Here is a 230,686-nt window from a genome sequence, read left to right on the forward strand (position 1 = left end):
ATTCGACATCGCCAGCGCTTCTGAGCAGGACGCCTTCTTTGGTGCCTTTTTCAAATTTGTCGAAGCCGCCTCGCTGCAGGATGCCGATTCCATCTCCATCCATTCCGACACCAAGGAAACCGGCATGGTCAAGGTGGTGAACTTCGCCGACCAGAGCCTCGCTGATCAGTTTGAAACCTACTGGCAGCAGCGCCGGCGCTGGCTGGGGCTTTAAGCCGCCGCCGCCATGGGTTAAGCAGAGCGCATGTCAATCCTGCGCCGCCTGCCTCTCAAATATCGTCTGCCCCTGATCCACGGTGGTCTGGAAGCCATTGCTTTGACGCGCATGGGTCACTGGCCGCGTACGGACAGACTGTCGTCAGGCCCTCTGGTTGTCTCCGGTTTTTTCAATGAAAGTCAGGGCATAGGCCGGGCGGGACGCCTGACCGCCGAAGCGTTCGAAGCCGCCAACTACGCGGTCATACGCCACGACCTACGCCCCTGTTTCCGCCATATCCTCGATCAGAAGTCGGTTCTGCCCGGCAAGGGCGGTGTCTGGCTGATCCACGCCAATGCACCGGAGGGGTTGGTCGCACTGATGACACACAGTCCGGCGCAATGGCGCGACCGCTACCGTATCGGTTACTGGGCATGGGAAACGCCGCTCGCCCCGCCGCAGTGGGCGCGTATGGTGCGCTGGCTGCATGAGGTTTGGACACCCAGTGCCTATGTGGCCGAGGCGCTGGCGGCGGCCTTGCGGGCCGAAGGTCTGGACGATCTGTGCGGGCGGCTGCGCGTCATGCCCCACCCCCTGCTCTCCGCTCCGCCGCAGCCCGACCGCGCGCGTTTCGGTCTGAGCCCGGATCGCTGTGAGGTCTTAAGCCTGTTCGATGTCAATTCATCGCCTGCGCGGAAGAACCCGTGGGCGTCGATTGAAGCGTGGTTGACGGCGTTTCCGGAGCCCCCGGCTCGTGCGGCCCTGACGCTGAAAGCCTCGTCTCTGGATACCGTCACTAAGACCCGACTAACCGAACGGATCGCTAATCGTCTGGATATTCGCCTGTTGTCCGAACGCCTGAGCGATGAAGACATGGACCGGCTGATGGCCTCGGTCGATATATTCCTGTCCCTGCATCGGGCCGAAGGGTTCGGCCTCGGTCTGCTGGAGGCGATGAACGCTGGCGTCGCCGTGATCGCCACCGAAGGCACGGGCAATGATTTCCTCACCCACGATAATGGCTATCCGGTTCCGGCGCGTCCGGTGCCGCTCGATGATCCGGACGGCCCCTACAGCGCCTTGCCGCACAACCCGGCGCAGGTGTGGGCCGAACCCGATTTACAGGCAGCGGCAGACAATCTGCGCCGTCTGGTGTCCGATCCCGTCGCCCGCGCTTCAAAAAGGGCGGCCGCTCGCGCCACACCTGCACGGCTAAGCGCCAATTGGTCCGCCGAGGCGCTGAAAGCCTATGATTTCAACAGGTGGCTTGACTCTTAGGGGCTGAGCCGTCATAGGAACGCAACATTCAGGCGACCCACGCCTTTTGCACACCAAACCTCTCAGGTCACGACCCCGATCACGGCTATCGGACGGGGACCGGAGGCTCCCCGACGACGCGTTGCGTTCTCGGGGTCTTTTTGTTTTGCAAAAGGCACGGTCCCGATACCGATTTATAGGGCAATAGAAGCATGTTCGACTCGCTGAACGAGCGCTTATCCGGTCTGTTCGACCGTCTGGGTGGCCGCGGCGTCCTTTCGGAAAAGGACGTTGACGAAGCCCTGCGCGAAGTCCGCGTCGCCCTGCTCGACGCCGACGTTGCCCTGCCGGTCGTGCGTCAGTTCATGACCAAGGCGCGCGAACTGGCCGCCGGGGAAGCCATCATCAAGGCGGTCAAACCCGCCGATCAGGTGGTGAAGATCGTCTATGACGGCCTGATCGACATGCTGGGCGGCGAGGAGCCGACCCCGATCGACCTTGCCGCCGTGCCACCCGCCGTCATCCTGATGGCCGGTCTGCAAGGGTCGGGTAAGACCACCACCTCGGCCAAGCTGGCGCTGCGCCTGTCGAAGTTCGAGCGCAAGAAGGTCATGATGGCCTCGCTCGATACCCGCCGCCCCGCCGCCATGGAGCAGTTGAAGCTGCTGGGCGAGCAGGTGGGCGTCGATGTGCTGCCGATCATCGCCGGTCAGAGCGCGGTGGAAATCACCCGCCGCGCCCTGCAATCGGCCAAGCTTCAGGGCTATGACGTCCTGATTCTCGACACCGCCGGTCGCACGACGCTGGACGAAGCCCTGATGGCCGAAGCGGCCGAGATCGCCAGCCTCTCGAACCCGGTCGAAACCTTCCTGGTGGCCGACTCGCTGACCGGTCAGGACGCGGTGCGTACCGCCGAAGCCTTCCATGCCCGTCTGCCGCTGACAGGCCTGATCCTTACCCGCGTGGACGGCGACGGACGCGGCGGGGCTATGCTGTCCATGCGCGCCGTGACCGGCCTGCCAATCAAGTTCACCGGTTCGGGTGAAAAAGTCGATGCGCTGGATGTCTTCGACGCCCGCCGTATCGCCGGTCGTATTCTGGGTCAGGGCGACGTGGTGGCTCTGGTCGAAAAAGCCGCGCAAGAGTTGGACGCCGCCAAGGCCGAGCAGATGGCCAAGAAACTGTCCAAGGGGCAGTTCGACCTCAACGACCTTGCCGATCAGCTCGGTCAGATGAAGCGCATGGGCGGCATGACCGGTATTATGGGGCTGCTGCCTGGCGTGCAAAAGGTCAAGAAGCAGATGGACGAGATGAACATCTCGGACAAGATGTTTGACCGTCAGATCGCCATCATCTCCTCCATGACCAAGCTGGAGCGCAAAAAGCCCGACCTGCTCAATGCGTCGCGCAAGCGCCGTATCGCCGCCGGGGCCGGGGTTGATGTGGCGGAAATCAACCGCCTTCTGAAACAGCACCGTCAGATGGCCGACGTCTTCAAGATGATGGCCCGTAACGGCGGCAAGGGCATGGGCAATATGGCCAAGATGCTGGGGCTGGGGAACATGCCCAACATGGCCCAGATGCAGCAGATGGGCAAAAAGCTCGAAAACAACCCCGCCATCGGCGACAATATGGGCGCCGATTTCGAGCGCCTGAAGCAGCTCGGCGCGGGCAAACTTCCCAATATGCCTGGTGGTCTTCCTAATGGCCTGCCTGGCCTGCCGGGGCTCGGCAATTCCCTTCCGGGGTTAGGCGGGGCTAACCCGTTTGACCCCAAAAAGAAATAACCCCTCACTCGAAACTCAGCCTATCAAAGGATCTTATCATGCTGAAAATTCGTCTGGCCCGCGGTGGCTCCAAGAAGCGCCCGTACTACCACATCGTCATCGCTGACGCCGCCGCCCCGCGCGACGGTAAGTTCATCGCCAAGGTCGGTTCGTATAACCCGATGCTGTCGAAGGACGATGCCAACCGCGTCACCCTGAAGACCGAAGTCATCGCCGACTGGCTCAAGAAGGGCGCTCAGCCGACCGACCGCGTCGCGCGCTTCCTGTCGAAGGAAGGCCTCGTGAAGTGGGAACACGGCAACAACCCGCAAAAGGGTACGCCGGGCAAGAAGGCTCAGGAACGCGCCGCCGAGCGCGCTCAGCGCGAGCAGGACCGTCTGGACGCCGAAGCCGCTGCCAAGGCGGAAGCCGAAGCCGCGGCTGCCGCTCCGGCCGCTGAAGAAGCCCCCGCCGAGGAAGCTTCGGAAGGCTAGAGCCTCATGCCGAAAAGTGGACACCGCTTTTCGGAAAAAACATGAGGCGTTAGAAATAATTAGAGCCATTCGGCGGCTCAACTTAGCCGTCGAATGCTCTAATCGCTTTCTGTGCAATACCATTGGAAAAGCCGGGGCCCTGCGCTCCGGCTTTTTTTGTTTTTGGACAGACTGGACAGGCACCGCGCCGAAGCCGCATAGATGATTTATGAGCACCGAACCCGCCTTCTATGCCTACCCGTTCGACGCGGCCTTTTCCGAGGCCGTGCGTATTGGCGACACCCTCTACCTGTCCGGCCATATCGGCGATGACGACGATGGCAAGCTCGTCCAGGGTTTCGACGCCGAAGTGGCGCAGATGATGACCAATGTGACGGCGTCGCTGGCCCGCTTTGATCTGGGGCTGGACGCCCTGATCTCGGTACGAGTCATGCTCACCGACATGAGGCAGATTGAGCGCTTCAACACGCTGTTCGCGGCCTGTTTTGGTGACAAGCCCCTGCCCGTCTGCTCGGCCTTTGGCGTCAGGCAACTGGCGCTCGATGCAATGGTCGAGATTGAATGTGTGGCAAAGTTTTAAGCCCTGTTCACCCGCGGTTTAGTTTACGGCCATCTTGTCCGGTCCTTACGTCATTTTGACGCCCTCAACCCGTCATCATAGCCGGTTAGGGTCTTTCTCAACGGATCGTATCACCGTATGAGAGAGATCATGACCGAGCTTACCAAACGCGCCCTGCTCACGGGCCTCACCGCCGCCAGCCTGCTGACCACCGCACCTGTGTGGGCGCAGGGGCGCAACACGATCCAGCAATTCGTGACCCCGCCGAAGTTCAGCGCGCAGGATCAGGCGCGCATCGACCGTGCTGTCGCCTATCTGCAATCCTTAGGCACAGGCGGCGGCCGCTTTGAACAGACCGATTACAAGGGGCGCACCACCGCCGGTAACTGGTGGCTGCAACGCCCCGGCAAGATCCGTTTTGAGTACGATGCCCCCTATTCGCTGCTGGTCGTATCGGACGGCAAGACGGTCAATACCTGGGACCCGCGCCTGAAGGCCTTTAACCAATATCCGCTCAACGCCACACCGCTGTCGCTGTTCCTGTCGAAACAAATTCGCCTTGATCAGGGCGTCATCGTCACCGAGGTCACGCCGACCACGGATGGTTTCCGCCTTAAGGCGCGCGACCGCCGCCGCGATGTCGAAGGCTCGATCCTGATGACCTTCATCGAGCGCGGCAATGCCCTGCAACTGGGGGAATGGACGGTGACGGATCAGCAGGGCAAGGGCACGCGCGTCAAGCTCGTCACCTTTGACCGCAATGCCGCCGTTCGCCCGGACCTTTTTGTGCTGAGGAAGCCGAAGGGCGCGAACTAGAGCGATATGTCGAAAAGTGTGAGCGGTTTTCGACAAAATATCGCGACAAAACAAAAATTTAGAGCGGGATGATGCTTCCATTTAAAATCATCTCGCTCTAAGGTTTCGGCTGCGCAATCGCCTTGACCCGCACGCGCGAGCGGCTGGTGACGCCGTCAGCATCGACGACGCTGACCTCGTAAAAGCCTTCGGCCTCAGGCCGCCATTCGACGCGGCCTTCCGTATCGGCCACAATCGGCTGGCCATTAACGTACCAGCTCAGCGGCCCCTTGCCCCGCGCCGAGGGTTTCAGCCCGCGCGTGGCGCTCAGCTTGCCCCCCGTCACCTGCCCCTCGACATAGACGGTGGCCTGATCCGGCGGGAAGAGGATGGATGGCCCGCGCACAGCGGGTTTGAGCGCCTTCAAGGCTTCGGGGGCGGCGGCCGGGGTCAGGCTTTGCGGGGCCTGCGACGGGGCGTTGATCTGATCGAAGACGTCGAACAGCAGGGGGGCCGAAGCCTCACGCCCCGTCTGATCGGCGCGCGAACCGCCATCGGGGCGGCCGGTCCACACCAATACGGCATAACCGCCCGCCACCCCGACCGCCAGCGCGTCACGAAACCCGTAGGAGGTGCCGGTCTTGTAGGCCGGGCGACTGGCCGTCTTCATCAGATGCGCGGGCAGGCGTCCAGCCGGCGGCGGGGTTTCGCGCAGGATGCTGATGACGCGCGACGCCGCATCGGCGGCCATGAGTCGCTGACCGGGACGGCTGAGATTGGCCTTGGCGTCGGCTTCCGTCCAGGCCAGCGGCTTCATCAGGCCCTTATCCCCCAGAGCCGCATAGAGCGCCCCCAGGTCCTGCAATTCAATCCCGGCACCGCCCAGTGCCAGCGCCAAGCCCGCATCGCGCAGGCCGGTCTTGGGGCGGATCAGGTGTACCCCCACCCCTTGCAGACGCGATTCAAAGGCCCCGGCCCCGATGCGATTGAGCACCGCCACGGCGGGCACATTAAGCGAGTGTGTCAGGGCTTCCTTGGCCGACACCTCGCCGTGAAACACCTTGTCGAAATTTTCCGGCTGATAGTCACCAAATCGCGTCGGGGCATCCATCAGGCGCGTATCGGGGGCGACGATCCCCTCTTCGAAGCCGAACCCGTAAATGAAAGGTTTGAGCGTAGAACCGGGCGAGCGTATGGCCTGCACCATGTCGATCCAGCCGCCCGTGCGGTCAAGGCCCGCCGAACCGACACTCGCCCGCACGGCCCGTGAACGGATTTCGATGACGAGGATGGCCGTCGAAGAGTTCGGCCCCTGCGCCACCGCTGTCTGTCGCGCCAAGGCTTCCAGTCGCGCCTGTAACGGCGCATCAAGCGTCGTCACCACCGTCGCCTGAAGGCCTTTGGCCTCAGACGCCAGCCGTCCCGCCGCGTGCCAGCCCAGCGCCGGGAAGGCAAAACGTTTAACGATCATAGGTTCTGTTTTGGCTTCGGCCACCTGAGCGGCACTGAGCACGCCCTTGGCCGCCATGCGCTCCAGCACAAGGTTGCGCGCCCGCAAGGCGCGTTCCGGATGGCGATCCGGGCGGCGCGCTTCCGGTGCTTGTGGCAAGGCGATCAGCAGCGCCTGTTCACCGAGCGTCAAGCTTTCAGGTTCATGCCCGAAATAGGACAGCGAGGCCGCGCGCACCCCTTCCAGATTGCCGCCATAGGGGGCCAGTGTCAGATAGAGCGACAGGATATCGCGCTTGGAAAAGCGCGCCTCCAGTTGCCACGCCCGGAAGACCTCGATCAGCTTCGACAGGTAGTTGCGCGGTTTGGGTTCCAGCAATCGCGCCGTCTGCATGGACAGGGTAGAGCCGCCGGAGACGATGCCGCCCGCCGACAGGTTGGAGCCGAAGGCGCGCACAATGGCCACGGCATCGACCCCCTGATGCCACCAGAAACGTTCATCCTCGACCTTGAGCAGGTGTTTGATAAAGCCGGGATCGGTGCGGTCGAGGTCGGCACGGATACGCCACGTCCCGCCTTCGACGGGCAGCGCCCGCAGCCACGCCCCATTGTGATCAAGCGCCACCGCCGAGGCGGCCTTGGCGCGAGTCAGATCAGGCGGCAGGGTCAGATCAGCCACGCAAACGGCCACCTGAAAGGCAACAAAGCCGATCAGGGGTTTGATCAGACGAGGGATCAGAGCGTCACGATTAAAGCGCATGGATTACCTACAAAGCCCCTCCCCTGAAATCAGGGGAGGGGCTTCTTGCTTATCGTGGCGTCACCGTCAGACGTCCGCCCGCAGTGCGTGCATAGAGATCGTGGCGATAGAGGTCCTTCACCTCAACACCCGGCAGGTAGTAGTCACCCGGCGTCACGGCGCGTGCCACATAGGCCATGGCAAAGCCGCTGTTGGCCGAGACATCCAGCGCCGCCACATAACGGTCATCGCGGGCTTCCTGCACATCCGGCTGGCTGAGGTCGCCCACAAAGCGGAAGGGTCCGTTCTGGGCGTCATCGCGCGACAGGGTCATTTCAATTTCAAAGCCCGCAGGGAGCGCGTCATCGACCACGATCGGACGGGTTTCGGCATAGTTCGTCCGTCCACTGATGACCACCAGCACCTTTTGCCCCTGCACGATCTGCGACGGGTCGATACGCTGGCCCTGAAGCGTATAATAGGCCTTGTCGATCGTATAACCCTTAGCCTCTGCCGGGGGCGGAGCCACAGGCACACCGGTAACGGTGATTGTGCGCCACACCGCGCCCTTACCCTGATTGGTGAACTTCGCGTCCCTAACCGCAGCGATCTGGAAGCGTTGCAGGCTCGACCTACCATCCAGCGCCTTGACATTTTCGCCCTTGATGCTGAGTGGCCCAGCCTGAGCCAGCATCAGGGAGGCCGCTTTCAGCACCTGTGCCTGTTCTTGCGTGTTCATCTCGTCCGGGCCTTTGACATGGCGTTCCAGCAGCGGGATGAGGGCTTTCGCCGTATCCAACTCCCCGGCCTCATAGGCCAGAGCGATGACCGCAGCCACGTCACGCAGCGGCGACTGATACCAGTCATAGGTGGCCTTATAACCCATGCCCTGCGCCGCCTGACGGAAGGCCGATCTGGCCCGCGCCTTGTCGCCCATAAGGGCCAGAGCCGCACCGACCTGCGCCTTCGACACGGGTGACCGCTCGGCCTTGAACTGCACATCGTGATACCAGCGCAGACGCGCCAGATCGCCTGAACCCGCCTTGGCCATCACATAGAGGGCGTAGGCCGAGGCGCGTGAACGCATCTCTTCCGAAACAGACTTGGCAGCCATGGCGTTCCACCACGGACCTTCCTCGATCTTGAGACGGTAGGACACCGAGGTGAAGCCTTCCGGTTTCGACAGGTCGCGCATGGCGTTCATCGCCTTGTCGATGACCTCCTGCGGTACATAGACGCCGCGTTTGCGCGCCTCAATCAGGAAGTCGGTGGCATAGGCCCCGATCCAGCCTTCGGCTTCCCCGTCACCGGCACGCCACAGGCCAAAGGCCCCGTCCGCCGACTGACGATCCAGCAGGCGGTTGACCGCGCCCTTGAGGATGGTCTGGGCCCGCGCCGCATCCGCGCCGCTGACATAGAGCCACGGATAGGCCGCCGAGACGATCTGTTCGGTACAGCCATAGGGATAGCGGTTGAGCGCCGCCGCCAGCGGGCCCGGATCAATACCCCGGAAGGGCGAATAGGACACCTGAACCGTCGCCGACCCCGGCTGCAAGCCATTGAGCAGGTCCGGCGGCAGGGTGAAGACCGCCCCCGGTGCCTGCTGATCGATGACCGTGCGCGTCTGCGCGCCCCAGCCCATGCGGGTCTGAATCTGATAATCCTCATCGAAGCCATAGCCCTGACCCGAGAGGGCCAGATTGATCCTCGACACACCGACCGTGGACGGGGCCTGAATGAGGATACCCTCCTGCACGCGCTGACCCTGACCGATATTGAAGGCCTTTTTGAAGGCCGTAACGATACCGTTGAAGCCCTTCACGAGGCTCTCATACAAGCCCGGCTTGCCCTCAACATTGTTCAGTTCCAGCGTGGCATAGGCCTTATCGCCCGGCGCGAGGAAGCGCGGCAGGGCCAGTTCGGCCACCACCGGCTGACGCACAGTGAGCTTGTCTTCGGCCGAACCAACGGCATCGTCGGTCCAGGCCACAGCCATTATCTTCAACTCGCCATTGAATTTGCCAACCGGCAGTTTGATATGCGCCTTGCCATCAAGGCCCGTATTGACGACCCCCGACCATAGGGCGACCGTCTTAATCGGCGTGGTGGTCAGGCCATCGCCACCGATCTGATCCCCGCCGAATACGTCGGCCGCCGCGCCCATATTGGGATCGAGCAGACGGCCATAGTCGTCACGATATTCCAGCCCCAGCGCCCGCTTGCCGAAATAGAAACCGGCAGGATCGGGCGTCTTGAACTTGGTCAGGTTGATAATGCCCTGATCGACGACGGCCAGCGACACGCGCGCCGTCTTACCGAGGCCGGCGCCTTCGACCTTCACCGGTACGTCGATAATCGCCTGACCCGATTTCGAGAAGTCGGGACGGAACACCTTGTCTTTAAGGTCGAGCGTGACGTTCAGCTTGCGGTTCTTGGGGTCAAGCGGCACGTAGATCAGGCCCATCGCCCGGCGCGGCTTGGAGGCATCGACCGGGTCGCGCGGTTGCACCACGCTAACCATCACATAGGCCCCGCCGCCCCAGCGCGCATCGGTCTTGAGGCGCACCGTGGTGCCATTATCGCCGACACTGACGGTTTTCAGGTCGATCAGGCGGTCATTGGCCACCGCGATCTGCGCCTCGCCCTTATATGGCGATTTCAGCGTCAGCGAGATCGTATCGCCCTGTGCATAGGTCTGCGATCCGGCCGTCAGGCGCACAAAATCCGGCGCTTCGGTGCCGTCGGACGGCGCACCCCAACCCGCGGCGAAGCGGATCACCGTCTTTGCTCCTGTCGAAGGCTGCGTGATCTCCAGACGGTAATCGCCCCAACCCAGACGATTCTCGAAATTCAGCGGTGATGCGGCCCCGATCTCATAATCCTTGTCTGAGATGACCACATCCTTGGAGGTCCGCCGCCATTGCCAGCGCCCGTCCTGCTGATACCAGTCGTAGTTCCAGTTTTCCGAAATCAGCTTGATCTTGACGCCGCGCGCCGTCACCGGGGCCCCCTGCGCATTGAGGGCAATCAGGCTGAAAGCCGTCACCGGGTTTTCGCCACCCTTAGAGTCTTTGGTGTCGAGCTTGACCCCGACATAGACGGGCTTGGTGCGGATGCGCAGTGTCTCCACCTCGCGGACCGGACGGCCACCGGGCTCAAACACCGAGGCGGTGACCAAAGCGGTTAGAGGTTGATCGGTGTCGTAAGCAGAGGCAAACGGCAGCACCGCCTTGCCCTCGGCATCGGTCGCCGTTTGCGGCAGGTCGGCATATTGCTCATCAAAGGGCGTTTGCTCATTGCCGAAGCGATAGTCCTTGTATTTGGGGAAGGGGTTGCGATCAACGCGCACGCGCGCCGACCCCGAAACCGTCAGGCCGGACCCCGACGCGCCATAGAGGAAGCGCGCGGCCACCTGTACCGCGCGCGTCTCATTAACAGCCGTCAGCGGCCGCTCGACATCGGCCTTCATATCGACGCCAAGGCGTTGCGGCGCAAAGTCTTCGACGGCGAACCCGGCGCTGCCCTGTTCCTCATCAATGCCTTCGATCAGCAGTTTGGCGCGCCATTGGCCGCGCGGGGCCGACTTCGGCAGGGCGATATTGGCATAGGCAAAGCCCTGCGGCGTCTGGGCGAACGGATAGCGGAAGGCTTCGACGCCCGACGGGCGATAGACGACCAGCGCGCCCTTGCGGTCTTTGATGGCCTTACCGTCCGGATCACGCACCAGCGCCACCAGACGCACCGTCTCACCGGGGCGATAGATGCCGCGATCCGTATAGAGATAGCCGTCCACCAGCGCATTGGCCGTGCGGCCCCCAATCCCACTATCACCGGTCAGCTTTTCATCGGAACGTCCGCCCACGCCCTGCGACGAGAAGTCCATCGGCGAAGCGTGGATGTCCATGGCGGTGAAGTCTTCCGCCGGGCCATAGGCCATGATCATCTTGGGCGACAGGGCGTCTTCGCCTTTCAAAAGGGCCTTGTCGAAATGCACGCGGCCATCGGCGGTGGAATTGGCAGAGGCCAGTTCTTCGCCGTTTTGCGCCACCAGCGCCAGGCGCACCGAGCCCACTGGGCGGGCGGTTTTCAGCGAACGCACCACCACATCCACCCCGGTCGTGCCGGTATAGGTGGTCAGCGCCATATCGGTGAACAGTATCCAGCGGCGAGCCTGCGCCGGCTGATCGCCTTCCTTCTTGTCACGGCCACCCGAAGCGTCGCGCACCTTCACCACATAGGCCCCGGCCTTGAGGTCTTTCAACACGGCCCCCAGCGGGAAGACGGTAGTAACGCGCTCACCCGCGCCGCCCTTCACCGCCACCTTGCCGGACCAGATCTTATAGCCTTCGCCCTTGGGGCTGTCCTCACCCCATTCATAGTCGTAATCGCCTTCGGCTGTAGCATCCGGCGCACTGATCGTCTTGCGCACCAGATTGCGGTCACCGACGCGCCAGACCTCAAAGGCCAGGGTCGAGACGTTCAGGCTTTCGACCGCCACCCCATCAGATTCCTCACGCGGCAGGATGACCCCATTGCCGGCGAAACCGACATAGGGCGGCTTTTCCCCGAAGGCGAAATCGACATCGGCATTCTGTTTCAGCGTATCCTTACCCGCTGACGGCAGGCCTTTCAGCAGGGTCACGCGGCGATCCGTAAAGCCGAAGCCACCAACGCACAGTTCGGACCCCTTTACCGTCACCGCCGGAGCCGACGGCAGTTCCGGCGACACCAGCACATAGTCGCCATAGGATTTGGAGGCATCGAGCGGTTTGGAGAATTCGATACAGGCCTGCGGTGACGCCCCCGACGTATCCAGCCTCTGTTTCCAGACGGCAAAACCGGCGGGTTTCATACCGCCTGAGCGCGGCGCATTCTTGTCACGCACCTTGCCGAACAGCTTGCCCATGGTTTCGGTAATGGGAATCTGACCTTGCGGGGACGCCTTGCGGAAGCCGCCCTCGGTCGCCTTGGCCGTCAGAAACCCTACGCAAAACCCGGAAATCAGGACCGCAGCGGCGGCGCTGAGGACGGTACGGTTACGCCAGTCGATCATCGGGGACCCCCATATATTTGGGCCTGAGTATGGGCCGGTTCCGCCCGGACGTCAAAACCCCTGTCTTGGGGAGGGCGTGAATTTTTTTTGGCGGTAGCGTCAATTGAAAGCGTCTATTAACCTATCGCTAAGCTTACTCTTTTCGTAATGGGTGAGGAATCTGGCGTCACAACCGGTCTCCTTTTGGGCTGTGAGGACTGAGTGAGTAGCTTTTCGCGTGTTCTGGCGCTGGTCGTCGATGATAACCACTATATGCGGGTTATTGTCTGCACCATGTTGCGCGCCATGGGGATAACCCATATCCGCGAAGCGTCCGATGGTGCCGAAGCACTGGAAATCGTGCGTGACTGGCGCCCTGATGTCATTATCACCGATCTGGTCATGGAAACGCTGGATGGCATCGAAATGACGCGCCTGATCCGTACTGGTTCCGACAGCCCTCACCCCTACGTGCCTATTATCATGATGACCGGCCACACCGACCGCTCACACGTGTTGGCGGCACGCGATGCCGGGGTCAATGAGTTCGTGGCCAAACCGCTGACGGCGCGCGCCCTGATCGACCGCATGAAAAGCGTGATTGACAACGAACGCGCCTGGGTCAAATCCGCCAGCTACACCGGCCCCGACCGCCGCCGACGCAAAACTCCGGATTACCGAGGGCCCTTCCGCCGTGCGTCTGATAAGGCGGAAAACCACTAGAGCGATGTGCGGAAACGGAGTTCGGCGAAGCCAAAAGTGTGAGCGGTTTTCCGCAAAAACATCGCGATAAAACAAAAATGTAGGGCGAAATGGCGTTTCCACCTAAAGTCATTCCGCTTGTCTTATGATTTCTGTGCTTCTTGGTGCGATAAAGAAGCGCCGGAGAGGACGGCCATCCGTCTCCGGCGATGGGGGACGGATCGTGATTCCGCAGGTCAGCCTTCTTAGGAATGCCGGACCGGTTTAGAGTTTGATCGCCCCCATCTTTTCCAATCGTCCTGAACGGATACCGGAGCTTTTGGCTCGGATGACAAGCATAGGAGATCAGAAAAGATGAACGATATTACCATCGGTGCAGACATCTCGAAAGACCATATCGACCTGCACAGTCTGCCAGACGGTCAAACCCTGAGGGTCAGTAATGACCGCAAGGGATTTGCCACCATTGTCAGGTGGATCACCGAAAAGGGCGTGGCGCGGATTGTCTATGAACCGACAGGCCCCTACCACAAGGCCTTCGAGCAGTTCATGATGGCGCAAGGATTGCCGCTCTCCAAAGTCAATCCGCGCCTTGCCCGTCGCTTCTGTGAAGCCACAGGCAGGCTGGCCAAGACAGACCGGATCGACGCTGAATTGCTGGCCCGTTACGGCCAGTTGCTTGAACCACGCACTCTGAAAGCCAACCCTCAAATCCACAATGATCTGAAAGAGTTACACGCCGCACGGCTGGCCCTGATCAAGGACAGGACCGCCACAAAAAACAGGGCCAATAACCTTACAAGCCCGCTCTTGAAGAGACACAATGCCGACAGGCTCGCTCAGGTCGAGCGCCAGCTCAAGGCCGTGGACCACGCCATCATGACAATGATCGGCGCAGATGCCTCCCTGAGCGCCAGGTTCGACATCCTCGTCTCGATACCTGGCGTGTCGCAGATCACGGCCTTTACGCTCCTTATCGAGATGCCGGAACTCGGTCAACTCGATGAGAAGGCTGCCGCCGCACTCTCCGGACTGGCCCCCATGACCCGCCAGTCCGGACGATGGAACGGACGCGCTTTCATCGCCGGCGGCAGGGCCATCGTCCGGCAAGCCCTCTACATGCCTGCTCTCGTCGCCTGCCGTTTCAACCCCAATCTCAAGGCCAAATACCACCAACTCAAAGCCGCAGGAAAACCACCAAAAGTCGCCATCACTGCCGTCATGCGAAAGCTCATCATCCTCGCTAACGCACTCCTGCGGAATAAGCGAAAATGGACACCAAAATCCGCTTGATCAAAACGGATACTCTAAGGTCGCCCGAATTGGGCGCTCGCTCAATTTAAATCTTAAGACAGGCGCCCTTCAAACCGGTTCTACCGGAGTTGGGAAGCTATGCGATCGGTCTGTAAAAATGTGAGTCTGGTTTTGGGGTCAAACAAACGACTCCAGCGTCGAAACACAGCCTAGAATTTAAAGGTTGTTTCCAGACGCACGCGCGGCTGATCCTTGTCGGCCGCCGGATCACGCGGTTGCAGCGACTTGGTCTTTTCGCCGAAACCGACCGTACCACCCACACGCACCGAGGGCGAGATCTTATAGAAGGCACCGGCGTCCACGTCGTTCCAGCCAGACGGGCGGGCCTCGTCCTGATTGAGGTCGAGTTTCAACCCCCAGCGGCCCTTCACCGACCACTGATAGATTTTCGACTGCTGGCGCGTAGCGGCATTAGTCTCGGTAGAAATTGTGCTGAGGCTCAGCGGCGCGGTGGCTTCGCTGGTCTTGGCCTTGGCAGTCTGGTTATTGAGCGCATAGGCCGGCGCAGACGCGATAAGCGCTACGGCCATAACCGATACCCCTGCTGCCATAACCCGCTTCATAACTCTATCACTTCCGATGATCAGCCCACAGGCCAGTCACGTTCAAACCTTGGATGGGCACGCCATATATGGGATGTGTGACGGATTTATGTAACCGCCTGACATACCCGCAATCGCCTGCCCGTCCCTATCCTGTACCCTGATTAGGGCATGGATGTGTTATAAATCGCTTAAAAGCCTGCACGCACGAAATCAATAGTGATCGGTGTTATTTGGCGAAGCCGTCAGATTCGCTCAAAAGATGTGATCAAATAGACACGCCCTTACCGCTCGCAGATTTCCAGCGTAACGCGCCTTTGCCGCACAACTGCCGCGATTGGGTGCCAGCTTGCCCCCGATTTTGGCCGTAAACGCCCCTTAATGGGTCTGACGGCCCAGAGACGGCTGGGGCCGGGGGACAAGGAAAGGCTTGTCATACCCCCGTTTGCTCATGCTATAGAGCGGTTAACAGGCCAGACGCCCATTGCCCTTAATCCGGGGGTGGCGCTTCAGGACAGAATGCGGAGTGGACGACACACTATGAAGACGATCAAGAAGGCGGCTCTGATTACGCTGGCCGCAGCCCTGTCTCTGAGCCTGACGGGCTGCCTGAGCTTCGGCAAAAAAGAAGAGACCACCATCGACGCCAAGGCCGAAAAGCGCGGCTTCCTGGGTCTGGGTGGGTCTAAGCCGACCAGTGAACAGGCCAATGCAACGATTGGCGTCAATGCCTATCTGTGGCGTGCGTCGCTCGACACCATCTCCTTCATGCCTCTGGCTTCGGCCGATCCGTGGGGCGGCATCATCGTCACCGACTGGTACGCCAACCCGGAAAAGCCGGATGAACGTTTCAAGGCCACGGTCTATATCCTCGATACCCGCCTGCGCGCTGACGCCCTGAACGTGTCGCTGTACAAGCAGGTCAATACGGGCGGTCAGTGGGTGGACGCCAGCGTCTCGGCCCAGACCCAGATCGACATTGAAAACGCCATCCTGACGCGCGCGCGTCAACTGCGTCTGTCGAACGTGAAATAAGCCCCTTCGCTAAGGGCGAAATTAAGGGCGTTCGGGCTTTGACCCGGACGCTCTTTTTGTTTATGCCGAACGCCTGTTTTTCGCGCCGTTTGCGCTAAAAGGTCCGTTGATGTCCCGCTACAATCCCAAAGAGTCCGAACCGAAACAACGCGCCCGCTGGGACGCCGCCCAGACCTTCCTGACCAAGTCGAAGGATCAGGCCGGCGACAAGCCGAAATACTACGTCCTTGAGATGTTCCCCTACCCGTCGGGTCGCATCCATATGGGCCATGTGCGCAACTACGCCATGGGCGATCTGGTGGCCCGGTTCAAGCGGGCGCGCGGTTTCAACGTGCTGCACCCGATGGGCTGGGACGCCTTCGGTATGCCGGCAGAAAACGCCGCTATGGAACGCGGTATCCACCCCAAGGGCTGGACCTACGACAATATCGCCAGCATGAAGGCGCAGCTTCAGCGTCTGGGCCTGTCGATCGACTGGACGCGCGAATTCGCCACCTGCGACCCCAGCTATTACGGCAAGCAGCAGAAGTGGTTCCTCGACCTTTTGAAGCACGGCCTCGTCTATCGCAAGGAGTCTCAGGTCAACTGGGACCCGGTGGACAATACGGTTCTGGCCAACGAGCAGGTGATCGACGGAAAGGGCTGGCGGTCAGGCGCCGTGGTCGAAAAGCGCAATCTGACCCAGTGGTTCCTCAAGATCACCCAGTACGCCGATGATCTGGTCGAAGGGCTTTCGACGCTCGACCGCTGGCCGGACAAGGTACGTCTGATGCAGGCCAACTGGATCGGCCGCTCCAAGGGTCTGAAGTTCAAATTCAACTTCGCGGGCGATGTCGCGCACGAACCGCTGGAAGTCTATACCACCCGTCCGGACACCCTCTTCGGCGCGGGCTTCGTTGCCGTGGCCGCCGATCACCCGCTGGTCAAGGCTCTGCCTGTGACCGCGGAGTTGGAAGCCTTCCTCGATCAGGTCAAGAAGGGCGGCACCACACAGGAAGAGATCGACACCGGCGAAAAGCTCGGTTTCAACACCGGCCTGAAGGTCGTGCATCCGTTCAAGCCGGGTGAGACTCTCGACGTGTGGATCGCCAACTTCGTGCTGATGGGCTACGGCACTGGGGCAATTTTCGGCTGCCCGGCGCATGACCAGCGCGACCTCGACTTTGCCCGCAAGTACGATTTGCCGGTGCGCGAAGTGGTGCTGCCCGCCGATGCCGATGCGGCCAGCTTCAAGGTCGATACCGAGGCCTATACCGGTCCAGGCACGATCTTCAATTCCGAGTTCCTCGACGGTCTGGACATCGAAACCGCCAAGGCAACGGCGATTGAAAAGATCGAGTCCATGGGCCTTGGCGAAGGCGCCATCATCTATCGCCTGCGTGATTGGGGCGTGTCACGTCAGCGCTACTGGGGCTGCCCCATCCCGGTCATCCATTGTGACGACTGCGGCGTTGTGCCGGTGCCGGACGACCAGTTGCCGGTCACCCTGCCCGAAGACGTCACCTTCGACGTGCCGGGCAACCCGCTGGACCGTCACCCGACGTGGAAGCACGTCAACTGCCCGCACTGCGGCAAGGCGGCGCGCCGCGAAACCGATACGCTCGACACCTTTGTGGATTCGTCGTGGTATTTCGTGCGCTTTACGGCTCCTGATGCGTCTGAGGCCATTCGCAAGGCCGATGCCGACTACTGGCTGCCCGTCGATCAGTATATCGGCGGCATCGAGCACGCCATCCTGCACCTGCTCTATTCGCGCTTTATCACGCGCGCGCTGAACACCTGCGGCTATCTGGACGTGAAGGAGCCGTTCGCCGGCCTGTTCACCCAAGGTATGCTGACGCACGAAACCTATAAGACGGCCTCTGGCGAATGGGTCGATCCGTCGGACGTTGAAATTACCAGCGAAGGCAGCAAGCGCAGCGCCATCAAGCTGTCCACCGGCGAAGCGCTGAAAATCGGCGACGTCGAAAAGATGTCGAAGTCGAAGAAGAACGTCGTCGCCCCGGAAGACATTTTCGACACCTATGGCGTCGATGCGGCGCGCCTGTTCGTGCTGTCTGACTCCCCGCCAGAGCGCGATGTGCAGTGGACGGCGTCGGGCGTCGAAGGCTCGTGGCGCTTTACGTCGCGCGTTTGGACCGAATTCGACAGCCTGCCCGATGGCGAGGTTCCGGCAACGGACGAGGCCGCCGCACAGGAGTTGCGCAAGGTGGCGCACAAGGCCGCCAAGGCCGTCACCGAAGGCTTCGAAGGCTTCCGCTTCAACGGCGCGATTGCTAAGCTGTATGAGTTCGTCAACGCCCTGCGCGCCTCCGACGTGCAAAAGACCGGTACAGCGGCGCGTCGTGAGGCCCTGACCATCCTTGCTGGGCTTATCGCGCCGGTGACGCCGCATCTGGCCGAAGAAGGCTGGGCGCGTCTGGGACACGACGGCCTGATCGCCGATGCCGCCTGGCCGCAATACGACCCGGCTCTGGCCACTGACGACGTCTATACCCTGCCCGTTCAGGTCAATGGCAAGAAGCGCGGTGAGCTTCAGGTGCCACTGAACGCTTCCGAAGCGGAAATCCGCGAAATGGCGCTTGCCGACGAAGGCGTGAAGCGTCATCTTGAAGGCGTAACGGTGCGTAAGGTCATCGTCGTCCCCAATCGCATCCTCAACTTTGTCGTAGGCTGATCATGATCCGCAAAGCCCTTCTGGCCTTCGTCCTGCTGAGTGCCCCGCTGTCTTTGACTGGCTGCGGGTTCACCCCGGTATATGCGCAGAAGGGCCTGCCCGGTGAGCTGGCCAATATCGACGTCATCACCACGGATTCGCGCACCGGCTACTTCCTGCGACAAAATCTGGTGTCGGGCTTTAACACCCTTGAGGGTCAGAAGCGCTATCGCCTGAGCGTCAAGCTTGATGAAAAGCGTTACGATATCGGCGTCGGCGTCAACGATATCGCCGTGCGCTCGGAAATTTCGACCACGGTGCAATATAGCCTGATCGAAACCGCAACGCGTAAGGTTCTCACCACGGGAACCTTCGTTGATACAACGACTTACGACGCCAACGCGCAATCACCCTATGCCGGCGTCGCCGCCCAGAAGGACGGTCAGCAACGCGCCGCCACGGCCATAGGCGAGCGTATCCGCAGCGAACTGGTGCTGTTCTTCCACGACAAGAAAGCGGCTCCGGCCAGCTAAAGCCCATGAAGCTGGTTAAACGCCCTGAAATCGAGGGCTTCCTCAAAGCGCCGCCGCGCGACGTGATCGCCTGTCTGATCTATGGCAAGGACCGGGGGCAGGTGCTGGAGCGTGGGCAGGCCTTAGCCCAGAAAATCGTCCCGGACACCAAGGACCCGTTCAACGTCTCTCTGCTGACCGATACCGATATCGACGCCGATCCCGCGCGGCTTGAGGACGAGCTTCAGGCGCAGTCGCTGATGGGTGGCCGGCGGCTGGTGCGGCTCAAATTCTTTTCGGAAAAGGCGGCACTCGACAAACAGGTGGCGGCCGCGCTCAAGGCCCATGCGGCCGGTGAGCTGAACCGCGACGCCTTCTTCCTGATCGAAGCCGGGGGTCTGGGGGGCGACTCCGCCGTGCGCAAACTGGCCGACGCCGATAAGGCCATCGCCTCCATCGCCTGCTACGAAGACGAAACCGGCGACGTGGTGCGTATGGCGCGTGAGACTCTGGCACAGAACGAGGTGGCCCTGACGCCCGACGCCATGGACATCTTCGCCGCACGCCTGCCCAAGGAGCGCGGCGTGGCGCGGCAGGAGATCGAACGCCTGTGCTTGTTTATCGGGCCGGGTTCGCGCCGCACCATCGACGACAAGGAACTACAGGAATTTTTAGGCGTCGAGCCGGATGCCTCGTTGTTCGATGCTGCCCTACAGGCCTTTGGCGCGAAAATGGCCCCGGCTCAGGCGGGATTGCGCCGGGCCTTTGCCGAAGGCGAAGACGGCTCTGCGGCCCTGCGCGCCCTCAACGGCCATCTGGTCAAGCTACGGCTCATTCAGGCCCAGATGGCCAAAGGCATAGACGCCAAACAAGCCGCGCGGGCGGCAGGTGTCTTCTGGAAGCAGGAGGCGGAGTTTCTGCGTCAGGCCCGTGCCTGGTCGGATTTTTATCTCGACCCGCTGTCCAAAGAACTGATCGAGACCGACAAGCAATGCAAATCGACGGGGATGCCGGATTTGCTACTAGCCGAACGCCTCTATATGAGCATTGCAGGCCGCGCTAGGCGGTTGGGTTTGTGATTTCTGCCGAGGCAAGATTCCACTCTTCCAGAGCCTCTTCGTCGCCGTTCAATGCCGCACATTCCAGCCAAAATAGATAACCTTGCCGGTTATTACGATTTCTATGATGGATGGCGAGATTATATCTTTCGGTTTCGCTGCCATTGCGGATGGCACGCTTCATCCAATAAACCGCTTTTCCGGGCTGCGGAGGCGTAATCCAGTCAGCCAGCAAACCGGCTAAACGACTTTGCGCAGGCTCGTAATTATTTTGGGCCATCCAAAGAAACAAATCTGATGCTTCTGCGAACCGACCACTCTCTGACAGCTCCTGCGCAAGCAGAAAGACATCGTAGTCGTTATCATTCGCTGATGACAAAAAGGCTGTTTTCTTATCAAGCCTTACAAGTAGCTCAAGATAGCCCACCCAAGAATCGGTTTCAGGATACCGGTTTTGATAAAGAGCTTGCGCTTCTGATGGGAGGGCTCTGAACCAATAGATAAAATCGCGCTGATACTCCGCCCACTTACCAATTTGCCAGCTCAAACTGTCCCAAGGTATTCCGGGATACACGATCCATGGCGGCTTCATAACTCTCTCGCAGAGTTAAGGCTTTATCATCAGGCGGCGACAGACGTCATCCAGTTGCTCAAGGCTGGCATAGGCGATGCGGACCTCACCCTTGCCGCCCTTGTCGTCCAGCTTGACGTTGAGGCCCAGCAGTTCCTGAAGGTCCTGCTCCAGCGACAGCACATCGGCATTGGGTTGCGCCTTGGGACGCGCCGGTTTGGTCTCGTCACCCAGCGCCGTGCGCGCCAGCATTTCCGCCTGACGTACAGACAGACCTTTCTGAATAATCACCTCAGCCAGTGCTTCGGGGTTAGCCGCCGTCGCAATGGCGCGGGCGTGGCCAGCGCTCAGGCGGCCATGAATAACGTGATCCTGAATGACCTCTGGCAGGCCCAGCAGGCGCATCATATTGGCGATATGGCTGCGTGACTTTGACACCACCTGCGCCACCGCATCCTGCGTGCGGCCAAAGCGCTCCATCAGCACCTTATAGGCGCGCGCCTCTTCGATGGGGTTGAGGTCTTCGCGCTGCACGTTTTCGATGATGCCGATTTCCAGCACCTCAAGATCGTCCAGTTCGCGCACGATCACCGGCACAGTCTTCAGACCGGCCTTTTGCGCAGCGCGCCAGCGGCGTTCACCGGCGATGATCTGAAACTGCCCCGCTTGATTGGGCAACGGCCGCACCAGAATGGGCGACAGCACGCCCTTCTCCTTGATCGAGGCGCTGAGGTCGTCTATCTCGGCTTCCGAGAAGAAGCGCCGCGGCTGATCCGGATTGCGTTGCAGAAGCTCGATCGGTTTTTCCAGCGTCGCCGCAGGCTTGCCATCGTTGGTGGCGATGGGCACGGGGCCCTGATTGTCGCTCAGCAGCGCCGACAGTCCGCGACCCAGACCTCTTTGTTTCTCAGACATGTGTATCCTTCAGTCCTGGTCAGGCAGCCGCGCGGCGCACTTTTTCACGTTGAACAACTTCGCGGGCCAGTTTCAGATAAGCCTGCGAACCCGTGCATTTCAGATCGTAGATCAGGGCCGGCTTGCCGAAGGACGGGGCCTCCGACACCCGCACATTGCGCGGAATGACCGTCTCATAGACCTTCTCGCCGAAGTGCGAACGCACGTCTTTAGCCACATGGCCGGAAAGCGCATTGCGGCGGTCGAACATGGTCAGCACAATCCCCTGAAGCTCCAGCTTCGGGTTCAGTGAGCCCTTGACCAGATCAATGGTGCGCATCAGTTGCGACAGACCTTCTAGTGCAAAGAACTCGCATTGCAGCGGCACCAGCACCGCATCGGCGGCGCTCATGGCATTGATGGTCAGCAGGTTCAGCGACGGCGGGCAGTCGATCAGCACGTAGGAATAGGCCAGTTCGCCGACCTGCGCCTGATGCTCCAGCGCGTCGCGCAGGCGATAGGAACGGCGGTCGGCCTGACCCAACTCGATCTCAACGCCCGACAGGTCGGGGTCCGACGGGATGATGTATAGGCCGGGCACTGAGGTCTTGACCGCGCATTCGCCAATGGGCTGCTGATCGACGATCACGTCATAGATGGTGGTGGTACGCGCCGAACGCGGCACACCCAGACCGGTCGAAGCGTTACCCTGAGGGTCCATGTCGATGATCAGTACGGTCTCACCGACGGCGGCCAAAGCGGTGCCGAGATTGATCGCCGTCGTCGTCTTGCCCACCCCACCCTTCTGGTTAGACACCGCCAGAACGCGGGGCATGGGGTGCGGGGGGAAACTATCTGGCACGACGGACACTCCGAATATGCAGGACGCGACCGCGCGGGTCGCTCAAGGACGTAAACAGCTCAGACTGAAAAGCCCAGTTTTTGTGCGCGTCGGCGATTTCCGCCTCGACGTTTTCGCCTTTCAGCAACCAGCCCTCGGCCCCTTTGCGGAAAAAGCTTTCGGCAAATCCGATCAGCTTCGGCAGAGGGGCCATGGCGCGGGCGGTGACCACATCGACCTTCAGCGAGACATTCTCGGCCCGGTCGTTGATCACCGTCGCCGGCAGGTCCAAGTCTCGCACAACTTCGCCTAAAAAGCGACAGCGCTTGGCCAGAGAGTCGATGAGAAACACGCGCCGGTCTGTGGGTGTTTCGCCTGAATCTGTGGACAGGTGTTTCAAAAGTATGGCCAGTACGACGCCGGGAAAACCCGCGCCTGCGCCCAGGTCCGCCCAGCTTCTGGCCTCTGGCGCATGGTTCAGCAGTTGCGCGGAATCGAGGACGTGCCGTGACCAGTAATGTGGGATCGTCGCGGGGCCAACAAGGTTCATCACCTCATTGCGCTCGGCCAGCACCTGACCAAAGCGGGTAAGGTCATCAATGGCCGCCTGTTTCACGTGAAACACCAGATGCGCGGCCATCTCCTCAGGGGTCATTGGTAGCGGTCGCGCAGTTGTGTCCGAAAACCAGTCCCCACTTTTCGGGCTGCACTCGCCATAATCAGCAGACGACATCAGGCCGCACCCTTTTTCAGGTTGCGCACATGGAACAACAGGGCCGTCAACGCGCCCGGAGTCATGCCCTCGATGCGACGCGCCTGACCGAGCGTCAGGGGTCTGACGCGGCTCAGCTTCTCCTTGGCTTCGTTGGACAGCCCGCCGACCAAGGCATAGTCGAGGTCTTCAGGCAGGGCGAGATTCTCGTCCTTGCGGAAGGCGTCGATCTCTGCCGCCTGACGACCGAGATAGCCCGAATAGAGGGCGTCAATCTCGATCTGCTCGAACACGCTGTCGGACCAGTCTTTAAGCTCCGGCCATACCGCTTCCAGCTTATCCCGCGAACAGGTGTCGTAGGATAGGAGTTGCAGCAGGTTGCGCTTCTGACCGTCGGCATTGACGCGGATACCCAAGGCATTGGCCTCATTGGGTGTCAACTTCAGCTCATCTGCGCGCTGACGCGCCGTGGCCAACGCCTGCTTCTTCTCCAGCCAATGCGCCTTGCGCCGCTCGTCCATCAGGCCAATCTTCAACGCGATATCCGACAGGCGCTGATCCGCATTGTCGGCGCGCAGCTTCAGACGGAACTCGGCGCGGCTTGTGAACATGCGATAGGGTTCCGTGACGCCCTTGGTCACCAGATCGTCGATCATCACTCCGATATAGGCTTCGTCACGCCCCAGCACCAGCGGGCTTAGGCCCCCGGCGCGCGCCGCCGCGTTCAGGCCCGCCATCAGGCCCTGCGCCCCCGCCTCTTCATAACCGGTCGTACCGTTGATCTGCCCCGCTAGAAACAGACCCGGCAGGCGCTTCAGTTCAAGCGTCGGATAGAGCTCACGCGGATCGACATAGTCGTATTCAATGGCGTAGGCGTAGCGCTTGATGACCACATTTTCGAGGCCGCGAATGGTACGCAGAAAGGCTTCCTGCGTCGCCTCAGACACGCTGGTCGAGATACCGTTTGGGTAGACGGTGTCATCATCGTAGCCTTCGGGCTCCAGAAACACCTGATGGCTGTCCTTATCCGAAAAACGCACCACCTTGTCCTCGATGGAGGGACAATAGCGTGGTCCGCGTCCGGACAGATGGCCGCCATAGACCGCCGATTCCGTGATCCGCTCCTGAATGATACGGTGCGTATCGGCATTGGTATAGGTGATGCCGCAGGTGATTTGCGGCCGGTTGATGGCGGCGTTCAGGGTCGAAAACGGCGTAGGAACCGCGTCGCCTTCCTGCTTTTCCAGAATATCCCAGTTAATCGTCTTGCCATCCAGCCGCGCCGGCGTCCCGGTTTTCAGGCGGCCCATATCGAGCTTGAGATCATAGAGACGCTGCCCCAGACCATTAGCAGGCTCATCACCAAATCGCCCGGCCGCCATGCGCTTTTCGCCGATGTGGATGATGCCACGCAAAAAGGTGCCTGTCGTCAGGACCACGGCTTTTGAACGGTATTCGACACCCTGCGCATCGACTGTGCCAACGACCGTATCACCCTCAAGGATCAGGTCTTCGACCGCCGCCGCGATGATCGTCAGGTTTTCGGTGCTTTGCAGTTCGGCCAGCATGGCTTCACGATAGAGCTTGCGGTCGATCTGAGCGCGCGGGCCGCGCACGGCTGGCCCCTTGGAGCGATTGAGCATCTTGAACTGGATGCCGCCGATATCAGCCATGCGACCCATGACACCATCCAGAGCGTCGATTTCGCGCACCAGATGGCCCTTCCCCAGCCCCCAATGGCCGGGTTGCACGACATCTCACCCAGGGTTTCGATCTTATGCGTCAGCAGCAAGGTCTTGGCACCCATACGCGCCGCAGCCGTCGCGGCTTCGGCGCCCGCATGACCTCCACCGACGACAATGACATCCCAAAACTGGGTCATAGAGCTTCAACCTGTCAGGAAAACGAATGAGGGCTGGCTATAGCAGATCAGGCCGGACGGGTCGAATCGAGAAGTGTTAATTTTGGTGTTATCCGTGTTTCACGTGAAACACTTTTATTTGCCAATGCAGAAGTTTGAGAAGATATGATCCAGCACCTGCTCCACATCTGTGCGGCCAAACAGGGCATCAAAAGCGGATAGCGCCTGGCGAATATCTTCGGCCATCAATTCAGGTGTAGCGAAACCGATACCCAAGGCGCGTTCCAAAGCCGCATCGACCTCCCGCAGACGCTCGCCATGCCGTTCCCGTGTTGCCGCCGGGAAGGTGCTGAGAGACAGGGCCGCTTCGAGATCGGCCTCCAGAGCGCGTTGAACCGTCTCAATCCCCTCACCTCTGGTCAGGCTGGTTTCCAGAAGACGGACCTTTTTGTCCTCATGCTGAGATCGAAGCTCTGCAAGGGATTCCGTGGATATTTGATCTGTCTTGTTGAGGATCAGATAGTCCCCCGACTGCATGGCCGACAAGTCTTCCGGAGCGTCCGACACATCCACGACCCACAAGCGCAAATCTGCCGATTGTCCCCTCGCTTTCGCGCGGCGGATGCCTTCGGACTCCACCACGTCCTCGGTTTCGCGCAGGCCCGCCGTATCATAGATCAAGGCCGCATAGGGTCCGATACGAATGGGAGATTCAATCACATCGCGCGTCGTCCCGGCAATCGGTGTGACGATGGCCGCATCGGTTTGTAGCAGGGCGTTAAACAGGCTCGACTTCCCCGCATTGGGCTTGCCCATAATGGCGATGCGATAGCCTTCGCGGATTTGTTGCCCGCGTCTCGCATCCGTGATCGCCACCCCTACCTCAGTCTTCAGCGCGATAACATCCGAAATAATGCGTTCGCTGAGGTGTTCCGGAATGTCCTCATCCGGGAAATCGACGATGGCTTCGATATGGGCCAGAATACGGATCAGCGCATCGCGCCATTGGGCATAGCGATCACGGAAGCCACCTTCAAGCTGCATCAGGGCTTGACGCCGCTGCGCCTCGGACTCGGCCTCAACCAGATCGGAAATGGCCTCGGCCTGAGTCAGGTCGAGCTTGCCATTTTCAAAGGCCCGCCGTGAGAACTCACCTGGTTCGGCGTGGCGCAGGCCCTCGGCGCGAAACACCGCATAAAGGCGTTCCAGCACCGCCCGTGAGCCGTGGATATGAAATTCAGCGCAGTCTTCGCCGGTAAAACTGTTCGGCCCCTTGAACCACAGGACCAGAGCCTGATCTATCAGCTCGCCGTCATAGCGCAGATGACCGAGCGTCGCACAGCGTGGACGCGGCAAGCGCCCCAGCAAGGCCTCAACCACCTGCACCGCTTGAGGCCCGGAAACGCGGATGACCGATACACCAGCCCGGCCTTGCGCCGAGGCCAAAGCAAAAATCGTCTGTTTCACGTGAAACACGAGAGCCTACTTACCGCCCTTGAAACCGCCCATGCTGGCGGTCGCCGCGGATTGCATCATCTTGAGGAAATGATCCTGTGCTTGCACGCCGAAGCTCGACCAGGTCTTGATGATCTCCTCGGGCTGCATCGACTGGATATTCTGCTCGACGCGGGCCTTCATCTGCTCAACCATATAGTCGTTCAGCGTCTCGACATTGGGCAGACCCAAAAAGGCGCGGGCTTCCTGCGGCGTGCATTCGATATCGAAGGTGACTTTCATAGCGGGTCTCCGCAAGGCTCGCATCGATAAATGAGAGCGGATAAAGAAAGGGCCGGATTGCTCCGGCCCGGATAGATTAACAATGATCCTGTGTCGCCTGATTTGGCAAGGATCAGGTGTTCATGCTCTGGAAGAATTCGCCATTGTTCTTGGTCTGACGCAGCTTGTCGATCAGGAACTCGATGGCATCCTGCGCACCCATCGGGTTGAGGATACGACGCAGCACGTAAGTCTTTTGCAGGTCCGACTTATCGACCAGCAGGTCTTCCTTGCGCGTGCCCGACTTGAGGATGTCCATGGCCGGGAAGACGCGCTTGTCAGCGACCTTACGGTCCAGCACGATTTCCGAGTTACCCGTGCCCTTGAACTCTTCAAAGATCACTTCGTCCATGCGCGAACCGGTGTCGATCAGCGCGGTGGCGATAATGGTTAGGGAGCCGCCCTCTTCGATATTACGCGCCGCACCGAAGAAGCGCTTGGGCCGTTGCAAGGCGTTGGCATCGACACCGCCGGTCAGCACCTTACCCGATGACGGCACGACCGTGTTATAGGCACGGCCGAGACGGGTGATCGAGTCGAGGAGGATGACTACGTCGCGTTTGTGTTCGACCAGACGCTTGGCCTTTTCGATGACCATTTCGGCCACCTGAACGTGGCGTGTCGCCGGCTCATCAAAGGTCGAGGAGATGACTTCGCCGCGCACGGTGCGCTGCATGTCCGTCACTTCTTCCGGGCGTTCGTCGATCAGCAACACCATCAGGTAGCATTCCGGATGGTTGGCGGCGATCGACTTGGCAATGTTTTGCAACATGACCGTCTTACCGACGCGCGGCGGGGCGACGATCAGGCAGCGCTGACCCTTACCCAGAGGGGCCACGATATCGATGATGCGCCCCGAACGGTCTTTGATCGTCGGGTCTTCGATTTCCATTTTGAGGCGCTCTTCGGGATAGAGCGGCGTCAGGTTATCAAAATGCACCTTGTGACGTATAGCTTCGGGGTCTTCGAAATTGATCGTCTTGATCTTCGACAGGGCGAAGTAACGCTCGCCTTCGCGCGGGCTGCGGATCGGGCCTTCGACCGTGTCGCCGGTACGCAGGGCGTGGCGGCGAATCTGCTGCGGCGACACGTAGATGTCATCGGGACCGGGCAGATAGTTGGCTTCGGGCGAACGCAGAAAGCCAAACCCGTCCTGCAGAACCTCGATAACGCCAGAGCCAGTGATTTCAACCCCTTCTTCGGCCAGCGTTTTCAGAACCGCAAACATCAGGTCCTGCATTCGCATGGAGGCGGCGTTTTCAACACCGATCTGTTCGGCAAAGGCCAGCAGGTCGGCCGGCGACTTGTCCTTCAGTTCCTGAAGCGACAGCTTTTCCTGATTGGGGTTTTCTGACTCGTCATCGCCGTTGTCGCTGTTGTTTTCGTCTTCGGCAGCGTCTTCCAGCGTGGTGTCGTATTCAATTTCGTTGTCTTCGGACATGGGAGGGGTCTCTGATACGGCACGCTGTCACAATGACTTTATAAAAAAAGTCAAAGTCTTAGGCTGTGCCTGTCTGATAAGCCAGCGCGTGAACGCTGTATGGAAACTGGGGGAGGCCTTGAAACCACGAGAACCGTGGGGCCGGGAAATGCGCGACTTGAAGGCCATTCGGCGCGCGCAATGGTTTTGAGCAATACACCCAAACGCCGAAAGGTCAAGGGATAAGCCCTAGCCTACAATCAGGAGAGAGGCTCAAATCAGATCGTGAACATTTCGGTGGTCACGGCAATGACCATGACAATGGCTATGATGGCCGGAATCTCATTGGCGATGCGCCAGAACTTTTCCGAACCAATGTCTTCACCACGATGGAGTTTCTTGAGACGCACGGCGAGAAAATGGTGATACCCGGTGATCAGCACAATGCCGATCATCTTCACCACAAACCACGGCTCGTAAAAGAACTTCCAGCCGAAGCGATCGTGCACATTGCTGTAGATCAGCCCGGCTCCGAACAGCCAGGCAACGATCATGGCCGGATTCATGATAAAGCGCAGCAGACGCCGCTCCATACCGCTCAAAACCTCGACGACCTGCGGCTTATCGCGATTGGCAATATGGTTGATGAACAGGCGCGGCAGATAGAGCAGGCCGGCCATCCACGCAATGACGGCCAGTATGTGCAAGCCACGCAGCAGGTCGTAATGGTTCATCCTCAAAAGCCCTTTCGTTTGGGGCATTGCCCGTGGCAGGCGTCACAGGCGTAATCGGCCATGATGGGGGCCTCTGACCCGATAGCCCGCAGCACCTCGTCGCCCAGCGCGCGGATAAACAGCGGCTCGATACCAACCACCGGCACACGGACATAGTCCTTCGCCCCATGCTCGTCGGCCAAGTGTTTATACTCCATATCAAGTTCGACAAGCGTTTCGATATGTTCCGAGACAAAGGCCACCGGCACAACCACGGGCGATTTCCCGCTTTTGACCGTGTCGATAATTGTTTCGTCGGTCGAAGGCCCGATCCATTTCAACGGCCCGACCCGGCTTTGGTAGCAGACGACGTGGTCAATCTGCATCCCCACCTGTTCCATGATGGCGGCAACACTGGCCTCGACCTGCGCCTGATACGGGTCGCCCTTCTTGATGATCTTTTCCGGCAGGCCATGCGCCGAAAACAGCAAGCGGTAATCCTTGAGGTTGCTGAGACCGGAAAGCTTCTGACGGATCAGATCGGCATAGGATTTGGCGAAGGCCGGATTTTGCGGGTAGCAGCACAGATACTTGACTGGGGCGGCACCCTTATAGGCCTTTTTGAAGGTCACAAACGACGACAGGGTGGTGGTGGTCGAAAACTGCGGATAGAGCGGCAGGGCCACCACCTGATCCGGTTGCCACGCCTCAACGGCCTTCACCGTATCCTCGATAAACGGATGCCAGTAGCGCATCCCGATAAAGACCTTGAACTCCAGATCCTTGACGGTCTTCGACAGATGGCTGCTCAAGGCGTCGGCCTGCGCCTCGGTTTCTTTCACGATGGGCGACCCGCCTCCCATCAGGCGGTAATTGGCCTGAGCCGAGGTTTCGCGCCGTGATGAAATCAGGCGCGCCACCATCTGCCGCAAGGGGGACGGCAGGCCGATGATGTATTTGTCGCTGAACAGATTGTAGAGAAACGGTTTGACATCGGCCTGGGTCAGGGGCCCGCCGAGATTAAACAGAACGACAGCGACTTTTTTCATCAGCTTCTTATGAGATGTAGCGTACGCTCGACATGAGCGATGGGGGTATCGGGAAAGATGCCATGCCCGAGATTAAAAATATACGGCCCCTGCCCCCAGGCGGATTTCATTTTCAGCACCATATCGTCCAGCGCGGCGCCACCGGAACGCAGAACGACCGGATCGAGCGCGCCCTGTATCGGCAATTTTTTCTGGATCGCCTGCCCCAGTTTCAGCGGCGTGGCGGTCCCCAGTGCCATACCCTGCACCTTAACCTGTTCGGCATAGTCAAGACAGCGCGCCTCGGCCCCACGCGGAAAGCCGATGATAGGCAAGGTGATCCCCAGTTCGCGCACACGCCGCACCAATCTTTGATGCGGCTCGATCACCAGTTGGTCGAACAAGGGATCGGGGAAGCCTTCGGCCCAGCTTTCAAAGATTTTGAGGACCTGCGCGCCGCAATCGGCCTGCATCTTCAGATACTGCGCCGACGCCTCGATGACCACGTCCATCACCTGCGCCACCAACTGCGGTTGCTCATAGACAAAGGCGCGGATCAGTGAGCGGTCATGGGCTTTGCGCCCATTGAGCATATAGGTCATCACCGTCCACGGCCCGCCACAGAAGCCCAGAAGCGTCACCTCTTTCGGCAGTTCCGAACGCAGGATTTTCAGGGTCTCACCAACGGCCTTCAAGGCTTCCCCCGCTGAGCCAGCCAAATCAGCCATCTGTGCCACCGGCGGTAAGTCCCCAAGAACAGGCCCCTCACCCGCTTCAAAGCGAACGTCCTGACCTAGCGCCATAGGGATGACCAGAATATCGGAAAACAGGATGGCCCCGTCCATACCATAGCGACGTACCGGTTGCAGCGTCGCTTCGGCGGCTTTTTCGGGATTGAGGCAAAAGCTCAGAAAATCTGGCGTCGTCGCCCGAAGCTCACGGTATTCCGGCAAGTGGCGACCGGCCTGACGCATGAACCAGACAGGGGGCGTTTTCAACGTCTGTCCCTGAAGGACCGAAACTATGGATGGCGTGTGCGAGGTCATGAGTCAATCCATAGGCTTCGGACGGTATTCCCTCAATCCCTCTAAAAGATTTTTAGAAAGATAGAAGGGGTAGTTAGGCCGTGGATGCTGCGCAAAAACGTCGCATCGGGGGAAAATGGTGGCCGTTTTCCCGGCCTTTGCACAGAGCGACGTTAATGAATTTTTAATCTTTCACAGCCTGTGGGAATCCGGGATAATTAACCAAATCCTAACACTAATTAAGAAAATCCTAACGGCTGGGTGTGGCGACCATACACGGTTAATTTTTTGTTAAGATTTACACACAAAGCCGTCACAAAAGAGTCACCGATGCTCGCGATTGGGGAAAACCGGTGACCGAATCCGCCTGATTTTTCACCTTTTCCCCGGTCTACCGGCTTGGCACGGTGAAGGCGAAGGTTTATCCCGATAGAGACGGAAAACATCCCCCGTTTTTCCCCAGAAAGCGTGCACAGATAAATTTCATGACCACATCCGGCGCGAAAATCGGTATCCATTTTCACGTTCATCTGGTGTCCGACTCCACCGGTGAAACCCTCAATGCTCTGGCCAAGGCGGCCGCGGCGCGCTTCGAAGGCATCTTCCCCATCGAACACATCTATGTGCTGATCCGTTCGGACAAGCAGATGGATCGCGCCCTGACCGAGATCGAATCCTATCCGGGCATTGTGTTGCACACCCTGGTCGATGCCGAACTGCGACAAAAGCTCGAAACCTTCTGTCGAGAACGCGACATCCCCACCATCGGCGTACTCGATTCGGTGGTTCTGGCCTATTCGCGCTATCTGGGGGCTGCCGAGTTTTCCAAAAAATCCGGCGCGCAGCACAATCTCGACAGCGACTATTTCGACCGCATCGAAGCGCTCAACTACGCCATTGCCCACGATGACGGCGCTCTGGCCGACAAGCTGCGTCAGGCGGAAATCATCCTGATCGGCGTGTCGCGCACCTCAAAGACGCCGACCTGCATCTATCTGGCCCATCGCGGCTATAAGGCCGCCAATATCCCCCTCGTCCCCGGCCGCGACCTGCCGCCGGAACTGGACGAACTAAATGAACCGCTGATCGTCGGCCTGATCGCCTCCCCTGATCGCCTGATTCAGATCCGCAAGGCCCGCGTTCTGGCCTATACCACTACTGGCGATGAGCGCCCCACCGCCTATACCGACGCCGAAGCCGTGCGTGAGGAAATCATCGCTGCCCGTCGTCTGTTTGAGCGTAAGGGCTGGCCGGTGATCGACGTCACCCGCCGCTCGGTCGAAGAAACCTCGGCTTCCATCATCAGCCTGCTCAATGAAAAACGCACCGGGCGTCTGGGCGGGATTTAGGTTTTGAGTTCAGGGTTAAGACGCAGGGGTCACGGACCCCTGCACCCCGGAAATCAAGCCAGAAATCAAGTATGCGTTGACTGTCTGTTTCAAATCGGAAAAAGCTCCGCGCGTTTTACATAAGGCCTTAAGGCTGCTTCGCCGCGAAAACATATGACCCTATCCGCTCCCCCTCCCCTGATCCTGGCCTCCGGTTCCAGGATTCGTACCACCCTGCTCACCAATTGCGGCCTGAGTTTCACGAAAATTCCGGCCGATATCGACGAAGACCGTATCAAGGACGACTGCCTGTTTCGCGGCTTTACGCCCAAGGCGGTTGCCCTGAAACTGGCGCAGGAAAAAGCTCTGCACGTGTCGCGCGCTCAGGCCGGTCTGGTCATAGGCGCGGACTCGGTGCTGCAACTCGACAAAGAGCTGATTTCTAAACAAAAAACACTCGCCGACGCAGCTGATTTACTGCGTCGTTTTTCGGGTAAGACCCATTACCTGCACTCCGCCGTGGCGGTGGCGCAAAACGGTCAGCTTCTGTGGTCGTACGCCGATACGGCGGACCTAAGCGTGCGACGTCTCAGTGAGGATTTCATAACCCACTATATAGAAACAGCGGGTGAAGACATCCTGTCCAGCGTCGGCTGCTACATGCTCGAAGCACACGGCGTTCACCTGTTTGACTCGATCAAGGGTGATTATTTCACCGTTCTGGGCCTGCCTTTGCTGCCTCTGCTGGCGCAACTTAGACATTACGAGATTATACCGGCATGAAACACCTCCCCACAGGCGCGGCCCTAGTCGCCGGCGTCGTCGGCCAGCCGATCCGGCAATCCCTCTCCCCCTTTCTGCACACGGCCTGGCTGAGGCATATGGGCCTGAATGGTGTTTATGCCCCCTTTGCGCCGTCGGACGATCATGCGTTTGAGCGTCTCATCCTGTCGTGCCGGACTAATGGTATCAAGGGCTTGAACATCACTGCCCCGTTCAAGGAACTGGCGCTGAAGCTGGCCGACACCTCCACCGATCTGGCGCGGCGCTGTGGTTCGGCCAATCTGCTGACCTTTGACGAAGACGGCAGCGTGCACGCGGATTCCACAGACGGCCATGGGCTTATTCAGGCCTTTCATCTACAGGCACCAGACTGTGACTTGACAGCCGGTGCGGTCACGCTTCTCGGTGCCGGTGGGGCGTCGCGCGCCGTGGTGGCCGCCTTGCTCGATAAGGGCTGCCGCGATGTGCGCATCGTCAATCGCACCGTGGCGCGCGCCGAAGAGATCGTCTTTGCCTTCAAAGAAGGCGTCAGTGCCTATGCGCTGAGCGACATCGACCGCGCTTTTGCCGGTTCGGTGGCCGTGATCAACGCCGCGTCGGGCGGACCCCTGCCCCTGTTTGACGCGCTCGATCGGTCGGCAACCGCCATGGACATGACCTATCGGCCTCTGAAAACCCACTGGTTGCAGGCGGCCCAGGCGCATGGGTTGAAGACGGTCGATGGCCTGATGATGCTGATTGAACAGGCGCGTCCGTCGTTCGCCGCCTTCTATGGTCAGGCCCCGGATGCGGACTTCGATGTGCGCGGTCTGGCACTGGAATTTTTGGGTGAGACAAAGTGATCCGTCTGGGTCTCACCGGCTCCATCGGCATGGGCAAATCGACCATAGCCCGTATGTTCGCCGACGAAGGCGTGCCTGTCTGGGATGCCGATGAGACGGTCCACCGGCTTTACGCTACCTCCGAACCGCTGAAAGCCGCGCTGGTCGATGCCTTTGGCGAGGTGGTGACAGAGGGCGTGGTTGATCGCGCCAAGCTATCGCTTGCCCTTAAGCAAAAACCGGACGGTTTTGCTTGGCTGAATGCTTTGGTGCATCCGGCAACCGTCGCGGATCGTGAGGCCTTTCTGACCCATCATGCCGCCGCTGGCACGCCCCTCACCCTGTGCGATATTCCTCTATTGTTTGAAACCGGCGCGGAAACCACCTTAGACAAGGTGGTCGTCGTATCCGCCCCGCCTGAGGTTCAGGCCGCCCGCGTTATGGCGCGTCCCGGCATGACGGCGGAAAAGTTTGCGGATATATTGGCGCGTCAGATGCCCGACGCCGAAAAACGCCACCGTGCGGATTTCATCATCGACACCTCGCAAAACCTGGGGGCTAATCGTCAACAGGTGCGTGAGATTATCCGCGCCCTGCACGCTGCCTGACTCTGGACAAGGCCGGCGAATGGGAGTCAAATCGCATCCATGCGTCAGATCGTCCTCGATACCGAAACCACCGGCATTGACCCCAAAAAAGGCCATCGCCTGATCGAAGTCGGCTGCATTGAAATCGACGACCTCTTGCCGACGGGGAAGACCTTTCACCACTATTTCAACCCCGAACGGCTGATCGAGCCGGACGCCATCCGTGTCCACGGCATCACCGATGAGATGGTGGCGGACAAGCCGAAATTTGCTGATCTGGCTCAGGCCTTTATCGACTTTGTCGGTGACGCGCCGATTATCGCGCACAACGCCTCGTTCGACCGGGGCTTTATCAACATGGAGCTGGAGCGGCTGGGTCTGATGCCCACCGATCCCGACCGTTGGGTCGATACGCTGGAGCTGGCGCGCTACAAGTTTCCGGGCATGGCCAATTCGCTGGATGCCCTGTGTAAGCGCTATAACATCTCGCTGGCCGAGCGCGACAAACATGGCGCCTTGCTCGATGCGCGTCTGTTGGCCAGCGTCTATCTGGAGTTGTCGGGCGGTAAGGAACGCGGCCTTGACCTCAAGATGCATGGCATGGTGTCGGAAGACGGCACGGAAATCCGCGTGATGAACCACGGCCAGCGTCCGCGCCCCCTGCCCTCGCATATTCATGAGCAAGAAGCCGAAGCACACAAGACCTTCTGCCTCAAATATCTCAAAGACCAGAATATGTGGGGCTATACGGCTTAATCTTCTGAACTAAAAAGTGAAAAAGACCCGTCGGGCCGCCCCGAGGGTCTTTTTCTCCGTATTTCCAAACACAAAGTGTTTTCGCGTAGCGAAAACCTTTGTGAGGTCTTTATGCCTGACCCGCGGTTTCGCCGATCTGACCCTTTTGCTGCATATAGAGCGCGGCAAAGTCGATGGGTTCGACGAAGAAGGGCGGGAAGAAGCCGCCGTCCGAGGTCGCGTCGGCGATGATGCGGCGGGCGAACGGGAAGAGGTAGCGCGGGCATTCGACCAGCAGGGTCGGCTCGATCGCCGCTTGCGGGACATTGGCCAACTGAAACAGGCCGCCATAGACCAGCTCGATGGCAAACATCGGACCTTCGGGGTTCGACGCCTTGACCGACAGCTTCAGATCGACTTCGAACAGGCCATCCGGGCGACCCTTGGCGTTCATTTCCACGCCCATGTCGATTTCCGGACGCTGATCCATGCGCAGCGAATTGGGTGCGCGCGGATTTTCGAAAGAGAAATCGCGAATGAACTGAGCCAGAACCTGCATATTGGCAGGCAGAGGGCTGCCCTGGGCGTCGGTGGCCGGGGCGGTGCCGTTTTCGGCGGGGATCGAATCGTCAGCCATTAAACTTAAAAACTCCGTGGGGCGTATAGAGCGCATTCCGAAAAGTGCTTAGCGGTTTTCGGAATCAAATGCGCGACCAAACAAAAAAATTAGAGCGGGTTTTCGTTCAACTTTGAACGAAATCCGATCTAATATCCGGTTGAAAACGGCCCTAGCACGCACAAAATCGATTGGCAATCAAACGAATGGTTCCGTTTACCTCAACTTTGCCTATATAGGGAAGAATAGACCTTGTTGTACCCCTGTTCGGAGACGTTTTGATGCCTTGGGACCTGCTGATTCTGGCCTTGATCGCCGTGGTCGTGCTGTTTCAGCTGTATAACGTGCTGGGCCGCCGCGTCGGCTTCAAGGCCGAAGACAAACCCGTTGTCCCCAAAAGCGAGGAGTCGGAAGGCCTGTTCAACCGGCCAGGACAGGAGCCGAAGGCGCAGCCCGAACGCTTGCGTATGCCTAACCTTGACGCGCTGAAGGCGCGTGATGCCCATTTCAACGAGGTCAATTTCGTTGAAAAGGCGCGCGAAGCCTATGAACAGATCGTGCTGGCTTTCAATCGCGGCGAGATCGAAGGGCTTAAGGATCGTCTGTCAGAAAGCGTCTATGAGGTCTTTGCCAAGGCCGTAGAGGCGCGCGGCGAGCAGAAGGCCATAAATGTTTCCTTTGTTGATGCGCCGAAAACCGACCTCGATCAGATCGACCTGAAAGACGACCGGGCACTGGTGCGCGTGCGCTTCTTGTCGGAACTTCTCTATGAGATGGCCGATCCGGACGGCGGCGAACCGAAAAAGGCGCATCGTCGCACGGCGGAATTCTGGACTTTCCAGAAGAACCTCAAATCGCCGACCAATCCGTGGATTCTGTCCCGTGTCGAGGCCGCCAAGGCATGAGCCTGAGGGGGAGGGCAGGGGTGCTGAGCGTCGCGCGGCGTTTCCTCGCCTATGGATGCGTGTCCGTGGCGGCGCTGAGTCTGGTGGCGTGCGTCGAAACACCCATGCCCCCGGTGGGCCCGTCACCCGTACCGTCACCGCCTGTCCCCCAGACAGACCCACAGCCGGTGCCAACCCCGCCACCGTCTGAGCCTCTGCCGTCGCGGCCGTCGCAAAGTTTGTCGGTTCTGCCGGGTTGGGAGGAGACCGACCCCTTTATTGCCCTTGAAGCCGTGCGTGGGGCCTGCGCCTATCGACAGGGGCGGCAATATGCCAAAGCTTGCGATGCCCTGAAGGCACAGGCGTTTGAACAGCCCGAAGAAATCAAGCAGTGGCTTGAGACGCGCTTCCGTGTTGAACGCATCGAAGGCGAGGGGTTGCTGACCGCCTATTTCGTGCCGGAATACCCGGCGACCACCACCCCTTCGGTCGAGTTTTCACAACCCGTCCGCACCAAACCCGCCGATCTGATACTGGTCGATGGGGCGCAGATGACGCCGCCGCAGCCGGCGGGTAAGCGCTTTGCGGCGCGCCGGGCAGGTGAGCTTTATGTGCCCTATTTCACGCGCGCCGAAATCGAGGCCCAGCCGGTAACGGGCCCGGCCTATTACATGCGGCCCGAAGACTATTTCTTTATGCAGATTCAGGGCTCGGGCTATCTGACTCTGGAAGACGGTACGCGCTTCATGGCGGCCTATGCCGCCGATAATGGTCTGCCGTTTGTGGGGATTGCCAAGACCCTGACCGAACGCGGCCTGATGAAGAAGGAACAAACCTCCGGCGAGGCTATTCGCCAATGGCTGGCCGATAATCGCGGACCGGTGGCGCAGGAGGTGATGAATCAGAACCCGCGCTACGCCTTCTTCTCTATGGATATGACCAAGATGGAACCCTTGGGCGCGGCAGCGATCCCGCTGCCGCCGGGGGCTGCCATTGCCATTGACCCGTCCTTCCACCCTTATGGGGATTTATACTGGGTCGATGCCGATGCAGGCTCACTCAGCGGTGCCTTCCCCGCCTATCGCCGCATGGTGGCGGCCCTCGACACGGGTGGGGCCATTCGCGGAAAGATTCGCGCCGACCTCTATATGGGCCACGGCGACCGCGCGGGCCGCGAAGCCGGGCGCGTCAAGCACAAACTGCGCCTGTGGCGTATCGTTCCGGCGGAATAGATTAAAAATCAAACACCAGCCGGATGGCCCGCAGCGTCATATAGGCCAGTATGCCGGTGCTGGCGGCAAACACGCAAAAGCGCAGGATGACGTGGTTGCCGATGCCCTGCACCAGACTGTGGACGATGCGCAAAAGCACGTAGATCCACGCCAGAACCACGAACAACTGATCAGCCAGACCAGACACCTGTATCCCCAGACTGAGGGCGTAAAACAGCGTCGGCTGTTCGGTCAGGTGTGTGTAGTTGTCCGCCACGGCACGCACATCGGCGGGCAGGCGAAACAGGTGCCGCTTATCGGCAAACACCTGAAAATCCTGACCCAGTTGCAGCATGGCGGGTATGCGCCGGGCATAGAGCCAGACGAGGACAATCAGCGACCAGGCTATGAGGGCAAGGAGCGGGGCAACCATGCCTCCACTCTTGCCGTGGCAACCGGTAAAAAAGCGTTAACCATAACGCCCACACTAGGACGTGCGAGGTATTCTCTTATCTCCGTCGCGTGGCGCGCGTGGGCTTTTTCATCGAGCCCAGAAGGCCGCGCACCAATTCACGACCCAGCGTCACGCCGATGGTGCGGATAACGGAGACGGCGACCGAGGTGACGGCTTTTTCCGTGGCCGAAGGTTTATGCACCTCCGGCTTTTCGTTCTTTTCGGCGCGGGTCGTTTCAACCTCAGCCGCTTCGCCCTCCTCGGCCTTGGCACGTGCCGTCAACAGCTCAAACGCCGATTCACGGTCGCGAAGAGTGTCGTACATGCCCGATACCGGCGATTTGGTGATGATGGCGGCGCGCTCAGCTTCGGTCGCAGGCCCCAGCCGCGAGACGGGCGGGCGGATTTTCGATTTAGCCGTGACGGTGGGCGAGGCCTTTTCGTCGAGCACCGAGATCAGCGCCTCCCCGACGCCCAGACCCTGAATGGCCTCGATGGTGTCAAAGGCCGGGTTCGGACGGAAAGACTGCGCGGCGGCTTTCAGCCCCTTCTGTTCAGCGGGCGTGTAGGCGCGCAGGGCGTGCTGGATGCGATTGCCAAGCTGGGCCAAAACTGAATCGGGCACATCCGCCGGGTTTTGCGTGACGAAATAGATGCCCACACCCTTGGAACGGATCAGGCGCACCACCTGTTCAATCTTTTCCAGCAACGGTTTGGGCGCTTCGTCAAACAGAAGATGCGCCTCGTCGAAGAAGAAGACCATGCGCGGCTTTTCGGGGTCGCCGACTTCGGGCATGACTTCGAACAGTTCGGACAAAAGCCACAGCAGAAAGGTCGAATAGAGGCGGGGGCTGCCGATCAGCTTGTCGGCGGCCAGCACATTGACATAGCCCTTGCCGGAAATATCGGTACGCATCAGGTCTTCGAGGCGCAGCGCCGGTTCACCGAAAAACTGCTCACCGCCCTGACTTTCGAGCGCCAGTACCTGACGCTGAATGGCACCAATGGAGGCAGCGGACACCTGACCATACTGGGCGCTGATTTCCTTGGCATTGTCGGCCACGTGGTTGAGCATGGCGCGCAGGTCCTTAAGGTCAAGCAGCAGCAGCCCTTCCTTGTCGGCCACGTGAAAGACGATGTTCAGCACACCTTCCTGCACCTCATTGAGCTGAAACAGGCGCGCCAGCAGCAGTGGACCCATATCCGAAATCGTGGTGCGGATCGGGTGACCCTTCTGACCGAACAGGTCCCAGAAGACGACCGGGGCGGCGGCGGGCTTAAGCTCGATCCCCATTTCCTGAGCGCGCGCCAAAAGCTTTTCATTCGGATTGCCCGGCAGGCTGATCCCTGACAGATCGCCCTTCACATCGGCAGCAAAAACGGGCACGCCGGCGTCAGAAAAAGCCTGTGCCAGCACCTGAAGCGTCACCGTCTTGCCCGTACCCGTCGCGCCGGCCACGATGCCGTGACGGTTGGCGCGGTTGAGTAGAAGCGTCTGATGGCCGTCGGCGGAAAAGCCGATGTCGATTCCCTGAGTCATGTCGTTATCCTGTGTCCGAACCCCATGAATAAAGCGTCGCGAAGGCCTTTGGCAAAAGGTATTTCAGTTGCGCCGCACCAACACCAAAGAACACAGTTCTCTCACATAGAAGTGATAATAGCGCGATCAGGACTGATTAGGGTCTGAAGGCCTGCGTGTTACTATCACAACAGCTCAGCGATGAGTCGTGGTTTGCGTCGCTTCCCCCCATAGGCCGCGCAGCCATTTCCGGGGTGACCCTTCCCCCCATAAAGGGTAGCTCCGAAGAAGCCGCTCACCCGCCAGACCGGGTGAGCGGCTTATCCTTTTCAGGCGGGCGGTGAACGCATGACCCCATTCCGTTTCGTTAGAAACTTTATTTTCCCCAAGCCGTTGTCTTCGCCTGTGCTTTTGGCGGATAATTCACTTATTATGCCAAGAGTCATTAAGATGACTCGTGGCATTCTGTTCGAGACTGTCTCATCTCACTGACACATATGAGACAGTCTCGAGTTTTCAGCGGCCGGATGCGGTCAGCATCTTCGGCCGCTAGCATTATAAGGTGTGAGCCTTAGCTTTACGCCATTAAGCGCAGTGGATGGAACTTATGGACGACCTCAGCCTTTCGACCGAACTTGACGCCCTTGTCGCGGATGCGCGGGCAGGCATAGAGGCGGCCTTCACCGCCGCGCTCAAGGGTCCGGCGGATGAGGCGGCGCGCAGCTTTCTCGCCCAGTGCCTGGAAGACTATGATCCAGAAGAGATGCCCGAACTGAGCCTCGAAGCCGTGGGCCGCCTGTTCGCCGAATCCTGGGGCCGTGCCGCGGTGCGCGACGGGGCCGGGGCCTTGAAGGCCATCCTCCCGGTCAACAGCGCCTTTGATGTCGTTGAGATTGTTCAGCCCGACGCCCCGTTCATCGTTGAAAGCGTCATGGGTGAGCTGATTGATCAGGGCCTGATCATCCGTTCGATGTTCCACCCGGTCGTTACCGTTAACCGGGACGATACGGGCCAACGCGGCAGCGGCAGGGCGGTCACCGAATCCCTGATGCTGGTCTTTGTCGGCCGTCAGCCCGCTGAAAAACACGCCGCCATCCTGTCGGGCGTGGAGACGACGCTGAATGATCTGCGCGCCGCCGTGCACGACTTCCCGCGTATGCAGGCCTTGCTGGCCGAAGAGATGACGGCGCTTGAGGCCCTGAGCCTGCACCCGGTGGTGCAGATCGACCCGGCGGTGCTGCAGGAAGAACTGGCCTTCCTGCGCTGGGTGTCGGAAAACCACTTCGTCCTTCTGGGGGCGCGCACCTATGTCTATCCGCGCAGCGCCGACGGCAATTACGTCGCCGAAGAACCACTCAACCTGTTGCAGGAAGAATACGGCGTCTTGCGCGACAAACGCGCCATTCTGCGTCGCGGGTCGGAACCGGCCATCCTCAGCCGTGAACTGCTCAGCCATCTGGCCAGCTCTGAGCCGGTCACCGTGGCCAAGGGCAATCTGAAATCGCGCGTCCATCGCCGCGTCTATATGGACTATATCTCGATCAAGCATTACGGCGCCGACGGCAAACCGTCGGGCGAAACGCGCTTTGTCGGCCTGTTCACTTCGGACGCCTATGACCGTCCGGCCTTTGAAGTGCCGCTCATCCGCAAGAAGTGCGAGCACGTCCTGAGCGAGTCGCGCCGACTGGGATTCAACAATGGCGGCTATGCCGAAAAGCGCCTGAAGAACATCCTCGAAACCTATCCGCGCGATGAGCTGTTCCAGATTCAGGAAAGCGATCTGTTGCGTATTACGCGCGGCGTGCTGCACATTTCCGACCGGCCGCGCGTGCGTCTGTTTGCGCGCCGTGATCCGTTTGACCGCTTCATTTCGGTGCTCCTCTATCTGCCGCGCGATACCTATAGCGTTTCGGTGCAGGAACGCGCCGGGCGGTTGCTGGCCGAAGGCTTTGGCGGCCGCGTCAGCGCGCTCTATCCGTTTGTGACGGGTGGTGCGCTGTCGAGCATCCACTACATTATCGGTGTGACGCCGGGCGGCCATCCGGACCCCAATCTGGCCGATATCGAAGACCGTGTGACCGATCTGACGCTCGACTGGGCGCAGCGCGTCGAGGATGCGGCTCTGGAGGCCGGCCAGACGCAGGCCGACTATGTGAAATGGGCGCGCGCCATCCCCGTCGCCTATCAGGAACGCTATGGCATCGCTGAGGCTGTCACCGATATCGCCACTCTGGCCGGTCTGGATGAGGCGCACCCGCTCACCGTGCGCGCCTCTCAGCCGCAAGGGGTCAGCGATCGCTTCTCGCTGAAAGTCTATGACCGCGCCGAAACGACCATTCCGCTGTCCGACATCCTGCCGGTGCTGGAGCGCATGGGGCTGAAGACGCTGGAAGAGTTCGGTCACCGCATCGAATCTGCCGACGTGCCGCGCCATTTCATTCACGAATTTATCGTGCAACTCCCCGCCGCGCACCCGACCGCCTTCGCCGATTTCCGTGAGGATTTCGAAGGGGCGCTGATGGCGCTGTGGCGTGGCGAAACCGAGATCGACGGCTTCAATGCCCTGACGCTTCTGGGTCTGAGCTGGCGCGAAGCCGCGCTTTTGCGCGCCCTGTGCAAATATCGCGGGCAGTCCGGTCTTGATCCCAGCGCTATCGTTCAGCAGCAGGCCCTGCGCGCCTATCCGGATGTGGCGGCGGCCTTGGTCTATCTGTTTGATCTGAAATTCGCCGTCAATGACACGCCCATCGACACGCGCAAGGTCGAGGTCGAGGCGGCGCTGTCGCGTATCAATACGCTCTTGCAAGGCGTGACCTCGCTGGAGCACGACCGTGTCCTGCGGCGCATCGCGACCCTGATCGGGGCCATTCAGCGCACCAACTACTACCAGAAAAAGGGCTATATCTCGTTCAAGATCGCCTCGCGCGAGCTGGCCGACCTGCCCGATCCCAAGCCCTACCGCGAAATCTTCGTCTGGTCGCCGGTGGTCGAAGGCGTGCACCTGCGCTTTGGGCCCGTCGCACGCGGGGGCCTGCGCTGGTCTGACCGCAAGGAAGACTTCCGCACCGAGGTGCTGGGTCTCGTCAAGGCGCAGCAGGTGAAGAACGCCGTCATTGTGCCCGTCGGTTCCAAGGGCGGCTTCTATCCCAAGCAACTCCCGGCCGGTGGCGCGCCTGATGCTATCCGCGCCGAAGCCGTGCGGGCCTACAGGATGTATCTGTCGGGTCTGCTCGATATTACCGACAATCTCGATGCCCAGGGTGGCATTATCGCGCCGAAGGATGTGGTCTGCTGGGACGCGCCGGACCCCTATCTGGTCGTGGCGGCGGACAAGGGCACGGCGACCTTCTCCGACATCGCCAATGGCGTGGCGCGCGATTATGGCTTCTGGCTGGATGACGCCTTCGCGTCGGGCGGCAGCGTCGGTTACGACCACAAGGTCATGGGCATCACGGCGCGCGGCGCGTGGGAAGCGGTCAAGCGCCACTTCCGCGAATGCGGCAAGGACATCCAGAGCGAGGCCTTCACCACGGTCGGCGTGGGTGACATGTCAGGCGACGTCTTCGGCAATGGCATGTTGTTGTCGAAGCAGACGAAGCTGATCGCGGCTTTCGATCACCGCGACATCTTCATCGACCCGACCCCCGATCCGGCGACCTCCTTTGCCGAGCGTGAGCGTCTGTTCGCCCTGCCGCGCTCAAGCTGGCAGGACTATGACAAGGCGAAGATTTCAGCGGGCGGCGGCGTCTTTTCGCGCGGCCTGAAGTCGATTGAGCTGACGCCGGAAATCCGCGCCGCGCTTGATATTCAGGCCACCAGCCTGACGCCATTTGAGCTGATGCAGGCCATTCTGCGTGCCCCGGCGGAGCTGCTCTATTTCGGCGGCATAGGCACCTATATCAAGGCGGTGTCGCAGTCGCATCTTGAGGTCGGGGACAAGGCCAATGACGCTATCCGCGTCGATGCCGGCGATATTCGTGCTGCGGTGATCGGGGAGGGGGCCAATCTGGGTATCACTCAGGCCGGTCGCATCGCGCTGGCGGCGCAGGGCGTGAAGCTCAATACCGACGCTATCGACAATTCGGCGGGTGTCGATTGTTCAGACCACGAGGTCAATATCAAGATCCTGCTGGGTCGTCTGGTGCAGTCCGGTCGCATGACCATCGAAGCGCGAGACGTACTGCTAGCTGAAATGACCAATGAGGTCGGGCATCTGGTGCTGAAGGACAACTATGCCCAAACCCTGGCCCTGACCCTTCTGGAATCGACGGCGCTCAATGACAATGCGTCCATGCAGGCCTTTATGACGGCGCTCGAAAAGCGCGGCAAGCTGGACCGCAAGGTCGAGGGCCTGCCCACCAATGCGCAGTTGGAGGCGCGCAAGGCGCAAAATGCCGGGCTCTATCGTCCGGAACTGGCGGTCGTGCTCGCCTATGGCAAGATCGTGCTGTTCGACGACCTCATTGAGACGACCGCTATCGACGATCCGGTGTTTGAAGAGGCCCTGATCGACTATTTTCCCAAGCCGCTGCACGGCTTTATTGATGACATCCGCGCCCACCGTCTGCACCGCGAAATCGTGGCCACGGTGCTGTGCAATGAGATGATCAATATTCTGGGCCCCAGCTTCCCGCTGCGTTTGCAAAAGGCGGCGGCGGTCGATGCCGGGGCGCTGGCCCTGTCGTTCGAAGGGGCGCGGCGGCTGTTCGGGACCGATGACCTGTGGGCCGAGGTCTCGGCGCTCGATACGCAGATTCCGGCAGCGGCTCAGACCGCGCTTTATAACGCCATCGCCACCTTCCTGCGCCGTCAGGTCTATTTCGTCGCCCGTCGTTTCGCCGGTCGTCCGGAAACCCTGACCGAGGTGATCAACGCCTATCAGACGGGTATTGCCACCCTGCTGTCGGCGCAAGGCGTGCTCAGCCCCAACGAAGCGGCGCGCGTCGAGACACGGGCGCAAAAACTGATCAGTGCCGGGGCGCCCGAGGACCTGTCGCGCCGGGTGTCAGCCCTGCTGTCGTGGACCAGCGCCATCGACATGGTCGATCTGGCCGATGGCGGGGACGTGGTCGAAGCGGCGAGTCTCTATCTGGCGACCGGGGAACGCTTTGGCTTTGACCGTCTGCGCGCCGGAGCGGGCGAGCTTTATTCCGCCGATCCGTGGGACCGTATGGCCATCCGCCGCCTGATCGAAGACATCTATGCCGAACAGAAGTCGGTGGTGGCCGCCGTGCGCCGTGACGCTCAGGGGCTTGAGGCCTGGGCCGAGGCGCAGGCCGCACAGGTGGCACCGTTGCAGTCTTTGCTGGGTGAAATCGAAGGTTCGGGTGCCGGTTGGAGCTTCGCCAAGCTGAGCATCGTCAATGCCGCCCTGCGTCAGTGGGTGCAGAAACTATGAGAAAGTTTCTGGTCATCGCCGACGATAGCGCCGAATTCCGCGCCGCACTGAGCTATGCCTCGGTGCGGGCGCGCGTGACGCAAGGCATGGTCACCTTGCTGCGCGTCCTGCCCCCCACCGACTATAGCCAGTGGGCGGGCGTGCGCGATGAAATCGAGCGCGAACAGCGCGAAGAGGCCGAAACGCTGTTGTCCACCCTGTCCGACGAAGCGGCGGTCAAATCCGGACGCCCGGCGGAAATCATCATCAAGACCGGTCAGATGAAGGATGCCATCCGTGAAGTGCTGATCGCCGACCGCGATATCAAGATTATCGTCATCGGCGCGTCGGGCGGCAATCCCGGCCCGTTGGTCAATCTACTGGTCCGCGAAGGGGTAGGGACGCTGGGTGGCACACGGCCTGTGCCGGTCACTGTGGTGCCGGGCGATATCAGCGACGAAGCGATCGAAGAGTTGATGTAGGCCGATATGACATTCCCCTGCTTTGCGGGGGAGTATGACACGAAGTTGGACACTCAGCGCTTGCCATCCTCTTCATTTACCCCCATTTGAGCTGGAGATTTATCCGGAAAGCCGCTCATGTTTATCCAGACCGAAGCCACACCCAATCCCGATGTATTGAAATTCATCCCCGGCCGTGAGGTTCTGGGTAAAGGGTCGCTGGAGTTCCGCACGGAAACCGAGGCGGAAAAATCGCCGCTAGCCCTGTCGCTGTTTCAGATTGACGGCGTGGCGGGCGTCTATTTCGGCTCTGACTTCCTGACCGTAAAGCGTGACCCGGAGGCCGGTCTGATTTGGGCACAGATCAAGGCCCCGATTTTGGCCGCCATCATGGATTTCTATGCCTCGGGCCGTGCGATCCTCAATGAAGAGGGTGCCGCCAATGAGCGCACCTATGAGGGGGAAGTGGCGCAAATCGTTCTGGAAATCAAAGACCTGCTGGATACGCGCGTGCGTCCGGCGGTGGCTCAGGACGGCGGCGACATCGAATTTGAACATTTCGACATCGAGTCGGGCACGCTTTATTTGCATATGCGCGGGGCCTGCTCGGGCTGCCCGTCCTCATCGGCCACCCTGCGTCAGGGCGTGGAATCCCTGATGAAACACTATGTGCCGGAAGTCAAAACCATCGAGCAGGTCCTGTAAGGTGGCGCTGGCCTTAGTCATAGATACAGCGCTAAATGCCTGTCAGATTGGGCTTTTTTCGCATAAAGACGGGTCCGTCTCTGAGGTGGTGGCACTTAGGGAATACATGACGCGCGGGCATCAGGAATTCATTGGTCCCGCCGCTCTGCACTGTTTCGAAAAAACTGGAATTAATATACGCGACATCGATATTTTGGGCGTGACCTTGGGGCCTGGGTCGTTCACTGGCCTGCGTGTCGGTCTGTCTTTTGCTAAGGGTATGGCGTCGGGACTGGGCATCAGTTTGCGTGGATTTTCGACGCTGGAGCTGATGGGGCGGGCAGCGAATTTTGATAATCAGAGACGATTGGTGGCGCACGATGCCGGACGCGGTCAGCTCTATTGTCAGCGCCTTGACGCCGATAACACGGTTTCACCGCCTGAGTCGTATGATTTTGTAAAATTAGATGAAATTGACATGGGTAACGGCTGGGACTGGCTGATCGGGTCGGGGGCACCGCTTCTGGCCGAACGCTTCCCGCAGGCACAGATTGCCGCGGATGTCCTCCCTGATCTGAGGGCGATGGCGACCCTGTGTTTTGCTTCAACCACCGCCTATGACGACCTGACACCGCTCTATATGCGCGACGCGGATGCCAAGGTTTCAGACAAGTCGGTGGTCAATTTCTCCTGAAAGAAGAAACTTCCAGATAATATGAATAATATTCTCCAAATCGAAGAATTTGACCCGCGATTGGTAGAAATCCACGCGCAGACCTTCGATTTTGGCTGGAATGATTCCGATTTCTCGGAATATCTGAAAAGCGAAAAATACACGGCTTTTGGCATGTACGAGGGGGAGCGGCTTCAGGCCTTCGTGCTGATCTCGGTGGTCGTCGATGAAGCTGAAATCCTGACCATCGCGACTGATCCGACCGCCCAAAGACGTGGCCATGCGCGCGCCCTGTTGCAGCACCTGATCGCGCATCTGGCGCATAAAAATATCCGCAGCCTGTTCCTCGAAGTGGCCGTCGATAACCCTGCCGCCATCGCCCTTTACGAGGGTCTGGGCTTCCGTCAGGTCGGCCGTCGCCCGCTTTATTACAGTCGGCGCGGTGGCGTGCTGGTGGACGCCCTTATTCTCAGTCTTGCGGTTTGAGACGATTGCCCTTAATTCCATAGGGGTGCGGCGCAACGCCGCAATGTATAAACGACAAATCCGGGAGGGCCGCATGGACCGTATCGAACAGCAATGCGTCGAAAAAGGTATGCGCATGACCGATCAGCGCCGGGTCGTCGCCCGTGTGCTGTCTCAGGCTACGGATCACCCGGACGTCGAAGAACTGTACCGCCGTGCCGCTGCCGTCGATCCGCATATTTCGCTGGCCACCGTCTATCGCACGGTGCGTTTGTTCGAAGAGGCCGGCGTGGTCGAACGCCACGATTTCGGCGATGGCCGTTCGCGCTATGAGCAGGCGGGCGAAGACCACCACGACCACCTGATCAATATCAAATCGGGCGAAGTGATCGAATTTTTCGACGAAGAGATCGAGAAGCTGAAAACCGCTCTGGCGGAAAAGCTGGGCTATAAGCTGGTCGGTCATAAGCTGGAACTGTATGGCGTGCCGCTCGACGACAAGTGATCAGGCGCGATTGATCAGGCCCTGAACATTCTGCGTCTGGATCGGCGAGTCCGTCAGGGCTTTGGCGCGTAGCCGGCGAAGAGACACGGTTTTCACAGGCATATCCGCTTCGGCCTTGATCAGACAGAGGTGCTTCGCCTCTTCGACGCGCACGTCGGACAGGTAAAGTCCCTCGATGGGTGTCAGCTTGCGCACATAGGTCGGCAGCAAGGTGCGCCACTGGTAAAGTACATCGGTTTCCACCGCTAAAAGACTGCCCTGAATTTTCGTTGCGCTGACATTGTGCATGTGGATGTTTTTGACGAAACCGCCACGACGCTCGTTGGTTTTGACATAGAGCAGGTTGTTGATGGGTACGGCCCAGCCGTCTTCGCCCTTGCCATCACCCACGAAGTGACAGTTATCAACAAAGACGTTTTCAATGCCGCCGGATAGTTCGCTGCCGACGGCCATAAGTTGATGGCCGTTCTTGATGCGACAATTACGCATGACGACATTCTTTGTCGGCGTATTGAGTCTCCAGGCGTCCATGTCCCGGCCCGACTTGACGGACACGGCGTCATCCCCCTGATCGAACACACAGTCCTCGATCAGCACGTTCTGGCTCATCTCCGGATCAACGCCATCATTATTATGGCCGTGGGCCCGCACCTTCACGCGGCGGATCACCACGTCACGACACAGAAGGGGATGTATCGTCCAGAAGGGACTGTCTTCGATTGAAATGTCTTCGATCAGCACATTGCGGCAACGGTTAAACTGCACAAAATGCGGCCGCAGATGGTTTTCGCCTTCGACCATCTGACGCGCTTCGACAGGTACACCCTTATAGGCCAGATCGTATAGCCTTATAAGCGCATCCATATGTGGCTTCGGGCGCTTGTACCAAAGTTGCCAGACATCGAGCTTTGCCTTGAGCTTACCTTCGCCACTCATCCCCACATTTTCGCAGTCAAACGCATAGACCAGTGGTGAATAGTTGAAACACTCAATCCCCTCCCAAGAGGTCTGAACCGGCGGCAGGTAATCTTCCGGCTTTTCGGAAAAGAGCAGGGTTGCACCTTTCGACAGGTGCAGGTTGACGTGGCTTTTCAGGTGTATCTTGCCGGTGGGCCATATACCTTCCGGTACGATCACATTGCCTGCACCGGCCCGATGCGCGGCATCAATGGCTTTTGTAATGGCGGCTGAGGTGGCCGCCTGATCCTCAGGAGAGGCACCAAAATCGGTGATGGGGAAACGTCGGGCTCGCGAAAAATCGGGCACGCGAAGAGACGGCATATCAAAAGGCGCGCTAACCGACAGGCGTTTGTGGCTCAGGCCGGATGCGGCTTGGGCGGTGCCAGTGAATAGGGGCACGGATAAACCTGCATACAGAACCGACCGGCGTGAAAGGCTCATCTATCTCTTCCCTGAGGGGCCGCTGACAACCGGAGCGCATGACGTGCATAGCTCCGCCGTGTGGCGATCTTCTGTTTCTTATTCGATCAAATTATCATATAAATTAATCAACAACAATCAAAAAGGATCAGGGTCGGTGTTTGGATCGTGCGACACCATGTGGGTAAAATCCGGTGTTTGGCCTTGAAAAACGAGGCCTGAAACCTCATAAGCACCGCATGAGTGAAACCGCATCCGCCGCATCCAAAAAGCTGCACATCAAAACCTACGGCTGTCAGATGAACGTCTATGACAGTGAGCGCATGGCTGATCTCCTGCGCCCGTTGGGTTATGCCGTGTCCGATCAGGCCGAAGGCGCTGATCTGGTGCTGCTCAACACCTGCCATATCCGCGAAAAGGCGGCCGAAAAGGTCTATTCTGAGATCGGTCGCCTGAAGGTGATGCGTCAGGAAAAGGAAGCGCGTGGCGAAGGGCGTATGACGATTGCGGTCGCCGGTTGCGTGGCGCAGGCTGAGGGCGAAGAGATCATGAATCGCGCGCCGGCCGTCGATCTGGTCGTTGGTCCGCAGGCCTATCACCAGTTGCCTGAGTTGATCGCGCGCACCACCCGCGCCAAGGGCGAGCGCCTCAAGGCCGACTTCGCCCCGGAAGACAAGTTCGATGCCCTTTCGACCGAGCGTCAGGCGAGCGGTCCGACGGCCTTCCTGACGGTTCAGGAGGGTTGCGACAAGTTTTGTACGTTCTGCGTGGTGCCCTATACGCGCGGAGCCGAATGGTCGCGTCCGGTGGCCTCGATCCTTGAGGAAGCGCGTTCGCTGGCCTCGAAAGGCGTGCGTGAAATCACGCTTTTGGGTCAAAACGTCAATGCTTATAATGGGCTTGAGGCTGATGGTCAGGAATCGACTCTGCCGCGCCTGATGCAGGCTCTGTCGGAGATCGAGGGGCTGGATCGTATCCGCTACACCACCTCGCACCCCAATGACATGACCGATGAGCTGATCCGTGCCCATGCGGAAAACCCTGCGGTCATGCCCTATCTGCACCTGCCTGTGCAGTCGGGGTCGGACAAGATCCTGCGCGCCATGAACCGCAAGCATGGACGTCAGGCCTATATCGACCTGATTGCGCGCCTGAAGGCCGCCGTGCCGAACATCGCCCTGTCCGGTGACTTCATCGTCGGCTTCCCCGGTGAGACGGACAAGGATTTCGAAGACACGATGGACCTGATCCGCACGGTCGGTTACGCCTCGGCCTTCTCGTTCAAATATTCGAAGCGTCCGGGCACACCGGCCGCTGCCATGCCGGGTCAGGTCGATGAGGCCGTGGCCGATGCGCGTCTTCAGGCGCTTCAGGCGCTGATCAACGAACAGGCGCAGGCGTTTAAGGCCTCGCTGGTGGGGCAAACCATCGACGTGCTGTTTGAAAAGCCGGGTCGCTATGGTCAGCAGGCCGTCGGGCGTTCGCCCTGGCTGCACGCGGTGTTTGCCGAAGACGCGGCGCACCTGATCGGTCAGATCGTGCCGGTGAAGATTGTGGGCGTGGGGAACAATTCTCTGATCGGGGAACTGGAAAAGGTACACGCTTGACCCTTGCCACCGAAGATTTCATCGAACTGAGCGAAGACAAGGTTCTGGCCCTGTCCGGACCGGCGCAGCGCTATCTGGCCCTGATCGAAGGGGCCTATCACGTGCTGATCGAAACGCCCGGCGGCGGCTTTCAGGTGACGGGCAAGGTGCGCGATCGTCAGCGCGCGCACGTCATCCTCAACGCCCTGTCTGAGCTTTATGACGAAGGGGTGGAGATCAGCGAGGTCGATGTTCGCACCCTGATCCAGAACCCGACGGGTAAGTCGCCGGTCTGGGCCGATCACCACGGGCAATCGCATGTGATCGTGATGGGCCGCAAAGGGGCCATTGCCCCCAAGACCGAGGGGCAGGCGAAGTATTATCAGCAATTGTTGCGCAACGACCTGACCTTCGGGCTGGGGCCGGCAGGGTCCGGCAAGACCTTTATGGCCGTGGCGCACGGTACGTCACTGCTGCTCAAGGGAGCGGTGGATCGTCTGGTCATTACCCGCCCGGCGGTCGAAGCGGGCGAAAAGCTGGGCTTCCTGCCCGGTGATCTGAATGAAAAGGTCGATCCGTACCTGATGCCGATCTGGCAGGCGCTGGATGATATTCTGGGGGCGGAAAGCCTGCGTCGCCGCCGTGAGCGCAACGAAATCGAAGTCGCGCCGCTGGCCTATATGCGCGGCCGCACCCTGTCCAATGCCTATGTCATCGTCGATGAGGCGCAGAACACCACCAAACAGCAGATGAAGATGGTGCTGACGCGCCTGGGCGAAGGCTCGAAAATGGTCGTCACCGGTGATCCGTCGCAGGTCGATCTGCCACGCGCTTCGGATTCCGGTCTGGTGCACGCCGTTGGCCTTCTGAACGACGTGAAGGGGGTAGGGGTGTCGCGCCTCACCGCCGAAGACGTGGTGCGTCACGAACTGGTCGCGCGTATCGTGCGTGCCTATGACAGCGAAAAACATGACTGAATTTGCCCCCCTGATCGACATTGAGGTCGAACACGACGACTGGACCGAAGCCTTGCCCGATGTGTCGGCGGTGGTGACCGGTGCCATTGAGGCGACCTTTGTCTATCTGGGCGCGAAGGAGCAGTTGGACCTGGTGGTGCTGCTGACGGATGACGCCGAAATGAAGGCGCTCAACAAAGAGTTCCGTCAGAAGAACGCCCCCACCAATGTGCTGTCCTTTCCCGCGCCGGATATGATGCACCCGCATCTGGGCGATATTGCTTTCGGGTTTGAAACCTGCGTGCGCGAGGCCAAAGAACAGAAAAAAACGCTTAAGGCCCATGTGGCGCACCTCAGCGTGCATGGCGCTTTGCATCTTTTGGGGTATGATCACATCAATGATCCCGAAGCCGAGGAGATGGAAGACCTTGAGCGCAAGATCCTGCACGGGCTCGGCATTGCCGATCCTTACCTAGAGAAATAGGCCACTGACCATGCCGGAGCCTGACAGTCGTAGCGCCAAGCGCCCGACCGGACCCAGAAAGACCCTGTTGAACCTCTTTGGCCTGTTGGGGCCGGATGAGGCGGAAAAGCCGCTCAGTCTGAGCGACCGTCCTGAGGCTTCCAACGACCTGATCGAACACGCCCGTGCCTTTCAGAACCTGCGCGTATCTGACGTGATGACGCCGCGGGTCGATATTATCGGCATCGAAGACACCGCCACCCTGTCCGAACTGGTGCGGGTCTGCGTCGAAAGCGAGCATTCGCGCCTGCCGGTCTATAGCGACAATCTCGATCATCCGGTCGGCGTCATCCACGTGAAAGACGTGTTCAAGCTGCTGGCCCCGTCTGATGACCGGCGCATTCCCGACTGGGACGCCCCCGTGACCGACCGGCTCAAGCGCGAACTGATCTATGTGCCGGGGGCTATGTCGGCGACGGACCTGCTGCTGAAGATGCAAACCGAGCGGTCGCACATGGCGCTGGTGATCGACGAACACGGCGGCACGGACGGGCTGGTCACGCTCGAAGACCTGCTCGAAGCCGTGGTTGGGGACATTGCCGATGAATATGACGACGACGAAGCCGAAGACCTGATCGAAACCGCCGAGGGGCAGATCGAGGTCAGTGGCCGCGTCGAGCTGGAGACGCTTGAGGAGCGGCTGGGTCTGCGCCTGTTCCCCGAAGACGGTGAGGATGAGGTCGATACGCTGGGGGGGTTGGTGGCCGTGCTGGCGGGGCGCGTACCGCAGCCGGGCGAAATCATCCCTTACGCGGCGGCGGGGATAGATATAGAAGTGCTGGACGCCGATCAGCGCCGCATCAAACGCCTGCGTCTGCATCGTCACGAACGCAAACCCGACCTGATTCCGGAAGACGTATGACCCTGACCGAACTCGGTGCCCGTTTGGCGCCCGCCTTCGCCCTGTACCGCCGCTATGTGGGGCCAAAGCGGCAGGCGGCGTTGATGGGGGTGCTGCTGGGGCTGGCGCAGCCGCCGTTCGGATTTCTGCCGGGGCTTCTGGCCTATGCCGTCCTTCTGTGGAGCCTTGATCAGGACCTCGGCCCTAGGCCGTTGCGCAGGGCCTTCGCGATAGGATGGTGGGCCGGGTTTCTCTATTTCCTCGTCGGCTGTTTCTGGGTGGCGGAGGCCTTTCTGGTCGATGCCAGCAATCAGGGCTGGATGGCCCCGTTTGCGGTCTGCCTGCTGCCCGGTGGTATTGCCCTGTTCTGGGGAGCGGCGTTTGCAGTCTATCGCAAACTGGCCAGTGGGCGATTGGCGGGGCACTGGTCACGCTGGCTGGTCTTTGCCGGTCTGTTCTGCCTGTTTGAGTGGCTGCGCGGCACAATCCTGACCGGGTTTCCGTGGAATCCGGCCGGCGCGACGTGGAAGGCGGGTACAGCGATGTCGCAACTGGCCGCGCTGTTCGGCGTCTATGGCCTCAGCCTGTTTACCGTCACCCTATTCGCCAGCCCTGCGGTCAGCCGTCGTGGATACGGCTTGAAGGGTCTGTGGCCGGTGGCCGTGTCGGCGGTGGTGCTGTTCGCAGGCTTCACCTTCGGGGTTGTGCGCCTGTCCACGACCGAGATTGCGACCACGGGCACATGGATACGCCTTGTACAGCCGAACATCGGTCAGCGCGCCAAGTGGACAGAAGGGGCGCTGCTCAAGGTCATGCGCGGCTATGTAACCCACAGTCAGGCACACGCGAAGCGAGAATTTTTACAGTCTGTTACAAAACGTGATAATAAGGGTTACCCAGACGTTATTATCTGGCCGGAAGGGGCGCTTCCGGACGCCGCTGAGAACCTGCTCGATCCACAATCGGAGACTGCAAACCTGTTTGCTGGCCTCCTTAGGCCAGATCAGATTTTGCTGTGGGGCGCCTATCACCGCGCGATAGATGACCATGACGCCCTTGTATGGCGTAACTCCCTGCTGGCGCTTTCCCGCGATGAGAGCGGCACAAACTATCAGGTCGTCTATTCCAAGTTCAAACTGGTGCCGTTTGGTGAGTTTTTGCCCTTTGAAAGCGTGCTGGAAAGCCTTGGCGTAAAGGAGTTAGCGCATGTCGGTGACGGCTTCAGTCCCGGCCCGCGCACGCATCCCGTCGAAGTCACGGGATTGCCGTCGTTTCTGCCGCTGATCTGTTATGAAGGTCTGTTCCCCGCCTTGGCCACGGGTGAGGCCAAACCGCCGTCTGCCCCATTACGGCCATCATGGATTGTCAATATTTCCAACGATGCGTGGTTTGGCCCGACAACCGGACCGGTGCAGCACCTCAACCTGTCCAGCTATCGCGCCATCGAAGAAGGTCTGCCCATGGTCCGGTCAACTCCTACGGGTGTCTCTGCGGTAATTGACCCCCTGGGGCGCATCGTGCCGGGCTCGGAAATCGGCATCGGTCAATCAGGCTTTCGTGATGTGATGTTACCGTCTGCGGTATCATTTACCCCTTACACGCTGTGGCGGCACCTGCACCTCATGCTTGTGGCGCTTTTTTGCTTGATTCCATTGGTATTTGTGACTTTTGTAAACGTTAGCAAAAACAACCAAGAAAGATGACCGCCTCCCAGGTCCGGATGGGAGGCGGTGTTACGACAAAAAGCGGTACGGCGACAACGCCGGCTGTATAAAAGTAAAGAGGCAAAGTTGGACGAAAATTCTAAGACGGACCGCAGTCCGAATCCGGTTGATTTGCATGTCGGTGCGCGTGTGCGTATGCGTCGCAAGTTTTTGGGAATGTCGCAGGAGGCGTTGGCAGAAACCATCTCCCTGACCTTCCAGCAGGTGCAGAAGTACGAGCGCGGTTCCAACCGCATCAGCGCGTCTAAGCTGCATGAAATCTCGCGGGCGCTCAAGGCCCCGGTAGCCTACTTCTTTGAAGGCTACGGTGAGTCCGAAGCCGTCGAGGGCTTTTCGGAGTCACAGTCCGAGCAGTTCGTGCACGGCTTCCTGATGACGACCGAAGGCATCGAACTGGCTGAGGCATTCCCACGTATCAAAAATGCCAAGCATCGCCGCCGTATCCTTGAACTGGTGCGTGCATTGGCCGAAGACAGCGAAGACTGAACGGTTTGATTGACTATACCCCGCAAACCCCGCCCAACGGCGGGGTTTTTAGCATTTCGTGAGGGCCAGTATCGTGAATCTGAAGTTCGCTTCATTCTGATATCGAAAGCCGGGCGAACTTCAGATTCACGATACTCGTCCTGTAGTTCCGCCACAAACGACTTGATCATATAAAGATATGTTTATATGAGAGTGCGAACTGTTTCGTTGAACCGCGGAGGTCCGCCATGCGCCCGTCCTACATCTTCACTTCCGAAAGCGTCTCCGAAGGCCATCCGGACAAGGTTGCCGACCGGGTTTCCGATGTCGTCGTCGATGCCTTCCTGCGCGAAGACCCCGAAGCCCGCGTCGCGTGTGAAACCCTGGTGACCACTGAGCGGGTCATTCTGGCCGGTGAAGTGCGCGCCGCCGATGACAAGATGCGCGAAATCATTGCGGGTCTGGAAGACAAGGTGCGCGCGGCCATCAAGGATATCGGCTACGCGCAAAAGGGCTTCCACTGGGCCACGGCCCACTATGCTTGCCACCTGCACGCTCAGTCGGCCGACATCGCTATGGGCGTCGATTCTGCTGAGAACAAGGACGAGGGTGCCGGCGATCAGGGTATCATGTTCGGCTATGCCTCGGATGAGACCGCAGAACTGACCTCGGCCCCGCTGCAATGGTCGCATAATATCCTGCGTCGTCTGGCCGAAGCGCGTCATGGTGGCGATCATCGTCTGGAACCCGATGCCAAGTCGCAGGTCACGGTGCAGTACGAAAACGGCGTGCCGTCGCGCATTCTCAAGGTGCTGATCTCGCACCAGCATAAGGAAGGCCTGACGCCCAAGGATGTCGAAGCCATCGTCAAGCCCTATGCCCTCGAAGTCCTGCCGCAGGGCATGGTGACGGCGGATACCGAATGGCTGGTCAATCCGACCGGTAATTTCGTCATAGGCGGCCCGGACGGTGACGCCGGTCTGACTGGCCGCAAGATCATCGTCGATACCTACGGCGGTGCCGCCCCGCACGGTGGCGGTGCCTTCTCTGGTAAGGACCCGACCAAGGTGGACCGCTCGGCGGCCTATGCCCTGCGCTATCTCGCCAAGAACGTGGTGGCGGCGGGCCTGGCCAAGCGCTGCACGCTTCAGGTCTCCTACGCCATTGGCGTGTCGCGCCCCTTGAGTTTCTACGTCAATACCCACGGCACGGGTCAGGTGGACGAAGCGAAGCTCGAAGCCCTACTGCCCGAACTGATCGGTGGTCTGACGCCGCGTGGCATTCGTTTGCATCTGGGCCTCAACAAACCGATCTACGAGCGCACGGCGGCCTATGGTCACTTCGGTCGCACGCCAGAAGCCGACGGCGGCTTCTCGTGGGAGCGCACCGATCTGGTTGACGCGCTCAAGCGCGAGTTTTAAGAGAGCGGCTTTCCCGGCACCTCCTCTGACCTCAGGGGAGGTGCTTTTGCAAAAGGCGCTCTATGTCAGACGAAACACCGCCCGCCATTTCGCCGTCGTGGGGGCCCATGCGCTCGTTCGGGCGCATCAAGTCGCGTACGTTGAAACCGCGTCAGGCCGACCTGTTCGACACCCTGCTGCCGACCATCGAAGTCAATGACGCCCTGATCGCGCAACTCGCTGCTGGCGACCTTGGCGACTATAGCGAGTTGTGGCTGGAGATCGGTTTCGGCGGCGGGGAGCATCTGGCGGCACAGGCCGAGCGTAATCCTCAGGCGCTGATCCTCGGTTTTGAACCCTTCCTCAATGGCGTCGGCTCCCTGCTGCGCCATGTCGATGAGCGCGGTCTGAACAATGTGCGCCTGATGCCCGGCGATGCGCGCCCGGTGATCGACCGCCTGAACGCGGCCTCGGTTGATAAGGTTTTCATCCTCTTCCCCGATCCGTGGCCCAAGGCCCGCCACCACAAGCGCCGCTTCATACAGACTGAAACGCTGGATGCTCTGGCGCGCGTGATGAAGGATGGGGCGCGCCTGCGCTTTGCCACCGACTGGGCCGACTATGCCGACTGGACGCTGGAGCGTGCTACGGCGCACGCGGCGTTTGACTGGCCTGCCCAGTCGCAAGCCGAATGGAACACGCCCCCCGCAGATCACGTGACCACGCGATATGAAGAGAAGAAGCTGGGCGATTGCGCGCCGGTCTTCCTCGATTTTTATCGTCATGCGCGAAATTGACACGAAAAGACGGCATTTCACCCCGGTTCGACGCAAACCTGTAGCCATCGCCCCCGATTTAGCCTGTATTAACTATGGTTAATGTCCGGGTAACGGGGTCATCAATGGAAAGCCTGCATAAGGTTTCGGCGGGGTTTGTCTTTGCCTTTCTGTGCCTGCACATGGCCAACCATTTTGTCGGCTTGCAGGGGCTCGATACCCACATCGCCTTTATGGCCGTGGCGCGCATGGTCTATCGCCACCCAGTGGTCGAGATGGTCGTGCTGCTGGCCTTTCTGGTGCAGATACTGACCGGCTGGGCGCTGGCGCGGGAAATCTGGGCGAAGAAGAAGGATTTCGTGCATCAGCTTCAGGCGGCCTCAGGCACCTATATCGCCTTTTTCGCTATCACCCACGTCGCCTTCATCTTCTATGTGCGTCAGTTGCTGACCGTGGACAGCGATATCTACCTCATCGTCGCGGGCCTGATGCAGAGCGGCTGGATGTACGCGCTTATCCCCTATTATGGATTGGCGATCTTCGCCCTGTTTGTGCATATGGGCTGCATCCTGTTCGACATTTTCAAGAAGACCTTGCGGCCTGTGTCGTGGGGCCTTCTGGTCGCAACGGTCGGGGTTGGCGGATACGCCACGTGGTTGCTGATGATGTTTTACACAGGCCACACGGCGGCCCTGCACGTGCCGGCGGAGTATTTTGACCTCTATCCCCTGATCCGTATGAAGTAGGGGCGGCGACCGCCGTTTATTGGGCTTGGCAAACCGGTGGCAAGGGTCTATAAGCACCTCAACATCGTCCGAACGGCCTTGCGGCCCCGGCGGCGGCCCTCAAGAAGGCCAGCCGCTTTTTTGTTGCCCGAAACGCTGCGGACGAACCATCTGAGGACCTATTTTGCGCGCCAAGACCACCGAAGACCGCAAGCTGATCGAAGCCTTTGACCCCATTGCCGAAGCGCTGGGGCTCGACATTGTGCGCGTGCGCCTTATGGGCTCGAACAAGCCGGGCGGCGCGCGCCGTTTGCAGATCATGGCTGAGCGCAAGACCGACGGCGACATCACCGTCAATCAGTGCGCCCGCCTGTCGCGCGCCCTGTCGGCCTGGCTGGAAGAGTCCGATCCGATCACCGGTGAATATATTCTCGAAGTGTCGTCGCCCGGTATCGACCGTCCGCTGACCCGCCTGAAGGATTTCGACACCTATTCGGGGCTTGAGGCGCGTCTGGAACTGGATCGTCTGGCCGAAGGGCGCAAGCGCTTCCGCGGCATACTGAATGGCACCGAAGATGGCGAATACGTCGCCATCGACCTCGAAGGTGAGGAGGATACGGCGATGATCCCGTTCGACTGGATCATCGACGCCAAGCTGGTGCTCAATGACGAACTGCTCAAGATCGGCGCCGAAAAGGCCGCCCTTCGCCGCGAGCAGGGCGAGGATGATGAGGAAGAGGACGAAGACCTCGATTTCGGTGACGATGCCGACGCCGAATTTGACGATGAAGATTTCGACGACGCCGATGACGATTTCGGCGATGACGACGACGACAAACTGACAAAAAATTAAACTGGGAACAGTGACATGAGCTTTACCGGAATCAGCGCCAACCGTCAGGAACTGCTGCAAATCGCCGACGCCGTGGCGCGCGAAAAGCAGATCGACAAGTCGGTCGTGCTCGCCTCCATCGAAGAAGCGGTGCAAAAGGCCGCTCGCTCGCGCTATGGGGCCGACCACGACATCCGCGTGCGTGTCGATCCGCGCACCGGCGAAATGACCATCACCCGTTATGTGACGGTGGTGCCGGACGAAGAGCTTGAGAACGAATACGCGCAGCGCGGCCTGACCGAGGCCCTGCGCGAGGACAAGGAAGCTTTCGTCGGCAAGACCTACGAGGAAGTCCTGCCGCCGTTCGAACTGGGTCGCGTGCAATCGCAGATGGCGCGTCAGGTCGTCACGCACAAGGTGCGCGAAGCCGAGCGTGAGCGTCAGTATGATGAGTTCAAGGACCGCGTCGGCGAAATCGTCAACGGTACGGTCAAGCGCGTCGAATACGGCAATGTCATTGTCGATCTGGGCCGTGGCGAAGGCATCATGCGCCGCGATCAGTCGATCCCGCGCGAGGCGTTTCAGGTCAATGACCGCATCCGCGCCTATATCTATGACGTGCGCCGCGAAACCAAGGGCCCGCAGATCATGCTGTCGCGCGCCCACGGCGGCTTTATGGCCAAGCTGTTCGCGCAGGAAGTGCCGGAAGTCTATGACGGCGTGATCGAAATCAAGTCGGTCGCCCGTGATCCGGGTTCGCGCGCCAAGATGGCCGTCCTGTCCAACGACAACTCGATTGATCCGGTCGGGGCCTGCGTCGGTATGCGTGGGTCGCGCGTGCAGGCCGTGGTCGGTGAACTGCAAGGCGAAAAGATCGACATCATCCAGTGGTCGCCGGACGAAGCCACCTTCATCGTCAACGCTCTGGCCCCGGCCGAAGTGTCGAAGGTCGTTCTGGACGAAGAAGAAGACCGCGTTGAGGTCGTGGTGCCGGATGAGCAACTGTCGCTCGCCATCGGCCGTCGCGGTCAGAACGTGCGTCTGGCCTCGCAACTGACGGGCTGGCAGGTCGATATCATCACCGAGTCGCAGGACTCTGAGCGTCGTCAGAAAGAATTTGCCGAGCGCACCGCCCTGTTCCAGGAAGCGCTCGACGCCGATGAAGTTATCGCACAGTTGCTGGTCACCGAAGGCTTCTCGACCGTCGAAGACCTCGCCTATGTCGATCAAATGGAAATCGCTGCCATCGAAGGCTTCGACGAAGACACGGCGGCTGAGCTTCAGGCGCGCGCCCGTGACTATCTGGAGCGTTTCGAGGCCGAGCAGAACGCCAAGCGCGTCGAGCTGGGCGTCGAGGACGAGGTGCTGAACGTGCCAGGTATCACCCTGGCCATGGCCGTTGCTCTGGGCGAAGCCGGTGTGAAGACGGTTGAAGATCTGGCCGATCTGGCTACCGACGAAGTGCGCGGCGGCTTTGAGCAACGCGGGGCCGAAAAGGTCCGCGTGCCGGGCGCTCTGGAAAGCTTCTCCCTGTCGGTGGCCGATGCCGAGGCCCTGATCCTCAATGCGCGTATCGCTGCGGGCTGGATCGAAGCGCCGGAGCCGGAAGAGGCTTATGAAGAATCCGAAGAGTCTTATGAAGAGGAGGGCGCGAATGACGCCATCCCTGAACAATGAGACCCTTATCGATCTGAATGACGATCTGGCTGAGGCGGGGGATACCCCGTCTCAGACCGTTTCCGTGCGCGTGACTCACCGTCGGGACGTCGCTTCACACCAGTCGGTTCCCCGTGACGGCCTGATCCGCTTTGTGGTCGGGCCGGACGGCTTTGTGGTGCCCGATCTCAAGGAAACCCTGCCCGGACGCGGACTGTGGCTGAAGGCCGATGCCGACAGTCTGGCTCTGGCCATCAAAAAGAATCTGTTTTCGCGTGCGGCCAAACGCGCGGTCAAAACCCCCGAAGGCCTTGATACCCTTGTGCCCGCCCTGATCCGCAGACGCCTGCTGGAGCAGTTGGGGCTGGCGCGACGCGAAGGAAATCTGGTGACGGGGTTTGAAAAAGTCGCCACAGCGCTTAAATTAGGCAAAACCGCGGCTCACGCGGCCGGCCGTGCCGCGTGGCTGATCGAAGCCTCGGACGGGGCCGAAGATGGTCGCAGTAAACTTCTGAACCTCAGTAATGGCCAGACGCCGTCCGTTGGACTGTGCGGCCTGTTTTCCAATGATGAGCTGAGCCTCGCCCTGGGGCTCGAAAATGTAATCCATGCCGCCCTGATCGAAGGTCGGCGGGCGGCGGCGTTTTCGCGTGAAGCGGAACGCCTTGGTGGGTTTGAGGCGTTGTTTCCTGCCCAATGGCGCGAAAGGCCCTTTAACTCAAACTGAAAAGCGACTATCAGGGCGTGATCTTTTCACGGTCTGATCGTGGCCAGAGCGATGTGTCGAGACTGTATGTGGCGTTTATGACGGCCCTATCGCTCAAACCGAATAACGATTGTCCGAAACGAAGCCGGAATGCCGGTTTCATCATGTGTATGTTGCGAGCTGAATGAGCGATCCGAAAGACGATAAACCCGAAGCCCCCAAAGGCGATAATACCCGCGCTCCGCTGAGCCTGAAGCCGCGCGTCGGTGGCAATGTGTCCACCGGCACCGTGAAGCAGAGCTTCAGCCATGGGCGCTCCAAGACGGTGGTGGTGGAAACCAAGCGCCGCATCGGCACGCCTCCGCAAGGTGCGCCTTCGGGTGGGGCTCAGGGCACAGGTGGTGCGCCGCGCGCCGGCGGTGAAAACCTGGCGCGTCCGCGTCCGGCTGCTCCGCAGGGTGCGCCGTCGGCACCGCGCCCGGCACCTTCGGGTGGCAATGCTGGTGGCCTGCGTCAGGATGAGCTGGAACGTCGCGCCCGCGTGCTGGAACAGGCGCGCGTCGATCAGGAGCGCCGCGAAGCCGAAGCGCGCCGTCAGGCCGAACAACGCGCCCGCGAAGAGGCGGCCCGCCGTGCGGCGGCTGCCGAAGCGGCACCGAAATCCGAAGCGCCTGCCCCGGCTCCCGCGCCGTCCGAACCGGCTCCCCAAGCGCCTGCTCCGGCTCAGGCCGAAGCCCCGCGTCGCAGCCCTATCGAAGAGGCCCTGTCGCGTCCGGCTCAGCGCGCCCCGCGCGAAGACCGCCGCGATGGATTCCGTGATGATCGCGCCCCCCGCTCGGATCGTCCGCAAGGCGACCGTCCTCAAGGACAATACGGCGACCGCCCGCGCGGTGATCGTCCGCAAGGTGATCGGCCTCAGGGTCAGTATGGCGACCGTCCTCGCGGAGACCGTCCGCAGGGAGATCGTCCGCCGTTTAACCGCGATGGCAACCGTCCGCAGGGCGACCGGCCTCAGGGTCAGTATGGTGATCGTCCCAGAGACGGGAATCGCGGTGACCGCCCGCAAGGTGATCGTCCGCCGTTCAACCGTGATGGCAACCGTCCGCAAGGCGACCGTCCGAACTATGGCGAACGCACGCCACGTGGCGACCGTCCGCAAGGGGATCGCCCGCCGTTCAACCGCGACGGCAATCGGCCGCAGGGCGATCGCGGCCCCAGAGATCCGAACCGTCCGCAGGGCGACCGCGGTCCGCGTCCGGCCGGTGAAACCGTCCGCTATTCGGCCAATTCCCCGCGTCCGCCGCGTGGTCCGGCCGGTGTGGCCCCGAACGCTCCGGCTGTGTCGGAAGTCGATCGTATCCGCTCCTCGCGCGGTTCGCCGGCAGGTAAGCCGGGTGATGTACGCGCCCGTACCGGGGACGACGATGATCGTGGCCGTCGCGGCGGCAAGGCCGGTGCACCGACCAAGGCCGTCTCGCAGACCCGTGGTGAGCCCAAGCGTCGCGAAGGCCGCCTGACCCTGCAAGCCGTTGTGGGTGACGACGAAGGTGCCGCCGACCGTATGCGTTCGCTGGCCTCGGTTCGCCGGGCCCGTGAGCGTGAACGCGAAAAGCGCAAGGGAGTCACCACCGAACAGGCGCGTGTGTCGCGTGACGTGGTCATCCCGGACGTTATCACGGTTCAGGAACTGTCGAACCGTATGGCCGTGCGTGCTGTGGACATCATCAAGATGCTGATGAAGCAGGGGATGATGCTCAAGATCAACGACGTGATCGACTCCGATACGGCCGAACTGGTGGCCACGGAATTCGGTCACAACGTGAAGCGCGTCTCTGAAGCGGACGTCCTCGAAGGCTTTATCGACGCCGCCGACCATGACGACGATACGGTGGTGCGTCCGCCGGTCGTGGCCGTCATGGGTCACGTTGACCACGGCAAGACCTCGCTGCTCGATGCGTTGCGTAAGGAAGATGTGGCGGCGGGCGAAGCCGGTGGCATCACCCAGCACATCGGTGCCTATCAGATCAAGGTGCCGTCGGGTGAGCGTATCACCTTCCTCGACACGCCGGGTCACGCCGCCTTCTCGGCCATGCGTGCGCGCGGTGCCAATGTGACGGATATCGTGGTGCTGGTCGTGGCGGCGGATGACGGCGTCATGCCGCAGACGATTGAGGCCATCAACCACGCCCGTGCGGCCAAGACGCCGATCATCGTCGCCGTCAACAAGATGGACAAGCACGAAGCCAATCCGCAGCGCGTCATCAACGAACTTCTGCAACACGAAGTCGTCGTCGAAGCGCTGGGCGGTGAAACCCAGATCGTCGAAGTGTCGGCCAAGACCGGCATGGGTCTCGACAATCTGGTCGAAGCCATCCTGCTTCAGGCCGAAGTGCTGGACCTGCGGGCCAATCCGGACCGTACCGCCGAGGGCGTGGTGATTGAGGCCAAGCTCGACAAGGGTCGCGGTCCTGTGGCCACGGTTCTGGTCAAGCGCGGTACGCTGAAGCGCGGCGACATCATCGTGGCTGGTGGTGCCTGGGGCCGCGTGCGCGCCCTCATCGACGAACGCAATGCGCAACTGCCCGAAGCGGGTCCGTCGCAGCCGGTGGAAATCCTCGGCCTCGATCAGGCGCCTGATCCGGGTGAAGCCTTCGCCGTGGTGGAAAACGACGCCCGTGCCCGTGAAATCACCGAGTACCGTCAGCGCGTGAAGCGTGAAAAGATGGTGGCTCCGGTGGGCGTGTCGCTGTCGGACATGATGTCGAAGCTCAAGGACAACAAGGTCAAGGAGCTTCAGCTTATCGTCAAGGCGGACGTGCAGGGTTCGGCCGAAGCCATTATCGGCTCGCTGGAAAAAGTCGGCAACGAAGAGGTCCGCGCGCGGATCATCCATTCGGGTGCTGGCGGTATCACCGAATCCGACGTGCAACTGGCCAAGGGGTCCAATTCGCCCATCATCGGCTTCAACGTCCGTGCCTCCAAGCAGGCGCGTGATCTGGCCGAACGCGAAGGCGTCGAAATCCGCTACTACGCGATCATTTACGACCTGATCGACGACATCAAGGGCGTGCTGTCGGGCATGTTGGCCCCGATCCAGCGCGAAACCTTCCTCGGCAACGCGGAAGTGCTCGAAGTGTTCGATATCACCAAGGTCGGCAAGGTCGCCGGGTGTCGCGTCACCGAAGGCCGCGTCGAAAAAGGCGCGCGCGTGCGTATCCTGCGCGACGATGTCGTCATTCAGGAAATGGGCGTACTTACCACGCTCAAGCGCTTCAAGGACGAGGTCAACTCGGTCGTGGTTGGTCAGGAATGCGGTATGTCCTTCGGTCCCTTCCAGGACATCAAGAAGGGCGACTTCATCGAATGCTTCACGGTCGAAGAGATCAAGCGCACACTCTAATCTGTTAAAAGTGTTTGGCCCGGCGCACTGCCGGGCCAAATGCTTTTCAGCGTTACAGTGTCTCTCACGATTACGGGGTGTGGGGTCCGTGACCCCACGCCTTTTCTTTCATTTGAAACCTTTGACTTTCTGAAAGATTTGCCTGCTATAGGCGGACCATGCCCGATACGACCTTTTTCGACCCGTCCCATTACGTTCTGATCATCAAATGCCCGGACACGCGCGGTATCGTCGCGGCGGTCTCCGGCTATCTGAACGACAACGACATCTCCATTGTCGAGTCGAACCAGTTCAACGACAGTCAGGGCGACATGTTCTATGTGCGCGTGGTCTTCAAACAGGCCGGTGCGCGGATGCCGCCCATGTCGATCCTGCGCGAAGGGTTCAAGCCGATTGCCCACCGTTTCAGCATGGAATGGGACATCCATAATCTGAGTGTGCGCCCGCGCGTCATCATCGCCGTGTCGAAGTTCGGCCATTGCCTGTACGAGTTGCTGCATCGCTGGCGGTCGGGCCTGTTGCCGGTGGAAATCGCCGCCGTCGTCTCGAACCACGAGGATATGCGCTCGTTTGTCGAATGGAACGGCCTGCCCTATGTCCACCTGCCGATCACCAAAGACACCAAGGCCGAGCAGGAGGCGCAGTTCCTTAGCCTGATCGAGACGCATCAGGCCGATCTGGTCGTGCTGGCGCGTTACATGCAAATCCTGTCCGACAACTTTTCGCGCCGGCTGGAAGGCCGCTGCATCAATATTCACCACTCCTTCCTGCCGTCATTCAAGGGCGCCAAGCCCTATCATCAGGCGCATCAGCGCGGGGTGAAGATCATCGGGGCGACGGCGCACTATGTGACGTCTGATCTCGATGAGGGGCCGATCATCGAACAAGACGTGCAGCGCGTGCACCACGGGCTGACGCCGGAACAACTGGTGGCCATCGGTCAGGATATCGAGGCCCGCGTACTGGCGCGTGCGGTTACTTGGCACGCCGAACGCCGCGTCATCATCAATGGCAGTAAGACGATCGTGTTTAGCTGATTTCGCGCTTGCGAAACCCCTGACCGCGTTGCAATGTTAGCCAACGGATCGGGGAAAAAAACACCATGTCAGCGGCCAAGCGGAAACGGACGAAAACGCCCGTTTCGAACCTTTATATCGTGCAATATGCCGAAGTAATGGGCGTGGGCATGGGACGCCTGAGTGATGGCGCGCTGTACCTGACGCAACGTGGGCTGGCACGGCTTTGTGGGGTGCAAAACGCCCATATCGGCACGATCAGCCGCGATTGGGACAGCGACAAACCGCGCATCCGGGCAATCAAGACGCGCCTGTCCGATATGAACGAAGAACGCGCTGCTGCCCATTCGGTCCTGACCTATCAGGGGCGGCGTCAGTACTGTTACGACGTGGCGGTGTGTCAGGCCATCCTCAGCTATTACGCTCACGATGCCGGACGGCATGTGCAGGACGAAGCGGCGGCGCACGTCTATGACGGGGCGGGCCTGAACGCCTATATCGCCCATGCTCTGGAGGGGTTTGTCGCGCCGGTCGAAACGCCGCCGATCCGCTTTCAGCCGGTCGCGGAGACGCCCGTTGACGAGGCCGATATCGTCGTCGGCTATGAGGTCAATGACGCCATTTCGCGCATGGTTATGGCCTATTACCAGTTGTCGTTTGCTATGGCGCAGGCCTATGTTAACTGGCTGCGCACCCTGATGCAGGCGGCGTCGTGGAACCGGCTGGGCCTCTATGTGCCGTTGAACGCCTTTATTTCGCGCGGCTGAACGGGACTTTAAGCGTCAGATAGGTCGCCGCGCTCAAAGAGCGAAGCGTTAGCGCAACAAAAAAGCGGCGACCTAAGCCTTACGTTTGAAAGGTACTTTAAGCGTCAGATAGGTCGCTCGCGCTCAAAGAGCGAAGCGTTAGCGCAACAAAAAAGCGGCGACCTAAGACTTGCGTTTGAAAGGTACTTTGAGAGTCAGATAGGTCGCCGCCCGCCACAGCCATTCCAGCGGGCCATAGTGGAAGTGGCGAAACCACAGATGCGCCAGACCCATCTGCGCCGCAAAGGCAACGAGACCGAGCATAACCGCTTCCGACTGGCTCATAGTGGCGTGCAGCCCCAGACCGAAACTATAGAAGACCGGCACGAAGACCAGTGACTGTCCTACATAGAGGCTGAGTGTCATGCGGCCGGGGGCAGCAAAGGCATTCAGCCAACGATGCAACGGGCCGTAATAGAGGCTGAGGAACCCGAACATCAGGGTCAGCATGATGCTGAGGTCGGTCAGGCTGGACCAGATGCCGGACCACAGGGCATTGGGCATACGCGACGCCTCGGTCGCCGGGATCAGGCCGCTGATCAGGCCTCGACTATACCACAGGATAAGGGCGGCGATCAGCAACAGGACAAGACCGATCAGGCGCACCCGCCCGAAGCGTTCCGGCTGACTGAAAAAGCCGATACGCCCCAGACAGAGCCCGATCAGCGACAGGCCCAATATCTGGCTAAGGCGGCCGGACTCGTACATGAACATCCACTTGAAGGGGTGGCCGTCCACCCAGTTCTGACGCACGGTCTCAAGGAGGCTCTTGCCGGTCAGATAGGCTTCGGGGATCGTACCGCCCCAATAACCGAACGGGCGATTGGCCCAGTCGGCTCCATTTAGCGCGGCCCCCAACTGAACCCACATCAAGGGCTGGAGCAGGCAGATCACGCCGATGGTGGCGATGAGAGCGGTAGATTTCAGCCGATAGAAGGGGACCAGCAGCACACCCATAAGCGCCAGAACCTCCAGTATATCGCCGCGATACCACAGGCCGTGCAGCAGGCCGATGATCAGCAGCACCGTCAGTCGCCACAGAAACCTCCCGGTGAAATCGACGCCCTTACGCGCCGAATTGTCCATGATGATGAAGAAGGAGACGCCGAAGCACAGGGCCATCAGCGCAAAGGCCTTGCCGCCAAACAGGGTGAAAATGACATTGTGCCAGACAAGCTGCGCCGGATCGGTGACCGGATGCGCCCAGTACAGTTCGAACAGTTCCGGCATATGCACCATGAACAGTCCAAACAGCGCAAAGCCGCGCAGGGCATCCAGCCCCTCCAGACGCTGCGGCGTCGAAGGGACGCTCTTGGGGGTGGCCATACTGTCTCTCCCTGAATGGCCCGCTCTGTGGTCGGGCCTTATAATCGGACTATAGACAACGTTATCAGGGACTGGCAAGCGCGCCTTAGGCGTGCAGAATCTCATGGAAAATCTGTCAAAAAGGCTTATAGGGGGCGAATGAAAAGACACTCCGATAAAACCCGCGGCCATAAGGCCGAGGCTCAGGGACCCAGCCAGCGTCAGTTGCGCGCCGGCGAACTGGTCCGTCACGCGCTGGTGGAAATCCTGCGCGAAGAAGAACTGCACGACGAGGCCCTGCAGGGCGTTTCGATCACCATTACCGAAGTCCGCTGTTCGCCGGACCTGCGCCACGCCACGGTGTTTGTGGAACCGCTGGGGGCTGGCCTGGGCGGCGTGACCATCTCTAAGGACAAGATCGCTCCGGCGATTGAAGCGCTGAACCGTCACGCCAAGTTCCTGCGCGGGATTCTGGGGCGCATGATCGACATGAAGTTCACGCCGGACCTGCGGTTCCTGCATGACGAAAGTTTCAATGAGGCGGCGCGTATCGATGCTCTGTTTATGCGTCCGGACGTGGCCAGAGACCTCAGAAACGATCCGCGTCCTGAGGATGAGGACGAGGACTAAACCTTGGCACGTAAGAAAAAAGGTGATCTGGTCAATGGCTGGGTCTGTCTGGACAAGCCCGTAGGGATGGGCTCGACTCAGGCCGTCAGCTTCGTGCGGCGTCTGTTCAATGCGCAAAAGGCCGGGCACGCCGGTACGCTGGACCCGATGGCGTCGGGCATCCTGCCCATCGCTCTGGGTGAGGCAACCAAGACCGTCCCTTACCTGATGGACGCCGATAAGGTCTATCGCTTCACCGTCCGCTGGGGGCAGCGCACGGCCAGTTACGACCTCGAGGGCGAGATCCTCGAACAGGACGATCTGCGCCCGAGTGAGGCGGAAATCCGCGAAGTCCTGCCGCAGTTCATCGGCGAGATCGAACAGGCGCCGCCTGCCTTTTCGGCGATCAAGGTCGATGGGCAACGCGCCTATGATCTGGCGCGCGAAGGCGTGGAGGTCGAGCTGGAGGCGCGGCCGGTGGTCGTGCACGGCCTGACGCTGGAGCGTATTCTCTCTGCCGATGAGGCCGAGTTTCGCCTCCATTGCGGCAAGGGCACCTATGTGCGGGCCATTGCGCGCGACCTCGCGCTGGAGCTGGGCGTGCTGGGCGTCGTCAGCGCGCTGCGCCGTGAGCGCGTCGGCAGCTTCGACATTAATTTGTCCGCAGGGGTGGAAAAGTTAGAGGATTTGAGGCATAGAGACGCCGCTTTGGACGCTTTGCTTCCCGTAGAGACGGCGCTGGACGACATCCCGGCCCTGCCTGTGACGGAAGACGAGGCCACAAGGCTCAAACAGGGTCGCGAAATCCCCCTGTCCTTCTCCCGCACGCAAACGGCGGAAGACGCTCTGAAAATCCGGTCACAGTCGGGAAAATCGGAGCACGGGCGTACCCTTTGGGCGCACCGGGACGGAGACATCGTTGCCTTGGGCGAATTGCGTCTGGGGCAATTTTACCCCACACGCCTTATCAACCTGTAACCCTGCGGACCTCGTCCGTGAAAGGAGACCCCGATGTCGATCACGCTTGAGCGTAAAGCTGAACTGATCAAGACCCACGCCCGTTCGGAAAACGATACGGGTGGGTCCGAAGTGCAAATCGCTATCCTGTCGGAGCGCATTGCCAACCTGACCGAGCACTTCAAGACGCACAAGAAGGACAACCACTCCCGTCGTGGCCTTCTGAAGCTGGTGTCGCAACGCCGCCGCCTGCTGGACTATCTCAAGGCCACCGACACCGCCCGTTACACGGCGATCGTCGAGACCCTGGGTCTGCGTCGCTAAGACTATCTCTCAGGGCCTGACGCCACGTCAGGCCCTGATTGTATTCAAGCGCGTGCCGAAACGTGCCAACGGTTTTCGGACTCACAGGCGCGACAAGGTAAAGTTTAGAGCCGGGTTTCGCACCATCGGAAGGAAACCGGCTATATCGATACCCGGAACGCGATCCGGGCACACAATTCGCGTGACGGTCCCATCAAATCGGGACACTACTCATCTGCCGGACGATACGGCAGATATTTTCGGGAAGGGATTCGCCCTTCCTTACACCGGGTCGCCGCCCAGTCAGGCCGCCACCCTTCAGCCACCCCGTCAGGAATGGGCCTGCCGGGTGACAGAAAGATACACATGTTTGACATCAAAAGAAAAACCATCGAGTGGGCCGGGCGCAAACTGACGCTCGAAACCGGCCGTATCGCCCGTCAGGCGGACGCCGCCGTGCTGGCCACCTACGGTGAAACCACCGTGCTGGCGACCGTGGTTTATGCCCGCGCGCCAAAGCCGGGTCAGGACTTCTTCCCCCTGACGGTCAACTATCAGGAAAAGACCTTCGCCGCCGGCAAGATTCCGGGCGGCTACTTCAAGCGTGAAGGCCGCCCCAGCGAAAAAGAAACGCTCGTTTCGCGCCTGATCGACCGTCCGATCCGCCCCTTGTTCGTCAAGGGCTTCAAGAACGAAGTTCAGGTCGTCGTGACCGTGCTGTCGCATGACATGGAAAACGATCCGGACATCCTCGGCATGGTTGCCGCCTCTGCGGCCCTGACCCTGTCGGGCGTGCCCTTTATGGGCCCCATCGGTGGCGCCCGCGTCGGCGTCATCAATGACGAATATGTTCTGAACCCGACTCTGGATCAGATGAAGGAAAGCGCGCTCGACCTCGTGGTCGCCGGTACGCAGGACGCCCTGATGATGGTCGAGTCCGAAGCGCAGGAACTGTCCGAAGATAAGATGCTGGGCGCGCTGATGTTCGCCCATGCCGGTATGCAGCCGGTCATCGACGCTATCATAGAGCTGGCTGAACACGCCGCCAAGGAGCCCTTCGAATTCGAAGCGGAAGACTTCTCGGACGTCGTGGCCAAGATCAAGGAACTGGTCGGCCCGGACATCATCGCCGCCTACGCCCATAAGGGCAAGCACGAGCGTCATGCCGCCGTCGGCGAAGCCAAGAAGAAGGCCGCGGCCGTTCTGGTGAAGTCCGAAGAGAACCAGGAAGGCGTCGAAGCCGCTGTCTTCGGTTCGGCCTTCAAGGAATGCGAAGCCGACGTCCTGCGTCGTGACATTATCGACCACGGCAAGCGCGTGGACGGCCGTGCCGTCGATAAGGTCCGTCAGATCGTGTCGGAAGTCGGTGTCCTGCCGCGCACCCATGGTTCGGCCCTGTTCACCCGTGGTGAGACTCAGGCTCTGGTCGTAGCCACGCTGGGCACCGGCGAAGACGAGCAGTTCATCGACGCACTGGAAGGCACCTATAAGGAACGCTTCCTGCTGCACTACAACTTCCCTCCGTACTCCGTGGGTGAAGCGGGCCGCATGGGTTCGCCGGGCCGCCGCGAAATCGGCCACGGCAAGCTGGCGTGGCGCGCCATCCGTCCGATGTTGCCGTCGGCGGAAGAATTCCCCTATACCCTGCGCGTTGTCTCCGAGATCACCGAGTCTAACGGCTCGTCCTCGATGGCCACCGTCTGCGGCACCTCTCTGTCGCTGATGGACGCCGGCGTGCCGCTGAAGCGTCCGGTGTCGGGTATCGCCATGGGCCTGATCCTCGAAAAGGACGGCTATGCGGTTCTGTCGGACATTCTGGGCGACGAAGATCACCTGGGCGACATGGACTTCAAGGTGGCCGGTACGGAGCTGGGTATCACCTCGCTGCAAATGGACATCAAGGTTCCGGGCATCACCGAAGAGATCATGACCAAGGCGCTGCGTCAGGCCAATGAAGGCCGTCTGCACATCCTCGGTGAAATGAACAAGGCCATTTCGGGTGCCCGCGAAGAGCTGGGTGAATTTGCACCGAAGATCGAGACGATCAAGATCGCGACCGACAAGATCCGCGAAGTCATCGGGTCGGGCGGCAAGGTCATCCGCGAAATCGTGGAAAAGACCGGTGCCAAGATCGACATCGGCGAAGACGGCACCATCAAGATCGCCGCTTCGGAACAGTCGAAGATCGACGCGGCCCGCGACTGGATCAAGTCCATCGCTTCGGAGCCGGAAATCGGTGCCATCTATAAGGGCAAGGTCGTGAAGGTCGTCGATTTCGGCGCGTTCGTGAACTTCTTCGGTGCCAAGGACGGCCTCGTCCACATCTCGCAGATCAAGAACGAAAAGGTCGCCAAGACCTCGGACGTCCTGAGCGAAGGCGACGAAGTGAAGGTGAAGTTCCTGGGCTTTGACGATCGCGGCAAGACCAAGCTGTCGATGAAGGTCGTCGATCAGGAAACCGGCGAAGACCTCACCGAAAAGCTGGCCGCCGAAAAGGCCGCCCGTGACGAGGCCCGTGCGGCTTCGGGTGAAGCACCGGAAGCCGACGGCGATGAAGGTGGCGAAGAGCGTTCGGGCGGTGACCGTCCGCGCCGCTCGCGTCGCCCCCGCCGCGACTAAGCTATGGGGTCAAGGGGGCGGTGCCCCCCTTGTCTTAGACAAAAGAAAAAGCGGTCCCGTTTGGGGCCGCTTTTTTGCGTTGATGAGGTGCTAAGTTTTTGTTTTGTCACGCAATTTTTTCGAAATGAAGTTCGGCGAAGCCAAAAGTGGTGCCCACTTTATCGGTTGACGCTCTAAGCTTCAGGGTTGGGAGAACCCAAAGGATTGTAAGGTGCAGGGGGCGGAGAGGCATCAAACATGCCTTTTGGAAAGGTGATCTTTGCTGTGCCTTCGAACGTTTCGGGCGGCACAATATCTATATAAACACGGGCACATGGCGTTTCGGGCAGGGCGGCCATAAGGGGACGGGCCGACCAAAGATGTTCCGACTCATCGGGTGCGAAGCCCTCGGTTTTGGCTGAGTCCTGATACTGCGGCCTTAGCTCCGGGCTGGCATCCGCACGTGGGGCCATCAGGCCCGGTGAGATCGCAAAGACATGAAGGCTTAGCGCGGTCGGCGAACCCTCATCACTCACGGGTCGAAGCTGCGTATAGCCACCATCTGGCAGGCGAACAGAGTCGAACCAGGGTTGATCCGGGATAAGCAGAAAATTGCGGGGTTCAGAGCGTGGCGCCTCATTGACCACCTCTTGCCCGCTGAGTGGATTTACCCCATTGATCCCAATAATAACGGCGTAGTTATGATCCGGGTCGCTCTCAAACCCCAGCCACCAAGCCTCATGAGGGGCGATAGCGGTCTGAAAGCGCGTGCCATCAGACGTAAGGCGCAGTAGGGGAGCCGTGCCTTTGAAGGCCGCGCGGGGCCGTTGGTTCTGCTCAGCTTCTACCTGCCAGCTACGGTTTACCGACACCCACAGATGGCCGCAAAGCTTTAGCCTGTCATTTTCTAAGCGAATGGGTATCTGGTCCATAAGGCCGCTCTGCCACACATTTGAAGCCGCGTCCCTTAACCGGGACGCGGCAAGTGAATTGAAGGGATATGCGCGAGCAGACCGTTCTAATCCAGAATACGCACACAATCGACCTGAAGCTTGTGGATCCAGTAATTGCTGCGCGCGTTCTTGAAATTCAGACGGATGACATTATCGCCGTCTTTCATGTTGGCGGTGATGTCCCACTCTTCAGTGAGGTAGTTGCCCGAAGGCGGGCTGTAATCGCTCTTTATCGTCGTACCATTGACGATGATATCAATGGGGGAAAAACCGGGGTTGGGATATAGCATTGAGGTGAGGTGAACCAGTCGCAGCAGGGCGCGGCTGTATATGTTCTTGCCTGCATACTGCTTGGGCTGATTGAAGCGAACCTCGATAAAGCTTTGGTTCGGAAAATTCATCAACCAGCTATTGCCGTAGTAGTTGTTGAACTGGGTACCAGGGCCGACGCTAACCTTACAGGCTGCCGTAGCGATCTGGGGTTTTGAGAAATCGGCGGTACAGCCGGGATAACAGCGTCGAATAAAAGCCAGATCAACGGCTGACAATGTGCTGTTGGCGTGCGTCCCCCTTCCGTTCGTTGTCCAGTTATCGGGAAAGAAATACAGCATGATCGAATTAGGGTCGAAAGCTGAATATTGCGTCTGCGCCGCTGAGTATTTATTGAACACATTGAAATCGACCTTTGCCTGATCCCAATAGTTCGGTGGCCCACCCAGAGCCTGATAAACGACGGGTTTGTTCCATTCTATCGTCGAGGCCGGCTGCTGGTGTTCGTGGATGCAACCCAGCGCATGTCCGACTTCGTGCAAGGCGGAGCCATCCTGTTCAATATTCATCGTAGGGTCAGGTGATTTGATGCCGAGATTGTCCAGTCCGACATAGGACCAGTTTCCAACCGCGTTAAAGGCGACCCGAAACTCAGCGCCTTCGATCGGGACATCAAATCGCATCAGCAGATTGGCAGCTTCGCTCCACTTCAACGCGCTCTGGCGTACATTTTGCTTTTGTGCCTCGGTTCCACCGAGAAAGTGGAAGTCCAGAGTCCGACCCACATCCCACAGCTTCGTCGTCGGAAGCCCGAGCCTGAGTGCGCCGTCGGGTGCCGTGCGCTTGTCAGTTGGGGGCGGTGGGGTGACATCTACGCAGGTATGGTACAACAGACTGTGAGCTGGTTCGGTCATTTCTGTCTCCCCGATCAGAGCGCTTTCCGGATAAAAAAGCGTGTTAAACCAAAAATTTAGAGTGTGGTTTCTGTTTTCAGCATAGCGAAACACGCTCTACCCTGGGCGCATCTTCATCTTTGGGCACCTATTGACAATCGTGTTATTTAGATAAAAATCAACCTTAAGTATAGTAACGCACAATGGGTATTTGATTTTCCATTAAAGATTGTATTGTGAAGAGTTCGCTAAGGCGTTGGCGGTTGCCGAATGCGCACAGGGCCCAGAATTATCTTGCCAGTTTGTGGGGGAGCCTGTGTAAGGACGAGATGCACACACTCAGCGACCAAATCCTCGACCGGGGTGCGATCCTGCTTCTGGCCAACAGGGGCGAGCCTGTGCGACTGGTCGGCTGTGAGGCCGAGGGGCTGGACCTCAGCGATTTTATTCTGAACGGCTGGGTGTTCGAAGACTGCATCCTGCGCAAGACCAAGTTTCGCGGGACAAAACTGGAGCAGGCGCAGTTTATTTCCTGCAAGGGCGGGCAAGCCGATTTTACCTCCGCCGATCTGACCGAGGCGCAGTTCACGGCGTGCGATTTTAACAACACCCCGTTCAAGGGAGCGGGCCTCGCGCAGGCGCGTTTTCTGCGCTGCAAGCTGACCGGTGCCGATTTCAGCCATAGCCGCAATATGGACGTCAACTTTGAGGATTGTCGCCTCAATGATGCGCGGCTGAAGAATTTTTCCTTTGTCAAACAGACGCTGAAATCACTCGATCTGACCAATGCCGACCTTCAGGGCTGCGATTTCCGGCAGGCGGTGTTCGAAGAATGCAGCCTGCGCGACGCCCTGCTCGATCATGCTCGCTTTGAAGGGGCGGATCTGCGCGGAACCGATATCGGCGGGGTGCGTCTTGAGGATGCGCGCCGTTTCAAAGGGGCGACCATTTCGCGCTCTCAGGCCGCAGAACTCCTTTCGGAACTGGGACTTAAGGTGCGATAACATTTCGCACACGCAACAAACGCCACAAAATTACCTAAAATTACAAACGTTTAACGGGTCATATCTGCAAAATAATGTATGGAGAAAGCAACGGGGGTGCGCCATCGCGTCGTATAAGGACGGCGGACCTGCCCGCCCATACATTTTCTCAGAGCACCCACATGTCCTCTTCCAAACGCCTCGCCGGCACCAGCCTGTCCGTCCTAGCCTCGCTTTTGCTGGTGTCCGCCGCGGCGGCGCAGACCACGACCGCCCCCGCTGAAAAGCCTGCCGAACAGAAGGCCACGGAAAAGACGCCTGAAAAGGTGGAGGAGCCGACGACTGTTACCGTCACCGGCGCCAAGTCGCAGAACCGTATCGACCGGCAGGTCTATGACAACAGCAAGAATGCTGACGCGGCCATTGGTACGGCGGCAGATACGCTGAACAAGGTGCCTGGCGTCACGGTCGATGCCAACGGTAATGTCGCCCTGCGCGGCAATACCAATGTGCAGGTCTATATTGACGGCAAGCCCTCGGCCATGATGCAGGGCGACAACCGCGCCGGGGCCATTCAGGCCATGTCGGGCGGTGATATCGCTTCGGTCGAGGTGATGAACAATCCGGGTGCGCAGTTCTCGTCCGAAGGCACCGGCGGCATCATCAATCTGGTGATGCGCAAGAACCGCCGTCCGGGCGGCTTCGGCTCGGCGAACGTGGCTGTGGGGGATGGCCGATACAATGGCGGCGTCAACGGCAGCTATACGGTGGGTAAGATTTCGCTGAATGGCGGTATCAACTATCGCGACGAAAGCGGTACAGGCCGCACGACGCGCCGCCTGATCAATCGTGATGCTAATGGCAATATCGTTTCGCGCACCGACTCCAATGGTGAAGGCACCGGCGGTTTCACCAACTTCGCCCTCAATGGCGGTATCGACTATAATCTCGATGACACCAATACGCTGAGCGCGCAGGTCACCTATAACAAGCGGGAATTCACCAGTGAAGGTACCGGTGTTTCGGCCACCTATAATGCGCTGGGGGCCGCGACGCAGCGTTTTATCAACCAGTCACGCTCCAAAAACCCCGGCTCGGACCAAAGCCTCGCCCTGACCTGGAGCCATACGGGTAATCTGCCGGGTGAAACCCTGAAGGCCGATCTGCGCATCAGCCGTTCGACGGGCGGCAGCGAATACGTGAATATCAATAATTTTACGGTACCTACCGTATCGACGACCACCGACACCAAGATTTCGTCGCGCGCGCTGAGCAGTACCGTGTTCAGCATCGACTATAACCGCCCAGTCGGCACGGATCAGTTGACCACGGGTATTCAGATCACGCGCGACGACAATACGGTCAGCAATGAATCGACCGGTATCGGCGCCGACGGTCTGAGCAATGACCTCCTGTCGAGCCGCTTCCAGTACAAACAAACCATCAGCGCGGCCTATGCCACCTATCAGAAGCCGTTTGGCGAAAAGTGGGTGGTTCTGGGCGGCGTGCGCGTCGAAAACCTCGACCTTGACACCCTGCTGGCCAGTACGGGGACGCGCACCAGCATCAACTACACCAAGGTCAGCCCCAGCCTCTTCGCCACCTACCTGCTGTCGGATACGGCCAAGCTGCGCTTCTCCTACGCGCGTCGTTTGCAACGTCCGAACCCCCAGGCGCTCAACGCGGCGATCACCTATGTCGATGCGCAGAACGTCAGTCAGGGCAACCCGAACCTCAAGCCGCAGGAAACGGACTCGTTCGAAGTGGGTTATGAGGTGACCAAGCCCAAGATCAACTATCAGATCCGTGGCTATTACCGCGAAAACAACGACGTCATCACGCAGACGAGCCGATTCCTGACGGGCAATGTGCTGCTGACGACGCAGGAAAACGGTGGGTCGAGCACGGCGGGCGGCGTGGAAGTCAATATCAATGGTCAGGTGACGCCAAAGCTCAACCTGTCTCTGGGTGGCGATGTTGCGCGCACCGAACTGACCACGCCGGCCAATGGCACGCAGGAAGCGGACTCGGTCAATGGTCGTATGAACTTCACCTATACCCTGACGCCGAAGGATACGCTTCAGGCCTTCTTCTTCGCGCGCGGCAAGACCCTAACCGGGCAGGGCTATACCGAGCCGTTTGGTATGGGCAACATCACCTACGCCCGCAAGCTGACGCCGAAGGCGACCCTGACGGTGACGGTGCGCGACCCGCTGAATACCGGCAAGTCGGTGAGCTATACCGACACCAAGACTGTCTATTCGGAATCGAGCCGCAGCCAGCAGGCCAGTGTGTTCTACGTCGGTCTGCGCTACACCTTTGGCGGCCCGGCTCCGGCCAATGCCCAGCAGAACCAGATGCGTATGATGGGGGGCCCCGGCATGGGCCCGCGTCCGGGCGGGATGTAAAAGGGGTCAAGGGGCTGCGGCCCCTCTACCCCATAATTCTCGGCGTTACTTCGGCACCACGCGCACAATGCGGCCTTCGGCATTGTCAAACGCCGCGTAAAGCGCGCCGTCCGGCCCCTGCACCACGTCGCGGATACGTTCCCTGAAGTTGGTGAGCAGCTTCTCTTCCTTCACTACCTTGCCGTTTTCCAGCGTAATCATGCCGAGGTAGCGGAACTTCAGAGAGGCGACGAACACCTTGCCCTGCCACTGTTTATACGGCCCGTTGTAGAAGACCATATTGCCAGGGGCCATTGACGGGGTCCAGTAATAGAGCGGCTGTTCCAAGCCTTCCTTTGCCGTTTGACCGATCTTGCCGCCGCCATATTCTTCGCCATAGGTGATCAGCGGCCAGCCATAGTTCTTGCCCGGCTTGACGATGTTGATTTCGTCACCGCCCTGCGGACCGTGCTCATTGGTCCACAGATCGCCGGTTTCCGGGTGCACAAAGGCCCCCTGCTGATTACGATGCCCAAGGCTCCAGATTTCCGGTTTGGCTCTGGCCGTCTTCACAAACGGATTGTCGTCGGGGATCGAGCCGTCCGGGTGGATGCGCAGCGTCTTACCGACGGTGGTATCCAGCCGCTGCACCAGAGGCCGTTGATTGGCGCGGTCACCGACGGTGATAAACAGGTACTGCCCGTCTTTTGAAAAGACGATGCGCGACCCCCAGTGGTTGGCACTTTCGACCTTGGGTGTTTGCCGCCAGATGACCTGAAGACCGGTAATGGCCGAACCGTCGAGCTTGCCGCGCGCCACGGCCGTACCCGCCGTATCGTTTTCGCCCTCTTCGGAGAAGCTGAAATAGACGAGGCCGTTTTCGCTGAATTTCGGATCGACCGCGACGCCCAGAAGACCGCCCTGACCATAATCGACCACGGTGGGGCCACCGGAAATCGACTGAAGGCTCTTGCCGTCTTTACTGATCAGCTTGATCCCACCTGCCTTTTCCGTAACCAGCAAACGCCCGTCGGGCAGGAAGGCCATGCCCCAGGGCTGTTCGATCCCTTCGGCGAATACGCTGGCTTCAAAAGCGTTCGATTCAGGCGCAGGGTGGCTGGCCGTCTGGGCGCAGGCAGGTGTGGTCAGGAGCAGGCTCAGGCTCAAACCGGTAAGCAACAGATCGCGGCGTTTCATCAGGGCCTCTTTTCGCAAGGGTTTGCGCGAGATTAACACTCCCTGATACGGCCGCCACTTAAAAACCGATTGCACAATGGCTTGATAGCGCAAGAAAAAACCCCGCCGGACGAACCAGCGGGGTTTCAATTTCGACAAGCGGTAGAGGGTTAGCCCTCGGTGGACTCGCTGGCCGCCATCTGGGCGCGCAGTTCGTCGCCCTTCGAGCCGCGCGTCGAGTTTTGCGAACGCTCGACGATACGGGCCGACTTGCCGCGACGGTCGCGCAGATAGTACAGCTTGGCGCGACGCACGACGCCACGGCGCTTGACTTCGATCGAGTCGATGTTCGGCGACAGCAGCGGGAACTTACGCTCCACGCCTTCGCCGAAGGAAATCTTGCGGACGGTGAAGGTTTCGTTGATGCCCGTGCCGGCGCGGGCGATCACGACGCCCTCATAGGCCTGAACGCGCTCACGGTCGCCTTCCTTGATCTTCACGTTGACGCGGACGGTGTCACCCGGTTGGAAAGCCGGAACGGTCTTACCAGCCTTCAGCTTGGCGACTTCTTCGGCTTCGATCTTTTGAAGCAGGTTCATGATGTAACTCCAATTTTGGGCTTACTCCGCTTTGGGAGCGCCTTTTGCCTGTGATTTGGAAAGATACGCCGCCCAGAGGTCGGGTCTGCGTTCCTTCGTGGTTGCCTCTCTTTGTTTTTGCTTCCACACGGCTATCTTCTTGTGATCGCCGGACAAAAGCACTTCGGGGATGTCGAGGCCCTCAAACGTCCGCGGTCGCGTGTACTGCGGGTGTTCGAGGAGACCATCCTCAAAACTCTCGGTATCGAGGCTTTCGGCGGCTCCCAGTACACCGGGGATGAGCCGCACGACTGCCTCTATGGTGACCATCGCCGCCGACTCTCCGCCCGCAAGGACGGCGTCACCGACGCTGATTTCCTCAAAGCCGCGCGCATCGAGCACGCGCTGATCAACGCCTTCGAAACGACCGCACAAGACGATCAGGCCCGAAGCCTTCGACCATTCCCTGACCTTGTCCTGAGTGAGCCGCCGTCCACGGGCGCTCATATAGACTTTGGGCCGGTCATCGGACCCCAGACTGTCCAGCGCCTTGGCGATTACATCGGCCTTCAGCACCTGTCCGGGACCGCCCCCGGCAGGGGTGTCGTCGAGAAAGCCGCGCTTATCGCTCGAAAAGGTCCGAATGTCCACAGGCTCAAGCGCCCAAAGGCCAGATTCTTTTTGTGCATTCCCCAGAACCGATACCCCTAGCGGGCCGGGAAAGGCTTCCGGGAACATGGTCAGCACCGACACGCGATAGGGCGCGGGGGTCTCAGGGGGATGTTCAGGCAGATCGGTCATTGGGCGGGGCCATAGCACAGACCCCGACCGTACCGCAAATCGCCTGTGCCTTAACGACGCCTGAGGCTATCAACGCCGCAAACGCAGCGTCAGGCCAACCGTGCGCGGCTGACCGACAAAGGCATTAAACGTACCCGACTGCAAAGGCGCGCCAAACACCACCTGATAGTAGGTTTCATCGGTCAGATTGGTCCCCCACAGGTCGAGCGCCACCGTCTCATTACGGTTCGCCACACTGAGACGGCCATTCATTAATGTATAAGCGCCCTGAATCTTGATGGGGGCGAGATCAGAACCGGTATTGTAATCGGAATTATAGCGCGCATCGAGCGCCGCGCCCCAGTTCAGGCCCTGCCATTCGCGGTGGTAATCGGCCTGAAGCGTCGCTGACCATTTGGGGGCAAACGAGGCGCGGGCATCGGCGAGGCGCGGCAGGCCGGGCACGGGCTGCGATCCGAACTGGCTCTCGGACCAGGTGACCCCGCTGACCAGACGCAGGCCGTTTTTCAGCGTCAGGCGCGTTTCCGTCTCTATGCCGTGCGATGTCAGCTCTGGCACTGAGGTGACAAGGAAGGTCGCACCGAGGAAGGTATTCAATTGAAAGTCGCGGAAGTCCTGATGGAAGGCGGCGGCATCAAAGGCCAGACGCCCGCGCCACCAGCGGCCTTTCAGCCCGACCTCATAGGCGGTGACGGTTTCCGCACGGAAAGAGGTATCGCGATCGGCCGCATAGGTCGTCGTCTGTTCGCGGTCGAGATTGAAGCCGCCGCCCTTCCAGCCGCGCGCCACCGAGGCATAGCTCATCAGCGAAGGCGTGGTTTGCCAACTCAGCTTGAACGTGCCGGTCACGGCATCGTCCGACATCTTTTGCGTCAGGTCGAGACGGTTGAAGGCGGGGTTGGAAAAGGACTGACACAGCGTCCCCAGACCCGACGACCCCAGCTTTTGTGCCGCCGCGCAGCCGACGCCGCCATCCGTATTGCTATAGGCGGAGTTCAGCGTCTTGGTCTGACGGTTGAGGCGCAGCCCCAGTACCGCCGACACCTCTGTTGTGAGGGCCCAGTCGAGATTGGCGAACAGGGCGGCATTGCGTTCCGTTTGACGGTGAATGTCGCGCGCCCCGCCGCCGATGGGATAGGCGCTCCCCGCAGTCAGACCGGTCAGGCTGGATACGCGGGTCGTCGAAGCGCCGCTGGATAACAGCAGGCTGAGATAGGGCTCATAGTCTTCGCCATAGACGTAGGAATCTCGCCGCGTCACTTTTTCCGAGGACAGATAGACGCCGGTCAGCCAGTCGAGCGGGCCGTTTTTCCCGGACAGTCGCCATTCCTGACTGAGCGTATCGAAGCGCGTGCCGAAATCATCCGGAATGCGGTAATAGATGTCCGCGCCTGAAAAGTCGGCATCATAACCCTGACGGTGATCGAAGCGCCGTGCGGCCGTCAGGCTGGTCAGGGTCGGGCCGCTGTCGAGCCGCCAGTTGACCTCCGCAGACAGGCCGCCATCCTTGATATGCTGAGCGGTTGAGCGGTTGCTGAAGGTACGGCGCCCGTCGATATTGGCGGTGGTAGCCACCCCCTGACCCGATGCCAGACCGTTGATCCACGGCGCGGTTGCGCCCACCTGAACCACCGTGCCGGTGCAGCAGTTTTCATCGCGCGCCGTATAGTCGGCAATCAGCCGCACCTTGAGACGGTCGGCGTCCATATACAGCAACTGACCGCGCAAAGAGTCGTAGTTCTGATCGCCGTCGCGGCTGTCGCTGCGCGGCCCCTGGCCTGTATTGATCCGGTATTGGCCATCGCGTTGCCGGTGAACCAGAGACAGCGATCCGGCCCATTTGTCGGCCAGTGGTCCCGACACATAGGCGGTTGCGGCGAAGGTGCCGCGCTCACCCGCCGTAAGTTCATAGACCTGCTCCGGCGTAAAGCGCGGGGCCTGAGTGACGGCCTGAATAATGCCCGCCGATGCGCCCTTGCCGAACAGGCTGGTTTGCGGCCCTTTGAGGATTTCGATGCGCTCAACGACGCCCAGATCGCTCATGGCCGTGGCCGTGCGCGCCCGCACCACACCGTCGATGACGACGCTTACCGAAGACTCCAGCCCCGGATTGTCGCCCACCGTGCCGACACCGCGCAACCGCGCCGTGGTCTGGGCCTCATTGGCCGTGGAAGTGATCAGAAGGGACGGGGTCAGCACCTGTGCATCGCGCAAATCATAGGCCCCGCCACTGCGCAATTGGTCGCCGGTGATTACGGCCACAGAGATCGGGGCGCGCGCCAGCGATTCCGGCTTCTTACGCGCCGTCACCACCACTTCGGTTACCTCCTGTGCCCATACGGGTACCGCTACAAGGCTGACCAAGGCACTGGCGCTCAGCAGACGGACAACGAGGGGGAGTACGCGGCGGCGGGAAGATAAACGCATGCGGGAACCTTGGACATTTTATTTTATTGAACGCCACCCAATAAAACGTTCAAAAAATATGCGCAAGGTCAAATTACTGTCCTCAGGTGCACGGACTGAAGTAGGTCAGATGTGAAGGTAAATGGGATGACGCCATCCTTCAGAGGGGGGGTTAGTTGGTTAGAATCCATACAGAGAATTGGTTTCTCCAAACTTATCGGCCTGTTCGTTGACGCGGACAGGTCTGAAATTTTATCGACCTATTTCAAACACAATTCAGATATATCTAAATACGCATCAGAGACACGCGGGTTTCACCGTGTTTCTGATAGGTATACACACACAGAAAGGTATCTGAATCATGAGGGACTTTCCCTTTGGACGCGGGCGGGGCGGTGGTCATCATCGCGGCTGGCCCGAAGAGGGCCGTGGCGGCCCGTTTGGTGAGCGCGGGCCTGGTCGGCATGGCCGGGGCGGTCGCGGTCGCGGCTTCGGTCATGGCGGCCTGCGGCTGGTGCTGCTCAGGCTGATCAGCGACAAACCCAGCCACGGCTATGAACTGATCCGCGCCATCGACGACCATTTCAACGGTCAGTACGCGCCGTCGCCCGGCATTGTCTATCCGGCCCTGAGCTGGCTGGAAGATGGCGGCTTCATCACCATCACCCCCGATGCCGAAGGCCGCAAGGTCGCCACCATCACCGAAGCGGGTACGGCTTTTCTGGCTGAGCGCGCCGAAGAGGTGGAACGCCTGTTTGCCGAGGCCCCGCAAAGCGCCCCGGAAGGGCCGGATTTCGCGCCGATCTTTCGCGCCATGGACAATCTCAAGGCGGCTCTGCGCAACCGCGCGGCGCGACCACTGACGCAGGACGAACTGCACGCCATTGTCGACGGCATCGACGATCTGGCCCGCCGTATCGAGAGGTCGTGAGATGGCCGAAGACAATCGCACACCCCTGCGCGTTCGCTTCGAACTGCGCCGCCGCGAACTGCGGGTGGCTGAGCGTCACCTGCTGACACCGCATATGCTGCGTCTGGTCCTCAGTGGCGATCTGGAGGGGTTTCAGTCGCTGGGCTTTGATGATCATGTGAAGCTCTTGTTTCCCGATCCGCAGGGCGGAGAAACGCCGGTCATGCGCGACTACACGCCGCGCGCCTTTGATGTGAGCAAGGGGCGGCTGACCCTCGACTTTGCCCTGCATGACCCGGCGGGACCGGCCACCCAATGGGCGTTACAAGCGAAGATCGGCGATACGCTCCACATTGGCGGCCCGCGCGGTTCCCAGGTGTGGCTGGATGCGTTCGACCATTATCTGCTGATCGGTGATGAAACAGCCTTGCCGGCCATCGGCCGTCGTCTGGAAAGCGCCCCGGCGGGTCAGGTGATTACGGTGCTGGCCTTGGTCGAAACTGCGGCTGAGCGTCAGACGTGGGTCACTCAGGCCAAGGCGGATATTCGCTGGCTTTATCGTGCCGAAGCCGATGATGTGCTGAGCGCCATCGACGCTCTGACCCTCCCTGCCGATCCGCTGGTGTGGATCGCCGGAGAGGCGCAGTGGGCCCGCACGGTCAGGAGCCATCTGCACGACAGGGGTTTTAATCCGAAGGGATAAAGGCCTCTGGGTATTGGCTCAAGGGTGAACCGGGTGCGCACACCTCGCTCGATTAACGTACCTTCCGCAAGCTTGATCTGTAACGGCCTGTGTGGCGTATTAAAGCCACATTGACGTTTGATAGTGGAGGCTCGATACTCCCTCGCCAATACGGGCTTTTTCACAGGGAGTTGAGTGTTAAGACCATGCGTAAGATGATGATTGGTGCGGCACTTGGCGTCTCTCTGGTAACGCTCGCCGCCTGCGCGACCCCCACCCCTTATCAGCCTGTGACGGGTGACCCGTCTTCGTCTCTGGCGCGCGGCTATTCCGACCAGCGGATCGAAACCAATCGCTACCGCTTGAAATTCTCCGGCAATTCCTCGACCTCGCGTGAGACGGTCGAGGACTATATGCTGTACCGCGCCGCCGAACTGGCGCTGGAAAACGGCTATGACTGGTTCAGTCTGGTGGGCCGCAACACCAAGGAAGACCGCACGACCAGCACCACCTATCGTGACCCGTTCCCGCGTCTCTATGGCGGCTTCTACTACCGCTATTATCGCGGCGCCTGGGGCTCCTGGGGGGCGTGGGAAGAGGATCAGACGACCTTTTATCGCTATGAAACCTCGGCCGAGGTCATCTTCGGCAAGGGTCAAAAGCCGAGCGACCCTAATGCCTATGACGCGCGCGAGGTGAAGCAGAACCTCGACCCGCGTATTGTGCGACCGACCACGGATCGCCGCTGAACCCTAAAGGGAGCCCAAAGGCTCCCTTTTTTATTTCGGTTCGTCGATACCTTCGTAGCGCACAGGGTTCACGCGGCGGCGGTTCATATGCTCCTGCGGGGCTTCGGACTGATCCGGCAGCTCGCCCTTGTGGTAGAATTTTTGCCAGGCCTGTTTGATGGCCGCCGGGTCGCGATTGACGAGGCTTTCATTGAACCTGGCGCGGCTTTCCGACCACGCCTTGAATTGCTCCAGCAGGTCCGGGTCGGCCTCGATCGGCTTGACCACCGGCTGCACCTCATCCGTCTTGCGATGCTCGATGACATTGATGAAGCAGAAGGGTTCGCCTTTCTGGAAATGCACGACGCCCGGCCGCGTGAAGCGCCAGTTCATCGTAAAGGGAAACGGCAGCCAGTCGGTTTCGATCAGGCCGGTCAGGGGCGCGATGCCGTCCTTGACGTGGTTGGGTGCCCCTGTGGCCCACAGGGCAAAGCCTGGCGGCGTGCGAAACAGATAGCCGGTATGGAAGGTGACGATACCCTGACTGAAATGGCTCTGCACAAAGTGTTCGACGTGCGCGCCGGGGCGGTCGCCGGTGATGATGATGTCGCTGGCCAGCTTGCCACCGTTCCATTCGATCGTAATGTCTTCGGGGACCAGCAGCTCCCACCCGGTCGAATTGGCCATGGTAAGCGGCAGGCAGCGATAGGGGAAGCGGTTGGAAAACGCATCCATCCAGTCGCGATCGGTGCGGCCGGGAATGATTTCACGCGGGCCGGCCTGAACGACAAAACATTCCAATTCCATTACGCTTCGGGCTCCTGTAAACGCGACGAATGACCGAAAACAGCTTTTATACGCAAAGCACCCTGCTTCAAGCCCTAAACGGCTGGGGCCTGTTGCCGCGGACCACTGAACATGAGGCGGTGTTTCGCGTCGGTGAAGGCGAAGGGATTAAGGATACTCTCCCCGGTGCCCACAGCAAAAACCTGTTCCTGAAGGACGATAAGGGGCAATTGTGGCTGATCAGCGCCGAACAGCAGACGCAGATCAATCTGAAAGCCCTGCCGAAAGTGATCGGGTCCGGGCGTCTGAGTTTCGGTTCTGAGGAACGCCTGTATCAGGCGCTGGGCGTGCGACCGGGTTCGGTGACGGCGCTGGCTCTGATCAACGACCCGGAGCACAAGGTCAGATTTATTCTTGATCAGCGGTTGTATGACGCTGACATCGTCAACTTCCACCCGCTGATCAATACGGCGACCACGGCGCTCGATCAGGCCGATTTTCGGCGTTTTCTGGATAAGCTGGGCCGCGACTACCGGGTTATCGACTTTTCGGACGTGTAGATGTTTCCCCACCTGACCCACGGCCATCGCAAGGTGCTTGAGGCGCTGGTCCGCCACGGGACGGCAGCGCGTGCCGAGCTGGCCGAGGCGTCGGGCTATACGCGACCGGCGGTGACCAATCTGGTGCGCGACCTGATGGATTGGGGACTGGTCGAGGAAGATAACGGAGCCTATGTGCACACCGGGCGGCGGGGTCAGCCGCAAAAGCCGGTGTCGCTGCGGTCGGGTGCGGCCTACGCCTTCGGTATCGGCTTTACGACCGGGGCGCTTGATCTGGTGGCGATGGATCTGGGCGGTCGGGTGGTCGGCCGCACGCGCACGCCGCTGGTCGAACCGACGCCGCGCGCCGTGCTGGAGGCCGTGCAGCAGCAACTGGAAAGCGCCTATGGCAAGAGCCATGTGGTGCGCTGGCGACAACTGGGCTTCGGGATCGGTGTGGCCTCGGACCTGCCGCCCGAACAGGCACAGGCGTGGAACCTCGCCTATCGCCGCGAGGAGCTGATCAGCTATTTCGCCAACAATCTGGAAGGTCCGGTCTTTATCGAAGCCGAACCTCTGGCCTGCGGCATTGGCGAACGCGTCTTTGGCATTGGCGCGCGCTATCAGACCTATCTGATCGTGCATATCGGGCTTGAGATCGGCGGCGCGCTGTTTATCGAGGGGCGTCCGTTCCGGGGAGGGCAAGGTATGTCAGGAGCGGGGCAGATCGGGCAGTTTTTCAGCGAGGCGGAGTCTCCGGATGGTCGCGACCTTATGAAGCTTCTGACCACCGCCGGGTTCGGGGTAGGTGACCTTAGCGATCTCGATATCCTGCCCGAAGCGGCGCAGGGCGTCATTGAGGACTGGACACATAGCGCGGCCGCGCGTCTGTCCGTGGGTCTGGCCAAACTCAGTCCATTCCTCAGCCCCGATGCCATCATCCTGACGGGGCGCCTCAGCCCTTCAATCTTGAAAGCGCTGGCCGAGGCGATGCAGTTTGGCGAGGGCGCGCCGGTGGTTGAAGCCTCGCGTCTTGGGGCGTTTCAAACCGCCATCGGGGCGGCGGCCTTGCCGGTGTTTTGTAACCTGCTCCCGCAGGGGTAAGTCCGTAAGCCTTATCGGAACTTCGGAACAGGGTCGAGTTGTCCACCCCAAAGTCAATGGGCCTTGCCTGACGACAACAGAACCCAGTATGCAAACAAAATAACATTAGAAAATAAAGGAAACGCGCCATGTTGACACGTCGGGGAGCACTCTCAGGTGCATTGAACGGCGCGGGTCTGGCCACCGCTGCACTCGCCGTTCCGGCGTCTGCTGCTGAAAAGCGAGATAGCTTACGCCTGACGCGGTTGAAAGCCAATCTGTGTGACAACCCGTTAGGTGTGGAAAATCAGGATGTTCGCCTCTCATGGCAGTGCGCCTCCGCGCGGCGGGGAACGATGCAGACCGCCTGGCGGATAGAGGTCGCGTCAAGTGACGCAAACCTTCGGGCCGGCCTTGCCGATCTCTGGGACAGCGGCCGTGTTGAAAGCGATCAGACCTTTGACGTCATTTATGCGGGAAAGCCACTCGGCTCGCGCCAGAGGGCGGTCTGGCGGGTTACGGTGTGGGACTGTCACGGACGTGTCGCGACAAGCGCTCCCGCCTTCTGGGAGATGGCACTGCTGTCACCAGATGACTGGCAGGCCCAATGGCTGGCAGCGGAAGATACCGATATGCGCGGGGATCGTGAAGCCGGTCTCTATTGGGTTACGGCCGATGCGTCATCGAAAGCTCCGTCCTGTCAGGTCCGGCTGGTCTTTGATCTCGAGACGGATGCCGAAACAACCCTGATGACGATTTCCTCGACCTCTTACGAGGCTCGAATTGACGGCAGCCTGATTGATCTGCCGCCTCGGCCTGCCAATGCCTGGGGGCCGCGAGGTGTGGTCGAAACCGTACGGACAATCAAAGCTGGAACGCATGTTCTGACTCTAAGTCTGAAAGGGGAAAAACCCCAGTGTGCCATGTTGGTGCGTGCCCGGTTGCGCGACGGTCGGGTTGTCCGTTTTGACGATCTAACCGCCCGTGCATCCTCAGAGAAACCTGAAGGCTGGACCCAGCCGGATTTTGATGCGTCGGCATGGCCAACGGTGAAACGTTCGGCGCGTGAAGATCAACCTTTACCGGGTAAAGGCGCTTTTTTGATGCGCCGCGATTTTACAGCCACGGATGCGGTGGCTCAGGCTCGGCTGTATGTGACGGCCTTGGGCGCCTATGAGACCTATATCAATGGCAAGCGGGTCGGCGATGCCCTGCTGGCCCCCGAATCCATGGATTTCTCCAAACGCATCCTTTACCGCGTCTTTGATGTGACAAACATGGTCGGACGCGGGGCAAATGTTATCGGTGCCATGGTCGCCGATGGCTGGTATGGCAGTTATACGTCACCTCAGGGTCGTTTTGCTTTTGGCAATCCGCCCCTGCGCTTTATGGCTCAGTTGGAACTGACCTACTCAAGCGGTAGGGTTGAGCGCGTCGTCACGGATCAGAGCTGGATGATCAGTGCCTCTCCTATCCTCAAGTCAGATATATATGACGGCGAAGACTATGATGCGCGTCGTGAGCAGCCCGGTTGGGCCGCGCCGGGGTTTCACCCGGACGCGAAGTGGTCGCCTGTGGCGATTGCCCCGTCGGTGACCGCAAAGCTTCAGCCGACCGTAAGCCCGCCAATACGACGCATGGGCCTGTTGAAGGCGAAATCCCTTAAAGCTGTTAACGGGAGCTGGGTGGTTGATTTTGGCCAGAACTTTGCGGGCTGGGCGAAAATAAGAGTAAAGGGCATCGCCGGGCAAAAGGTGACCTTGAAGTTTGCCGAAATACTCAAACCCGACGGCAGTGTTGATCAAGCCAATCTGAGAGCCGCACTTGCCACAGATACCTATGTGCTGAAGGGCGACCCGGCGGGTGAAGTCTGGGAGCCGCGCTTCACCTATCATGGCTTTCGATATGTCGAAATCTCCGGCTTATCAAACGCGCCGACGCCTGATGACGTTATGGGCGTCGTCATCCACAGCGACACATCAAGAACCGGGCATCTGCGCATCGGCCATCCAATTATTCAGACCCTTTGGCAAAACAGCCTGTGGAGTCAGAAGTCGAATTTTATGGGTATTCCTACGGACTGTCCTCAACGCGACGAACGCTTGGGATGGATGGGGGATGCGCATGTCTTTTGGGACGCGGCGGCCTTCAATATGGATGTCGGCACCTTTACGCAGCGCTGGATGGCTGACGTCCGTGATGCCCAGTGGCCGAATGGGGCTTTTGCCTTTATCTCGCCTAACAGCATGCGCGATACGGCCCCTAACGAGGCCTCACCCGGGTGGGCGGATGCCGGTGTCATCCTGCCCTGGACCACGTGGCAACGGTACGGCGACACTGAGGTTATCAACCAGAACTGGGAGGCTATGTCCGCCTATATTGGCTATATCGCCGCTCTTAGCGATGACGGCATTTGGAGTAAGGGCCACGGATGGGATTTCGGAGACTGGCTGGCGCTCGATTCTCGCTGGCCCGGCGATCATACGACGCCACCCGACCTGATCGGGACGGCCATGTGGAAGCATTCGACGCTGGCCATGATGGATATGGCGAAGGCGACAAAACGGCAGAAGGCCTTAGAGGACTATACGCGTCTGGCGGAGAAGATCGACGCGGCCTTTGCCAAAGCCTTTGTCCATTCGGACGGGACCGTCGGCAATGGCTCCCAGACGGGTTACATTCTGGCGTTGCGCTATAATCTTGTGCCGCCGCAATTGCGGGCCGAAGTGGCCGGAAGGTTGTATGACAATATTGTAAGTCGGGGCCGTTTATTGACTACGGGCTTCCTTGGGACACCCCACAGCCTCGACGTACTAGCCGACAATGGCTATGCGTCACTGGTGTATGACCTGTTGCTACGCACAGAATACCCTTCCTGGGGCTATATGGTCATGAAGGGGGCGACAACGACCTGGGAGCGTTGGAATGGAGATGCTGGCGACATCTCAATGAACTCCTTCAACCACTACGCGCTTGGGGCGGTTATTGGTTTTGTCTATCGCCGCATTGCCGGAATTGACCCGATCGAACCGGGCTTCCGTCGTTTCCGCTTCAAGCCGGTACTTGATCGCCGCGTCGCTTCCGGAGGCGCGCAGTATGACGCCGTATCCGGGCGTATTTCAACCGACTGGACCCTGAATCCGGAGGGTCATTTCAGGCTCAGGCTCAGTGTGCCGCCCAACACCCGCGCCGAAGTTCATTTACCTGCTACGAATCAAACGAATATACGCGAAAACGGCAAGCCTCTCGCGTCACAGTCATTGGGCATTGTTAATGGCCGAATGGTTATCGAGGCCGGACCGGGAGACTATGATTTCGCCGTAAGGGCGTGAAGCCTTCGGTCCTCAATGTCCCAAAAATCTTGTTAGTTGCGCCTTTCATCAAAGACTTCGGGCGTCCTGCACAGAGCCCTTGGCGATGCAGTGGGCGAAGGCGCGCCGGTGGTCGAAGCCTCGCGTTTGGGCGCGTTTCAAACCGCCATCGGTGCGGCGGCCCTGCCGGTGTTTGTAACCTGCTGCCGCAAGGATAGTTTATAAAAACAACCCTTTGGCGGCCCCTCACAACCATTGCTGGTAATAATTTATTCTTTAAAAATCAATACATTCATAATACTGCATTAACCAAGACTGACTAAAATCTGAGGGTGTACTTTCAGGGATAAAGTCGGCCTTATGTCGTCATCGCAAAAAATCACTCCTTTGACGGCCCTGAGTACGGTCGCCTGTTTTCTTCTTTTATCGTTTGGCGTTTATCTGACGCCCAGAGACGATCAGACCGTAGCGGTACTGGCATCGTCGTATGACAAGACTTCAGCCGCCGCAATTATCGCGCAGGCCGATGGTTTGATTGAAGATTCTGCTTTTGGCGGACATATCATTCTGGCGCGCGCCCAAACCCCTCAATTCGTCCGCAGGCTCTATGCGCATGGAGCCGTACTTGTTTTCAATCCGCGTGTATTGGCAGGATGTAAAAGGTCATCACGATGAACCCCATTGAGTCTTTGAGACAACGTTTTGCCACAGCGCTGATCGCGTTTCTGTGGCTGAATAGTCTGGTCCTCCTCATCCTGCCTCTGGTTTTTAAAACCGGCGCGGACCTCGTTATGTCGGCGGTCGTAGCGGTTGGCGTTTGCGGGTGGTCAACGCTGTTGTGGCGTCAGGACCGTACTGGCGCTTTGACCCGTCTGGTCTCATCCCTATCGCTGGCGGTGCTGGTCAGTCTGATGGTCTACGTTTTCGAAGGCCATGCCTATCAGATCGATATGCACATGTATTTTTTTGCTGCTTTGGCACTTATCGCCGGTTGGTGTGATTGGCGAGCGCTTCTGGCCTATTCGGGTCTGGTGGCTATCCATCACCTCGGTCTCAACTACCTTTTGCCGGCGGCCGTTTTCCCTGACAGTCAGCCTGATCTGGCGCGCGTCCTTATGCACGCAGTCATCCTCACTCTGCAAACGGCCCTTCTGGTATGGCTGGCGGTAACGCTTGAGCGCAGCCTTACAGAGGCAGACGAAGCATTGAAGACTGCCAATGCGGCAGATGCACAGGCGAGGCACTTGGCCACTCAACAGGCCGAAAGTAAAGAGCTTGAACTCGCGCAGATTCGTCATCGTGACCAGTTGGCAGGACAGTTAATAGACCGCATTCAGACCTTGTCCAAGGCGTTCAATCAGACGTCTGTTGAAATTGCCAAGGCCGCGACTGGACTGGGAGAGGTGGTAGGCGAAACTACTCGCACGGCAAAGACCGTGAAGGTTTCAGCAGACACCGCCTCTGGAAATGTGCAGACAGTGGCCTCAGGCGCTGAGGAATTAGCGACATCTATTCGGGAAATTAACGCTCAGGTCAGCCACTCCGCTCAGGTCGCTCTGACAGCGGCAGAAGAGGCCGACGCCACTAACCGCAATATCTCTGTCCTCAGCGGAGCGGCGTCGCGTATTGGGGATGTCATTGAGTTGATCCGGGCCGTTGCCGCACAGACCAATCTGCTTGCCCTCAATGCAACCATCGAAGCTGCTCGCGCCGGTGAGGCTGGCAAAGGTTTTGCCGTTGTGGCCACGGAAGTGAAATCCCTCGCTCAGCAGACGGCTAAAGCCACCGACGAAATTGCGACGAAAATCAGCGAAATACAGTCTGCGACCCATGTAACCGTGCAGTCCATCGGACGAATTGTTTCGACCATTGACATGATCAAGGCCTCAACCACAGCTATTGCCAGTGCCGTGGCGCAACAAGGTGCGGCGACACAAGATATAGCCACCAACACCGCAAGGGCAGCAGCCGGCACAGAAGGTGTTTCTGATCAAATACATACTGTATCTGTGGCTGCAGAAGAAGCCGGTACGGCCGTCAATCAACTCCGTGACCTCTCAAAGACCCTGGCCGAGCAGGCTCAAACACTTGGGACGGAAGTGACGCAATTTGTGGACAAACTCAAGGCTTCGTAGTGCCTTAAACGGTTTTTGAACGCTATATCGCTGCGTCAAAGTGGAGTGCCCTAGATCATTATGATTTCTGGTAGAAACATAATGATCTAAAGCGAAATGACTTTAGGCGGAAACGCCATTTCGCTCTAAATTTTTGTTTTGTCGCGATGTTTTAGCGGAAAACCGCTCACACTTTTCCGCACATCGCTCTAGATTTTTGTTTAGTCCCTCGCCGGGCGGTGGCTTCGCCACCTTGGCCGCCGCCTCAATGGCGGCTAGAGCGGAATGATTCCACTAGAAATCATTCCGCTCTAGCTTTTGCAGCTTTCCTGTTGAACCTATATTGCTTCGGCGACCAGTATCGCTGCGGCCATGGCCCCCAGAAGGCTCAGGAAGGTCACAAAGCCCACACGTGTCCGCGTCACGAGGCGGCGGCCCAGTTGCCAACCGGCGCGGACCTGACCGGAAAGGTGCACTTCGCAAGCGCGCATGATCATCAGTCGCGGCTTGAGGAAGGGATCAAAGCGTGCAGGAAGCTCGATTGATTTCTGGCTGACCACATAGCCGGCATAGCAGGGCGTTTTGTGCGTGGTCATGGACAGCTTGTAAGGCTCATCCGCGCAGCCGAAATCCACGCGCTTTATGCCCTCAGACGCGGCAGCATTCAGGATATCGAGCGACAAAAGGATACCGGGGCTGTGCCGCGCGGCGCTGCGGTCATAGGCCGGGAACCACAGGTGCAGGTCGTCTGAGGTACACAGGCCGATCTCGGCGGCGATAATGTCCGTGCCATTCCGATAAACGCCCGCCATCAGCCGCAGATCGCTGTCCTGGCGTTGGGCCAGTGCGTACAGAACCTTGCGCGTCCAGCCACAGGCAAACACATCGTGCAGGCCGGTGCGGGCGTACTGATGGCGCTTTCGCGTAATCACCCAATCGATAACGTCTTCTGACGTCCCTTCCCACGAAAAGCTCAGTTGCGGATAGGCGGCGTCCAGATTGCGGCGGCAGCGTTCCGCGTTACGGAAGAACTTCTTTTGCTCGCTGCGCTGTTGGGTATAATAGTGGTCAAACCCGCCCGACAGATCGGCATACAGGCGCTCACGCACTTCGCCTGCGGTGAAGTGGCTGTCTGCGCCTAACCAGCCAGCCACTTCAAAACGGTGCAGTTCCAGTGCCTGCAGCACGGCGCGCAGATCAATGCCGACATCGGGCAGCGAGATCAGGCTATGGAAATCGGTCAGGGGTGCGCCCAGCGGCTGCGCCACCCGCCCGCGCATCTGAAGCGGCAGAAAGCCCACGGTGCGGCCATGGCGATGAAGGCGGATAAGGCGCGCCTGAGGCACAACGGGGAACAGCGCCTCGACATAGGCCAGTGTGCAGTAGGGGCTGTTGAGGGCCGGATTGAGAGACACGGCCTCGGTCCATAAATGACGATCTGCGTCGGATAGCTGCGCAGGGGTCGTTATCTCTACGCTCAGTCCGTTCATATCGTCTCCTGCACCACGCTCTGCGTCCTTTTGCGTCAAACCTGACACAAAAGGGTTAGCATTCCGATTACAGGGGCGAAAGAGCGCTATTCTACCGTCACCGACTTAGCGAGGTTGCGCGGCTGATCCACGTCCGTGCCTTTATGTACGGCGGTGTGGTAGGCCAGAAGCTGGATCGGCACCGCATAGACCAGAGGCACGACGAAGGGATCGCAGGTCGGGCCTTTGACGATTTTCAGCGTTTTGGCGGCATCACCGGACAGGGCCGGAACCTTTTGCGGGGCGTCGGTGATCATCACCACGCGGCCGCCACGCGCGGCGACTTCCTGCACATTTGAGGCTGTCTTTTCAAACAGTTCGTCGTCCGGTGCGATCACCACCACCGGCGTGTTTTCGTCGATCAGGGCGATGGGGCCGTGCTTTAGCTCGCCCGCCGCGTAGCCTTCGGCATGAATATAGGAGATTTCCTTGAGTTTCAGCGCGCCTTCCAGCGCCAGCGGATACATGGCCCCGCGCCCCAGATAGATGACGTCGCGCGCCTTCGACAGTTCGTAGGTGATGCGCTGCACGTCCGGGTCCATCAGAAGGGCCTCGGCGATCAGGCCGGAGGTTTCCAGCAGGCATTGCACCAGACGCGCCTCTTCCGTGGCGTCGATACGGCCGCGTTGCGCGGCGGCAGCGACGGCCAGAGACAGGAGTGCGGCGACCTGCGCCGTGAAGGCCTTGGTCGAGGCCACGCCGATTTCCGGCCCGGCGTGGGTGGGCCACATCAGGTCGGCTTCGCGCGCCATGGTCGAGGTGTGGACATTGACGAGGGCGGCGGTTTTCAAACCCTCGGCCTTGCACCAGCGCAGCGCCGCCAAGGTGTCGGCGGTTTCGCCCGATTGCGACACGGCCAGACCTAGCGTGCCGGGCGTCATGGCCGGTGTACGGTAGCGGAATTCAGAGGCCACTTCGACATCGACGGGCAGGCCCGCGACCTTTTCAAAGGCGTATTTGGCGATGCAACCGGCATAATAGGCTGTGCCGCAGGCGATAATCTGAATGCGCGCGACGCTGTTGAAGTCGATGGCGGCCTTGATGTCGGCGCGCGCTGACTTGGCCACCGGATCGAGATAGGCCGAAAGGGTGCGTTGCACGCTTTCGGGCTGCTCGTGCACTTCTTTTTCCATGAAGTGACGATAGGCCCCCTTTTCCACCAGCGCCGCCGAAGCCGAAACGGTGGTGATGGGGCGGTTGACGCGGAAACCCCTGGCGTCATGGATGTCGGCAGCGTCCTGGGTGAGGACCACCCAGTCGCCTTCTTCCAGATAGGTGACGCGGTTGGTGAACGGGCCGACCGCCAGCGCGTCGGAACCCAGGAACATTTCACCCTCGCCCCAGCCGACGACCAGAGGTGAACCGCGACGCGCGCCAAACAGGGTGCGGTCTTCGCCTTCGACAATAATCGCCAGCGCATAAGCCCCGTTCAGGCGATCCAGAACGGCCTTGAAGGCGTCCTTGGCCTTGAGCCCGCTTTTCAGCGTCGCATCAAACAGATGCGCGATCACCTCGGTGTCGGTGTCGGAACTGAACACATGGCCAGCGGCGATCAGTTCGGTCTTCAGCTCAGCAAAATTCTCGATAATGCCATTGTGCACAACGGTGACCGGGCCGGAGGTATGCGGGTGGGCATTGGCCACCGTCGGCGCGCCGTGCGTGGCCCAGCGCGTATGGCCGATACCGACCTGCCCCGACAGCGGCGTTTCTTCAACCACGGCTTCAAGCTGACGGATCTTGCCTGCCGCGCGTCGGCGTTGCGTGCCTGTCTCTGTGACGACCGCGATACCCGCGGAATCATAGCCGCGATATTCGAGGCGACGCAGGCTTTCGATCAGGCGCGGGGCCGCTTCGGACAGGCCGATAACACCGATAATGCCGCACATGGACAAGGCTCCATAACAAGGGAAGGGGCTATTTGCGCATTTTAAGTAGCAGACAGATTTTTAAAATGCTATGAAATTATTTCACAACACATTAAGCCCTTGGCCTTAAAAGGGTCACGAAAGCCGTATTTTAAGATGTTTGCGTCCAAAATACGGTAAATTTGCTATTAACGCATTGCGTTTCGGTCTGTAACCGGACGCTAATCCCGATACAGAGTCTGGCCAATGAGTGAAAACAAGTGGGAAAAGCTACAGGCAGCGCTGGGGGCCACAGGCATTTCCATCAAGGACGTGGCCGAGGCGGCGGGCATTGCGCCGTCATCGCTGTTTCGCGCCCTGAGCGGTCAGACCAAGGCCCCGCGCGCCGAAACCGTCGATAAGCTGGAGGCGGCGTTTGTCGCCCTGACGACCGCCCGCATGGCCAGTTTTCGTGACACCCTAGCTCTCTATGGCTTCAACCCGATCAAAAACCCTAACGACCTGATGGCTTCGCACATGAGCACCCTGAACCGCACCCGCAAATATTTCGGCACCGATGGTATCCGGGGCCGCGTCAACAGCTTCCCCATGACCGCTGAAGTCGCCTACCGCGTCGGTATGGCGGCGGGCAAGATGTTCATGTCTTCGGACAATCGCCGGCATCTGGCGGTGATCGGAAAGGATACGCGCCTGTCAGGCTATATGATCGAACCGGCGTTGGTGGCCGGGTTTACGTCGGTCGGCATGGACGTGCGCCTGTTCGGCCCGCTGCCGACGCCGGGTGTGGCCATGATGACGCGGTCGATGCGCGCCGATCTGGGGGTGATGATCTCGGCCTCGCATAACCCCTATTATGACAATGGCATCAAGCTGTTTGGACCGGATGGCTACAAGCTGTCGGACGAGGTGGAGCTGGCCATCGAAGCGCGCATGGACGGCAATATTCTGGACGGCATTGCCGAGCCGCAACATCTCGGCCGGGTGCATCGTGTCGATGATGCACAATACCGCTATGTCGAAATCGCCAAGGCAACCTTCCCCAAGAACCTACTGCTCAAGGGGCTGCGCATCGTTATCGACTGCGCCAATGGCGCGGCCTACAAGGTGGCCCCGACCACACTTTATGAACTGGGCGCGGAAATCTTCTGTCTGGGCGTATCGCCCGACGGCATGAATATCAACGAAAAGTGCGGATCGACCCAGCCACAGGCCATGGCCGAAAAGGTCAAGGAGCTGCGCGCCGATATCGGTATTGCGCTCGATGGCGACGCCGATCGTCTGGTTATCTGCGATGAAAAGGGCACGATTGTCGATGGCGATCAGATCATGGCCATCATCGCCATCAGTCTGGCCACCAAGGGTCAGCTCAAGGGCGGGGGTCTGGTGGCCACGGTGATGTCGAATCTGGGTCTTGAACGCCTGATGGCCTCGAAGGGCCTGACGCTGGAGCGCACCAAGGTCGGTGACCGCTATGTGATGGAAAAGATGCGCGAAGGCGGCTTCAATCTGGGTGGTGAACAATCAGGCCACGTCATCATGCTGGACCACGCAACGACGGGTGACGGCCTGATCGCCGCGCTTCAGGTGCTGGCCGTTCTGGTCGAAAGCGGCCGCCCGATGAGCGAGCTGGCGCGTCAGTTTGAGCCGGTGCCGCAATTGCTGAAGAATGTGCGCTTTACCGGCGACAGCCCACTGAACCGCGAAGACGTCAAGCAGGCTATCGCCGATGGCGAAGCGACACTGAAAGGCACGGGCCGCGTGCTGGTGCGGCCGTCAGGCACCGAACCGCTGATCCGCGTGATGGCCGAAGGCGACGATGCCGCTCAGGTGCGCGCCGTGGTCGATCAGATCATCGGTGCGATCTCAGGATAAAACTTCGCTCTTATTTCCGGGTGCAGGGGTTGAGCCCCTGCCCGGCGGAGCCTTTGACAAAACCGATCACACACCCGGCGGCGGGCCGACCAGAATGTCGCGTTTGCCGACGTGGTTGGCGGGGCCGACGACGCCTTCCTGCTCCATCTTTTCCATCAGAGAGGCAGCGCGGTTATAGCCGATTTGCAACTTCCTCTGGATGTAGGAGGTTGAGGCTTTACGGTCGATGGTGACGTAATAGACGGCCTTGTCATAGAGGTCGTCGCCCGAACCGCCCCCCTCGCCGCCAAAACCGCCGGACTCGCCATCGCCGTCATCATCGCCACCGGCGGTGATGTCTTCGAGGTAGTTGGGTGAGCCTTGCGAGCGCAGATATTCGGCCACGGCCTCGACCTCGGAGTCGGCGACGAACGGTCCGTGCAGGCGGGTGATGCGCCCGCCGCCCGCCATGTACAGCATATCCCCCTGACCAAGGAGCTGTTCCGCCCCCTGCTCACCAAGGATGGTGCGCGAGTCGATCTTGGACGTCACCTGGAAGGAGATGCGCGTCGGGAAGTTGGCCTTGATCGTACCGGTGATGACATCGACCGACGGGCGCTGGGTGGCCATGATCAGGTGGATACCCGCGGCGCGCGCCATCTGGGCGAGGCGTTGCACCGCGCCTTCGATGTCCTTGCCCGCCACCATCATCAGGTCGGCGACCTCGTCGATGATCACGACGATATAGGGCATGGGTTCCGGCACCATTTCCTCGATTTCGAAGATGGGCTGACCCGTTTCGTCAAAGCCGGTCTGGACCTTACGGATAAAGTTCTTGCCTTCGGCGGCGGTCGCCTTGGCGCGCTCATTAAAGGAGGCGACATTGCGCACGCCGATCTTCGACATGCGGCGATAGCGGTCTTCCATCTCCTTGACGACCCATTTCAGCGCCACGACGGCCTTTTTGGGGTCGGTCACGACGGGTGCGATCAGGTGCGGGATGCCGTCATAGACCGACAGTTCCAGCATCTTGGGGTCGATCATGATGAACTTGCACTGTTCCGGATCGAGCCGGTAAAGGATCGACAGGATCATGGCGTTGACGCCGACAGACTTACCCGAACCCGTGGTCCCGGCGATCAGCAGGTGCGGCATCTTGGCGAGGTCGGTGACGTAGGGTTCACCACCGATGTTTTCCCCCAGCACCATGGGCAGGATGTGGCTCGATTTTTCGAACTCGGCTGAAGCCAGCATGTCGCGCAGATAGACCGTTTCGCGCACCGCATTGGGAAGCTCGATCCCGATGGCGTTGCGGCCTTGCACGATGGAGACGCGGCAGGAGCGCGCCGACATGTTGCGGGCAATATCGTCAGCCAGCGCCACGACGCGCGCGCCCTTCACGCCGGCCGCCGGGGCCAGTTCATAGAGGGTGACGACGGGGCCGGGGCGAATCTGGTCGATGACCCCCTTGACGCCGAATTCGGCCAGCACGCTTTCCAGCATGCGGGCGTTCTGGCGCAGGGCGGCTTCGTCATAGCCGGCGGCGCGCGGCTTGGGCTTAGCGAGGATGGACAATTCGGGCAGGCGGAAATTGCCCGGCTTGAGGAACTCAAAGCTCGACTGACGCTCATCCTGTTCGCGCGCTGAGGGTTTCGGGCGCGGAGCCTCCATGCGGATTTTCGGTTCCGGAGCGGCCTGACGCGGGGCCGGGGCCGACAGTTCGGATTCAGGGTCGAGATCGTCAATGTCGAAGGGCGGGGCGTCTTCGTCATAGACCGGCGTGGCGGGGGCGCGGCTGTTGACCACCGGTTCGGGCATGGCGTCGGGCGTGTAATCGGTCTCGTCAATGAAGGGCTGCGGTGCCTTCTGGCCGCGTTTCGCTTTGGTCGCCTTGGGCTCGCGCGTCACGGCGGCATTGACCTTTTCCGGCAGGCCGGAGGCGGTCAGCGCGCCGCGGAAACCGCCCAGAACGAAACCCGCGGCGCGGACATAGCTCTCAGACGTCAGGCGCAGGGCCTGATTAAACGCCCACAAGGCGGCCGCGCCGAAGATCAGGCTGGCGATTACCTCACCGGCGGGTAGGCGCATGAAGTCGAACAGGCTTTTGAGCAGATGGTGCGTACCTGTACCCCAAAACCCGCCAATCGAGGGCGAATTGGCGTCGCCCAGATGCAGGGGCGCCAGCGCCGCCGCCAGCATCAACACGAACAGGGCGCCATAAAGGCTGTGGATACGCAGGGTGCGACGGCCTTCATCGGGGTCAAGTTGCATCAGACGCGCCAGACCGAACCACGTCATCAGGGCCGCCATCGGCCACGCGGCCAGCCCCAGGGATTGCAGGCCAATATCGGCAATGATCGCCCCAAAGCCGCCCAGAAAATTATGCACGGGCTCGGCACTGGCCGTATTCCAGCTCGCGTCGGTTGCCCGATAGGAGGCATAGGCGATCAGCGAGGCCAGACCCAAAAGGCAGACCAGCGCCCCGCGCAGACGCGCCATCGGCACCGAACGCCAGACATAGGTGAAGCGGGACTCCAGATGATTCCAGACGAGGGCGGTAACCGTGCTCATGCGGGGCAGTCTCTAGGCTTATGGTTAAGCCCGGTTAATCGCATGCAAAGGGTTAAGACCTGTTTACGAAGACCTAAAAAAGTCATCGCCCCGCTACCGCGGTCAATCCTTATGGTGAGGCCTTTGACGGTCAGAATGATGACCGCGAATACGATGTCAGCGAAACCATCCAGAAGACGACGGGATTTGATCCCCACAGAGGGAAAGCCCGAATACAAAAAGAGGACTGTGTGACATCACACAGTCCTCTCTCTTGTCTTTAGCCGTTATGGCCTCAAAGGCGATCCGTACCCATAGGCTGGATCGTGATCCCCTTATCTGCCGTCTTCGGCCTATGACGATTAGACATCGGATCACCTCCCTTCGCTGTTAAACCTGATCAGGAGCGTCGCACAGGGCGCATGGAAATCAAGCGAAAAGGCGTCGCCTCGCTCTAAAACCGGTAGGCCAGCCCCACCGAGGCGACGACCGGATTGAGATCGACCTCTGATTTCAAAGCCCCATTATTGATCTTGGCATCCGTGCTGAACCACACCTTTTTCAAGTCGGCATTGAGCGACCAGTTACCTTTGAGGGCAATATCGACGCCGCCCTGAAGCGCATAGCCCAGACCGTCATCCAGCCCGACCTTGAAGCCATTATAGTCCTTGCTGTTGTAGAAGATCATGCCATTGACCCCGGCCCCCACATAGGGGCTGATGCGGCCTTTGGGGTTGAAATGGTATTGGGCAGCAACAACCGGCGGTAAAACCCAGGTTGAATGGACCTGCACATTGGTGTTGCCCCCTACGGCACGCACCTCATGCCGCGATGTTCCCAGAATGGCCTCAACGGCGATATTGTCCGTAAGAAAATAGGTGAAGCCGAGGCTGGGGATGGTGTCGTCACCCACCTTAACGTCCAGACCGCTATCGACGCCGGCGGCGGTTCGAATGTCGCCTGATTCATCCGGGGCGACGCTGGTTACGCGGCTGGTGACGATGAACTGCCCTTTGGCCTTGGGTTTGAAATCCTGAGCGGAGGCTGTGGTGGTAAGGCCCATGGCCAGAGCCAGTCCAAGGCCACCCATGGCCAGCGTTTTCATGTTTGTCATCTCGTCACCTTCTTGCTGATTGTGGTTTGACGGTCGAAGTGCATCGAAGCGCACTTTTCGCGATCAGCCCCAACCTAAGCAGCCGGTTAGCCAGACAGTAGACGCCATATGGCACTGTTGCTGGCCTAGGCCAGGTGGCGGAGTTAGGCTTAATGCCTCAGCAGATCAGCGGCGCTGTGCGTCAGTATGACGACAGCGATCAGGCCCAGAAGCCCGCCGACGCAGACCTCGAAATATTCGCGATTGCGACCCCGGCTGAGGAAGCGCGTCAGGGCCAGACCGCTCAGGCCGTAGGTCGTCATGGTGATCACATCCATGCCGATGGCTGTGGCGGCAAAGACCGGCATCTGCGTCGTCATCGGGCGGTCGAGTGCCAGAAACGGCGGCAGGACAGCGGTGAAGAACAGGGTGACCTTGGGGTTCAGGAACTGCACCATGAAACCGTCCTTCCACGTCGCCCACAGGCCTTCGCGGGCAAGGGTCTGCGCATTTGCAGGCAGGTCCAGCTCATGGGCGCTGTGTGATTTGCGCGCCCGGATGGTCTTGACCGCGATCCACAAAAGATAGACGGCACCCGCGACCGTCATCGCGTGAAAGACGACGGGCAGGGTGGTGATCAGAAGGTGCAGGCCGAAGGCGGCGGCCACAAACCAGATCAGGGTGGCCGTATTGATGCCGAAGACGCCCATCAGAACCCTGGGTGCGGAACGTCCCAGTCCGGTGGAAATGCAGAACAGGTTGGCAGGTCCGGGTGTAATGGCCATCAGGAACATCGCCCCCAGAAAGGCGGTGTATTTGGACGGATCGACAGGCAGGGCGGACAACATGCCGTTCTTATACCAAGGGTCATTGAAAATGAAACTTGGTATTCTGTTCGAGACTGTCTCATGCCATGAATGCAGATGAGACAGTCTCGTGTCTTCAACCGCCGGATGCGGTCAGCATCTTCGGCGGTTGCCACCGTCTATAAATCCTGCAACTTGTCGAGAGGGGCTACACCTTGGTGTGAGTCACTGCCGACTGGGTCACAAAGCGATCGCCGCTGAGTTGGTGAAGTTCGATACGCACGCTCTTGTCTGTGAAATCCAGCAGGTTGAAACCCTGCGGTTGTTTGCGGATACGTACCGACATGGCGGTCGAGGCGCAGACAAACAGGGTGGTGTGCCCATTCATCACCCGCGTTTCGACATAGGCATGATGCTGGTGGCCCGACAGAACGATATCGACCTTTTGCTCGCCGACGGTTTTCAGGAATTTGTCGCTGTTGAACACCGTCACATCCAGCGGAAATTCCGACGGGTTAAGCGGCGGGTGATGCACGGTCAGCACGCGCCACGGCGTCGTCGAGGCCCCGAAGAAGTCAGCAATATCCTGTCTTTGACGCGCGCTGATCGAGCCATAGGCCCAGTTGAGCGCCGGCAGGATCATACGCGCCGAATTGATGCCCTTGATATCGACCAGATCCGCGTGCAGTTCGGGCTCAAGCTCTTTGGATATATGGTCGCGGTATCGCTTCCACGGCTGGATGAAGCGGCGCAGGTCAAGGCCCGGCAGGTCGTGATTGCCAGGAATGACAAAGGCCGGCATGGGTAAAATTTTAAAAAAGTCTGCGGCTTCGGCAAATTCGGCCACTGTTGCATCCTGCGTGATGTCTCCGCTGGCCAGCACCAGGTCGGGTTCCAGCTCGATCAGGGTACTGATCAGGGTTTCGGTCACGCACCGGTCGTGCGCCCCGAAGTGCAGGTCGGAAATATGGGCTATGCGCATTCAGGCCTCGCGCAACGGGATCAGCAGGGGCACGTAGCGCGCTTTGAGCTTGATCTCCAGCGGCGTCTTGAGGTCCGTCACCTCGCCATCAACCGAGACCTTTTCCTTGCGATGGCGCGTCCACAGCGTCATCTGCGTCCCGGTCAGTTCGGTCAGGTCCGGGTCCGACTTCCAGTTGCCGACCAGAAGCCGGGTCAGAAAGCGCAGATGCGAGACACGGGTGCGGGTCGAAGCGATATAGGCCGCCAGTTCCCCGCCCTGAAGGTCATTGCGCTTGAAATTACTCTCGTCGATCCGCGTCGTATCGGCATAGCGATTGGCTGAAATGACGACGGCGGGCGAACGGAAGCGATGCAGACGCTTGCCATTCTGAAGCACGATGCGCGCATTTTTGCGCCGTTCGAAATAGTCGGCTACGAACCAGAACAGGTAGGGCACCATCAGCAGGAAGTTATTGGTGCGGTGCTGTTCGCGAAACACCGAGGCTTCGGGCATAACGCCGACCGAGGCACAGCACAGAAACAGCTCGCCATTGATTTCACCGGCGTCGATCCGCGTTTCTGAAGCGCCTTTGGCATAGGCTTTCAGCGCCTCATCCAGCGTGTTCATCCCCAGATCGTGCGCCAGCAGGTTCATGGTGCCGAACGGCAGGATACCAAAGGCCTTGTTCTTGCGGCTGAGGGTATCGGCGCACGAGCGCAAGGTGCCGTCACCGCCGCCCACCAGAAGAGGATGCGGAGATTGAGCGAAGCGGTCGAGGGCCGCTTCCATCTCAGCGGGCTCGGCGAACAGCAGTTCGTTCACCGCCATGCCGCTGGCTTCAATCGCGGCGGTGATGGAGTCGTGCCCCAGGTTCAGGACCGTGCCCGCCTTGCCATTGATCAGGATATTGTACGCTGTTGCCGCCATGTCGCTGATGTGCCGGGGGGAGTGCAAAAAAACAATGCGGGCGTGAAGCCTGCGCTCCACGCCCGCACCCTATCAGCTTTTGGCTTCAAGACTAGGCGATACCGGCTTCGGCCAGCCATTCGACCAGTTTCGACTTCGGCATGGCCCCGACCTTCATCGAGGTCATCTTGCCGTCCTTGAACAGCATCATGGTCGGGATGCCGCGCACGCCGAACTTCGACGGCGTCAGGGGGGAATCGTCGATATTGATCTTCGACACGGTCAGCTTGTCGCCATAGGCTTCGGCCACTTCGTCGAGAATCGGGGCGATCTGCTTACACGGGCCGCACCATTCGGCCCAGAAATCGACCAGAACCGGCTTGTCGGATTTGAGGACGTCGTTTTCAAAGGTCTCGTCGGTAACCTTGACGGTGGCGGTGGACATGGGTGCACTTCCTATCTCGCCCGAAATGGGCACAGATTCAAACGTGTCACAAAGGTAAGTAAGCCCGCATCAGAAATCAATGGCCCCTGATTTCGCTGAGCCTGAGATTTACTAAAGCCTCGCTTAAGGGCGTCAGCTTAGGGCCGTCCGTCCACAACAGCGCCGCTTCGACGGACTTGTCCGGATAGATCTGCCGCAAAAGGGCAACGTAACCCGCCATTTGCCGCTGATAGTCGGCCGCGGCCTCTTCGGCGCTGTCCGGGGCGGGGCGGTTCGATTTATAGTCGATGACCAGCACGCGCTCAGGCCCGATCACCAGCCGGTCGATGCGTCCGGACATAAAGACCGCTTCGCCGCGCGCATTGACACCAACCTGTCCGGCCAGCGCCACTTCCGGCCGCGAATCGGGCCCGAAGGCGTCGGCAAAGCGCGCATCGGTCAGCACCCCCATCACCGCCTGACGGATTTCGTCGCGCTGGGCGTCGTCTAGATCGGGCTGCCGTTTCAGCCAGCGTGCGGCTACGTCATCGCGGTCGGCCACGGGCAGGGCGGGCAGGATTTCAAACAGCTTATGGATTTTCAGGCCGCGCCCGAATCGTCCCTGCCCCTTCTGTTCCGCCAGAGGCGAGGGCGCGCGGTCTTCGGCGGAACGATCCTCATCACTGAGCTGCGACACAGCGCGCCAGACGACATCGGCTTCCGGATCGGGGGTGGGCGCGGCGGAAATGAAAGTAGGTAGACCGGTCTGTATCTGAGCGGCCTGCGCCTCAGCGGTCATTAACGGTGCGCGTTCGCCGAATAAAAGCAGTTCCGTTTTTTCAGAAGGTTCGTGAGCATTTTTAGACGCGCCTGCGCTTCCGAAAACCGGTTCCCACTTTTCGGAAGGCGCTTTGGGCGCACCAAACTCCACCACCGTGTCCAGTTCTACCCCCACCACAGCCTCACGCGGCAGGCGGTCGAAACCGTCCTGCGCCAGATCGTACCAGTCGGGGAAGGGGCCATTCGCCGCGCGGCTGCCGCGATAACCACACAAAGTCAGGCGGTCACGCGCCCGCGTCAGGGCCACATAGAACAGCCGCAAGCCTTCTTTGGCTTCGCGTAAGGCGCGGGCGGATTTGAGCGCGCTGACGGCTTCGGGGTCACCGTCCTTGCCGCGCGCCGACACCAGCAGATCACCCTCATCCGACATCAGCAGCAGGTCGTCATTGCGCGTCGATTTGAAACCGGGGGCCATGGGCAGAATCACCCACGGCGCTTCGAGACCCTTGGAGCCGTGCACGGTCATCACCCGCACGCGGTCGCCGCCCTCTTCCTGTTCGCGCTTGATCTCCGAGGCATTGAATTCACACAGGTTCAGGAAGTCGATCAGGCCGATCGCCCCCACCCCTTCGCCTTTCAGCGCCAGGTTTAGCGTCTCATCCAGCACATCCTCACACTCGACGCCTAACCGTGTGACGAAGCGCTGACGCTGGGTCCGGCCCGCGCCGTCGCGGCGATTGAGCACCAGACCCAGAAAATCGAACGCCGTGCGCTGCGGCGCTTCGGACAAGGCCCAGCCAATGAAGTTCTGCGCTTCGGAAAAGCGCGGATTGTCTTCGGCCAGACGGTTCAGCGCCTGCCACAGACTGGCCTTTTCGTCGCGCGTCAGGGTGAACAGGTCGTCTTCGCTGAGGTCGCACAGGGGGCTGCGCAGGACCGCGGCCAGAGACAGGCTATCGCCCGCCTGCAAACAGACGCGCATCAGGGCGCGCAGGTCCTGAAACGCGATGTGGTCCGACAGTTTGAGCCGGTCGGCCCCGGAAACCGGCACGCCCGCCTGTTTCAGCTCACGGATAATATGTTCGAACAGAGCGTCGCGTTTGCGCACCAGAATGAGCACATCGCCGGCGTGCATAGGGCGCGCCTGGCGTGACCCCTTGTCGATAACGCTGCGGCCCTGTTTGATGTCCTGTGCGATATGGAAAGCCAGTTGTTGCGCCAGCCGCTTGGCCGGGGCCGCACCGGAGGCATCGACGGGCGCGATGTCTTCGTCATCGCTCTCGCCCAGATCGGGCACAGGCAGGGGATAGATGGGCGGCCACAGCTCGACCGTGGCCGGACGTTCGGAACGGCGCGCATCGTGGAGGATGCGTTCGGCGGTGAAGTTAAGCGCTTCGGAGAGGTCAGGGGCGTCAAAGGCGCTATCGACAAAGCCCAAAACCTGCGGCAGGGAGCGCCAGCTTTGCACCAGTTGCGGCACGACGAAGCGTTTCCCAGCGCGCTCAGCCCGGGTTTGATAATATTGCCGCTTGCCTAAAAACAAATCAGGTTTGGCGCCCTGAAAGCCATAGATGGACTGCTTTTCATCGCCCACGGCAAAGATGGTCCGGTCAATGCGCGCCTGAAATATCGGCGCGCCCGCTCCGGAGAAAAAATCATCGACAAGGGCATCAATGATATCCCACTGATCTCCGGACGTGTCCTGCCCCTCATCGACCAGCACATGCTCCAGCCCGCCATCCATCTTGAACAGTACCCACTGCGACATGGTGGCCCCGGACAGGAGGCGCTTGGCGCGGCTGATCAGGTCCTGAAAATCGAGCGCGCCGGTGCGGCGTTTCAGGTCCTGATAGATGACGCTGAAATCCTCAAACAGCCGCAGCGTATAGAGGGTGTTGAGCGCGGTTTCGGCGGCCTTGCGCTTTTCCACCGCCTCGGCCAGCGGTTCGCGCCAGCGTTCCAGCGTATCGCGGTCAGCCTGAGCGCTTTTGGACGAGCACAGGTCTTTTCGCGGCTCGCCCTTGGCGGTGTAGAACACGGCATGGAGCGTTTCAAAATCAAACGGCTCGCCGTTTTTGCGCGCTTCGGACAGGCGTAGCAAGGTTTCCGACAGGCTCTGATTGCCCTTGGTATTGATGGTGGCCAGTGACCGCGCCATTTCCGGCATCACGTCCCAGTTCAGGCCGTCGGCAAAGGCATCGACCACCTGTTCCGGCGTCATCGGCGGGTCGAGATCAAGGCGTTTGAACAGGTAACCACTAAAAGACAGACCGTTGTGTTCCGCTGCGGCCAAAAGGGTATCCAGCGCCTCGCGGATACGGTCGTGCTGATAGATGAACTGCGACAGAAGCTGTTCAAACTTCTGGGCTTTCAGGGTGCGGATCAGGTGGTCGCGGTGCGCGCCTTCGGGCAGGGTCAGCAAGCCTTCCAGCGCCTTTTGCGCCAGATCACGCGCAATCAGATCGTCCAGCACCTGAAACGACGGGCTTAAACCCGCCTCCAGCGGAAACCGCCGCAGCAGCTTTTCGCAAAAGGCGTGGATGGTCTGAATCTTCAGCCCGCCCGGTGTTTCCAGCGCCTTGGCAAACAGGGCGCGCGCCGTGGCCAGATCATCAGGGTTTTCGTCGATGGCTCGCAACTGATCGGCCAGCTTTTCGTCTTCGGCCACGGCCCAGCCGCCCAGCCGCTCATACAGGCGACCCTGCATCTCGGCGGCGGCGGCCTTGGTATAGGTGACGCACAGAATGTGCTCTGGCTTCGCCCCGCGCAGCAGCAGGCGCGCCACGCGGTTGACAAGCGTTGAAGTCTTGCCCGAACCGGCATTGGCGGTCAGGAAGCACGATACTTCCGGATCGGCGGCGGCGTTTTGCGGGTTCATTCGCCCTCCTCCGTTGCGGGTTCGGCCTCGCGGTCGCCCAGAACGTGCCATTCATAAAGCCGTGCCAACTGGTCGTAATCACCGCCGCGCTCCAGCCGGTATTGCGGCGCGCGCCAGGACAGATAGCCCTGTCTGGGGTTTTCGTATTGCATCAGGCGCGTCTTGAGGCGGCTCAGCGCGCTATCGGCCATCTCATCGGCGCTCAGCGGGTTCTTTTTGTCGTAAACCACGCGCGGTTTGACCACATCCTGCCCCAGTCGCACATAGACCAGCTCGCCCAACCCCTTGGCGCGATGGATGTCCTCAAAGCCGTTAAAAGTGCCGTATTTGAGGATGGCGGCAGTCAGGGTGAGTTGCGGGTAGAAGCCGGCAATCACCGCCCTGGGTGCCGGTGGCTGACCGGTCTTGAAGTCGATCACATCGACGCCGCGATCATGAATTTCCACGCGGTCTGCCTTGGCGGTCAGGGTGAAGGGGCCACGCGGCAGGTCAATGGTCAGCTTGCCTGACTCTTCGATCAGAAGGCGCGGACGGTCAGCGCGACGCTCGGCCTCAAAGGCCACATAATCGCGCGCCAGCAGGGGAAACAGCGGGCGTTGCAGGGCCAGTTGCGCTTCGCTGAGGTTTTCGGCGCGCAATTGCGCCTCCAGCAGGTCGCAAAAGACCTGCACCCCGGCCTCGCCCAGAGGCATGTCGTCCGCCGCGAATTTTTCGGCGACGGCGTGGATGGCCGTGCCGCGACGTAGGGCCTCGAAGGGCTCGTTCGGCCGGTCGAGGGGTTTGAGGCCCAGCACATATCGCGCATAGACGGCATAGGGGTCGCGTTCCAGCATCTCGACCTGCGTCACCGGCAGTTGCAGGGGTCGCGCCTCGACCGGTGGCGCAGGCTGGGGCCGGGCGGCGGGTTTCAGGGCCTCAGGCACGACGCTCAACGGGCCGTCCATGCGCCGTGCCCAATCGAGCCATTGCGGTTGGGTCGGCAGGTGTTCGCCCGCCCCGGTGGTCAGGGTTTCCAGCCGCCACAGCCAGCGCGACTGCACCTGCGGCTCGCCTTCGCGGCGCTGGCGCGTCACCATCCACACCTCCGGCTGACTGGCGCCTTGCACAAAGTCATGCGCCGACAAGCCGGTGCGGCGTTCGGGCGAGGGCAGGCCCAGCGCCTTGCGCATCGGGCGTGACAGGAAGGGGTCGATTTCGGCCGCCTGCGGCCACACCCCTTCTTCCAGACCGGCCAGAATCAATCGGTCGGCCGAGAACATGCGCGCTTCGATAGCCCCCAATATGGTCAGGCGCGGATGGGTGTGCCCGCCGGTGCGCACGGTAGCCGTGCGTAGCGCCCGGCGCAGAATATCGACAAAGACCTGATCGTCCTCGACCACGAAATCGCGCCCTTCGGCGATCAGATCGGCCAAAAGCGCCGACGCCGCAGCGCCTGCCGCTCCGTTCCATAGGGCCTGCCCGTCGTGCGCGGCCACGGATTCGGCCCAGACGGTCAGGGTGCGAACGTATTCGGACAGGTCTGTCTTTGGCTTCTGCCAGACCGCGCAGGTGCCGACATAGTCCTGCCATAGGCCAGCGGCCTCAAAAGCCTCTTTCTGCGTCAGACGGCTCAGAACCTCGTCGGCATCACGAGGCTTGGCACCTCGTAAGCCTATGATTTCCAGACTATTTGTGTGGCGGTCGTCGGCGAAGCGAGACAGAGGATGCTTCAACAAAGCCAGAAGCTTCACCGCATCGAAGGGCTCCAGAATCAGATCGAGCAGGCTGTGCAGGAAGCGCCCGACCGGGCTGTGTATCAGGGCGTCGCCCGCAGAGGAGTCAGGGCGCACACCCCAGCGCGACAATCGGGCCGTTACCCGCCGCGACAGGGTGATATCAGGTGTGATCAGGGCGGCCGTCTTGCCCGGTGTTTCCAGCGCTTCGCGCATCAGAAGGGCGATGACGGCGGCGGCTTCCTCGTCATTGCGGCCTTCGATGTGGGTCAGGCCGCTCAAGCCGTCCTTAATGGCGGTTTCCGATCCAGCCTTCAGCGCGGCAATCTGGGTACGCCAGTCCTTGGTGGCCTCGGCGGGACGCAGGGCTTCGTTGAGGACGCGCCGGCGGGCGTGGCGCGCGCGGTCAGCTTCGATCGAAACAGGCCAGGTATGGACGACTTCACGGCTGACCCGGTGGCGATCCAGCAGGGCCTTCATGGCCCCCTGCGGGTGCGAATCGCCGACCTGCGCCCACACGTCCTCGGCCAGCGACAGGTCGAGACCGGGCAGGACGACGGCCCCTTGCTCAAAACGCGAGGCCAGCCCCATCAACCGCGCCGTAGCCGGTGTGGTGCCGGTAGTCCCGGCGATAATGACCGGATGGGTGGGTGGGGTCTTTTCCCACTGATCGCCAAGGCGATGAATCAGCGTCACCAGCCTCTGACTGGGGTCCATCCTGTCGAGTTCGGCCAGACGCTTCGGCCACAGATCGACGGCAATGGCCAGAAACTGCGCCGATACTTGCCAGTGTTCGGCCAAAGCCCCCATACCGTCGTGCAACAGGTCCGGATCATGGACAAGACGGTCCAGTCTATCTGCGGCCTTCACCTCTTCCAGAGCCAAGGAGTCGAAAAATTTCGCCAAGGAATCAGCGAGTTCCAGGGCCGTTCGTGCGTTTAGCGGCACATCGCTTTCGTAATGCGCCTTGATCAGCTTCGCCAGTTCGAAGCGCCGCCGCGTCGCCGATAGGGCAGGCGGCAGGTCGAGCCCCAGATGCTCCAGATCAAAGGGTGGCTCCCCCTCTTCGAGATCACCCAACGCCCGCACCTGCGGCAAAAGCAGGGCCTTGGCCCGGCACTGATCGGTAAAGGCGTGCGCCATCTGACGCGCGCCGCGCCGGGTCGGGGTGAGGATCAGGGCGTGCGGCAGGTCATCACCCAGCGCCTCACACAGTCCCCGTGCCAGATCATCAAGGAAGGGCCGCCCGGACGGAATGGAGTACCAGCGCGGGGCCGGGGTGACGAAGAGGTCGCGGCTTTTCATGCCCGTTGCAACCGCGCTTCGGCGGCATCGCGCGCGGCGGGGTCACCGACATGCATCCAGTCGCCGTGCATCCGGGCCCCGAACAGGCGACCGTCGGCCGCCTTTTGCCGCCAGATGGGCGTCAGGGAAAAGGCGTCTTCGGCCACTTCCGCCACTATATCCGGATGGGTGATGTGTACACCCATATAGTTGAAGGGCGCGGACACGGCCTGACCGCGGAAGCTCAGGCGCTGATCCTCAGCAAGGAAGAAGTCGCCTGCCCCATCAAAACCGCTGGAGCGCGCCATATCGGCCAGCAGCAACAGGGCGTCCATGTCGTCGGGCTGCCATTGCCTAAGCATATCGGCAATGGCGCGGTCGTGGCCGCCGTCTTCGATCCACACACTGTCGATATTGGCGACGAATATCGGATCATCGCCCAGCAGTGGACGCGCTTTTTTCAGGCCTCCGCCGGTTTCCAACAGCTTGTCGCGCTCATCGGAAATGATGATCTCGACATCGTTGCGGCTTTTGAGGTGCGCCTCCAGCCGATCGGCGAAATAGTGGACATTTACCACACAGCGTTCGACGCCCGTGCTTTTCAGGCGGTCGATCATGTGGTCGATCAGCGTGCGCCCGCCGACTTCAACCAGGGCCTTGGGCCGATCATCGGTCAGCGGCCGCATCCGCGTGCCCAGCCCTGCCGCTAACACCATAGCGGTTTTGATCTGTGTCATGCGATGCGGCCCCCTAGACCGTTGGCCATAAACCAGTTCCGCACCCCGGCCAGTGCGGGTGCCGTGAGATTGCGCCCCAGATGTCGCCACATGCGCGGCATGAAGGCCTCATAGCGTGGTTTGTGGTCGCGCGTGACCAACCGGGCGAAGACGCCCAGAATACGCGCCTGATTGAGCGCCGCCAGCGCTGTGTAGAGGCGCATAAAGGCCTCGCGGTTCTGTTCGGGGCGCAGGCTGAAATAGTGCTCTAGGCAAAGCGCCTCCACCTCAGGTGACACATCGCGGCGGGCGTCCTGCAACAGCGAATGCAGATCCCAGGCCGGATGCGCCTTCAGGCAGTCCTGAAAATCAATCAGGCCGACGCGCGCCACGCCTTCGTGACCCCCCAGCCACAGCAGGTTTTCGGCGTGGTAATCGCGGTGGATGAAGACGCTGGCGCCGGCTTCGGCTTCGGCACGCAACGGAGCCCACAGGCCGTCCCAATCGACGCGCGCCTGTTCGGAAAAGCGTAAGCCGGGATCATACTGCGGCAACCATTCCAAAAACAGGTCGGCACCGGTTTTCAGCGCCAGCGCGTCATAGGTCAGCAGCGGCCAGTCGCCCACCTTGGCGGGTGGTGGCGCCTCGTGCAGCTTCGCCAGCACGGACACCGCCGAAAGGTACAGCGGCGCTTCGTGCTCACCCTCTTCGATCAGACGGGCAAACAGGGCATTGCCGAGGTCTTCGTGCAGGATCAGGCCGTTGTCCAGATCGCTCTCATAAACGGTCGGTGCGGAAAAGCCCCGCGCGCTCAGATAGCTGGCCGCTCCGACAAACGCCGTCAGATCGCCCGCAGACAGACGAGTCTGTGCAAAATAACCAAGCCGTTGACGGTCCTCGATACTGGCGTCCGGTGGGCAGGGCTGCGCGCCCGTCGGCGGTTGATCCATCAGCATCAGGGTTGAGCCGTCTGACCGCGTCAGGCGCTCATAGCGCCGCGTCGAGGCATCACCGGGCAGCGGGTCACGCCGTGCTTCGTCAAGGCCCGCCTGTTGCAGAAAACGGACGCGGAGGTCTTCTCGATCGGTCATTTAAAGCTCTTATGGGGCGGGCCGCTTAAGCGTCACGCGACGGCCCGCAGCCTCTTCTTTTAGGCGCACGATCCACGGGGCGTCAAAGGCGAAATGCCCCAATCTTTGTGGCCATTCGATCAGACAGAGATGCGTGTCGGTCAGCTCAAACAAGCCGATCTCATGCACCTCTTCCGGGTCCGTCAGGCGATAAAGGTCGAAATGCGCGATATCGAAATCGCGGCCTTCGTAGGTCTGAACAAGGGTGAAGGTCGGTGACGGCACGTCTTCGTCTGGCGTCGTCAGCGCCCGGATCAGGCCGCGCGCCAGGGTCGATTTTCCAGCCCCCAGATCGCCCAGCAGATAGACCACGTCCCCCACTTTGAGCTGCGTGGCCAGCCACGCCCCCCACTCGGCAGTGGTACTATCGTCGGCCAGAAAGCAATCGTCGGAAAAGGTCATAGGGCAGGGCGGTCCGGATCGAGCGGCAATTCCCGTTCGATATAGGTCTTCAACCGCTCGCACAACAGGCCCACCTCGGCGTCGAGCTGATGGGGCGGCATGACCGGCCCAACGGTCAGGTCGAATCGCTGACCCGCCTTGTTCAGGAACTCATGGAACAGGGTGATGTCGCGCAATTCCTGCGAGACGCGGTTGAAGGCGTGAAACCACATCGAATTGGGACCCGACAGGTGCATAGGCACCACAGGCGCGTCGTATTTCTGCGCCAGCGACAAGGCGGTGGTCTGCCACGGCGGATCACTGAGTTGTCCGTCCGCCCCGCGTCGCGCCAGCCGCCCGGCGGGAAACAGCACCACACACGTCTCGCTCTCGAACGCCGCGCGTGCCGCACTCAGCGTGGCGCGGGTCTTTTCGCGCGTGCGCTTGGCCTCAACCCACTCGACCGGGATCAGCACCTCTGCAAAGCGCGGATTGACCCGCAAGGCGTCGGCATTGGCGAAAAAGGTAATGTCGGCGCGCACTTTCCGCAGACAGTCATAGACGGCAATGCCATCGGCTATGCCCGTCGGGTGATTGCAGATGACGACGCAGCGCCCCGTGGCCGGGATACGCTCGACCCCGCGCGCCATAACCTCAAGCGACAGAAGGCGGGAGATATAGTCAAGCGCTTCGGCTCCAGACAGGTTCGCAATCGCCTGTGCCATACGCACGGCCCGTTCGTAGCCCAGCAGGCTATACAACATCGGTCGCGCCACGGGCCACGCAACCGATGAGGCCAGACGCGGTGCGCGTTCGATGATCAGTTCTTCGACAATGTTACGCGGCGTCGGTAACGCCATCCTGCCCCTCCCAAGTCTTTCGCTGTCCCGTTATTCTTGCTAAGGCTATCACATGCCCGCTTCGCACACCCCGAACCCAGCCCCCAAAAGTGAGGATTCCCGCCGCCCGAAGGCCAGGGGCCCCTATCTGTGGCTGTGGTTTGCGGCCCTCACTGGTATCATATTCGGCCTTGTTGCCCTGTCATGGGGCTGAATCTGTTAACCAAACCCTTAACAGATGCCGCACAACGCGCGTATAGTCATCAGGTTCAAGAGGGGCTGAGCGCCGGATGACCAGAAAGCATATACTCTACGCCATACTGTTCCTGATTGTCGCGGCTGTGCTGGGCATTACCGGTTACTGGCTGTACTGGGACAATTTCGTGCGCTGGCAACCGGTGACGATCACGCAAAAGCAGAAGGATATTCAGGAGCTTCTTGATTCGTCGGGCTATGCGGCGTCGGGTAAGGAGGGGCCGGAAATCTGGGTCATTACCTATCGCAACTGCGCGACGTGCAAGGTGTGGGAAGACCAGGAACTGCCGAAGTTCGAAGCCATTGGTGCCGATATCCGCCTCGTGCCCTTCGCCCCTATGGATGTCGAAGGCAAGGTGACGACCACCGCCTCGGAACGTTCGACCATCGCCGAAATCTGGCTCAACCGCTCCTATCCGCTGTATAAGCAATGGCGTGCCGCCAGCGAAGAGGCGTGGCAGCCGACCTTCCGCGCCGCCGACGGTGATCTGGCGCGCTCAGCGGTGGTGCAGGCCAGCCGTGACTTTATCGCCAAACTGGAACCGCTTCTGGGCGATAATGGCGTGCCGATCCGCTATCCGCTGATCATCTGGCGCGATGGCACCCAGCATATCCGCGTTTGCGCCTGTTCGGATGAGCGCATGTACCACTATGTGCGCGACGATCTGCACGCGCCGTCGAAGCTCGAAGGCGCACAGGCGCCCGCGCTGAAAATCGAAGCGCCCGCCACCGCCGCCGCTGAAACCGTAGCCAGCGACAGCGCCAACGGCAATTACGGACCTGATAGTCGGTAGGGTGTCAACGAACGGTACGACCTGAGTGGTGGAGGCTTTTTACAAACCGACCCCATCGGATCCGAGGATGATCTGAACCTGTATGGTTACACGGGCGGGGATCCGGTGAACAAAATTGACCCTTACGGTTTATCAGGGCACGATAAAGAAGAAAAGAAAGAAGAACCAGTAAAGGAGAAAACGTGTCCATCTGGACCTGATATTTGTGAGGTCGTCATTCGTGGTCGCAAGGCAGTTTTTAGCTATAGTCTGCCAAAGTTGTTTCCTGCCGAGCACACACAGAGATACAGGGTGTACAAAACGAGCAACGACGGATGTTCCTTCCAGCAGTATATGGCAGACTCACTCAGTGATGCGTGCGATGTTATGTTGCGAGGAGACGCCGCAAACGAGTTGTTCGGAAAAAATTTGCCTGCTAAGGCTCGACCGGCGGCGCGTTTTGCTGGCAAAGCATTAAAAGTAGGCGGTGTCATTACCAAGGTAAGTTCCTTTTTTGGGGTGCAAGTGATGGGGACATTCTAGACACCGTGGAACGCGGTGCCGGGCTTGTGGGCGGTAAGTTTGTTAATGGCGCAAAAGGTGGGATGTCGTCAGTTGGAATGACGATCACTGAGAGCCTGACCGAAAAGTAAGTGATATTTTTCAATAGGTTGCCAACAAGATCGACCTTTGGCAAATAGCCACGAAATGGAAGCGGCACCAACAATCCGGGCCAAAGGCTGCCGTTCTTACGAATTTGCGGATGCTTTTCAATGAGTTGGTAAGTCACTGATTTAACGTCGATACTTTTGAGTCAGGCTCTGAGGAAGTTGCGGGCGAGGCTAACAAAACCATAATTAATGCAGCATATGGAAATAGCAAGGAATGCTCTCAGCTCATGCAGGCTGTAAATTACTATGGAGGTGGATGATGAAAGTGCGTCTATTTCGATTTATGGACTCTCTGATGAATCAATCTGCTATGATTTTTTTAAGTTTATACTTTTCCTGCGATCAAATTTCAGTTTTATTTCAGGGGATTGATAGCGGAAAAATTTTTTACATTATAATGGCGCCATTGCTTGTTTATATGGCTGACCGTTTCCGCAAGAAATATTCAATTGAGTATGGATTTATTATGGGGGGCTTGTACACAATTGGATTTATGCTCACAATATACATATTGATATTTACATTCAAAGGTCTACATACATCGATTCAAAATATTATATATGCGCACGTGGGGATAATATTTATTTCCTTAGTCCTTCTAGTTGGCAGCCTCTTTGATTCGAAGAACCCACAATAGCAGAATAAGCAGAACAGAATAGGGGGACGGGGTAACTGCACACGTGGTTGGCAGCATTGGGCTTGCGAGGTGCATTGAGTTCTGAATCCATGAAGACATGATTTGTCACTCGCTTCGCCCTCTTTCGAATAAGAAAAAGGCAACCCTACGGTTCATGCCCCCCCCTTGGCGTGGGGCATGAACCATGTCGTGGCGACGGTGTCCTGCAAGAGCTTTACGCGCTCGGCGCGCCAGTCGCGTTCTTCATCGGTAACGGTGTAGTCGGCAGAGTATCGGGCCTCTACACAGGCGCATCCGCATAAGACCCTGATTTGCCTGCCCCAATGCCGCCCCATTGAATGGGCAGTGTAAACTCTCATATGATGCGTGAGATACTGTCCGGGAGACTCTTCATGCGTGCGACCCTGATTTCGCTGGCCCTGTTGTCTGTGCCGGGCGCGGTGGTGGCGCAGGACGTCATCGATCCGAAGCACAAGCCCAACTTTACCGAGCGCACGGACAAGATGACCCCGGCGCAGCGTGAAGCCGAAATCAAACGCATCTTTGCCGAATTTGACCGCAATCGCGACGGCTTCATCACCGAAGACGAGGCCCCGCGTCTGCCGCATACGGGCAATGATCCGGAGGCGATAAAGGCCGATGCCAAGTTCTTCATCTCGCTCTATGACGACAACGAAGACCACAAGGTGTCGCTTGACGAATACCGCGCCAAGGCGGCTCTGGCCCTGATCGGGCGGGAAAAAACGACGCAGGCGTCCAAATAAGGACTTTCCTTATCGCCAAAGCCGCGCGGCTGGTCTAAAAACCCTCGCATGAGCGAACAGACGGCCCCCTCCGAATCCCCCAAAATGTCCACCTTCGGCTTCCGCGATGTGGAAGCGAAGGAAAAGGTCAATCTGGTCCACGGCGTGTTCAAAAACGTCGCCGCCAAATACGACCTGATGAATGATGTCATGTCGGTGGGCGTTCACCACCTGTGGAAGGACGCAGCCTGCGCCAAGCTCAATCCGCAGCCGGGCGAGGTGATCATCGATTGCGCCGGCGGGACGGGCGATATTGCGCGGCGTCTGGCCAAGCTGGCGCGCGCCGCCAAAGCGCGCCGGGGGGGCAAGGACGCGGAAATCCGCATTATCGACTATAATCAGGCCATGATCGAGGCGGGCATCCAGAAGGGGTCTGAGCCGGAAATCACCTGGTCGGTAGGTGATGCGATGAATCTCGCCATCGCCGACAACAGCGTTGATGCCTACATCATCTCGTTCGGTATCCGTAACGTCGCCGATGTGCAGGTGGCGCTGAATGAGGCCAAGCGCGTGCTGAAGCCCGGCGGCCGTTTCTTCTGTCTGGAGTTTTCGCACCCGACGACGGGCCTTGTCGAAAGCGGCTACGAGTTTTATGCCTTCAACATCATACCCTTCATGGGGCAGATGATCGCCAATGACCGCGATTCCTATCAGTATCTGGTCGAAAGCATCAAACGCTTCCCGGATCAGGAGACCTTCCGCGGCATGATGGACAAGGCGGGTTTCCGTCGCACGGGCTATACCAACTTCACCGGCGGGGTGTGCGCCCTGCATTACGGCTGGGCGTAAGCCTTGGCGTCGGTGTTCGCTTCGTTTTTCCGCCTGATCAAGGCCGGGTTCGTCCTGATGCGCGAGGACGTGCTGATCCCGCGCGAACTGAGCTATCAGCTCAATCCGCTGTCGCGTTTCTTTTCGAACTCCCTGCGCTTTTTCTTTGCGCGTCGCGGGCCGCAAGACCGCGTCGGGCTGCGCTATGCCCGTGCCTTTGAAAAGCTGGGTCCGGCCTTTATCAAGCTGGGGCAGGTGCTCTCAACGCGCGGCGACATCTTCGGGGATGAATTTATCCGCGACCTTAGCCATCTGAAGGATCAGTTGCCGCCGTTTGATGCGGCGACGGCGCGGCGTCTGGTCGAAGAGGCTTTGGAAAAGCCCGTCGATGACATCTTCTTTGAATTTGGCGAAGTCATCGGGGCGGCCTCCATCGCGCAGGCGCACCGCGCCATCCTGAAAGACGGGCGTCAGGTGGCGGTGAAGATTCTGCGCCCCGGCATCGAGCAGATCATTGCCGACGACATCGCCATGATGACGCTGGCGGCCAAACTCATCGCCTTTCTGTCCCCCGCCTCGCGCCGTCTGGAGCCCGAAGCCTTTGTCGCTACGGTGGCGCAGTCGCTCCTGCTGGAGCTGGACCTGCGGCTTGAGGCTTCGGCGGCGGACGAACTGGGGCAGATCATCAATGCCGAACCCTATATGTCGGTGCCGAAGGTCGTCTGGCACCATGTCGCCAAGCGCGTTCTGGTCATCGAATGGGCGAAAGGCATCCCGCTCAGCCGTCCCGAAGCCCTGACCCAGCCGGGGCTTCAGCCGCAGGCCATGGCCGACAACCTGATCCGCGCCTTTCTGTCTCAGGCGCTGAACCACGGTATGTTCCATGCCGATCTGCACGAGGGCAATCTGTTTGCGCAGGCCCCGGATAAGCTGACGGCGATTGATTTCGGCATTGTCGGGCGGCTCAAGCCCAAGGAGCGGCTCTATCTGGCCGAAATGCTGTGGGGCTTCCTGCGCCGCAACTATAGGCGCGTGGCCGAGGTGCATTTCGAAGCGGGCTACGTTCCCAGACACCACGATGTTCAGGCCTTTGCACAGGCCCTGCGCGCCGTGGGGGAGCCGGTGCTGGGGCGGGCAGCGACCGAGGTGTCTATGGGGCGGCTTCTGACGCAACTGTTTGAGATTACGGCGCAGTTTGACATGCACCTGCGGCCGGAACTGGTCCTGCTGCAAAAAACCATGGTCAGTGTCGAAGGCGTGGCGCGGCGCATCTATCCGGAGCACGATATCTGGGAAGCCGCCCGGCCGGTGGTGCGCGACTTCATTCAGGCGGAACTGTCGCCGGTCGCCGAAGCGCGCCGCCTGATCGACAAGCTGGTGCATAAGCTGAAGCTGGATGACGACGATGAGGCGGATCGCGAACGCGAACGGCGAGCGCGCATCTCCCTGCAATCCGAACTGCGCCACAGCCGCACCGTCTCGACCCTGGCCCTGATCGCCTCGGTACTGGCGCTGGGCGTTATGGTGTGGATGGCCGTTGTTCATTCCTGACGCGGCCTAACTCACCTTTATTTCCCCGCAGAGTTGTCATTCATAGCGTGGTTATCAGGAATTTTGCGACGTTAAGCCGAATTTAAACATCCTCTCCCACCTTTAGATAACTGAAATCCTTTACAAGGGATAATCCGCCATGGAGCGGGTTGTATTTGGGGTAGGGTAAACCATGCGTACGCTTCGCGCGCGCCTGCAGGGCGTGATGTCTGTGCTGATTATCGGCGCGCTTTTGAGCTGTGGACTGGCTTTTCTGATCGCTCAGGCGGGGCGGCAGGGGCTTCAGACCGTCTATGCTGACCGGGTGATCCCGCTGGAACAGCTTAAAGGCATCAGCGACAACTATGCGGTCCTGATTGTCGATAATGCGCACAAGGTTCGCGCCGGCACGGTCAGCTTTGACGATGGCGTACGCAATATGGACGAGGCCCTGACGCGCTCGGATCAGCTCTTTGACGCCTATATGTTGACCTGGATGGACGCGAATGAAAAAGCCCTCGCACAGGCGGCCAGGGATCAGAAAGAGAAGGCCAAGGCCTCCATTGCCCGCTTGCGGGACATCATGGTGCGTAAGGATCAGGCGGCGCTCGAAACCTATGTGTCCAGCGAGCTTTATCCCGTCATTGACCCGGTGACGGCGGCTTTCGATGTGCTGGTGAAGCTACAGGTTGCCGAGGCCAAAAAATCGTTTGATGTGGCCTCACAAAAACAAACCACCCTTTTGTGGGCGTTGGGGGCGGCGTTTCTGGTCAATTTCACGCTGGGTGCCGCCGGCATCTGGATTGTGCGTCATCGGGTCATCGCGCCGATCAACAGCCTGACGGCAGTCATGACCCGTCTCGCCCGGGGTGAATACCAGACCGAAGTGCCTGCCCGTGACGCGCGCAACGAAATCGGGGAAATGGCGCGCGCCGTTGAGGTGTTCAAATCCAATGGCCTTGAGCGACAAAGGCTGGAAGCGGGGGAAAAGGCCGCTTTGGCGCAGCGTGAAGCGCGGGCGCGTCTGATTGAAGAACTGGTCCAGCGTTTCGACGCCCATACCCGCGAAAGTATTCAGTTTGTCTCCGTGGCTGCCACGGAACTGGAGGCCTCAGCCGAAAGCCTGACGTCCGGTGCGGAAGAAACGACCCGTCAAAGCACCGTCGTCTCCTCGGCCTCGGAAGAGGCTTCGATGAACGTACAGACCGTTGCCGCGGCGACCGAAGAAATGGCCGCGACTGTACAGGAGATCGCCCGGCAGGTTCAGGGATCGGTGCAGATTGCCCATAGCGCCATCGCCGAAGCGCAGCGCTCCTCAGAGGTGATTCACAAGCTGTCGGACGGCGCGCAGCGGATCGGTGATTTCGTCAGCCTGATCACGCAGGTCGCCTCTCAGACCAACCTGCTGGCGCTCAACGCCACCATCGAGGCGGCGCGGGCTGGCGAGGCGGGTCGAGGCTTTGCGGTGGTCGCCAGCGAGGTCAAGACGCTGGCACAGCAGACCTCAAAGGCGTCGGCGGACATCGAAGCCCAGGTGCAGGAGATTCAGGCCATCGTCGGCGAGGCGGTGGCGGCCATTGATCACATCCGCCGCACGGTGGATCAGATGTCCGAAGCCTCCATGGCGATTTCTGCCGCGGTCGATGAGCAGCATGCCACCACACAGGAAATCGCCCGTAATGTGCAGCAGGCGTCGCAGGGCACGGTCGAGGTGGCGCAAAACATGTCAGGCATCTCGCGGGCGACCGAAGAAACCACGGCGGCCGCCACACAGGTGCTCGGCGCCTCCGGTGAACTGTCGCGTCAGGCCGACAGCCTGCGCAAAGATATCCATGAGTTCATTTCGGGAATCCGGGCTGCCTGAGACAGCCGCCGACAGTGCAGGGCTATTCCATGATCACCATATTCCATCGCCTGGGCGAGCGTATCGCGGAAACCCAACAACGGGCCGACCAGAACGTCCCGGACGAACCGGTGTGGATCGACCTGCTCAATCCCACCGAAGAGGAGCTGCGGCATCTGCCGCAAAACCTCAATATCGCCCTGCCGACGCGTGAAGAAACCTGGCGCAATCATGCGCTCAACCGCATGTACACGCGCGACGGTACGGCCTATATGACCGCCGCCGTCATCAGCGACGACCGCGATGCGCGCGCCTGCGGGACGGTGACCTTTATCCTGACGCCGGATTTCCTGATTACGCTGCGTGACATCGATCCGCCGCCCTTTCTGGCGCTTCAGGAACGCCTGCTGCTGATGCCAAAGGCCTTTCCGGACAGTGTGGACGTCCTGACCGGCTTGCTGGAAGCCATTGTGCTGCGGACCGTTGTTCATTCCGATGAAGTCATTACCGGGCTGGATGGCCTGTCTCGACGCATCTTTTCGTCGCGCGGATTTGAAGGCGAGAAGGGGACGCCCTCGGACATCATGCACGGTGTGCTGCAATCGCTGGGTCTGCTGGCAGACCTCAACTCACGCATCCACGAAAGCATATCGAGCCTTCAGCGCGTGGCGGGCTTTCTGCGCACCCATACGCCCGCCGGTCAATCGGACCACAGCCGCGCTCTCGGTACCCTGCTCAAGGATACGCAGTCTATTGCTGAGCAGACGACCTTCCTGTCGAACAAGATCAGCTTTCAACTCGATGCCGCGTTGGGGATGATCAATGTTGAACAGAACCAGATCGGTAAGATTTTTTCGACCACCGCGGTCTTCTTTCTGCCGCCGGCGCTGGTCGCCGGTGTTTACGGCATGAATTTCGACCACATGCCGGAACTGCACTGGTCGCTGGGCTACCCGCTGGCGCTGGGCCTGATGGGGGTGGCGGTGCTGGTGCCCTACTGGGTGTTTAAACGGCGGGGCTGGCTTTAGACTTTCGACCTTCTATTGCGCCTGAACCTTAATCCGGTTGGTGTCGGCCAGATAACCGGCGATCATGCTGGGGTGCATCGGCTTGGCGAACAGATAGCCCTGCGCCATGTCGCAGGCCATTTCGCGCAGGCGTTCCAGCTGTTCCGGGGTTTCGACGCCCTCAATAATCGATTTCAGCCCCATATCACTACACAGCCCGGTCATGGAGCGTACCACCTTGCTGGCGCAGTCGTTTTCGATATCGGTGACGAAGCTGCGATCGACCTTGATGCGGTCGAGCGGCAGGCGGTGGACATAGCTCAGCGACGAATAGCCGGTACCGAAATCGTCCAGTGACAGATGACAACCGAGGGTCTTCAGCATCTGCATGGATTGGCGTGCCTTGACGAAATCGTGGGCCATGGCGGTTTCGGTGATTTCAAAGTCGATGCGTCGGGGGTCAATGCCGGACGCATTGACGATGGCCACCAGACGTACCACGCCTTCGGCGGCGCAGATATCGTGTGCCGACAGGTTAAACGACAGGCCGATATCTTCGGGCCAGTTGCGCATCTCACGTAGCGCCTTTTCCAGTAGCACGCGGGTGACGCCGCCAATCAGGCCAGCGCGTTCGGCCACGGGAATGAATACATCCGGGGCCACCAGACCCAGTTGCGGACTGTACCAGCGGGCCAGAGCCTCAAAAGACAGCACGCGACCGCTTTTCAGATCGACAATGGGCTGGAACAGCTGGATCAGCTCCTGTTCGAGATCGGCGGACAGAAGATGGCGTTCGATCTGCGTCTGGGTACGGATTTCCGCGGCGTGCTTGTCACTGAACAGAACGGTCTGACCCCGTAAGTTACGCTTCGCATAATAGAGTGCGTAGTCGGCATTTTCGAACAGGATTTCCGCAGACTGTATGGTCTCGCACCACGTCGCCATGCCGATGGAGCTGGCCATATGGGCGTGTGTGCTGCCGATGGTAAAGGGCAGGCGTACAACATCGGTCAGGTGGCGACCGACTTCGCTTAGGGCCTCGTCGGACGCAGCGTCGCGCACGATCAGACCAAACTCATCCCCCCCCAGCCGGTAGATGTCGGCCTTGGCGTCGATAAAGCCCAGGCAGGCCTTTTCAAGGCGCCGCGCGGTTTCACTCAACACCCGGTCACCGGTGGCGTGCCCGTAGGTGTCATTGATCGGCTTGAAGCCGTCGAGATCCAACACGCCGACGGACAGGGCCAACCGCCCGGCCTGCGCCTCGGCAAAGGCTTTTTCCAGATCGTGAAAGAAGCGGCGGCGGTTGGGCAGTTCAGTCAGGGCGTCGAGATTGGCGATGCGGAAGTTTTCGTCCGATAAGGCTTGCGTTTCGGCCTGCTTGGTCATCAGGTCGCGACGCGAACGCACCAGATCGGCAAAGTCGCGATAATGCGTCATCAGGATGGTCAGGATAGCGGCGCTGACCAGCACGATATTCACGGCAATCGCTTTTTCAGTCTGATCACCCCACAAACCGAAAAACAGGATAAACGGCACATTGACGATCAATGTCACCAGAATAGCCGCCGATCTCAGATGCATCAGGCAAAAGATACAGCCAACGACGGTGATACCCATGTAGAAGATCACATGACCTTGCGCGTGGGCGTCTCCATAGGGGTGCAGGCTCAGGCCCCAGCTCATAAACCCGATGGCCAGAAACGCCGCCATCTTGGTGGTGCGGCGAAGCTGAGCCACGGCAAATTCGGGCGTTACGTTCTGGTGACGGTTGCGCCACCAATGAATCCCGCGCACGCCGGCGATCAGGCACAGGGTGCCTGGCAGCCAAACCGACAGCCACAGAGGGGCGAGGTGAGAAAAGGTATAGCTGACGGCCACAGAGCTGACGATCAGCAGGAAATAAAGCAGAGGCACCTGCCGTGACAAGGCGCGGAACTGCGCCACCGCCAGTTCGGGATCATTGGTGGAGACGCTGAAAAGGGTACCCAGGGTTCTACTTAATGATGTCACGGCTCTGACCGGCAGGTTATTCATTCCAGCCATCTTAAGCCATTTTATCTAAAAAGAATTTAATCGACGTTTTAGTCAAAACTATCGCGGGTTATCGTGCGGCGCTCCGCTTCGATCTGTTTCTGTTTCTGCCAGTAGGCGGCCCCCTCATAGGGGCGGAACAGGGTGCGCGGCGCGCCTTTTTTGGTCATGACGGCAAAGACATTGCGTCTGGAATCATAAAATAAAGTGTCGCCATTGTTGCGGGCCAGGGTTTCGACCCCCTTGGGTGGCGCATGGATAAAACCGTGCACCATGCCCAGCCATTCTTCATAGGAACGTGCGCCGACCTCGGCCCCGTGCTTTTCATAATGATAAGTGGCGTTCTCATAGGCGCTGTATTTGCGGTTCGACGACCAAAGGGGCCAGTCACCATAGCGTGTAGAGGTGATTTCGACCTTGGGGCCGATGGGCAAGCGTATGGCGTCGCTGTTTTCGCGCGGGGCCGGGGCTTCGGCCTCAACCGGCGGCGGTGCCTCGGACGGCGTGGCGCGGGGTGCTGGCGCTTCGGCCGGGGCCACCTGTTGCGCCGGGGCCTCGCCCTTGCCATCGGTCAGGACGGCGGACGGTCCGGCATCGCAGGCCGTCAGTAGCAGCAGCAGACCCACCGCCGCCAGAAGTCGTTGTGCGATCCTCATGCGTCCCCCATATGTCTTGCCAGACCCTCGCAAAGGCCATTAAAGACCATATCATGACTGTTGCAAGCCCACCCCGTATCCTGTTGATCGTCGGCGGCGGTATCGCCGCCTACAAGTCGCTGGAGCTGATCCGTCTCCTCAAAAAGGCGGGCCTGGCGGTGCGCGTCGTGCTGACAAAGGCCGCTCAGCAGTTTGTCACGCCCCTGAGCGCCGCCGCCTTGTCGGGGGACAAGGTCTATACGGACCTGTTTGACCTGACTGATGAAACCGAAATGGGCCATATCAGCCTGTCGCGTCAGGCTGAACTGGTGGTCGTCGCCCCGGCAACCGCCAATCTGATGGCGTCGCTGGCCAATGGTCAGGCCGATGATCTGGCGACCACGCTGTTGCTGGCTACCGACAAGCGCGTCCTGATGGCACCGGCGATGAATGTCCGCATGTGGCATCACTTGGCCACGCAGCGCAATCTGGCGACCTTGCGCGCCGATGGCGTGCTGTTCAGCGGGCCTGACGAAGGGGATATGGCCTGTGGTGAATACGGTCTGGGTCGCATGAGCGAACCCGACGCGATTTTTGCCGCTATTCAGGCCGCCCTGAAGCCGAAGGCGCAACCCTTAAAGGGCCACCATGTGCTGATCACTGCGGGGCCGACATTTGAGCCTCTCGACCCCGTGCGGGGTATCACCAACCGCTCCTCCGGCAAGCAGGGTTATGCCATCGCCGCTGCGGCGGCCGAGGCGGGGGCGCGTGTGACACTGGTCTCCGGCCCGGTCAGCCTGCCGACCCCGGCGGGTGTCACCCGTATCGACGTGGAGACGGCGGCTGAGATGCACGAGGCGGTGCACGCGGCTCTGCCTGCCGATGTCTTTATCGGTGTGGCGGCGGTGGGCGACTGGCGCGCCAAAGAGATTGCCCGCGACAAGCAGAAGAAGGGCGTGGACGGCGAACTGACGGTGACGCTGGTCAAAAATCCCGACATTCTGGCCAGTATTGGCCACCACCCGACGCAGCGTCCGACGCTGGTCATCGGCTTTGCGGCGGAAACGCGCAATGTCGAGGTCTATGGCCAGACGAAGCTGCGCACCAAGGGGGCCGACGCCATTCTGGCCAATGACGTGTCGAAAGATGTCTTTGACCGCGACACCACCAATATGATCCTTATCGACGCTTCGGGCCCGACGGCCGGCAAGCACCTGACCAAGGCCGAAGTGGCCGCCGACCTCATCCAGTATCTGACGACAAGGCTGAAATGACCTATACGCCCACCGCCCACATCATCCAGTTGCCGCACGCCGCCGGTCTGGCCCTTCCCGCCTACGAGACGGAAGGCTCGGCGGGTCTCGACCTGCGCGCCGCTATCGCCGAGGGTGAGATACTGACGCTCAAGCCACTGGGGCGGGCTCTGGTCCCTACCGGGTTGAAGGTCGCCGTGCCGCTGGGGTTTGAGGTGCAGGTGCGCCCGCGTTCAGGGCTGGCGCTGAAATTCGGCATTACCTGCCTCAACTCGCCGGGAACGGTGGACTCCGATTATCGTGGCGAGGTCGGGGTCATTCTGGTCAATCTGGGGACCGAGGATTTTGAAATCCGCCGCGGCGACCGCATCGCGCAGATGGTGGTGGCGCGTCACGCCCGTATCGAATGGGAATTGGTCGAAAGCCTTGACGACACGGCGCGCGGGGCGGGCGGCTTCGGTTCGACCGGGCGGGGCTAATCCCCTTATTTCACGCAATTGTGCAGGATCGCCGGGTTTACCCGCCCGGCGAAGCACCCCAGACTCGCCCAATACGCGAATATGGGTGATGAGCCATGACAGAAACCCTCGAACTGTACGGATTGCTGAGCGATCTGGTCGAAGCGGCGCTGAATGGCCTCAATCTGTGGCCAGCGCTGCTGGCGGGCGTCATAGCGGCCCTCCTGATCTGGCTGCCGGTGGCAGCGCGATTGTTGGTCGCCCTGTGCCTGACCCTCGTTTTCAGTAGCCTTTGGCCCCTGCTGTACAGCCTGCCGCCCCTTGCCCCGGATTTTGGTGAGCCGGAATACAGCATCCAGTTTGCGCTGATGGCGCTGGTGGCCATTGGGCCTGTCTGGCTGACCGAAGCGCTGGGTATAAGGCGATTGACTCAGCGAAAGCCCAGAACGTCCTGCATATCGTAAAGGCCGGGCGATTGCGCCGTAGTCCATAACGCCGCTTCGACGGCTCCGCGTGCAAACAGGGTGCGGTCGCGCGCCGAATGCGACAGGGTGATCATCTCGTCTTCGGCGGCAAACAGCACGCTGTGTTCGCCGATAATGCCGCCGCCGCGAATGACCGAAAAGCCGATCGTTCCCGGTTCACGCTGTCCCGTCAGGCCGTCGCGTGCCGCCACGCGCACATCCTTGAGATCGACCCCGCGCCCATCGGCAGCGGCGTCCCCCAGCATCAGGGCGGTGCCCGACGGCGCATCGACCTTGCGCTTGTGATGGGCTTCCAGCACTTCGATGTCCCAGGCGTCTGGCCCCAGCTTGGCCGCGGCCTGTTTCACCAGCCCCATCAGCATGTTGACGCCCAGAGAGAAGTTCCCTGAACGCAGCACGATATTACGGTCGCCATAGGCTTCGAGGGAGGCAATCTGTTCCGGCATGAAGCCGGTCGAACCGATAATATGCGCCAAAGGCTTGCCGCGCTTTTGTCCCTCAGCGGCACAGGCTTCGGCCAAAGCCAGAGTGGCCACGGGGGTGGTGAAGTCGATCACCGCATCGGCCTGCGACAGGTCGATGGCGTCGCCCTTGTCAAAGGTGGTGGCGACGATCAATTCCCGCTCATTCAGGACACGGATAACGGCCTGACCCATGCGGCCCTTGGCCCCGGCAACGGCAAAACGAATCTGGGTCATGATCACTCCGGGGGTTTATAAGCTGCCCGCTCCTCTAGAGCGATGTGCGGAAAAGTGTAAGCGGTTTTCCGCAAAAAACATCGCGACAAAACAAAAATTTAGAGAGAAATGGCGATTCCTCTTAAAATCATTTCGCTCTAGGGAGCGGGCGCCAATAAGTCAAATCCGGCGACGGGCCGCCCCGAGCCGGATTTGTCTATTGAGATCCATGAAAAACGTATTGCGCGTCAGCGCAAGACTTTTTCATGAGGGCTATGCCGTTCCCGTGATGTCGTCCCAGAACCGCTTGGCCTTGTGCATAAAGCCTTGCGACTGAGCGTAGGACTGTGCCTCGGCGATCTCGGCAAATTCCTTCATCAGTTCCTTCTGGCGGGCGCTGAGGTGCTTTGGCGTTTCGACGAACAGCTCGACCAGCAAATCGCCGCGCTGCTTCGAATTGAGCACCGGCATCCCCTTGCCCTTGATCTTGACCTTGTGGCCGGTCTGCGCGCCTTCGGGGATGGCGACTTCCAGCTTGCAGGTGCCGTCGCAGCCTTCACCGCCCATCAGGCACGGCACCTCGACCTCGCCGCCCAGAACGGCGGTCGGCATGGGTACGGGGATCTGACAGTGCAGATCGGCGCCATCGCGCTCGAAAATCTCGTGCTCGGCCACTGACAGGAAGATATAGAGGTCGCCGCGCGGCCCGCCATTGGCCCCGGCCTGACCTTCACCAGACAGGCGAATACGCGCGCCGTCATCGACCCCGGCGGGGATGCGTACGTTCAGCTTGCGATTGGCGCGAACCTGACCATGGCCGTGGCAGTTGGTGCAGGGCTCCTTGATTACCTGACCCTGACCGTTACAGGTCGGGCAGGTGCGTTCCACGGCGAAGAAGCCGTTGGAGGTGCGCACGCGCCCTGCGCCGCCGCAGGTATGGCAGGTGACGGGCTTGGTGCCGGCCTTGGCGCCTGAGCCCTTACAAACTTCGCAGGTCAGGGTCGTCGGCACGTTCAGCTCGACATCCGCGCCCTTATAGGCCTGTTCCAGCGTAATTTCGTAATCATAGCGCACGTCGGGGCCGCGTTGCGGCCCTGAGCGGCGGCCACCGCCCCCGCCACCGAAGATGTCGCCGAACATTTCGGAGAAGATGTCTTCGACATTGCCGAAGCCCTGTCCGCCAAAGCCACCCTGACCGCCGAAGCCGCCGCCCTGACCATTGACACCGGCGTGTCCGAAACGGTCATAGGCCGCGCGCTTGTTGGCGTCGGACAGGACCGAATAGGCTTCGTTGACTTCCTTGAAGCGCGCCTCGGCCTGATCATCACCCTGATTGCGGTCAGGGTGATGCTCCATCGCCTTTTTGCGGAAGGCCGATTTCAGCGTCGCGTCATCCGCATCGCGGGCCACACCCAGAATTTCGTAATAATCACGCGCCATTATACACAGCAGTCCCGCTTAGAGATTTTGAACACAGGCCGACAATACAGCCGCCTGTGCTCAGAACACCCGCTACATCCCCTGCTCATGCTTTCCGACTCCAGTCGAAAATCCGGAAAAGGGAACGAATTGAAAATCCACACGCGCATCGGGTGAGTGTCCCGATGGACAGCCCTCAGAGACGCCTGCGTCGCCAAGGGAGACATAAGTTGGGGGAGCCCAACCGAAATCAGACTCCCCCTTTTGACTTGTCAAAGCGCTGGCTTACGCGCTCTTCTTGCCGTCGCCATCGACTTCTTCGAACTCGGCATCGACGACGCCGTCATCGGCCTGAGCCTCTTCACCGGCTTCGCCCGCCCCTTGTGCGGCGTACATGGCTTCACCCAGCTTCATCGAAGCGGTCAGAAGGGCCTGATGCTTGGCCTTGATGTCTTCGACGTCTTCGCCGTCCTTGGCCGTCTTCAGATCGGCCAGAGCGGTTTCGATAGCGGTCTTGTCTTCGGCGGCGACCTTTGAACCGAAGTCCTTCAGGGCCTTTTCCGTCGAATGGACCAGAGCGTCGGCCTGATTGCGGGCCTCGATCAGCGCCTTGCGCTTTTCATCTTCGGCCTTGTTGGCCTCGGCCTGCTTGATCATGTCCTCAATGTCGGAGTCGCTCAGGCCGCCATTGGCCTGAATACGGATCGAGTGCTCCTTATTGGTCGCCTTGTCCTTGGCATTGACGTTGACGATACCGTTGGCGTCGATGTCGAAGGTGACTTCGATCTGCGGCACGCCACGCGGGGCGGGTGGGATGCCGACAAGGTCGAACTGACCCAGCAGCTTGTTGTCCGCAGCCATCGGACGCTCGCCCTGGAAGACGCGGATGGTCACGGCCGACTGATTGTCATCGGCGGTCGAGAAGGTCTGCGACTTCTTGGTCGGGATGGTGGTGTTGCGTTCGATCAGCGGGGTGAACACGCCGCCCAGCGTTTCGATACCGAGCGTCAGCGGGGTCACGTCGAGCAGCAGCACGTCCTTGACGTCGCCTTGCAGCACGCCGGCCTGAATGGCGGCACCGAGCGCCACGACTTCATCCGGGTTCACGCCCTTGTGCGGCTCGCGACCGAAGAAGGCCTTCACGGCTTCAACGACCTTGGGCATACGGGTCATGCCGCCGACGAGGACGACTTCGTCGATGTCCGAAGCCTTCAGACCGGCATCCTTCAGCGCCTGCTGGCAGGGAGCGATGGTCTTCTGGATCAGGTCCTCAACGAGGCTTTCCAGCTTGGCGCGGGTCAGCTTGAGGTTCAGGTGCAGCGGGCCCGATGCGTTCATCGAGATGAAGGGCAGGTTCAGGTCGTATTGAGCGACCGTCGAAAGCTCCTTCTTGGCCTTTTCGGCCTCTTCCTTGAGGCGTTGCAGGGCCAGCTTGTCCGAACGCAGATCGACGCCGTTTTCCTTCTTGAACTCGTCGGCGAGGTAATCGACGACGCGCATGTCGAAGTCTTCACCGCCCAGGAAGGTGTCGCCGTTGGTGGACTTCACTTCGAAGACGCCGTCACCGATTTCGAGCACCGAGACGTCGAACGTACCCCCACCGAGGTCATAGACGGCGATCTTCTTGCCGTCATTCTTGTCGAGGCCATAGGCCAGAGCGGCGGCGGTCGGCTCGTTGATGATGCGCAGCACTTCGAGACCGGCGATCTTACCGGCGTCCTTGGTGGCCTGACGCTGGGCGTCGTTGAAGTAGGCCGGAACCGTGATGACGGCCTGAGTGACGGTTTCACCCAGATAGGCTTCGGCGTCTTCCTTCAGCTTTTGCAGGATGAAAGCCGAGATCTGTTGCGGCGAATAGTCCTTGCCGTGGGCCTTGACCCAGGCGTCGCCGTTCGGGCCCTTGGAGATTTCATAGGGCACCATGCCCTTATCCTTCTGGACCATCGGGTCATTATAGGTGCGGCCGATCAGGCGCTTGATGGCGAAGAAGGTATTGGAGGGGTTGGTGACCGCCTGACGCTTTGCGGGCTGCCCGATCAGGCGCTCCGAGTCGTCCACGATGGCGACCACCGACGGCGTGGTGCGAACGCCTTCGGCGTTTTCGATGACCTTCGGGTTCTTGCCGTCCATGACGGCGACGCACGAATTGGTCGTACCAAGGTCGATACCGATGATTTTAGCCATGAGTCCAGATTTACTCCGTTTAAGGCAATGGGCTTTCGAGGCCTTTTGAAGATAAGCACCCCGCTTGTCCATCCCCGGTGAGATGAATTTTACCAATTTTGGAAGCCGCCGGTGATTTTCGGCGTCCCCAAATCTGCAACCGATATAAGGGGCGCGTGGCGGCCTGCAAGAGGGGGCCCTGCAATGCTTGCATTATTTTGAGGGTTTTTCAGAACGCGGTCATAAAGGTGGTCCGTATTGCAGTGGCCCGCATCCTGTTGTTAGGTAGGGCACACAAAGACAGATACCGGGAGACTCGCCAATGACCACGAACAATCTGCCCCTGACGCGCCCCGAAGGCAGCGAAGCGCGGGATTTCCACGTCAGTCGTCGCGGCATAGCCGGGCTGTTTTTTGCGGGTTATGCGCTGGGCGCTGGGGCCGCCGCCGCGCAATCGCCGATCACGACACCTTCGGCCGGTCTCATCGCCAAAGACCTGACGGTGCCGACCGATAGCGATTACGCCATCCCGGCCTATATTGCCTTGCCCCAAGACGCCAAGCGTCGTCCGGTGGTGCTGGTTGTGCCTGAAATTTTCGGCCTGCACGACTATCTGCGCGATGTATGCCGCCGTCTGGCGCATCAGGGCTATGTGGCCCTGACCTTTGACCCCTTTGCGCGCAAGGGCAATGCGGCGGCGTTGAAAGACACAGCCGAAATCCGCAAGCTGGTCGAAACCGCGACCAATGAACAGGTGATGGGCGACCTGAGAACCCTGATCGCCTGGTTGAAAACCAATCCCGACGTGGGACAGTCAAAGGGTGTGTTCGGCAAGACGAAGTTCGCCAATACCTCGCGCATCGGCATTACCGGCTTCTGCTGGGGCGGTGCCGTAACATGGATGGCGTCGTCGTCCATCCCCGACATCAAGGCGGGCGTGGCGTGGTACGGGCGTCTGGAGCGTCCGGCGGCGACCGATTTCCTGGGTAAGGAAGACCGTCAGTGGCCAATCGACCGCGCGGCCGACCTGCGTCGTCCGGTTCTGGGTCTCTATGCCGGGCAGGATGGCGGCATTTCATTGGAAAGTGTTGAGCGCATGAATGCGGCGCTCAAGGCCTCTGGCAAGACCCCCAGCCATATCGAGGTCTATAAGGACGCCAAGCACGGCTTCCACGCCGACTACCGCGCCCTTTATAACGAGAAGGCCGCCAAGGAAGGCTGGGCCGAATTGCTCAAGTGGTTTGAGACCTATTTGTAAGCATACCGCGCGTACCTCCCCGTCAGACGGGGAGGTGTTTTCGTCGGTTACGCCTGCGTATTGACCGTGCCGCCGGAGGCGTTGTCGCCGCCATTATAGGCCCCGTTGGCGGCGCTGGCCGTCTTGGCCGCCGTCACGACCATGGCCGGGCGGATGGTGCGGCCAAACAGCTCATAGCCCGCCTGCATGACCATCAGGACGCTGCCGCCCTCGACCTCGGTGGAGGGTTGCTCCATCACGGCCTGATGGAAGTTCGGGTCGAACTTGTCGCCTTTGAGCGGCGCGATCTTCTTGACGCCGTTCTTTTCAAAGGCTCCGGCCAGTTCCTTTTCCGTCATCTCGATGCCGGAGACGAAGTTCTTGAACGCCGGGTCTTCGATCTGCGCCGGGACGGCCTGAAGCGCGCGTTGCAGCACGTCGGCGACGCCCAGAAGGTCGCGCGAAAAGCGCTGAATGGCATAGGCGCGCGCGTCGTTCATTTCGCGCTCAGCGCGGCGTTTGACGTTTTCGGCTTCGGCGGCGTAGCGCAGCGCCTGTTCCTTGAGTGCGGCGTTTTCAGCTTGAAGCTGCTCCAGCGCCGCGTTCAGCGTGTCGATGGCGTCATTGGCGAACGGGGCGTCTTGTTCAGTATGTTCTTCGCTCATTACTCTTTAGACTCTGTGGGTTAGGACCGTTCCTGCTCCAGCAGGCGGCCGAGGATTTTCGCGGTGTAATCCACAAGTGGGATGATGCGCGCATAATTCAACCGGGCGGGCCCGATGACGCCGATGGCGCCGACGACCTTCTGGCTCTGACCGCCCAACATATAGGGCGCTGCAATAACAGCCGAACCGGACAAAGAAAACAGTTTCGATTCCGATCCGATGAAAATTCTTACCCCCTGCGCCGAACGCACATTGTCGAGCAGGTTGATCAGCTCTTCCTTTTCTTCCAGATCCTCGAACAGGGCGCGCACGCGCTCAAGGTCTTCGAGCGCCGAAGCCTCCAGAAGATTGGCCTGCCCGCGTACGATCAGCGCGCGCTTATCCGCCTCGCCGCCCGCCCAGGCGGCCAGTCCGCGCGCGATGAGACCCGTCGCCGCCTCATTGAGCTGCTGACGTTCGGCCTCAAGCTCGGCGCGCAGGTCGCGCCCGGCCTCACCCAGCGTGCGCCCTCTCAGGCGCGTACTGAGATAGTTGGAGGCCTCGATCAGGTCGGCAGGTGTCACCCCCAGATCAAGCGCCATCAGGCGGTTTTCGACCCGCCCGTCGTCGAAGACCAGCACGGCCAGCGCCTGATCCGGGGCCAGCTTGACGAATTCGACGTGACGCACCCCGGCCTCAAACGACGGCGTCATCACCACACCCGCCCCACCGGCAAGGCCTGACAACAGGTTGGAGGCTTCGCGCAGGGCGCTGTCGAAGGTCATACCCTTGGCCGTCAGGCGCGCTTCGATTTCGCGCTTGGCGTCCTGCGCTACGTCGCCGACCTCCAGCAGGCCATCGACGAACAGGCGCAGGCCCTGATGCGTCGGCATCCGCCCGGCGGAAATATGCGGGGCACTGAGCAGACCCAGTTCGGCCAGATCGGACAGGGTGTTGCGGATCGAGGCCGGGGACAGGGCGATCCCGCCCTTGGACAGGGTGCGCGATCCCACCGGCTCACCGGTTTCCAGATAGGCCTCCACCACGTGACGGAATACCTCACGCGCCCGCGCGTCCAGTTCGGTCAGCGAGGCCGTGCCACTCATCAGGGTCGAGAGCGATGTCTTCATGGCTTAAGGATATAGAAGCCTTTGCGCGCTTGTGAAGAGGCTTCGCGAGGGCCGTCGCATTTGCCGCCAAATTGCCACGATTGCAGGACTCAATCAGAATATCTGAACAGGGAGGTTTTGATGCGTAACATAGTCTGCATGACGGTCGCGATGGGGCTGGTGATGGCGGGGGCGGCGCAAGCCGATGAGGTGGTGACCCTGACCAAACCCCCCGTGTTCAAAACGCGCACCGACACTGCGACGACCGAAATTCCCAGCGCTTACAAGCCGAAACCAAAGACCAAAACCCGTGATTTTGAGCCCCTCAGAGGCCTGTGGCGCGTTACCAAATCGCTGAAAAACAAGGGCAAAGAGCCGGTCGATGAGAACGGTAACACCTATGCCTGCGTCGATAAGGACTGCAAGGTGTCGCGCAAGGTCGATGAAAAGCGGGACTAAAAAACGGCTGGTGTGCTGTTTAGTTTTTCATCGTTAGCCGTCGGATTAACAGACCGAGGCCGGTCACAACAAGACCGGGTATTAGCCAGTAGATCGTATTCCAAGCTACTATTTCGAAATCAAACAGACTTCTCCAAAAGCCCGCCAAAACAAGTTGGGCCAATGGTATTGCAATCCCCAACGGGAGTGCGAAAAACGCAAAGCGCCGGCCACGGAATAAAACCCCCACAAACAGGATTATCCAGCCTGCAAACAGGCTCAGAAAGAACGGCGTATAGTCGGTGTGTACGACGGCGGAATAGACAATATCGTCTGACACGACCCCTCCTTTTTTATCACAATAGCTGAGCGAAGCGACGTGTCAACGACAGGTGCTTTGGTACACGGGACGGCGGGCTTAAGTCGGATTCTTGTGTTATTATTTATGTTTATGGAGCACGCCACAAAAACCTTTGCCCAAGCGAACCTATGCTGATAGGCACGTCCGCATACAATGGAGGTCCCCGCCATGTCGCAATTCGACGCCCTGAATGCCCTGAAAACCTTTCGTCCGTCCAACCGTCAGGCGGATCAGTTACGTAAGGTGACGCTCGAAACGGGTGTGACGCGCTATGCCGAAGGTTCGTGCCTGATCACGGTGGGCCATACCAAGGTGCTGGCCACAGCGTCCGTGGAGCAGGGCGTTCCGCCCTTCCTGAAGGGCAAGGGGCAGGGTTGGGTGACGGCGGAATACGGTATGCTGCCGCGTTCGACCCACACCCGTTCGCGCCGCGAAGCTGCGGCGGGCAAGCAGTCAGGCCGCACGCAGGAAATTCAGCGCCTGATCGGGCGCTCTTTACGCGCCGTGGTCGATCTCAAGGCGCTGGGTGAGCGTCAGATTACGCTGGATTGCGATGTGATTCAGGCCGATGGCGGGACGCGCTGCGCCTCGATCACGGCGGCGTGGGTGGCCCTGTCTCTGGCCTGCGACAAGCTGCTGGAGCAAAAGCTGATTTCCGCCAACCCGATCATTGATCAGGTCGCGGCCGTGTCCTGTGGTGTCTATGAAAACGTACCGGTGCTCGACCTCGACTATGATGAGGATTCGACCGCAGAGACGGACTCGAACTTTGTGCTGACCGGTTCGGGCCACATCGTCGAAATTCAGGCCACCGGCGAAAAGCGTGGTTTCTCACGCGATGAATTCAACACCCTGTTCGATCTGGCCACCCAAGGGGCGGCGGAACTGTTCGCCCTGCAACGCGTAGCGGCGGGCAAGTAAGACCTATTCCTCGTCCTTGATAACCAGCAGATCGCCGGGCGTGCAGTTGAGCGCCCGGCACAGAGATTCCAGCGTGCGCAACCGCACGGCCACGGCCTTCTGATCGCGCAGCAATTCCAGATGCCGCACGGCAATCCCTGTCCGGTCGGACAGTTCGACCAGAGACAGACGCCGCCGCGCCAGTTGCTCACTCAGACAGATCGTCATACTCATATGGTCAGATTGGCTTCGGCCCTCAGCCGCGCCCCTTCCTTGAACACTTCGGCCAGCACGAAGACGACCAGCACTGAAAACCACGCCGTTACCGCCCGCATCCCATAGACCGGCTCCACCGGCATTTTCAGTATGGCCTCGGCCAGAGCGCGCGACGCATAGGAATAAAGCTCCACCCCGGCCAATCCGAAGCCGATCCAGCGCAGGCGCAGCGTATTGTCCGGGTGGAAGACATCGCCTTCGGCCAGGGTGCGAAATACCTGTCGTGTCCAGCGCATGATCAGCAGATAGCCCGACAGCGATACACCGAAGGCCAGCATCAATATCGCCTGCTGCGTGCCGTTGATCTGCGCCACCATCTTCATGCGCGCCATCACCTCGGCGGCGAGAGTCGGCACCGACAACAAACACAGGGCGGCGATCCCCACCGCCACGATCATGGCGAACAGGCCGTAATAGACGACATCGAGGGCCGTCTTGAGCAGGCTGGAGATCGAACGCGGGCCCAGAAAACGCATGAGCTACCCTATGCCGAGGAATGAAAACGATCTCTGCCACAAAAAACCGTCATCGCCAAATTACGGCTTTTTCATTGCGCGCGGCATAGGCTACACAGTCGGCAAACGGAGACTGTTCATGTCGATTGCGCTTGTTGCCGGTCAGAAACTGATTGCCGCTACCCACAATCCGGGCAAGGCGCGCGAAATCGACACCCTGCTCAATGGCCGGTTTGAGATCGTCTCGGCGGGCAGTCTGGGCCTGCCGGAGCCGGATGAGACGGAAAACAGCTTTGTTGGCAATGCCATCCTTAAGGCCCGTCATGCGGCTATGGCGGCGGGCCTGCCGGCTCTGGCCGACGATTCCGGCCTGAGCATCGCGGCGTTAAACGGTGATCCGGGGATCTACAGCGCGCGCTGGGCCGGACCGCAGAAGGATTTTCCGCGCGCCATGGAAATCATCCATCACAAGATGATTCAGGCCGAGGTGCACAATCCCGACACCTATTCGACACAAGCGTGGTTTACCTCGGCTCTGGCCGTCGCCTGGCCCCAAGGCCATGCGGTGGTCTTCGAAGGCGTGGTGCACGGTGACATCGTCGCGCCGCGCGGGGACAAGGGGTTCGGTTACGACCCCATCTTTCAGCCGGATGGCTATGAGATCACCTATGCCGAGATGGACGAAGCGCTGAAGGACAGCCTCAGCCACCGCCATCTGGCCTTCGAACAGTTGAAAGCATGGCTGTTCTGAACCCGGCCCTCGTCGCCCTCTATATCCACTGGCCCTATTGTTCGCGCATCTGTCCCTACTGCGATTTCAATGTCACGCGCGATCGCGGTCAGACCGACACGCAGCAGGCCCTGTTTGAGGCCATCCGCGCCGATCTGAGGACCCAGGCGTTATGGCTGGGGCCGCGCCGTCTGGCCTCGGTGTTTTTTGGTGGCGGCACGCCGTCGCTGATGAAGCCCGACTGGGTGGGGGCCTTGATCGCCGAGGCCAAAACCCTGTTTCCGGTTACTGGCGATATTGAAATCACGCTGGAGGCCAATCCAACCGATGCCGAAGTCGCCCGCTATCGCGCCTTTAAGGCGGCGGGTATCAATCGCCTGTCGATCGGGATTCAGTCGCTGGATGACGCGGCGTTGCGCTTTCTCGGGCGCAACCATTCGGCGCGGGAAGCGCTCACGGGATTGGAGACCGCCCTTTCTGTCTTTGAGCGCGTGTCGCTGGACCTGATCTATGCCCTGCCGGAGCAAAGCCTTGAAAACTGGGAAGCCGAGCTACGACGGGCCGCGCGTCTGGGTGTCGAACATATCTCACCCTATCAACTGACCATCGAATCCGAGACCGCCTTCGGGCGTGCCGCCCGCCGTGGGCAGTTGCGCATTCCCGATCCCGAACAGGGCGAAGCCTTCTATGATACAACTCAGTCTGTTCTGAGCGAACTGGGCTATGAGGCCTATGAGGTGTCGAACCATGCGCGCGGCGTGGCCGCACGGTCCCAGCACAATATTAATGTCTGGGAAGGTGTGGACTATGTGGGTATCGGACCCGGCTCTCATGGTCGTTTGACCTTAGACCATTTACGCCACACGACGGTCGCTGAGGCTGATCTTAAAGTCTATATCGCCCGTGTCCGCGAAACCGGCCACAGCGTGACGCCCGAACCCCTATCGCCCGAAGAGGCCAGCGAAGAGGCGCTGATGCTGGGTCTACGTCTGATCGAAGGGGTGCGGCTTGAACGCATTGCCGGGTTGCCGCTAAACAAGCGGGATCAGCTGATCGCCGAGGGTTTCCTGGAATTGACGCCGCAGCGTCTGCGCGCCACGCCTAAGGGCCGGGTGGTACTTGATCGGCTGCTTCTGGAACTTCTGTCATAATTTTTTCCGTTTTGCCTCTTATACAAGCGGTGAAAAGGGGGCTTCCCATGCACAAATGGCGCAGAATTCTGATCGTACTGTCGGTTCTGGTGGCGGTCATCGGCGGTGTTGTCTGCTGGGATGTCTATCGCGCGCAGGCCGTGGCCATCGACACCCTGACCTATGCCAGCGCCGGTAAGGTGGCCCGCGTAGAGGCTCTGATCGACGGCACGTCCATCACCAACCGTCTGTATAACGAGATCGCCCCCTATGAGGTGATCCCGGTAGCGGCACCAAGGCCTGCCGAACACAAGGAAGGCTTCCTGCAACGCATGTGGGACAAGAGCGCGTCTCTATTCGGCAGCAAGCCCAAACCGGCCCTTGAACCCGAACCGCAAAAGACCATTGACCTGCATCTATGCGCCCAGACGGCGGGTGAGGCGCAGGGCTTCGTCGCCCTGCTCAAATACCTCAAGCCACAACCGGCCAAGCTCAACTGGAAGCCCGATCCGCGCATCCGCTACGGTAGCTTTGCCGCGCGCCAGTACCGCATCAGCGGCGACGACTATCTGGTCGTGTCACGCAACGGTCTCGACTGGAAGGTGACGGGGCTGGAGCTGAGTGTGGCGCGGCGCAAGGCATTGGCCCGCACCTGCGCCGGCATTATTTAGGCTTTCCAAACGGCGGCCCATGCGCCAGATAGGGGCATGAGCGATTTCTTTGCCCCACCGCCCCGTCCTGTTGAAGGGGGGCTCTATATTATTGCGACGCCGATCGGTAATCTGCGCGACATCACCCTGCGCGCGCTCGACGTGCTGCGCGCCGCCGATGTGGTGCTGTGCGAAGATACGCGGGTGACGGGCAAGCTGCTCTCGGCCTATGACCTGAAGAAAAAGCTGATCCGTTACGACGACCATTCGGGGCCGCAGGTCATTCCGGAAATCCTGACCCGGCTGCACGCCGGTGACATCGTAGCGCAGGTGTCGGATGCCGGCACGCCTCTGGTCTCCGATCCGGGCTTCCGGCTGGTCAATATGGCGCTGGAAGCCGGGGCACGGGTGCATCCCATTCCGGGCCCGTCGGCCGTGATGGCGGCTTTGTGTCTGGCTGGATTGCCGACGGATCGGTTTATGTTTGCGGGGTTTCTGCCCAATAAATCAGCGGCCAGGAAGACCTTTCTGTCCGATTTTAAAGCGCTTGAATCAACAGTGGTTTTTTTTGAAACCGGTCCCCGCCTGCACGAGTCTCTGAGCGATATGCGTGCCGTTCTGGGCGAGCGTCCGGCGGCTGTGTGCCGAGAACTTACCAAGCTTTATGAAACCTGCGTGCGCGGTACGCTGGGCGAACTGATCGATTGTCGCGAACTTCAGGAGCCGAAGGGCGAGATTGTGGTGCTAATCGGGCCGGGTCAGGCCGAGGCAGCCTCTGCCGACGATCTGGATGCGGCCATTATCGACGCGCTGAAAACCCTGCCGCCGTCCGAAGCGGCGGCTCTCCTGGCGCAGAAGTTCGACCTGCCGCGCAAGGTCATCTACAAGCGGGCGCTGGATTTGAAATGAAACGCCCCAATGCCCACAAGGTAGAACGCGGGCAGAAGGCGCACAAACGCGGGCATCTGAGCGAATATATCGCGCTCGTTCATCTCTTGCTCACCGGGCACCGCATCTTGGGGTTTCGCTTGAAAACACCGGAAGGTGAAATCGACATTCTGGCCCTGCGCGGTCAACGCCTTGCGGTCATTGAGGTCAAGCAACGCCGCACCGTTATGGAGGCCCTGACAGCGGTCTCTCCCACCCAGAAATACCGTCTATGGCAGGCGGGTCATCAGCTTCAGGCCCGCCGCCCGCAACTGGCCAAACTCAGCCTGCACGTTGATCTCTATGTCGTGACGCCACGCGGTGTGCGCTACGTGCGCGACGCCTTTGCCGACGGAATCTGACCCCCGTCCCCTTGTGCTGACGCTCAAGCTCTATAAATAGATGGCAAGAAACGAGAGTTAGCCCTATGACCCTGCGCGTTGCCGTCCAGATGGACCCGATCGAAACCATCAATATCGCCGGGGATACCACCTTCCTGCTGATGATGGCGGCGCAAGCGCGCGGGCACGAACTGTGGGTCTATGAACCGCAACACCTGTCTCTGGAAGACGGTGAGATTTTCGCCCGCGCGCGCAAGGTAACGCTGCGGCCGGTCAAGGGCGATCACGTTACCGCCGACGCCTACCAGAAGCTCAATCTGGGCAGCGATGTCGATGTGGTGTTGATGCGTCAGGACCCGCCGTTTGATGTGGCCTATATTACCGCCACCTACCTGCTCGAAATGATCCATCCGAAGACGCTGGTCGTCAATGATCCGCGCAGCGTGCGCGATTGTCCGGAAAAACTGTTCGCCCAGCATTTTCAGGGTCTTCAACCGCCGACCCTGATCAGCGCCGATCCCGAAGCCCTGCGCGATTTTCAGCAGCGCCACGGTGACGTGATCCTGAAACCCCTGCATGGGGCGGCTGGTGGCGGTATCATCAAGCTCAAGGCGGATGACCGTAATCTCGATGCCCTGATCGAACTGCACGCGGCGATTGGTCGTGAGCCTCTGGTGCTGCAAAAATTCATCCCGGCCGTGTCGGCGGGTGACAAGCGCATCATTCTGGTCGATGGCGAAGTGGTCGGGGCCATCAATCGCGTGCCGCAAAAGGACGCGGTGCGTTCCAACCTGCGCGTCGGCGGAACGGCGGCGCCCACGACGCTGACGCCGCGTGATCTGGAAATCTGCGCGGCGGTGGGCCCGGCCCTGCGTGAACGCGGCCTCATCTTTGTGGGTCTTGACGTCATCGGGGATTATCTGACAGAAATCAACGTGACGTCGCCGACGGGCGCGGTGCAACTTAAAGCGTTTGACGGCATAGATGCGGGCGACGCTTTATGGAACGCGGTGGAACGTAAGCTGTCCACAGCCAAGGCTTAGAATCTAAAGGAAAATATCCGAGATTTCGTGGTTACGGCAGGTCTCATATTACAGTTTTGTGTATTTATGCCATTTTGTTCGATTTTTGTTCTTGATTTGTCTAAATTCATTCCCTAGGGTGTGGATAAGATTTGCGTAAGGTTAGCGCTTTGGCGTTTCCTTATGCAGTTATCCATTGGAGGGGACTATGCCGGCGCGTGTAACAACCGTGGCGTTTGAGGGGGCGAAGGCGCATCGCGTTGAGGCTGAGGTGCAAATTACCTCGGGTAATCTGGCCTTCGTGGTGGTCGGTCTGGGCGACAAGGCGGTGGCCGAAAGCCGCGACCGGGTGCGCGGGGCCTTTGCGGGCATGGGTTTGAGCATTCCCGCCAAGCGCATTGTCGCCAATCTGGCCCCCGCTGACCTGCCCAAGGAAGGCTCGCATTACGATCTGCCTATCGCGCTGGCACTGATGGTGATGATGGGCGTTATCCCGCAGGATGCGCTGGATGGCTATGTCTGTGCCGGTGAATTGAAGCTGGACGGGCAGATCGGGGCTATGGCCGGTGCCCTGCCCGCCGCCATTGCCGCAGGCTCTTACGGCATGGGGCTGATCTGTCCGGAAGCCAATGGCCGGGAAGCCGCCTGGGCCGGGGATGTACCCATACTGGCGCCACGCTCGCTGATTGACCTGATCGCGCATTTCAAGGGACAGGCGGTGCTCAGCGCACCGCAACCCGGCGAAGTAATATCAAAAGGGGCGCAGCCAGACCTGAAGGAGGTCAAGGGGCAGGAGGCCGCCAAACGGGCCCTCGAAATCGCCGCCGTGGGAGGACACAATCTGTTGTTTGTCGGCCCGCCCGGATCGGGCAAGTCGATGATGGCGCAGCGCCTGCCCGGCATATTACCGCCATTGACCGCCACCGAATTGCTGGAAACCTCGCAGATATGGTCGATGGCAGGTCTGCTGGAAAAGGGCAATCTGACGCGCGAGCGTCCATTTCGCTCGCCCCATCATTCTGCCTCAATGGCCGCACTTACGGGGGGCGGTTTACGCGCCAAGCCGGGGGAGGTGTCTTTGGCGCACAATGGCGTCCTGTTCCTGGATGAATTGCCCGAATATTCGCCACAGGCCCTCGACAGCCTGCGGCAACCGCTGGAAACCGGCGAAGTCGTCGTGGCGCGCGCCAACCATCACATCCGTTACCCGGCGCGGGTGCAACTGGTCGCCGCCATGAACCCCTGCCGCTGCGGTTATGGGGGTGTGGGGAAGGGGGCGTGCGGCAAAGCCCCGAAGTGTCAACGCGACTATCAGGGGCGTGTGTCCGGGCCGATGATGGATCGCATCGACCTGCAAATCGATGTGCCCCCGGTGACGGCGGCCGACATGGCTCTGCCGCCACCGGCTGAAGGTTCAGCGGAGGTCGCCGCCCGTGTACAGGCCGCGCGTCATATCCAGACGGAACGGGCGCGCCGCCTGGGCCTGCCGCCGGAGGCAGGTATCAATGCCACGGCGTCGGGGTCGGCGCTGGAATCCATTGCGCCACTGGACGAAGCGGCGCGTACCCTACTGGTGCAGGCGGCGCAGCGCGCCAACCTGTCGGCGCGGGCTTGGACACGCTGTGTGCGACTGGCGCGCACCATTGCCGATATAGAAAGCGCTCTGAGTGGTGAGAACACGCCCCTATTGCGTCGGCATGTGGCTGAAGCGCTGATCTATCGACGGGCGACATCCGAACCGCAGCCGACCGCCGTTTTATCGGGAAAAATACCGACCGCTTGAGCCGACGTTAAGGATTTGCCGCTAGGCTGCAACGGACTTCAAAACGAAGTACGGAGACACACGCCCCCCATGTCCAGACGCCAGACGTCCCTCGCGCCGGATCAGACAGACAGCCGTCTGATGACCGAAGCCGAAGCCCGCGAGGCGGCGCAGAAGCTCAAGGCGCGCGAGGATTTCTTCAAGCTGATGAGCCATGAAATCCGCACACCGCTCAATGGCGTGCTGGGGATGCTGTCGCTGCTCAATCGTACGTCGCTGACCGCTGAACAACAGTCCTATCTTCAGACTGCGCGCGAATCTGGCGAACATCTGCTGACTCTGGTCAACGATCTGCTAGACTATGCGCGTATCGAAGCCGGGCATATCCATCTGGAAAGCCATCTGGTCGAACTCGAACCCCTGCTGCAAAGCGTGGCTGAGCTTCTCTCACCGCGCGCCTATGCGGGGGGTATTGAAATCGCCTGGAGCCTCGATCCCCGTCTTGCGGCCATTGAAATTGATGAAGGACGTTTGCGTCAGATTCTGTTCAATCTGGCGGGCAATGCGCTCAAATTTACCCAGTCCGGCGGCGTTCTGATGGATGTGACGCTGACGGAGGCCGGGGCGGTGCGGTTCGGCGTGCGCGACACAGGGGCCGGTATTCCCGAAGAGGCGAGGGCGCGTATTTTCGAGGCCTTTGGGCAGGTCGATCCCTCGCACGCCGGGGCGCAATACGGCGGGGCGGGATTGGGGCTGGTCGTCGTCAAAAAACTGATCGAGGCCATGAATGCGGAACTCGACCTTCAGTCAGAGCCGGGCAAAGGGTCATTATTCACCGCAACCTTCCCCGTGGCCTGCACCCTGCGCGCCACACCTGAACTTCGCGCTGCCCCCGATGTCATATGCGTCACGACCAATCCGGTTCTGGCCGAGGCGGCGCAATCGCATCTCGACAGTTGTGGTATCCGTGTGCGTCAGGCCACTCAGCTTAAGGGCATTGGCCGTCGTTCACGCGCTGTGGTGCTGGCGGATCGCCGCGGCCTGTCTGAACCGGTGCCTGCACCCAACAACCGCAGTCTGATCCTGCTGGCCCCAGAAGAACGCGATGAAATCCCGGCCTGGCGCGATAAGGGCTGGGCCGGCTACCTGATTAAGCCCTTGCGCCGCAGTTCGCTGAAAGAACGTATCGAAACCCTGTCGCTCAAGCCTTTGCCAAACGAGGAACTGGCCGCGACGACCGAAGACGACCGTATCGTCCCGGTGGTTGCCCCCGGCGTGCAGGTGTTGCTGGTCGAAGATAATCCGGTCAATGCGTTGCTGGCGCAGATCCTGCTGCAACGCGAAGGCTGTCGGGTGGAGCGTGCCGCCAGTGGTGAAGAGGCGCTGCGTCTGATCGAAACGCAAAACCTCTATGATATTGTGTTCATGGACCTTGGTCTGCCCGGTCTGGATGGTATCGGCACGACAAAGGCCTTGCGCGCCAAAGGCGTGAGGGTGCCGATCATCGCCCTGACCGCCAATGCCTACGAAGAAGACAGGCGCGCCTGTCTGGCCGCAGGTATGGATGACTTCCTGACCAAACCCATTGAGCTGCCGGCGCTGCGCCATCGGCTGAGCCAATGGTGCGGGCGCGCGAACGCCGCCTGACGGGTTTTTTGCGCCCTTGCCAAATCAATGGCTTCCCCCGATGATCGGCGTTTAGAGCATTCGTCGGCTCAGTTGAGCCGTCGAATGGCTCTAAGTTTTTGCTTGGTCGCGATGTTTTTACGGAAAACCGCTCACACTTTTCCGCACATCGCTCCAGATCATTACCGGGGATACGCATGACCACGACGCCACCCGCCCAGCCTGAGACCAAGACCCTCTGGCAGGCCGTGAAGCCCTTCTTCACGCGCAAGACGCTGGCCATGATTTTTCTGGGTTTCTCGGCCGGTCTGACCCTCAGCCTGATCTTTGATACCCTGTCCATCTGGCTGCGCGATGAGGGTCTGTCGCTTGAGGTCATCGCCTTCTTTTCGCTGGCGACCTTTGCCTACAGCCTGAAATTTATGTGGGCCCCGCTGGTCGATCGGGTGCGTATCCCCGGCCTCACGGCGCTTTTGGGACACAGGCGAAGCTGGATGCTGATCATGCAGGTGGCGATCCTGCTGGGCCTGTGGACCATATCCGGGCTTAATCCTCAGGACCATCTGATGCTCATGGCTCTGATCGCTGTGTTGTTGGGATTTTTGGGGGCAACGCAGGATATTGTCATCGACGCGTGGCGGATTGAAAGCGCGGGCTCTGGGGGGCAGGCGGTATTGACGACGGCCTATACCTGGGGGGCGCGGGTTTCGACCTTTGTGGCCGGTATCCTGCCCCTGATCATTGCCGAACATTATGGCTGGCGACCGGCCTATGCACTGATGGCGGCCATGATGCTGATCGGTATTACGGGAACCCTGCTGGCGCGCGAAGGCGAGCATATTATCCGGCCTATCCACTACGGGGATTTGCCACCGCATCCGGTTACTGAAGCGCTCGAATGGGGCGGGCGCGTGCTGCTGATGCTGCTGGCGGCCTCGCTGATGGGGTCGGGGCTGACCGGTAATATCAGCCTGTTCCAGTTCCTGTTTCCAACCGCAGACGCCTATGAGGCGGCCAAAGCCGTGTGGACCAGCCGTGAAACCGGTATTTTTCTGCAATTCCCGGCGGTGCTGATCGGGTTGGGCCTGCTGTTTGTCGCCTGCCTGCCCTTGCCGCGCACGCCCACACGTCCGGGGGCCTATCTGCGTCAGACCTTTGTTGAACCGATGACCGATTTTCTGGTGCGCTATGAAAACCTCGCCTGGCTGATTCTGGCGGGTATCTGCGTCTATCGTCTGTCGGACTTTCTGCTCAATATCAATGGTGCCTTTTACCGTGATCTGGGTTTTGACCTCTCTGTGATCGGCGAAGTGCGCAAGATTTTCGGCGTCATCATGACCATTATCGGGGTGACGGCCGGCGGGCTTTCCATGACCCGGTTGGGCATGAAAAAGAGCCTGATCGTTGGGGCCTTTGCCTGCGCCGCGTCCAATTTTGCCTATGCCTGGCTGGCGACGCAGGGCAACAGCATTCCGGCCTTTTCCATCGCTCTGGCCATCGACAATATCTCCGGTGGCTATGCCGGGGTGGTGTTGGTCGCCTATATGTCGTCCCTGATTTCCGAGCGCTTTGCCGCCCCGCAGTACGCACTTCTGTCCTCGCTTTACGCGCTTCCGGGTAAGCTGCTGGCGTCACAATCTGGGCGCATCGTCGAAGGCGCAGCGCGCGGCGCCGATCAAGGCAATGTCGCAACACCCTTCATGGGCTATCTCAACAACCTGCCCGCTATCAGCTTTGCCAAACCGGCTGAGGCTCTGGGCGTCAGTCGCGAAGCACTGGGGGCGGGCTATATGCTGTTTTTCACCTATACGGCGCTGGTGGGGCTGGTCGCCGTTGTGCTGGCCCTCTGGCTGATCCGGGCGGGCGCCGTAAAAGAACAGGGCGAAGCCTGACGGCTCCGCCCTGTTTCATGTGTGGTGGGCTCGCCTTAAGGCTCAGCTATGGATATTGGCGCGGATATCATAGGCCGCGAAGGTGGCCATGGTCAGGATTTTAGTGACCGAATCCGACAGTTGACAGATCTGCACCGGCTTCGACAGGCCCAGCAGCAGGGGACCGACGACGGTTGCCCCGCCCAGAGCCTGCACCAGCTTGGTCGAGATTGACGCCGAGTGGATGGCCGGCATGACCAGAATATTGGCCGGAGCGGTCAGGCGCTGGAACGGGTAGTTGGCCCACAGGGCCGGGTCGAGCGCCACGTCGGGCGGCATTTCGCCTTCAAACTCGAAATCGACGCCGCGTTGTTCCAGAAGCTCAACCGCCTTGGCCACGCGGTCGGACCGCTCACCGGCCGGGTTGCCGAAGGTCGAATAGGACATGAAGGCGACGCGCGGCGTATGGCCCATGCCGCGCACAGCCATGGCCGCTTCGACGGCGATTTCGACCAGTTCTTCGGGATCGGGCAACTCGGCCACGGTGGTGTCGGCGATGAAGACCGTCTTGCCGCGCGCCAGCACGATGGATAGACCCATCACGCGCCCGCCGGGGGCCGGATCGACGACGCGCAGGACCTCCTCAAAGGCCTGATCGAAGGAGCGGGTGACGCCGGTGACCATGCCGTCAGCGTGGCCGGACAGGACCATGGCGGCGGCGAACGAGTTGCGGTCCTGATTGATCAGACGGTCTACGTCGCGCTTGAGGAAGCCCTTGCGTTGCAGGCGGCTGTAAAGAAGCTGTGAATAGGCCGAATTGCGGTGGCTCAGTCGGGCGTTGACGATTTCGATATCCTCTTCCGCCGGGTCGAGACCCGCCGCGCGCATATTGGCGGTGACAAGGTTTTCGCGGCCGCAAAGGATGGGTGTGCCCAGACCCTGCGCCTTGAAGGCGTGGGCGGCGCGGATGACCGAGATGTCTTCGCCTTCGGCAAAGACGATGCGCTTGGAGGGGCGTGACCGCACCGTGGCGGTGATGTTTTGCAGGAAGCCCGCCGACGGATCGAGGCGCTTTTCGAGCGTCTTGCGATAGGAGTCCATGTCCTCGATCGGCTTGCGCGCCACGCCGGTATCCATGGCGGCCTGCGCCACGAAGGGCGGAATGTACCAGATCAGGCGCGGGTCGAACGGCGTCGGGATGATGTAGTCCTTGCCAAACTTCAGGTGACGGCCTTGATAGGCGGCGGCGACTTCGTCCGGCACATCTTCGCGGGCCAGTTGCGCCAGCGCCATGGCAGCGGCCAGCTTCATCTCGTGATTGACGCGGCGGGCGCGCACGTCCAGCGCGCCGCGGAAGATATAGGGGAAGCCCAGAACGTTATTGACCTGATTGGGATAGTCCGAACGGCCCGTGGCGACGATAGCGTCATCGCGCACCTTGGCCACGTCTTCCGGCGTGATTTCCGGATCGGGATTGGCCATGGCGAAGATGATCGGTTGCGGCGCCATGGTGGCGACCATTTCCGGTGTGATGACGCCCTTGGCCGACAGACCGAGCACCACATCGGCACCGACCATCGCCTCCGCAAGTGTGCGCTTGTCCGTATCGGTGGCGTGGACCGACTTCCACTGATCCATCTCGACCGTGCGGCCCTTATATACCACGCCGTGGATATCGACGACGGTGGTGTTTTCCGGCTTCACGCCCATGGCCTTGATCAGGCCGATGGAGGACAGTCCCGCCGCGCCCGCGCCGCACAGCACGACCTTGGTGTCCTCGATCCGGCGGCCGGTGATTTCCAGCGCGTTGATCAGGCCGGCGGCGGCGATAATGGCCGTACCGTGCTGGTCGTCATGGAAGACGGGAATGTCAGCGAGGTCCTGAAGCGCCGACTCGATGATGAAGCATTCCGGCGACTTGATGTCTTCGAGATTGATGCCGCCGAAAGATGACGTAATGTTCTTGACCACGGTGATGAATTCATCGGGGTCCTGCGTCGCCACTTCGATATCGAACGAGTCGATATCGGCAAAGCGCTTGAACAGGACGGCCTTGCCTTCCATCACGGGCTTGGACGCCAGAGCCCCCAGATTGCCAAGACCGAGAATGGCGGTACCGTTTGAAATCACCGCGACCGTATTGCCTTTCGACGTATAGTCGTAGGCGGCATCGGGATTTTCGGCGATCTTGCGCACCGGCACAGCAACACCCGGCGAATAGGCCAGCGCCAGATCACGCTGCGTCGCCATAGGCTTGGTCGGTTGAAGCCCGATCTTCCCGGGGGTGGGGTACTGGTGGAAATTCAGGGCTTCTTCGTCACTGACCTTGGTCTTGTCGATGGGCATTCCGGCGTTCCGTCTCGCGCTTATTTGTCTGACAATTATAGGTTTACTTAGGGTGTTAGTATGGCAGTATAGGCTTGGGATAAACACCCTATTCCCCCTAAAACCGTCAAAAAAGGTTTTATTTCATTTCAATATCTGAAACGGAGGGCGGAATTCCGCACATAAGCCGGACCGCCGGATGAGGACGGCTGTGGAAATCCGCGCCATGCTGCATTTCGTGCGGGTGAGGTTTGTTAACACTGACTTAAGAACGCGCATCGGGTCCGAAAACCGCTTCACACTTTTCGGGATGCGCTCTAAACCAATCCCATGAACGCGACCCCCTCTTCCGAAAAAGACCTCAAAGCGCAACTCGACGGCGCGACGCCGGTGATGGCCCAGTATCTGGAGGTGAAGGCCGCCAATCCCGGCTCGCTCCTGTTCTTTCGCATGGGTGATTTTTACGAGCTATTTTTTGAGGATGCCGAGCAGGCGGCCGGGGCCCTGTCTCTGGCGCTCACCAAGCGCGGCAAGCATCAGGGCGAAGACATTCCCATGGCCGGTGTGCCCGCCCACGCCGCCGAAGCCTATATCGCCAAGCTGATCCGCCTGGGGTTCCGCGTCGCCATCTGCGACCAGCTTGAAGACCCGTCCGAAGCCAAAAAGCGCGGCTATAAGGCGGTGGTGAAACGTGGCATTACGCGCATCGTCACGCCGGGCACCCTGACCGAAGACAGCCTGCTGGAGGAGCGCGGCGCCAACCGACTGGTAGCCCTGTCACAGAGGGCGGGCGTGATGGCGCTGGCCTCGCTGGAACTGTCCACGGGTGAGGTGGAATGTCTGGAACTGACGCCGGAGACGCTGGGCACGCATCTGTCGGCGCTGCGGCCGTCCGAAAGCCTTGTGTCTGATCGTATTCTTCAGGATGAGAACCTCTACGCCCTGCTGAAATATTGCGGCGGCGCGATTCAGCCGCAACCGGCGTCTCTGTCCGATCCGGCGGCCGGCGCGGCGCGGCTGAAGCGGCTTTATGGCGTTGAAACGCTGGACGGGTTTGGGGCGTTTAGCCCGTCCGAACTGTCGGCGCTCGGGATGCTGGCGGCCTATATCGACTTGACGCAGGCGGGCAAGGCCCCGGTGCTCAAGGCCCCCAGAAAGGTCGCCTCTCTGGCCTATCTGGCCATCGACCCGTCCACCCGCCTCAGTCTGGAGATCGAGCGCACGCAAAAGGGCAGCCGCGAAGGCTCGCTGATGTCGGCCATCGACCGCACCATCACCTCCGGTGGCTCCCGCCTTCTGGCGGCGCGTTTGTCGCGTCCGCTGAACAACCCGGTCGAGATCAATCGCCGACTGGACGCCGTGCAGTGGTTCCTGGCTCAGCGGTCGCTGCGTCAGGAGGTGCGCGGCCGTTTGCGCGGCATGAGCGATATGGCGCGCGCCCTGTCGCGGCTGGGTCTGGGGCGTGGGGGGCCGCGAGATCTGAAGGTCATCCGCGACTGCCTCGATCTGGCCAGAGATATGGTCGGCCTGTTGCAGCCCAATAACCCGGAAACCCGGCTCGACCCTGAGTGGCCCGCTGAAATTCATGCCCATGTCGAGGCCCTGACCGCGTCGGAAAACGTGCTGGACCTGTTGTTCAAGCTCGACATGGCGCTGGTCGATGAGCCGCCCCTTACGACGCGCGATGGGGGTTTCATCAAGCCCGGCTACAACAGCCATCTTCAGGACGCCATCAGCCTGCGCAACGACTCGCGTCAGATCATACTGCGCATGGAGTCCGACCTCCAGCAGGAAACCGGCCTGCCGCTGAAGATCAAATATAATGCGGTTTTGGGCTATTTCATCGAACTGACGGCCAAACAGGCCGAGGCCTTGAGCGACACCCATCGTCAGCGCTTTATCCATCGTCAGACGCTCGCCAACCAGATGCGTTTTTCGACGCCGGACCTGATCGATCTTGACGCGCGCATCGCCCGCGCCGGGTCCGATGCGCTCAATCTCGAACTGGCCATTTTCGAGGACCTGCGCGAGGAGGTCCGCCGCAACGCGCATCCGTTGCAGGATATGTTCGACGCCTTCTGCGCGCTGGATGTCGCCGCCGCCGCGGCCGAATGGGCCGAAGACCTTGAGGCCACCCGCCCCGTCGTGGACGACAGCCTTGTCTTTGACGCCAGGGGGGCGCGTCACCCGGTCGTGGTGGCGGCCCTGCGCGCCGAAGGCAAGCCGTTCACGCCCAATGATTGCTGCCTCGATGCGTCGGGCCAGAGCGGGCCGCGGCTCGACCTCGTGACGGGGCCGAACATGGCCGGTAAATCGACCTTCTTGCGCCAAAACGCCCTGCTGGTGATCATGGCACAGGCCGGCCTGTTCGTTCCGGCGGCATCGTTCCGGCTGGGCGTGGTCGATCGCCTCTTTTCGCGCGTCGGGGCCGGTGACGATCTGGCGCAAGGGCGTTCGACCTTCATGATGGAGATGGTTGAAACCGCGGCCATCCTCACTCAGGCGACCCAGCGGTCCTTCGTCATTCTGGATGAGATCGGGCGCGGTACGGCGACCTTCGACGGTCTGGCCATCGCCTGGGCCTGCGCTGAGAACCTGCATGAGGTGGTTAAGGCACGCGCCCTGTTCGCCACCCACTATCATGAGCTGGCCCAGCTTGAATCCTTACTCGCCCATACCCACAATATCTCCATGACGGCGCGTGAGTGGAATGGCGAGCTGATCTTCCTGCACGAAGCCAAACGCGGCGCCGCGGATCGATCCTACGGCGTGCAGGTGGCGCGTCTGGCCGGAATGCCGCCGGTAGTGGTGGCCCGCGCCAAAGACATACTGGAGCGGCTGGAGACCGATAAGGCGCATCAGCTCAAACTGGATGATCTGCCCCTGTTTGCCACGGTTCAGGCACAGGTCGCGGTTGCTGCGGTGCAAAAGTCCGCCGAAACCGAGCTGGAAAAAGCGGTCAAAGGCATCAATCCGGACGACCTCAGCCCCCGCGAGGCCCTGGAAGTTATCTATCGTTTAAGGGGTTTGGTGTAATACAGGGATACGTCAATGCCGCCCGCAGGTGAACCCGCCCCCATGCTGACCAAGACCAGTCCCGCCCTGCTGAGCCACAGTATTGACGGCGCTCTGCTGCGCCGCAAACTGACCGAGGCCTATGAGGACTCGACCGGTGACGTGGCCGACCTGCGGCGCAAGGCGGTGGCCATTCTCAAGCGCGAATGGGATATGGCGCGCGAAAGCCTTCTGTCACATGTGGAGGACCACCGCGGCGGGCTATCCACGGCGCGTGAGCTGTCGAAACTGGCGGACGAAATCATCACGGCTTTGTGGGACTTTACCCTGACCCACGTCTATCGCGCGCGCAACCCGACCGAGGGTGAGCGTCTGGCGCTGGTGGCGGTGGGTGGCTACGGGCGTGGCGAACTGGCCCCCTATTCCGATCTCGACCTGCTGTTCTTGCGGGCGTGGAAGGAAACCCCGCACTCCGAAAGCGTCATCGAATTCATCCTCTATTCGCTGTGGGATCTGGGCCTGAAGGTCGGGCACGCCTCGCGCACGGTCGATGAAAGCCTCAAAATGGCGCGCGAAGACCACACGGTCATGACCGCGCTTCTCGAATACCGCCCTCTGGCCGGCGATAGCGGGCTGGTGCAGTATCTGAAAGAAAAGCTGGCGCTCGATGTCATGCGTCACGGCGCGTCTGATTTCGTCACGGCCAAGCTGGAGGAGCGCGATTTCCGTCACGCTAAGGCCGGAACGACGCGCTATGTCGTCGAACCCAATCTCAAAGAGGGCAAGGGCGGCTTACGCGACCTGCATACCCTGTTCTGGATCGCCAAATACCTGGCGGGGGCCACCCCTGCGCCAGTGCTGCGCGAAAGCCAGAAACCGCAGGCGGCGGGCGGCTGGGGCGTGCTCGACCCACTTCTGACCGAAAAAGAGCGCACCGCCTTTGTGCAGGCCTTCGACTTCCTGTGGAAGGTACGCATTCTGATCCACATGACGGCGGGGCGCGCCGAAGAACGCCTGAGCTTCGACCTTCAGCCGGAAATCGCCCGCCGCATGGGCTATGTCGAAGCCGATGGCGAGCCGGCGGTCGAACGTTTCATGCGCCGCTATTTTCTGGTGGCCAAGGAGGTGGGGGCGCTGACCCGCATCTTCTGCACCAAGCTGGAGGCGCAGCAGACCAAGCCGCTGCAACGCCTGACGCACTTTTTCCAGTCGGGGCTTCTGTCGCTGAGCAAGCCCGAACATCCGGGCCTGATCATCGACTCCGGTCGTCTGAGCGTGCAGAGCCCGGACGTGTTCAAAAAGGCCCCGATCGCCATGTTCAAGCTGTTTCGCATGGCGGACCGGCTGGAGATGGACCTGCACCCGGACGCCTTCACGGCGGTGGCGCGTAACCTGAAGCTGGTCAATGCGGCGCTGCGCCGTGACAAGGCCGTGGCCGAGGTCTTTCTGGATATACTCGTGCGCGGCAAAAACCCCTACCGCACCCTGTCTCTGATGACCGAGACGGGGCTTCTGGGGCGCTATATCCCTGAGTTCGGGCACATTGTGGCCCAGACCCAGTTCAACATGTACCACACCTACACGGTCGATGAGCATACCCTGCGCGCCATTGGTATCATCCGCGATATCGAGTTGGGGCAGCATAAGGAAGACCACCCGCTGGCCACGTCGCTGATCCCCAACTTGGCCAATAAGGAGACCCTTTACCTCGCCATGCTGTTGCACGATGTAGGCAAGGGCGGCGAGTTGGGGCAGGAGATCGAGGGCGAAATCGCTGCGCGGCGCGCCTGTGCGCGGCTGGGCCTCGAAAAGTGGCAGATTGATCAGGTGGCGTGGCTGGTGCGCCACCACCTTGTCCTGTCCGACTATGCGCAAAAGCGCGACGTGTCGGACCCCGAAACCGTGGCGTCTTTTGCGCGCATCGTTGAAACGCCTGAGCGCCTGCGTCAGCTTCTGGTTCTCACCGTCGCCGATATCCGCGCCGTGGGGCCGGGCGTGTGGAACGGCTGGAAAGGGCAGTTGATGCGTGAGCTTCAGGCCGCCACCGAAGCCGCCTTCCGTGGCGGGCGTGGCAGCGAAGGCGACGCCGTGACCCAGGTGCGCGAAGAGATTCAGGCGCGCGCCGCCGCCCTGCGTGAGTCCTTAAGCGCCGGGGATGCCCGGATGCGCGGTTGGCTCGATACAATGGAAGAGTCGTATCTGTTTGCCTTTTCTGCCGACGAAATCCGCCAGCACGCCCGTCAGGTGTGGAGCGCTGCCGAAGGCAAGGCCTCGGCTCAGGCCTATATCGACCATACGCGCAATGCCGCCCGTTTCTGCATTACGGGGCCGGACCGTCCGGGCCTGTTTGCTGATCTGGCGCGCTGCTTCACCAATATGGGTGCCAACGTCGTGGGGGCACAGGTCTTTACCTCCACCACGGCTCAGGCGCTCGACGTCTTCTACGTGCAGGACACGCAGGGCAAGCCCTTTGGCCATGACGATCCGGGCCGCATTCGTCAGATGGAACAGGCGCTTGAAAAGGCCGTCGGGGGTGAAGTGGCGGCGCCCCTGATCCATAAGGCGATCAATGCCCACCGCACGGCGGCCTTTGCTATCGCACCGACCGTGGTGTTCGACGATGAATCCAACCCGCAAATGACGATTATCGAGGTGTCCGGCCGCGACCGTCCGGGTCTTCTGGCCGATGTGGCCAGCGTGCTGGCGCGCGCGCATCTCGATACGGCTTCGGCCCACATCGACTGCTACGGCGAACGCGCCGTCGATGCCTTCTACGTGGTCGATCACTTTACGCGCAAACAACTCACCAAATCGCAGCGCGACAAGGTTCATCGCGCCCTGACCGATGTGCTGGACCCGCCCTCGGCCCCGTCACGTACCACCCCTACGCGGGCAAGGGCGTCGATGGCGCGGTAAGGAGCAGATTTAACCTCTTATTGAGACCCTTCCGTAACAATGTCATCCATTGTGTTGCGGAGTGCCGTCCATGTGGTCAGCGTTTGGTGGAAAAAAGTCGCATAAGGCCGATGGCCTTAATCTGGACCTGCTGACGGCGATTAACCTCAGTCAAGGTCTTATCGAATTTGACCTCGACGGGCATGTGCTCTCCGCCAACGCCAACTTTCTCAACCTGATGGGCTACTCGGCCTCTGAACTGGTAGGAAAACACCATTCGGCGTTTGTCGATGCGGGGGAGGTTCAAACGCCGGCCTATCGGCAATTCTGGGCCGACCTGAAACACGGGGTCGCGCAAAAAGGAGAGTTCCGCCGTCAGACCAGAGACGGGCGAAACGTCTATCTGGAAGCCGTTTATAACCCCATTCTCGACCGTTCGGGCAAGCCTTACAAGATCGTCAAAATCGCCTCCGATGTGACCGCTCGAAAGCTGCGCGACCTCGATCTGGAAGGTAAGGTCGCGGCGATTTCGCGCTCTCAGGCTGTCATCGAGTTCGCTCTGGATGGCACGGTGATTACGGCCAATGACGCCTTCCTGAAGGTGATGGGCTATCGTCTGGACGAAATCGTCGGACGGCATCACCGCATGTTTGTCACGGATAACGACGCCAAAAGCGCGGCCTATGCCGATTTCTGGCGGCGACTATTGGCGGGTGAGTTCGTCTCTTCGCAGTTCAAGCGGATCAATAAGGACGGGCGTGAGGTCATCCTTCAGGCCACCTATAACCCGATACTGGGCATAGATGGTCGCCCCCTGAAGATCGTCAAATTCGCCTCTGACATCACTCAGCAGGCTCAGAAGGATGCCGACCTTTTGAGCCAGGTGGAGGCTATTTCGCGCGCGCAGGCGGTCATTGAATTCAGTCTGGACGGTACTATCCTCAATGCCAATGACAACTTCCTGAAGGTCATGGGCTATGGGCTGGACGAAATCCGTGGCAAGCACCACCGGATGTTTGTGGATGAGGCCACGGCCAACAGCGACGCCTATCGCGAATTCTGGACCAAGCTGGCGCGCGGCGAATTCGTCTCCGCAGAGTTTCAGCGTCAGGCCAAGGGTGGGCGACCCGTCTATATTCAGGCCTCTTACAACGCCATTCTCGACGTGAATGGCAAGCCGTACAAGGTCATGAAGTACGCCACCGACGTCACCGCCCGACGCATAGCGCTCAACCGGACGACCGAGCTGTCCCACTCGCTTCAGGACCTCTCGGCGGCGGTTGAAGAAATGGCGGCCACGGGCCGGTCGATTTCCGACACCATGTCGCAAACCAAGGCGGCGGCGGATCAGGCCAATCAGTCCGTCAACGAAGCCGACGACAGCGCCCGGCAACTGGCCGTTGCGGCGGCGCAGATGGACGGCATTGTCGAGATGATCAGCAATATCACCAGCCAGATCAATCTTCTGGCGCTGAACGCCACCATCGAATCGGCCCGCGCCGGCGAAGCCGGGCGCGGTTTCGCCGTCGTGGCGACCGAGGTTAAAAATCTGGCGACTCAGGCGCGCAGGGCCACCGAACAGATTGTCGGCGAAATCGCCGGCGTGCGCGCCTCCTCTGCCGCCGTGGTCAATGCCCTCGATGCCATCCGCACCACGGTTTCCAATGTGCAGGAACAGGTCCTGTTCACGGCAGGTGCCGTCGAAGAACAAAGCGCCACGTCTCAGGATATGGCGCGCAATATGCAGATTGCCTCCTCGGAAGCTGAAAACATCGTCCGCGCTGCTTGAGCCGTTGGGATCGGCGCGGCTTAACCTGAAGGCTGAGCTTGTGCGGAGGGCGTGTAGCGTATCTTCAATCTTCGCCCCGCTCTGCCGCCATGCGGGTGTAGCGCTACTTTAATTCACTCATCAGAGTATCGTGCGGGATCAGCGCTCCTGCGGACGCTTCGGACAGGCTGGTGTGCAACGCGCGGTCCAGCTCAGCGAAACGGCGTTCACTGGCCTCTATGATGCGCTGCGCTTCACGCACCAATTCGCTGGTGTTGTTGTAGCGCCTGCTTTACGCCCCAAGCGGAAGAATATTCATTTTTGCCGTAAGCGCGAAAGTTGTCTTTTTTGCAGCGACGATTACAGCCGTCAGGTCAAAGTACCTATGCTGTAGGGCCAGCCTTTCGAAGGCCCGCCGATTAGTCCTCACCCGATCACTTGGCTTGCTGGCGTTTAGGCTTGGAGCGGACCTTATGCCGACAATAGAACAGACCGCTTGGTACCACCTGCAAATCTGCGCGGAGTTTCATCGGTTAAAAATTCAAAGCTTTCATCAAATCTAAACCAACAAAACTTGTGATGCTAAATGGCAATGGATCAGCCTCATAATCGGGGATTATGCTACCCAAAGTTTGCCCTACTGGCACCTCCCATGGCTTATCTTTATTTAGAATTGCACAGATAAGCTGGCGGATATTCTTAATTTTCACATGCCTTAAACGGTCTTCAGAAGCTATAAGCTGCTCGACAAGTTCACGATCCTTGTGGGTCGAGTTTCCTGCCAACCATGTTGTCGCCTTGGCCTGAAAATCTTCCCATGAGGAATCCAGCCTTTGTAAACACTCATCCGTCAGCAGGAGGTTTTCAATGGCATAGCAGCCAAGCCTAAATCGTTTGACACATCCTTCATCAACTAGTGCCTCTGTGCTGCCGTCTCCGTCCCTAACGGAAAATCCAACGGGATCGTCATAGATTGCCGTCAGCATCCTGTTCGTGAACCTCTCAAGCTCGGTCTGTTGAGCAACCGATCCAGCTAGGCAAGCGAATAGCTTGATACGGCCTTGAGAACTTCGGCTCGCCTGTCGCCAAATTTGTTCATCATCTTCCCCTTCGACGATCAAGATCGGGTCATCGCTTAAACTTTTAGATAAAGGATGAGCGAAGAATGGCGCGGCTTTTCGCAAGCTGTCGTCCACGGCTCTTTGAGTGATTTCTGTGTTACCAAAGTATTTTGTGCCTATTGTGGTCAATGGTGACGAAGACAGATCGCAGATAAGAGGTGAACTGTGGGTGGCGACGACGACGTAGGTGTTGGCCAAACGTTCCGGGGGAATGGAAGCGAACTGATCAATGATAAAATTTGCCATTCGCGCTTGAAGATCAGGATGTTGATGTACATCCGGCTCGTCCAAGAAAAGTATATTTTCTTTTACCGCGTCCAACGTTGCAAAGAAAAACATTATCTCTGTAGCCAATGCTACGGCTTCGGATTCACCACTGCTAATGTTTTCAGGTTCAATTGACGCCGTTCCGTCATAATTTTTAAATTCAAAAAGAGTTCCGGGTTTTGTGCTTCGCTCTATCACAATATTGGTCAGAAGGCCGTTTATTTTATCAAGGTGAACGGTAACGAAGGTTTTCGAGAAATCGCCTCGGATTTCAGAGTCAGTCTCCATCTTTCGAAGAAATGCTGTCTCAAGCTGATTAAAAAGATGAGCTGAAGCGCTCTTAAAATTATTATCTTGGTTTCTGTGCCTTACATTTGAAAGCCAACTGGGATTGGCTGCCATGTTCGTTTCAACGGTAGCATCTCGCTTAAACGAACCGCCTCGTTCGGGGCTCACATATTTGATATTATAGCTAGAATTGTTACGAAACGTTTGAACCAAGTCTCTAACAAAACGGCTTTTGCCTGCACCATTCCGCCCTACAATCACGTTCAAATTTGACAAATTTCGTATCGAGGCCGAGTCACTGACCAACTCATTCAGGTTTGGCATATATTCCCCACATCATGATTGTGCCAAAATGTTAATCTCGCCAAAGGCGAGCGGCAACCGGAACGTCCGATTTTGGATAAATTTCTGTCTCAACGTCCAAGTCACCTTCTGGCCAAAACCGGTCTCCCCCCCCCATCACCAGCCTCCACGCTTGCTAATTCCTGCGGCTAGGGTAAGAGCGAAACCGATTGCTCTCCTTTAAGGCCATGCCGCGTGTCTCAGGAAACCGGGTCGAAACCCACCAGCGTTGTGCGTTCCTCGCTTGTCTTTGGCGGCATGACTCTGGTCAGCCGCGTCATGGGCTTTGCCCGTGATGTGGTCATTACCGCCGTCATCGGGGCGTCGGGCAATATCGCCGCCGATGCCTATGCCACGGCGCTGACCTTCCCCAATTTGTTCCGCCGCATCTTTGCCGAAGGCGCCTTTACCGCCGCCTTTGTCCCGGCTTATTCGGCGGCGCTGGAGACAGAGGGCCCCGAAGCCGCCGACCGGCTGGCGCGCGACGCCATGGCCACCATGACGATGATCGCCATTGTGCTGAGCGCGCTGGCCATGATCTTCATGCCGCAGGTGATGGCTGTCTTTTCGCACGGTTACGCCGATGATCCGGCCAAGATGCGCCTGACCATCATATTGACGCAGATCACCATGCCCTATCTGCCGTGCATGACCATGGTGGCGCTCCTGTCCGGGGTGCTGAATGCGCGCGGGCGTTTTGCCCTGTCGGCCTTTGTGCCGACCCTGCTCAACCTGTTCATGCTGGTATTCGTGTGGTTCGGTAAGGACCCGATACACGCCTCCTATCTGGCGGCCATCGGGGTCTTGACCGCCGGTCTGGCGCAGGCGGCGCTGCTCGTCTGGGGCTGCCGCAGGACAGGGGCGCGCATCGGGCTTGTGTGGCCGAAGCTGACGCCGGAAATACGCGGCCTGCTCCTGCTGGCTGTGCCGGGCGCGCTGGCCGCCGCCGCGACGCAGATCAATGTCTTCGTCTCTTCGCTACTGGCGTCGGGCGTCAACGGGGCGCGTACCTGGCTGAGCGTCGCCGATCGCCTGTATCAGTTGCCGCTGGGGCTGGTCGGGGTGGCCATTGGCGTGGCGCTGTTGCCGACCCTGTCGCGGGCGGTGCAGTCGGGCGATACGGAGCGCTCGCAAAGCGTGATGGACGATGCCGTGCTGTTTGCCATGGCCTTGACCCTGCCCGCCGCAGCCGCGCTGATCGCCATGCCCTTCTTCCTGATCGACGGCCTTTATACGCGGGGGGAGTTCCTGCTGCACGACGCGCAGGAAACGGCCCGCGCCCTGCTGCATTATGGCTGGGGTGTGCCGGCCTTCGTGCTGGCGCGGGTGCTGACCCCGGCCTTTTTTGCGCGTAAGGACACCTATGGGCCGATGAAGTTCGCCATGGTGTCGGTGGTGGTCAATCTGGCCTGCGGCCTGACCCTGTTCCCGCTGATCGGCGTGGCGGGGCTGGCCATCGGCACCTCGGCAGCGGCCTGGGTTAATGTCGGCCTGATGTGGTGGACGCTGAGCCGCCGCAAGACGTGGTCGCTGGGCCCCAAAGCCGCAGTGGGCCTGCTGAAGATCATCATGGCCGGGGCGCTGATGGGGGCCTTCTGCGCGCTGGCTTCGCACTACCGCGCGGTGATCGAAGAGGTGATTGAGCCCATGACGCATCATCTGACCAAGGAAATCGCCATTGTGGGCGTTTGTCTCGTCGGACTTTTCGTTTATATCGCCCTTCTGTTCGCAACACGGGCCGTCCGCCCGTCCGACATCAGGAGAGCCCTGCGTAAGGGGTAAGAAGGTCCAAAAATGCGTATTCTGTCCGGTATTCAGGCGTCCGGTTCGCTTCACCTCGGCAACTATCTTGGCGCGCTTAAAAAGTTCGCCGATATGCAATCCCTTGAGGCCACGCGCTTCTACATGATTGCCGATCTGCACGCGATCACCGTCTGGCAGGACCCGGACAAGCTGTTGTCGCAGACGCGCGAAATCGCCGCTTGTTACCTCGCGGCGGGCGTGGACCCGGCGAAGTCGGCCATCTTCCCGCAATCGGCGGTGCGCGCCCATTCGGAGCTGGCGTGGATTTTTAACTGCGTGGCGCGTCTGGGCTGGCTCGACCGCATGACGCAGTTCAAGGACAAGGCGGGCAAGGACAAGGAACGCGCCTCGATCGGCCTCTATACCTATCCGGTGCTTCAGGCCGCCGACATCCTGCTCTATAAGGCCACCCACGTGCCGGTGGGCGAGGATCAGCGTCAGCACCTTGAGCTGACCCGCGACGTGGCCAAGAAGTTCAACCACGACTACAAGGTGGACTACTTCCCCCTGCCGGACACCCTCTATCAGGGGCCGGGCGCGCGCATCATGTCTTTGCGCGACGGGCTGGCCAAGATGTCGAAGTCCGATCCTTCGGACAATTCGCGCATCAACCTGACCGACGATGCCGACACCATCGCCTCCAAGATCAAGAAGGCCAAGTCGGACGCCGAGGTGCTGCCGACCGAGGAGACCGGTCTGTCTGAGCGCCCGGAGGCTAAGAATCTGGTCGGTATCTATGCGGCTCTGGCCGGGGTATCGGTGCAGGACGTGCTCAACGACTTTGGCGGCAAGGGCTTCGGCGCGTTCAAACCGGCGCTGGCCGAGGTGGTGGTGGACAAGATGTCGCCTATCTCCGAGCGCCTGCGTGGGTTATTGAATGACCCGGCAGAGGTTGACCGCGTGCTCAAGCTGGGAGCCGAAGCGGCCGAGGCGGCAGCGGAACCGGTGGTCAGGGACGTCAAAAAGATCGTTGGACTGTGGGGCTAAATTGGGAGGATACCATGCGTAAGTTTATCGTTCTGTCTGTGGCGGCGCTTTCGCTGGGCGCTCTGGCGGCCTGTGACGGCGGCCATTCGACAGCAGAGGTCAAGACCGAAACGGAATCCCACGGTGTCACTACCGTGAAGACCAAGACCGACGTCGATGGCGTCAAGACCGAAAGCGGCCTTGAGCTGTCGCACTATGCCGTGCGTGCGGCGCTGGGGCAAAACCCGAATACGGGCGGCTATGTCACCGTCAAGAATATCGGCAAGGACGACGACCGTCTGGTCTCGGTGGCCTGTGATTGCGCCGAAAAGGTCGAGTTGCACACCATGAAGATGGACGGTGACAAGATGATGATGTCGCCCGTGCCCGAAGGCTTTGAGGTCAAGGCCGGTCAGACGCTGGAGCTGAAGCCCGGTGGTAATCACATCATGCTGATGGGGCTTAAGACCCGTCCCGCCGATGGCGAAACGCTCAGCCTGACGCTCAACTTTGCCAAGGCCGGGGCGGTGAAGATCGAGGCTCCTGTGTCGAACGCCCCTCTGTCCGACGCGGCGAAACACAGCGGGCATTAAGTTTTAAAGCGCCTTACAAAATCGGCAAAAGCGGCCCGCACGGTGGATACCGATTGCGGGTCGTATTTCATGAAACCGAAGCGATCGGCCCCCAGTTCATCGAAAGCGTGGGTGGAATCGACGACGACCGTCTCCAGGGGCACGCCCTGAGCCCGCAGGCGACGCACGGCCTTCAAAGACAGGCTGAAACGCGCCAGATGATCCTTAAGCGCAATGACCATCAGGGTTGGGATCTGCCGACGCCACGCCTTGTCCATCGAACGGGCGAGGAAGTTGACATAGGGATACATCAGAAACAGGCCACGCACCTGCGTCAGGGGTTCGGGGCTGGGGTCGCTCAGCCGCGCTTCACCGGGGCGGGTCAGGGGCTGCGTCATCAGGTCCATGATCGCCCATGCGCCGTGGCTCCACCCAGCGAGCAGAATGCCGTTCACCTCTGGTCGTTGCGACAGGCCCCACAGCAGGGCCAGCACGTCGCCAGAGCGTGTATAACCCCTCAGCCATAACCCGTTGCAGGCCAGAAAGGCCGCCAGACGCCGCTTCATCCCGCGCGGGGCGTAAGAATCGACAATCACCGCTCTCAGGCCCAGCGAGACGGCATAATCGGCAAACAGGGTGATGTTGCGCCCGACGCCGCCGCAGCCGTGAAACAGCACGACGGTCAGGCGCGGCGTCGAGTCGGGCGCGCCGCGCACCGTGACATGCGGCCATAACCGCTCAAAGCGCTGTTGCAGGCTGTCCATCAGCCAACCGCAGCGGCCTGAGCCGGAGCGGAGGCCTCCACCTTAAACACCTCACGCAGGAAGCCGATCAGGCCTTCGGTGGTGCCATCCACCGCCGCCTGATCGTGGTGCATGGGGTTAAGGCCGCCGAAGCTTTCTTCGTCATAGGCGTGGGTGGCATCGAAGCTGAGGATATCAACCGGAAGGCCGTCGGTTTTCAGTCGCTCCAGCATTGAAATCGCGCGGGCATAGGGGGTCAGATGGTCCTTGCGCGCCAGTGCGACGCGGGTGCGCGGACGATAGAGCCAGGGGTGACGCAGGCTGCGCGCCGGGAAGCTGATATAGGGATAGACGAGGAACAGGCCGCGCACGTGGTCGATCAGGGTGGGGTCGGGATCGGCCAGCTTGGCCTCGCCGGGTCTTTTGAGGGGTTCGGTCATCAGGTCCATGATCGACCAGCCGCCGTGACTCCAGCCTGACAGGACGATCTGATCCGATATCACTTCCGGCAGGGCCGAAATGCCCTTGATGGCGGCCAGCACGTCGCCGGAACGCTCATAGCCTTGCAGGGCCAGCCCTGTACAGACCAGCGACACGCCGTGCGACCGGCCCCAGCCGCGCGCTTTCAGGGAATCGACGACATAGGCCCGCACCCCGATGGCGGCAGCGGCTTCGGCATAGTGATAGATATGTGGACGCACGCCACCACAGCCGTGGAACAGGATCAGGGCCGGGCACGGTACGGCATCCGCCGGTCCGAATGTCTCGGTACAGGGCGACAGGCGCGCCCACCGCTCAGCCAGGGTCTCAGGCATAAAAAATCCCTCGGAAACACGTCCCCGAGGGATAGATACCACGCGATATGACTTTGTACATCCTCCCCGCTATTGCAGGGAGGGATGTAGCCGGTTTAGTGGCGGAAAACGCGGATACCGGTAAACGCCATGGTCAGACCCGCTTCGTCGGCGGCAGCAATGACATCGGCGTCCTTGATCGAGCCGCCCGGCTGGATCACCGCCGTGGCCCCGGCGGCAGCCGCTTCGAGCAGACCGTCCGGGAAGGGGAAGAAGGCTTCCGAAGCGCAGGCCGAGCCCTTGGCCAGAGACTCGCTCAGGCCGATCTTCTCAGCCGCTTCCTGAGCGCGCAGGGCGGCGATGCGGGCCGAGTCGCGACGGTTCATCTGACCGGCCCCGATGCCCGCCGTGCGGCCCTCCTTGGCATAGACGATGGCGTTCGACTTGACGTGCTTGGCGACAGTGAAGGCGAACAGCATGTCTTCGATCTCGGTCGGGGTCGGTTGACGCTTGGTGACGATCTTGAGGTCGGCGGCGGTGATGCGCGCCGTGTCACGCGACTGCACCAGAAGCCCGCCCGCCACGCTGCGGAACACCTGACCGCCCGACAGCGGATCGGGCAGAGAGCCAGTGACCAGCAGGCGCAGATTCTTCTTGGCCTTGACGATCTCAAGCGCCTCGTCATCGGCTTCGGGGGCGACGATCACCTCGGTGAAGATTTCGACGATCTTTTCCGCCGTGGCCGCGTCCAGCTTGCGGTTCAGCGCCACAATGCCGCCAAAGGCCGACACATCGTCGCATTCCAGCGCGCGCTTATAGGCGGTGAGCAGGTCCGGGCCGACGGCCACGCCGCAGGGATTGGCGTGCTTGACGATGACGCACGCCGGTTGCTCGAACTCGGCCACCAGCTCGATCGCCGCGTCGGTGTCGGCGACGTTATTATAGCTCAGTTCCTTGCCCTGGAGCTGTTTGGCGGTGGCGACGCCCGGACGGTCCTCGCCGGTCTTGTAGAAGGCGGCCGACTGATGTGGGTTTTCGCCATAGCGCATGGTTTGCAGGCGCGCCCCGGCAAGGGTCTTGCGCAGCGGATAATCGTCGCCCAGTTGCGCCGCGAACCAGGTCGAAACGGCGCTGTCATAGGCGGCGGTGCGGGCAAAGGCGCGCGCGGCCAGCGATTTACGCAGAGACAGAGGGGTCTGACCACCGCTTTGCAGAGCGGCGATCACCTCATCCATGCCGGCTTTATCGACGCAGACGGCGACATAGGGGTGGTTCTTGGCCGATGAACGGATCATGGCCGGCCCGCCAATGTCGATATTCTCAATGGCCGCTTCGAAACCGCCACCCGAAGCCACGGTGTTTTCAAAGGGATAGAGGTCGATCCACACGATGTCGATAGGGGCGATATCGTGATCGCTCAACGCCTTGGCGTGTTCCGGCGCGTCGCGATAGGCCAGAAGACCGCCATGCACCTTGGGGTGCAGCGTCTTGACGCGGCCGTCCATCATTTCCGGAAACTGCGTAAGGTCTGACACGTCCTTGACGGGGATACCGGCCTTGTCGATGGCGGCGCGCGTCCCGCCGGTCGAGATGATTTCGACACCTGCCGCCACCAAAGCCTGCGCCACCTCGATCAGGCCGGTCTTGTCCGACAGGGAAATAAGCGCGCGCTTGGGCGTGACCAGATCAGGGGCGGGCGGGAAATCAGGGGCGGCGGGCATGGGCGCATCCGTACAGAAGAGGGGGAAAGATGCGCGCGGTTTACACAAGGGGGGGACAAAAGAAAACCCACAATCCCCCTTCATTTGTAACGGAAAATGTGAGGTGTTTAGCTTAAACGTTTAAGTTTGTGTCAGGCTGAATTTCGTCCAAGTTCGAAGCTACTCAGTGGGATGTGTCAAACTTTCCAGACTTAATATCGGCAATCATTTCGCCGAACTCTTCATCGTGGTGTCGGATGGCTTCAGCAATGGAATCCTGCCATTCAAAACTCTGATATTCAGTGAGAACATCAAGACTTTCATGGTGTTCTCGCTCGGCCTGAATATACCCGCCCTCTTCGAGTGGAAGACGAACAATATGAGACAATTGCACGTAGAACCTGTTTGTCAGTAGGTTCTCATAACAATAATAGATTTTAATTGAGCCTTCTAAGGGGGCGAATATGCGATGTAATTTCAGCATAAATTACGCCTCGGCCGGTGACAGCTTCCAGCGGATGCGCAGAGGGGTGGCCAGCCGCACCGTGCCGCGCAGCAAAAGCGTTGTCGATTTGCGCGGCTGACCGCGTTCAAAGACGCTCGACTCTTCGATGCTGACCTCGCGCGCGTCGTGCCTGAGCCACCAGCCGCGCCCGCCGGGGCCGCGCAGCAGGATCGAGCGCTTGTCACGCGCCAGAGACGCCTGCACCTCCGGGTGCAGCACGAAGCGCAGGGCGTAGGGGGCCTGTTCCGGCAGGTCCTTCTTTGGTTCGACGGGGATCAGCTTTTCCTCGCCGCGCAGCTCGTCGCGCTGCGGATCGACATAGAGGCGGCGCTCGTGCTTGAGGCCGAAGACGGGGCGCCAGCCTTCGTGTTCCATCTCGATCAGCGAACCGGCGTCTTCGGATTCGATGCGGCGGCTGCGGATGCGATAGCGCAGTCCCTCAAGGCCGAAATGCAGCAGTTCCCCAAAGCGCCCGGTGATGGGGCTGAGGATGGGCAGATCCCCCAGTGTCAGGGTGTTGGCGGCATTGATGATGCGGAATTCGTGGTGGTCCGAATGCCCCGGTGCCCAGCCCGGCGTGACAAACAGCTTGTCGCGGCCTCCCGACACTTCAAAATTCATAGGGTGGTCGCAAGCCGCGTAACCCAGAGGCCCAAAGCGTGGTTCGCCTGTATCGACAAAGACGGTCAGCGAGCGTCCGATCAGCCGCTGATAACGGCCATGCTCCAGCGATACCGGCAGCGAGGTCGGGGCCAGAGGGCGCCTTTCTTCGTGCAGCAGGGCGGGGGCGACCTGTTCGGCCAGCAGGGATTCCGACCCCTGAAAGGCGCACAGGGAACCGTCCGGATGCGACAGGGTGCGCACAAAGCGGCTGAGGCGTTCGATGGCGGTTTCGAGATATTCCGGAATGGCCAGACCGCGCTGGTTCAGCCCATCCTCGATCAGCAGCAGATCGTAGAGCAGTTCCAGCCCGGCCTGCACGCTGCGCGAGGCGTGCGAACCGTCGGGCAGGATGGTGCGTTTCAGCGCCTTGGGCAGGATGTGCAGCCCCTTGCGCCGCAGATTGTCGCCCGCGCGCCCGGACAGGACGCAACCGACCAGCACCAGCGCCGTGGCTTTTTGCGCATACCAGGCCAGATTGCGCGGCAGTCGCCACAGGTGGCGGGCCTGTTCCGCCATGGATTGCGCCAGACAGTGGGCTTCGGCTTCGGAAGCATAGGCCGACAGGCGGCGCGCAAAGACGCTCAAATTAATCAGGCGGCGCGCCAGCACCCCCTGATCCCAGGCAAAGGGCGTCCATTTGCGGAAGGTCTTGTCCCACAGCAGGAAGAGGCGCAGGCCCTCCTTCACCCCGTCCTCGCCCTGCGTGAACAGGTGACGCAGCCAGCAGAAGCGGTGAAGCTCAATCGCAAAGGCGCGGGTGGGTGAGGGGCGGTTCCACGGATCACCTGTGCCCTGCACGCTCATGCGCGCGCCACCGAGGCTATAGCGACCCGACATCATGGCCTTGCCCAGATGCGGATTGGGCGGGCGGATTTCGTGGGGGGCGGCGATAAAGCCTTCGATGGCGGGGCCGCGTAAGGACAGGCGATAGCCCGGCATCCCGAAGATTTCGGCGGCGGCCTGACGGCGCGCCCACGCCCGCACGACCTTGCCCCACGGTGTACGCACCGCGGCATGACCGGCTATGGCAATGGGCTGCTCATAGACCTGCATCGGGTCAGAGACCCTTGAGCGACTTGATATTGGCGGCGTAGGCGTCCGGCCCGCCCTTGAAGACCGCGGTCCCGGCGACCAGCGCCGTGGCCCCGGCAGCCACGCAGGCGGCGGCGTTTTGCAGGTTCACGCCGCCATCGACCTGAAGCACGGCGGGATGGCCCAGCGCGTCCAGCTTTTTGCGCACGGCTTCGATCTTGCGCAGCTGGCTTTCGATAAAGCTCTGGCCGCCAAAGCCCGGATTGACGCTCATCAGGAGGATCAGATCGAGGTCGTCCATGATCCATTCCAGACCGTCGAGCGGCGTCGCCGGATTGAGCACCACCCCGGCCTTGGCCCCCAGGTGGCGGATCTGCTTAAGCGTGCGGTGCAGGTGCGGGCCCGATTCCGGGTGAACGCTCATATAGTCAGCCCCGGCGGCGCGGAATGCCTCAAGGTAGGGATCGACCGGGGTCACCATCAGGTGCACGTCGAAGGTCTTTTGCGTATGCGGACGCAGGCTTTTCACCACATCCGGCCCAATGGTCAGGTTGGGCACGAAATGCCCGTCCATCACGTCAATATGAATCCAGTCAGCCCCGGCGGCGTCGATGGCGCGCACCTCCTCGCCCAGCTTGGAGAAGTCGGAGGCCAGAATCGAGGGGCAAATCAGCGGCGTAGTCATGCAGAACTCTTAAGCGGGGTTGCGTTTCAGGTGCGCGACGAAGAACCCGTCCTGCCCTCCCTTACGCTGATGCGGCAGCAATCTCAACCAGCCTTCGGGCGCAAATGAGGCGGCGGGTATGTCCGGGTGCTGATCGGCTGTGTGCTTGACCAGAGTGAAGTCCTTGTTCCGGCGCAGGAAGGCCAGAATCTGGGTTTCGCCCTCTTCGCGCTCCAGCGAGCAGGTGCAGTAGAGGAAATCGCCGCCGAGTTTGACGCGGGGGGCCAGTGCATCGAGCAGGCGGTGCTGAACATCGGCCAGCTTGGCGACATCGGCGGGGCGGGTGGCCCACAGCACGTCCGGCTGACGGCGATAGGTGCCGGTGGCCGAACAGGGCGCATCGACCAGCACCACGTCGAAGACACGCGGGTCATCAAAGGTCGAGGCGTCGGCATTGTGGATTTCGGCGCTCATGCCTATGCGCGACAGATTGTCCTCGACGCGCTTGAGGCGGTTCTTGGAGCGGTCAATGGCGACGGTCTGCGCGCCCTTGGCGATCAGTTGCAGCGTCTTGCCGCCCGGCGCGGCGCAGACATCGAGTGCGGTTTTGCCGTTAAGATCCCCCAGCAGATTGACCGGGGTGGCCGCCGCAATGTCCTGCACCCACCACTTCCCCGCCTCGTAGTCTGCCCACTGACGCAGATCACCGCGCAGGCTTGAGCGCAGATTAACCGGGCCTACGGCTTCGCCTTGCAGGGCCTCAGCCAGCGCATCACGTTCGGCGGCATTGCGGAAGCTGAGGTCGGTGGCCGGTTCCTCGGTCAGGACGCTGGCCATGCTCGCCGCAGTGTCTTCGCCATAGGTCTGCACCCAGCGCTGCCATAGCCAGTCGGGTACGAGGCGCTTCGGATTGACGTCGGACAGCTTGCCGTCGCGGATCAGGCCACGCAGGATGGCATTGATCAGCCCTTTGAACGGGCGGGTCTTGTTTTCACGCTCGGCGATTTTCACCGTGGTCGAAACGGCGGCGAAGTCGGGCACCTGCATAAAGAAGATTTGCGCCATGCCGATGCGCAGAAGCTGACGCACGGCTTCGGGGGGCATCTTCTGCGTCTTTTTGTGGATGACGTGATCAAGCTGCCCCAGACGGCGCAGGACCAGCAGCGCCAAGGCGCGGGCAAAGGCGCGTTCGGTTTCCGACAGTTTTAGGAAGTCAGCGCTGGCCGCCGCCTCATCAAAGCCGCTGCGCTTTTCAAGCGCCGCTTCGATCAGGGTAATGGCCGCCACGCGCGCCGCGATGCCGATGTCATTTTCCATGCTTTCCGAAGCGTCCGGCTTCGGACGGCTGGGGCGGGCGGAAGGCCGGGGCTTTGCGGCAGGAGCGCGAGAGGGCTTGCCAGAGGGGCGGCCGGAATTTTGGGACATGCAAACTCTCAGAAGATGCTGTGCGTTACAACTGTCTCCCCGTTTGAAGGGTAGGCAGGGGCCTGAAAGGCCGGATGAGGCGCCGCTATATCAGCAAAAGGCCCGCACCCCAACCCGCTTATACCCAGGGTCATTGGAAATGACTCTGGGTATGCCTTTCGAGACTGTCTTATGTCGCTGATTTATATAAGACAGTCTCGTGGTATTAGGTCGTCGGCACGCTGGTCATGCCGCCTCGGCGATTGCCCATCCGCACGCCCAGTTCCATCAGGGCCCTGACGCGGTTGTCCGTCGCCGGGTGGGTTGAGAAGAGATTGTCCATCCGCTTGCCCGACAGTGGGTTGATGATGAACATGTGCGCCGATGCCGGGTTGCGCTCGGCCTCGTGGTTCGGGATGCCGTGGGCGTACTGCTCGATCTTGTGCAGGGCGCGGGCAAGGCTTTCCGGATCACCGCACAGTTCGGCACCCACACGATCAGCCTCGTATTCGCGGACCCGCGAAATGGCCATCTGCACCAGCATGGCGGCCAGAGGCGCGACAATGGCCATCAGGATGGCGGCAATCGGGTTGATACCGTCTTCGTCGTCATTGCTGCCGCCAAAGAACATGGCGAAGTTGGCGATAGACGCAATGGCACCGGCCAGAGTCGCCGTCACCGTCATGATCAGGGTGTCGCGGTTTTTCACGTGCGCCAGTTCGTGCGCCATGACGCCTCTGATCTCGCTGCGGTCCAACATGCGCAACAGGCCGGTCGTGGCGGCGACGGCAGCGTTTTGCGGATTGCGTCCGGTGGCGAAGGCGTTGGGCTGATCATTATGGATGATATAGACGGCTGGCATGGGCAAGCCCGCACGGTGACTCATTTCGGCGATATCATCGTAATAGGTACGGATCAGGCCGGTAGCGGTGGTGGGATCGACGGGTTCGGCCCGGTAGGCCTTCAACACCATCTTGTCGGAGTTCCAGTAGGCAAACGCATTCATGGCCAGGGCCAGACCAAGCGCGATCAGCATACCCGCAGGCCCGCCAATCGCCAGTCCGATCGCGCCAAACAGCGCGGTCATACCCGCCAGAAGCATGAAGGTCTTGAACGGGTTCATGGGTAAGAAGCTCTCCTGAATGTTAAGTATTAGGGTTGCGACAGCAGCCCTTGCGAAATACATATAAGGAAAGCGCAGACAAATTTAAGGCACTTACGAAAATGTCATCTGAAAAAAACGACGAAACGACTTCGCAATCGATTGATGATGCTAAAAAAGAGGTGGTGCCGGAGCGTATTTTGACCCCGGCGGCGCAACGCGCTCTGGCCGAAGCGGCGCAACGTCGCGCACAGGCCGAAAAGGAGACGGCTGAGCGGCCTTACGAAGAGGGCGGGCCAGCGGGTCTCGAACCCACGCGCTTTGGCGACTGGGAACGCAAGGGCATCGTCAGCGATTTTTAGAGTATCCGTTTTGATCAAGCGGATTTTGGTGTCCATTTTCGCTTATTCCGCAGGAGTGCGTTAGCGAGGATGATGAGCTTTCGCATGACGGCAGTGATGGCGACTTTTGGTGGTTTTCCTGCGGCTTTGAGTTGGTGGTATTTGGCCTTGAGATTGGGGTTGAAACGGCAGGCGACGAGAGCAGGCATGTAGAGGGCTTGGCGGACGATGGCCCTGCCGCCGGCGATGAAAGCGCGTCCGTTCCATCGTCCGGACTGGCGGGTCATGGGGGCCAGTCCGGAGAGTGCGGCGGCAGCCTTCTCATCGAGTTGACCGAGTTCCGGCATCTCGATAAGGAGCGTAAAGGCCGTGATCTGCGACACGCCAGGTATCGAGACGAGGATGTCGAACCTGGCGCTCAGGGAGGCATCTGCGCCGATCATTGTCATGATGGCGTGGTCCACGGCCTTGAGCTGGCGCTCGACCTGAGCGAGCCTGTCGGCATTGTGTCTCTTCAAGAGCGGGCTTGTAAGGTTGTTGGCCCTGTTTTTTGTGGCGGTCCTGTCCTTGATCAGGGCCAGCCGTGCGGCGTGTAACTCTTTCAGATCATTGTGGATTTGAGGGTTGGCTTTCAGAGTGCGTGGTTCAAGCAACTGGCCGTAACGGGCCAGCAATTCAGCGTCGATCCGGTCTGTCTTGGCCAGCCTGCCTGTGGCTTCACAGAAGCGACGGGCAAGGCGCGGATTGACTTTGGAGAGCGGCAATCCTTGCGCCATCATGAACTGCTCGAAGGCCTTGTGGTAGGGGCCTGTCGGTTCATAGACAATCCGCGCCACGCCCTTTTCGGTGATCCACCTGACAATGGTGGCAAATCCCTTGCGGTCATTACTGACCCTCAGGGTTTGACCGTCTGGCAGACTGTGCAGGTCGATATGGTCTTTCGAGATGTCTGCACCGATGGTAATATCGTTCATCTTTTCTGATCTCCTATGCTTGTCATCCGAGCCAAAAGCTCCGGTATCCGTTCAGGACGATTGGAAAAGATGGGGGCGATCAAACTCTAAACCGGTCCGGCATTCCTAAGAAGGCTGACCTGCGGAATCACGATCCGTCCCCCATCGCCGGAGACGGATGGCCGTCCTCTCCGGCGCTTCTTTATCGCACCAAGAAGCACAGAAATCATAAGACAAGCGCATTCCGAAAAGTGTGCAACGGTTTTCGGAATCAAATGCGCGACAAAACAAATCGTTAAAGCGGAATTTCGATTCAACCTGAACGAAATCTGCTCTAATCGAAAACCCCCTGATTACAGGGGCTTACCCCTGCAATTCCGCCAGAATGGCCTGCACTGCCACCACGGGGTCGGGGGCGCGGGTGATCGGGCGACCGATGACCATATGCGTGGCGCCATTGCGGATGGCATCGGCCGGCGTGGCGATACGCTTCTGATCGTTGGCATCGGCCCAAGCCGGGCGCACGCCGGGGGTGACAATCAGGAAGTCGGCCGGAACGCGGGCGCGGATCATGGCCGCTTCGTGCGGACTGGCGACCACGCCGTCCATACCGGCTTCGACCGCCTGATCCACCCGGCGTTTGACCAGATCTTCCAGCGCCATGCCATAGCCCATCTCATCGAGATCGTCCTGCTTCAACGTCGTCATAACCGTGACGCCCAGCAGCTTGGTGTGGCCCTGACGGCCGCGCACGGCGGCCTTCATCACCTGCGGCTCCGCATGGACAGTCAGCATATCGCAGGCCCCGCGCGAAATGGCCTCAGCGGCGCCTTCGACCTGAGCGCCAATGTCGTGCAGCTTCCAGTCCTGAAACACCTGCTTGCCGCGCGCCCCCAGTTCTTCGGTCAGAGACAGACCGCCCTGTCCCAAAAGTGTCAGGCCGATCTTGTAATAACTGACGTGATCGCCCAGCGCCTCAACCAGATGGCGGGCAGACGCAAGATCGGGCTCATCGAGAGCAACGATGATACGGGGATCGGCGGGCAGGGTCATGACGGCGCTCCGGTAACACTCGGTTTCACATACACCGGATTTTGCGGGGCACAATGGGGAAAACGCGCCCCTTGTGGCCTCAGTCGCGGCGAAAGTTTTTCCTGTAACCGGATAGACGGGTCTGTTACAAAATGAATCGGTTGCAGGAGGGTGAATGATGTCGGGTGGCTCCTTGGGTCTCGTTGAGCTTTATGTGAACTTCTTCATCACCCTGTTCGCCCTGCTCGATCCCATCGGCAATGTACCGATCTTTGCGGCGGCCACGCGCACGCAGTCGGAATCGGCGCGGCGCTGGTTGGTGGTCTATATCTCGGCCTTTGCCGCCCTGTTCCTCAGCTTCTTCTTCTTTACCGGGCTGGCCCTGCTTCAGTTCTTTGGCATTTCGATGGACGCCTTCCGCATCGCCGGCGGCATCCTGCTGTTTCTGCTGGGGCTCGACATGACGCGCGGCGATTTTCTGGCCATGTTCGAAGAGACCGAATCCCTGACCGAAGATACGGTCGATGCCCACGGCGCGCCTATCCGTGGCCGCGATCGCGCCAAAAAGACCTTTGAAAAGTTTGTCGTGCCCTTTGCCATCCCGCTGCTGATCGGGCCGGGGGCCATCTCGACCGTCATCATTCAGGCAGGTGAGGCGCAGAAATACGGCATTACGGGTATGGCGGTCGGCCTTGGGGCCATCGTCACCACCTCGCTGGCGGTGCTACTGACCTTCCTGTTTACGGGTCATATTTCCAAGATGCTCGGTCGCGTCGGCATGGTGGTGGTCATCCGCGTGCTGGGGCTGATCCTGTGTGCCCTGTCGGTGCAGATCATCATTTCAGCCATTTCGACCGTCACGCACGACATCATCGTCCCGGCGGCCGCGCACCCCTATAGCGGGTCTTAGTTTTAGAGCTATGTGCGGAAAAGTGTGAGCGGTTTTCCGCAAAAACATCGCGACAAAACAAAAATGTAGAGCGAAATGGCGATTCCACTGAAAGTCATTTCGCTCTAGCGCACGATCTTGCGCAGGTGGTTGGAGATCAGCTCCAGTGCCCAGTCGTCGGGGATCATCTTCAACAGTGCCGACAGGAACTTGTTTGGCGCGCCTGGCACGCAGATGGCGCGATTGGCTTCGGCGGCCTGATAGCCTTCGCGGGCCACCTCATCAGCGCCCATCCACATCCATTCCGGCGTCGCCTGACTGATGCGCTCACGCGAGCCCGTGACGTCATGGAATTCCGAATAGGTGTAGCCGGGGCAGAGCGCGCTGACGTGGACACCGTGGTCGCGCGCCTCAAGGTGCAGGCCTTGCGAAAATCGCGTCAGATAGGCTTTGACCGGCGCATAGAGGGTGTCGCCCGGTGAGGCGGGCAGGTAGGAGGCGAGCGAGGACACATTGACGATGCGCCCGAACTTCTGCTCGATCATGCCGGGCAGGACCAGATAGGCCAGCTCGGTCGGCGTGTGCATCAGTACTCGCAAAAACGCTTCATGCGACGAAAAGGCGTTGCCGATAAAGCCTTCGGGCAGGCCATAACCGGCATTGTTGACCAGCCCATCGACCTTGCGCCCCAGAGACGTTACATAATCGATCAGCTTTTGCGGCGCGCCGGCTTCGGACAGGTCGGTCACGACGAAATAGGCTTCGACGCCGAAGCGCAGGCGGATTTCCTCGACCAGCTTTTCCAGCCGCTCCTGACGGCGGCCCGTCACCACCACGTCCCAGCCGTGGCTGGCATAGACGCGGGCGAAGGCCAAGCCAATGCCCGAAGTTGCGCCGGTAATGAGGGCCAGTCTGCGCATCAGATATTCCGGATAAGGTCGGCGACGGTTATTTTCGAAAGGGTTTCGGTGGCTGCCGCATTGGCCGCTTTCATGGCGCTCAGGACGGCCTTGGGGATGGCCTGACCGACGGGGCAGCCATCGGCCCCCGGCGGGGCCGAGCCCAGATGGGCGCAGCCGTGCACGGCGTGCAGCACCTGATCCAGCGGGATGGTTTCGGCGGGTTTGAGCAGCCACGTACCGCCGGAGACACCTGAGCAGGTATCGACCAGACCGGCCTTGGCCAGTTGCGTGGTCATGCGACGGATAACCACCGGGTTGGTCGGGATGGAGGCCGCCAGCACAGACGAAGATACCGCCTGTTCGCGCGAATAGGCCCCTTTGTGAGCCAGATAGGCCAGGGTATGCGCGGCGACGGGAAATCTCTGACTGTCGGACATGATCTCTCTGTAATTACGATAATTTGACCACTATTCCTAGTGGAATCGGCGTGCCTGAGCAGAGGCCTGATGCAATGTGGATTGAATCTGTCTAGAAATGGGCGTAAGAGGCCCGCCGTTCAAGCGAGGACCCTCCTGTGTGGTCTCTCAGGAGATATTGCATGATCGGGGATACCCCTCCCGAAGCCAGTCCCTCCCCGGACGCTTCGGTCTCCACCGGCGACAAGCCCGGAGCGGACGTTGCGTCCGCGCACAAACCCTCACAACCGCAGTCCACCGAAGGCCACGCCAAACACGCGGGCTTCTGGGCGTTGGCTCTGGGGTCCATCGGCGTGGTTTTTGGCGACATCGGCACTTCGCCGCTCTACGCCTTCAAGGAGGCCCTGCACGCCGCGGCGGGTGATGGCGTGACGCGTCCGGAAATTCTCGGTGTCGTATCGCTGGCGCTGTGGGCGCTGATTCTCGTCGTGACCGTGAAGTACGTCATGTTTATCATGCGCGCCGACAACAAGGGCGAAGGCGGCGTTTTGTCGCTGATGGCGCTGGCACAGCAAGCCATAGGCAAACGGACGGCGGTCGTCTTCACCCTTGGTGTGATCGGTGCGGCGCTGTTTTACGGTGACGCCATAATTACCCCGGCCATATCAGTCTTGTCGGCGGTTGAAGGGTTGCGCACCATCGATAATATTGCGCCGTCTATCACGAACGAAGTGGTGATGTTCATTGCCCTGATCATGCTGATTGGGCTTTTCCTGATCCAAAGCCATGGCACGGAAAGAGTTGGACAGCTTTTTGGTCCTATCTGCACGGTGTGGTTCGCCGTCATGTTTGCACTTGGGGCGTTCAATCTTGGGGCTCATCCCGATATTATTGCGGCCTTCAGTCCGTGGTACGCTGTCAAGTTCCTGCTGGAACATGGCATGGCCGGTTTTCTGGTCCTTGGGGCGGTTTTTCTGACGGTCACCGGGGCCGAGGCCTTGACTGCCGATATGGGCCATTTCGGTCGCTGGCCTATTCAGGCCGCGTGGCAATTCTTCGTTTTGCCGTGTTTGATGATGAATTATCTGGGGCAGGGTGCCTTGGCACTTAGCGTTCTGGAAGCCTCTCAGGCAGCCGGTAAGCCCTTTCCGGAGATGAACTGGTTCTTTGAACTGGCTCCGGAGGTCCTGCGTCTGCCGCTGGTGCTGCTGGCCGGGATGGCGACGGTCATTGCGTCGCAGGCGGTTATTACCGGAGCCTTCTCGCTGACCCAGCAGGCCATTCAGTTGGGCCTCCTGCCGCGCCTGAACGTCAAGCGGACGTCGGAAACGCAGGAAGGTCAGATCTACGTGCCTCAGCTCAACACCATGCTTCTGGTGGGCGTTATCGTAGTCATGCTGACCTTCCAGACCTCATCGGCTCTGGCCCACGCCTATGGCTTGGCGGTTACGGGGACTATGGTTGTTACGACACTGATGGCGGCTATTGTGATGCGTCAGATGTGGAAATGGGACTGGCCGCGCGTTCTGGCCTTCATTATTCCGTTTATGATCCTTGATCTCGCTTTCCTGAGCGCCAATGCGTTGCGTTTTTTCACCGGCGGCTGGCTGCCGGTGCTGATCGGGGCGGCGTTGTTCACCATCATGGCCACCTGGGTGCGGGGTTCCCAGATATTGTTCGACAAGTCCCGCCGCGACAGCGTCCTGCTGACCGACCTTATCGACATGTTGAAGGCCCGCCCGCCGCACCGCGTGCCGGGCACGGCCATCTTCCTCACCTCCGACTCCGAAGTGGCACCTGTGGCCCTGATGCACAATCTCAAGCACAACAAGATTTTGCATGAGAAAAACATCATCCTGACGGTCGATACGCGCAACATCCCGCGCGTGCACGAATCCGAGCGCATCACTATTGAAAAGCTGGATGAGGACTTCAAACGGGTCACGGTGCACTATGGCTTCATGGAAAGCCCCAACCTGCCCAAGGCCATGGGTATCTGCCGCAAGCAGGGCCTGAAGTTCGACATCATGGCCACCAGCTTCTTCCTCGGCCGCCGCAGCGTGGTGGCCTCGGCGACGTCGGGTATGCCGCTGTGGCAGGATCGCCTGTTCATCTTCCTGATGCGCAACGCCACCAACCCGACGGAGTTCTTCCATATCCCGCCGGGGCGTGTCGTTGAACTCGGCACCCAAGTCAGTGTATAGATACTCAACCCCGTTCGGCTTACCGGACGGGGTTTGCATTTAGGGGGATCGGTTGTTCGGCATCAAATGGAAGTGCCGTCATTGCGGCCAGGCACATGATGATATGCCTGTGTGCTTCGGGATTGAGGCACCTTGGCGTGCCTTGGTTTCGGAGGAGGCGTTTCACTCGCGTGTCGAGCTTTCTGACAGTTGGTGCGTCGTGGACAATGAGCATTTTTTTGTCAGAGGGCATATCGAAATCCCTATCATAAATCATGCAACGCCCCTGACCTTCTCGGTCTGGTCCTCACTCAGCGAAGAGAACTTCAATCGTAGGCAAGACCGATGGAACGATCCTGATCGGGGTTATGACCCGCCCAGTTTCGGCTGGTTATGCAGCCCTATCCGTCCTTATGATCCAGTTCTTCACCTTCCGCTTTTGGTTCAGGACCGCGAACCGGGAATTGTGCCACTTTTCACGGTAACACAGATCGACCACACTCTGGCTGTAGATCAGAGAAATGGCATCACCATAGCCCAATGGCATAAGATGGTCCTCTCGCTTCTGCATTAATCCTTGCATCTTGAGGGGAGGGGTCTTAAAGGCGCGAGCAACTGTTTTTACCCCCTGACCGGAGTGGTTGCCTCATGACCTCCCCTACTGAAAAGCCCGTCAAGAAAGTCGTCCTCGCCTATTCGGGCGGCCTCGACACCTCGATCATTCTGAAGTGGCTTCAGACCGAATATAATGCCGAGGTGGTGACCTTCACCGCCGATCTCGGTCAGGGTGAGGAACTGGAGCCGGCGCGCAAGAAGGCCGAACTGCTCGGCATCAAGCCGGAAAACATCTATATCGAAGACCTGCGCGAAGAGTTTGTGCGCGACTTCGTCTTCCCGATGTTCCGCGCCAACACCGTCTATGAGGGCCAATACCTGCTCGGTACGTCGATCGCGCGTCCGCTGATCGCCAAGAAGCAGATCGAAATTGCTCGCAAGGTCGGTGCTGACGCCGTCTGCCACGGCGCGACGGGCAAGGGTAATGATCAGGTGCGTTTCGAACTGGGCTATTACGGTCTGGAGCCCGATATCCGCGTCATCGCCCCGTGGCGCGAGTGGGATTTTGCGTCGCGCGAATCTCTGCTGGCCTTTGCCGAGCAGCACCAGATCCCCATCGCCAAGGACAAGCGAGGCGACGCGCCCTTCTCGGTCGATGCCAACCTGCTGCACTCTTCGTCCGAGGGCAAGGTGCTGGAAGACCCGGCGGTTGAAGCGCCTGAGTTCGTCTATCAGCGCACCATCTCCCCGGAAGCCGCGCCGGACAAGGCCGAGGTTTTCACCATCGACTTTGAAAAGGGCGATCCGGTCGCTATCAATGGCGAAGCCCTGTCGCCGGCGGCGCTGCTGACGAGGCTGAACCAACTGGGCCACGACAATGGCGTCGGTCGTCTGGACCTCGTCGAAAACCGCTTCGTTGGCATGAAGTCGCGCGGCGTTTATGAAACCCCCGGCGGCACCATCCTGCTGGCGGCGCACCGCGGTATCGAGTCGATCACGCTGGACCGCGGGGCCATGCACCTGAAGGACGAGCTGATGCCGAAATACGCCTCGCTGGTCTATAACGGCTTCTGGTTCTCGCCGGAGCGCGAAATGCTTCAGGCCGCCATCGACTATTCTCAGGCCAAGGTCACCGGTCGTGTAACGGTGAAGCTCTATAAGGGCAATGTCACGGTCATCGGCCGCGAAAGCCCCTACAGCCTCTATGATCAGGACCTCGTGACCTTTGAAGAGGGCAAGGTCGCCTATGATCACCGCGACGCGGCGGGCTTTATCAAGCTCAACGCCCTGCGCCTGCGTGTGGCGGCCAAGCGCGACGCGCGCGACGCCAAGTAAGCCTCTTAAGTAACGGGGTCTGGGGGCATTTTTGTGCGCTAACGCTTCGCTGTTTGAGCGCGGGCCCCAGAATCTTCTATCAAAGAAAAAGCCTCGCTTTTCTGAGCGAGGCTTTTTCTTTGATCACAGGTTTTGTGGGGTCACGGACCCCACGCCCCATTACTTAAGCCGTTCCACGGTTAACGCCATGAACTGTTTTGAGAGTGGTGCCAAAGGCAGGTTCGGCGCATCTGCCGGATCAATCCATTGTATTTCCGCGATTTCCGATGCCGAACAGACGGGTTTGTCTGTTTCGATCCAGAAGGCTTCCGACGCGACCGTAAAGCCGGTTTCATGGACAGCCGGAGCCGTGAAATGACCCAGATAGACAGCTTCGTCTTCTCTGATCTCCAGCCCGATTTCTTCGCGTAATTCGCGGCGCAAGGCCTCAATGGCCGTCTCATTGGCGTCTATCTTGCCGCCCGGCTGAATGAAGGTCGCTGAGCCGTGCTTGCGCACGACCAGTGCCTGTTTGCGCTGCGGATCGACCACAACGGCCGTGGCGAGAGGGATGATCTTACTCATGACAAACGGGCACGGAGCCTAACCCATGCCTGTCCTTACGCATCCACCTCGGCATCGAGCGCATTGTCCTGAATGAACTCACGACGCGGCTCGACCAGATCGCCCATCAGCTTGACGAACAGGTCGTCGGCTTCGTCGGTCAGGTTGACCTTCACCTGAAGCAGGGTGCGGGCGTCCTTATCCAGCGTGGTTTCCCACAACTGATCCGGGTTCATTTCGCCCAGTCCCTTATAGCGTTGGATGCTCAGGCCTTTGCGCCCGGCATCAAGAACGGCGGCGACGAGGTCCAGTGGCCCGCGGATGTCGGCGGCCTTGTCCTTGCGGCGGAAGGTTGAGACTTCGTTGAACAGGTCGCCCAGTTCCAACGTCCGCTCATTGAGGCGGCGGGCGTCCTGCGAATGGATCAGGCCGTCATCCAGCACGATCTTTTCCGACACGCCGCGACGCACGCGGGTAAAGACATAGCCGCCGTGGCTGGTCGTATTGGCCTCGACGCTCCAGTCGCCGTCGCCGTCTTCCTTGAGACGATCGAGACGTTTGGCGACCAGCGCCAGATCGGGCGTGTCGCCGAACAGGCCCCCGAGAGCCGCCTGTTCAATGGCAAAGGCCGGGGCGCGGCTGGCCAGACGGTCCACACTGCCCTTGAAGGTCTTGGCGATACGCACCTGAGCCTCAAGGTCCTGAGCGGTGATACGCTCACCCGTGCGCAGTTCCAGAACCGCCTCCGACGTACCCTCCTCGATCAGGAAGGCGTCCATTTCGGTATTGTCCTTCAGGTAACGCGACGACTTGCCCTTGGCGACCTTATACAGCGGCGGCTGGGCGATATAGAGGTAGCCGTTTTCGATGATCTGCGGCATCTGACGGTAGAAGAAGGTCAGAAGCAGGGTACGGATGTGCGCGCCGTCCACGTCGGCATCGGTCATGATGATGATCTTGTGGTAGCGCAGCTTCTCGATATTGAAGTCGTCGCGTCCGATGCCGGTGCCGAGCGCCGTGATTAGGGTGCCGATCATTTCTGACGACAGCATCTTGTCAAAACGGGCGCGTTCGACGTTCAGAATCTTACCGCGCAGGGGCAGGATGGCCTGATTTTCGCGGTTACGGCCCTGTTTGGCCGAGCCGCCGGCCGAGTCACCCTCGACGATAAACAGTTCGGACTTGGCCGGGTCGCGTTCCTGACAGTCGGCCAGTTTGCCCGGCAGCGAGTTGATGTCGAGCGCCGATTTGCGACGGGTCAGTTCGCGGGCCTTGCGCGCCGCTTCGCGGGCGGCGGCGGCTTCGATGATCTTGGAGACGATCTGCTTGGCTTCGACCGGGTTTTCCTCAAACCACTGCGACAGCTTTTCGAAGACGATGCCTTCAACGGCCGGGCGCACTTCGGACGAGACCAGCTTGTCCTTGGTCTGCGACGAGAATTTGGGGTCCGGCACCTTGACCGACAGCACACAGGTCAGGCCTTCGCGGGCGTCTTCACCCGACACGGAGACCTTTTCCTTTTTGGCGAGGCCAGAGGATTCCATATAGGCCGACATCACCCGCGTCAGGGCGCCACGGAAGGCCGCCAGGTGGGTGCCGCCGTCGCGCTGAGGGATGTTGTTGGTGAAGCACAGCATCGTTTCGTGATAGCTGTCGTTCCATTGCAGAGCCAGATCGACCTCGACCTTGTCGCGCAGACCGCGCGCCGCAATCGGCTCCTTGATGATGGGCGATTTCGACTTGTCCAGATGCTTGACGAATTCGACGATGCCGCCTTCGTAATGCAGGATGATGTCGTAGGGCTCGGCTTCACGCAGGTCGGCGAAGCGGATATGGACGCCGGAATTTAGGAAGGCCAGCTCACGCAGGCGGTGTTCCAGCGTCTTGCGGTCGAAATCAATAAAGGTGAAGGTGCCTTCGTCCGGGCCGGTCTTCAGCGACGGCAGGAAGGTGACGATGGTGCCGGTCAACGGGTTGCCGTTATCGCGCAGCGGCGCGTCGCCGGTGACTTCGACCGAACGCACGGTTTCGCCCAACTCAAAGCGCGCCTCGTGCGTCTTGCCATTCCGGAAGATTTTCAGTTCGACATAATCGGACAGCGCGTTGACGACCGAGACGCCGACGCCGTGCAGGCCGCCGGAGACCTTATAGCTGTTCTGGTCGAACTTGCCGCCCGCATGGAGCTGCGTCATGATGACTTCGGCCGCCGACACACCTTCTTCGGCATGGATATCGACGGGCATCCCGCGCCCGTCGTCAGACACCGAGCAGGACCCATCGGCATTGAGGATCACTTCCACGCGCGTGGCGTGACCAGCCAGCGCTTCGTCGATGGCGTTATCGACGACTTCATAGACCATGTGGTGCAGGCCCGACCCGTCATCCGTGTCGCCGATATACATGCCGGGGCGCTTACGCACCGCATCCAGCCCTTTGAGAACCTTGATCGAATCCGCGCCATAGGCGTTTTCGACGATTTCCGGATGCTCTTCGTTTTCGGCCATGCCTAGTCCCTAAATTCTACCCATTGGCCCCCTTCGACACGAACCCCAAGCGCGCGCCCGGACAATCCGTCGAAGAGGCTTTCGTCCGTGCCTGTAAACAAGGTTTGCAGGCCCAGACGATCGGTTTCATCAAACAGCGCCGCCCGGCGAATCGGGTCGAGGTGGGCGGCGACTTCGTCAAGTAACACTACAGGATTCGGCGCGCTTTTGACACGCGAAAGTCTCGACCCCTGCGCCAAAATCAGGTTCAGAACGAGGGCTTTTTGCTCCCCCGTGGAACAGTCCGCCGCCGGACGGTCCTTTTCGCGGTGAAAGACGCTGAGATCGGTGCGATGGGGGCCAAAAAGCGAGCGTCCTGCCGCCGAATCACGGGCACGGGCGCGGGCAAATCCCTCGCGCAAGGCGCTATTCAGCGCATCGGGGTCGCGGGCGTCAGACGCTTCGCTGATCAGCCCCAGATCGGCCTTGGGGAAGGCGCTTTCGTGCGCTTCGATCTCGGCCTGAAGATCGCTTAAGGCGGCGCGCCGGGCGACGATCATCTCGCTTCCCGCTTCCGCCAGCCGCTCCTCCAGCGCATCGAGCCATACGGCATCAGCCGGCCCCTGCACCAGCAGTTTCAGGCGCTCACGCAGGGCCTTTTCATAGGCGCTGACCGTCGTGGCGTGTGAAGGCGTGGCGGCGAAGACCAGCCGGTCGAAAAACCGCAGACGTTCGGCACGCGCCTCAAGGAAGATACGGTCCTGTGCGGGGGTCAGCCAGACCAGGCGAATGTGGTCGAGCAGGCGGCCCGCCGGGACGGTCTGCTGGTCGATGCGCACCAGACGTTTTTCAAGGCTGCGTGGGTCGGAGCCCGTGCCGATGCGGATGTCGTCCTCGGCGCTTTTCAGCTCGACCGACACGCCCCAGGCGCGCCCCTTGGCCTCCTGCGGCAGGCGACGCCCCAGATCGCTGACGGCGGCGCCACGCAGGCCCCGGCCAGGGTTGAGGACACTGATCGCTTCGAGGAAGTTGGTCTTACCCGCACCATTCGGCCCGAACAGATACAGCGACCGCCCGGCCAGATCGACATCAAGCCGGTCATAGCCGCGAAAATCAGTCAGGCTCAGGGCGTGAATGCGGGTTTTCATGCGCTCAGCCCTGCGGGCTCGCGGCTGCCCGCAAATCCTTGATCAGGGCGTACAGATGCAGAGGATCAGAAGGCGACGGGATGAAATCGTGGCGCTGATAAAAGGCCCGCGCCCTATCGTCCTTGGCGTGGACGATCAGGGCGCGAATACCGGCAATATCGGCGGCCTGAAGCGTGCGGCGAATGGCGTCTTTCAACAGGCCGCTGCCCAAGTGTTGCTTTTGCCAGGATTGGCTGACGGCCAGACGCGCCAACAGCATGACAGGGACAGGATGCTGCGCGAGTCCTTTTTTAAGTCTTTCCGGGGCCTCGGCGTAATAGACCTCACCGACCACCAGCGAATAAAATCCAATGACCTCATCCCCGCTCAACCCGACATAGGTTACGGCGGAATTGGCGGTCTGATTGACAAGGGCAAACCGCGACAGAAAGCGGTTCAATGCCGTCTCACCACAGTCGAAATCCTCGACGGCGTGTCGCTTTGTCAGTTTTTCAATCCGGAAAGCGGTCACTATCAGGAGCGCTCGAACGGGCTCTGGGCTTCGAACAGGCGGCGGATCACCGGCAGATCACGCGGCTCGGCGTCCAGAGCCTTGCTGAAAGCCTCCCATGTCTCAGCGTTAAGGGCGAAGGCACGCCTTTCCGCCAGAGTTTCCTCGGCCTTAGCCAGAGCGCTTTCCAGAACAAATTCACTGACCGAGCGATGCGCAGCCTGTGCCGCCGCCTGCAAATAGGACTTGGCCTGCGGCGTGATGCGCAGATCGAGCTTCTGATTACGTGTGGGCGTAGCGGGCATGTCAGTCTCCTGCGCTATACGTAACATGCGCGCCAGACATTGTCATGACTATTTTGTTTGTCTGGACTGTTGTTTGCATACGGACACGAATGGATAATCCGGATGCAGAATAAAATGTTTGTTCTTGTCGCTTACAAGGGTTTCCGCGTTCGGAAAAAGCTCGTAACCGACTTCAGTACGCAACTCTTGACGAGGCTCAACTCTGATCTTCCCACAATCCAGTGTTCTGGTCAGACCGCAAACGAGACCGGCGTCTGTATAGAACTGTGCTTTGGCTTTGAGAGGCCCAGATGCCGTCTGAAGCCTGTTTGGGCCAGCAAGCGCACCCTCCTTGTTAACGAAGGCCCAATCATCGCCACTCACACACAAGGCGCGATCATCCTGTGACACGAATTCGAATACGAAGCGCCGATCTTGAGGTTCATCCACCACACGGAATGTGTAGGCCGGTGGCGCGGGAACTGGAGTTGAGGCGCAGGCGGAGAGTATTGCAATAAAGCTCAGAGCTAACATCAAGCGCATTGATCCCCCCACAAAAACGAAAGGCCGCGAAACTATGTTCACGGCCTTTACGATAGTCATTAGCGTTAGATTATACCCGTAGCGGCATTAGTACGTACTGGACGCCTTGATCGGCGGTATCGAGCACCAGGGTCGGAGACGCCGCATCATTGAGGCGCAGTTCGACCTGTTCACCGGCGATCTGACCCATCACGTCGAGGATGTAGCGGGCATTGAAGCCAATTTCGAGCGCGTCGGAATCGTAGTCGATTTCCGCTTCTTCGACGGCCTGACCGGCTTCGATATTGCGCACGGTGAGCGTCAGACGGCCCGGTTCGATCGCCATCTTCACCGAGCGGCTCTTTTCCGCCGAGATGGTCGAAACGCGATCGACGGCGCGCGACAGGATGCCCGTGTCGATACGCATCAGCTTGTCGTTGTTCTTCGGGATCACGCGGCCGTAGTCCGGGAAGGAGCCGTCGATGATTTTCGACGTCAGGGCGGCGGTGCCGAAGTTGAAGCGAATCTTGGCGGGCGAGACCGTCAGTTCGACATAGCCCGTACCGTCGTCCAGCAGGCGGCGGGCCTGATCAATCGTCTTGCGCGGGATGATGACCCCGGCGCTGCCCATCGAGCCGTCGGGGGCCGGCATTTCGGCGAGGGCCAGACGGTGACCATCGGTGGCCACAGCGCGCAGATAGCCCGAACCGTCCTCGGTCAGGGTGTGCAGAAACAGGCCGTTGAGATAGTAGCGCGTCTCTTCGGTCGAGACGGCAAAGCGCGTCTTGTCGATCAGGCGCTTCAAGTCTTCTTTCAGCAGCGCATAGGTCGTGCCGTCGTGGTCACCCGACATGACCGGGAAGTCGCCGGCGGGCAGGACAGGCAGGGCGAAGCGCGAGCGCCCGGCCTGAACCGACAGGCGCGGATCGTCACCGGCCTGATAGCGCAGCTCGACATCGGCCCCATCGGGCAGCTTGCGCACGATTTCGTAGAGGGTGTGAGCCGGTGCGGTGATCTGACCCGGCACGGCAACGATGGCTTCGGCCGAATCCACGATCTCCATATCGAGATCGGTCGCCGAGAACGACACCTGAGACCCTTCGGCCGAGAGGAGCACGTTCGACAGTATGGGGATGGTGTTGCGGCGTTCCACCACGTTCTGGACGTGGCCCAGTGCCTTCAGGAGTGCGCCACGTTCAATGATTAGCTGCATCTTGGCATCCCAGAGCTATTGGCCAGAATTATTGGCCGAATCATTAGCCAGCCTTTGCGGCCGTGTAGGTATAGAGCAAAAGGCCGGGGCAGTTGCCCCGGCGCTTCACAAGACCTTAAATGTTTATTAAGCGGCGTCAACCGGTTAAACCGGTTAATCAGCCACGCAGTTTGCGGGTCAGAGCTTCCACGTCCTTGGCGATCTGTTCGTCGCTTTGCAGCAGTTCCTCAACCTTCTTCACGGCGTGCAGAACCGTGGTGTGGTCACGCCCGCCGAAACGGCGGCCGATATCCGGATAGGAACGTGTCGTGTGCTGCTTGCACAGCCACATCGCCACCTGACGCGGGCGGGCGACCGAGCGCGTGCGGCGCTCCGACAGAAGGTCCGCCTGCTTAAGGGCGAAGTGGTCCGCCGTCAGCTTCTGGATTTCATCGACCGTCACGCGGCGCTCAGCCGATACCTTCAGGTTGGGTTGCAGCAAGGCCATAGCTTCGTCCAAAGTCAAACTCCCCAGACGCGCACCGGCCGAAGCGGCCAGGGTATTAACGGCCCCTTCCAGCTCTCGGATAGAACCCGGTACGCGATCTGCTAAAAATTGCAGTACATCATGTTGCGGCTTCTGGGCGACGCCCAGACGCTTAGCGAGTTGATCGAGCTTGCGCTCGATAATGCCCATTCTCAGGCTTTGATCGGCGACATCCAGAGCGCAGACCAGTCCGGAAGACAGGTGCGATCTGAGACGCGCTTCGATTTCGTTGAGGTGCGACGGCGGACGGTCCGCCGTGAACACCACGCGCTTATTGTTTTCCAGCAGCGCGGTCAAGGTGTGAAACAGTTCCTCCTGCGACGAGGTCTTGCCGCCGATAAAGTGCACATCGTCGATCAGAAGCAGGTCGGCGCTGCGCAACTCATCCTTAAAGGCCGCGGTGGAGCGGTCCTGAAGCGATTTCACAAAGGTCGAGGTGAACTTTTCCGCAGTCAGATAGACGACCTTCGCGTCCTGACGGCGGGCCTTCGCTTCCCAGGCGATGGCGTTCAGAAGGTGCGTTTTCCCATAGCCGTAAGGGCCGTGGAAGAAGACCGGGTTAAAGTGCCCATCCGCCCAGGTGGCCACCTGACGCGACATGGTGTAGGCGAATTCATTGCCACGACCGGGCACAAAGGTCTCGAACGTCAGGCGTTCCTGAAGACCGGCCACGCGGGCCGCGGCGTCGTGAAAATTGACCACAGGGGCCATGGCGGAGGGCGGGGGCGCACTTTCGGCGCTATCCACGCGGGTTACCGGTGTCACGGGGGCGGCCTTCGACTGATCATCGAATTCAGCCCGCGATTTCAGCTCCAGCGAACGGTGGTCCGGATCGTGTTGCGCCCACAGCTCGTTGGCGCGGCGCAGAGCATTGCGGGCGAACCAGTCGCGGGCATAGAGCGTCGGCGTCACCAGCACCGGGTCGCCCAGCGGGTTCTGTCGCAGCGCCGATGGCGCGACATACGAGTTGTACGGCCCCTCACCCAATTCATGACGAAGCGCGGATGCGACTTTAGTCCATACCATTTCAGGCTGGATCGGCGACCAGTTGTTTACGCCTGGCATGTTATCAAAGCCCCGATCATTTTTCCCCAACTCTTAACGCTATGCGGCGACGGCTTCAGACGGGCTGACACAGGCTCTGAGAGAGCCCCTGACACCCGAAGAGGGAGAGCCGCCTCCGGTTACAAAAACCCTTGGCGTTCACACCTTAACCAGTGTCAGGCTGTGTCCACCCCCGATCTAATCCGCATTCCGGCAAAACCTAAGTCATTGGTTTTGTGAAATTTTGGCAACAGACTCTCGTTTGGTGCAAGGCATTGCCCGGCACCACCGTTTCATCCGTATTGGGATGGAAAGGCGAGATGGGTTCACCTTAGCTTTCCCGGCGGTCAGGTCAACGAGGATATTTGCTGACCAGCGCTGATATTTCTGTTGACTCTGATAACGTCTTCCCCGGTAAGGAGAAATTTACAAACTGTTAAGACGTTGTCATTTTGACGCAGGAGTTAAAAAACTTTTACGCGCAAAAACACGCTTCGCCACAAGGTGGCAAAGATGTCAGGTCATTGAAAAATTTAGGAAAACCAAAGTGCGGACGCTCAGCAAGATCGTCCGGACGCATCACAGTCCCAAAGACAACAAACATCAGCGCACGGAGCGGATCGCTCAGTGCCTGATGCTTGTTGTAATCAGGAAAAGGAAATTAGGCAGCCAGCTTCTTGAGAGCGGCGGCCAGACGCGACACCTTGCGGGCGCCGGTATTCTTGTGCACCACGCCCTTCGACACGGCGCGCATCAGCTCGGATTGCGCTTCGATGAAGGCGGTCTTGGCAACGGCGGCATCGCCAGCGGCCAAAGCTTCTTCGAACTTGCGCACGTAGGTACGGACGCGCGAACGGCGCGCCTTGTTGACTTCGGTACGGCGGGCGATCTTGCGGATCGCTTTCTTGGCGCCGGGATTATTTGCCATTCATCACCTCAGGGGACGATAAGTTAAGGGAGCCGCGGCGCCAGCCTTCTAAAGGGGGCCGCGACACGAATTTCAAGGGGGCGGGATATAACCGAAGGGCGCAGGCAGGTCAACGCTTTCGGGGCAAGAATCATCCACAGAACGACTCTTTTTTCGCCTCATCCGATCTCCTTAACCTTTCTGGCACGCCGGACAATAAAAAGTCGAGCGCCCAGAATGGGTTTTGCGGGCAATGGTGCCCCCGCAACCGGGCCGCAGGCAGGGCTCATCCTCACGATCATAGACGCGGAAACGGTGCTGAAAATAGCCCAGTTCGCCGGAAGCCGAGGCGAAATCGCTGATCGAGGAGCCGCCCGCCGCGACGGCCTCTTCCAGCACCTCCCGCACGGCCAGGGTCAGTTCAGCCGCCTTGGCATGGCTCAGCCTGTCGCCGGGCAGGTCGGGCGACAGGGCGGCCCGCCACAGGGCCTCACAGACATAGATATTGCCCAACCCCGAAATCAGCGTCTGATCCATCAGCAGGCTTTTCAGCGGTGTGCGGCGGGGGCTGAACAGGGCGTGCAAGGCGTCGGCGTTCAGGGCGTCCGACAGCGGTTCGAGGCCCAGCCCCTTGTACCAGCCTTGCGCGTAAAGTTCGTCAGGGCGCAGCAACAGCATAAATCCGAAGCGGCGCGGGTCATAGAAGTCGATCAGGCGCGTCACGCCCTCTTTGGTCGCCAGCACCTGAACGTGCAGGTGTTTGGGATCTGGCCGCACCGAGTGGTAATAGTTGCCATCCAGCTTTTGTTTAGCCCCTCGCCGGGCGGTGGCTTGCACCACCTTGGCCGCCGCCTCAATGGCGGCTTGAGCGGAATGATTCCAGTAGAAATCATTCCGCTCTAGGCTTTGCCCGTCGATGTCGGTGACCTGAAACCGCCCGGTCATGCCGAGGTGGGTGATCCACACGGCCTGCGTGTCGAGGTGGAACAGCAGGTATTTGGCGCGGCGCTCCAGCCGCAGGATTTCGGCCCCTTCCAGTTGCTCGGCAAAGCGCTCCGGGAAGGCATAGCGCAGATTGGGCCGATGCAGGCGCAGGCCACTCAGCCGCGCGTGCTCCAGCGCAGGCGTCAGGCCGCGCCGGACGGTTTCGACTTCGGGCAGTTCGGGCATAAACGATCCAGCATGAGAGTGTACCTGCCTGTGTAGATTATTTTAGCCACGAAAAACACGAAAAGAGGTGCTGAGCCCTTTGTTTTTCGGCACACGGATGTTCTGATTTCGAAGTCAGAGCCTTGGCAGGCTTTAAGCGGCGCAGATGACCGAGCGGCGTTCGCGCAGGCGTGGGTCATCGCTGAGATCGGCGTGCCAGAGCGCCGGGTTGAGCGCGATCGGGTCTTCGATGGCAAAGGCGTGCCAGGCGAGGTCAGGGCGCGGGCGATCCGAGGCGGCAATGACGGCGCGCAGTTCGGCGGCCGAGGTGACGCCGACGATCACGGAAGACACGCCCTTAAGGTTCAGGGCGTAGCTGAGGGCCGCGTGCAGCGGGTCGGTCGCGGTTTCCAGCAGATGGCGACGGATGCGCGACAATTGCGGGCCCAGCGGTTGCAGATTGGCAGGCAGGGCTTCGCGCGGCGTGAACAACAGGCCCTGAAGGAAGACCGAACGCACCTGCACCTCGATGCCCATGCCGGCCAGCGCTTCCAGAGCGCCTTCGCGCACCAGCCGCTGATCGAGGATAGAGGTCGGCACCTGAATGAGGTCGGGCTTGAAGCGCTTGGCCAGGGCCACGGGTGAATCTTCGTAACGCGCCGAAATGCCGATGCGGGAAAACAGACCGTCGGCCTTCAGCTTTTCCATACGCGCCCACAGCGCATCGCCTTGGGGGCCCATCAGGTCGGCCGCATCGTCGATCATGCCGACGCCGACGCGGGCCAGTCCCATATGCTCGACCGAACGCTTAAGGCGGGATTCGACCCAGTCGAGCCCTCTCTCGGCGCGGACGCTGCGGATTTGCGGCTTGAACGGCGAAGGGAAAGGCCAGCAACGGCCAAGTATGCGTTCGACATCGCCTTCATAGGGGGCGACGTCAATGGCCTTCAGCCCGCACTGGGCCGCGTATTGCAGGATCTGGCGGACCTCGTCTTCGGACACGCGGCCGCGCAGGTTCGAGATGCCGTAGTCGCATCCGAATTGCGCCGATCCGAGGCCCAGAGCCGCTTTCATTGATCCTTACCCAAACCTTAATGATTCCAACAGGCTATAACCTGTGACATCCGGGATTCTGCGGTCAAAGGTTAAACAACCTCTGAACAGCGGCGGGTATTTATGACAAATATGCAGGAAAAAGCGGTCTTCCACAGTTGAAAACCATAGGACAAAAGCAAAAGGGTTAACGGTATTTGAAAACCGTTAACCCTTGAGCGTTTTCGGGCGTTGTTTGGTCAGCGTCAGGTGTTTAGGGATTGCGCTTCTGGGAGTCCTTTTGGGCGTCTTCAAACACTTCGTCGAGCGTTTGCGGGGTTTCCGTCTTCGCCGGTTGCACGGGTTCGATGGTCACCGTTGGCGCCTCGGCGCTGGTCGCTGTGCCGAGCAGGTCATCGACAGCTGTGGTCGCCCCCGTATCGAGCGTGCCCGTCCCGGTGGGAATGGTCGAAACCTTGATACGGGTCAGGGCGCGCGACATGTATTCGCGCCAGATGGCCGCCGGCGTACCGCCACCGGTCACCTTGGCCATTTGTGAATTGTTGTCGCGACCCACCCAGACGGCGGTGGTGAAGCCACCCGTATAGCCGACAAACCAGGCATCGCGGTAATCCGACGTCGTGCCCGTCTTACCGGCAATATCGAACTGTGACAGGCGAACACCTGAACCCGTACCTGAGCGCACCACTTCGCGCATCATCTGGTTCATGTAGCCCAGCGCCGGGTTGTTGATCACCAGGGCCCGGCTGTCCGCCGCGCTATGTTGATACAGGACTTTGCCCTTGGTGGTGCGGATACGCACGATGCCATAGGGTGCGACCTTATAGCCGCCATTGGAGAAGGGCACATAGGCGCGCGCCATTTCCAGCGGCGTCACATCGGCGGTGCCGAGCGCCATGGCCGGGTCGGTATTGATCTTGGAGGTGATGCCCAAGCGGCGCGCGGTCGCGGCCACATTGGAGCGCCCCACCTGATCGGCCAGACGGGCAGCCACCGTGTTGATCGACTGCGCCAGCGCCGTCGTCAGGGTGATGTCGCCCAGATATTTGTTGGTGTAGTTGGCGGGCGTCCAGCCGTCGATCGTGACGGGCTCATCCACCACGGGCGTATCGGGGCGGAACTGTCCGCTTTCCATGGCCGTCAGAAAGACGAAGGGCTTGAAGGCCGAACCCGCCTGACGCTTAGCGTTGATGGCGCGGTTGAACTGGCTGTCGGAATAGGAGACGCCGCCGATCAGGGCGCGTACCCGGCCTTCGCCGTCGATAGAGACCAGCGCCGCCTGCTCCACCTTCTTCTTGACGTCGCGTTCCATCATCGCCTTGACGGCGCGTTCAGCGTCGGTCTGGATCGGCAGGTCGAGCGTGGTTTCAACGATAATATCGTCCTTGAGCTGGCTGAGGTCGATCATCTGACCGATCTCCGATTGCAGCCAATCGACGTAATATTGCGCGTGTTCGGTGGCGAGCGTGCGCGACACCTTGATACCCGTCTTGAACACGTCTGCGCGCTGTTCCGGCGTGATGACCTTGGCCTCCACCATCTCGTTCAGCACGATCTCGGTGCGGCGAATAGCGCGGTCCTTATCCGACAGGGGCGAATAGTAGCTCGGGCCCTTCATCAAACCGGCCAGCATGGCCGCTTCGCCGATGGTCAGGTCCTTGGCCGGTTTGTTGAAATAACGCTGAGCGGCCGCTTCGATGCCGGTCGCCCCGCCGCCGAACCACACGCGGTTAAGGTAGAGAGCCAGGATCTGCTTCTTGGTGAACTTCATCTCCAGCCACACGGACAGGATCAGTTCCTGCACCTTGCGCTTCACATTCTGGTCGTTGGAGAGGAAGAGGTTGCGCGCCAACTGCTGCGTGATGGTCGAACCGCCAGCCAGATTGGCACCTTCCTTGCGTGTCGCATTGCGGATCAGGGCGCGGCCGACCCCGATGGGGTCAAAGCCAAAATGGTGATAGAAGCGGCGGTCTTCGATGGCGATAAAGGCCGCGGGCACATAGTCCGGCAATTCGTCGATATCGACCGGCGGCGCAAACTGCGAACCGCGCACAGCTACCAGCGCGCCGGAGCGATCCAGATAGGTGATGGAGGGCGCGCGGTCCGTCTTATACAGCGACGACGTATCGGGCAGGTCCAGCGAAAAGAACGCGATAAAGCCGACGGCGAAAATCACCGCCCAGACGGCGAATACCATTAACCAGTACAGGATAGCCTTCACGGGCGGACGCTTCATATCAAAGGCGAGAGCCATACATTATCCCCACGACACCGCGATTGCCTAACCGGGCAAGAGGTGTTTCGCTTATGCTTCATGCAAAGATTTCGTTAAGGATATATCAAAGCCTGCGGCGCGCGTCCCTTATATTTGCGCATCCGACGCCTGATTTCTCCGTGCCGCGCCTATGGCGGCACACGTCATCCTGTCATGGTCGTCCCCGTGCGACACATGACCGGCAATTCCGGCAAAATTAAGGGCGATAAAAAAACACCGCTGGCTCTTGTATCCTGTCCCCCGAAACAGCTTATAGGAAAGGGGTCAAAATTCAGATGAACGGACCGCCCGATGCTTCTCGATCACCCTCATGACCCTGTACCGGAGGCCGCTTACGGCCTGTCGGGCCCCGGTCTGGAGCGGGTGCGCGCGGCGCGCGAGACGCTGAAAAGCGTTTTCCATTATGATGATTTTCGTGGTCAGCAGGCGCGGGTGATCGCGGCCATCCTCAATGGCGAGGACGTGCTGGCCATCTTGCCGACCGGGGGTGGCAAGAGTCTATGCTATCAGATCCCCGCCCTGATGCGGCCGGGCTTCGGGCTGGTTATCTCGCCGCTGATTGCGCTGATGGCGGATCAGGTGCAGGCGCTGGTCAAGAAGGGTGTGCGCGCCGAACGGCTCGATTCCAGCCTGTCTATGGAAGCGCGTTACCAGCTATGGGACCGCGCGCAAGACGGCGAAATCGACCTCCTCTACCTCTCCCCCGAAGCCCTGACCCAGGGTTTTGTGCTCGACAAGCTGTCGCGCCTGCCGGTCAATCTGATTGCCATCGACGAAGCGCACTGCGTGTCGCAATGGGGGCACGATTTCCGACCCGAATATCGCGCGCTGGGTAAACTCAAAGCCCTGTTTGGCAAGGTGCCGACACTGGCTTTGACCGCCACGGCGGACCCGCACACCCGCGCTGATATCAAGAAGGCGCTGCATATCGAAAATGCCGCCGAGGTCATCGACAGTTTCGACCGCCCGAACCTCAGTTTGCGCCTGATGCGGCGCACGGGCAGTGCCCAGAAGATGATCCTCGATATGCTGCGGCGGCAAAAGAATGCGTCCGGCATCATCTATGCCGGATCGCGCGATGGGGCCGAAAAGCTGGCGCGGCAATTGTCGGCGGAAGGGTTCAAGGCGGACGCCTATCATGCCGGACTGCCCGCCAAGGTGCGCGACGAGCGGCTGCACGATTTTCTGGCCGACCGCACCAAGATCATGGTGGCAACCATCGCTTTTGGCATGGGCATCAACAAGCCCGATGTGCGCTTTGTCATCCATGCCGATCCGCCCTCCTCACTGGAAGCCTACTGGCAGGAGGTGGGGCGTGCCGGGCGTGATGGTAAACCGGCGTCGGGCGTCTGCCTCTACAGCTCGACCGATCTCGGCTGGTCGCTGCGGCGGCTGTCGATGCGTGAAAACGAGACGGGGACTGACCTGTCTGTTCAAAAGCAGAAGGCATTGGATTTTTTCCGCTTTGTCCATAGCCCGGAGTGCCGCCGCAAAGGTGTGCGTCGGTATTTTGGCGATGTCGCCGGTGACAACTGCGGCACCTGCGACAACTGCCTGTCGCGTGCGCCGGTGGTCGATGCCACGCAAGCCGCCCAGATGCTGATGTCAGCGCTTTATCGCTTCAATAGCCCACGCGGGCGCAAGAAGCTGATTGAGCACGTGCTGGGGCAGAATGCGCAGGACTATGGCTCGCGCCTGTCCACTTTTGGCTGCGCGAAGGGGCTCTATAAGGCCGATTTCCTCACCGATGTGCTCGACCTGTGCGAGGCCGAGGGGCTGATCGTCGAGGAGCTTTACGACGGCAAGATGCCGATTGTGGCGCTGGATCGCGAACGCTTTGCGGGCCTGATCCGCGGGGAAGTGCATCTGACGCTAAAGGTATAAGGGTTACATTTGTTGACCGCCGCTCTGATGACATAACTTGACCCGCTGACGGGGTACGGCCATTACCGCCGCTACTTCCCGTTATGTGTGTGTCATGTCCGCTCCCGAAGCCGCGCCGCCGGCGCTCAAAAATCCGTTTCTGGTGATCTTTACACTGGGCGCGCTTTCGACCATCAGCCCCTTCGCCATCGACATGTATCTGCCCGCCTTTGGTCAGATCGCGGCGGACTTTCACACCAGCAGCGCCGCAGTCGGCCTGTCGCTTTCGACCTATTTCGCCGGTATGGCGCTGGGGCCGCTGATCTATGGGCCTTTGCTGGACCGCTATGGCCGCAAACCGCCGCTCTATGCCGGGCTGGCCCTGTTCGTTCTGACCTCGGTCGGGTGCGTGTTTGCGCCCAATATCGACGTGCTGATCTGGCTGCGGCTATTTCAGGCGCTGGGCGGTTGCGCCGCTTCGGTGGCGGCCATGTCGCTGGTGCGCGACCTGTTTCCGCCCAAGGATACGGCCAAGATCATCTCGCTGATCATCCTGACCATCGGCGTGTCACCACTGCTGGCGCCGACGCTTGGCGGGCTGGTCACCACCTGGCTCGACTGGCATTGGGTGTTCGCGTTTCTGGCGGCGATTGTGGGGTTGATCCTCGTACTGGTGCTGACGGTACTGCCCGATGGCAAGCCCGCTGATCCGACCGTATCGCTTAAACCCCTGCCGATCCTGACCACCTTCCTGGGTCTTTATCGCAACCCCGCCTTTGTCACCTATCTGTTTGCAGGCGGGTTTTCCTTTGGCAGCCTGTTTATCTATGTCTCCGCCTCACCGGTCATTTTCATGGAGATATTCCATATCAAGCCGGAAATTTACGGCCTGATCTTTGCGGGCCTGAGCGTCGGCTTCATTGGCTCCAGCCAGCTCAATGTTTTCGTTAACCGCCGTTACAGTTCAAAACAGATCCTGCGCGTCGCCCTGAGCGTGCAGTGCGTGTTCGTGCTGGCCTTCTTGCTGGCGGCGGCCAACGGCTGGCTGAATGTGTGGGGCACGGTCGCCCTGCTGTTCCTTATTCTGTGCTGTCTCGGCTTTATCGGCCCCAATTCGTCGGCCACAGCCATAGGCAGTCTGACGCGCGACATTGGTTCCGGCTCGGCCCTGATGAGCTTTACTCAGATCGGGCTGGCGACACTGGTATCGGCGGTGGTGTCGGCGCTTCAGGCGCAAACCCTGACGCCGATTGTGCTTGTCATGACGGTGAGTGTGCTGATTGGGCGCGTCGTCCTGTTCGTCGGTGAGCGCCTGGGACGCCCCACACATGACTGAGGGAGCGGCCGGACGTTACACCCTGTGGGCCATTATCGGCGTCATTGGCGGCATGTTGTCGTTTCAGTTCGGCGCCGGCATCGCCAAGTCGTTGTTCAGCAGTGTGGGGCCGTTGGGGGCGACGGCCCTGCGTCAGACATTGGCGGCGATCTTCCTGATGGCGCTGTTTCGCCCGTGGCGGAATTGGCCGCCGCGCTCGGCGTGGAAGTGGCTGATCGTTTTCGGGCTCAATCTTGGGCTGATGAACCTGTGCTTTTACCTGTCGTTTCAGCGCATCCCGCTGGGCATTGCCGTCGCCATCGAATTTATGGGCCCGCTCAGCGTCGCGGTATGGAGTTCACGCCGGGCGCTGGATTTCGTCTGGGTGGCCTGCGCCGCCACGGGCTTATGGTTTTTGTTGCCTCACGCGGGGGGCGGGGCGCTTGATCCTATCGGTGTGGCGCTGGCGGTAGCCGCGGGGGTCGGCTGGGCCAGCTACATCCTTCTGGGGCAAAAGGTCGCCCAGCGCGTGCCTGAAGGACAGGCCGTCAGCTTTGGCGTGGCCTTTTCCTGCCTCGTCACCCTGCCTCTGGCCCTGATTACCATTGGCGCGCCCCTGTTTCAGCCGCAGATATTGCTGACGGGGCTGATGGTGGCGCTGTTGTCGAGCGCGGTGCCCTATACGCTGGAAATGTTTGCGCTGAAACGTATCCCGGCGCACACCTTCAGCATCCTGATGAGTCTGGAACCGGCTCTGGCCGCCCTGTCTGGCCTGATCCTGCTGCACGAGGCCTTAAGTCCGCAGCAATGGCTGGCCATTGCGCTGGTGGTACTGGCGTCCGGAGGTTCGGCCCTGACGGCGCGACGCGCTCAGATGGCCCCTCAGTAGGTATCAGAGATTGTCACCGAGGAAGTCGATGGTGCGCTCCCAAGCCAGATCGGCGGCGTCTTCGTCATAGACTTCCGGGCGGGTCTTGTTGAAGAAGGCGTGATCGGCGTCGTAGCTGTAAAGCTCCGGATGGCGACCGGCGGCGCGCATATCGCTTTCGATCTTGGCCACGACTTCTGGCGTGACCCAATCGTCCTTCTTGCCGAAATGGCCCTGAAACGGGATGGCGATATCGCCGGGCTTGGCAAATTCACGCGGCGGAATGCCGTAGAAACAGACGGCGGCAGAAAACCCGCTCAGGCGCGCGGCTGAGGCAATGGTCAGGGCCCCGCCCATGCAGAAGCCCATCACCGCCACCTTGTCATTGATGTCCTTGAGATAGGCCAGAGCCGCCGCAATATCCTCATGCACCGCGCCGGGGAAGTCGAGGCCGTTCATCATGTGGCTGGCCTCATCGGCGTCCTTGGTTACGCGCCCATGATAGAGGTCAGGTGCCAGGGCGTTGAAGCCTTCGGCGTCAAAGCGATCGACAATCGCCTTGATATGATCATTGAGGCCCCACCATTCCTGCAATACGATGACGCTAGCGCGTGCCGGATCGACTTCCGAACGGTAGGCCGACAGCGTGCCCCCATCGGGGCGGGTGAGTTCAATCATCTGGCCCATGCGGTAATCCTCGGATATATTTTTGCTTTTTGGCGGTGCGGTAGGGCTACCATAAATTCATTCGGCCCACCCTGTAAAGCCATCTGCGCTGCCCTATATCCTCTGGGTGTGGGTTTAATGCTGCATTGCAAACGTTTGGCAGCGCTTTTCGAGATCAGATGTGTGGTGGATTTATGGGAGGCATAAGGCTATGGCAGTCTTGATGGGGTGGCTGCTTGGCCTGTCTCTGGCGGCCCCGACCGGAGCGGAAGAGGCTGAGATCATCGTGCGCGGACGGCTCACGCCGTTTCGCGGGGATGCCGCTTTTTCGACCCTCAGCGTCGGCAAACCGGCCATAGATGCCGCCAGCAGTCTGGATGAGGCCCTGAAGGCAGAAGCGCAGGCCTCCCTGTTCCGTCGGCAATCCAGCCTGAGCGCCAATCCAACCATTCAGGGCCTGTCCTTGCGGGCCATAGCGCCGTCCGGAGCCGGGCGGGCGCTGGTGACGCTGGATGGCGTGCCGCAGAATGATCCGTTCGGCGGCTGGGTCATCTGGGCCAGTTTACCGGCGGACGCTATCGACCGGGCCCGCGTGGTGCGTGGGGCAGGTGGCGGGGCCTATGGAGCCGGAGCGTTGACGGGGGTTGTTGACCTCGACCTCGCGCCGCCGCAGACCAGCGTGTCGGGCGGTCTGGATTGGGGCGACAGCGGAAGCTGGGGCGTGCAACTCAATGGCGGAGTGGGTGGATTGGCCTTGCACTACAGTCGCGCCCGCCGATACGGGGATGCGGCAGCGCGCGGCACTCAGCGCGGGGCGGCGGATGAAGGCGTCTTCGGTGATGATGAGGCCACACTGGTAACGTGGCGCGGTGAGGCGAGGGGACACGATCTGACCCTGATCGCCGGGCGTTACGACAGCCGCCGCGATACCGGCCTGTCGGGGGCCACCGCGCGCGCCAGGGGTCATCAGTACGCCCTCAGTCTGACCCGCCCCACCGCAGAGACAGGCGCCGGCTACCGGCTTCAGCTCTGGTATCGCGACAGCGACCTCTCCAACCGCTCCGTGTCGGTCCTGAGCGGGCGTGCGGGCACAAGTCTGGCCAATGATCAGTTCGCCACGCCGGCCGAAGGCTATGGGTTTAATGCCGCCTGGCGTCGTGAAAGCGATGACGGCGAGTGGGAGGTGGGGGTTGATGCCCGCCGCAGCGAAGGCGAGGCGCGCGAGCGCTTTCGTTATGTCAGCGGTGTGGCCACGCGCTATCGCGAAGCAGGCGGGCGCACCGATCTGAGCGGACTGTATATTCAGGGCACGCGGCGGTTCGGTGCGGTCAGCCTGACCGGAGCGGTGCGCGCCGATAACTGGCGGACGACCCGTGGGTTTCGCCGTGAAAGCGACCTGAGTACGGGGGCATCCGTACTGGATTTACGTCCTTCGGAGGCGGAAACGACGGTGGTATCGGCGCGTCTGGGCCTTACGCGGCAAGTAGGCACTCAGCAGTGGCGCGCGGCGGTCAATAATGGTTTTCGGCCGCCGTCCCTGAATGAACTTTATCGCCCCTTTCGCGTCGGCAATGATGTCACTGAGGCCAATAGCGCGCTGAAACCGGAAACGCTGAGCGGCATAGAGGCGGGCTGGCGCTATGCAGTGAACGGGCTAAGCGTCGATCTGGGTGTGTTCCATAATCGGCTGAGTGATCCGATCAGCAATATCACTGTGGGTTTTGGACCGGGCACCTTCCCGACGGCGGGCTTTATCCCGGCGGGTGGGGTGCTGCGGCAGCGTCAGAATGCCGGTGAGGTGTGGGCCACGGGGCTGGAGCTGTCGGCGCGTTGGCGGGCGGCTGAGCGTCTGACCCTCACCCTGTCCGGTACGGCCACCGATGCTGAGATGGCCGGTGGCAATCCGGTTCTCAAGGGCAAACGCCCGGCGCAGGCTCCGGCCTATCTGCTGTCGGTGGGGGGCGATTATCGGCTGGACCGGACGCGGCTCAGTGCCGACTGGTTGTTTATAGGTGAGTCGTTTGAGGACGACCTCAACCGGCAGCGCCTGTCGCCAGCTTCCCGACTGCGTTTGATGGCTGAGCGTCCCGTAACGGAGGCTCTGAGTTTGCGTCTGAGTGTCGATAACGCTCTGGACGCGGATATACCTATTCAGCGCACCGCCGACGGTGTGCTGAGCTATGATAACCGCCGGGCGGTAATGCTGTCTCTACGCTGGCGTTAGACCAGAAGATCGTGGCTCTCGGATGAGCGTTTCAGCCACGCGGCCGCATAGCCGCAGATCGGATGCACCTTAAGGCCCGTGCCGCGGGCATGGGCGACAATGCCCTTCATCAGGTCGCCGGCCGCACCAGAACCGCGCAGTTCAGGCGGCGCAAACACATAGTCGATGTTCAGCACCTGACCGCTCAGATGATAGTCGGCATAGGCGGTGTTTCCGTCGCGGCTCAGCTCAAAGCGGCTTTGGGCGGTATTGTCGATGATAGGGCTCATGGCGGCCTCCTTCAGTCAGAGATGGGAAGGATCAGGCTTAAGCACCAGAGCGTAAAAAGAAGAGAGGAAATGGTGCAGGTGAAGGGGCGACCTGATGCGCCTTCGTGTGTTCAACGGCCGGATGCGGTCAGCATCTTCGGCCGTTGGTATTACCCTGTCTTTCGACGAAACCATTAAAAAAGGCTCTCCCTACGGAGAGCCTTTTTTAATGGTGGAGCTAAGCGGAGTCGAACCGCTGACCTCTTGAATGCCATTCAAGCGCTCTACCAACTGAGCTATAGCCCCATCTCTTTTCGATGGTCTCGTTGGCGTCGCCGCCGCTGAGGTCGCGACTTCTAGGGCAAGGCATTTTGACATGCAAGCGCTTTTTCGAAGTTTTTTTGATTTTTTCACAGGTCCGTGAAAGGGGACGCCTAAAAGTTTTTCGGGCGCTTGGCTGAACGGTTCCATCCCGGTTGCGAGCCGGGTTCTATGGAATAAATCCCTTTGCTGTTACGCCAGATGTGATTGGTGCCGGGGACCGTGAAATACTCGAAATAAAGCGCATGGCGATGATTTTCCAGCATGTCTGACGTCCAATCGTATAGCCAGTTGTCGCTCTTGTGCGGGCGCTCCATAATCCCGTGGTAGATGGAGGCAATCTCAACGTCCACCCCAAATATGTTGCGCAGCGGGTGGCCGGGTACGAAATCTGCGGCCCGAACATAATGCGTCGCCCTATCGGTCAGTGTCTGTGTCAGCCCGTTTTGCTGCGCATACGTCTCAAAAGCCTTCGCAAACCCTGCGGAGGCCGTGCCAATCGCTTTGATCGTACGGCCGCCAAAGTCGCGTGGGCTGAGTAGGCTGCGTGCGTAAACCGCAAGACCGTCTATCAGTCCGCCTCCTAGCGACGTGCCGGCCAAAAACAACCCATCAGGGGCATGTTTGCTCATCGCGAGAGCCCAGGCGTTTTGCAAAAAGTCGAAAGCATCGGGTATCTGACCGGCATTCGTCCTCAGGGCTTGGCTCACTGACGCGATCCAATCCTTTTGAGACGTGAAACCGTCCGTCCCCCGGCAGACGACGATCACCTGGCGGCTGGACGAATGCCAATAGGCGACGGCATCGAATCCACTGTGCGGCTGGTTGGCGGTCATCAGCATTTCGATGCCTGGAATGGCCTGGGTCCAGTTGTCACGAAAGGCCATGCAGGCGAACGCCGCACCATCCTTGTCTGAAAATTGTGCTTGCAGCGAAAGTGTCGCCAGATGTGCAATAACGGTTTTGTCCATGTTCCCACCCTTTCAGTGTTATTTATACCATTGGTTGTAATTTTGGGAACAAAAAAAGCCGCGAAGCGCAAACTTCGCGGCTTTTCTATCCTGTGACGGACGATCAGATATCGTCTTCGTTGCCTTCGCCGGGCAGACCGTCGATGTCTTCGTCGAAGGTGTCGTCCTCATCGTCTTCGAGGAAGGGCACATCATCGGCATCGTCGTCCGCCAGGTCGGCGTCTTCGATGTCCATATCGACCGGATCGGGCGCGACACGGGCCGGATCGGCGGGATCAAGCTCATCGTCTTCGTCGGCCAGAAGCGTGTCATCAGCAACGACTTCGTCGATTTCCGGCGTGATGATTTCCGGTTCTTCGTCTTCGTCCTCTTCGCCGGGGGTCTTGCCCTTGACCTGATCTTCGGCCTCATCGTCCATTTCATACTCGTCCGGCGCGACCGGACGGACGCGGGTGCGACGGGTACGCAGCGCTTCTTCGGGATCGAACTCGAAAGCGCATTTGGGGCAGTGGGCCGGACGTTTGTTCAGGTCGTAGAACTTGGCCGTGCAATTCGGACAAATCTGTTTGGTGCCAAGGGCGGGATCAGCCACGGAGCGTCCTCATAAAGTGGAAAACTATAAAGCTTTGGCCTCCCTTGCCACCAGATCGCGCGCCTGTCAAAACGGATTTTCGGCATTTTGCCCCTTTTTATGACCTTCCGTATGCCGGTTTATCCTGAGGTTAGGCGAGTGAAGGGGGTTGCGGGCTTTGTCAGGCCTATCTAAAAGCGGCCCTTATGACGCAATCCCTCATCATCGCCTTCGACGGTCCCGCGGCCTCTGGTAAGGGGACCTTGGCCTCGGTCATAGCGCAGGACTATGGCCTGCCGATGCTCGATACGGGCCTGATCTATCGCGCCGTCGGGTTTTTGCGGGCGCAGCAGGGGCTCACGCTCGAAGACGTGCCGCAATTGGTGGCTATCGCGCGGACGCTGGATACCCAAACGCTTGACAATCCTGACCTGCGCGGCCGCGAGGCGGGTGAATGGGCCTCGCAGGTGGCCGCCATTCCCGAAGTGCGTGACGCCCTGAAACGCTTTCAGATCGACTTCGCGCATCAGCCGGGCGGCGCTGTGCTCGATGGTCGTGATATCGGCACGGTGATTGCGCCCGATGCGCCAGTCAAAATCTTCGTCACCGCCCGTGCCGAGGTGCGCGCCCATCGCCGCTGGCTGCAACTGGTGAAGAGTAATCCCGAACTGGCCTATGAGGATGTGCTGGCCGATATCCGGCTGCGCGATGAGCGCGACTCGTCGCGGTCTTCGGCTCCGCTGTCCATGGCTGACGATGCCGTCTTGCTTGATACGACCGATTTAGGTATAGAGGCGGCCATCGAACATGCGCGACGCATCGTGAAGGACCGCCGCGGCTCTTTTTAGAAGGGTCAATCTCACCGGCGCTCTTTTATCAGGCAGGATCACGAACGGCGCTTTGCGGAACCTTTTACGGGGCCTCCGGCATGTGACATTCCCCTTCAAAAAGCCGCTGTCCGTGTGGCCGAAGCCGTGCGCTTCGCCGTTCCTGTCCGACGTCGCCGTCTTCGTCACGGCCATGCCTCAGCGCCAACCCAAACTGAGATTACATGAGCGATTATAATCCGTCGCGTGACGATTTCGCGGCCCTTCTGGACGAATCCCTGCACGGCCGTGACATGCTCGAAGGTCAGGTCGTACACGGTCTGGTCGTCGGCCTGGAAAAGGACTTCGTTATTGTCGACGTCGGTCTGAAGACCGAAGGCCGCGTCTCGCTGAAGGAATTCGGCTCGGACGCCGCCAGCATCAAGACCGGCGACACCGTCGAAGTCTATCTGGAACGCGTCGAAAACGCCATGGGCGAAGCGGTCATCAGCCGTGAGAAGGCCCGTCGCGAAGAAGCCTGGACCCGCCTCGAAGCCATCTTCAACCGTGGCGAGCCGGTCATGGGCACCATCGTCGGCCGCGTCAAGGGCGGCTTCACCGTCGATATGGACGGCGCTTCGGGCTTCCTGCCCGGTTCGCAGGTCGATATCCGTCCGGTGCGCGACATTGCCCCGCTGATGGGCAAGGAACAACCCTTCGCCATCCTCAAGATGGATCGTCCGCGCGGCAATATCGTCGTGTCGCGTCGCGCCATCCTCGAAGAAGCCCGCGCCGAACAGCGCACCGAGCTGGTCGGTCAGTTGGCCGAAGGCGAAATCCGTGACGGCGTCGTCAAGAACATCACCGACTACGGTGCGTTCGTTGACCTCGGCGGCATCGACGGTCTGCTGCACGTTACCGACATGTCGTGGAAGCGCGTGTCGCATCCGTCGCAGGTCCTCAATGTTGGCGACAGCGTCCGCGTCCAGATCATCAAGATCAATCCGGACACGCAGCGTATCTCGCTGGGCATGAAGCAACTGCAATCCGATCCGTGGGACGGTGTCGAAGCCAAGTACCCGGTCGGTGGCAAGTTCACCGGTCGCATCACCAACATCACTGACTACGGCGCGTTCGTCGAGCTGGAGTCGGGCGTTGAAGGTCTGGTGCACGTTTCGGAAATGTCGTGGACCAAGAAGAACGTCCATCCGGGCAAGATCGTTTCGACCTCTCAGGAAGTCGAAGTGGTCGTGCTGGAAGTCGATGCCGGCAAGCGCCGCGTGTCGCTGGGCCTTAAGCAGGCTCAGAACAATCCGTGGGATGACTTCCTGTCCAAGCACCCGATCGGTTCGGTGATCGAAGGCGAAGTGAAGAACGCGACCGAATTCGGTCTGTTCGTCGGCTTCGAAAACGACATCGACGGCATGGTCCACCTCTCCGACCTCGACTGGAACGTCGCGGGCGAAGAAGCCATCGCCAAGTACAAGAAGGGCGACATCGTCAAGACCAAGGTTCTGGACGTTGACGTCGAAAAGGAACGCATCTCGCTGGGTATCAAGCAACTCGGCGGCGATCCGATGTCGGGCGACACCTTCCGCAAGGGCCAGACCGTGACCGTCACCGTCACCGAAGTCACTTCGGGCGGTATCGAAGTCAAGTTCGGCGAAGACGATGCTCCGGTGTCGGCCTTCATCCGCAAGTCGGACCTGTCGCGCGACCGCAACGAGCAGCGCGTTGAGCGCTTCGCCGTGGGTGATCGCGTCGATGCCCAGATCACCAATGTCGATAAGGCCGCCCGCAAGGTGTCCGTCTCGATCAAGGCTCTGGAAATGGCTGACGAAAAGCAGGCCATCGAGCAGTACGGCTCTCAGGACTCCGGCGCTTCGCTGGGCGACATCCTGGGCGCGGCCCTGCGCGGTTCGACCAAAGAGTAAGCCTTTCAGACTTAATTGTCTTTAATGCGGCCCCCGCCTTTCAGCTTCGCAAGAACTGAAAAGCGGGGGCTTTTTTTGTGCGCCGCAGCGCCTCACAGGCGCGGCATCGTGCGGATGAGCGCATATTTCGTATACATTTCGTCGCAACGGCTATTAATTTTTGAAACAACCCCTTGAAGCGGCTTTCGTTTTCGATCATGCTCGCAAGATGATGTGCTGGCGGGTGTCCGGCTGCGTTGCAACGTGGTCATAAGATTCAGACCGTGGATCACCGGACGCCTATATATTTCGAACCTGTGTTCGGGGGATAAGATGTTAAAATCGGAACTGATCGAGCGTTTGGCGTCCGAATATCCGCATATGACGCAGAAAGACGTCGAGCGGATCGTCAACCTGATTCTGGAATCCATGATCGAGACGCTCGAAAAGGGTGGCCGGGTCGAGCTGCGGGGCTTTGGGGCCTTTTCGGTGCGCTCGCGTCCGGCGCGCGTGGGGCGTAACCCGCGCACCGGTGAAGCGGTCTCGGTCCCCGCCAAGCACGTGCCCTTCTTCAAAAGCGGCAAGGAATTGCGCGAGCGCCTGAACCTGTCGGGCGACGACAACGAATAAAATAAACACATAAACAGAGGGGGTGCCCGTGAGCATTGTTTCGGAATTCAAAACCTTCCTGATGCGCGGCAATGTCATCGACCTGGCGGTCGGTGTCGTGATTGGCGGTGCGTTCGGCAAGATCGTGTCCTCGCTTGTGGACAATATCATCATGCCGCCTATCGGTCTGTTGACCGGCGGCGTGGATTTTTCGGACCTCAAGCTGGTCCTGAAAGCCGCCGTGGGTGACACGCCCGAAGTGGCCATCAGCTATGGCATCTTCATCAATACACTGATTCAGTTTGTGATTATCGGCGCGGCCATCTTTATGGTCGTCAAAGCGATCAACCGCCTCTTTCCACCCCCCGCCGCGCCCGCGGCTGATCCGGGGCCCTCGGAAAAGGATCTGCTGGCCGGTATTCTTGAAGAGTTGAAGAAGAAATAATACCAAGGGTCATTGAAATGACTCTTGGTATGCCTTTCGAGACATGTCTCATGTTGCTGACACATATGAGACAGTCTCGTGTCTTCAACGGCCGGATGCGGTCAGCATCTTCGGCCGTTGGTATAAGTAACAAGGCGCGGTGAGTTCCGCGCCTTTTCTTTTACCCAAAAAGGGTGGTCAGACCGATCAGTTCCAGATCACGCGCCCGGATGAGATAGACCGGTATGTCCTGCATATAGCCACGCAGCCGTCCCTTATCAGTGAAGCGCGCCTCAAAGCCCTTCCAGTCGATCAGGTCGCTGATCAGTTCCACATACTCACCGGCGAGATAGATGCCCCCGCGCGCCCCCAGCATCAGAGCCGTGTCGGACGCCATAGCGGCCAGAAAGCCCTGACTGAGGCTCACGGCTTCTAGTGCCCGCGCATCGCCGGTATGGGCGAGGGCGACCACCTCGGAAGCATTGACGCGGCGGTTATCGCCGGCGTCCACCTGTCCTAAAATTTCGTAGATTTCCGCCAGTCCCTGCATGCTGACGACGCGTTCGCGCGACACGTGGCCGTATTTGCGCTCTAAATGTTCAAACACCTGCGCTTCACGCGGCGTCGTCACCGCCAGATCGGCATGACCGCCTTCGCAGGGCAACACCGTCGGATGTCCCAGATCATCCATGATAATGGCCGCCAGCCCAAGGCCGCGTCCGGCCCCGACAAGGGCGCGGACCTGCCCGTCCTCGCCTTCGCCGCCACAGACCTTGAACAGTTCGGAAGTGAAGAGACGATCCACCGCCATCGCCTTGCACACGCAGTCATTGACGACGTGCAGGCGCTGAATGTTCAGAAGCTCGCGCAGGTGCTGCCGGTCGATGCGATAGCCGTGGTTGGGCATGGAAAAGCCGCCATCCACTTCCCAGCCACAGGCCGAAACCGCCGCGGCCATCAGCTCAGGCTGGTTGTTGGCTTCGAGGAAATCGACTATGGAAGCGTTGAATTCTTCGATCGACTTGCATGGATAAAGCGTAGCCTCTGTCGGGCGCGCCCCCGGCGTTACCAGCGCCAGCTTCATGTGGGCACTATTGGAGAGGTCGCTCAAAAGAACGGCGGTCATGTACTATCCCCTGTACGGTACGCCGTTTGTCCGGCGCGTTTTATGTGAGTCGAGAATTAGCGCCCTAATTCTTGATTTTTCTTAAAGCTCAGCGCATCTGGTACGAAAATCAAGGCGTTTCATGACGATTAAGGCGAAAATCTGCGGTATAACGGATGATGATAGCGCTCGCATTGCGATAGATGACAACGCTGGCATGTTGGGCTTCATCTCATTTCCGAAAAGCCCGAGGCATCTTGACTTGGATCGCATGGCGCAGTTGATTGCAAACGCGACTTCCTATACTGCGCACGCGAATAAAAAAACGCAGTGCGTCAGTGTTGTGGTCGATCCGGACGATGCGCTGCTTGAGGCCCTCATGCAAAAGGTTCGGCCCGACCTGATCCAGCTGCATGGCCATGAAAGCCCTGAGCGTGTCCGCCATATCCGCGCGCGCTTTGGTATTCCGCTGATCAAGGCCATCAGCGTCGAAAGCCGCGCCGATGTGCTGGCCGCCGCGCCTTATGAAGACGTGGTTGAGCATTTGCTGTTTGATGCCAAACCGCCGAAGGATGCCACCCTGCCCGGTGGAGTTGGCGCGCGTTTCGACTGGACGCTGATGGAGGGCTACCCGTCGTCACGCCCATGGTTGCTGGCCGGGGGGCTTACCCCCTGGAACGTCGCCGAGGCGGTTTCGCAGTCGAAAGCGAAGATGGTCGATGTTTCTTCTGGTGTTGAGCGGGCACCGGGACTAAAAGACGCAGCACTGATCTCTCAGTTTCTTAAGGCCGTAAAAGAGCTTTAATCCAGAAGGACCTTTCACCGTGGATGACGCCATCCTGACCAATCGCTACAATATGCCGGACGCCAAGGGGCGCTTCGGCGAGTTCGGTGGGCTCTATGTCCCCGAAACCCTCATGCCGCTCGTTCTCGAATTGGGCGAAGCATGGGCGCAGGCGAAACAGGATGAGGCCTTCTGGGCGGAGTACCACCATCTTCTCAAATACTTCGTTGGTCGCCCCAGCCCGCTCTATCTGGCGGAGCGCCTGACCGAGTATTTCGGTGGCGCCAAAATCTATTTCAAGCGCGAAGAACTGAACCACACCGGCGCGCATAAGATCAATAACTGCATCGGTCAGATCCTGCTGGCGCGACGTATGGGCCGCACGCGCATCATCGCCGAAACCGGAGCCGGTCAGCACGGCGTGGCTTCGGCCACGGTGTGCGCCAAGTTCGATCTTCCGTGTACGGTCTATATGGGCGCATTGGACGTTGAGCGTCAAAAGCCCAATGTTTTCCGCATGCAGCTTATGGGCACCAAGGTGCACCCGGTGACCAACGGTAATGGTACCCTGAAGGACGCCATGAACGAGGCGCTGCGTGATTGGGTCACCAATGTCCACGACACCTATTATATGATCGGCACCGCCGCCGGTATGCACCCCTATCCGGAGATGGTGCGCGACTTCCAGACGATAATCGGCAAGGAGACGCGCCAGCAAATTCTTGAGGCCGAAGGCCGTTTGCCGGACGCTGTGATTGCCTGCGTCGGCGGGGGCTCCAACGCCATCGGCATGTTCCACCCCTTCATCGACGATGAGAGCGTGAAGATTGTCGGCGTCGAAGCCGCCGGTCACGGGCTGGATGTCTATAACGGGCACGCCGCCTCGCTGAATGGCGGCCGTCCGGGCGTGCTGCACGGCAACCGCACCTACCTGCTTCAGGACGAGGACGGTCAGATTCTGGAAGGTCACTCGATCTCGGCCGGTCTCGACTATCCGGGCATCGGGCCGGAACACGCCCACCTGTTCGATACGGGCCGCGCGCGTTACGTCTATGCCACCGACGAAGAGGCTCTGGAGGCATTCCAGCTCACCTCGCGCCTCGAAGGCATTATTCCGGCGCTCGAATCCTCGCACGCCATCGCCCGCCTGGGCGATCTGGCCAAGGAGGTCGGTAAGGGCGGCGTCATCGTGCTCAACCTGTCGGGCCGGGGCGATAAGGACATTTTCACCGTCGCCAAGGCGCTCGGTCAGCAAATGGGGAATCTCTAACCGTGTCAGTCGCGCGTATCGACGCCCGCTTCGCCCAACTCAAGGCGGAGAACCGGGCGGCTTTTGTCTCCTACATCATGGCCGGCGATCCGGACCTCGACACCTCTTTCGACCTGCTGAAAGGGCTGGTGGAGGCCGGGGCCGACATTATCGAGCTGGGCTTCCCCTTCTCCGACCCGATGGCCGAAGGCCCGATCATTCAGCTCGCTGCCGAACGTTCGCTGAAGAACGGGACAAAGATGGCCGACGTGTTTGCCCTGGCTTCACGCTTTCGTGAATCGGACGCCGAAACGCCGCTGATTCTGATGGGGTACATGAACCCCGTTGAGAATATGGGCTATCCGGCCTTTGCCGAAGCCTGCGCGAAGGCGGGCGTCGATGGGGTGATCGTCGTCGATTGTCCGCCGGAAGAGGCCGAGCGTCTGATTGACGCGCTGGATGCTGCCGATGTGGCGCTAATCCGCCTGATCACGCCTACCAGCGACGACAACCGCCTGAAAACGCTGGTGAAGCGCACCAAGGGCTTCGTCTATTACGTCTCGGTGGCCGGTGTCACCGGCGTCAAGGAGGTTAATGCCGAAGGTATCCGCGAGGCCGTGGCCCATGTGCGGGAGGTCGCCAACCTGCCCGTTGTGGTGGGCTTCGGCATCAAGACGCCGGAGCGCGCCGCCGAGGTGGCCCGCATCGCCGATGGCAGCGTTGTCGGCTCGGTGCTGGTGGACGCAATAGCGAAATCTTTACTTGAAAATTCCCCATCCAGCACAAAAGTGCTGGAAACCGCGAGCCTTTTGGCTCAGGCTGTCCGTAACGCGAGAAACTAGGCCCTCAAACTGTGGAAGCCGGTGAATGAAAGGGTTCGTTAACCCTTTATTGGCACGGCTCACCTCAGAAAAAACGCATAGATTTTTGAGCGCCCCCGGAGTTAGTGACCTTACATGGCCATTGCCGATAAATTAGCCAAGAGTAGACGCGCCTTGACGAATACCGCCCGACCCACGGACCGCCGCGACAGCGGTGGATGGCTCGCCAAGATTGCCCCCGGCGTCTCCAAATTCGTGTCCAAGCGTGAAACGCCCGAAAACCTGTGGGTCAAGGACCCGGATACGGGCGAGATGATCTACCGCCCCGATCTCGAAGCGTCTCTATGGGTGACGCCGACCGGTCGGCACATGCGCATCAATGCCCAGACGCGCCTGTCCTTCACCTTCGACAACGGCGAATACGAGGCCCTAGATACGCCCGCCGTGCCCGAAGACCCGCTGCATTTTTCCGACGGCAAGCCCTATGCGCAGCGCCTGAAAGCGGCGCGTGAGGCGTCGGGTGCTAAGGACACCATGCAGATCGGCTATGGCAAGGTGTCGGACGTGCCCTGCGTGGTGCTGGTGCAGGATTTCACCTTCATGGGCGGCTCGCTCGGCATGGCGGCCGGTGAAGCCTTTATCGCCGCCTGCCGCTACGCCGTTGAGCGCAAGGTGCCGCTGGTGGCCATCACGGCTTCGGGCGGGGCGCGCATGCAGGAGGGGACCCTGTCCCTGATGCAGCTGGCGCGCACGACGCTGGCCATTCAGGAACTGAAGGCCGCGCAACTGCCCTATATCGTTGTCCTGACCGACCCGACCACGGGGGGCGTGTCGGCCTCCTACGCCATGCTGGGCGACATCCATCTGGCGGAGCCGGGCGCGCTGATCTGCTTTGCCGGGCCGCGCGTGATCGAAACCACCATTCGCGAAAAGCTGCCCGAAGGCTTCCAGCGGGCCGAGTATCTGGTGGATAAGGGCATGGTTGACCGCGTTGTTCCGCGTGCGGAGCTTCCCGAAGTTCTGGGTGCGCTGATGTCCATGCTCATGGATGGCAAACGCCGGCAGGGTCATTGACCCTGCATTCGTAACAGGGCGCAGGTGACGAGGGGGAGCCTGTGATGTTTGACCGTTGGCCGCTGATAAAATCCCTTGGTGCCTGCATCATTGGTGCGGGGACACCGGCATTCATTTTTTTACTGATATTAATTCTTTCCGTGTTCATAGACGGGATAGGCAACCCAGAAAAGTTAAGTAGCATCTTAACGTATTTCTCGTCGTTTTCGGCTTTTTTTGCTTTTACCTACATCTTCGTTTGCACGCTTTTGCCGATGATTTTTATAGGCCTACCCGTCCAAGCGCTTTTGCAGAAGTATCACCAAACGGGTTATTGGGTTCATGCCATTTGCTCGGTTGTGGGCGGAGCGCTAGCGTCTTTGTTTTTGTTTCCCAGTCTGCCCTTAGCGGGCTTTTGTGCGGCCATAGGGTTTACTGCGGGCTCTGTGGCATGGCTCATCCGCCGTCCTGACAGGGATGTGGCGAAAGCCCTCCCTTAAATCAGGTAGAGATGCTAAAGGGGCGGTATGACCGACCGCCTGTTACCCTTTGATGCGCCGCTGGAGCGGCTCAAAGCGCTTCACCCCAAGAAGATCGACCTGACACTGGATCGAATGCTGCGGGTCTGTGAGGCTTTGGACAATCCGCAGGATCGTCTGCCGCCGGTGATCCATGTGGCGGGCACGAATGGCAAGGGTTCGACCCTGGCGCTCCTGCGGGCGATGGCCGAGGCGCAGGGTCTGCGCGTTCATGTCTATACCTCGCCACATCTGGTGCGCTTTGCCGAACGCATCCGTGTGGCCGGTACTCTGATTACGGACGATTATCTGGCGGACGTGCTGGATCGCGTGGAGAAAGCCAATGCCGGCGAGCCCCTGACCTTTTTTGAAGCGACGACAGCGGCGGCCTTTCTGGCCTTTGCTGAGGTCGAGGCCGATGTGCTGCTGCTCGAAACCGGGCTGGGTGGTTTGCTGGACGCCACCAATATAGTCCGTGCACCGAAGATCAGTATCATCACGCCGATCGACTACGATCATCAGGCCTTTCTGGGCAATGACCTGACCACCATCGCCAAGCAGAAGGCCGGGATAATCAAGCCCGGTTGCCCTGTCATCAGCGCGCGTCAGGCGGATGAAGCCGAAGCCGTCATTGAGCGGGCCGCCCTCAAGGCGCGCAGCCCGCTCTATACGGCAGGCCAAGGTTTTGATACGCACGAAGAAAACGGTCGCCTCGTTTTTCAGGACGAAGATGCCTTGTTGGATCTAAGCCTGCCGCGTCTGCCCGGCGCGCATCAGATTGACAATGCGGCTCTGGCCATCAAGGCGGCGCGGTTGATGGGCTGGTCGTCAGAGGCCATGGATCAGGGCTTGCAAGCCGCCGTCTGGCCCGCGCGGATGCAGCGTTTAAAGACTGGCCCTTTGGTGGCGGCGCTTCCCGAAGGCTCGGAACTGTGGCTCGATGGTGGGCATAATCCGCACGCGGCGCGGGCTTTGCGCGCCCATATCGACCGGCTCCAAGTGCGTGACCCCAAGCCGTTGCATTTGATCTGTGGGCTGATTAATACCAAGGACGCGACCGAATTTTTCGCGCATTTCAAAGGGCTTGAAGCCAAAATTACCTGCGTCGGCTTTTCGTCTGATGCCGTCATCACGCCCGCCGAGTTGGCGGCCAAGGCGGCCCAAAGCGGCTTTGCCGCGACCGTCTCGGAGAGCGTAATGGAAGCTATGTCGCGTATCACCGACGGCCCCGCGCGCGTGCTGATCTGTGGCTCTTTATACCTAGCCGGAGATGTGCTGGCCCTGTCGCCGGATACTTGGCCTGTTTAATGGTCTTTCAATTAAAGGGGTGTGGGGTCTGTGACCCCACACCCCGTTAGCTGTCCAAGAACGAGCGCAGTTTGCGCGAGCGACTGGGGTGTTTCAGCTTGCGTAACGCCTTGGCCTCGATCTGGCGGATACGTTCGCGCGTCACCGAGAACTGCTGACCCACCTCTTCAAGCGTGTGGTCGGTGTTCATACCGATGCCGAAGCGCATCCGCAGCACGCGCTCCTCACGCGGCGTCAGAGACGCCAAAACGCGCGTCGTGGTTTCGCGCAGGTTCGACTGGATCGCCGCGTCGATAGGCAGGACGGCGTTCTTGTCTTCGATGAAGTCGCCGAGGTGCGAATCCTCTTCGTCCCCGATGGGGGTTTCGAGAGAGATCGGCTCCTTGGCGATCTTCAGAACCTTGCGCACCTTCTCCAGCGGCATGGCCAGCTTTTCGGCCAGTTCTTCCGGCGTCGGTTCGCGGCCGATTTCATGCAGCATCTGACGCGAGGTGCGGACGATCTTGTTGATCGTTTCGATCATGTGCACCGGGATACGGATGGTGCGCGCCTGATCGGCAATCGAGCGTGTGATGGCCTGACGAATCCACCAGGTGGCGTAGGTCGAGAACTTATAGCCGCGGCGATATTCGAACTTATCGACGGCCTTCATCAGGCCGATATTGCCTTCCTGAATCAGGTCAAGGAATTGCAGGCCACGGTTGGTGTACTTCTTGGCAATCGAGATAACGAGACGCAGATTGGCCTCGACCATTTCGGTCTTGGCCTGACGGGCCTCGCGCTCGCCCTTTTGTACCGTCTGCACGATGCGACGATAATCATCGACGGCCACGCCCATGTCGGTCGCCAGTTGAATGATGTCGGCGCGGATACGGCCAATGGGACCAGCTTCGTTGTCGGCAAACTTCTGCCAGCGCACGCCCAGCGCACGCACTTTGTCCGTCCACTGAGGATCAAGCTCGCGGTGGTAGTAGTTCTGCAAAAACTCTTGTCTGGAAATACCGTAGGAGTCGGCCAGACGCAGCAAGCGGCCTTCCAGCGACATCAGGCGCTTGTTGATCGTATAAAGCTGCTCGACCAGCGCTTCGATGCGCTGATTGTTGAGCTTCAACGTCTTGAGGTGACGGGTAATCGCCGAGGTGACTTCGTCATAGGCCACCTTGTCCGCCGGATCGACGGGCGACCCTTCGAGACGCGCGCCCAGAATGCGCTCCTGAAGGCTGCGATAGGTTTCAAACTCACCGGCAATGGCGTCCAGTGTCGCCATCACGCCTTCGCGCAGTTCCGATTCCATCGCCGACACCGAAGGCCCGGCGCCGTCGTCGAAATCGTCTTCCTCTTCTTCTTCCGGCTGAGGCTTCTTCTCTTCCTCATCCATCGGGACGTAGTCGTCTTCGTCCTCGTCGTCGCCATCCGCCTTCTTCTTTGGCTCCGGCTTTTTGGCCTCAATCTTGGGCTCAGGCTTGGGCTCCGGTTTCGGCTCAGGGGCCTTCACAACCGGCTCAGGCGCGCGCATGGCGATCGGCGCGTCGGCGTCCTCTTCTTCGGCGTCGTCATCCAGCGCTCCCGGAGGCGGGCCTTCCGACGGGCCACCGCCATAGGTGCCTTCGAGGTCGATGATTTCGCGCAGCAGGATGCGGCCCGACTCCAGTTCCTCGCGCCAGATCATGATGGCTTCGAAGGTCAGGGCCGATTCACACAGGCCACGGATCATAGTGTCGCGACCGGCTTCGATGCGCTTGGCGATGGCGATTTCGCCTTCGCGCGACAGAAGCTCGACCGAGCCCATTTCGCGCAAATACATGCGCACAGGGTCATCGGTGCGGTCGTAGGACGAGGTCTTTTCGGCAACGACTACGCCGCCGGTTTCCTCGCGGACCGCGATTTCGCCACCCTCAGTCGCTTCCTCTTCGGAATCGACGACATTCACGCCCATCTCGGTGAGCATGGCCAGGGTGTCTTCGATCTGCTCCGAAGTAAACTCTTCGGACGGCAGCACCTTGTTCAGCTCGTCCATAGTGACGTAGCCGCGGGCCTTCGCATTCTTGATGAATTTCTTGACGCCGGCATCGGTCAGGTCGAGAAGGGGGCCGTCAGAGGGCGTATCGGCTTCGGGTTTGTCCGTCGCTGTGCTCATCTATCTCTCCGCCCATGACGCAGCCGTCATGAGACCTTGGAACCAGATGCGGCATTTTTGCCGCACCAAACCTATATTTACGAAGAAGATCAACGAAGTCTTAACCTAGACGTCGCTTTCCGCTTCAAAAATTTGTCCGCTTTTCAAGGCTTTGCGCAAACTGTCGCGTTCCTGCTTGGTCCGGACGAAAATTTCGGCATCAAATTCTGCCGAAGCGTCGTCACGGGCTGCCTTCAACGCACGATCCAAGGCCGTCAAACGCGCGAACGCATTGAACGCTTTGATCCAGCCGGCCTGCGCATCTGCGAGAGTTGTGTCCTGTGCGAGGATTGGCGAGGCCGATCTGAGGGCCGCCTTTTGTATCTCGCTCAACAATGCGCCGAAACCTTGATTTTGCAGATGGCGGTTCACAGCGCCTGAGTCAAGGGGGCTTGTGGAAAAACTTAAAGCGACCAGAGCGCGAACCAGTCCGTCAAGCGCCGGGTCGCCAAGTCCATAGGATTCCAGCGCTTCCATATGGTCAAACATCCAGTCGGGATGATCGAGCAGACCCTGCGCCAGTGCCGCGGCCATCGGATCGAGCGCTTTCGACAGGGCGCGGGCGGCCTGCTGACCTTCCGGCGTGGCGATGGTCGGTGGCTCGATCAGGCGGCCTTGCGCGTCGCGGCGCGGAAAGCGCCCGCGGGCCTGTGCGCCCTGAAAACCGGCCTGAAACCCCGGCTGAAAGGTTTGTGGCTGACGCTGGAACAGGGCGTCGTAGCGCGCCATCAGATCCTGCCGATAGGAGTCGGCCAGGTCCTTGTCCTCGATCTGCGCCGCTAGTGCCCGCAACCGCTTGCGCAGGCCGGCCTTGCGCTCCGGCGTATCGAGCGGTTCCAGCTCCAGTTCGCGTTTGAACAGCACCTCGACAAAGGGCTGGGTCTCGCTGAGGGATTCGCGCAGCGCCAAAGCGCCCTTTTCGCGCAGGACGTCGTCCGGGTCCTTGCCGCCGGTGATCAGGCAGACCTTGAACGACTTACCCGGCTTGAGTTTCGGCAGGGCGCGGTCCAGCGCCCGGTTGGCGGCGCGCATACCGGCCTTGTCGCCGTCGAAGCACAGGGTGGGCTCCGGGTGGCGACGCCACAAAATGTCGATCTGTTCTTCGGTCAGGGCGGTGCCCAGCGGCGCGACGGCGGCGATCTGCGCCCGCTGACAGGCCAGCACGTCCATATAGCCTTCGACCACGACCAGTTCCGGCCCCGTCTGGCTGGAGCCGAGAATTTTCAGCGCCTTGGGCAGGCCGTACAACAGCGACCCCTTGTGGAACAGCGGAGTTTCCGGCCCGTTGAGATATTTGGCTTTTTCGTCGGGATCGAGCGCCCGCCCGCCGAACGAGACGATCTTTGAGCGCGCGTCCTCGATGGGGAACATCAGGCGGTTGCGAAAACGGTCATAGGGGGCCTTACCCTCAATTTCGATCAGCAGGCCGCATTCGACCAGTTCGGAAACCTTGGCGCCTTTCTGCACCAGCGCATCTTTCAGTGCCGTCTGCTCCTTGGGCGCGTATCCCAGACCGAAATGCGCGACGTCCTGTTCAGACAGGCCGCGCTTTTTCAGATAGTCACGCGCGGCCCTGGCGCCCGGCGTGTTATCGTGCAAACGGGCGGCAAACCAGCGGGCCGCCAGTTCCATCCAGTCGTTCAGCGATTGCCGCTTCTGTTCGGCTTGCGCCGCCTGTGGCGTCTGCACCGGCAGGGCCATGCCCGCTTCGCTGGCCAGCCGTTCGACGGCCTCGACAAAGCTCAGACGCTCCGTCTCCTGAAGGAAGGAGATGATGTCGCCGTGTTTGCCGGAGGAGAAATCATGGAAGAACCCCTTCTCGTCATTGACGTAGAAAGACGGTGTTTTTTCCTTGGAAAACGGCGACAGGCCGACCCATTCGCGGCCATTGCGGCGCAGCTTGACCGCCTTGCCAATGACCTCAGACGGCCGCAAGCGGGATTTCAGTTCTTCCAGAAAACGATCGTCGAAGCGCACGGTTTACATATACGCCTTGCACCCGGAAAGAAAAGAGAAAGCGGCTTTGCTTACGCAGAGAAAAGCGGTTCCACCTTGTCGAAATAACGGTTGGGTTTAACGAGCAGACCATCTTTGGCGAAGATGTGATTGAAGCGGCCGATAGCGCCCATACCGATAATCCCGTCATCCAGACCAAAACCGCTGTTAGCTTGTGGGTCAAGTAGGGTCACGGGGGCCCCCTTTATCGGAAATCCGCCTATGTCCAGCGAGTCCGCGTGCACATAGCGCGATTTGGTGGTGTCGCCATGTATGCCCTTGATCGGTTGCTCCCGAGGATGGGCATAGCGGTCCCACAGTTTGTTCTTTCTAACAAACTGAGGATGCAAAATAAGGGCCGGAGGTGAGCCCGTATCAAGCAGGCAATTGGCCTTAATGCCGTCGATCATGACATCGACATAGATTTTTTCACCCGCACCCTGCTGCTCACGGCGGCTGGGCCACGGATGATAACCCGTCGTGTCAAATCTTTCGCCGCCGGACTGGAAGCGAATACGCGAGGCTTCAAAATCGAGCTGGCTGGGTACACCCGTCAGAAAACCAGCCGCCAGAAGACCCTCGTAATCCCGGCTTTCGAGAATCTCCAGTCCGCCCATGGCCATGGCCTTGACGCGAAAGCTCTCGCCGAAGACCACATCCGTTGCTTCGTATATATGGGTGTAATCGCTACCGCCAAGGCCGGATGTGCGCATACTCTCAACACGGCGCAGGCCCAGCTTACGGGCCAGAGATGGGCGGATACCGCTGATGAAAGCACCGGTATCTACAAAAAAATAGAATGGCCCCTGGTCGTGGATGGTGAGGCTGGTCATTATCCGCCGCGATCGGGCGACCGCGATCGGTACTGAAATCTCGTTTGCGTGCGCGGGTGATGTGGCGAAAGCAAGACCCGACAGTCCTGCCAGACACTGACGTTTGCTAATCATTTTTCCCTCCCCCCGGTGTTTCCCCGGTTGTCTTAACGCATCTCACGTCCTTGGGTGGGTGTCAACCTATACCAACGGCCGAAGATGCTAACCGCATCTGGCTGTTGAAGACACGAGAATTTCTCATATGTATCAGCAACATGAGGTATTCTCGAATGTAATACCAAGAGTCATTTTCAATGACCCTTGGTATTACACGCAAGAAGTACGGGACAGGCACGGCAGGACAACGCACCGCACGACCTTTGCGTACTCGTTGTGGTTCATATTTTCGCATGTTCAGTTTTGTCGGGCCGTTTACGGCAGCGGCGGACAACCGTCATCACGGATCATGCCCGCACACCGCACACCCGTCAGGTCATTGACCCAGCCCGTGGTGCCTTTGGCGCGCTTGATTTTGAGCCACATGACCGGCGCGGGGCGGTTTTGGGGAACCGGGTCCCAGGCGATTTCGGCAAGGCCGGGCTCTATGTCAGACTCAGCCCAGCCCAGGCGCTGCCCGGACCGCCACAGTACCAGCCAGCCCTCACCCGAATAGCCAATGATGTAAACGACATCGCCCTTGGCGAGTTCGTTGGCTTGGCTATTGGGCTCGACCACGACACCCCGCAGGGGAGGGTAATGGAACTCCCGCTCGACGACGTCCGCCCATTCATTGGCGCGCAGCGAGCCAATCTTGCGCGCCTTGGGAGAGGGGCGATCATAAACCGGGACGGGCCGCGTCCACTGCAACTTACCTGACAAACCGCAGGCTTCTCCGGGGCAGGCCCCCTTGTCGACAAAGACGCCATGGGTCAGGGGCGGCGGAATATCGGCGACGGGTTTAGCCGGCGTTGAGGCCAAAAGCAGCGCGGCCAGCACACTAAGTATCATGGCGACGGTCTCCCACCCTTCCGGTTTACCCGGCACCAGCCAGTGGTCTCACGCCTTCATGAGGGCGTCAATACTCAGAAATAGGCCTGACCTGCGGCAATGGAGCGATGGTAATCGAGCCGCCGGTAAAAGGCTTCCGGGTCCTTCGGTTTGACCACCCAAGAGGGATCATGGTTCAGCAGGTCGTAGAGCCGCGTCAGGGTGAAACGCACGGCGGACCCGCGCGCGAACAGCGGCAGAGCCGCGATTTCGGCCTCCGACAGAGGACGCTCATCGTGATAACCCTGCACAAAGGCGGAGATCATGTCGGGCAGGGGCTGGCCGCCCGGCGTAAAGCCCCAGGCGTTCAGCGCCACAGCCAGATCATAGGCGTAGACGTCGGTGCAGGCGTAGTAGTAGTCGATCACGCCTGTGACCTGCCCCTCATCGTCCATCAGCACATTGTCGGTGAAATAGTCGGCATGGATAGCCCCCGACGGCAGATCGGAGGGCCAGCGCGCTTTCAGCCACGCCACTTCGTCGCGGAAATCGGCCAGCACGGCTTCGGCGCGTGGCGATTGCGCCGCGCGCGGCTCGCAACGGCTGATCAGGGCGTCCCAATGCGCAATGCCCATGCTGTTTTCGCGGGTCTGGGGGAAATCCGCTCCTGCGGCGTGTAGTTTGGCCAGATATTGACCCGCCGAAGTGGCGTGCCGGGTATCGGGATTGCGCGGCCAGCGACCGGGCAGCCACTTGATCAGGGCGCACGGTTTGCCATTGATGCGACCGACGGTCGTCCCGTCTGTCATGATGGCCGGACCCGGCGCCGGATAACCCTTGCGGTCCAGATGCAGGGTATAGTCCATGAAATAGGGCAGGTCTTTTTCGGGCGTCGCGGCCTCAAACAGGGTCAGGGCATAGAGGCCGGTCGTTGTTTCGACCTTGAAATTGGTATTGGAAACGCCCTCTTCGATGCCTTCCAGATGGATCAGGTCGCCGATTTCATACCGGCTCAGATAGGCGCGGGCCTCTTCCAGAGATACCTTGGTGAAAACGGCCATATGCCCGAACGCCTCTAAAGTATTGTCTCGCTCTGATCCTCAGGCGAGGGTACAAGCCTATACGCAATGCGACGCCCTTTCGACAATAGGGCCGTTATCTAGTGTCATGCGTCATTCGCGCCGTGGTCCGAAGATTGACCATCCTCAAAGCCTTGCCCTATAAGGGGCCGCGCCGATCTGTAAGCCGCGCTAAACCCGCCGGTAAGAATCTATCGCTTGGGATTGCGGCTTAAATCCCATAGGCGCAAAGGCGAAAACAGGAGTTGTTTCGTGGCCAGGACCGTTTCTTCCGTACTCGACCTTGTCGGCAATACGCCGCTGATCCGCCTCAAACGCGCGTCGGAAGAGACCGGTTGCGACATCTATGGTAAGGCGGAATTCCTCAATCCGGGGCAGTCGATCAAGGATCGCGCCGCTCTGTGGATCATCCGCGATGCCGAGGCGAAAGGCCTGCTGAAGCCCGGCGGCACCATTGTCGAAGGTACGGCGGGCAATACCGGTATCGGTCTGGCCATGGTGGCCAATGCGCTGGGCTATAAGGCTGTCATCGTCATTCCGCGCACGCAGGCGCAGGAAAAGAAGGACGCCATCCGCATGTTGGGCGCGAAGCTCATCGAGGTCGATGCCGTTCCCTATTCCAATCCGGACAACTATGTCCGCTATTCCGGGCGTCTGGTCGAAGAACTGGCGAAGACGGAGCCGGGCGGAGCCATCTGGGCCAACCAGTTCGACAATGTCGCCAATCGTCAGGCCCATATTGACGGCACCGCTCCCGAAGTGTGGGCGCAGACGGACGGCAAGATCGACGGCTTTATCTGCTCGGTCGGGTCCGGCGGCACGCTGGCCGGTATGGCGTTGGGGCTGCGGGCGTTCAATCCGGCGATACAGATCGGTCTGGCTGATCCGTTCGGCGCGGCCCTGTTCAGCTACTACACGACGGGCGAACTGAAATCCGAAGGCACCTCGATCACCGAAGGCATCGGTCAGGGGCGCATCACTGCCAATCTGGAAGGCTTGACGCCGGACTTCACCTGTCAGGTGGCTGACGAAGAGTGGCTGCCGGTGCTTTATGATCTCGACCGCTACGAAGGCCTGCTGGTCGGTGGCTCGGCGGCGCTCAATGTCGTCGGCGCGATCAAGATGGCCAAGGCGATGGGGCCGGGCAAGACCATCGTCACCGTCCTGTGCGACTATGGCAACCGCTACGCCTCGAAGATTTTCAACGCCGAATTCCTGAAATCCAAAGGCCTGCCCGTCCCGCCGTGGAGCGAGGGGTGAACCGGAGGGATTTAGATTCCCTGCGCGGCAAAGACCGGTCTGTCCTGCGGCTGAGCGGAGGCGTGGCCCAGATCGCGCGCCTGTGCCCGCAGCCAGTCCATGAAACGCACCTGCGCCATCGACGGTTCGCGCGTTTGCGGCCACACCAGGTGATAGCCGAAGCTGACCGGGGCATCTTTTTCGTTGAACAGGCCGCGCAGACGACCGGCGCGCAGATCGGCCTCGGCAATGGTACGCTTGGCCAGAGCCACGCCGCGTCCGGCGACGGCCGCTTCGATCACCATATGGCTTTGGTTGAAGCGCGGCCCACGCGAGGCGTCAATCTCATCGGCACCGTGCGCCTTGAGCCACATGGCCCAGTCGGGATCGGACGGGTCGAGGTCCGAGGAAACATCGTGCAACAGCGTGTGGTGCGCCAGGTCCGCAGGCTTGCGGATCGGCGCGGCCTCATACAAGGCGGGCGAGCAGACGGGCAGGACCGCTTCTTCGAGCAGGTGCTCGACATTCAGCCCGTTATAGTTGCCTGTGCCATAGCGGATGGCCAGATCAATGTCCGAAACCGCGAAATCGGTCGGGGCCATATCGGCCGACACCCACACGTCGATGTCCGGATTGGCGGCCGAAAAATCACCCAGACGCGGCATCAGCCATTTGGCCGCAAAGCTGGGGGCCACCGACACCGTCACGCGGCCTTTTTGCTGCGTCTGACGCATGATGCGCGTCGCTTCGAACATCTTTTCAAAGGCTTCTTTGAGAATGATCGAGGAGGCCTTACCGGCGTCGCTCAGCACCACACGGCGGCCGTCGCGCACGAACAGCTCGACACCGACATGTTCTTCCAGCAGACGGATTTGCTGAGAAACCGCGCCGGGCGTAACGAACAACTCCTCGGCGGCGTGCTTGAAACTTTCGTGGCGCGCGGCGGCTTCGAACACCCGAAGCGCCGACAGCGGCGGCAGACGGTCACGCGACATTGAAAACTATCCAATCTAAACCCAGCGCTCTATATAGCGCATCTATCGTTTAACAAATCTAATCTTTGCGTTCCGGAGACAAAAATGAGTGACGCGCACCCGTCCCCCGCTATCGAAGTCCTCGAAGCCGGTCAGGCCTGGGAAACCGATGCCGTGATCATCGGCGCGGGCCCGGTGGGCCTGTTTGCCGTGTTTGAACTGGGCCTGCTCGATATCAAGGCGCACCTGATCGACATTCTCGACAAGGTGGGCGGTCAATGCGCCGAGCTTTATCCGGAAAAGCCTATCTACGACATCCCTGCTTGGCCGATCATCACCGGTCAGGAAATCACCGACCGCCTGCTGGAACAGATCGCGCCGTTTGGGGCCAAATATCACCTCGGTGAAATGGCTGTGGCGGTCGAAAAGCTTGAGCAGGAAGACGGCACGACCAAGTGGAAGGTAACGACCGATCAGGGCACGTCGGTCATCGCGCGCTGTATCCTGATCGCCGCCGGCGGTGGCTCGTTCCAGCCGAAAAAGCCGCCCATCCCCGGCATTGATGGCTTTGAAAACATCGGCGCGGGCATCGGCGTGCACTACGCCGTGCGCAAGATGGAAGCCTTCCGCGGCAAGCGCATCGTCATTTCGGGTGGCGGCGATTCCGCGCTCGACTGGACGCTTAACCTGCAACCCATTGCCGAGCGCGTGACCCTGATGCACCGCCGCGACGACTTCCGTGCCGCTCCGCACAGCGTGGCGCAGATGCGCAAGCTGGTCGAAGAGGGCAAGATGGACCTGATCATCGGTCAGGCCACAGCCCTGTCCGGTGAAACGGGCCACAAGCTGACCGGCGTCACCATCGAAGACAATGATGGTAAGGAAATCCACATCGACGCCGATACCTTCCTGCCCTTCTTCGGCCTGACCATGAAGCTGGGGCCCGTGGCGGAATTTGGCCTCAACCTGCACGAAAACCTGATCCCGGTGGATACGGAAAAGTTCGAGACTTCGACGCCGCAAATCTTTGCCATCGGCGACATCAACTACTATCCGGGCAAGCTGAAGCTCATCCTGTCGGGCTTCCACGAAGGCGCTCTGGCGGCGCAGGCCGTCTTCCGCTACGTCTTCCCCGACAAGAAGCTGCGCTTCCAGTACACGACCTCATCGTCGGACCTGCAAAAGAAGCTGGGTGTGAAGTAGCCGGGGCACGCCCCTGCCCCCGGAATTGGGTGTATGTGACCCCGTCTCAGTTCACACTGAGGCGGGGTTATCGTTTGCTCCCGTTAACCGGTGCAGGGTCCGTGACTTAACCGTTACAAAACTGTTGCCAAATCGCGCCACAATTCGACGTATGAAAGTCTTTCGTCTTTTCCTGCTCAGCCTGTGTGTTGTTCTGCTACCTGTTACCGCCTCGGCGCAGGAGGATTGGGCGGATGAGGTCGTGGTGCGGGGCAGGGCGGCGGTCGGTCCGGCCTTGTGGCGCGTGTCGGATGACGACAGTCAGGTCATCATTATCGGCGTGCTGCCGGTGTTTCCCAAAAAGCAGGTGTGGAAGACGACGCGCATTGAAAATGCTCTGCGCGGGGCCAATGGGCTGATCACGCCACCGGACAACAGCACGGGCCCCGGCGACGTATGGTCCCTGATGCGCAATAAGGGTTTGCCGGGTGGCGGTCGGCTGAAAGACGCCTTGCCCGGTGATCTCTATGCCCGTTATGAGGCCACGGCGCGCCGGGCGGGTGTGTCCACCCGCGATTTTGCTAAAGACAAACCGGTCTGGGCCGGAGCGCGTTTGCGCCGTGAGGTGCTGCAAAAATATGGCCTCAGTGAGAACGAGCCGCTGACGACGATCAGGCGTCTGGCGCGTACGGCTGGCGTGTCTTCTCGCGCTGCCGGGCGTTACGACAGCGGGCCTTTGTTCAAGGCGGTTAATGCCATGAGCGAAGAGGCGAGCGAAGCGTGTTTGCGCTACACGCTGGACGATATCGACTTCGATATGGATCGGGCACCGCGCGCCGCTCAGGCCTGGTCCGTCGGGGATATAGCCACGCTGCGCAGCCTCTATCAGGGCTCGGTCCTGATGAAATGCCTGTCGGGACCGCCCACCGCCACGGCGACGCTGAACCGCAGCATTACCGACTCCGTCAGCGCCGTCAGCGAGGCCCTGAACAAACCCGGCAAGACGGTCGCCGTCCTGCCCTTAGGCCAGTTGTTGCGCAAAGGCGGCGTGCTCGAAAAGCTGCGCGCCAAAGGCTACCGGGTGTCCGCACCTGAAAACTAGAGCGATATGTCGAAAACCGCACCATCAAAGGCCGGGATCAAACACCTAGACGATGAAGCGCGATCTCACGCTCTCAAATGCAAACCATCGGCGCAGCTTCGTTAGCTATATACGAAGTGGTCGGCGCTGAGGGAGGGCTTGTTATCAAACCGTGCCAGTTGGATCGCAGCTTCACTGCCAGTGCCATCACCATCATAATACAGGATTCCTGTATCGGTGTCGTAATAGACCGTGACTACCGCCGTCTTTGGGCCGACTCCTGAACCGGCAAAAAAATTAGTGCCGGAAACCAGTCGCAGTGACGCGCTTCCCAGGGTCAATTGGATCCGGTCACCTTCGGCTGCGTTGAAGTCCCGCACCGTGTCCGTGCCAAACTGACTTGAAAAGACAAAAATATCCGCGCCGCCTCCCCCGGTCACCGTATCACTGTCAGCGCCGCCTTCAATGCGGTCATTGTGCGCGCCCCCATCGAGAACATCGCTGCCAAACCCTCCATAGAGGGTGTCTTCGCCATTTTGGCCGAACAGGAAGTCGTTACCGTCTTCGCCAAACAGCGTATCCTGATGTTCGCCGCCATAGAGGACGTCGTTGCCAGCCCCGGCCCAGATCGAATCGTCCGAATCTTCGCCGGTCAGGAAATCGTCACCGTCACCTCCCCGCAGGATATCATTACCCTGGCCGCCGATCAGGCTGTCATTACCTGCATCGCCATAGATGGTGTCATTGTCGCCTTGACCATACAGGACATCGTTACCGGTGCCACCATAGAGGATATCCTTTCCGACACCCCCGACCAGCAAGTCGTCATCTTCCTGACCCGAGAGCGTATCGTCACCACTTTCTCCATAGAGTGAATCCTTACCCAGGCCGCCTTCCAGTGCGTCGCTGTCATCGCCACCCATCAACAGGTCGTCACCTGAGCCGCCATAGAGCGTGTCACTACCGCCTTGGCCGTACAGGTTGTCATTGCCATCCCCGCCGTCCAGTATGTCAGTGCCATCCTGTGCAAAGGCCGTGTCATTACCGGCCCCGCCATAGATCTGATCATTGCCCGTGCCGCCCGCGAAAAAGTCGTCTCCGTTTTCACCAAACAATGAGTCGTTTCCGGCATCCCCATATAACTGGTCGCTGTCATCGCCGCCGTAGAGTTGGTCAATCCCGTTACCACCAATGACAAAATCGCCATTGCGGCCGCCGCGCACGATGTCGTCTCCGTCTCCGCCATGCAGATAGGCATACCCGTCGCCCCCCTCCAGCACGTCGTCACCCTCTTCGCCGAACATGACGTCGTCACCGTCTTCACCATTGAGACGATCCGCCCCCGCCCCCCCGATCAGGCGATCCGCGTCCGCGCCACCGTACAGTATGTCATTGCCGTCACCCCCATAGAGGTGATCGTTGCCGACTTCGCCATAGAGGCGGTCATTCCCCGTATCCCCCAGCAGGATATCACCACCGATCCCCCCCATCAGCAGATCGTTACCCCCGCGTCCGACAATGTAATCGTCGCCATCGCCGCCTTCCAGACGCTCACTATCGTCACTGCCGACCATAATATCCGCGGCGCTGGTGCCCTTGAGGAGGGGGAGGGTTACGATATTGCCCAGCACGACTTCGCCGTCGCTGAACTGCGCCCGTTCGATACCCACAAGGATGTCAGACCCGTCTCCTCCGTAGCGCTTGTCCGTAACGACAAAGCCGTCACGCGACGCCACAATCGTGTAATCCTCTGCTCGCCCTGTGAAGACGGCCGTATCGTCGCCGTCGCCGCCGAACAGCGTATCATTGCCGCCACCGCCCCTGAGGCTGTTGTTACCGGCATTACCGCGCAGGATATTGGCCTTGACATTGCCGATTCCTGACAGATCGGCCGTGCCGGTCAGGGTCAGGTTTTCGACACTCTCACCCAGCGTGTAGTTGATGGACGCCAGAACCAGATCGTTGGCCCCCTGCAGGTCGGCCTCTATCACCACGTCACCGACATTATCGACAACATAGGTATCGTTACCGGCCCCGCCGATCAGGGTGTCGGCCCCGGTGCCACCATCTATATATTCATCGCCGCTATAAGCGGTCAGGCGGTCATCGCCGCCAAAACCGTATATGGCACCGAAGGCATGGACAATTGTGTCGGCAAAATCACTGCCCCAGACCGCTTCGATGTTAGACATCCGGTCGCCTAGGGCTTCACCGGCATTGGTATTGAGCAGGTCGGGCACATTGGTGTTGATAATAATGCCCTTGGTAGCATTCCGGTAGGAGGCGATGTCGTAGCCCGCCCCGCCGTCTATACCGTCACTACCGGCCCCACCCTCCAAAATATCGTCGCCATCGCCGCCGTAAAGAGAGTCACCCTCTTCATAACCGTAAAGATAGTCGTTGCCATCGCCGCCATAGATCGAATTGCTTTGGTGGTCGCCACCCAGAATATCATTAAACGCTGAGCCTCTCAGACGCTCGATCCCAGTATAGGTGTCGCCCGCCGCATCGTTGCGGTTCCCTGCCACATTGTTCAGGAAGGCTGCAACCTGGGTGGTGGCATCGCTGTAATCGGCTGTATCATTGCCAGCGCCGCCGATCAGTTGATCCGCACCCGCGCCACCGAGCAGTGTATCTGCACCGTCTCCGCCTTCCAGACGGTCATCACCTGCCCCACCGGCCAACAGATCGTCTCCGCCAAGACCGATCAGCGTATTGTTGCCGCTATTGCCGATCAGCCAGTTGGCGGAGCCATTGCCTGTACCGTTTATATTGGCCGTTCCGCTTAACCTCAGGCGTTCGATGGTGGTATGCAGCGTGAAATCGACCGACGCATAGACGGTGTCAGTGCCACCATAATCAATGCCTTCCGGAGACAGCTCGGCCACGACATCTCCGACATTATCGACAAAATAGGTGTCGTGGCCGGAGCGGCCATTCAATGTGTCGGCTCCGGCTCCGCCATCGATGCGGTCGTCGCCGCCATCGCCGCTCAGCGTGTCATTGCCTGCGGTACCATTGAGCACCAGGCGTGGAGGCGAGCCGTCAAACTGGATATAGGCTATAGGGTTGATAATGCCGTCCACAATGCGGATGCGGTGTTGCGCCTGAGACGCCGTCGGTTCAGGGTAGCCAAACTCACGCACGGCAATATAGAGATCGTTACCCACGACTTCGTAGATGATGTCGGCTTCGGTGGCTCCGCCGGTAATCAGAATCGTGTTCAGACCCTCAGAATCGATGACGGTGTCTTTATTGAACGCCCCGAAACGGGGCTCACCGCTAAATGCCTTGACGGTGTCGAACACATAAACATCGTCGCCCGCACCGCCGATAAGCGTATCGTTTTCGCGCCCGCCGATCAGGCGGTCGTTTCCACTCCCCCCTTCCAGCCTGTCATTACCTCCCAGACCGTAAAGGGTATCGTTGCCATTGCCGCCAATCAGCGTATCATTGCCCCCCAGAACGGCTTCTTGCCGCGGATCGACAACGATGACATCTGCCGCGCCGTTTTTATCGCCGGGAATGTGCGTCCCCGGCACCGACGTGGATGAGTTGGGAACGGTAGCAAGCGCCAGACGCGAACCATCATCTGAGCCACTGAAGCCCAAGCTTAGATTGTCAAGGAGATCAGGCAGTCGGTAATTATACGCAACCGTCCGGGTCTCAAGCGTCTCGATATCCGTTACCAGAAGATCGAGCATGGTGCTGTTTTCGACGCCCGCGATGCTGGCCCCCTGACCGACATAGGCAATCAGGTGGGTATTGCCCACAAAGTGAACGGGGGTTTCGGCGGCCCAAGGGTCTATCTGCGAGGCAATGGTCGTGATGGCGCCACTGGCCACATCCATAACGAAAATGCCTGTTCCGTTGGCATTGGCTGCAATATCCGGAACCTTGCTTATGAAGACGATTTTTTTGCCATCCGCCGAAATTTCAGCATAGGACGTCCAGTAAGGCGTGCCGTTGAGGCGAAAGCCGGAGGCTATGGTGCGGGTCTCGCCGGTGACCAGATTGCGCAGATAAAAGTCGGTCTGATCGTTCACATCGTCCGCACTTAGGCGCGAAGCGCTGCTAAAGACCAACCATCGGCCATCGTCCGAAACGCTGAACGGCAAGCCGGAACCGGATACACTGCCGCTGTTGTTTGAGGCGAGATTGAAGCCGGATAAGAGCTTGATCTGACCCGTAATAATATCACGGGAGTAGATGTTGTTGGTATAGGCTGCGCCAGGGTGTTCCGCATTATTGTTTGAGCCATAATAGAGCGTGCGTCCATCGGCCGAAATCTGCAATCCCCCCAGTTCGACCCCTACCGTCTGATTTGCCGCCGCACCCGGTACCTTTGTCAGTGTGTTGGTGATCAGGTCGCGGACATAGATATAATCGACGTAGCTGTTTGTCGGTGTCTTCTCCGTCGCAACAAAATACACCTTGGTATTGTCGGGAGAGAATACATAATCCGCCGCGGTGCTCCGATACCCTCCGTCGTCAACATTCACCCGGTTACCCGTGCCATCGACATTGACCCGAAGGGTTTCGCCCGTTTCCAGATTGCGCATGAACAGGTCTTCGGTGCCTGCCGTATCCCCCGCGACCAGATTCGAAGCCTGACTGGTAAACAGGACGAATTTACCATCACCCGACATGACGGGGCGGTAGGAGGCTGCGTCGCCAACCGTGCCTGCGGGGGTCACACTGACCGGGGTGGCATTGGCCTGATAGACATCACCGCCGGTCAGGACATCGTCTCCGTCCGTGCCCGTGGTGACCTGTGCCGTCTCGGCGCGATTGGATGCAGACGCCATAATCGCGTCACGTGAAGTATATAAAACCATACCACCCCCCTGTTCATATGGCCTTGGGCACACAGCTTGCGAAACTGCCATGCTTCAGGTTGTAAAACAAGAGTGCGCCTCACCTGGGGAGGCCCACCCTCAACACCCTCGGCCAGTCGTTTTTAAAGTGCAGCGCTCTCAGGTGACGAAAGCGGGTGTGGTCTTTCAATACCGTAAGCGACTTAGCCGTGCCGCTTACAGTGCTGTCGGGTGCGGATCGACTCGTTTCAGTCGATCCACTCGATAAAGGCCTTCACCGTTGTCACTGCGGCGGCGATGTCGGCGGGCATTTCGGTCAGGGTTTCCGTCAGACCATAGAGATCGGTGATGGCGTCAGGGGCCTTGGGCTCAAAGCCCAGCGCCTCGGTCACAAAGGCTGGGAACTTAGCCGCGTGTGCCGTGGACAGAACGATCTGTCCGCCCGTGGCCTCGCCGGTTTCGCGGCGGGTCAGGGCTGCCGAAAGCGCCACGGCGGTGTGCGGGCAGATGACCTGACCCCAGCGCTCATAGGCCTGCTTGATGGTGGCTCTGGTCTGTTCTTCGGAAATGGTCGAGGCTGAAACTTCAGATTTCAGGGCCTCTTGCAGATTGCCGGACAATGCCACTTCACCCGATTGCCCAAAGGCATCGAACAGATTGCGCGTTGCGTCCGCGTCACGGCCGGA

At 60.1% G+C, this 230,686-nt stretch carries 194 protein-coding genes, 1 tRNA gene and 1 pseudogene (2 of these 196 cut by a window edge); 106 read left to right on the forward strand and 90 right to left on the reverse strand.

The features are described from left to right. From EM6_RS08765 to EM6_RS08790, 6 genes are all read left to right on the forward strand, one after another. Positions 1 to 214, forward strand: the 3' portion of a protein-coding gene (locus EM6_RS08765) for a hypothetical protein (RefSeq protein WP_126421990.1). 14 nt of this gene lie to the left of the window's left edge; 214 of the gene's 228 nt are visible here — the last part of the coding sequence; its start codon lies beyond the left edge, outside the window; it ends in the stop codon at positions 212 to 214. 30 nt (positions 215 to 244) lie between these two features. Then, a complete protein-coding gene (locus tag EM6_RS08770; RefSeq protein ID WP_126421992.1) occupies positions 245 to 1,474 on the forward strand; it encodes a glycosyltransferase in 1,230 nt (409 codons plus the stop codon). Positions 1,475 to 1,665: 191 nt separating this feature from the next. Continuing rightward, a complete protein-coding gene (gene ffh / locus EM6_RS08775; protein WP_126421994.1) occupies positions 1,666 to 3,240 on the forward strand; it encodes a signal recognition particle protein in 1,575 nt (524 codons plus the stop codon). Positions 3,241 to 3,278: 38 nt separating this feature from the next. Then, a complete protein-coding gene (rpsP, locus tag EM6_RS08780; protein ID WP_013477733.1) occupies positions 3,279 to 3,713 on the forward strand; it encodes a 30S ribosomal protein S16 in 435 nt (144 codons plus the stop codon). Positions 3,714 to 3,921: 208 nt separating this feature from the next. Beyond that, a complete protein-coding gene (locus EM6_RS08785) occupies positions 3,922 to 4,293 on the forward strand; it encodes a RidA family protein (RefSeq protein ID WP_126421996.1) in 372 nt (123 codons plus the stop codon). Between the two features lie 129 nt (positions 4,294 to 4,422). Next, positions 4,423 to 5,088 carry a LolA family protein gene (locus EM6_RS08790; RefSeq protein WP_126421998.1) on the forward strand — a complete coding sequence of 222 codons (666 nt, stop codon included), beginning with the start codon at positions 4,423 to 4,425 and terminating at the stop codon, positions 5,086 to 5,088. 97 nt (positions 5,089 to 5,185) lie between these two features. Here EM6_RS08790 and pbpC read toward each other — a convergent pair whose 3' ends face one another. Then, complete coding sequence (pbpC, locus tag EM6_RS08795; RefSeq protein WP_126422000.1) at positions 5,186 to 7,276, reverse strand: penicillin-binding protein 1C; 2,091 nt, start codon at positions 7,274 to 7,276, stop codon at positions 5,186 to 5,188. 49 nt (positions 7,277 to 7,325) lie between these two features. Continuing rightward, positions 7,326 to 12,308 (reverse strand): alpha-2-macroglobulin family protein, encoded by a 4,983-nt coding sequence (locus EM6_RS08800; protein WP_126422002.1) that lies wholly within the window; start codon positions 12,306 to 12,308, stop codon positions 7,326 to 7,328. 201 nt (positions 12,309 to 12,509) lie between these two features. On the opposite strand from EM6_RS08800, the gene EM6_RS08805 reads away from it, so the two are divergent. Further along, positions 12,510 to 13,010, forward strand: a complete 501-nt coding sequence (locus EM6_RS08805) for a response regulator (protein ID WP_126422004.1) — start codon at positions 12,510 to 12,512, stop codon at positions 13,008 to 13,010. Between the two features lie 333 nt (positions 13,011 to 13,343). After that, complete coding sequence (locus tag EM6_RS08810; RefSeq protein ID WP_126422006.1) at positions 13,344 to 14,282, forward strand: IS110 family transposase; 939 nt, start codon at positions 13,344 to 13,346, stop codon at positions 14,280 to 14,282. A 170-nt stretch (positions 14,283 to 14,452) separates the two neighbouring features. Here EM6_RS08810 and EM6_RS08815 read toward each other — a convergent pair whose 3' ends face one another. Next, positions 14,453 to 14,833 (reverse strand): NtrZ family periplasmic regulatory protein, encoded by a 381-nt coding sequence (locus EM6_RS08815; RefSeq protein ID WP_126422008.1) that lies wholly within the window; start codon positions 14,831 to 14,833, stop codon positions 14,453 to 14,455. A 552-nt stretch (positions 14,834 to 15,385) separates the two neighbouring features. Here EM6_RS08815 and EM6_RS08820 point away from each other — a divergent pair. From EM6_RS08820 to holA, 4 genes are all read left to right on the forward strand, one after another. Next, positions 15,386 to 15,880: a DUF3576 domain-containing protein gene (locus tag EM6_RS08820; protein WP_126422010.1), complete on the forward strand. Its 495-nt coding sequence runs from the start codon at positions 15,386 to 15,388 to the stop codon at positions 15,878 to 15,880. A gap of 109 nt (positions 15,881 to 15,989) precedes the next feature. Then, on the forward strand, positions 15,990 to 18,557 hold the full coding sequence (leuS, locus tag EM6_RS08825; protein ID WP_126422012.1) for a leucine--tRNA ligase: 2,568 nt from the start codon (positions 15,990 to 15,992) through the stop codon (positions 18,555 to 18,557). 2 nt (positions 18,558 to 18,559) lie between these two features. After that, positions 18,560 to 19,069: a hypothetical protein gene (locus EM6_RS08830; RefSeq protein ID WP_126422014.1), complete on the forward strand. Its 510-nt coding sequence runs from the start codon at positions 18,560 to 18,562 to the stop codon at positions 19,067 to 19,069. A 5-nt stretch (positions 19,070 to 19,074) separates the two neighbouring features. Then, positions 19,075 to 20,127 (forward strand): DNA polymerase III subunit delta, encoded by a 1,053-nt coding sequence (holA, locus tag EM6_RS08835; RefSeq protein WP_126422016.1) that lies wholly within the window; start codon positions 19,075 to 19,077, stop codon positions 20,125 to 20,127. Here the strand turns inward: holA and EM6_RS08840 are convergent. The 11 genes and pseudogenes from EM6_RS08840 to hemE all read right to left on the reverse strand — a co-directional run bounded on the left by EM6_RS08840 (position 20,108) and on the right by hemE (position 30,968). Beyond that, complete coding sequence (locus EM6_RS08840; protein ID WP_126422018.1) at positions 20,108 to 20,698, reverse strand: sel1 repeat family protein; 591 nt, start codon at positions 20,696 to 20,698, stop codon at positions 20,108 to 20,110. The genes holA and EM6_RS08840 overlap by 20 nt on opposite strands. 15 nt (positions 20,699 to 20,713) lie before the next feature. Further along, complete coding sequence (locus EM6_RS08845; RefSeq protein WP_126422020.1) at positions 20,714 to 21,592, reverse strand: ParB/RepB/Spo0J family partition protein; 879 nt, start codon at positions 21,590 to 21,592, stop codon at positions 20,714 to 20,716. Between the two features lie 19 nt (positions 21,593 to 21,611). Beyond that, positions 21,612 to 22,406 carry a ParA family protein gene (locus EM6_RS08850; RefSeq protein WP_126422986.1) on the reverse strand — a complete coding sequence of 265 codons (795 nt, stop codon included), beginning with the start codon at positions 22,404 to 22,406 and terminating at the stop codon, positions 21,612 to 21,614. A 16-nt stretch (positions 22,407 to 22,422) separates the two neighbouring features. After that, the gene (rsmG, locus tag EM6_RS08855) at positions 22,423 to 23,067 is read right to left on the reverse strand and encodes a 16S rRNA (guanine(527)-N(7))-methyltransferase RsmG (protein WP_126422988.1); all 645 of its coding nucleotides are present in this window, start codon (positions 23,065 to 23,067) and stop codon (positions 22,423 to 22,425) included. Between the two features lie 77 nt (positions 23,068 to 23,144). Beyond that, positions 23,145 to 25,006, reverse strand: a pseudogene (gene mnmG / locus EM6_RS08860) (tRNA uridine-5-carboxymethylaminomethyl(34) synthesis enzyme MnmG). 114 nt (positions 25,007 to 25,120) lie between these two features. Beyond that, entirely contained in the window at positions 25,121 to 26,452 is a 1,332-nt protein-coding gene (gene mnmE / locus EM6_RS08865) for a tRNA uridine-5-carboxymethylaminomethyl(34) synthesis GTPase MnmE (RefSeq protein ID WP_232037033.1), read from the reverse strand. 15 nt (positions 26,453 to 26,467) lie between these two features. Continuing rightward, entirely contained in the window at positions 26,468 to 26,722 is a 255-nt protein-coding gene (locus EM6_RS08870; protein ID WP_013477677.1) for a DUF6489 family protein, read from the reverse strand. Between the two features lie 112 nt (positions 26,723 to 26,834). Continuing rightward, positions 26,835 to 28,202 (reverse strand): transcription termination factor Rho, encoded by a 1,368-nt coding sequence (rho, locus tag EM6_RS08875; protein WP_126422023.1) that lies wholly within the window; start codon positions 28,200 to 28,202, stop codon positions 26,835 to 26,837. Positions 28,203 to 28,459: 257 nt separating this feature from the next. Then, the gene (locus tag EM6_RS08880; protein ID WP_126422024.1) at positions 28,460 to 28,915 is read right to left on the reverse strand and encodes a CopD family protein; all 456 of its coding nucleotides are present in this window, start codon (positions 28,913 to 28,915) and stop codon (positions 28,460 to 28,462) included. A gap of 2 nt (positions 28,916 to 28,917) precedes the next feature. Next, complete coding sequence (gene hemH / locus EM6_RS08885) at positions 28,918 to 29,946, reverse strand: ferrochelatase (RefSeq protein ID WP_420000740.1); 1,029 nt, start codon at positions 29,944 to 29,946, stop codon at positions 28,918 to 28,920. After that, the gene (gene hemE, locus EM6_RS08890) at positions 29,943 to 30,968 is read right to left on the reverse strand and encodes a uroporphyrinogen decarboxylase (RefSeq protein ID WP_126422028.1); all 1,026 of its coding nucleotides are present in this window, start codon (positions 30,966 to 30,968) and stop codon (positions 29,943 to 29,945) included. The genes hemH and hemE overlap by 4 nt, the downstream gene beginning before the upstream one ends. Before the next feature lie 464 nt (positions 30,969 to 31,432). Here hemE and EM6_RS08895 point away from each other — a divergent pair, with 464 nt between their 5' ends. From EM6_RS08895 to dnaQ, 5 genes are all read left to right on the forward strand, one after another. Continuing rightward, complete coding sequence (locus EM6_RS08895) at positions 31,433 to 32,296, forward strand: pyruvate, water dikinase regulatory protein (RefSeq protein WP_126422030.1); 864 nt, start codon at positions 31,433 to 31,435, stop codon at positions 32,294 to 32,296. A 153-nt stretch (positions 32,297 to 32,449) separates the two neighbouring features. Continuing rightward, complete coding sequence (locus EM6_RS08900; protein WP_126422032.1) at positions 32,450 to 33,058, forward strand: Maf family protein; 609 nt, start codon at positions 32,450 to 32,452, stop codon at positions 33,056 to 33,058. After that, positions 33,055 to 33,900, forward strand: a complete 846-nt coding sequence (locus EM6_RS08905) for a shikimate dehydrogenase family protein (protein WP_126422034.1) — start codon at positions 33,055 to 33,057, stop codon at positions 33,898 to 33,900. The genes EM6_RS08900 and EM6_RS08905 overlap by 4 nt, the downstream gene beginning before the upstream one ends. Then, on the forward strand, positions 33,897 to 34,487 hold the full coding sequence (coaE, locus tag EM6_RS08910) for a dephospho-CoA kinase (RefSeq protein WP_126422036.1): 591 nt from the start codon (positions 33,897 to 33,899) through the stop codon (positions 34,485 to 34,487). The genes EM6_RS08905 and coaE overlap by 4 nt, the downstream gene beginning before the upstream one ends. 39 nt (positions 34,488 to 34,526) lie before the next feature. Further along, positions 34,527 to 35,222, forward strand: a complete 696-nt coding sequence (gene dnaQ, locus EM6_RS08915) for a DNA polymerase III subunit epsilon (RefSeq protein WP_126422038.1) — start codon at positions 34,527 to 34,529, stop codon at positions 35,220 to 35,222. A 109-nt stretch (positions 35,223 to 35,331) separates the two neighbouring features. Here dnaQ and secB read toward each other — a convergent pair whose 3' ends face one another. After that, positions 35,332 to 35,838, reverse strand: coding sequence for a protein-export chaperone SecB (gene secB / locus EM6_RS08920; protein WP_126422040.1), 507 nt, complete (start codon positions 35,836 to 35,838; stop codon positions 35,332 to 35,334). Between the two features lie 260 nt (positions 35,839 to 36,098). On the opposite strand from secB, the gene EM6_RS08925 reads away from it, so the two are divergent. Both EM6_RS08925 and EM6_RS08930 read left to right on the forward strand, forming a co-directional pair. After that, positions 36,099 to 36,722, forward strand: coding sequence for a Tim44/TimA family putative adaptor protein (locus EM6_RS08925; protein ID WP_126422042.1), 624 nt, complete (start codon positions 36,099 to 36,101; stop codon positions 36,720 to 36,722). 20 nt (positions 36,723 to 36,742) lie between these two features. Beyond that, the gene (locus EM6_RS08930; RefSeq protein WP_232037034.1) at positions 36,743 to 37,933 is read left to right on the forward strand and encodes an MltA domain-containing protein; all 1,191 of its coding nucleotides are present in this window, start codon (positions 36,743 to 36,745) and stop codon (positions 37,931 to 37,933) included. Position 37,934: 1 nt separating this feature from the next. Here the strand turns inward: EM6_RS08930 and EM6_RS08935 are convergent, their stop codons facing one another. Further along, positions 37,935 to 38,345 (reverse strand): MAPEG family protein, encoded by a 411-nt coding sequence (locus EM6_RS08935; protein ID WP_126422046.1) that lies wholly within the window; start codon positions 38,343 to 38,345, stop codon positions 37,935 to 37,937. Positions 38,346 to 38,421: 76 nt separating this feature from the next. Beyond that, positions 38,422 to 39,906, reverse strand: coding sequence for a helicase HerA-like domain-containing protein (locus EM6_RS08940; RefSeq protein WP_126422048.1), 1,485 nt, complete (start codon positions 39,904 to 39,906; stop codon positions 38,422 to 38,424). A 586-nt stretch (positions 39,907 to 40,492) separates the two neighbouring features. Here EM6_RS08940 and EM6_RS08945 point away from each other — a divergent pair. The 6 genes from EM6_RS08945 to EM6_RS08970 all read left to right on the forward strand — a co-directional run bounded on the left by EM6_RS08945 (position 40,493) and on the right by EM6_RS08970 (position 48,050). Further along, positions 40,493 to 45,283, forward strand: coding sequence for an NAD-glutamate dehydrogenase (locus EM6_RS08945; RefSeq protein ID WP_126422990.1), 4,791 nt, complete (start codon positions 40,493 to 40,495; stop codon positions 45,281 to 45,283). Next, positions 45,280 to 45,744 (forward strand): universal stress protein, encoded by a 465-nt coding sequence (locus tag EM6_RS08950; RefSeq protein WP_013477695.1) that lies wholly within the window; start codon positions 45,280 to 45,282, stop codon positions 45,742 to 45,744. Before EM6_RS08945 ends, EM6_RS08950 begins: the two co-directional genes overlap by 4 nt. A 117-nt stretch (positions 45,745 to 45,861) precedes the next feature. Continuing rightward, entirely contained in the window at positions 45,862 to 46,428 is a 567-nt protein-coding gene (locus EM6_RS08955) for a NifU family protein (protein ID WP_126422050.1), read from the forward strand. A gap of 1 nt (position 46,429) precedes the next feature. Next, positions 46,430 to 47,101 (forward strand): tRNA (adenosine(37)-N6)-threonylcarbamoyltransferase complex dimerization subunit type 1 TsaB, encoded by a 672-nt coding sequence (tsaB, locus tag EM6_RS08960; protein WP_172961170.1) that lies wholly within the window; start codon positions 46,430 to 46,432, stop codon positions 47,099 to 47,101. 21 nt (positions 47,102 to 47,122) lie between these two features. Continuing rightward, entirely contained in the window at positions 47,123 to 47,566 is a 444-nt protein-coding gene (rimI, locus tag EM6_RS08965; RefSeq protein ID WP_126422054.1) for a ribosomal protein S18-alanine N-acetyltransferase, read from the forward strand. A 73-nt stretch (positions 47,567 to 47,639) separates the two neighbouring features. Beyond that, entirely contained in the window at positions 47,640 to 48,050 is a 411-nt protein-coding gene (locus EM6_RS08970) for a Fur family transcriptional regulator (protein WP_013477699.1), read from the forward strand. On the opposite strand, the gene EM6_RS08975 is transcribed toward EM6_RS08970, so the two are convergent. After that, positions 48,051 to 49,409: a glycoside hydrolase family 28 protein gene (locus tag EM6_RS08975; protein WP_232037036.1), complete on the reverse strand. Its 1,359-nt coding sequence runs from the start codon at positions 49,407 to 49,409 to the stop codon at positions 48,051 to 48,053. It lies immediately after the preceding gene. A gap of 260 nt (positions 49,410 to 49,669) precedes the next feature. On the opposite strand from EM6_RS08975, the gene miaB reads away from it, so the two are divergent. From miaB to EM6_RS09050, 15 genes are all read left to right on the forward strand, one after another. Beyond that, positions 49,670 to 51,037, forward strand: a complete 1,368-nt coding sequence (gene miaB, locus EM6_RS08980; protein ID WP_126422058.1) for a tRNA (N6-isopentenyl adenosine(37)-C2)-methylthiotransferase MiaB — start codon at positions 49,670 to 49,672, stop codon at positions 51,035 to 51,037. Further along, positions 51,034 to 51,993, forward strand: a complete 960-nt coding sequence (locus tag EM6_RS08985) for a PhoH family protein (protein ID WP_126422060.1) — start codon at positions 51,034 to 51,036, stop codon at positions 51,991 to 51,993. Before miaB ends, EM6_RS08985 begins: the two co-directional genes overlap by 4 nt. Next, complete coding sequence (ybeY, locus tag EM6_RS08990) at positions 51,986 to 52,456, forward strand: rRNA maturation RNase YbeY (protein ID WP_126422062.1); 471 nt, start codon at positions 51,986 to 51,988, stop codon at positions 52,454 to 52,456. Before EM6_RS08985 ends, ybeY begins: the two co-directional genes overlap by 8 nt. Before the next feature lie 10 nt (positions 52,457 to 52,466). Continuing rightward, positions 52,467 to 53,357 (forward strand): hemolysin family protein, encoded by an 891-nt coding sequence (locus EM6_RS08995; protein ID WP_126422064.1) that lies wholly within the window; start codon positions 52,467 to 52,469, stop codon positions 53,355 to 53,357. Then, positions 53,354 to 55,039 carry an apolipoprotein N-acyltransferase gene (lnt, locus tag EM6_RS09000; protein WP_126422066.1) on the forward strand — a complete coding sequence of 562 codons (1,686 nt, stop codon included), beginning with the start codon at positions 53,354 to 53,356 and terminating at the stop codon, positions 55,037 to 55,039. Before EM6_RS08995 ends, lnt begins: the two co-directional genes overlap by 4 nt. A gap of 156 nt (positions 55,040 to 55,195) precedes the next feature. After that, positions 55,196 to 55,546 (forward strand): helix-turn-helix domain-containing protein, encoded by a 351-nt coding sequence (locus tag EM6_RS09005; protein WP_420000741.1) that lies wholly within the window; start codon positions 55,196 to 55,198, stop codon positions 55,544 to 55,546. Positions 55,547 to 55,773: 227 nt separating this feature from the next. Further along, complete coding sequence (gene metK / locus EM6_RS09010; protein WP_126422068.1) at positions 55,774 to 56,946, forward strand: methionine adenosyltransferase; 1,173 nt, start codon at positions 55,774 to 55,776, stop codon at positions 56,944 to 56,946. A gap of 62 nt (positions 56,947 to 57,008) precedes the next feature. Beyond that, the gene (trmB, locus tag EM6_RS09015; RefSeq protein ID WP_126422070.1) at positions 57,009 to 57,722 is read left to right on the forward strand and encodes a tRNA (guanosine(46)-N7)-methyltransferase TrmB; all 714 of its coding nucleotides are present in this window, start codon (positions 57,009 to 57,011) and stop codon (positions 57,720 to 57,722) included. Positions 57,723 to 57,826: 104 nt separating this feature from the next. Next, complete coding sequence (locus EM6_RS09020; protein WP_232037037.1) at positions 57,827 to 58,447, forward strand: hypothetical protein; 621 nt, start codon at positions 57,827 to 57,829, stop codon at positions 58,445 to 58,447. A 163-nt stretch (positions 58,448 to 58,610) separates the two neighbouring features. Beyond that, positions 58,611 to 59,279, forward strand: a complete 669-nt coding sequence (gene rimP / locus EM6_RS09025; RefSeq protein ID WP_126422074.1) for a ribosome maturation factor RimP — start codon at positions 58,611 to 58,613, stop codon at positions 59,277 to 59,279. Positions 59,280 to 59,294: 15 nt separating this feature from the next. Further along, complete coding sequence (gene nusA, locus EM6_RS09030) at positions 59,295 to 60,935, forward strand: transcription termination factor NusA (RefSeq protein WP_126422076.1); 1,641 nt, start codon at positions 59,295 to 59,297, stop codon at positions 60,933 to 60,935. Beyond that, positions 60,913 to 61,641, forward strand: a complete 729-nt coding sequence (locus EM6_RS09035; RefSeq protein ID WP_126422078.1) for an RNA-binding protein — start codon at positions 60,913 to 60,915, stop codon at positions 61,639 to 61,641. Before nusA ends, EM6_RS09035 begins: the two co-directional genes overlap by 23 nt. A gap of 163 nt (positions 61,642 to 61,804) precedes the next feature. After that, positions 61,805 to 65,020 (forward strand): translation initiation factor IF-2, encoded by a 3,216-nt coding sequence (gene infB, locus EM6_RS09040; RefSeq protein WP_126422080.1) that lies wholly within the window; start codon positions 61,805 to 61,807, stop codon positions 65,018 to 65,020. A gap of 158 nt (positions 65,021 to 65,178) precedes the next feature. Further along, the gene (gene purU, locus EM6_RS09045) at positions 65,179 to 66,057 is read left to right on the forward strand and encodes a formyltetrahydrofolate deformylase (protein WP_126422082.1); all 879 of its coding nucleotides are present in this window, start codon (positions 65,179 to 65,181) and stop codon (positions 66,055 to 66,057) included. A 149-nt stretch (positions 66,058 to 66,206) separates the two neighbouring features. After that, positions 66,207 to 66,803 carry a hypothetical protein gene (locus EM6_RS09050; protein WP_126422084.1) on the forward strand — a complete coding sequence of 199 codons (597 nt, stop codon included), beginning with the start codon at positions 66,207 to 66,209 and terminating at the stop codon, positions 66,801 to 66,803. Between the two features lie 162 nt (positions 66,804 to 66,965). Here EM6_RS09050 and EM6_RS09055 read toward each other — a convergent pair whose 3' ends face one another. After that, positions 66,966 to 68,168 (reverse strand): DUF418 domain-containing protein, encoded by a 1,203-nt coding sequence (locus tag EM6_RS09055; RefSeq protein WP_126422086.1) that lies wholly within the window; start codon positions 68,166 to 68,168, stop codon positions 66,966 to 66,968. 138 nt (positions 68,169 to 68,306) lie between these two features. On the opposite strand from EM6_RS09055, the gene rbfA reads away from it, so the two are divergent. The 4 genes from rbfA to pnp all read left to right on the forward strand — a co-directional run bounded on the left by rbfA (position 68,307) and on the right by pnp (position 72,635). Next, positions 68,307 to 68,777 carry a 30S ribosome-binding factor RbfA gene (gene rbfA / locus EM6_RS09060; protein WP_126422088.1) on the forward strand — a complete coding sequence of 157 codons (471 nt, stop codon included), beginning with the start codon at positions 68,307 to 68,309 and terminating at the stop codon, positions 68,775 to 68,777. 3 nt (positions 68,778 to 68,780) lie between these two features. Next, a complete protein-coding gene (gene truB, locus EM6_RS09065) occupies positions 68,781 to 69,734 on the forward strand; it encodes a tRNA pseudouridine(55) synthase TruB (protein ID WP_126422090.1) in 954 nt (317 codons plus the stop codon). A 33-nt stretch (positions 69,735 to 69,767) separates the two neighbouring features. Next, entirely contained in the window at positions 69,768 to 70,037 is a 270-nt protein-coding gene (rpsO, locus tag EM6_RS09070) for a 30S ribosomal protein S15 (protein WP_013477720.1), read from the forward strand. A 345-nt stretch (positions 70,038 to 70,382) separates the two neighbouring features. Further along, on the forward strand, positions 70,383 to 72,635 hold the full coding sequence (gene pnp, locus EM6_RS09075; RefSeq protein WP_126422092.1) for a polyribonucleotide nucleotidyltransferase: 2,253 nt from the start codon (positions 70,383 to 70,385) through the stop codon (positions 72,633 to 72,635). A 173-nt stretch (positions 72,636 to 72,808) separates the two neighbouring features. Here pnp and EM6_RS09080 read toward each other — a convergent pair whose 3' ends face one another. Both EM6_RS09080 and EM6_RS09085 read right to left on the reverse strand, forming a co-directional pair. Further along, a complete protein-coding gene (locus EM6_RS09080) occupies positions 72,809 to 73,546 on the reverse strand; it encodes a hypothetical protein (RefSeq protein WP_126422094.1) in 738 nt (245 codons plus the stop codon). Between the two features lie 86 nt (positions 73,547 to 73,632). After that, a complete protein-coding gene (locus EM6_RS09085; RefSeq protein ID WP_126422096.1) occupies positions 73,633 to 74,844 on the reverse strand; it encodes a M12 family metallopeptidase in 1,212 nt (403 codons plus the stop codon). Positions 74,845 to 75,059: 215 nt separating this feature from the next. Between EM6_RS09085 and EM6_RS09090 the strand changes: the two genes are divergently transcribed. Together EM6_RS09090 and EM6_RS09095 are read left to right on the forward strand one after the other, a co-directional pair. Then, complete coding sequence (locus EM6_RS09090; RefSeq protein ID WP_126422098.1) at positions 75,060 to 75,734, forward strand: pentapeptide repeat-containing protein; 675 nt, start codon at positions 75,060 to 75,062, stop codon at positions 75,732 to 75,734. Between the two features lie 161 nt (positions 75,735 to 75,895). Then, positions 75,896 to 78,121, forward strand: a complete 2,226-nt coding sequence (locus EM6_RS09095; RefSeq protein ID WP_172961171.1) for a TonB-dependent receptor domain-containing protein — start codon at positions 75,896 to 75,898, stop codon at positions 78,119 to 78,121. A gap of 45 nt (positions 78,122 to 78,166) precedes the next feature. Here the strand turns inward: EM6_RS09095 and EM6_RS09100 are convergent, their stop codons facing one another. The 4 genes from EM6_RS09100 to EM6_RS09115 all read right to left on the reverse strand — a co-directional run bounded on the left by EM6_RS09100 (position 78,167) and on the right by EM6_RS09115 (position 83,082). Then, on the reverse strand, positions 78,167 to 79,297 hold the full coding sequence (locus tag EM6_RS09100; RefSeq protein ID WP_126422102.1) for a PQQ-dependent sugar dehydrogenase: 1,131 nt from the start codon (positions 79,295 to 79,297) through the stop codon (positions 78,167 to 78,169). A 149-nt stretch (positions 79,298 to 79,446) separates the two neighbouring features. Continuing rightward, positions 79,447 to 79,875: a 50S ribosomal protein L19 gene (gene rplS / locus EM6_RS09105; RefSeq protein WP_013477725.1), complete on the reverse strand. Its 429-nt coding sequence runs from the start codon at positions 79,873 to 79,875 to the stop codon at positions 79,447 to 79,449. A 21-nt stretch (positions 79,876 to 79,896) separates the two neighbouring features. Further along, positions 79,897 to 80,655 (reverse strand): tRNA (guanosine(37)-N1)-methyltransferase TrmD, encoded by a 759-nt coding sequence (gene trmD / locus EM6_RS09110; protein WP_126422104.1) that lies wholly within the window; start codon positions 80,653 to 80,655, stop codon positions 79,897 to 79,899. A gap of 69 nt (positions 80,656 to 80,724) precedes the next feature. Beyond that, complete coding sequence (locus EM6_RS09115; RefSeq protein WP_126422106.1) at positions 80,725 to 83,082, reverse strand: TonB-dependent receptor; 2,358 nt, start codon at positions 83,080 to 83,082, stop codon at positions 80,725 to 80,727. Between the two features lie 340 nt (positions 83,083 to 83,422). Here EM6_RS09115 and EM6_RS09120 point away from each other — a divergent pair, with 340 nt between their 5' ends. From EM6_RS09120 to EM6_RS09130, 3 genes are all read left to right on the forward strand, one after another. Beyond that, positions 83,423 to 83,992: a PadR family transcriptional regulator gene (locus tag EM6_RS09120; RefSeq protein ID WP_126422108.1), complete on the forward strand. Its 570-nt coding sequence runs from the start codon at positions 83,423 to 83,425 to the stop codon at positions 83,990 to 83,992. Position 83,993: 1 nt separating this feature from the next. Next, positions 83,994 to 84,674 (forward strand): siderophore-interacting protein, encoded by a 681-nt coding sequence (locus EM6_RS09125; protein WP_232037038.1) that lies wholly within the window; start codon positions 83,994 to 83,996, stop codon positions 84,672 to 84,674. 185 nt (positions 84,675 to 84,859) lie between these two features. Then, the gene (locus EM6_RS09130) at positions 84,860 to 85,402 is read left to right on the forward strand and encodes a CC0125/CC1285 family lipoprotein (RefSeq protein ID WP_126422110.1); all 543 of its coding nucleotides are present in this window, start codon (positions 84,860 to 84,862) and stop codon (positions 85,400 to 85,402) included. A 30-nt stretch (positions 85,403 to 85,432) separates the two neighbouring features. Here EM6_RS09130 and EM6_RS09135 read toward each other — a convergent pair whose 3' ends face one another. After that, positions 85,433 to 86,188 carry a DUF6065 family protein gene (locus tag EM6_RS09135; RefSeq protein ID WP_126422112.1) on the reverse strand — a complete coding sequence of 252 codons (756 nt, stop codon included), beginning with the start codon at positions 86,186 to 86,188 and terminating at the stop codon, positions 85,433 to 85,435. Between the two features lie 29 nt (positions 86,189 to 86,217). Between EM6_RS09135 and EM6_RS09140 the strand changes: the two genes are divergently transcribed. The 6 genes from EM6_RS09140 to EM6_RS09160 all read left to right on the forward strand — a co-directional run bounded on the left by EM6_RS09140 (position 86,218) and on the right by EM6_RS09160 (position 93,235). Then, positions 86,218 to 86,727, forward strand: coding sequence for a prolyl-tRNA synthetase associated domain-containing protein (locus EM6_RS09140; protein ID WP_126422114.1), 510 nt, complete (start codon positions 86,218 to 86,220; stop codon positions 86,725 to 86,727). After that, on the forward strand, positions 86,728 to 87,810 hold the full coding sequence (locus tag EM6_RS09145) for an ROK family transcriptional regulator (RefSeq protein WP_126422116.1): 1,083 nt from the start codon (positions 86,728 to 86,730) through the stop codon (positions 87,808 to 87,810). Between the two features lie 128 nt (positions 87,811 to 87,938). Next, complete coding sequence (locus EM6_RS09150) at positions 87,939 to 91,121, forward strand: alpha-L-rhamnosidase (RefSeq protein ID WP_126422118.1); 3,183 nt, start codon at positions 87,939 to 87,941, stop codon at positions 91,119 to 91,121. A gap of 36 nt (positions 91,122 to 91,157) precedes the next feature. Then, entirely contained in the window at positions 91,158 to 91,325 is a 168-nt protein-coding gene (locus tag EM6_RS17350; protein ID WP_172961172.1) for a hypothetical protein, read from the forward strand. Between the two features lie 135 nt (positions 91,326 to 91,460). Further along, the gene (locus tag EM6_RS09155; protein ID WP_126422120.1) at positions 91,461 to 91,775 is read left to right on the forward strand and encodes a hypothetical protein; all 315 of its coding nucleotides are present in this window, start codon (positions 91,461 to 91,463) and stop codon (positions 91,773 to 91,775) included. Further along, positions 91,772 to 93,235 carry a methyl-accepting chemotaxis protein gene (locus EM6_RS09160; protein WP_126422122.1) on the forward strand — a complete coding sequence of 488 codons (1,464 nt, stop codon included), beginning with the start codon at positions 91,772 to 91,774 and terminating at the stop codon, positions 93,233 to 93,235. Before EM6_RS09155 ends, EM6_RS09160 begins: the two co-directional genes overlap by 4 nt. 317 nt (positions 93,236 to 93,552) lie before the next feature. Here the strand turns inward: EM6_RS09160 and EM6_RS09165 are convergent, their stop codons facing one another. Both EM6_RS09165 and glmS read right to left on the reverse strand, forming a co-directional pair. Further along, positions 93,553 to 94,704 carry a GNAT family N-acetyltransferase gene (locus EM6_RS09165; RefSeq protein WP_126422124.1) on the reverse strand — a complete coding sequence of 384 codons (1,152 nt, stop codon included), beginning with the start codon at positions 94,702 to 94,704 and terminating at the stop codon, positions 93,553 to 93,555. A gap of 86 nt (positions 94,705 to 94,790) precedes the next feature. Next, positions 94,791 to 96,629, reverse strand: a complete 1,839-nt coding sequence (gene glmS, locus EM6_RS09170) for a glutamine--fructose-6-phosphate transaminase (isomerizing) (RefSeq protein WP_126422126.1) — start codon at positions 96,627 to 96,629, stop codon at positions 94,791 to 94,793. A gap of 225 nt (positions 96,630 to 96,854) precedes the next feature. Here glmS and glmM point away from each other — a divergent pair, with 225 nt between their 5' ends. Then, complete coding sequence (gene glmM / locus EM6_RS09175) at positions 96,855 to 98,480, forward strand: phosphoglucosamine mutase (protein ID WP_126422128.1); 1,626 nt, start codon at positions 96,855 to 96,857, stop codon at positions 98,478 to 98,480. A 66-nt stretch (positions 98,481 to 98,546) separates the two neighbouring features. Here the strand turns inward: glmM and EM6_RS09180 are convergent, their stop codons facing one another. The 12 genes from EM6_RS09180 to EM6_RS09235 form a co-directional block, all read right to left on the reverse strand. Then, entirely contained in the window at positions 98,547 to 101,030 is a 2,484-nt protein-coding gene (locus tag EM6_RS09180; protein WP_126422130.1) for an FtsK/SpoIIIE family DNA translocase, read from the reverse strand. Between the two features lie 433 nt (positions 101,031 to 101,463). Continuing rightward, the gene (locus tag EM6_RS09185) at positions 101,464 to 102,114 is read right to left on the reverse strand and encodes an OmpW/AlkL family protein (RefSeq protein ID WP_126422992.1); all 651 of its coding nucleotides are present in this window, start codon (positions 102,112 to 102,114) and stop codon (positions 101,464 to 101,466) included. A gap of 158 nt (positions 102,115 to 102,272) precedes the next feature. Beyond that, on the reverse strand, positions 102,273 to 102,950 hold the full coding sequence (locus EM6_RS09190; RefSeq protein WP_126422132.1) for a LysE family translocator: 678 nt from the start codon (positions 102,948 to 102,950) through the stop codon (positions 102,273 to 102,275). Positions 102,951 to 103,116: 166 nt separating this feature from the next. After that, positions 103,117 to 103,890, reverse strand: coding sequence for a metallophosphoesterase family protein (locus tag EM6_RS09195; protein WP_126422134.1), 774 nt, complete (start codon positions 103,888 to 103,890; stop codon positions 103,117 to 103,119). Continuing rightward, positions 103,891 to 104,799 (reverse strand): diacylglycerol/lipid kinase family protein, encoded by a 909-nt coding sequence (locus EM6_RS09200; protein WP_232037039.1) that lies wholly within the window; start codon positions 104,797 to 104,799, stop codon positions 103,891 to 103,893. It lies immediately after the preceding gene. Positions 104,800 to 104,890: 91 nt separating this feature from the next. Beyond that, positions 104,891 to 105,223: a thioredoxin TrxA gene (gene trxA, locus EM6_RS09205; RefSeq protein WP_126422138.1), complete on the reverse strand. Its 333-nt coding sequence runs from the start codon at positions 105,221 to 105,223 to the stop codon at positions 104,891 to 104,893. 76 nt (positions 105,224 to 105,299) lie between these two features. Next, the gene (gene addA / locus EM6_RS09210) at positions 105,300 to 108,860 is read right to left on the reverse strand and encodes a double-strand break repair helicase AddA (protein WP_126422140.1); all 3,561 of its coding nucleotides are present in this window, start codon (positions 108,858 to 108,860) and stop codon (positions 105,300 to 105,302) included. Beyond that, positions 108,857 to 111,877, reverse strand: coding sequence for a PD-(D/E)XK nuclease family protein (locus tag EM6_RS09215; RefSeq protein ID WP_126422142.1), 3,021 nt, complete (start codon positions 111,875 to 111,877; stop codon positions 108,857 to 108,859). Before EM6_RS09215 ends, addA begins: the two co-directional genes overlap by 4 nt. Beyond that, complete coding sequence (murU, locus tag EM6_RS09220; protein WP_126422144.1) at positions 111,874 to 112,593, reverse strand: N-acetylmuramate alpha-1-phosphate uridylyltransferase MurU; 720 nt, start codon at positions 112,591 to 112,593, stop codon at positions 111,874 to 111,876. Before murU ends, EM6_RS09215 begins: the two co-directional genes overlap by 4 nt. Further along, a complete protein-coding gene (amgK, locus tag EM6_RS09225) occupies positions 112,590 to 113,663 on the reverse strand; it encodes an N-acetylmuramate/N-acetylglucosamine kinase AmgK (protein ID WP_126422146.1) in 1,074 nt (357 codons plus the stop codon). Before amgK ends, murU begins: the two co-directional genes overlap by 4 nt. A 9-nt stretch (positions 113,664 to 113,672) precedes the next feature. After that, a complete protein-coding gene (tsaE, locus tag EM6_RS09230; protein WP_126422148.1) occupies positions 113,673 to 114,104 on the reverse strand; it encodes a tRNA (adenosine(37)-N6)-threonylcarbamoyltransferase complex ATPase subunit type 1 TsaE in 432 nt (143 codons plus the stop codon). Continuing rightward, positions 114,101 to 114,943 carry a GNAT family N-acetyltransferase gene (locus tag EM6_RS09235; RefSeq protein ID WP_126422150.1) on the reverse strand — a complete coding sequence of 281 codons (843 nt, stop codon included), beginning with the start codon at positions 114,941 to 114,943 and terminating at the stop codon, positions 114,101 to 114,103. The genes tsaE and EM6_RS09235 overlap by 4 nt, the downstream gene beginning before the upstream one ends. A 269-nt stretch (positions 114,944 to 115,212) precedes the next feature. On the opposite strand from EM6_RS09235, the gene EM6_RS09240 reads away from it, so the two are divergent. From EM6_RS09240 to EM6_RS09275, 7 genes are all read left to right on the forward strand, one after another. Further along, entirely contained in the window at positions 115,213 to 115,971 is a 759-nt protein-coding gene (locus EM6_RS09240; protein ID WP_126422152.1) for a hypothetical protein, read from the forward strand. Positions 115,972 to 116,076: 105 nt separating this feature from the next. Then, positions 116,077 to 116,493 carry a hypothetical protein gene (locus tag EM6_RS09245; protein ID WP_232037040.1) on the forward strand — a complete coding sequence of 139 codons (417 nt, stop codon included), beginning with the start codon at positions 116,077 to 116,079 and terminating at the stop codon, positions 116,491 to 116,493. A gap of 1,157 nt (positions 116,494 to 117,650) precedes the next feature. Further along, on the forward strand, positions 117,651 to 118,022 hold the full coding sequence (locus EM6_RS09255; RefSeq protein ID WP_172961173.1) for an EF-hand domain-containing protein: 372 nt from the start codon (positions 117,651 to 117,653) through the stop codon (positions 118,020 to 118,022). 84 nt (positions 118,023 to 118,106) lie between these two features. After that, a complete protein-coding gene (locus EM6_RS09260; RefSeq protein WP_232037119.1) occupies positions 118,107 to 118,850 on the forward strand; it encodes a class I SAM-dependent methyltransferase in 744 nt (247 codons plus the stop codon). A gap of 12 nt (positions 118,851 to 118,862) precedes the next feature. Further along, entirely contained in the window at positions 118,863 to 120,380 is a 1,518-nt protein-coding gene (gene ubiB, locus EM6_RS09265; RefSeq protein WP_331876523.1) for a 2-polyprenylphenol 6-hydroxylase, read from the forward strand. A 172-nt stretch (positions 120,381 to 120,552) separates the two neighbouring features. Then, positions 120,553 to 122,223 (forward strand): methyl-accepting chemotaxis protein, encoded by a 1,671-nt coding sequence (locus EM6_RS09270; protein WP_126422164.1) that lies wholly within the window; start codon positions 120,553 to 120,555, stop codon positions 122,221 to 122,223. Between the two features lie 29 nt (positions 122,224 to 122,252). Then, positions 122,253 to 123,230, forward strand: coding sequence for a magnesium transporter CorA family protein (locus EM6_RS09275; protein WP_126422166.1), 978 nt, complete (start codon positions 122,253 to 122,255; stop codon positions 123,228 to 123,230). Between the two features lie 12 nt (positions 123,231 to 123,242). Here EM6_RS09275 and EM6_RS09280 read toward each other — a convergent pair whose 3' ends face one another. Then, positions 123,243 to 125,252: a putative bifunctional diguanylate cyclase/phosphodiesterase gene (locus EM6_RS09280; RefSeq protein ID WP_126422168.1), complete on the reverse strand. Its 2,010-nt coding sequence runs from the start codon at positions 125,250 to 125,252 to the stop codon at positions 123,243 to 123,245. 38 nt (positions 125,253 to 125,290) lie between these two features. Then, entirely contained in the window at positions 125,291 to 125,896 is a 606-nt protein-coding gene (locus tag EM6_RS09285; protein WP_126422170.1) for a hypothetical protein, read from the reverse strand. Between the two features lie 53 nt (positions 125,897 to 125,949). On the opposite strand from EM6_RS09285, the gene coaBC reads away from it, so the two are divergent. The 3 genes from coaBC to EM6_RS09300 all read left to right on the forward strand — a co-directional run bounded on the left by coaBC (position 125,950) and on the right by EM6_RS09300 (position 128,050). Further along, positions 125,950 to 127,149 (forward strand): bifunctional phosphopantothenoylcysteine decarboxylase/phosphopantothenate--cysteine ligase CoaBC, encoded by a 1,200-nt coding sequence (gene coaBC, locus EM6_RS09290; RefSeq protein WP_232037041.1) that lies wholly within the window; start codon positions 125,950 to 125,952, stop codon positions 127,147 to 127,149. Continuing rightward, a complete protein-coding gene (gene dut / locus EM6_RS09295) occupies positions 127,146 to 127,607 on the forward strand; it encodes a dUTP diphosphatase (protein WP_126422174.1) in 462 nt (153 codons plus the stop codon). The genes coaBC and dut overlap by 4 nt, the downstream gene beginning before the upstream one ends. Positions 127,608 to 127,702: 95 nt before the next feature. Then, positions 127,703 to 128,050 carry a hypothetical protein gene (locus EM6_RS09300; protein WP_126422176.1) on the forward strand — a complete coding sequence of 116 codons (348 nt, stop codon included), beginning with the start codon at positions 127,703 to 127,705 and terminating at the stop codon, positions 128,048 to 128,050. On the opposite strand, the gene dapB is transcribed toward EM6_RS09300, so the two are convergent. The 3 genes from dapB to dnaK all read right to left on the reverse strand — a co-directional run bounded on the left by dapB (position 128,017) and on the right by dnaK (position 132,351). Continuing rightward, complete coding sequence (gene dapB / locus EM6_RS09305) at positions 128,017 to 128,769, reverse strand: 4-hydroxy-tetrahydrodipicolinate reductase (protein WP_126422178.1); 753 nt, start codon at positions 128,767 to 128,769, stop codon at positions 128,017 to 128,019. The two genes, EM6_RS09300 and dapB, sit on opposite strands and share 34 nt — an antisense overlap. Before the next feature lie 252 nt (positions 128,770 to 129,021). Next, on the reverse strand, positions 129,022 to 130,188 hold the full coding sequence (gene dnaJ / locus EM6_RS09310; RefSeq protein ID WP_126422180.1) for a molecular chaperone DnaJ: 1,167 nt from the start codon (positions 130,186 to 130,188) through the stop codon (positions 129,022 to 129,024). A 264-nt stretch (positions 130,189 to 130,452) separates the two neighbouring features. After that, positions 130,453 to 132,351, reverse strand: coding sequence for a molecular chaperone DnaK (gene dnaK / locus EM6_RS09315; protein WP_126422181.1), 1,899 nt, complete (start codon positions 132,349 to 132,351; stop codon positions 130,453 to 130,455). Between the two features lie 301 nt (positions 132,352 to 132,652). On the opposite strand from dnaK, the gene EM6_RS09320 reads away from it, so the two are divergent. Next, entirely contained in the window at positions 132,653 to 133,588 is a 936-nt protein-coding gene (locus EM6_RS09320) for a dienelactone hydrolase family protein (RefSeq protein ID WP_126422183.1), read from the forward strand. A gap of 47 nt (positions 133,589 to 133,635) precedes the next feature. Here EM6_RS09320 and grpE read toward each other — a convergent pair whose 3' ends face one another. Then, positions 133,636 to 134,232, reverse strand: coding sequence for a nucleotide exchange factor GrpE (grpE, locus tag EM6_RS09325; protein ID WP_126422185.1), 597 nt, complete (start codon positions 134,230 to 134,232; stop codon positions 133,636 to 133,638). 20 nt (positions 134,233 to 134,252) lie between these two features. Next, positions 134,253 to 135,341 (reverse strand): heat-inducible transcriptional repressor HrcA, encoded by a 1,089-nt coding sequence (gene hrcA / locus EM6_RS09330; protein WP_126422187.1) that lies wholly within the window; start codon positions 135,339 to 135,341, stop codon positions 134,253 to 134,255. Positions 135,342 to 135,461: 120 nt separating this feature from the next. On the opposite strand from hrcA, the gene EM6_RS09335 reads away from it, so the two are divergent. Beyond that, entirely contained in the window at positions 135,462 to 135,779 is a 318-nt protein-coding gene (locus EM6_RS09335) for a hypothetical protein (protein WP_126422189.1), read from the forward strand. A gap of 19 nt (positions 135,780 to 135,798) precedes the next feature. Here the strand turns inward: EM6_RS09335 and EM6_RS09340 are convergent, their stop codons facing one another. Beyond that, positions 135,799 to 136,098 (reverse strand): hypothetical protein, encoded by a 300-nt coding sequence (locus EM6_RS09340; RefSeq protein WP_126422191.1) that lies wholly within the window; start codon positions 136,096 to 136,098, stop codon positions 135,799 to 135,801. Between the two features lie 189 nt (positions 136,099 to 136,287). Between EM6_RS09340 and rph the strand changes: the two genes are divergently transcribed. After that, the gene (gene rph / locus EM6_RS09345) at positions 136,288 to 137,040 is read left to right on the forward strand and encodes a ribonuclease PH (RefSeq protein ID WP_126422193.1); all 753 of its coding nucleotides are present in this window, start codon (positions 136,288 to 136,290) and stop codon (positions 137,038 to 137,040) included. A 3-nt stretch (positions 137,041 to 137,043) separates the two neighbouring features. Here rph and EM6_RS09350 read toward each other — a convergent pair whose 3' ends face one another. Together EM6_RS09350 and EM6_RS09355 are read right to left on the reverse strand one after the other, a co-directional pair. Continuing rightward, positions 137,044 to 137,253 carry a helix-turn-helix domain-containing protein gene (locus tag EM6_RS09350; RefSeq protein WP_126422195.1) on the reverse strand — a complete coding sequence of 70 codons (210 nt, stop codon included), beginning with the start codon at positions 137,251 to 137,253 and terminating at the stop codon, positions 137,044 to 137,046. Continuing rightward, on the reverse strand, positions 137,250 to 137,771 hold the full coding sequence (locus EM6_RS09355; RefSeq protein ID WP_126422197.1) for a DUF2975 domain-containing protein: 522 nt from the start codon (positions 137,769 to 137,771) through the stop codon (positions 137,250 to 137,252). The genes EM6_RS09350 and EM6_RS09355 overlap by 4 nt, the downstream gene beginning before the upstream one ends. Before the next feature lie 118 nt (positions 137,772 to 137,889). On the opposite strand from EM6_RS09355, the gene rdgB reads away from it, so the two are divergent. From rdgB to EM6_RS09400, 9 genes are all read left to right on the forward strand, one after another. Continuing rightward, the gene (gene rdgB / locus EM6_RS09360) at positions 137,890 to 138,501 is read left to right on the forward strand and encodes an RdgB/HAM1 family non-canonical purine NTP pyrophosphatase (protein ID WP_126422199.1); all 612 of its coding nucleotides are present in this window, start codon (positions 137,890 to 137,892) and stop codon (positions 138,499 to 138,501) included. Further along, entirely contained in the window at positions 138,489 to 139,631 is a 1,143-nt protein-coding gene (gene hemW / locus EM6_RS09365; protein WP_126422201.1) for a radical SAM family heme chaperone HemW, read from the forward strand. The genes rdgB and hemW overlap by 13 nt, the downstream gene beginning before the upstream one ends. Before the next feature lie 47 nt (positions 139,632 to 139,678). Next, positions 139,679 to 140,281: a hypothetical protein gene (locus tag EM6_RS09370; RefSeq protein ID WP_126422203.1), complete on the forward strand. Its 603-nt coding sequence runs from the start codon at positions 139,679 to 139,681 to the stop codon at positions 140,279 to 140,281. A 36-nt stretch (positions 140,282 to 140,317) separates the two neighbouring features. Continuing rightward, complete coding sequence (gene rsmI / locus EM6_RS09375) at positions 140,318 to 141,169, forward strand: 16S rRNA (cytidine(1402)-2'-O)-methyltransferase (RefSeq protein ID WP_126422205.1); 852 nt, start codon at positions 140,318 to 140,320, stop codon at positions 141,167 to 141,169. Next, a complete protein-coding gene (locus EM6_RS09380) occupies positions 141,166 to 141,549 on the forward strand; it encodes a YraN family protein (protein ID WP_126422206.1) in 384 nt (127 codons plus the stop codon). Before rsmI ends, EM6_RS09380 begins: the two co-directional genes overlap by 4 nt. 65 nt (positions 141,550 to 141,614) lie before the next feature. After that, on the forward strand, positions 141,615 to 142,571 hold the full coding sequence (gene gshB / locus EM6_RS09385) for a glutathione synthase (RefSeq protein ID WP_126422208.1): 957 nt from the start codon (positions 141,615 to 141,617) through the stop codon (positions 142,569 to 142,571). A gap of 187 nt (positions 142,572 to 142,758) precedes the next feature. After that, entirely contained in the window at positions 142,759 to 144,333 is a 1,575-nt protein-coding gene (locus EM6_RS09390; protein WP_126422210.1) for a YifB family Mg chelatase-like AAA ATPase, read from the forward strand. Positions 144,334 to 144,402: 69 nt separating this feature from the next. Next, positions 144,403 to 145,959 (forward strand): response regulator, encoded by a 1,557-nt coding sequence (locus EM6_RS09395; RefSeq protein ID WP_126422212.1) that lies wholly within the window; start codon positions 144,403 to 144,405, stop codon positions 145,957 to 145,959. 176 nt (positions 145,960 to 146,135) lie between these two features. Beyond that, the gene (locus tag EM6_RS09400; RefSeq protein ID WP_126422214.1) at positions 146,136 to 147,830 is read left to right on the forward strand and encodes an AmpG family muropeptide MFS transporter; all 1,695 of its coding nucleotides are present in this window, start codon (positions 146,136 to 146,138) and stop codon (positions 147,828 to 147,830) included. 42 nt (positions 147,831 to 147,872) lie between these two features. Here the strand turns inward: EM6_RS09400 and EM6_RS09405 are convergent, their stop codons facing one another. Then, a complete protein-coding gene (locus EM6_RS09405; RefSeq protein WP_126422216.1) occupies positions 147,873 to 150,155 on the reverse strand; it encodes an NADP-dependent malic enzyme in 2,283 nt (760 codons plus the stop codon). A 309-nt stretch (positions 150,156 to 150,464) separates the two neighbouring features. On the opposite strand from EM6_RS09405, the gene mutS reads away from it, so the two are divergent. The 3 genes from mutS (at position 150,465) to EM6_RS09420 (ending at position 157,833) form a co-directional block, all read left to right on the forward strand. Then, positions 150,465 to 153,170 (forward strand): DNA mismatch repair protein MutS, encoded by a 2,706-nt coding sequence (mutS, locus tag EM6_RS09410; protein WP_126422218.1) that lies wholly within the window; start codon positions 150,465 to 150,467, stop codon positions 153,168 to 153,170. A gap of 15 nt (positions 153,171 to 153,185) precedes the next feature. Beyond that, entirely contained in the window at positions 153,186 to 156,065 is a 2,880-nt protein-coding gene (locus EM6_RS09415) for a [protein-PII] uridylyltransferase (protein WP_126422220.1), read from the forward strand. Between the two features lie 70 nt (positions 156,066 to 156,135). Beyond that, complete coding sequence (locus tag EM6_RS09420) at positions 156,136 to 157,833, forward strand: PAS domain-containing methyl-accepting chemotaxis protein (protein ID WP_126422222.1); 1,698 nt, start codon at positions 156,136 to 156,138, stop codon at positions 157,831 to 157,833. A gap of 512 nt (positions 157,834 to 158,345) precedes the next feature. Here the strand turns inward: EM6_RS09420 and EM6_RS09425 are convergent. Then, positions 158,346 to 159,812 carry an AAA family ATPase gene (locus tag EM6_RS09425; RefSeq protein ID WP_126422224.1) on the reverse strand — a complete coding sequence of 489 codons (1,467 nt, stop codon included), beginning with the start codon at positions 159,810 to 159,812 and terminating at the stop codon, positions 158,346 to 158,348. A gap of 213 nt (positions 159,813 to 160,025) precedes the next feature. Here EM6_RS09425 and murJ point away from each other — a divergent pair, with 213 nt between their 5' ends. Genes murJ through EM6_RS09440 form a run of 3 tightly spaced genes read left to right on the forward strand, consistent with a single transcriptional unit; the run spans position 160,026 to position 163,192 of the window. Next, complete coding sequence (gene murJ, locus EM6_RS09430; RefSeq protein ID WP_126422226.1) at positions 160,026 to 161,612, forward strand: murein biosynthesis integral membrane protein MurJ; 1,587 nt, start codon at positions 160,026 to 160,028, stop codon at positions 161,610 to 161,612. A gap of 12 nt (positions 161,613 to 161,624) precedes the next feature. Further along, positions 161,625 to 162,620 (forward strand): tryptophan--tRNA ligase, encoded by a 996-nt coding sequence (gene trpS, locus EM6_RS09435; RefSeq protein ID WP_126422228.1) that lies wholly within the window; start codon positions 161,625 to 161,627, stop codon positions 162,618 to 162,620. A gap of 14 nt (positions 162,621 to 162,634) precedes the next feature. Then, positions 162,635 to 163,192: a copper chaperone PCu(A)C gene (locus tag EM6_RS09440; protein WP_126422230.1), complete on the forward strand. Its 558-nt coding sequence runs from the start codon at positions 162,635 to 162,637 to the stop codon at positions 163,190 to 163,192. On the opposite strand, the gene EM6_RS09445 is transcribed toward EM6_RS09440, so the two are convergent. The 8 genes from EM6_RS09445 to htpX form a co-directional block, all read right to left on the reverse strand. Beyond that, entirely contained in the window at positions 163,189 to 163,935 is a 747-nt protein-coding gene (locus tag EM6_RS09445; RefSeq protein WP_126422232.1) for a dienelactone hydrolase family protein, read from the reverse strand. The two genes, EM6_RS09440 and EM6_RS09445, sit on opposite strands and share 4 nt — an antisense overlap. After that, positions 163,935 to 164,729 (reverse strand): dienelactone hydrolase family protein, encoded by a 795-nt coding sequence (locus EM6_RS09450; RefSeq protein ID WP_126422234.1) that lies wholly within the window; start codon positions 164,727 to 164,729, stop codon positions 163,935 to 163,937. Before EM6_RS09450 ends, EM6_RS09445 begins: the two co-directional genes overlap by 1 nt. Before the next feature lie 95 nt (positions 164,730 to 164,824). Next, on the reverse strand, positions 164,825 to 166,429 hold the full coding sequence (gene purH / locus EM6_RS09455; protein ID WP_126422236.1) for a bifunctional phosphoribosylaminoimidazolecarboxamide formyltransferase/IMP cyclohydrolase: 1,605 nt from the start codon (positions 166,427 to 166,429) through the stop codon (positions 164,825 to 164,827). 163 nt (positions 166,430 to 166,592) lie between these two features. Beyond that, positions 166,593 to 166,892, reverse strand: coding sequence for a hypothetical protein (locus EM6_RS09460; protein WP_126422238.1), 300 nt, complete (start codon positions 166,890 to 166,892; stop codon positions 166,593 to 166,595). Positions 166,893 to 166,895: 3 nt separating this feature from the next. Then, positions 166,896 to 168,629 (reverse strand): heparinase II/III family protein, encoded by a 1,734-nt coding sequence (locus EM6_RS09465; RefSeq protein WP_126422239.1) that lies wholly within the window; start codon positions 168,627 to 168,629, stop codon positions 166,896 to 166,898. Positions 168,630 to 168,633: 4 nt separating this feature from the next. After that, a complete protein-coding gene (gene rpe / locus EM6_RS09470) occupies positions 168,634 to 169,293 on the reverse strand; it encodes a ribulose-phosphate 3-epimerase (protein WP_013477555.1) in 660 nt (219 codons plus the stop codon). Positions 169,294 to 169,302: 9 nt separating this feature from the next. Further along, entirely contained in the window at positions 169,303 to 170,697 is a 1,395-nt protein-coding gene (locus EM6_RS09475; protein WP_126422241.1) for an RsmB/NOP family class I SAM-dependent RNA methyltransferase, read from the reverse strand. 205 nt (positions 170,698 to 170,902) lie between these two features. Next, positions 170,903 to 171,799 carry a zinc metalloprotease HtpX gene (gene htpX, locus EM6_RS09480; RefSeq protein WP_172961174.1) on the reverse strand — a complete coding sequence of 299 codons (897 nt, stop codon included), beginning with the start codon at positions 171,797 to 171,799 and terminating at the stop codon, positions 170,903 to 170,905. A gap of 101 nt (positions 171,800 to 171,900) precedes the next feature. On the opposite strand from htpX, the gene EM6_RS09485 reads away from it, so the two are divergent. Then, positions 171,901 to 172,140, forward strand: coding sequence for a DUF1674 domain-containing protein (locus EM6_RS09485; protein ID WP_126422245.1), 240 nt, complete (start codon positions 171,901 to 171,903; stop codon positions 172,138 to 172,140). A 14-nt stretch (positions 172,141 to 172,154) separates the two neighbouring features. Here EM6_RS09485 and EM6_RS09490 read toward each other — a convergent pair whose 3' ends face one another. Both EM6_RS09490 and pyrF read right to left on the reverse strand, forming a co-directional pair. Then, positions 172,155 to 173,093, reverse strand: a complete 939-nt coding sequence (locus EM6_RS09490; protein ID WP_126422006.1) for an IS110 family transposase — start codon at positions 173,091 to 173,093, stop codon at positions 172,155 to 172,157. Positions 173,094 to 173,435: 342 nt separating this feature from the next. Further along, on the reverse strand, positions 173,436 to 174,119 hold the full coding sequence (gene pyrF, locus EM6_RS09495) for an orotidine-5'-phosphate decarboxylase (protein ID WP_232037121.1): 684 nt from the start codon (positions 174,117 to 174,119) through the stop codon (positions 173,436 to 173,438). A gap of 163 nt (positions 174,120 to 174,282) precedes the next feature. On the opposite strand from pyrF, the gene EM6_RS09500 reads away from it, so the two are divergent. After that, positions 174,283 to 175,014 carry a MarC family protein gene (locus tag EM6_RS09500; RefSeq protein ID WP_013477550.1) on the forward strand — a complete coding sequence of 244 codons (732 nt, stop codon included), beginning with the start codon at positions 174,283 to 174,285 and terminating at the stop codon, positions 175,012 to 175,014. 104 nt (positions 175,015 to 175,118) lie between these two features. Here the strand turns inward: EM6_RS09500 and EM6_RS09505 are convergent, their stop codons facing one another. Together EM6_RS09505 and EM6_RS09510 are read right to left on the reverse strand one after the other, a co-directional pair. Then, a complete protein-coding gene (locus EM6_RS09505; RefSeq protein WP_172961240.1) occupies positions 175,119 to 175,916 on the reverse strand; it encodes an SDR family NAD(P)-dependent oxidoreductase in 798 nt (265 codons plus the stop codon). After that, positions 175,913 to 176,332 carry an Rrf2 family transcriptional regulator gene (locus EM6_RS09510; RefSeq protein ID WP_126422251.1) on the reverse strand — a complete coding sequence of 140 codons (420 nt, stop codon included), beginning with the start codon at positions 176,330 to 176,332 and terminating at the stop codon, positions 175,913 to 175,915. Before EM6_RS09510 ends, EM6_RS09505 begins: the two co-directional genes overlap by 4 nt. Before the next feature lie 161 nt (positions 176,333 to 176,493). Here EM6_RS09510 and EM6_RS09515 point away from each other — a divergent pair, with 161 nt between their 5' ends. The 3 genes from EM6_RS09515 (at position 176,494) to EM6_RS09525 (ending at position 180,384) form a co-directional block, all read left to right on the forward strand. Next, positions 176,494 to 178,515, forward strand: a complete 2,022-nt coding sequence (locus tag EM6_RS09515) for a potassium transporter Kup (protein ID WP_126422253.1) — start codon at positions 176,494 to 176,496, stop codon at positions 178,513 to 178,515. A 52-nt stretch (positions 178,516 to 178,567) separates the two neighbouring features. Further along, the gene (locus tag EM6_RS09520) at positions 178,568 to 179,068 is read left to right on the forward strand and encodes a DUF2199 domain-containing protein (RefSeq protein ID WP_126422255.1); all 501 of its coding nucleotides are present in this window, start codon (positions 178,568 to 178,570) and stop codon (positions 179,066 to 179,068) included. Between the two features lie 74 nt (positions 179,069 to 179,142). Beyond that, positions 179,143 to 180,384 carry an argininosuccinate synthase gene (locus tag EM6_RS09525; RefSeq protein ID WP_126422257.1) on the forward strand — a complete coding sequence of 414 codons (1,242 nt, stop codon included), beginning with the start codon at positions 179,143 to 179,145 and terminating at the stop codon, positions 180,382 to 180,384. A gap of 159 nt (positions 180,385 to 180,543) precedes the next feature. Here the strand turns inward: EM6_RS09525 and EM6_RS09530 are convergent, their stop codons facing one another. The 12 genes from EM6_RS09530 to EM6_RS09585 all read right to left on the reverse strand — a co-directional run bounded on the left by EM6_RS09530 (position 180,544) and on the right by EM6_RS09585 (position 194,000). After that, the gene (locus tag EM6_RS09530) at positions 180,544 to 180,948 is read right to left on the reverse strand and encodes an NUDIX hydrolase (RefSeq protein ID WP_126422259.1); all 405 of its coding nucleotides are present in this window, start codon (positions 180,946 to 180,948) and stop codon (positions 180,544 to 180,546) included. Between the two features lie 35 nt (positions 180,949 to 180,983). Then, positions 180,984 to 183,431 (reverse strand): DNA topoisomerase (ATP-hydrolyzing) subunit B, encoded by a 2,448-nt coding sequence (gene gyrB, locus EM6_RS09535; RefSeq protein WP_126422260.1) that lies wholly within the window; start codon positions 183,429 to 183,431, stop codon positions 180,984 to 180,986. 2 nt (positions 183,432 to 183,433) lie between these two features. Then, positions 183,434 to 184,558, reverse strand: a complete 1,125-nt coding sequence (recF, locus tag EM6_RS09540) for a DNA replication/repair protein RecF (protein WP_126422262.1) — start codon at positions 184,556 to 184,558, stop codon at positions 183,434 to 183,436. Positions 184,559 to 184,562: 4 nt separating this feature from the next. Further along, positions 184,563 to 184,997 carry a GNAT family N-acetyltransferase gene (locus EM6_RS09545; RefSeq protein WP_232037043.1) on the reverse strand — a complete coding sequence of 145 codons (435 nt, stop codon included), beginning with the start codon at positions 184,995 to 184,997 and terminating at the stop codon, positions 184,563 to 184,565. A 74-nt stretch (positions 184,998 to 185,071) separates the two neighbouring features. Further along, positions 185,072 to 185,353 (reverse strand): DUF1778 domain-containing protein, encoded by a 282-nt coding sequence (locus EM6_RS09550; RefSeq protein ID WP_126422266.1) that lies wholly within the window; start codon positions 185,351 to 185,353, stop codon positions 185,072 to 185,074. Between the two features lie 48 nt (positions 185,354 to 185,401). Then, positions 185,402 to 185,875 carry a hypothetical protein gene (locus EM6_RS09555; RefSeq protein ID WP_126422268.1) on the reverse strand — a complete coding sequence of 158 codons (474 nt, stop codon included), beginning with the start codon at positions 185,873 to 185,875 and terminating at the stop codon, positions 185,402 to 185,404. A gap of 70 nt (positions 185,876 to 185,945) precedes the next feature. Further along, positions 185,946 to 187,067, reverse strand: a complete 1,122-nt coding sequence (gene dnaN / locus EM6_RS09560; protein ID WP_126422270.1) for a DNA polymerase III subunit beta — start codon at positions 187,065 to 187,067, stop codon at positions 185,946 to 185,948. A gap of 157 nt (positions 187,068 to 187,224) precedes the next feature. Continuing rightward, a complete protein-coding gene (gene dnaA, locus EM6_RS09565; RefSeq protein WP_126422272.1) occupies positions 187,225 to 188,658 on the reverse strand; it encodes a chromosomal replication initiator protein DnaA in 1,434 nt (477 codons plus the stop codon). A gap of 640 nt (positions 188,659 to 189,298) precedes the next feature. Continuing rightward, complete coding sequence (rpsT, locus tag EM6_RS09570) at positions 189,299 to 189,565, reverse strand: 30S ribosomal protein S20 (protein WP_013479861.1); 267 nt, start codon at positions 189,563 to 189,565, stop codon at positions 189,299 to 189,301. 171 nt (positions 189,566 to 189,736) lie between these two features. Continuing rightward, positions 189,737 to 190,714, reverse strand: coding sequence for a bifunctional DNA-formamidopyrimidine glycosylase/DNA-(apurinic or apyrimidinic site) lyase (gene mutM / locus EM6_RS09575; RefSeq protein WP_126422274.1), 978 nt, complete (start codon positions 190,712 to 190,714; stop codon positions 189,737 to 189,739). Positions 190,715 to 190,846: 132 nt separating this feature from the next. Continuing rightward, positions 190,847 to 191,767 (reverse strand): aldo/keto reductase, encoded by a 921-nt coding sequence (locus EM6_RS09580; protein ID WP_126422276.1) that lies wholly within the window; start codon positions 191,765 to 191,767, stop codon positions 190,847 to 190,849. 232 nt (positions 191,768 to 191,999) lie between these two features. Continuing rightward, positions 192,000 to 194,000, reverse strand: coding sequence for a transglycosylase domain-containing protein (locus EM6_RS09585; protein WP_126422278.1), 2,001 nt, complete (start codon positions 193,998 to 194,000; stop codon positions 192,000 to 192,002). 312 nt (positions 194,001 to 194,312) lie between these two features. Here EM6_RS09585 and EM6_RS09590 point away from each other — a divergent pair, with 312 nt between their 5' ends. From EM6_RS09590 to EM6_RS09600, 3 genes are all read left to right on the forward strand, one after another. Then, positions 194,313 to 195,905, forward strand: a complete 1,593-nt coding sequence (locus tag EM6_RS09590) for a RecQ family ATP-dependent DNA helicase (RefSeq protein ID WP_126422280.1) — start codon at positions 194,313 to 194,315, stop codon at positions 195,903 to 195,905. 94 nt (positions 195,906 to 195,999) lie between these two features. Continuing rightward, entirely contained in the window at positions 196,000 to 197,220 is a 1,221-nt protein-coding gene (locus EM6_RS09595; RefSeq protein WP_126422282.1) for a multidrug effflux MFS transporter, read from the forward strand. Then, positions 197,213 to 198,088 carry an EamA family transporter gene (locus EM6_RS09600; RefSeq protein ID WP_126422284.1) on the forward strand — a complete coding sequence of 292 codons (876 nt, stop codon included), beginning with the start codon at positions 197,213 to 197,215 and terminating at the stop codon, positions 198,086 to 198,088. Before EM6_RS09595 ends, EM6_RS09600 begins: the two co-directional genes overlap by 8 nt. Positions 198,089 to 198,091: 3 nt before the next feature. Here EM6_RS09600 and EM6_RS09605 read toward each other — a convergent pair whose 3' ends face one another. After that, the gene (locus tag EM6_RS09605) at positions 198,092 to 198,754 is read right to left on the reverse strand and encodes a dienelactone hydrolase family protein (RefSeq protein ID WP_126422286.1); all 663 of its coding nucleotides are present in this window, start codon (positions 198,752 to 198,754) and stop codon (positions 198,092 to 198,094) included. Positions 198,755 to 198,944: 190 nt separating this feature from the next. Here EM6_RS09605 and EM6_RS09610 point away from each other — a divergent pair, with 190 nt between their 5' ends. Further along, a complete protein-coding gene (locus EM6_RS09610) occupies positions 198,945 to 200,957 on the forward strand; it encodes a TonB-dependent receptor (RefSeq protein WP_232037044.1) in 2,013 nt (670 codons plus the stop codon). On the opposite strand, the gene EM6_RS09615 is transcribed toward EM6_RS09610, so the two are convergent. From EM6_RS09615 to EM6_RS09630, 4 genes are all read right to left on the reverse strand, one after another. Continuing rightward, a complete protein-coding gene (locus EM6_RS09615) occupies positions 200,954 to 201,226 on the reverse strand; it encodes a GNAT family N-acetyltransferase (protein WP_126422288.1) in 273 nt (90 codons plus the stop codon). The two genes, EM6_RS09610 and EM6_RS09615, sit on opposite strands and share 4 nt — an antisense overlap. A 209-nt stretch (positions 201,227 to 201,435) precedes the next feature. Further along, positions 201,436 to 201,511 (reverse strand) — tRNA-Ala (locus EM6_RS09620). Between the two features lie 128 nt (positions 201,512 to 201,639). Next, on the reverse strand, positions 201,640 to 202,497 hold the full coding sequence (locus tag EM6_RS09625) for a hypothetical protein (RefSeq protein WP_126422290.1): 858 nt from the start codon (positions 202,495 to 202,497) through the stop codon (positions 201,640 to 201,642). 103 nt (positions 202,498 to 202,600) lie between these two features. Continuing rightward, positions 202,601 to 203,089 (reverse strand): TIGR02300 family protein, encoded by a 489-nt coding sequence (locus tag EM6_RS09630; protein WP_126422292.1) that lies wholly within the window; start codon positions 203,087 to 203,089, stop codon positions 202,601 to 202,603. 185 nt (positions 203,090 to 203,274) lie between these two features. Between EM6_RS09630 and cmk the strand changes: the two genes are divergently transcribed. The 4 genes from cmk to mscL all read left to right on the forward strand — a co-directional run bounded on the left by cmk (position 203,275) and on the right by mscL (position 206,841). Continuing rightward, entirely contained in the window at positions 203,275 to 203,916 is a 642-nt protein-coding gene (gene cmk, locus EM6_RS09635) for a (d)CMP kinase (protein ID WP_126422294.1), read from the forward strand. 203 nt (positions 203,917 to 204,119) lie between these two features. Beyond that, complete coding sequence (gene rpsA, locus EM6_RS09640; protein ID WP_126422296.1) at positions 204,120 to 205,808, forward strand: 30S ribosomal protein S1; 1,689 nt, start codon at positions 204,120 to 204,122, stop codon at positions 205,806 to 205,808. Positions 205,809 to 206,120: 312 nt separating this feature from the next. Beyond that, positions 206,121 to 206,417 (forward strand): integration host factor subunit beta, encoded by a 297-nt coding sequence (locus EM6_RS09645; RefSeq protein ID WP_013479844.1) that lies wholly within the window; start codon positions 206,121 to 206,123, stop codon positions 206,415 to 206,417. A 28-nt stretch (positions 206,418 to 206,445) separates the two neighbouring features. Continuing rightward, positions 206,446 to 206,841, forward strand: a complete 396-nt coding sequence (gene mscL, locus EM6_RS09650) for a large-conductance mechanosensitive channel protein MscL (protein WP_126422298.1) — start codon at positions 206,446 to 206,448, stop codon at positions 206,839 to 206,841. Positions 206,842 to 207,001: 160 nt separating this feature from the next. Here the strand turns inward: mscL and EM6_RS09655 are convergent, their stop codons facing one another. Next, positions 207,002 to 207,946, reverse strand: a complete 945-nt coding sequence (locus EM6_RS09655) for a glucokinase (protein WP_126422300.1) — start codon at positions 207,944 to 207,946, stop codon at positions 207,002 to 207,004. A gap of 121 nt (positions 207,947 to 208,067) precedes the next feature. On the opposite strand from EM6_RS09655, the gene EM6_RS09660 reads away from it, so the two are divergent. From EM6_RS09660 to EM6_RS09685, 6 genes are all read left to right on the forward strand, one after another. After that, a complete protein-coding gene (locus EM6_RS09660; RefSeq protein ID WP_126422302.1) occupies positions 208,068 to 208,730 on the forward strand; it encodes a phosphoribosylanthranilate isomerase in 663 nt (220 codons plus the stop codon). A 52-nt stretch (positions 208,731 to 208,782) separates the two neighbouring features. Further along, entirely contained in the window at positions 208,783 to 209,979 is a 1,197-nt protein-coding gene (gene trpB, locus EM6_RS09665; protein WP_126422998.1) for a tryptophan synthase subunit beta, read from the forward strand. Between the two features lie 2 nt (positions 209,980 to 209,981). After that, the gene (gene trpA / locus EM6_RS09670) at positions 209,982 to 210,800 is read left to right on the forward strand and encodes a tryptophan synthase subunit alpha (RefSeq protein ID WP_126422304.1); all 819 of its coding nucleotides are present in this window, start codon (positions 209,982 to 209,984) and stop codon (positions 210,798 to 210,800) included. 114 nt (positions 210,801 to 210,914) lie between these two features. After that, complete coding sequence (locus EM6_RS09675; protein ID WP_197723571.1) at positions 210,915 to 211,853, forward strand: acetyl-CoA carboxylase carboxyltransferase subunit beta; 939 nt, start codon at positions 210,915 to 210,917, stop codon at positions 211,851 to 211,853. A 44-nt stretch (positions 211,854 to 211,897) separates the two neighbouring features. Then, positions 211,898 to 212,332, forward strand: a complete 435-nt coding sequence (locus EM6_RS09680; RefSeq protein ID WP_126422308.1) for a hypothetical protein — start codon at positions 211,898 to 211,900, stop codon at positions 212,330 to 212,332. Between the two features lie 27 nt (positions 212,333 to 212,359). Then, positions 212,360 to 213,658 (forward strand): bifunctional folylpolyglutamate synthase/dihydrofolate synthase, encoded by a 1,299-nt coding sequence (locus EM6_RS09685; protein WP_126422309.1) that lies wholly within the window; start codon positions 212,360 to 212,362, stop codon positions 213,656 to 213,658. A 46-nt stretch (positions 213,659 to 213,704) separates the two neighbouring features. Here EM6_RS09685 and rpoD read toward each other — a convergent pair whose 3' ends face one another. The 5 genes from rpoD to thrB form a co-directional block, all read right to left on the reverse strand. Beyond that, positions 213,705 to 215,795 carry an RNA polymerase sigma factor RpoD gene (gene rpoD / locus EM6_RS09690; RefSeq protein ID WP_126422311.1) on the reverse strand — a complete coding sequence of 697 codons (2,091 nt, stop codon included), beginning with the start codon at positions 215,793 to 215,795 and terminating at the stop codon, positions 213,705 to 213,707. Between the two features lie 105 nt (positions 215,796 to 215,900). After that, entirely contained in the window at positions 215,901 to 217,811 is a 1,911-nt protein-coding gene (dnaG, locus tag EM6_RS09695) for a DNA primase (RefSeq protein WP_126422313.1), read from the reverse strand. 50 nt (positions 217,812 to 217,861) lie between these two features. Beyond that, a complete protein-coding gene (locus EM6_RS09700; protein WP_126422315.1) occupies positions 217,862 to 218,776 on the reverse strand; it encodes an aspartyl protease family protein in 915 nt (304 codons plus the stop codon). Between the two features lie 297 nt (positions 218,777 to 219,073). Then, positions 219,074 to 219,649, reverse strand: coding sequence for a hypothetical protein (locus EM6_RS09705; RefSeq protein WP_126422317.1), 576 nt, complete (start codon positions 219,647 to 219,649; stop codon positions 219,074 to 219,076). 74 nt (positions 219,650 to 219,723) lie between these two features. Beyond that, complete coding sequence (gene thrB, locus EM6_RS09710; protein WP_126422319.1) at positions 219,724 to 220,689, reverse strand: homoserine kinase; 966 nt, start codon at positions 220,687 to 220,689, stop codon at positions 219,724 to 219,726. 270 nt (positions 220,690 to 220,959) lie between these two features. Here thrB and EM6_RS09715 point away from each other — a divergent pair, with 270 nt between their 5' ends. Next, positions 220,960 to 221,967 carry a cysteine synthase A gene (locus tag EM6_RS09715; protein ID WP_126422321.1) on the forward strand — a complete coding sequence of 336 codons (1,008 nt, stop codon included), beginning with the start codon at positions 220,960 to 220,962 and terminating at the stop codon, positions 221,965 to 221,967. Between the two features lie 11 nt (positions 221,968 to 221,978). Here the strand turns inward: EM6_RS09715 and gcvA are convergent, their stop codons facing one another. Further along, a complete protein-coding gene (gcvA, locus tag EM6_RS09720) occupies positions 221,979 to 222,941 on the reverse strand; it encodes a transcriptional regulator GcvA (protein WP_126422323.1) in 963 nt (320 codons plus the stop codon). A gap of 84 nt (positions 222,942 to 223,025) precedes the next feature. Here gcvA and EM6_RS09725 point away from each other — a divergent pair, with 84 nt between their 5' ends. Continuing rightward, entirely contained in the window at positions 223,026 to 224,123 is a 1,098-nt protein-coding gene (locus tag EM6_RS09725) for an NAD(P)/FAD-dependent oxidoreductase (RefSeq protein ID WP_126422325.1), read from the forward strand. Positions 224,124 to 224,274: 151 nt separating this feature from the next. Further along, positions 224,275 to 225,204 carry a TraB/GumN family protein gene (locus EM6_RS09730; protein ID WP_126422326.1) on the forward strand — a complete coding sequence of 310 codons (930 nt, stop codon included), beginning with the start codon at positions 224,275 to 224,277 and terminating at the stop codon, positions 225,202 to 225,204. Between the two features lie 101 nt (positions 225,205 to 225,305). On the opposite strand, the gene EM6_RS09735 is transcribed toward EM6_RS09730, so the two are convergent. Beyond that, positions 225,306 to 229,991: a hypothetical protein gene (locus EM6_RS09735; protein ID WP_269471947.1), complete on the reverse strand. Its 4,686-nt coding sequence runs from the start codon at positions 229,989 to 229,991 to the stop codon at positions 225,306 to 225,308. Positions 229,992 to 230,248: 257 nt separating this feature from the next. Then, positions 230,249 to 230,686, reverse strand: partial view of a threonine synthase gene (gene thrC, locus EM6_RS09740; protein ID WP_172961175.1) — the end only. The gene runs 966 nt beyond the window's last position; only the last 438 of its 1,404 coding nucleotides appear in the window; its start codon lies off the right edge, out of view; its stop codon occupies positions 230,249 to 230,251.

Source organism: Asticcacaulis excentricus (assembly GCF_003966695.1).
GTDB lineage: Bacteria > Pseudomonadota > Alphaproteobacteria > Caulobacterales > Caulobacteraceae > Asticcacaulis > Asticcacaulis excentricus_A.

Coding starts and splice junctions, on each gene's coding strand:
- EM6_RS08770 (WP_126421992.1), top strand. CDS start 245: ATGTCAATCCTGCGCCGCCTGCCTCTCAAATATCGTCTGCCCCTGATC.
- ffh (WP_126421994.1), top strand. CDS start 1,666: ATGTTCGACTCGCTGAACGAGCGCTTATCCGGTCTGTTCGACCGTCTG.
- rpsP (WP_013477733.1), top strand. CDS start 3,279: ATGCTGAAAATTCGTCTGGCCCGCGGTGGCTCCAAGAAGCGCCCGTAC.
- EM6_RS08785 (WP_126421996.1), top strand. CDS start 3,922: ATGAGCACCGAACCCGCCTTCTATGCCTACCCGTTCGACGCGGCCTTT.
- EM6_RS08790 (WP_126421998.1), top strand. CDS start 4,423: ATGACCGAGCTTACCAAACGCGCCCTGCTCACGGGCCTCACCGCCGCC.
- pbpC (WP_126422000.1), bottom strand. CDS start 7,276: ATGCGCTTTAATCGTGACGCTCTGATCCCTCGTCTGATCAAACCCCTG.
- EM6_RS08800 (WP_126422002.1), bottom strand. CDS start 12,308: ATGATCGACTGGCGTAACCGTACCGTCCTCAGCGCCGCCGCTGCGGTC.
- EM6_RS08810 (WP_126422006.1), top strand. CDS start 13,344: ATGAACGATATTACCATCGGTGCAGACATCTCGAAAGACCATATCGAC.
- EM6_RS08815 (WP_126422008.1), bottom strand. CDS start 14,833: ATGGCCGTAGCGCTTATCGCGTCTGCGCCGGCCTATGCGCTCAATAAC.
- EM6_RS08820 (WP_126422010.1), top strand. CDS start 15,386: ATGAAGACGATCAAGAAGGCGGCTCTGATTACGCTGGCCGCAGCCCTG.
- leuS (WP_126422012.1), top strand. CDS start 15,990: ATGTCCCGCTACAATCCCAAAGAGTCCGAACCGAAACAACGCGCCCGC.
- EM6_RS08830 (WP_126422014.1), top strand. CDS start 18,560: ATGATCCGCAAAGCCCTTCTGGCCTTCGTCCTGCTGAGTGCCCCGCTG.
- holA (WP_126422016.1), top strand. CDS start 19,075: ATGAAGCTGGTTAAACGCCCTGAAATCGAGGGCTTCCTCAAAGCGCCG.
- EM6_RS08840 (WP_126422018.1), bottom strand. CDS start 20,698: ATGAAGCCGCCATGGATCGTGTATCCCGGAATACCTTGGGACAGTTTG.
- EM6_RS08845 (WP_126422020.1), bottom strand. CDS start 21,592: ATGTCTGAGAAACAAAGAGGTCTGGGTCGCGGACTGTCGGCGCTGCTG.
- EM6_RS08850 (WP_126422986.1), bottom strand. CDS start 22,406: ATGCCCCGCGTTCTGGCGGTGTCTAACCAGAAGGGTGGGGTGGGCAAG.
- rsmG (WP_126422988.1), bottom strand. CDS start 23,067: ATGACCCCTGAGGAGATGGCCGCGCATCTGGTGTTTCACGTGAAACAG.
- EM6_RS08870 (WP_013477677.1), bottom strand. CDS start 26,722: ATGAAAGTCACCTTCGATATCGAATGCACGCCGCAGGAAGCCCGCGCC.
- rho (WP_126422023.1), bottom strand. CDS start 28,202: ATGTCCGAAGACAACGAAATTGAATACGACACCACGCTGGAAGACGCT.
- EM6_RS08880 (WP_126422024.1), bottom strand. CDS start 28,915: ATGAACCATTACGACCTGCTGCGTGGCTTGCACATACTGGCCGTCATT.
- hemE (WP_126422028.1), bottom strand. CDS start 30,968: ATGACCTCGCACACGCCATCCATAGTTTCGGTCCTTCAGGGACAGACG.
- EM6_RS08895 (WP_126422030.1), top strand. CDS start 31,433: ATGACCACATCCGGCGCGAAAATCGGTATCCATTTTCACGTTCATCTG.
- EM6_RS08900 (WP_126422032.1), top strand. CDS start 32,450: ATGACCCTATCCGCTCCCCCTCCCCTGATCCTGGCCTCCGGTTCCAGG.
- EM6_RS08905 (WP_126422034.1), top strand. CDS start 33,055: ATGAAACACCTCCCCACAGGCGCGGCCCTAGTCGCCGGCGTCGTCGGC.
- dnaQ (WP_126422038.1), top strand. CDS start 34,527: ATGCGTCAGATCGTCCTCGATACCGAAACCACCGGCATTGACCCCAAA.
- secB (WP_126422040.1), bottom strand. CDS start 35,838: ATGGCTGACGATTCGATCCCCGCCGAAAACGGCACCGCCCCGGCCACC.
- EM6_RS08925 (WP_126422042.1), top strand. CDS start 36,099: ATGCCTTGGGACCTGCTGATTCTGGCCTTGATCGCCGTGGTCGTGCTG.
- EM6_RS08935 (WP_126422046.1), bottom strand. CDS start 38,345: ATGGTTGCCCCGCTCCTTGCCCTCATAGCCTGGTCGCTGATTGTCCTC.
- EM6_RS08940 (WP_126422048.1), bottom strand. CDS start 39,906: ATGACTCAGGGAATCGACATCGGCTTTTCCGCCGACGGCCATCAGACG.
- EM6_RS08945 (WP_126422990.1), top strand. CDS start 40,493: ATGGACGACCTCAGCCTTTCGACCGAACTTGACGCCCTTGTCGCGGAT.
- EM6_RS08950 (WP_013477695.1), top strand. CDS start 45,280: ATGAGAAAGTTTCTGGTCATCGCCGACGATAGCGCCGAATTCCGCGCC.
- EM6_RS08955 (WP_126422050.1), top strand. CDS start 45,862: ATGTTTATCCAGACCGAAGCCACACCCAATCCCGATGTATTGAAATTC.
- rimI (WP_126422054.1), top strand. CDS start 47,123: ATGAATAATATTCTCCAAATCGAAGAATTTGACCCGCGATTGGTAGAA.
- EM6_RS08970 (WP_013477699.1), top strand. CDS start 47,640: ATGGACCGTATCGAACAGCAATGCGTCGAAAAAGGTATGCGCATGACC.
- miaB (WP_126422058.1), top strand. CDS start 49,670: ATGAGTGAAACCGCATCCGCCGCATCCAAAAAGCTGCACATCAAAACC.
- ybeY (WP_126422062.1), top strand. CDS start 51,986: ATGACTGAATTTGCCCCCCTGATCGACATTGAGGTCGAACACGACGAC.
- EM6_RS08995 (WP_126422064.1), top strand. CDS start 52,467: ATGCCGGAGCCTGACAGTCGTAGCGCCAAGCGCCCGACCGGACCCAGA.
- lnt (WP_126422066.1), top strand. CDS start 53,354: ATGACCCTGACCGAACTCGGTGCCCGTTTGGCGCCCGCCTTCGCCCTG.
- EM6_RS09005 (WP_420000741.1), top strand. CDS start 55,196: ATGCGTCGCAAGTTTTTGGGAATGTCGCAGGAGGCGTTGGCAGAAACC.
- metK (WP_126422068.1), top strand. CDS start 55,774: ATGCGCCCGTCCTACATCTTCACTTCCGAAAGCGTCTCCGAAGGCCAT.
- trmB (WP_126422070.1), top strand. CDS start 57,009: ATGTCAGACGAAACACCGCCCGCCATTTCGCCGTCGTGGGGGCCCATG.
- EM6_RS09020 (WP_232037037.1), top strand. CDS start 57,827: ATGGAAAGCCTGCATAAGGTTTCGGCGGGGTTTGTCTTTGCCTTTCTG.
- nusA (WP_126422076.1), top strand. CDS start 59,295: ATGAGCTTTACCGGAATCAGCGCCAACCGTCAGGAACTGCTGCAAATC.
- EM6_RS09035 (WP_126422078.1), top strand. CDS start 60,913: ATGACGCCATCCCTGAACAATGAGACCCTTATCGATCTGAATGACGAT.
- infB (WP_126422080.1), top strand. CDS start 61,805: ATGAGCGATCCGAAAGACGATAAACCCGAAGCCCCCAAAGGCGATAAT.
- purU (WP_126422082.1), top strand. CDS start 65,179: ATGCCCGATACGACCTTTTTCGACCCGTCCCATTACGTTCTGATCATC.
- EM6_RS09050 (WP_126422084.1), top strand. CDS start 66,207: ATGGGACGCCTGAGTGATGGCGCGCTGTACCTGACGCAACGTGGGCTG.
- EM6_RS09055 (WP_126422086.1), bottom strand. CDS start 68,168: ATGGCCACCCCCAAGAGCGTCCCTTCGACGCCGCAGCGTCTGGAGGGG.
- rbfA (WP_126422088.1), top strand. CDS start 68,307: ATGAAAAGACACTCCGATAAAACCCGCGGCCATAAGGCCGAGGCTCAG.
- rpsO (WP_013477720.1), top strand. CDS start 69,768: ATGTCGATCACGCTTGAGCGTAAAGCTGAACTGATCAAGACCCACGCC.
- pnp (WP_126422092.1), top strand. CDS start 70,383: ATGTTTGACATCAAAAGAAAAACCATCGAGTGGGCCGGGCGCAAACTG.
- EM6_RS09080 (WP_126422094.1), bottom strand. CDS start 73,546: ATGGACCAGATACCCATTCGCTTAGAAAATGACAGGCTAAAGCTTTGC.
- EM6_RS09090 (WP_126422098.1), top strand. CDS start 75,060: ATGCACACACTCAGCGACCAAATCCTCGACCGGGGTGCGATCCTGCTT.
- EM6_RS09095 (WP_172961171.1), top strand. CDS start 75,896: ATGTCCTCTTCCAAACGCCTCGCCGGCACCAGCCTGTCCGTCCTAGCC.
- EM6_RS09100 (WP_126422102.1), bottom strand. CDS start 79,297: ATGAAACGCCGCGATCTGTTGCTTACCGGTTTGAGCCTGAGCCTGCTC.
- rplS (WP_013477725.1), bottom strand. CDS start 79,875: ATGAACCTGCTTCAAAAGATCGAAGCCGAAGAAGTCGCCAAGCTGAAG.
- trmD (WP_126422104.1), bottom strand. CDS start 80,655: ATGACCGATCTGCCTGAACATCCCCCTGAGACCCCCGCGCCCTATCGC.
- EM6_RS09115 (WP_126422106.1), bottom strand. CDS start 83,082: ATGCGTTTATCTTCCCGCCGCCGCGTACTCCCCCTCGTTGTCCGTCTG.
- EM6_RS09120 (WP_126422108.1), top strand. CDS start 83,423: ATGAGGGACTTTCCCTTTGGACGCGGGCGGGGCGGTGGTCATCATCGC.
- EM6_RS09125 (WP_232037038.1), top strand. CDS start 83,994: ATGGCCGAAGACAATCGCACACCCCTGCGCGTTCGCTTCGAACTGCGC.
- EM6_RS09130 (WP_126422110.1), top strand. CDS start 84,860: ATGCGTAAGATGATGATTGGTGCGGCACTTGGCGTCTCTCTGGTAACG.
- EM6_RS09135 (WP_126422112.1), bottom strand. CDS start 86,188: ATGGAATTGGAATGTTTTGTCGTTCAGGCCGGCCCGCGTGAAATCATT.
- EM6_RS09140 (WP_126422114.1), top strand. CDS start 86,218: ATGACCGAAAACAGCTTTTATACGCAAAGCACCCTGCTTCAAGCCCTA.
- EM6_RS09145 (WP_126422116.1), top strand. CDS start 86,728: ATGTTTCCCCACCTGACCCACGGCCATCGCAAGGTGCTTGAGGCGCTG.
- EM6_RS09150 (WP_126422118.1), top strand. CDS start 87,939: ATGTTGACACGTCGGGGAGCACTCTCAGGTGCATTGAACGGCGCGGGT.
- EM6_RS09155 (WP_126422120.1), top strand. CDS start 91,461: ATGTCGTCATCGCAAAAAATCACTCCTTTGACGGCCCTGAGTACGGTC.
- EM6_RS09160 (WP_126422122.1), top strand. CDS start 91,772: ATGAACCCCATTGAGTCTTTGAGACAACGTTTTGCCACAGCGCTGATC.
- EM6_RS09165 (WP_126422124.1), bottom strand. CDS start 94,704: ATGAACGGACTGAGCGTAGAGATAACGACCCCTGCGCAGCTATCCGAC.
- glmS (WP_126422126.1), bottom strand. CDS start 96,629: ATGTGCGGCATTATCGGTGTTATCGGCCTGTCCGAAGCGGCCCCGCGC.
- glmM (WP_126422128.1), top strand. CDS start 96,855: ATGAGTGAAAACAAGTGGGAAAAGCTACAGGCAGCGCTGGGGGCCACA.
- EM6_RS09180 (WP_126422130.1), bottom strand. CDS start 101,030: ATGAGCACGGTTACCGCCCTCGTCTGGAATCATCTGGAGTCCCGCTTC.
- EM6_RS09185 (WP_126422992.1), bottom strand. CDS start 102,114: ATGAAAACGCTGGCCATGGGTGGCCTTGGACTGGCTCTGGCCATGGGC.
- EM6_RS09190 (WP_126422132.1), bottom strand. CDS start 102,950: ATGTTGTCCGCCCTGCCTGTCGATCCGTCCAAATACACCGCCTTTCTG.
- EM6_RS09195 (WP_126422134.1), bottom strand. CDS start 103,890: ATGCGCATAGCCCATATTTCCGACCTGCACTTCGGGGCGCACGACCGG.
- EM6_RS09200 (WP_232037039.1), bottom strand. CDS start 104,799: ATGGCGGCAACAGCGTACAATATCCTGATCAATGGCAAGGCGGGCACG.
- trxA (WP_126422138.1), bottom strand. CDS start 105,223: ATGTCCACCGCCACCGTCAAGGTTACCGACGAGACCTTTGAAAACGAC.
- addA (WP_126422140.1), bottom strand. CDS start 108,860: ATGAACCCGCAAAACGCCGCCGCCGATCCGGAAGTATCGTGCTTCCTG.
- EM6_RS09215 (WP_126422142.1), bottom strand. CDS start 111,877: ATGAAAAGCCGCGACCTCTTCGTCACCCCGGCCCCGCGCTGGTACTCC.
- murU (WP_126422144.1), bottom strand. CDS start 112,593: ATGACACAGATCAAAACCGCTATGGTGTTAGCGGCAGGGCTGGGCACG.
- amgK (WP_126422146.1), bottom strand. CDS start 113,663: ATGACCGATCGAGAAGACCTCCGCGTCCGTTTTCTGCAACAGGCGGGC.
- tsaE (WP_126422148.1), bottom strand. CDS start 114,104: ATGACCTTTTCCGACGATTGCTTTCTGGCCGACGATAGTACCACTGCC.
- EM6_RS09235 (WP_126422150.1), bottom strand. CDS start 114,943: ATGGCGTTACCGACGCCGCGTAACATTGTCGAAGAACTGATCATCGAA.
- EM6_RS09240 (WP_126422152.1), top strand. CDS start 115,213: ATGACCAGAAAGCATATACTCTACGCCATACTGTTCCTGATTGTCGCG.
- EM6_RS09255 (WP_172961173.1), top strand. CDS start 117,651: ATGCGTGCGACCCTGATTTCGCTGGCCCTGTTGTCTGTGCCGGGCGCG.
- EM6_RS09260 (WP_232037119.1), top strand. CDS start 118,107: ATGTCCACCTTCGGCTTCCGCGATGTGGAAGCGAAGGAAAAGGTCAAT.
- EM6_RS09270 (WP_126422164.1), top strand. CDS start 120,553: ATGCGTACGCTTCGCGCGCGCCTGCAGGGCGTGATGTCTGTGCTGATT.
- EM6_RS09275 (WP_126422166.1), top strand. CDS start 122,253: ATGATCACCATATTCCATCGCCTGGGCGAGCGTATCGCGGAAACCCAA.
- EM6_RS09280 (WP_126422168.1), bottom strand. CDS start 125,252: ATGGCTGGAATGAATAACCTGCCGGTCAGAGCCGTGACATCATTAAGT.
- EM6_RS09285 (WP_126422170.1), bottom strand. CDS start 125,896: ATGAGGATCGCACAACGACTTCTGGCGGCGGTGGGTCTGCTGCTGCTA.
- coaBC (WP_232037041.1), top strand. CDS start 125,950: ATGACTGTTGCAAGCCCACCCCGTATCCTGTTGATCGTCGGCGGCGGT.
- dut (WP_126422174.1), top strand. CDS start 127,146: ATGACCTATACGCCCACCGCCCACATCATCCAGTTGCCGCACGCCGCC.
- EM6_RS09300 (WP_126422176.1), top strand. CDS start 127,703: ATGACAGAAACCCTCGAACTGTACGGATTGCTGAGCGATCTGGTCGAA.
- dapB (WP_126422178.1), bottom strand. CDS start 128,769: ATGACCCAGATTCGTTTTGCCGTTGCCGGGGCCAAGGGCCGCATGGGT.
- dnaJ (WP_126422180.1), bottom strand. CDS start 130,188: ATGGCGCGTGATTATTACGAAATTCTGGGTGTGGCCCGCGATGCGGAT.
- dnaK (WP_126422181.1), bottom strand. CDS start 132,351: ATGGCTAAAATCATCGGTATCGACCTTGGTACGACCAATTCGTGCGTC.
- EM6_RS09320 (WP_126422183.1), top strand. CDS start 132,653: ATGACCACGAACAATCTGCCCCTGACGCGCCCCGAAGGCAGCGAAGCG.
- grpE (WP_126422185.1), bottom strand. CDS start 134,232: ATGAGCGAAGAACATACTGAACAAGACGCCCCGTTCGCCAATGACGCC.
- hrcA (WP_126422187.1), bottom strand. CDS start 135,341: ATGAAGACATCGCTCTCGACCCTGATGAGTGGCACGGCCTCGCTGACC.
- EM6_RS09335 (WP_126422189.1), top strand. CDS start 135,462: ATGCGTAACATAGTCTGCATGACGGTCGCGATGGGGCTGGTGATGGCG.
- rph (WP_126422193.1), top strand. CDS start 136,288: ATGTCGCAATTCGACGCCCTGAATGCCCTGAAAACCTTTCGTCCGTCC.
- EM6_RS09350 (WP_126422195.1), bottom strand. CDS start 137,253: ATGAGTATGACGATCTGTCTGAGTGAGCAACTGGCGCGGCGGCGTCTG.
- EM6_RS09355 (WP_126422197.1), bottom strand. CDS start 137,771: ATGCGTTTTCTGGGCCCGCGTTCGATCTCCAGCCTGCTCAAGACGGCC.
- rdgB (WP_126422199.1), top strand. CDS start 137,890: ATGTCGATTGCGCTTGTTGCCGGTCAGAAACTGATTGCCGCTACCCAC.
- hemW (WP_126422201.1), top strand. CDS start 138,489: ATGGCTGTTCTGAACCCGGCCCTCGTCGCCCTCTATATCCACTGGCCC.
- EM6_RS09370 (WP_126422203.1), top strand. CDS start 139,679: ATGCACAAATGGCGCAGAATTCTGATCGTACTGTCGGTTCTGGTGGCG.
- rsmI (WP_126422205.1), top strand. CDS start 140,318: ATGAGCGATTTCTTTGCCCCACCGCCCCGTCCTGTTGAAGGGGGGCTC.
- EM6_RS09380 (WP_126422206.1), top strand. CDS start 141,166: ATGAAACGCCCCAATGCCCACAAGGTAGAACGCGGGCAGAAGGCGCAC.
- gshB (WP_126422208.1), top strand. CDS start 141,615: ATGACCCTGCGCGTTGCCGTCCAGATGGACCCGATCGAAACCATCAAT.
- EM6_RS09390 (WP_126422210.1), top strand. CDS start 142,759: ATGCCGGCGCGTGTAACAACCGTGGCGTTTGAGGGGGCGAAGGCGCAT.
- EM6_RS09395 (WP_126422212.1), top strand. CDS start 144,403: ATGTCCAGACGCCAGACGTCCCTCGCGCCGGATCAGACAGACAGCCGT.
- EM6_RS09400 (WP_126422214.1), top strand. CDS start 146,136: ATGACCACGACGCCACCCGCCCAGCCTGAGACCAAGACCCTCTGGCAG.
- EM6_RS09405 (WP_126422216.1), bottom strand. CDS start 150,155: ATGCCCATCGACAAGACCAAGGTCAGTGACGAAGAAGCCCTGAATTTC.
- mutS (WP_126422218.1), top strand. CDS start 150,465: ATGAACGCGACCCCCTCTTCCGAAAAAGACCTCAAAGCGCAACTCGAC.
- EM6_RS09415 (WP_126422220.1), top strand. CDS start 153,186: ATGCCGCCCGCAGGTGAACCCGCCCCCATGCTGACCAAGACCAGTCCC.
- EM6_RS09420 (WP_126422222.1), top strand. CDS start 156,136: ATGTGGTCAGCGTTTGGTGGAAAAAAGTCGCATAAGGCCGATGGCCTT.
- EM6_RS09425 (WP_126422224.1), bottom strand. CDS start 159,812: ATGCCAAACCTGAATGAGTTGGTCAGTGACTCGGCCTCGATACGAAAT.
- trpS (WP_126422228.1), top strand. CDS start 161,625: ATGCGTATTCTGTCCGGTATTCAGGCGTCCGGTTCGCTTCACCTCGGC.
- EM6_RS09440 (WP_126422230.1), top strand. CDS start 162,635: ATGCGTAAGTTTATCGTTCTGTCTGTGGCGGCGCTTTCGCTGGGCGCT.
- EM6_RS09445 (WP_126422232.1), bottom strand. CDS start 163,935: ATGGACAGCCTGCAACAGCGCTTTGAGCGGTTATGGCCGCATGTCACG.
- EM6_RS09450 (WP_126422234.1), bottom strand. CDS start 164,729: ATGCCTGAGACCCTGGCTGAGCGGTGGGCGCGCCTGTCGCCCTGTACC.
- purH (WP_126422236.1), bottom strand. CDS start 166,429: ATGCCCGCCGCCCCTGATTTCCCGCCCGCCCCTGATCTGGTCACGCCC.
- EM6_RS09460 (WP_126422238.1), bottom strand. CDS start 166,892: ATGCTGAAATTACATCGCATATTCGCCCCCTTAGAAGGCTCAATTAAA.
- EM6_RS09465 (WP_126422239.1), bottom strand. CDS start 168,629: ATGCAGGTCTATGAGCAGCCCATTGCCATAGCCGGTCATGCCGCGGTG.
- rpe (WP_013477555.1), bottom strand. CDS start 169,293: ATGACTACGCCGCTGATTTGCCCCTCGATTCTGGCCTCCGACTTCTCC.
- EM6_RS09475 (WP_126422241.1), bottom strand. CDS start 170,697: ATGTCCCAAAATTCCGGCCGCCCCTCTGGCAAGCCCTCTCGCGCTCCT.
- htpX (WP_172961174.1), bottom strand. CDS start 171,799: ATGAACCCGTTCAAGACCTTCATGCTTCTGGCGGGTATGACCGCGCTG.
- EM6_RS09485 (WP_126422245.1), top strand. CDS start 171,901: ATGTCATCTGAAAAAAACGACGAAACGACTTCGCAATCGATTGATGAT.
- EM6_RS09490 (WP_126422006.1), bottom strand. CDS start 173,093: ATGAACGATATTACCATCGGTGCAGACATCTCGAAAGACCATATCGAC.
- EM6_RS09500 (WP_013477550.1), top strand. CDS start 174,283: ATGTCGGGTGGCTCCTTGGGTCTCGTTGAGCTTTATGTGAACTTCTTC.
- EM6_RS09510 (WP_126422251.1), bottom strand. CDS start 176,332: ATGTCCGACAGTCAGAGATTTCCCGTCGCCGCGCATACCCTGGCCTAT.
- EM6_RS09515 (WP_126422253.1), top strand. CDS start 176,494: ATGATCGGGGATACCCCTCCCGAAGCCAGTCCCTCCCCGGACGCTTCG.
- EM6_RS09525 (WP_126422257.1), top strand. CDS start 179,143: ATGACCTCCCCTACTGAAAAGCCCGTCAAGAAAGTCGTCCTCGCCTAT.
- EM6_RS09530 (WP_126422259.1), bottom strand. CDS start 180,948: ATGAGTAAGATCATCCCTCTCGCCACGGCCGTTGTGGTCGATCCGCAG.
- gyrB (WP_126422260.1), bottom strand. CDS start 183,431: ATGGCCGAAAACGAAGAGCATCCGGAAATCGTCGAAAACGCCTATGGC.
- recF (WP_126422262.1), bottom strand. CDS start 184,558: ATGAAAACCCGCATTCACGCCCTGAGCCTGACTGATTTTCGCGGCTAT.
- EM6_RS09550 (WP_126422266.1), bottom strand. CDS start 185,353: ATGCCCGCTACGCCCACACGTAATCAGAAGCTCGATCTGCGCATCACG.
- EM6_RS09555 (WP_126422268.1), bottom strand. CDS start 185,875: ATGCGCTTGATGTTAGCTCTGAGCTTTATTGCAATACTCTCCGCCTGC.
- dnaN (WP_126422270.1), bottom strand. CDS start 187,067: ATGCAGCTAATCATTGAACGTGGCGCACTCCTGAAGGCACTGGGCCAC.
- dnaA (WP_126422272.1), bottom strand. CDS start 188,658: ATGCCAGGCGTAAACAACTGGTCGCCGATCCAGCCTGAAATGGTATGG.
- rpsT (WP_013479861.1), bottom strand. CDS start 189,565: ATGGCAAATAATCCCGGCGCCAAGAAAGCGATCCGCAAGATCGCCCGC.
- mutM (WP_126422274.1), bottom strand. CDS start 190,714: ATGCCCGAACTGCCCGAAGTCGAAACCGTCCGGCGCGGCCTGACGCCT.
- EM6_RS09580 (WP_126422276.1), bottom strand. CDS start 191,767: ATGAAAGCGGCTCTGGGCCTCGGATCGGCGCAATTCGGATGCGACTAC.
- EM6_RS09585 (WP_126422278.1), bottom strand. CDS start 194,000: ATGGCTCTCGCCTTTGATATGAAGCGTCCGCCCGTGAAGGCTATCCTG.
- EM6_RS09590 (WP_126422280.1), top strand. CDS start 194,313: ATGCTTCTCGATCACCCTCATGACCCTGTACCGGAGGCCGCTTACGGC.
- EM6_RS09595 (WP_126422282.1), top strand. CDS start 196,000: ATGTCCGCTCCCGAAGCCGCGCCGCCGGCGCTCAAAAATCCGTTTCTG.
- EM6_RS09600 (WP_126422284.1), top strand. CDS start 197,213: ATGACTGAGGGAGCGGCCGGACGTTACACCCTGTGGGCCATTATCGGC.
- EM6_RS09605 (WP_126422286.1), bottom strand. CDS start 198,754: ATGGGCCAGATGATTGAACTCACCCGCCCCGATGGGGGCACGCTGTCG.
- EM6_RS09610 (WP_232037044.1), top strand. CDS start 198,945: ATGGCAGTCTTGATGGGGTGGCTGCTTGGCCTGTCTCTGGCGGCCCCG.
- EM6_RS09615 (WP_126422288.1), bottom strand. CDS start 201,226: ATGAGCCCTATCATCGACAATACCGCCCAAAGCCGCTTTGAGCTGAGC.
- EM6_RS09625 (WP_126422290.1), bottom strand. CDS start 202,497: ATGGACAAAACCGTTATTGCACATCTGGCGACACTTTCGCTGCAAGCA.
- cmk (WP_126422294.1), top strand. CDS start 203,275: ATGACGCAATCCCTCATCATCGCCTTCGACGGTCCCGCGGCCTCTGGT.
- rpsA (WP_126422296.1), top strand. CDS start 204,120: ATGAGCGATTATAATCCGTCGCGTGACGATTTCGCGGCCCTTCTGGAC.
- EM6_RS09645 (WP_013479844.1), top strand. CDS start 206,121: ATGTTAAAATCGGAACTGATCGAGCGTTTGGCGTCCGAATATCCGCAT.
- EM6_RS09655 (WP_126422300.1), bottom strand. CDS start 207,946: ATGACCGCCGTTCTTTTGAGCGACCTCTCCAATAGTGCCCACATGAAG.
- EM6_RS09660 (WP_126422302.1), top strand. CDS start 208,068: ATGACGATTAAGGCGAAAATCTGCGGTATAACGGATGATGATAGCGCT.
- trpB (WP_126422998.1), top strand. CDS start 208,783: ATGCCGGACGCCAAGGGGCGCTTCGGCGAGTTCGGTGGGCTCTATGTC.
- EM6_RS09675 (WP_197723571.1), top strand. CDS start 210,915: ATGGCCATTGCCGATAAATTAGCCAAGAGTAGACGCGCCTTGACGAAT.
- EM6_RS09680 (WP_126422308.1), top strand. CDS start 211,898: ATGTTTGACCGTTGGCCGCTGATAAAATCCCTTGGTGCCTGCATCATT.
- EM6_RS09685 (WP_126422309.1), top strand. CDS start 212,360: ATGACCGACCGCCTGTTACCCTTTGATGCGCCGCTGGAGCGGCTCAAA.
- rpoD (WP_126422311.1), bottom strand. CDS start 215,795: ATGAGCACAGCGACGGACAAACCCGAAGCCGATACGCCCTCTGACGGC.
- EM6_RS09700 (WP_126422315.1), bottom strand. CDS start 218,776: ATGATTAGCAAACGTCAGTGTCTGGCAGGACTGTCGGGTCTTGCTTTC.
- EM6_RS09705 (WP_126422317.1), bottom strand. CDS start 219,649: ATGATACTTAGTGTGCTGGCCGCGCTGCTTTTGGCCTCAACGCCGGCT.
- thrB (WP_126422319.1), bottom strand. CDS start 220,689: ATGGCCGTTTTCACCAAGGTATCTCTGGAAGAGGCCCGCGCCTATCTG.
- gcvA (WP_126422323.1), bottom strand. CDS start 222,941: ATGTCGCGTGACCGTCTGCCGCCGCTGTCGGCGCTTCGGGTGTTCGAA.
- EM6_RS09725 (WP_126422325.1), top strand. CDS start 223,026: ATGAGTGACGCGCACCCGTCCCCCGCTATCGAAGTCCTCGAAGCCGGT.
- EM6_RS09730 (WP_126422326.1), top strand. CDS start 224,275: ATGAAAGTCTTTCGTCTTTTCCTGCTCAGCCTGTGTGTTGTTCTGCTA.
- EM6_RS09735 (WP_269471947.1), bottom strand. CDS start 229,991: ATGGCGTCTGCATCCAATCGCGCCGAGACGGCACAGGTCACCACGGGC.